Origin of the sequence: Aminivibrio pyruvatiphilus, assembly GCF_004366815.1 — a bacterium.
Classification (GTDB): domain Bacteria; phylum Synergistota; class Synergistia; order Synergistales; family Aminobacteriaceae; genus Aminivibrio; species Aminivibrio pyruvatiphilus.
On record NZ_SORI01000002.1, the window covers coordinates 115,344 to 287,017 of the forward strand.

A 171,674-nucleotide genomic window follows, 5' to 3' on the forward strand; every position below is an offset into this window, starting at 1 on the left:
ACGCGTCGTACCCGTTGAGGACGGGCATGTGAAGGTCCATGAGAACAAGGCGTATCTCCCCGAAGTGTTCCCGGAAGGCCGCCACGCCCTTTTCGCCATCATCCGCGAGGATAATTGAGAACCCTTCCTGTTCAAGCAGGGATTTCGCGATGAGCTGGTTTGTTTTGTTGTCCTCCACCACGAGGATGGTTCCGAGAGATGTTTTCATTTCTTCCTCTGCCACCTGTTCTTTCTTGTCCTGGGATTCGCCTCCGACCGAGGAGACGGCCTTCAGCTTGAATATTTCCTGTATGGCATTGAAGAGGACTGATTGTATGACCGGCTTGCCCACGGCCATTTCAATTCCGTGCTCTTCCGTCCTGTCGAAGAGATCTTCCCGCATCATGGGGAGCAGAAGGATGACCGCCGGCATTTTGACGATCCTCGGATTGTCCCTCATTTTGTCCACGAAGCTGAAGGCCTTTTCCTCCGGCGTTTCGTAGTCGATGATGAGAAGGTCGAAGGGCTTGGAGAACTTGTCGTTCGCCGTTTCGAGCATGCTCCGGGCGCTGGCCTCCGATGTGGTGATCTCGCACTCCATGCCGAAGGAGCTGAGATAGGAATCGATCAGGTTCATGTTGGCTCCGGTCTTCTCCAGGACGAGGGTCTTGATGTTCCTGAAGTAGGAAGAGGATATCCTTTTCCGGTGCTCTTCCTCGTTTGCGGCGTCGACTTCCAGCTCCACCTGGATGATGAAGGTGGTTCCCCTGCCTTCGGAACTGTAGACCTGGATCTCGCCGCCCATCATGTCCAGCAGGTTCTTCACGATGGCCAGCCCGAGGCCGGTGCCGCCGAAACGCCTGTTGATGCTGGCGTCCCCCTGGGAGAAAGGCTCGAAGAGCCTGTTCGCCTGCTCCTCCGTCATGCCGATGCCCGTGTCCTCGATGGTGAAGAGCAGAAGGCAGGTTGAGGCCTTCCGGGCCTTCATCCGGACATCGAAGGAGATGGTTCCCGATTCGGTGAACTTGGCGGCGTTGTTGATGAGGTTAATGAGGATCTGCTCGATGCGCCTTGAGTCACCGAAAAAGAAGTTCGGCAGCCTGGGGTCCTTGGTGAGGCTGAAGCCGATCCTCTGCTCCTCTATCTTGTAGGAGACGATGTCGATGACGTTCTGGAGCACGTTGTCGATGTTGAAGGCAATATGTTCCAGCTCCACCTTCCCGGCCTCGATCTTCGAGAAGTCGAGGATGTCGTTGATGATGCTCAGCATGGTGTTCGACGACTGAATGATCCGGTCCACGTACATCTTCTGGGTCGGCGCCAGTTCGCTCTTTTTCAGGAGATAGGCCATGCCGTTGATGGCGTTCAGCGGTGTCCTCACTTCGTGGGACATGCGGGCCATGAAGCCCGATTTCACGTTGTTCGCCGCTTCGGCCTCCAGCTTGGCCTTCTCCAGGTCTTCCTGGATTTTCACCCTGCGGGCCGCCTCCCGTTTCAATATCCAAACCCAGCAGAGAGACACGAGCAGAATGAGGAAGACAGCAGAGCCTGCAATGAGCAAATTCCTGATGAGAGGGCCGTAGTCCGTTTCAGTCCCCAGGTCGATCCATTTCGCGTTGATGGCCAACCGTTCTTCCTGGGTTATGGAGGCCAGGGTCTTGTCCAGGACGGAGACCAGCTCGGGCCAGTCCTTTCTTACGGCGAAATGGAGGGAGAGCTGCTTTTCCGCCTCGAAGGCCACGAACTTGAGGTTGGTGAGCCCCGTGGATTTAATGAGGAAATGGGTGGTGGCCAGATTTCCTACAAAGGCGGTTTCCGTGCCGTTGGCCACCGAGGTGAGGGCCGTCTCCACCGAATCGTAGAGGCTGAGGTTGATGGCCGGGTGGCCGATGAGGTAGCTGTGGTGGGAACTGTTCCTCTGGACGGCCACGGTCTTCCCGTACAGGTCCTCTATGTCGTTGATGTCCGTCTGGGAGGTTCGCGTGACGATGACTCTCTTGAAGTTGTAGTACGGCCGGGAGAAGAGGAAATAGCGCTCCCGCTCAGGAGTCTGGGATATGGAGGGAAGCACGTCCAGATCCCCTTCCAGGGCCTTCGAGTAGGCCTCCGGCCAGGTGAGTCCTTTCGCCGCCTCGAACCGGACACCGAGCTTCCCTTCCATGATCCTGACATACTCCGCGGCGATTCCCTTGTAGCCGCCGTCTGAATCAATAAACTCGAAAGGGACGAAGGAAGGGTCCACCCCCATACGGATAACTTTGTGCTGCTCCAGGAAAGCTTTTTCTGCTTCCGAAAGAACAAGCTCCTGTGCAAACGCGGCGGACGCAAGAAAGAAACACAGAAGGAAAAGGGCAATCACCGCTGCCCTTGCAGGTCCGGATAGTCTCATGGTCAAACGCCCCTTTCCGGTTGAGGTTCCGCCGGGTTTGTCTCCCCGAGCAGTTCCAGCGCGGCTTCGGGCGAAACGGGCCTGCTGAAGAGATAGCCCTGCATCAGGTCGCACCTGTGCCGCTCCAGGTAGCGCTTCTGTTCTTCCAGCTCCACGCCTTCGGCGACCACGAGGCGGCCGAGCCGGTGTCCCATGGAGATGATGTCGCCGGTTATGGCTGCCTCCGGGGGAAGGTGGACGAGCTTGTCGATGAAGTGCCTGTCGATCTTGAGATAGTTCACATTCAGCTCCCTTGCACGGAACAGGGACGAATAGCCGGTGCCGAAATCGTCCATGGCCACTGAGACGCCCCTTTTCTGCAGCTCGCCCAGCTTGCGGTTGATCAGGTCGAAGTTGTCCGCCAGGAGTGATTCGGTGACTTCCAGACAGATCCGGGAGGGAGCGGTTTCCTTCTCTTCGAGGAGACCGAAGAAGTCGTCGAGAAATGCGTCCCTCACCAGCTCTATGGCGGACACGTTGACCGACACGTAGACATCGTCATGGCCCGCCCTGCGGACTTCTTCGAGAAAATCGCAGGCCAGCCCAGTGATCTTCCGTCCGAGGGGAACGACGAGCTGGAGTTCCTCCGCCAGGGGAATGAATTCCAGGGGAGACACGGGACCGAGCCTGGGACTCCTCATGCGGGCCAGGGCTTCAAATCCCTTGATCCTGCCCGTCCACAGGTCAACGATGGGCTGGAATTCAGCGTAAATGTCCCGGCTCCCCTCGTTTCCAAGGGTTTCGAGCAGCTCTTCCTTGATGTCCTTTTCCCGCTTCGCCCTTTCCTCCAGCTCCTTTTCAAAGGGACAGACCTGGAAGGCTCCCTTCCGGGCGGCATATTCCGCGGCGATGGACGCGTTCCGGAGGATGGCGTCACCATCCCGGCATGTTTCATCCAGCCGGAGGATGCCGATGCCGCAGCCTGCGGCGTGGATGAGCTGGATCCCGGAGAGAGCGGAGATTATGGAGTCGCAGAGGCGGGCCGCTTCGCCGGCATCCGTGGAGTTCTTCAGGTAGAAGGCCATCCGTTCAGGTGAAATCTGGAAGAGCTTCCTTTCATCGGTGGCCAGGGCAAGGAGCCGGGTCGCCGCTTCCCTGACGATCTGTTCGCTGAAGGCGTAGCCGTAGGAGAGGCTCAGGGCGTTGAGGCGGTTCAGGTCCACCAGCACAACGGTCCGGTCCGCCTCCCCCGCGTCCCTGGCCAGGATTTTTTCTAAAAAGGCCCGGTTGTACAGGCCGGTCAGAATATCGTGTTCGCCCATAAACTGCAGCTGCCGTTCATATTCCCTGCGGCTCGAAATGTCGATGATGATCCCTTCAAGAGCCTCCACGTTGCCGTCGTGGTCGTAGACCCCTTGCCCAATCTCCAGCACCCATTTCCGGACCCCCGACGCGGCAGTAATCTCGTATTCTTCGTGGATGGGGCGTTTTTCCGGAAGGAAGCGCTCCCACTTCCGCCAGAGTTCTTCCCTGTATTCGGGGGCGATGAGTTCGTTGAAGGAGAGGTCCCTGTTCCCGACGAGGCTGTCGGGGCCATAGCCCGAAAGTTCGCGGCATCCGTCCGAGACGAACTCCATGGTCCAGTCCCTGTCGTATCTGCACCGGTAGGCCATGCCCGGGAGGTTGGAGAGGAGGACGGACTTGCTCCGCTCGCTTTCCCTCAGGGCTATCTCGGCCGTCTTCCGGGCCGTGATGTCCTGCATCAGGCTGATGTGACCGTTTCCGCCAGCATCGCCGAGCCGCAGCCCGGCCACGGTCATATCCACCCAGACCACGGACCCGTCCGGTCTGATGTACCGCTTTTCCATGGAATAGCTCTTGATCTCCCCGGCTTGAAGGGCGGCGTAATACTCCAGGTTTTTTTCCACATCATCCGGATGGGTTATCCGGGCCCATCCGAGGCCGAGGAGGTCCTCCCTGGTCCTGCCCGTTATTTTTTCAAGCGCGGGGTTGATGATAGGGGGAAGGTCTTCCCCGGGACGGAAGGGATCCTTGCTGAAGGAGAGGGAAATACCGATGGGAGACTGTTCGAGGATGGTCTGAAGCAGGGTGGTGCTTTTCTTCAGTCGTTCCTCGACCAGCCGCTGCATTCTGTTCAGTTCGAGATGGGTTTCCACCCTGACCCTGAGGGATTCAAGGTTGACGGGTTTCCGGATGTAATCCTCCGCACCCAGTTTCAGGCCCCGGATTTCCTTGTCGAGCTCGTCGTAATTGGTCAGGATAAGAAAGGGAGTCTTCACGGGGGGTTTTCCGGCTTTCAGCTTCTCGAGGAGCTGGAAGCCGTCCATGTTGGGCATGTGGAGGTCCAGGATGACGAGATCGAGATCGGGGTGCGTTTCGATCACCTGGAGGGCCTCGATGCCGTCGCAGGCGGTGAGGATTTCAAAATCGGCCAGCATGTTCCCGATAACCATGCGGTCTGTGGATGAGTCGTCGACGATCAGAATCTGTGCGCCCATTGATATCTCCCCTTTGTGCGTCTGCCAGGCATATTCATTCATGGGAAGCGACAGCGAAGCCCGTTGTGCGCTGGGGACACCGGTTCAGAAAAAAGTCACGTCAAGGGAAACGTTTTCCTTCGTCCGGCCGAAAGCCGGACTGCCCCGGAAGGAAAAGTCCCTCAATGTCAGTCTACTGCAAATCAGCCATCCGGTCCACACGGAAAATCAGGCATCCTCATCCTCTCCGTCATCGTCCTGAAAAAGCTCCATTTCCTCCTCCCGGGCCAGGTAGTCAACTCCGGCGAGAGATTCCACGTGGTGCCGTAGTTCGTGGATCACCGTTTCCTCGATCTCTTCCTCCCACTCGTCCGCGGAAGCCCCCTCCAGCGCCTCGGCAAAACTGCCGTAATAGAGCAGGACCAGGCTGCCGAGATCGGGGTCCTCGACATATTCCCCCAGAATGAGGGCATCCCCGTCCTCCTTCGTTTCCGGTCGGACGAGGATCCCCCCGTTGAGCTGCCGGAACAGTTCCGGCGGAAGAGATTCCAGAACGGCGTCGATCGTTTTCCTGAAGCGGCGGATGTTCATGCTTCCACCTTCCTGTCAGATGGCGGCGAATTCTGCCGCGCGGGCCAGGAAGGCGTCCACCACGACGGGGTCGAAATGGCTTCCCTTTCCGTCGATGATGATCCCGACACTCCGTTCATGGGAAAAAGCCTCCTTGTACGGTCGGTTCGAACGGAGGGCATCATAGACATCTGCCAGGGCCATGATCCGCCCCCCCAGGGGAATGTTCTCCCCGGCGAGGCCCTCGGGATAGCCTGTGCCGTCCCATTTTTCGTGGTGGTACCTCGTGAGGGTGATGCCCATCTTCACCAGGGCATTTCCCGGGTATTCTTCCAGAACCCGTTCCAGGGTCCTGGAACCGATGGTGGTGTGGGTCTTCATTATCCGGAATTCCTCAGGGGTAAGCTTACCCGGCTTGAGGAGGATCCTGTCCGGGATGCCCACCTTGCCGATATCATGCAGGGGAGCGGCGTGGTAAATGTTCTCCACGAATTCGTCGGTGACGGTCTCCCGGAACCGGGGATCCTCCCTGAGGCAGAGGGCGAGCACCCTGCAGTATGACCGGCTCCGCTCGATGTGCTTTCCCGTCACGTCGTCCCGGGACTCCGCGAGCCTTGAGAGGGCGAGAATAGTGGCAAGCTGGGATTCGGAAATCTCCCTGACCTTTTCCCGGACCAGGTCCTCGAGATAATGGTTGTGCCGCTCCAGTTCCTTCCGCATGCGGCCGAGGTCGAGGTGGGTCCTGACCCTGGCGGCGAGTTCTTCTTCCTGAAAGGGCTTGGTGACGTAATCCACTCCTCCGGCCGCGAAAGCCCGTACCTTGCCTGCGGGGTCGTCCAGGGCACTGATGAACAGCACGGGAATTTCCCTGAGTTTTTCGTCCTCCTTGAGCCTCATGCAGATTTCGAATCCGTCCATCCCGGGCATCATGATGTCGAGAAGTATCAGGTCAGGCGCCTCGAGGGCCGCCGCTTTCAGGGCCATGCTCCCCCTGGGAAAGGCCGCGACGCGGTAGCCTCTCCGGCCGAGCAGTTCGACAAGGATGGCGAGGTTGGCCGGCGTGTCGTCCACCGCCATGATCGTTTCGTTTCCGGTCCTCTGGGGAGCTGTGTTATCCATGGGACGAGTCCTCCTCCATGCCGAGGATCCGGCTGAGCTGTTCGTAATCGAAGGCCGCCACAAGGGCCTGGATCCTCTTTCCCGCCGCTTGGTCATAACGCGCCGCTTCACCGGCGAGGTCCCTGAGCCTGAGGATGTCTCCCCTTTCCACCGCCCGGGCCATTCCGGAGCGCAGTTCGTCCGGAAGGACAATAGGGAACTCCTCGCCGGGAGCGGGGATAGACAGAGCAGCCCCCTTCAGCCCCGAGATTTCACTCCGGACGGCACGGTTTTGGGGCCCGATGCGGGAATCCCGGCCCGATGCCTCTCCGCGGCCATCATGAACCGTCAGCACCGGAAGGCGGACACAAAAGAGGCTTCCCTGTCCCGGTGTGCTCCGTACGGAAACGTCCCCTCCCAGAAGGGCGGCCAGGCGTCTCGTTATGGCCAGGCCGAGCCCCGTGCCGCCGGTCTCCTTCCCCGCAGAGGACTGGCTGAATTCATCAAAGATGGCTTCAAGGTCTTCCGGCGTTATTCCGGGGCCCGTGTCCTCCACTTCCACCGAGAGAAGAACTCTCCGGTCCCCTTCCTCTCCCCCGTTCCCGCCGGGGGGAACGGGTTCCGCCTGTGCCCGGAAGCCGACCCCTCCGATTTTCGTGAACTTGACGGCGTTCCCGAGGAGATTCAGCAGGATCTGCCGCAGTTTCCTCCTGTCGGAGGAGACGAAGATGGGAACGGTTTCCCTCCGTTCGTAGCCGAAAACCAGCCCCCTGGCTTCCGCCTGGGGCCGGAAGAAATCCGCCACGTCATCGAGAAGGTCATGGAGATTGAAGCCTTCGACGGCGAGTTCCATTTTTCCCGATTCAATTTTCGATAAATCGAGAATGTTGTTGATGAGAGAGAGAAGCTGGGTTCCGCTGTGGATTATGGTTCTGACCTGTTCCGCCTGGGCTGCCGTAAGTGCGGGGTCCCTGTCCAGAACCTGGGCGAACCCGAGGATCGCATTGAGAGGCGTGCGGATTTCGTGGCTCATGTGGGCGACAAAGGCGCTCTTGGCCCTGCTGGCCTGTTCCGCCACCTGGAGCCGTATGCGCTCCTGCTCGCTCCGCTTCCTTTCGGTAATGTCCGTGAGGGCACAGATGATCTCCGCCGGATTGTTCTCCCCGTCTCCCAGCACCAGGAGGTCGTCGTGAACCCAGATCATTTCTCCGTTCTTTCTGAACAGCCGGTATTCACGGACTCCTTTTCCCGCCCTGATCGCGGATACAGACGTGTTCCTGACCGCCTGAACGTCTTCCGGATGGACGAATTCCTCCCAAAAGCCGGGATGCATGACCTCATCGGGCGTGTAGCCGAGGAGAGGCGTCACGTTCTGGCTGATCCAGGTGACGGAATAGTCAGCAGGGTTAAGGGTGTACACGATGGAAGGGCTCACGGAAAAAAGATGGCGCAGCCGCCGCTCGTTCTGCTCCAGCTTCTCCTGGGCCTGGCGGCGGGCGGCATGGGTGAGATCCCTGGCCCTGCTCTCCGCCAGCAGAAGGGAGGTGAGGAGAACCGCCGTCACCGCCACGAAGGCCATGCCCTTGTAGATGGACAGGCGGGTCAGGACTCCGGGGGCAAGGTCCATATACTCCAGAAGCCGGTCGGAGAAGAAAATCCACAGGCCGGCGAAAAGGAGATATGGAAGAACGATTCTCGTGATGGCCCGGACGGCCTGCATCCTCATTGTTTCCCTGCCTTTGCGGCGGGGGCCCGAAGGAGAGCTGTGGCGTCAAAATCCGCCGCAGCAAGGGCACAGAGTTCAGTGACCGGGAAGACGCTCCTCATAACGCTTTACCTCCGCTGCGCCGCCTGAAATCTTTTAACCGGTGGAAGTCCCTGACTCCGGCGGAAAATGTTGAAGACAGGCTATTTGTACATCATCGCCGGGGAGAAAGTCAAACAGGTCCGGAGAACCTATACGGCAGGGGATTGTCCAGTACCGGGAAAAACCGGCAATCCTCCCCTGTTTCCCTCAGGCGGAGTCCTTTATACTACCCTGCGGCAGCTCGAAAGGAGGCTGAAACCGTGATTCGGTCCAAACCCGCGGCATTTACCCTGCTGGCCGTTCTCTGCATTGCAGGATACTGGTTTTTCAGCGGGCCTTCGGTCAATTCGTGGAAGATAGTGAACAATCCGCCCCTTGCGGCGGGGCCGGTGGTGGCCTTCGGGGACAGCCTGACGGCAGGCTTCGGATCGGGAGGTCCGGGCAGGGACTACCCGGCAGTGCTCTCGGGCCTGATAGGCCGCGAGGTGATCAACCTGGGCGTGAACGGCGACACCGTTTCCAGGGCCTACGGACGGATCGAAAAGCTCGAGGCCCTCTCCCCCTCCGTGGTGCTCCTGCTGCTGGGCGGGAACGACCTGCTCCGCAGGGCGAACCTCGACGAGAGTTTCGCCCTCCTCGGGGAGATGATCCGCCGGATCCAGTCCGGCGGTGCACTGGTGGTTCTTCTGGGAATCGACGGGCTGCCCCTGGCGGCTCCTCTGGGGAAGAGGTACCTGGAGACCGCGAGGACGACGGGAGCGCTGCTGGTTCCGGACATCCTGAAGGACATCCTGGGAAAGGGCTCACTCATGGCGGACGGCATCCACCCCAACGGGGAGGGATACCGGATCATGGCGGAGCGGGTGGCGAAGGCGCTGAAACCCTATCTCCGCTGAAGGGGTCAGCGGGGTTCGCCGTCAGGGCGGCCGAAAAAGACCATGCTGCTCTTTTTCAGCTCTTCCCTGCTGAAGAGGATGTCGTACTTCTCCACGGCGTTTTCGGCGGCGAAGGCTGACACGAAGGAGGTTATTTCCTCCTCGGTCCTGCCGTGGATCATGGCGTAGAGAGTATAGATCCACTCCCCGCAGGGGATGCGCTCGTAGCAGTGGCTCACCATGGGACTGGCGGCCAGTTTTTCTCCCAGTTCGTCCGTGGTGCCCGGGGGCGGGAGGAAAACCGCCATGGCGTTGGCGGCAAAACCGGAATTCTGGTGTCTCAAGACGGCGCCGACCCTCTTGAGTTTGCCGGAAGCCCTCAGCCCCCTCAGCCGTGCCACCACCTCGTCCTCGGGAATTCCGAGCCTGCAGGCGAGGGCCTGCCAGGGGTTTTCGCCGGGGGGGAGGTTTTCCTGAAGCTCCCGTACAAGCCGTCCGTCGAGATCGTCCACTGCTGTCACTCCTTCTCCATGTCGAAAAAGACCCTGAGCTTGAAGTGCTTCACCTTCGGGAAGGGATACACGGAGGAAAGGCCGAACCTCTCCCTGAGGGCCGCCAGCAGCCCGTCGATCTCCCCTGGGTCGCCGGAGGCGAAGGTGAACCACATGTTCAGCGGTCCGGAGCGGCGGTAGTTGTGGGTAACACCGGGGAAGGAATTCACGAAGGCCGCCGCGTCGCCGAAGATCTCCCCGGGAACGGCCGCTCCCACGAGAAGGCTCGAATACCCCATGGCGGCGGAATCGAAGACGCCGCCGATGCGCCGGATGACGCCCCCGTCGACGAGGGCGCCGATCCTCTCCGTCACCTCGCTCCGGGAGATGTCGAGATCCCGGGCGATTATCCCGTAGGGATCCTTCTCCAGGGGAAGGCCCTCCTGGAGAAGGTTGACGAGCTTCCGGCCCACGGAGTCCAGGATCATCTCCGGAAGCACCATGGCTCCTCCGCAAGATAGTTTCCGGTGTAATACCAGGCCCTGGCCCTGCACCCGCCGCATATCTCCCAGTGCCCGCACTCCCCGCAGCTTCCCCCGTAGGCCGAGCGATCCCGCAGCTTCAGGAACACGTCGCTGTCCCTCCAGATATCCTCGAAAGGCCTCTCCCTCACGCTGCTGGCCCTGACGGGCAGGTAGGGGCATACGTGGACCTCCCCGTCCGGGAGGACGCAGCAGTATGCCGTTCCTGCCAGGCATCCCCGGGTGAACCTCTGGGGAATGCCCATCTCCTTCGCCATGGGCATGAACTGGGGGGCACAGGTGGGCTTGATTTCCAGCGAGGCGGTGCCCTGTTTTTCCAGGACCGTGCGGATCATGGAAAAGTAGGCTTCCGAGGTGAGTTCCTCTTCTGCCATGGAGAGGGCCCTCCCCGTGGGAACGAGGAAGAAGGGATGGACAGCGTGGACGCCCATCTTCTCATAGTAGTCCACCATGCGGTCGAACTGGTCCAGGTTCCTGTCGGTGAGGGTGAGGTTGATCTGCACCCGGAGGTCCGCCGCGAGGGCGTTCCGGATCCCCTGCTGGGCGCTGTCGAAGGCCCCGGGGGTTCCCCGGAAGGTGTCGTGGTATTCCCGGTCCAGGCTGTCCACGCTCACGGCTACCCCCCGGAGGCCGCTCTCCGCCAGGCGTGCGGCCGTCTCCACGGTGAGGAGGGTGCCGTTGGTCCCCATGGCGGGCAGAAGCCCGGTGTCCCGGGCGGCGGCGACGAGGTCAAAGATGTCCTCCCGGAGAAGGGGCTCCCCGCCGCTGAAGATGAGGAGGCGGAACCCCGCCCTCCGGATGGAGGCGATGAGTTCCCTGCCTTCGGCGGTGGTCAGCTCCCCGGACCGGTCGTTTTCAGGCCCGGACTCCCGGTAGCAGTGCCGGCAGAACAGATTGCAGCGGCTTGTGGTATTCCATGAAATGAGCATTCCGCCCCTCCTACAGTCCGATTTCTCCGTCGGTGAGATAACAGGCCGGATCCGGCCCCCAGAAGTCCCCTGCGGCCAGGGCCCTGGCCCTGAGATTTCCGTTGCACTGCTCCTGCCTCCGGCAGGCGCCGCACCGTCCCCGGAGATAGGGCTTCCTGTCCCGCAGCATGGCGAGGAAGGAGTCCCCCTCCCCCCTCCAGATGTTCTCAAATCCCTTCTCCCGGATGTTTCCGAGAACGATGGACCGGGTGAACTGGTCGATGGTCACGTTGCCCTCCCAGTCCACTGCCCCGATGGCCATGCCTGAACGGTTGCCCCCGCTCCTGCCGAGCAGGCTGAAAATCCGCTCAGCCCGTTCGGGGTCCCTTTCCTTCATCTTCAGGAAGACGTAAAGGCCGTCACAATGGTTGTCCACCGTGAGGATCTCCGTATCCACTCCCCGGCTGCCGAAATCGAGGGTCTTTTCGATGAGGAAGTCCAGGGCGTCCCGGGTTTCTTCCGGGGCGAGATCCTCCCCCTGGAGCTCGCTCCCCCTTCCGGCGGACACCAGGTGGTAGAGGCAGACCCTGGAGATTCCCTCCTCTTCCACGAGACGAAAGATGGCGGAAAGCTCCCGCACAGTGGTCCGGGTGAGGGAAAGCCGGAGCCCCGCCTTCTGCCCGGCGGCCCGGCAGTGGCGGAAGGCCGCAAGGGTTTTTTTGAAGGCGCCCGCCGTTCCCCGAAAGGCATCGTTCACTGTTTCCAGGCCGTCGAGACTGATGCCGGCATAGCTCACGCCTGCGGTACGGAGCCTCCGGGCCGTGTCGCTGCCGATGAGGGTGCCGTTGGTGGAGAGCACCATCCGGAGCCCCAGGGAAGCGCCGTACTCCAGGAGCTGGAAGATGTCCTTCCTCATGAGGGGCTCCCCGCCGGAAAGGAGAACGGCGGGAACCCGGAACTCCGCAAGGGATTCCAGGAATGCCCTTCCTTCTTCGGAGGAAAGCTCGTTTCCCGATCCGGCGGGCGTCGCCGAGGCGTAACAGTGGCGGCATGCCAGATTGCAGGCCCTGGTGCAGTTCCACACCACTACCGGTCCCATGCCGGGTGCAGCCCCCGCAGAAACCGGGGTGCCTCCGTGATACCTGAGCCTGTCTCCGAAATGCTCCCGGTCCAGCAGCAGTTTTGTCAGGCTGATCAAAAAAATACCTCCTCCGGGCAAAGGCAACGGCCGGCGAATATGCGGGGCCGCGCCCGAAGAGCAAGCGCGGCCCCGGAGGAACGGAATGCGGAGAGCTATTTCACTTCGTCGAGGGAAATCCCGAGGGCGTCGGCCACTCCCTTGCCGTAGGCCGGGTCCGCCTTCAGGCAGTTCCCGATGTGACGCACCTCGATCTCCTTCGGGGCGTCGCCTATGCTGCGGGCGGTGTTTTCGAAGAGAACCTTCTGCTGCGCCGGGCTCATGAGCCGGAAGAGAAGCCCGGGCTGGGTATAGTAATCGTCATCGTCCTCCCGGAAATTCCACTGCCATGCCGCCCCGGAAAGGGGGAGGGGAGGATCCTTGTACTCGGGCTGCTCCTGCCACTTGCCGTAGCTGTTGGGCTCGTAGCCGATGGTGCTTCCCGCGTTGGCGTCCACCCGCATCTGCCCGTCCCTGTGGTAGCTGTTCACCGGGCACCGGGGCGCATTCACCGGTATCTGGTGGTGGTTCACCCCGAGGCGGTACCGCTGGGCGTCGCCATAGGAGAAAAGCCTTCCCTGAAGCATCTTGTCGGGGGAGAAGCTGATCCCGGGCACCACGCTGGCGGGGTTGAAGGCGGCCTGCTCCACGTCCCGGAAGTAGTTATCCGGGTTTTTGTTCAGCTCGAAGTGCCCCACCTCGATCAGGGGGTAGTCTTTTTTATACCATACTTTCGTCAGGTCGAAGGGGTTGTAGGGCATGTTGTTTGCCTGCTCCTCCGTCATGACCTGGATGAACATGGTCCACTTCGGGAATTCTCCCCGCTCGATGGCTTCATACAGGTCGCGCTGGTGACTCTCCCTGCACTTGCCGACGATGGCTTCCGCCTCCTGGTCCGTCAGGTTTTTTATTCCCTGCTGCGTATGGAAGTGGAACTTCACCCAGACCCTCTCGTTTGCCCCGTTGATCATGCTGAAGGCGTGGCTTCCGAACCCGTGCATGTGACGGTAAGAAAAGGGGATGCCCCGGTCGCTCATGGTGATGGTCACCTGGTGGAGTGCCTCGGGGAGGGATGACCAGAAATCCCAGTTGTTCTTCGCGCTGCGCAGGTTGGTGCGGGGGTCTCGCTTCACCGCGTGGTTCAGGTCGGGAAACTTCAGGGGGTCCCTCAGGAAGAAGACGGGGGTGTTGTTGCCCACCAGGTCCCAGTTGCCTTCCTCGGTGTAGAACTTCATGGCGAAGCCGCGGATGTCCCGTTCGGCGTCGGCGGCTCCCCGTTCGCCCGCCACCGTGGAGAAGCGGACGAACATCTCGGTCTTCTTTCCGGTCTCTGAAAAAATCTTCGCCTTCGTGTATTTCGTGATGTCGTGGGTCACGGTAAACACGCCGAAGGCTCCCGATCCCTTGGCGTGCATCCTGCGTTCGGGGATCACTTCCCGGTCGAAGTGGGCAAGCTTTTCCAGGAACCACACGTCCTGCATCAGCAGAGGTCCCCTGGGCCCGGCAGTAAGAGAATTCTGGTTATCCGGCACCGGCGCCCCGGTAACGCTGGTAAGTTTTTCCTTCTTCATGTCCTGTTCCCTGTCACTCATTCTGCAACCTCCTCCATTCTTTCCGGCTCATGTCTCTCCCGAAGAACACTCAGCGCATACCCACTTTCCCGGCAAACGGAGGAAAGAAAAAGAGGAAAGAAGGCAATTCCCGCCTGGGAACGGCGGGCTGGAAAATAAAAAACCATTTCAATCCAGAAGTGAATAACAACCATTTCAATTTTTTAAATTCTACACATAAAATTTTTCCCCGTCAACGCCTCCTTGTATTACAATAGAGATCCCAGCGTCATCATTTTCCGGAGAAAAGAGGGACCGGTCCATGAAAGAACTTCTGGAAACCGTGGTGGAAAACTGCAGGGATTCATGGAGGCAGGGGCATGTGGCGACCTACATCCCGGAACTGGCCAAGGCGAGGGCTGACGCGACGGGCATCGCCGTGTGGGATCTTTCATCGGGGCTTTCCGGCGCAGGGGACACGGACTTCACCTTCACCATGCAGTCCGTGTCCAAGGTGGTCTCCCTGGCCCTCGCCCTTTCTGAATGCGGCGAAGAGAAGGTGTTCTCCGCCGTGGGGATGGACCCTCTCGCTGACCCCTTCAACTCCATCATGCGCCTGGAGATGGATGCGCCCCACCGCCCCCACAACCCTCTCATCAACTCCGGGGCCATCGTGGTTCTTTCCCTGCTTCCCTGGAAGGAGAGCCGCGACCGAATGGCTGCCGTGAGCGACATGGCCGCGCGGATGACGGGCAGAAAGGCGGTGGCCGTGAACGAGGCGGTCTACCTGTCGGAGAAGGGAACGAGCGACAGGAACAGGGCACTGGCATGGTTCCTGAAAAGCGTGGGCAACCTGGAGGGCGACATCGAGGACATCCTCGACGCCTACTTCCGGCAGTGCAGCCTGGAGGTCACCTGCGGGGATCTCGCCGTGCTCGGGGCCACCCTTGCGGCGGACGGAACGAACCCCGTGACGGGTGAACGGGTGGTGAGCCCCAGGGTGGCGCGGGTGGTGCGGACCATCATGGCCACCTGCGGAATGTACGACGGATCCGGGGAGTTCGCCGTCACGGTAGGCATCCCGGCCAAGAGCGGCGTGGGCGGGGGCATCGCCGCGGCCGTCCCCGGGAGGATGGGCATCGGCACCTGCGGTCCCGCCCTGGACAGGAAAGGGAACTCCGTGGCGGGGCTGGCCATGCTCAGGAGGCTGAGCGAGGAACTGAAGCTGAGGATTTACTGAGAGGAAAACCTGTCACGGACTCAACTTATTTGAAGGAAAGGCTGATGGATATGACGATAGTAACGAAAATCGAAGGCTTCACCCTACGGCAGGCTGTGAAAGAGGACGTGCCGGCTCTTCTCTCCCTGATACGGGAGCTGGCGGTGTACGAAAAACTCGAGGACCAGGTGACGGCCACGGAGGAGAGCCTGGAAGTGAGCCTCTTCGGCATACGGCCCGGGGCCACGACCCTTCTGGGGGAATGGCAGGGGAAACCGGTGGCCTATGCTGTTTTCTTCCACAACTTCTCTACCTTTGCAGGCAGGCTCGGGCTCTACCTCGAAGACGTGTACGTGAAGCCCGAAATGCGGGGGAGGGGGATGGGCAAGGCCATTCTCTCCTACCTGGCGTGCCTGGCGAAAGAACGGGGATGCGCCCGGTTCGAATGGGCGGTCCTGGACTGGAACGCTCCGTCCATCGAGTTTTACCGTTCTCTCGGCGCCGAACCCCTTGACGGATGGACGGTGTTCCGCCTGACCGGAGAAGCCCTGGACAGGCTCGCGAAGAACTAGCACCCGGCCCGGGACCTCTTGAGGCCCCGGGCACGGCCGGTCTTCAATCGCAGAGGGCCGCCGCAATTTCCTTTACGGGCAGCATCCGTTCGCTCGGGTAGATGCTGTGGCTGATTGAAAGCTGCTCCGCTAAACCCTGTTCCACAAGGGGGGCAAAGAAGTTGGCGCCGCCGTAGACGAGCATATAGCCCCTGTTCCGGTCCTTGTAGGACATCCTGTAGGACTGGGGAATCTGAGCCCTGACCTCCACGAGGCCCGAGAAGAGACTTTCGTCGAGGCTCTCCAGAATCGACTTCACTTCATCGTAAAAAACCGCGGGGAACGTCTTGATGGCGGCTGTGACAAGCCCCGACCCCGCCGCGACGACGCCGGAGACCGACGTGTATTTTCCCCGTATGAGAAGCTCTCCGGGGCTGAGGGTCGTTCCTGAATGGGAGATGATGTCGGCAATGCCCCTGGGACGGCCGTCCTCTACCCTGTAGAGGAACGTGGCGCTCGTCTCGGTGGGAATCCGCGCCTGCTGGAGCATGATGTCGTAATTTCTGCCGGACACCCCGATGAGGGCGTTCTTCCCTTCGGGGACCTCGCAGTTCCACATCCTTTCCCCGGCATGGAGCATACCGAGCCTGGAAGAGAGTATGACCCCGCTGCCTGAAGCCTGTGACAGCATTTCCAAGGCTTCACCGGTCTTTCCCCTGTCCACGAGGAGCGTGTTGACCATAATGCTCCCCTTTCCGGTCCGGGCATCGTAATCGCAGTCAAGGGAAAGGCGCTCCGTCTCCATGGCGAGACCTCCCACCCTGTCGAAAACAAGGAGCATCTTCGCTTCCTCCACACCCTCCGGCGAGAGCATGACTCCCCTGTTTCCATAGCGGCGCACAAAGCCGTTTTTCTCCAGGTTCGTGAGATGGTACCTGATGGTCCTGGTTTCCACATCCACGCCTCTCCTGTTGAGGGCGGTACGAAGATCCGCCGTGGTCTGGAGTTTTCCCGAAAAATAAAGGACCCTGAGTATCTCAATGACAGTCTCGGGGTATTCGTCTGATTCGAACATGGGTCACCCTCCCTCGCCAGAGCTTCAATTCTTTTTTCGGACTTCGGTAATTGAATTCCGGATTTTTTCTTCCTTAAAAACCGCTTTGACCGCGAAACCGCACGCCTTAACGCCAGAAGATACATGCAATTGCCCTGCTTTATTTATACCACCCAAACCACCCATTGACAATGCACTCCCACTATGGGTATCATCCTTCCAAGAGTTACGGAAATAGATTTCCGTTTTGAGTAATTTTCCAGGATGCATACAATAAAAACCACGGAAGGAGACATATCCATGAGGAAAGTTTCTCTGCTGGTTTCGACGGGCAACCTTGGAGACAACATCATCGAGAAGGGAACCTTCTACGAGGGTGTCAAAAGGGATATCGACTGCTTCGGGGCCGACGCGGGAACTGCCGATGCCGGCCCCACGTTTTTGGGGGCGGACATGCCCCACAACCCCATCGAGTGGGAGCGTCACGACCTGGAGATCACCCTCGTGGAGGCCCGGAAGAAGAAGGTGCCCATGATCGTGGGCTCCTGCAGCACCACCGGCACGGACAGGGGGGTCAACCTCTACGCCGACATTATCCGCTCCGTGGCGAAGGAACGGAAGATGGAGCCCTTCACCATGGCCCTCATCTACTCCCAGATACCCATGGAGACTCTCCGGGAGCGGGTGGGGAAAGGGGCAACGGAACCCCTGGGGGCGTCCTTCCCCCTGACGGACGACGTCCTGGACAACACCACCAACGTCACGGCCAGCATGGGGGTGGAGCAGATCATGCACGCCCTGGAAAAGGGAGCGGACGTGATCATCGCCGGGCGGGCCTGCGACGACGCGGTGCTTGCCGCCTATCCCGTCTTCAAAGGTTTCGACAGGGGAGTGAGTCTCCACATGGGGAAGGCCGCCGAATGCGCCTCCCTCGTCTGCTGGCCCCAGAAGGTGAAGGAATCCATCATCGGGACGGTGTACGACGACCACTTCACCATCGAGCCCATCCACCCGGACCAGCAGGCCACCCCCCACAGTGTGGCCGCCCACTCCATGTACGAGCGGACCAACCCCTTCATCCAGGCCCTCCCCGGAGGCATCCTCGACATGCACGCCAGCAAATACGAGGCCCAGACGGACCGGATCTGCAAAGTCACGGGCAGCCTTTTCGTCCCCTCCCCCGACGGCAGCTACAAGGTCAAGCTCGAAGGGGCCGGAGAGGCGGGTCATAGAGTATACCATCTCGTAGGCATCCGGGACACCAGGGCCATCGCCCACCTCGACCAGATCCTCGCCGACACCCGGAAGAAGGTCTCGGACATCATCGGGCCCGCGCGGGACGACCAGTACGAACTCTTCTTCCACCCCTACGGAAAGAACGCCGTCATGAAGGAGAACGAGCCCGTGGAGATCACCCGGTCCCACGAGGTCGCCATCGTCATCGAGGTCATCTCCAGGGACATCGAGCTGGCCACCTCCGTCGCCAAGTGCGCCAAGTTCCGGTTCTTCTACATGAGCTATCCGGGCCAGATGAACTCCTCGGGGGGATCCGTGGCCCTCGTCACCGACGAGCCCCTCTTCCCGAAGAACAAATGCTACCAGTGGACGGTGGACCATCTTCTCACCCTGAAGGATCCCCTGGATCCCGGCATCTTCCGGTACACCTTCGAGACCGTGCCGGGAGCGTAGGCCATGGAAGCACAGGTGACGAAGACGCTGCTCACGGAACTGGCGGACTTCTACGCCTCCCTCGGCCCCGGGGATATCCCCGGGAACGTGCTGGAGAAGGCCCGGAGGGTGCTCATGGACTTCCTCTGCGAGACCGCCGCCGGGTTTCACGAAGGGGAGCTGGCGGCCATCGCCATAGAGTACGCCAGGGAGACCGGCGGCAGGGAGGAAGCCACCATCCTCTGCGACGGAAGCAAAGTTCCCGCGCCCTGGGCGGCCCTTGCCACGGGGATCATGGCCCACTCCATCGAGCTGGACGACGGGCACCGGTGGGGCACGTCCCACCCGGCCGTGGCGGTCATTCCCGCCGTTCTGGCCATGGGGGAAAAAATGCGTTCTTCCTTTCCCGACATCCTGAAGGGGATCGCCGTCGGGTACGACGCCATGCTCAGGGCGGCCCGGTCCATCAACCCTTCCCACCTGAAGCGGGGCTTCCACTCCACCGGGACCTGCGGCTCCATCGGGGCCGCCGCCGGGTGCGCCTCCATCCTGGGCCTGGCGGGCAAACAGTTCGCCTACGCCATGTCCATGGGAGGGCTCCAGAGCGCGGGGCTCCAGGAGATGCTCCACGACCACCCGGGGATCAAGCCCCTGCAGCCCGGAAAATCGGCCATGGCGGGAGTGCTTTCGGCGGAGTTCGCCCTCCGGGGGGCCCGGTCACCCCGCACCCTCTTTGAGGGACAGCACGGTTGGTTCAAGGCCATGTGCGCCGGCGAATATTCCGAAGAAGCCCTCACCGGCGACCTCGGGAAGCGGTGGGAGATCCTGCTGACCTACACCAAGCTCTACCCCACCTGCAGGCACTGCCACGCCGCCATCGACCTGGCGAGGGAAGCCCGGAAGGTTCTGGGGTGCACGGAGCGGGACGTGGAATCCATCCGCGTGAAGACCTACAGGCTCGGCATCGTGGAAGTGGGGCAGATCTTCCTTCCCGCCACCTTCGAGGAGGCCATGTTCAGTCTGCCCTTCTCCCTCGCCGTGGCCCTCAGGAAGGGGAACGTCACCCTCCAGGACTATACGCCCGAACTCCTTGCCGACGAAGAGCTGAGGCGGGTCGCCTCGGCCGTGACGATCGAGGAGGACGAGCACATGAACGCCCTGTACCCCGAGGAGCGGGGGGCGTGGCTGCGCCTCGTCCTGAAGGACGGCAGGAGCTTCGGGAAGGGAATCCCCGTGGCGAAGGGCGAACCGGAGAACCCCGTCACCGACGGGGACCTTCGGGAAAAGCTGACGGCCATGCTGGCCCCCTACTATCCGGAAGAATTCGTATCGGGCCTCTGGGATATCTGCATAGAGTCCGCCCCCGGCGCAGCCGGGTACGGGCAAATACTCGACCATTTCGGGAGGTTTCATACGCCATGAAGACCATGAACATCTGCAGCCTGGCCAGAACGATCAGGAGCAAGAACGCGGGCAGCTTCATGATCACCCTCGAGATCATCTTCGCCGACCGGAGGATCTACGAGAGGGTCAAAGAGTCGGGAGCCGTGACGCAAAAGTCCATAGCCGCCGCCTACGGCCTTCCCGAGGACAATATCCTGGATTTCATGTTCTTCGACCCCGGCATGGGGATCAAGGCGAACATCAAGAGAAAGATCCCCAGCGGCGGCCCCGGGGAGACGGATGTGTACGGATGCCAGCAGTACGCCCCTCTCTTCTCCCTCGAAGTCCCCTGGGAGGACTGAGACAGACCATGGCCGGCCTCACCGGACATCTCGCCGCCTTTTCGGCCTCCCTCGCCTGTGACCGGCTGCCTGAGGCCGTGGTTTCCCAGGCGCGGCGGTGCCTCCTTGACACCGTGGGGGCCCTCCTCGCCGGGAGCCGCCTGTCGCAGAGCGGACAGGCGGGGAGAAGGTTCGCCGGGCGGCTCGGGGAAGAGCCCCGGTCCGTCGTGGCGGGAAGCCCTCTCCGGAAATCCCCCATGACCGCGGCCTTCGTCAACGGAATGGCCGCCCACGCCCTCGAGCTGGACGACGGTTCGAAATACGCCACCTATCACCCCGGCGCTTCCATCATCCCCGCATGCCTCGCACTGGGGGAGGCGGAGGGGATTTCCGGGAAGCAGCTTGTGGAGGCCATCACGGCGGGCTACGAAGTGTCGCTCCGCATAGGGACCGCCATCAACCCGGGCCATTACCTCAGGGGATTCCACCCCACCGGCACCATCGCCTCCTTCGGCACGACGGCGTCCGCGGCGAAAATCCTCGGTCTCTCACCGGAGCTGACGGTCCAGGCCATGGGAATCGCCGGGAGCCTTGCGTCGGGGATCAACCAGTACGAGATCGACGGGTCCATATCAAAGCATGTCCATCCCGGCAACGCCGCCAGAAACGGCATCCTCGCGGCCATGCTCGCCCGGGACGGCATGACGGGTCCCGCGGAGATCCTCGAGGGAAAGCTCGGATTCTTCCACTGCTTCGCCGACAGCGCAGACACGGCCCTCGTGGACAGGGATCTCGGAGAGGACTGGCATTTCCTGCGCATCTACTTCAAGCCCTACTGCTCCTGCAGGTATGTGCACTACGCCATCGAAGCCACCCAGAAGGACCTGGAGCAGCGCCCCTTCCCCCCGGAGGAGATCGCGTCCATCGTGGTGCGCACCCACCGCAACGCGAAACAGGGCTCGGACATTCCGGACTACCGCTCGCCCCTCCACGCCCGTCTCAGCATCCAGTACGGCATCGCGTCCATCCTGGTCAGGGGGAAGGCGGGCATAGGGGAGTACGAGGAGGAGGCCATCGCCGACCCGGAAGTGAGAAGGGTCTCGGACCTCGTGCGGATCGAGGTGGACGAAGAGATCCAGAAGCTCTACCCGAACCCCCGCTCCATGATCGTGGAGATCAGGGACACAAAAGGGAACACGGCGTCCACAAGGATCGACCATGCGAAGGGGGACGCGGAAAACCCCATGTCCGACGGGGAGCTTTTCGAAAAATTCCGGGACGTCACGGGAGAAGTGATCCCTCCCGAAAGGGCGGAAGAGATCATGGCGGCGGCCATGGCAATCCATACCCGTGGGGAGATCGCCTCCTTCACGGAAATGCTCCACATTTGAGAAGGGGGAACGGACCATGATGGACACCATCAACGAAAGGCTTTCCAGGTTTTCCTCGGAGCTCCGGTACGAGGACATTCCTTTCGAGGTGCTCGATCACCTCAAAAGGGTGATGCTCGACTGCTACGGCTGCGGCCTTTTCGGCTCCACCACTCCGTGGATGAAGATCTACCGGGACGTCCTCGAGAACATGAGCGACCGGCAGGAGGCGTCCCTCTGGGGCACGGACAGGAAGACGTCCGTGGTCAACGCCATGATGATCAACGGCTCCGCCATCAATTCCTTCGAACTGGACGACACCCACACGGACGGCATCATCCACGTCTCCACCGGCGTGCTGGGCTGCGTCACCGCCTTCGCCGAGATGCTCGGGACCATGAGCGGCAGGGATTTCCTCACCGCGGCGACGCTGGCCTACGAAGTCTCCTGCCGGGTGGCGGCGCCGGTGGGTATGGAGATCGCCCACCAGGGCTGGAACAATACGGGAACCTGCTGTCCCTTCGGCTCCGCCGCAGGGGTGGGCAACATGCTCGGCCTGACGCCGGAGCAGATGGGGCACGCCATGGGCATCGCCGGGAACTGGGCCGGCGGGCTCCAGGCAGTCCAGTTCGCCTCCATGGCCAAGCGGATCGTGCCGTCCAAGTCCTCCGAAGGGGCCATCATCGGCGCCCTCCTGGCGCAGAAAGGCTTCACCGGCATAGAGGACGTCTTCGAGAACAAGTTCGGCGGCTTCTACAACTGCTTCACCGACGACGTGTACGATACGGAGCGGACCAGCGGCGAACTGGGCACCCGGTGGGAGCTGATGGGCATCGGCCTCAAGTTCTATTCCACCTGCCGCAGCAAGCACACCACCATCGGGGCGCTCCGGAAGTTCCGGGAGGACCACCCGGAGATCAAGCCCGACGACATCGCGAAGGTCGTGGCCCACACCACGTCCATCACCCACAAGTACTCCGTGGACGCCGACGCCATAACCAGCGTGGTGGCGGCCCAGCTCAGCCACCCCTACGTCTGCGCCGTCACCCTTCTCGAGGGGAACGCCTTCATCGACCAGTTCACCGAGGAAAAGATCCGGGACCCGAAGATCCTGGAGTTCGCGAAGAAAGTGGAAGTGGTCCACGACGAGGAGATAGAGAAACTGCCCAGGCACCTGCGCTACACCGTAAAGGTGGACGTTCACCTGAACAACGGGCAGGTCTTCAATCTCCAGGAAACCTTTCCCAAGGGACACCCGAAGAATCCCTTCTCTTCCGACGAACTGCTCTGGAAATTCCGCACCCTCGCAGGAAAGGCCATCGGCGACGGGCAGCAGGTGGAACGGATCATCGAATCGGTGCTCCATCTTGAAGACCTGGGCAACGTAAGGGAACTCACGGAACTCCTTTCCGTGAAGGGCTGAGGTGAAGGGCAATAACCCCTGGTACCCCTTCCGCCCGTGATGCTTGACATCCTGAGGAAAGGCGGGCTGGCGGAGTATCTGGGAAAAAACGGGACATTCATTCTTCCCCGGTGAATCCGGAGGAGCGGAAGGAAGGGGCGTGGTCGCCGATCAGGAAAAAGAGTACCCCTGCGCAGAGTTTTCTCAGGTGTTTTCGAGAAAAAGACAGACAGGAGGGATTCTGCAATGAAATTCCGAAAAGGATTTGTTCCCGGACTGGTCGCAGCCTTCGCGGCGGTACTGCTGTTCGCCGCCGGGGCAGGCGCGGAGATCCATCTGAACATGGGAAGCACTTCGTCCACCTCGGGAGTGTATGCCTGGTGCGTGGCCGCTGCCAACGTGATCAACAAGGCCGACAACGGCATTCAGGTCACGGTGGTGGAGAGCGGGGCCGGCATGGACAACCTGAGGAAGATCAGCGCCGGGGTGTTCGACTTCGCCCTGGCCATCGACCTGCCGGGCTCGCTGCAGCTCTACAAGGGAATCGAGGGCTTCGAGGGCAAGCAGTTCAAGGATGTCCGATGGCTCTTCCTGAGAAACATCTTCGCCGACAGGCTGTACGTCCGCAGGGATTCCGGGGTGACGACCTTCGGCGACCTGAAGGGCAAGAGGTTCTGCCCGGGCATTCCCGGGTCGGCGTCCGCCGCCTACGTGATGCAGTACGACAAGATCCTGGGGACCAACATCCAGCTTGTCCCGTCAGCCCTGGGAGACGCCATAACCGCCCTGAAAGAGAACCGGATCGTGGGGCTTCAGAAATCGAGCGGACTCAACAATATCGACGCATCCCTCATCGAAGTCAACCTCACCACTCCCCTGACGGTAGTCGGGTATTCCGAAGAGGACGTGAAGAAGATCCAGGAGAAGATACCCTACATGACCTTCCTGAAGCGTGAAAAGGGCAGCATCAAGGAATTCCCTGACGTGGGGCCCATCTGGGAGGAATGCCCCATCGCCGGTGCTGTGGCCACCGCCGCCATGCCCGAGGAAGTGGGCTACCAGATCGTAAAGGCTTACGTGGAGGGCTTTGACGAAATTGCCGCCGCCTACGGTCCCGTGAAGGGCTTCGACCCCGTGGGTGACTACTTCAGGAATGCCGGGGAAGACGTGGTGCCGGCCCATGCGGGGCTCATCCGCTACGCGAAGGAAAAGGGACTAGAGGTTCCGGAGCGGTTCATTCCTCCGGAGTACAAAAAATAGCGCCGCCTGCACCTTATCCCGCCGGGCCGCGTGTTCTCCCCGCGGCCCGGCCCCCCGCAGGAGGGATGCACCGTGAGCCTTTTTTCAATCGGTCGGATCAAGACAAAGGTCATCTTCACCCTCGGCTTCTTTCTCGCCGTTTTCCAGCTCCTTGCCCCCATATACCTCACAGGTCTCCTGGACATCCAGTTCAGGGCGATCCACGTCGCTTTCGGCCTGTCCATCGGCTTTCTCTACTTTCCCTTCCGCTCCAGGGGAGAGGATGAACCTCCCGAAGAGGGCATTTCCCTTTTTGACCTCCTCCTGATCACAGTCCTCCTCGCCGCAAACCTCAACGCTTTTCTCAAAGCGCTTGACATCTACATGGGCACCACCGGGGCAACAAACTTCGACCTGGTTCTCGGAGGAGCCCTGGTGCTCCTCGTCCTCGAGGCCGCCCGGAGGTCCGTGGGACCGGCCATCCCCCTCATGGTCGTTCTCCTGCTGGGCTACATCTTTGCCGGCGAGTCCTTCCCCGGTATGTGGAAACTGAAGGGGATCGGCCTCGATTTCGTCCTCGGCTCCCTCTACTACTCCCCCCTCGGAATCTACGGCAGCGTCACGGGCATGTCGGCCACGTTCATCTCCATGTTCATCATCTTCGGCTCCCTTCTCTCCGCCACCGGTGGAGGGAAAACCTTCATCGACATCGCCCTCGCCATAACGGGAAAATATACCGGAGGGCCCGCAAAGGCCGCAGTGGTGTCCAGCGCCCTGTTCGGAAGCATCTCGGGAAGCTCGGTGGCAAACGTCATGGTCACGGGAAGCTACACCATCCCGCTGATGAAGAGGCTCGGCTACCGGCCGGAGTTCGCCGCCGCCGTGGAGGCCATCGCCTCCTCCGGAGGAGGCATCACCCCGCCGATCATGAGCATCAGCGCCTTCATGATGGCCGAGTTTCTCGGCATCTCCTATTTCCGCATCATAGGCTACGCCCTTCTTCCCTGTCTTCTCTACTACACCGGCGTATTCAGCGGGGTCCACTTCAGGACGGTGCGCATGGGCATAGACAAACTGCCGCCCGAGGAGATCCCGAAATGGCGGGACATCCTCACCCTGGAAAGGATCGCCGGACTCATCGTGCCGACGGGGGTGCTGCTCTACCTCATCGCCGTGGGTCAGCCCCTCCAGCTCGCCGGGTTCTACGCCTGCGTCTCCGCCCTGGCCGTCTTTCTGCTTGTGGGGATACTGAAAAGAAAGATCCGGGAGACCATGAAGCTCATTCTCTCCGCCCTCTCGGAGGGAGGGCGGGATGTGGCCCAGATCGTGCCTATCCTCGTGTCGGTGAGCATGCTCGTGAACCTCATCGGCCTGACGGGCATCGCGCCGAAAATCAGCGGCGTCATTCTCCAGCTCGGCGGGACGAACCTCTATTTCTCCCTGCTCATCGCCACGGTGGTTCCCTTCCTGCTGGGCACGTCCCTGCCGGTGGTCCCCACCTACGTGCTCTCCGTATCCATCCTGGTGCCCCCCCTGCTCAAGCTGGGCATCGACCCGGTGGCCGCCCACCTCTTTTTCATCTACTGGGCAATCCTCGGGGGTGTGACGCCCCCCACGTGCACGGCGGCCGTGGCGGCGGCGGGAATCGCAAAGGCAAACTGGGTCAGGACAGGCTTTTTCGCCATGAGGCTCGGAGCGGTGGCCTTCATCCTGCCCTACTTCTTCGCCCTCAACCCGGCACTTGTAGGGAGAGCTTCCTGGATGAGCATCCTGGGCCACGGAACAACCGGGTTTATCGGGGCCATTTCCATAGCCTACGGCATGTTCAGCCACAGGGAGTGCCTGCTGAACCCCCTCCGGTGCGCCGCCTTCATCGTCGGGGGCCTGCTCCTCCTCTTCCCGGGGACGGCGCCTTCGCTCACCGGGCTCGCCGTGGTGGGAACGGCGTTCGTCATCGACAGGAAGATCCTGTCGGGCAGGACAGGAACCAGGCAGGAACACCATCGGAAGCGCTCCGGGGAGGAGGCCCCGAAATGAAGAAATCACCCATGCTCAAAAACATGATTCTCGAACGGAAGGTCCTTGAACGGCCTCGCGGGATTTGAAACGTTCAGGGAGCTGGAGAAGAAGTATCTCCCCCTTTTCCTGGAAGAAACCTGCAGATCCTTCACCCGTCAGGACATCCGCTCCGTCAGAATCCTGCAGGGAAAAGGCAGAACTACTTAACGGGGAGGCTTCCCCTGCGGAAGGGGAAGTCTCCCCCGCAGTCCGTTACTTTACGGTGAAGTCGATAGCGCCCAGGGCGCCGGCATTATAGACGTAGGAGCCCGGCTTTCCGGGGAGCATGTTTCCCAGGGCTCCCGTGAGGAGCACATCTCCCTTCTCCATGGTCCAGCCCTGTTCAATCATTGTGTTCACCAGCCAGAGGGCAGTCTCCCACTGGTCCCCGAGGGCGTCCGATCCCCTGCCCCGGTTCACTTCAGCCCCGTCGAGGGAAAGAACGGGAACGAGCTCGTTGATGTCGGGCGCGGCACCCAGGGGAACCGGCTTTCCGACGATGAACCCCTTGGACGAGATGGCGGATGCGTTGATGTCCGCTGCCTTCAGCTGCTTCATGTCGGTGAAGGCGAGGTCGGGAAGCTCTATGGCGGCTGCGAGGAACGCAACCTTGCCCTTGAGGGCGTCCACGTCCTTCAGGGACTCCTTCACCGGCTCCCCGAGAATGAAGCCGATCTCGCACTCCAGCATGAGATTTCCGAAGTCCGCCCGGTTCACTTCCACGGGGCCCGCCGCCCCGTCCAGCCCGCCTCCGGGGAAAAGCACCGCCGCGAAGGGCGTGTCGGAACCGAAACGCTTCATGGTGGCTTCCGTGGTCAGGCCCGCCTTGAAACCCGCGGGACGGTCCGCTCCGAGGCGTTTTTTCGAATAGGCCGTCTGGACCGCATAGGACTCGTCCACAGTCATGCCGGGATACTCCGCCGTCAGGACGGGAAAAGGCTTCCCCTCCATGGCCGCGGAATATACCTTCTCCGCCAGGGCCTGGATATCCGCCCCCCAGCCCATCGCCGCGAGGAGCAGCACAGCCAGGAATGCCGCACAGGTACGTCTTGCCGCCTTCATTGCCGGATCCACCTCCAGAAGATAAGAAAATTGTCTCTTCAGGGCATTGTACTCCTTTTCCGTGATTTTGTTCAGCTTTCAGCGTTTTTCCCCCGGGCGGAGTACAGGAACTTCCTCTTTTTTCAGAGTGTGCTTTTCGCCTCTCTAGAGTAGAATAGAATTGTCAGGGAGCTTTCGAATGGAGGAGAACATCGTGATTGAAGAAAAAATCATGAAAACCATCCGGAGCGTCATTACGGGACTTCCCGGCGATTTCCAGTCCGATGACGGGCTTCACTCGCTCACGTCCGTCGTTGCGGAACGAAAAGGCTTTTTTTCCCGGAGAAAGCTCACTTTCACCGCACGGTTCAGGGTGAACGAGGAAACGCGGGAAGTGGTTTACAACGAGACTCTCGTGGAACGAAAGAGCGGCCTCGGGGCAGGATCCGGGGAAGGAATATCGGGATTCGGCTTCAGGAAGTGGAAAATCTCTTCGGGACCAAGCGGCCTCGATGGGGCGCTGGAGGAGCAGTCGGAACTGTTCGGCAGAAAGTACGGCTTTACCTTCAGGTTCCAGCAGATCCGGGACGCCGTCCGGAAGCTGGCTGAAGAAGAGGGATACACCTTCAAGCACCAGCTCTGGGGGAAACTGTAGAACGACGGTGAAAATCTGATATAATAAATAGATTGAATTTACTGTTCTTTGTAAGGAGGAACCCATGTCCGGCATAGGCGCGGTCACCCCTGTGAACAGCATACAGATCGCCGCCCCCGTCGCCAGCCAACCGAGACGGGAAGGCCTTCGCCGTGCCGAGCAGGAGGTTCTTCGCCAGGAAATGGCCCTGCGGAACTCCGGCGATGTGACGTCCACGGTCTATCATTTCTCCGTGGGACCGGATGGAAAAACCTACATCACCGGCGCAACGGTGACGGTCCGCACAACCGCGGAGGAAGAGGCGGGCGGCAAAGTTCCGGATGCCGGCAAAGACCGGGGACCGGCCGGGCGGAAGGACCGTGACGAAAACACCCCCCATGAAGAAGGGAAGAAAAGTACAGCAGGAGAAGAGGCGACGGCTGCTTCACAGCTGAAAGCCATCGAACGGGACGTCATAGCCCACGAAGCGGCCCACAAGGCGGTGGGCGGCCAGTTCGCCGGTCCTGTCTCCTACAGCTATGCCACCGGGGCGGACGGCAGGCGGTACATTGTCGGGGGAGAGGTCTCCATTTCCGCACCGGAAGGCAAAACACCCGAGGAGACCATCCGGATCATGGAACAGGTGAAACGGGCGGCCCTTGCCCCGGGTTCACCTTCCCCCCAGGACCTCCGGGTGGCGGCGGCAGCTTCGGCGGCCCAGATGCGGGCCCGGGCGGAGATGGCGAAACAGGACGCGTCCCGCGCCTACTCCGGTACCGGAAACGGCGGTTACGGCCGGGGGGACGGAGAGCTTTCCCTGACGGCGTGACACGCCCCATTTGATGACAGCAAAAGAGGACGCCCCGGAGGACGTCCTCTTTATTTTTTCCTATTCCACGGTGAGGGACTTTTTCAGATTTCCCGCACGGCTGCACACCGCTTCCACCTCGAGCACGGCTCCCTTGGGAAGATCGCCTACATGGAAGCAGGCGGCAGCGGCCTTGCCGTCAACCTGCCAGGCCGGCTCGAGGCGGTACATGAGCTGTCCGTTGAGGGAAAGGGTGAAGAGGTTGATATAATGTCTTTTTCCGTCAGGCACCGAGTGAGGGGCATGAACCTCGAGAACTCCCCCCTCCCTGTTGTAGAGAAGTTCAAGGTCCGAGGGCGGATGGGACCAGGCGGCCCCGGCCGAAAACACCATCACCAGCGCAAAGAGCAGAAGAAATATCTTTTTCACTGTACTCACTCTCCTTCAGTCCTGAAATTTGAAATCTTCCATGGAATAGTGTAGCAGAAAAACCCTGTTTCTATATCCCGTACCCTTCGTCCTTCAGGCGAAAGGGTACCTCCGGAGATGATGGAATGAATCTGCAGCTGCTGAAACAATGGTTCAGGGAACTGGAACCCGTCGGAGCCGATCCGGAAGGAGGCGTCACCAGGCTCGCCTATACAGCCGAGGAGGACGCCATGTTCGAAAAAGTCGCGGGCTTCGCCTCGGCGCTGGGTTTTTCCGTAACTGAGGACTGCATCGGGAATATGTTCATCTCTTTTCCGGACGGAACGGACCGCCCCTGCCACATGGTGGGCTCCCACCTCGACTCGGTTCCCCGGGGCGGACGGTATGACGGGGTCGTCGGGGTCCTCGCCGGACTGCTTGTCATGGAAAAAATTCTGAGGCTCGGCCTCTCCATTCCCGTGAAAACAGCCGCTTTCCGGGCGGAGGAATCGAGCCTGTACGGCCTGGCGACAGCGGGGAGCGGAACAGCCGCCGGGAGCATTGACGCCGTCCGGCTCAGGAACGCGAAATCCCTTTCCGGTGACAGCCTGTACGACACCATGACCCGGAAGGGATATGCACCCGGCAGCTGCAGGCTCGAACCTGTTATCGACTTCACCGAGCTCCACATTGAACAGGGCCGGGTGCTCTGGGAGGCGAAGGAACCTCTAGGCGTCGTAACCGCCATCGCGGCACCGACGAGACTGAAGGTGACGATCCACGGCCGCCAGGACCATTCCGGGGCCACTCCCATGGACCTGAGGAAGGACGGCCTCTGCGCCGCAGCGGAGATCATCCTCGGGACAGAACAGGCGGGAAATGCGGAAGCCGCCCACGCCACGGTGGCCACTGTGGGTGTTGCCCATGTCCGCCCGAACGCCCTGAACGTGGTTCCGGGACTGGTGGAACTGCGGATCGACATCCGGGGAATCCTGAAGGAAAGTATCTCCCGGACTGTCGGTGCCGTCAGGAATACAATCCGGGAAACAGAACTGCAGCGGGGCATCCTGTGCGAGGTGGAAACTCTCTCCTCCATGGACCCCGTCACCCTGGCTCCTTCAGTAATCGATTCCCTCGCCGGGGCTGCGGAAAAGACCGGAGTCCCCTTCCGCAGGATGGCAAGCGGAGCGGGACACGACGCCATGAAGGTTGCCGCCGTCGCGCCCGCAGGCATGCTCTTTATCCCCTGCAGGGAAGGAATAAGCCACAATCCCGGGGAGGAAGCCTCCCTGGAGGATGTGGCCCTTGGAGCGGAGATTCTCCTCGAGGCTCTGAAAATCCGAAGGCACATGGGCGTTTAGAAAGAGAGCCTCTTTTTATTCTACAACGAAATAGGTCTGAATATAGAGAATAGCAAATTGCCGTTTTTTTCGATTTTGGGTTGAATTGAGCCTGCAATTATGGTAGGTTATTTTCAGTTCAATAGTTTCGATCTTCTTTCAATTCGTTCTTCAGTTCACAGATCTTCGTTTTTCTCCTTTTCAGCTTTTGCCGCGCCATGCAGATCGAATCAGCCGTGCTCCAGGACGTAAGGAGGTGAAATGGATGAATACCATCACCATGGTTTGGCTTGGAATTATGGCCGTCATCGGCATCGTCATGATCGTAATGAAAAAGAAAATGAGCGCAAAGGACGAAGGCTGACACCGTTTTTTTCCGCCGCCCCCCGGGGCGGTTTTTTTTATCCCACCAGTTAATGCATTTTTCAAAAAACGCCGATACAGCAACAAAGGAGGGAGCGCCATGGAAAAAATGAAGACCGCGTGGGTGTCTCCCGTGCTTTCCGCAAACCCGGCCCAGGCAGGGCGGGTCGTTGGAAAGCCGGCGAAGGAACAGCCGAAACAGAACAAGAGGCACTTCAGAGAGTTTCTTCACCCTTCCGGGGGCGAAAAGCCGGAAGATGAAAGAGAAGAGCGGCTTGATACCTTCGCCTGAAAAAGACCTGCAGAGCTGAATCGCGGGGCCGCCCCTGAGGGGAGGCCCCGCTGTTCTTTGCCGGCGTCAGACACCTGCCCTGGCGAAAACCCCGTCCACCATTTCCCGGGCCTCTTCCTGGATTCGCCTGAGATGGTCTTCGTCGATGAAGCTCTCGGCATATATCTTGTACACGTCCTCGGTGCCGGAAGGGCGGGCGGCGAACCACCCGTTTTCCGCGGTCACCTTCAGACCGCCGATGGGAGCCCCGTTTCCGGGAGCCGCCGTCAGCTTGGCGAGAATGGGCTCGCCGGCCAGGATATCTCCCTCCACGGCGTCGGGGGTGAGCTTCCTGAGCAGCTTTTTCCTTTCGGGCCCGGCAGCGGCATCGATCCTCGCATAGCAGGGAACGCCGAGCCTCGCTGTGATCCTGTCATACCGTATGCCGGGGTGCTCCCCCATGACCGCCAGGATCTCCGCGGCAAGGAGCGTGAGGATAATGCCGTCCTTGTCTGTGGACCATGCCGTGCCGTCTTTCCTGAGAAAGGACGCACCGGCGCTTTCCTCGCCGCCGAAGCCCATGGAGCCGTCCAGCAGCCCTTCCACGAACCATTTGAATCCCACGGGCACCTCAACGCATTTCCGGCCCACCGACCGGGCGACCCTGTCGATGAGCGAGCTGGATACCAGGGTCTTTCCCACGGCAGCGTCCTGTTTCCACCCGGGCCTGTGGGTGAAGAGATACTCCACCGCCACTGCCAGGTAGCCGTTCGGGGCAAGAAGCCCCCGGTCTGGAACCACGATTCCGTGGCGGTCGAAGTCCGTGTCGTTGCCGAAGGCGATGTCGTACCTGTCCTTCAGTTGTACCAGGCCCGCCATGGCATAGGGGGATGAGCAGTCCATGCGGATTTTGCCGTCCCAGTCCACGGACATGAACGAAAAGGTGGGGTCCACCGCCGGGTTGACCACTTCCAGTTTCAGGCCGTACCTGGAAGCGATCACGTCCCAGTAGGCCACGCCGGAGCCGCCCATGGGATCGGCGCCGATGGAGACGCCCGACCTGGCGATGGCCTGGAGATCGAGGATGGATCCGAGATCATTTACGTAGGGAGCGACAAAATCCATCGTCCTGACTGAGTCCGACTTCAGGGCGGAAGAAAAGGAGAGCCTCCTGATTCCCTTCCCGCCCGATTTCAGGATTTCGTTGGCCCGGGCCTGGACCGCATCGGTTATCTCCGGGTCGGCGGGGCCTCCCGAAGGGGGGTTGTACTTGAAGCCCCCGTCCTCCGGGGGATTGTGGGACGGAGTGATGACCACGCCGTCGCCGAGCCCCGAGGTCCGGCCCCTGTTCCATTCCAGGATGGCGTGGGAAATCACCGGCGTGGGGGTGTATCCGCCCCCCTCCTGGACCACCGTTTCCACGCCGTTGGCGGCAAAAACCTCCACGGCGGTCCGGAAGGCCGGCTCGGAGAGGGCATGGGTGTCCTTACCCACGAAGAGGGGTCCTGTAATGCCCTTCCCTGCCCTGTACTCGGCGATGGCCTGGGAAACGGCAAGAATGTGGGCCTCGTTGAAGGATCCCTTCAGGGAAGAGCCCCTGTGCCCCGACGTGCCGAAGGAAACGAGCTGGAGAGGGTTGTCCGGGTCGGGCTGTTCCGTGTAGTAGGCCGACACCAGGCCGGGGATGGAGGCGAGCATGGTATGGGGCGGCCGATGACCCGCAAGAGGAGAGATCGTCATGACGAACCTCCTATTTCTCGAAAAATCCGTCCGGGCGGAAGGGATACTCGATGTAGCCCGCCGCCTCGGCCGCAAAATCACGGTCGAAGAGCAGGGCGAGGATCCACAGGGAGAGGTCGATCCCCGAACTGACGCCCCCCGCGGTGAGAATCCGCCCGTCCTTGACCACCTTCTTCTCCATGACCTTGACGCCAGGATAGGCGTCGAGCTCCTCGAAATAGCCGTGGTGGGTGGTGGCAGCCCTTCCCTGGAGAAGGCCCGCCTCGGCGGCAAAGAAGGCGCCGGTGCATACTGTGCCCAGGAAGCGCACCTGCTCGTACCGCTCCTTCACGAAATTGATCACCCGCTTGTCCCGAACGGCGATCCTCCGTCCCTGCCCTCCCGGAAGGATGAGCACGTCCAGCTGCGGACAGAGATCAGCTCCTCCGTCGGGCAGAAATCGGAGTCCGTTCGCTGCCTTGATGGGACCGTCCTGGAAGGCGAGAATTTTCACGTCCATGCTGCCCGGCTTCACGGCGTTCGCCGCCGAAAGCGTCTCAAAGGGGCCGACAAAATCCAGTTCCTCCACATCGGGGAAAACAAGTATTCCTGCCTGTATCACGGCATCCACCCTCTCTCTTCTGATTGTGTACTCCCGGTGTCCGTTTCACTTCCGTATAAATGTTCCTTTCTCCAGATCCCGGAAAGCCTGGTCAAGTTCCTCCTTCGTGTTCATCACGATGGGGCCGCCCCAGGCCACGGGCTCGCCCAACGGCATGCCTTCCAGGTAGAGGAACCGGATCCCGCTCCCGGCGGCCTGCACTGAAAACAAATCCCCCCGGGAGAAAAGAACGGCGTTCTTCTCCTTCACCCCTGTTCCGTTTCCGGGACCGAAGGCTCCTTCTCCCTCCACGATATACACGAACACCGTTGCCTCAGGGGGTGTTTCCACCGTCCAGCGCCCGCCTGCCCGGACGGAAACGTCGAGATACCTGGGCTGCACGTAATGGGCCTTCATGGGCCCCTCCACTGACCTGTAGGTCCCCGACAGGACCCGGACCTCCGCTGTCTCCTCCGTTATCCGGGGAATATTCTCGCTGACAAGATCATTGTACTTCGGCGGGCACATTTTATCCTTCGCGGGAAGGTTGAGCCAGAGCTGGGCACCGAGAAGGCGCTCCGACGGCTTCGGCATCTCCTGGTGGATGATCCCCGAGCCGGCGGTCATCCACTGGCAGTCGCCGTCAAGAATGCTTCCCCTGTTGCCGAGGCTGTCCCCGTGTTCTATCTCGCCGCTGATAAGGTAGGTGATCGTCTCGATGCCCCTGTGGGGATGCCAGGGAAAGCCCTTCACGTAGTCGGCGGGGTCTTTCGAGTCGAAGGCGTCCAGCATGAGGAAGGGGTCAAAGTCCTTCACGTCATGGTAGCCGAAGACGCGCACCAGGCTGACCCCTGCTCCGTCAGTCGTCCTGCGGCCGGAAACGATCTTTGCCGGAACCCGCATATTCTCCATTTTTAAAGGACACCTCCTTATCTCTTTATTACGTTATACTATTCAATGAAAGGGGATAGGTCAAGGTCAGGCCTGCCCCTATGAGGGTCCGTAGAAATACTTACTTCGTCGGGAGAAGAACTTCCAATAGTATTCCATTTTCACAGGTGATATTCTTTCTCCACTTTCGAAGAGGAGGAGATTGCCATGTTTACGTGGAAGCGGGTCCGGTATGCGGTCATGTTCGGTTTTCTGGCGTTCATCACCTGGGTGGGGTACAGGCACCAGGTTCTTGGAGGGGGCCCGGCGGGGGTCCCGACGGTGGATGCCCTCTGTCCCCTGGGCGGGCTTGAGAGCATCTACAGCTACCTGAGCTCGGGAACCTGGCTGCGCAGGGTGGCTCCCAGCGCCCTGGTGCTCTTTGCCGCCGTGGTGGGCATAACGCTGCTCTTCGGCCGGGTGTTCTGCGGGTGGATCTGCCCCCTGGGGACCATCGGCGAGATCTCCGCAGGCCTGGCCCGGAAACTGGGAATCAAAAGGAAAGAACTTCCCCCGTCTCTTGACGGCGCCCTGAAGATGCTGAAGTACGTCATTCTTGCCGTTATTCTGTATTATACCTGGAGCCTCGGGACCCTCGCCTGGCGGGACTACGACCCCTGGGCCGCCTGGATGCACCTGGCGGCCGGGTGGGATGAGATCGTCTCCACCCCCTGGGCCTTCGCCGTGCTCTTCGGCCTGGTCATCGGCGCCGGCCTCTTCATCGAGCGGTTCTGGTGCCGCTATCTCTGCCCCCTCGGCGCAGCCCTGGCCATCTTCCAGAAACTGAGCTTCACGAAGGTGGTCCGGAACAGGGAAACCTGCATCACCTGCGGCAAGTGCGACCGATCCTGCCCCATGGGGCTCGCCCCGATGTCGGCCGAAAAGGTCACCGATGCGGACTGCATCGCCTGCGGCCGATGCACCGAGAGCTGCCCCGTGGAGAAAACCCTGGTCTTTTCCTTCGGCGGCCGGAAGGTGCTTTCCGCCCTGGCGGTGGGCCTCATGGGAGTGCTGCTTTTCTTCGGCGCCTACGGCACGGCAAAGCTCACGGGATACTGGCAGACCTACGCCTCCACGTCAGTGGAAGCCCTGAAGGACCCTGTGGACGGAGTCTTCGGCTGGATGAGCATCGACCAGGTGGCACAGCAGGTAAAGCTCTCCCCTGGAAAGGTGCTGGAAATCGCGAAGCTTCCTCCCGACACCCCCCGGGACGTGTCCGTCAAGAAGATTGACGGCGTAAACGACGAAGTGCTGAAGGAGGACCTGAAGGCCTATTTCGCAGCGAACCCGGCGGCGGCTCCCGCACCCATGAAGGAGGTTCCGGCGAACCCCGACGAACTGAAGGGGAGTTTCACCCTCGATGAAGCGGCTGCAGGGTACGGCCTGGACGGCGCCGAGATTCTGAAGGAGGCGGGCTGGCCCGCCGATACCCCCCGGAACATCTCTCTCAAGGAGGCGGGAACGCCCCTTGGCCGGGAACCCTCGGACATCCGGACGGCAGTGAAGGAACTGCTGAAGAGGAAACAGTAGAATGTTGAAGGGGGCTCCGGAAGGAGCCCCCTTTTCGTCCTGTGTCAGTATCCTCTTTTTTCCAGGTGGTCCAGCAGCGCTTCCGCCAGGGCCACCCTTGAAGCGGAGTAGCCGTGGTCGTCCTCCATCATGACGCCGCGGACGGAGGCTCTGCCGTCCTTACGGAGTGCGTCCAGCAGGGACGTGTGGTGTACGTCGGGGGGAGTGATGGCATCCCTCGAGGCGCCGACAAGGAGGAGGTTTCGTCCTGCAAAGGCAGGCACAGAATTGAGAAGATCGAAGTCCTCCCTCCGGTCCATTAACTCCTCCCACAGGGCATCGCCGCTGGTTCCGGCCAGGGGCGGAGCACACTCATCCAGGAGGCCCCGCAGCTTCTGCCCGAGCGACTTGTCGGCGGCGGCCCGTTTTCCGTCAAGCCCCACGTTCCAGCCTGAGAGGAAAAGAATGTCTTTCACGAAGGTGCATTCCTCCGCCGCCTTGACTGCGGCGAAGCCCCCCATGCTGTGTCCTGCCGCGACGATGCGGTCGCCGTCCACGGCATAGGTCTCCCGCGCCTCCGGACTGCGGAGAAAGCGGAGGACGTTCCGGCTGTCCTCGATAACGTGGGAGAAGGAGAAGTCCCCCTGGCTCCCCCACGCTCCCCGGTAGGAGAATACTATCGTGTTGAATCCCGCCCTGCGGAAGATCTGGGCGAGATCACCGTTCTTTTCCGTACCCGGGAAACCGTGGAAAATCACCATGGTGGGATGGGGGCCTTTTCCGGCGGGGTGGTACATGACGCCGTACAGGTCACATCCCTCCGACCGGAGCGTCAGGGCTCTCCCTGAAGGGGGGAAGCAGCGGTCCGCCGCCGGGGGATCCGAAAAAATGCAGTTCCGGAACATGGCGGGCCTACAGGTCGAACACCGCCACAACGGGCGTGTGGTCCGAGGGTTTCTCCCAGCTTCTGGGCTCCCTGTCGATGTAACAGTCCACGGCGAGCTTTTCGAGGGCCGGCGTGACGAGGATGTGGTCGATTCTCCAGCCGATGTTTTTCTCCAGGGAATTCTTCACCCGGTAGTCGAAGAAGGAGAACTCTCCGGGGTCCGGCCTGTACCTGCGGAACAGGTCGGTGAAGCCCCAGGCCTTGACGTCCTCGAAATGCTCCTGGATGTCCGGGGCGAAGCAGGGATGGTCCCGCTTCTTCTCGGGGCTGGTCACGTCGATATCCGTGGGGGCCACGTTCATGTCCCCTACCCAGACGATCTTCTCGGACACGAGGTACTCCCTATCGAAAAGGGCCTTCATGCGGTCGAGGAAACGGTGCTTGTACCGGTAATCCGGGTGGTCGATAGCCTTTCCCTGGGGGATGTAGGTGTTCACCATGCAGAAGTCCCCGATCCGGGCCCGCAGAAGGCGGGTTTCCCCCTCGGGTTCCTCGCCGTCGCCGAAACCGACGACAAAGCCGTCAAGGGGGGCCTTCGTGAGGATAGCCACGCCGTTGTAGGATTTTTCCCCCCTGAACAGGCAGCGGAACCCCATAGCCTTGAAGTCGGCCTCGGGGAAGTCGTCGTTCACCACCTTGGTCTCCTGGAGGCACAGGGCATCCACGGGATGATCCGAAAGCCACTTCTGCAGAATGGGCATCCGGCTGCGGACAGAGTTTACATTGAACGTTGCAATGGTGAAGCGAGCCATGGCAGTCTCCCTCTCATTCCATATAGTCTTCGCGGCGGATCAGTCCGCCGAATTTCTCCCCTTTGAAAAAAGCGGCTGCATTCGCGGCAGCTGCGCGGGCTGCCATTTCCATGTCCCTCTCGCACCGGTTCGAGTTGTGGGGGGAACCGGCCACATTGGGAAGCTCGAGGAACGGGAAGTCAAGGGCAAAATCGCCTCCTCCCCAGGTGGGTTCCTTCCACCATACATCCAGTCCGACCTGGAAATCGGGGTTTTCCTTCAGGTGAAGGTAGAGATCCTCCTCCGCCACCAGGGGAGCCCGGGCCACGTTGAGCAGAATGGCGTTCTTTTTCATGAGAGAGAGCTCCTTCTTCCCGATGACGCCCCGAGTGTGCCTGTTGAGCGGCAGGGAGATAAGAAGCACGTCCGTATCAGGGAGGACCGTTTCAAGGTCCTTCAGGGTTCCCATGAAGTCCACGTCCCCATCGGTCTTTCCGCTGGTGTTCAGTGCCCGGATCTTCATGCCGAATCCCCGGGCAAGGTCGGCGGTCATGCGGCCGATGCCGCCGTAGCCCGCCACGGTGAGTATTTTTCCCCGAAGGCTCATGGGAGAATAGCCGTGACGGTTGAAAACCCCCTTCATGAGGTCGTTATGAAGGGGAATGATCCTTCGCGTCAGCGCAAGCAGAAGGGCCATGGTGTGCTCGGCGATCTGGGGGGCCCATCCCCCGGCGTTGCAGGCGAGAACCGGTTTTTGGGGCATTTTGTCGAAGGGAAGGTAGTCGAGGCCCGTGGAAATGGCCTGGAAGAGTTCCAGGTTTTTCAGAAGAGGGTATTCCTCCTCCCGGACTTCCCTGTTGAAGAAGAAGGACAGAAGCCCGTGTGCGGAGGAAAGCATGTCCGCTCTTTTTTCCGGAACCGCATCGTCCAGGTAGAATATGTCGGCGTACCCGGCAACCCCCTCCTCCACGGCAGTCCGTACGGACGCGGGAGCGGAACAGGTTACCACGAGTGTTTTTTTCATGTCGGCAGTTCTCCTTTCACTGGTATTTCCCTGTATTGTATTGTACCCTATGAAACGTTCCGGACAAACAGGGAATACTTTCCCGGGAAGGAGGAGCATCATGGAATCGACCATCTACCTGGTCCGTCACGGGCGTCCTGCCCTGCCGGACTATGAAATGCGCTTTCTTGGAAGGACGGACCTGCCCCTCTCTCCTGAAGGTAAAGAGCAGGCCCTGGCCCTGAAACGGGTCTTCGAAGAGATCCGTATCGACAGGGTCTTCCACAGCGGTTTGAAGCGGGCCGCTGAGACGGCCTATATTATCGCCGGAAAGAGGGACATTCCCTTCGCCGTCGTACCCGAATTTCAGGAGATCGCCTTCGGCGAGTGGGAAGTCCGGTCCATGAAAGAGATCATGGAGTCCGACCCCGAAGCCTTCGAGGCCCGGGGGCGGGATTTCGCCCGTTTCCGCCCGCCGGGGGGAGAAAATTTCCTTGACGTCCAAAAGCGGGTCTGGCCCGCCTTCACCGGCCTTTTGGACCGGTGGGAGGGCAATCTTCTCGTCACAGCCCATGCCGGCGTCTTCAAGACGGTCATCTTCACCCTGCTGGACATCCCCTGGCAGAAGCTCTTTTCGCTGCGACAGGACTACTGCGGGGTGCACGTCCTCACCCGGTTCGACGGCCACCTGACGGTGAGGCAGCTGAACTGGATGCCCCGAATGGAAGGAACAGCCACATAAGAGCGAAGGATTCACACCAAAAGGATCTCATCCCTCCCAAAAGGCATGAGATCCTGCAAGAACAGGTTCTCAATATCCCCGAACATTGCCGTCGGAGTGGTTCCCGCCAGCGAACCACTCAAGGGCAAAGGGCAGGTACAGCCGGTCCAGTATCACCTCCGGCCAAGGCAGTCCTCCGGTGAAAGCTTCACGCCCATTGAGCAGGAACAGAAGAATCAAAACGATACTTTTTCTCATCTTCTCCCCCCTCCCTGTTTACCTCACCAGTTCATTTCCGAAAAACGGGAGACTGTATGTTTTTCCGTCTCTCTCAAGGACTATCGATCCTTTCACCTGCTCTCCCGAGAGACTGGCGCTCCACCTTCCGGCTGCGCTGCCGCCGCCCGTCCAGAAAACATTTTCCTGTGTTCCCCTGCAGGTTCCCGAGAGACGGGTGCTATCGGATGATCCTTCAAGGAAAAGTTCCATGCCCAAGGGCTTCATTCCTCCGGGCAGTGCAGGAATATACCTGAGGCTTGCGATTCCCCGGACATTTCCGTCAAACGGAGAAATAGAGAGAGACAGCTCATTGATCCTGGTTCCTTCAGGATAATTCGCCATGGAGAAATTCATCCTCCCTGCGAAGGTTCTTTCCTGTTCCCTTTCCTGTGTGACACCTCCGGTCGTGAAGGAAAGGTTCACATAGCCCAAATCGGGAGTCTGCCGGAAGATACCCGCAACCTCAGCAATGCACTGAAGTGAATCCCCTGTACGAAAATCCCAGAAGAATTCCCCTGCTCCCTGGGGCGGTACAGGACGGGGGAGCGTAACCGTCTCTCTCACAAGCCATCGTCCGTCTTTTCTGAACAACAGCCGCGCCTCGGCACCCGCAAATTCTTCCCGGGGATTTGTATTTCGGACCGTGCAGAAAACCCTGTATCCTCCTCCGGCAATCGCTTCCTCCCGCCAGGATGCCCTGAGGGATGTCATGGAAGCCCTGTAAAGGGTATACACGGCCCGGACGGCATTCTGTATCCCCTGGTCAGGATTGGCCAGAATGGCGTGTATATTCTGCCGGGTTTGTCCCGCGCAGGCCGCTGTGTATTCTGCCGCAGCGGCGGCCTGCGCCCTCCAGAAAAGGGTCCCCAATTCGGATTTCCGGTTTTTCCACAAGGGGTCGTACCCCTGGGGAGGCAGGCCTTTTTGCGCTATATGGCGAAACCGAAACCATTCCCATGCCTGGTATTCCCAGAATCCGTGGCTGCCCGTCGCGATGCCGGGAGCGGTCGCCCCGCCCCACCCATTGAAATACCACGGGTCGAACCAGTCCACTCCGTCTTCGTTTTCTGGGGGGTATTCTTTGAAAAGCATCTCCAGGGCTAAAGAAAAGTCCCCTCCTTCTCCCCATCCCGCCGGCGGGGGACTCTTCATCGAATACAGTTCCGCTGGTCCCGCCTCCCGTTCACCGACCGGCGTTCCCCCCATGAAGGACTGCCATGCATCTTCTTCCGGCATCCCTGCCACATGATAGGGGACGAACATATCGGCGAGGAAATGAGCCGCCCAGGCAGCTTCCCTGGCCTGGGGCTCACCCCTCACCCTTTTGTGCATCATCACGTTGAAAAAATCCGCAACTTTCTTGGGGGCAAGCCCTTTGCCCGTCCGCGGGTTGAAATAATGCCACGAATAGGGTGATGCTCCGTCCACGTCAGGCCCGGGACCCGATTTCCCAAGGGCTGTCACGATGACATAATCATGGTTCAGGAGTTCTGCCGCCGAAGGAAACTTCTGCACAAAAGCAGGATCGGAAGCGGCCAGTTTCATCGCTTCACTGAGAATGTACTGGTGCGTTTCAGCCACTCCCTGAATCGCTCCCCATGGTTCTCCTTTTCCCGGGAAAAGAAGAATACCGGCAAAAACCAGAAAAACAGCCTTTCTTCTGAACGGTAATACTCTCACTTCGTTAAAGCGCCTCCTTCCCCGGGGGAGGGGAATTCCCCCCCGGCCTGCAGCTAACAAACCCGCATCCCCAAAATATTCATATTTATCATACATTTCAGTATAAAAAAACGTGTTATGGGAGTCAATCACCCCGGAACCGCCTGGAACCGCCGCACAAAAAGGGAGGGCCCCGAAAGGCCCTCCCCAAGCCGGATTCTCGAGCCGGAGGCTACTTCCTCATGTAGGTGAAGCTCGGGTCGGGCCGCCCCACGAAGCATGACCGGGTGAAACCGTACTTCTTAATGATGGCGAGGGCCTGGCGGGCCTCGTCTTCCTTGTTCCCGAAACTGAACATCCAGTGATTGCCGTCCACGATCTTCCAGTCGTTGTTGATCTTCTTCACCTCGGCGGTATTGGGGTTGAAAGAAACGCAGTCCTCCCCTGCCAGGGCTCCGGCGGGCGCCGTCCCCGACCTGAGGAGATACTGGAAGGACGGACCCGGCCGCCCCACGAAGCACGACTGGTTCATGCCGTAGTGCTTGATCACCCGCAGAGCCTGCTCGGCCTCGGTCTTTTTGGTCCCGAAGCTGAACATCCAGTGGCTGCCATCGACGATCTTCCAGTCGTTGCTCACGAATTTGACCTGGGCGGTGGCGGGATTGAAGGAAATGCAGTCTTCCTTCAGCGGCTGGGCCGTTCCGGGAACGGAAGCGGTTCCGCAGAGGCTCCTGGGGTCGACGTTGATCACACCGGACATGTTGTTGTCCTCCCGAAGCTCGTCCACGAGCTTCAGAGGGTCGGCAATGGCCCGGAAGGGATGGGGCGCGGCACCGGTGATGTGCCCGGGATCATCCCTGAGGTAGTAGACCGGTATCACCACTGTCTGCTGTCCTCCCGGGGGAATGGCGTTCAGGGGCACGCCGTTTCCCCACCCGTTGCCGTGCTGGTCCATGGCCTGCACCAGGGCCTTGCCCGGAATGGCCGGCGACGCAGCGGTGCCGATGTTGGCCACCGTCACCTGGAAGGTGAAAATGACGTGGTTCGGCTCGCATTTTCCCCATTCCTTCAGCCCGAAGGAACGGATGACCAGGTCCGGTTTTTTGGGAGGTTCCGCCTGGCAGGTGACGCTGAAGTTCGCCCTGTTGGACTCCGCCTCCTGGGGATAGAGGACCTTGATGGACTGCCATCCTGAGTAGGTGGGCAGGGACGGTCCCCCCAGGGTCCAGGTGGTGCTCACGTTTTTCGAGCCGTCCCCGTCGAAGACGATGGTGGAAATGGGCGACAGGGCGCCGTCGCTCCGGAGGAACCTGTACTGGACTCTCAGCGGAGGACGGGTGTTGTTCCTCACTATTATCACCCCGTCAAACTGTATCTTTGCGGGGCATTTTCCGGAAAAACTCTCCGGGATCGCCCGGAGCCGTGCCGTGATCACCGGCTGGGCAAACGCTGCCTCCAGGCCGGACAAAAAGATCAGAACTCCCGCAAGAAGCACCGCCGCCGCAAGGGCCGTTCTGTTTCTCCTCATCGATCTCACAGCCTTTCTTCCTCCCGCCGGAGCACCCCTAACCCGCCCCGGCACAATGGGCCCCTCTCCACTCTCCCACTGCCTCCCCGGTTGAAGAAGTTCTCCTGCTCCTCTTCATCACCTTCTTTGCACGTACTTTGGTCCTCAGGGGAACGGTGAACGGCGAAGAAATCGAAAAGAAAGAACTATGATTCTATTATTTTAATATTTTTTGCAGATTTTACAATCCTGAAGACTCCATGTCTTCCGGGCCTATGGGACCATCTTTCCTGTACCAGGACGCTCTTCGGGGTACCACAAGGAAAACCGCAGTGACCGACTTTCCCTGCGGCACTGCCGGGAGGGAAGGGGAAGCTACCGGAGAGCGGCGAAAAGGCAGAGGGAAAGGATCTCCGACAGCTCGCACACCGCCCCGTAGGAATCTCCGGTGAGTCCCCCCAGGAGGGAGGCCAGCCACCAGGAAAAGAGCAGTGCAGAAAGGGGAACGAGAGGAAGGAGGAGGATGCCGGGCACGCCTCCCGCCGCCGCGGCCAGAAGGACTGCGGCGGCAGTGCCGGTGAAAAGGCAGCCGCTCGTGCAGCCTTTCCGGAACAGGTCTCCCATGCCGCCCGGGCGGGCGGAGGGAAAGAAACGCAGAGCGAAGAGGATGGCCCACCTGCCCAGGACTGGAGCGAGGAAGAGAGCCTGCAGGGCCGCCGTCCTTCCCGTCCCGGCGAGAAGGGAAATTTTCAGCACAAGGGCGGAAGCCACGGCGATTCCTCCGAAGGTGCCGAGCCGGCTGTCCTTCATGATGGCCAGCCGTGATTCCCGGCAGTATCCACCCCCGATGCCGTCGAACGTGTCGGCCAGGCCGTCCAGGTGCAGCCCCCGGGTGAGAAACGCCCAGAGGACCGCCGCGAAGGCAGCCGCCGCCGGGGGAGGCAGGAGAACGGCAAGGCCGGCGTGGCCGGCGGCAAGGAGTGCCCCCAGCAGGGCCCCGACGAGGGGGAACCACCCGGAGGACCTTCCGAGATCCTCCGGGGTGCTCTCAAGGCGGGGGCAGGGCAGGATCGTCAGAAAGCCAAGAGCACGGAAAAAATCCACTTTTCTCTACGCTCCCGGGACGCCCGCTCCGGGTTCGACCGGTCCGGAGACTCCGGCGCTCTCGAAGGTGGCCATTTCTCTGAGCACCTTTGACGCTGCCTCGGCCAGGGACATGGCAAGGGCGGCTCCCGTCCCCTCACCGAGCCGCATGCCCAGGTCGAGCAGCGGTTCCGCCTCGAGGAAGCGAAGAAGGTGTTCGTGGCCAATTTCCACCGACTTGTGGGAACAGATCATGTAATCCCTGCAGGCAGGGCATACCAGGACGGCAATCACCGCTGCCGCCGTGGAGATGAAGCCGTCCACCGCCACGGGGATGCCCAGGGACGCCGCACCGATGACAGCGCCGGCGATGCCCCCGATCTCGAACCCGCCCACTTTTGACAGGATGCCGATGCCGTCCCGGGGATCCGGCGAATGGAGGGCCAGGGCTCCCTCGATGACGGCGATCTTTCTTTTGAGCCCCTCGTCGGTGAGACCTGCTCCCCGGCCTGTGGCCAGGGGAACGGGAACGCCGGTGACGGCGCAGGCGATGGCCGTGGACGGTGTGGTGTTTCCGATGCCCATCTCACCGGTGCCGAGGATGTCCATGCCCTTCGCCGCTTCCTCCTCCACTGCGGCGATGCCTTCTTCCAGGGAACGGACTGCCTGCTCCGCGGTCATGGCCGGACCGCGGAAGAGGTTCGCCGTTCCCCTGGCAATCTTCCGAACCTGGAGTCCTTCCCTGGGCTCGAAGTCGTGGGCCACCCCCATGTCCACCAGGACGACCCTGGCACCCACGTGACGGGCCAGGACGTTCACTCCCCCGCCGCCTCCCAGAAAGTTGAGCACCTGCTGGACGGTAACCTCCCGGGGGTAGAGGGCGACTCCCTCGTCCACCACCCCGTGATCCCCCGCCATAGTGAGGATGACCTTGTGCCGTATCACGGGACGGGCTGTGCGCTGTATTCCGGCGAGCTGGACCGAAAGGTCCTCGAGCTTCCCGAGGCTCCCCTTCGGCTTGGTGAGGGAGTCCTGCCGCCGTCTCGCCTCCTCCATGGAAGAGGTGCAGAGCGGGCGAACCCGGGCGATTGCCTGTTCTAGTGTCGTCATGATGCCTCCTGGTTTTCCCGATGTCGGGCTGGATGAACGGTCTCCGCGGACCGTCTATGACTGTGGCGCTATTTCAGTTTCAGGGACAGGCCGGCCACAACGAGCCAGGCTTCCCCGGCGGAGCGGGCCGCCTCCTGGTTGGCCAGCCCCAGGAGATCCCGGTACAGCCGGCCCAGAGGGGTGGGGGGAATCACCCCCAGGCCCGTTTCGCTGGAGACGGCCACCACGTCGGCAGCAGAGGCCGATGCGGCCCGGCAGAACGCCCGCACCCTCCTGAGAATCGCCTCCTCTTGCCCTCCCTGTTGTTCCGGCAGGAAAAAGAGAAGGTTCGAAACCCAGAGGCCGAGGCAGTCCACCAGGGCCACGGAACCGCTTTCCAGATTCAGAAGGGCCTCTTCCAGGGCCAGGGGCTCCTCCACGGTCCTCCACGCGGAAGGGCGCCGCTTTCTGTGCCGGTCGATCCGGTCCGCCATCTCCGGATCTTCGGGCCTGGATTCGCAGGTGGCGATGTAGACCACTTTTTTCCCCGCGCGCTCGGCCTCGCGGACCAGGTTCTCGGCGAATTCGCTCTTGCCGCTCCTGCTTCCGCCGAGGACAAGAGTCAGCCTGCCCATCAGGACGCCTCCTTCCGGTATGCAGCCAGGCATTCCACGAGCCGCCGGTTCTCCTCCCCGCTCTTCACGCCCACCCGGACGTATCCGGAAAGGCCGAAGGAGGAGCAGTCCCTCGCGAGAATGCGCCGTTCCCACAGAAAGTCCCGGAGCCGCCCGGTATTCCCGGCCCGGAAGAGAAGAAAATTGCCCGAGGACGGAAGAGGGGGGAAACCGGCCTCTGCAAGGTCCCGGGCCAGATCTGCGGCAAGCTTCCGGAGACCGGCCCACTGGGCCTCATAGTACCCCCGGGCGCGCAGGGCCGCAAGACCGGCGGCCTGGGCGCATGCGTTCACGCTCCAGGGAGGCTGAATGGATGCGAGATACCCCACAAGCCGGGGATCTCCCAGGATATAGCCCAGGCGAAGCCCCGTCAGGCCGTAGTCCTTGGTCATGGACCGGAGAAGAAGAAGGCCGGGCCCCATAAGCGGCAATGCCGACGATCCCGGGGGGGCGAAGTTCACGTAGGCCTCGTCGAGGACAAGCAGGGTGCCCGTCCCGTTGCAGGCGGAGAGCATGCGGAGAAGCTCCTCTTTCGAGGGGAGGATTCCCGTGGGATTGTTGGGGGAACACACCCAGGCAAGGGAGGGGCGTGCCGTCCTGACATGGTCTTCCAAATCAGCCAGGGGAAAGGCGAACTCTTCCTCCTCCCGCGCCGGAACTTCCAGGATGCCGGCCCCGGCCAGTTCGGAGGCTGAACGGTATTCCCCGAAGGTGGGGGAAGCGATAAGGGCTGTCTTTCCCCTGTCGGCAAAGGCGAAGGCACAGAGGAAGATGGCCTGGGCGAGGCCGTTGGTCACCAGGACGGATTCGGGCGCCACGCCGTGAAGTTCCGCAAGGGCGGCGCGGAGTTCCCCGGAGGCGGAATCGGGGTACCGGGTGAGAGCGGCGCCGGAGACGGCTTCGGCTATTTCCGGGCAGGGAGGGAAGGGATTGGTGGAGACGCTGAAGTCAAGGACCTCCCCAGGGGTAACACCCTCCTTCCGAAGCCGGGCATAGTCGAGGCCTCCGTGCCGGGCGGGCCGCCCGGTGAGAATCTCCGGCCTAACGAAACAGTCCATGAAGGCCACCGAGCACCGCCGCTGCGGCAATCACAAGCCCCGAGGCGATGCGGACCACCCGGAGGGCTCTCCGGAGGACATCCTCGTCCAGCGGTCCGGTTCCGCCGGGAAGGACATAGACGCCCCGCTTCTCCAGGGTCACCCCCAGCAGTCCGGCCATGACGGACATGGTCCACCCGGCGTTGGGGCTGGAGGTGAAGAGACGGTCCCGTTTCAGGGCCTCAATCCCGGAGAGGACATCCTCACCGGCGATGGCCCCTGCCGCCAGCAGGAGGAAGGCGGAGACCCGGGCGGGAATCCAGTTGAGCACGTCGTCGCACCTGGCGGCGAACTTTCCGCCCCATTCCATGTCGCCGCCCCGGTAGCCGATCATGGAGTCGCAGGTGTTGCAGAACCGGTAGAAAAATGCGCCCGGCAGCCCGAAAACGCCGAAGAAGAAGAGGGGGGACGCCAGGCTGTCGGTGAGGTTCTCCGCCAGGGATTCCACTGCCGCCCCCGTCACTTCCTCCCTGGAGAGGTCTTCGGTCTCCCTGCTCACCAGGTCCCGGGAGAGCTTTCTCCGGGCCCCGGGAAGGTCGTTCCGTTCAAGGGAGTCGAGGACCCCTTTCCCCGCCTCGAGAAGGCCCGAAAGGGAAAAGGTGGTCTTGAGCAGCGGCACCGCGAGGATGGCGAAGAGAAAATCGGGGAACATGCCGAGAATTCTGGCCGGCCACGAAAAGAGAAAGCCGCCGGAGAGCACCAGGGCACCGCCGAAATAGAGCAGGGCCCGCTCCCTCCCCGAGGGACGGTACTTCCAGAAGGCGGAGATGTATTTCCCCATGTAGACCACGGGATGGTATTTTGACGGGGGCTCGCCGATGAGGAGATCCCACACCGTCGCCCCCAGGAGGATGAAAACGAGCATCATGGGCTTTTCTTCCTTTCTTCCGTTCTCGGCCCGCCGGGGACGAGGGAGTGCACTTTTCCCTCCCACCCCGGGGAAAGCCGCCGGGCCGCCGTTTCCAGAATGTCACCCTCCCGGCCCGCTGCCCCGGAGGGAAGCAGGATGCCGTAGAGAGTGCCGCTGTGGGCCACGCAGACCCCGTGCCCTTCCAGCAGGGAGCAGAGGGCGAAGCATTCGTCGAGGCGGGGCTTATCCAGAAGCCGGGCTGCCGCCCGGGCACTCATGGACGCTCCCCTTCCCAGGGTCTCCGGGTCGCCCTGCTCCACCCCCCGGAGGACCAGGGAGAAGGCCTCCCGGTGAAGGGCCGCAAGGGACGAAAGGACAGGGCGGCTGTCCCTGCTGTTGAATTCCTCGGTGTCCACGGTTCCCCCCCAGTCGAGCACGAGCACCGTCAGAGGCGGAGGGGGCCCGAGAAATCTCATGATCCTCCCCTCCCGATGGTCGAGGAGAGCCAGCCCCGGCCAGGCGATGCTGTCGGTGGGCTCCACCGAAAGGGCGATGGAGGAAGCCTCTTCCGGCGGCAGGGAAATTCCCGCAAGGGTGGCCGCGCAGGCGAGGGCCGAAAGAATATCGGCGGTGCTGCTGGCGTACCCCTTGCCTTCGGGAAGGGCCTCCAGCCGTTCCACCACGAGGTTCCGTCCTGCAAGGGGCCGTCGCTCAAGGAAGTTTTCCAGGGCTCTCCGGGTCTTGCTCATCTCCCCGGGAAGGGAGAGTCCTTCTCCGGGGCGGGCGGTGACCCGGATCCTGGCGTACCTGTCTATGGGGCAGGACACGAGGCAGGGGACGCCGTCAAGGGTGCCCTGGAAAAGCTCCCCGCAGGTTCCCGGGCAGGCGGCGGCGACGGTGCTCATAGGCCGATGATCCGCTCCAGCGCCTTCATGTCGAGGGCGGCCTCCACCTCGTCGGCGAGGCGGTCGAAGGCCTGCTCCCGGACTTCCCTGAAGGGAAGGGCTTTCCCGGTTCCCTGCCGGCCCAGAGAGCGGAGCCACTCCTCCCGGAACTCCCCGCTGTCGAAGATGCCGTGGAGGTAGGTCCCCCAGATCCGTCCCCCCGCGCTCACGGCTCCGTCGGTCCTTCCGCCCCCAAGGGACAGGAGCGGTCTGGCTCCCCGGGGGAGAACCGTCCTTCCCATGTGGATCTCGTACCCTTCCACGGGAAGAGGCCGGGAACCCGGGAACCCCTCCCCGGGAACGGTGGCGCCCGTTACTCTGGTGGTCTCCTTGGAGGCTTCGAAAAGAGTTTCGCCGGGAAGAAAGCCGAGCCCCTCCTCGCCGCCCCTGGCCCCTTCCACGCCCAGGGGGTCGGAGATCCGGCGGCCCAGCATCTGGTAGCCCCCGCAGATGCCCGCGAGAGATGCCCCCGACAGGGCAAGGGCCGCCAGGAGTCCGTCGAAGCCCGACCGGCGGAGCCATGCGAGGTCCTCCAGGGTGGTCTTGCTTCCGGGGAGGATGACGGCATGGGGCTTTCCCAGGTCTTCGGGCCTGTCCACGAAGCGGAGGGAAACTCCTTCCTCGAGGGCGAGGGGGTCGAAGTCGTCGTAGTTGGAAATGCGGGGAAACTTGACCACGGCGATGTCCACTCCCCCGGGAGCGCCGGAGGAGCGGTTCTCCTCGAGGTAGACCGAATCCTCCTGGGCCACGGCGAGATTTTTCAGCCAGGGAATCACCCCCAGGACGGGCCGTCCGCCCGTCAGGCCGGAGAGCATTTCGAGCCCCGGCTCGAGGAGTTTCACGTCCCCCCGGAACTTGTTGATGAGGAAGCCCTTCACCAGGGCCCTTTCCTCGTCGTCGAGGAGGGCCAGGGTTCCAGTGAGGGAGGCGAAGACGCCGCCCCTGTCGATGTCGCCGGCGAGGAGCACCGGGCAGCCGAAGGTGCGGGCGACCCGCATATTCACGATCTCGCTCTTCTTGAGATTTATCTCCGCCGGACTGCCGGCCCCTTCCACGAGAAGGAGGTCGTTCTCTCCGGCGAGCTTTTCGAAGGAAGCGGCCACCGACGCCCACAGGGTCTCCCTGCAGGCGTAATAATCCCCGGCCGAGAGGGTCTTCCACGGCCGTCCCATCAGGATCACCTGGGAGCGGGAGTGCCCTTCCGGCTTCAGGAGGACGGGGTTCATCTCCACCTCGGGCTCCCGCCCGGCAGCGGAGGCCTGCACAGCCTGGGCACGTCCCATTTCCTCCCCCCCGGGCGTGACGAAGGAATTCAGAGCCATGTTCTGGGCCTTGAAGGGGGCCACCCGAAGACCCCTGCGGGCGAAAATGCGGCACAGGGCCGCCGTGAGGACGCTTTTCCCCACGGATGAGGATGTTCCCTGGATCATCAATGTCCGGGCGCGGATAGGCCATTCCCCCGATCGTGTCTATTCTGGACGGGTTCAATGCTACCCACGGAGCCCCTTTTTTGCAAGCGGAGAAAAGAGCCTGAATATCCCGACAGAAAAAGGACGCCCCGCTCCTCCGTCGGGAAGAGCGGGGCGCCGTTTCGTTTTTTCCCTGAACACTGCAAGCAGGGGGAAGGGCCCCCTCCGGTCGCTGCCCCGTATCAGTGCAGGCCGCTAATGCTCATACTTGAAGGAGACTTTCACCTTCGCCCGGTAGGCCTTGATCATGCCGTTCTCCATGTGCATATCCAGCGCGGTCACCTCTGCCACCCGGAGATCCCTCAGGGACTCGGAAGCCCTCTCCACCGCTGCCGCCGCGGCCTTCTCCCAGGACTCGGTGCTGGTTCCGACGAGCTCGATAATCTTGTAGACGCTTTCCATTCCGTCGCCTCCTTTTTCCGGCTCCCCGGGAAAAATGGTCCTTCCCGGCCTCTCTACCATCCCCGGAGGTTCGGGGATCCGCCTGCCTGCCGGGCGACGGCCCGGCAAATATGACAGAATTATTATACATTATAGCAGAGTGTGAAAACAGGTTTTCCCGAAGCCCCCCGTTGCCCCTATAATGAAGAAAAACCACGGGGGAGTCTGCCATGGAGTATCAGGGATATGTTCACGTGTACACGGGAAACGGGAAGGGGAAGACCACCGCGGCCCTGGGACTGCTCCTCAGGGCTTCCGGGGCGGGCATGACGGTTTTTCTCGGCCAGTTCCTCAAACGGGGAGAATACAGCGAGCACTCCGCCCTTGCCCTTCTTCCCGGAGTGACTGTTGAAGCCTTCGGCGGGGAACGCAGGGTGGGGGCACCGCTGACGGAACAGGATTCCGCCCACGCCCGCGGCGGACTGGAGTGCCTCCGGGACGCGGTCTCGTCCGGAAAATGGGACCTGGTCATTGCCGACGAGATCTTCGTGGCCGTTCATCTGGGCCTCCTCGCCGAAACTGACGTGCTGGAGCTTCTGGAGGTGCGCCGCCCCTCCACGGAACTTGTGCTCACGGGGCGGTACGCCTTTCCGGAGATTCTGCGGAGGGCCGACCTGGTCACCGAAATGAAGGAGATGCGGCACTACTTTTCCCGGGGCGTCCCCGCCCGGAAGGGGATAGAAAAGTGAGCTGCCCGAGGATCATTCTTGCCGGGACAAACAGCGGCTCAGGCAAGACCACCGTCACCATGGGGATCGCAGCCGCCCTCTCCGCACGGGGACTGGCGGTGCAGCCCTTCAAGGCCGGACCTGACTATATCGACCCCGGATTCCATTCAGCCGCGGCGGGGCGCCCCTGCAGGAACCTCGACACCATGCTCCTGCCCAGAGGGAGCATCCTGGAGCTCTTTTCCCGGAGCACCGCCGGGGCCGATATTGCCGTCATCGAGGGCGTGATGGGCCTTTTCGACGGGGCGGGCGCCCTGGACGAACGGGGAAGCACCGCCCACCTGGCGAAGATCCTCGCCGCTCCGGTGGTGCTCGTGGTGAACGGAAAAGCCATGGCGCGAAGCGCCGCCGCCCTGGTGGCGGGATTCGCCCGGTTCGACCGGAGAGTGGCTGTGAAGGCCGTGATCTTCAACAACCTGGGCAGCGAGGGGCATTACCGCATCCTCAGGGAAGCGGTGGAGACGGAAACGGGCATCCCCGTCCTCGGCTACCTTCCCAGGAGCGAATCCATCGCCCTCCCCGAGCGGCACCTCGGGCTCACACCGGCGGCGGAGCACGGCGCCATAGGCGAGCTGACGGAAAGGGTCCGCAGGCTGACCGGGGAGCATATCGACGTTGACCGCCTGGTCTCCCTTGCCGGTGCGGCGCCGGACCTCCCGGCCTTCAGGCCCTCCCTCTTCTCCTCACCCCCGGCGGCTGAGGCGCGGATCGCCGTGGCCCTGGACGAGGCCTTTCACTTTTACTACCATGACAACCTGGACATCCTGGAGCACCTCGGCGCAGAGCTCCTTCCCTTCAGCCCCCTGCGGGACAGGGATCTCCCGGCGGGGACGGAGGGCATCTATATCGGCGGAGGCTTTCCCGAGGAGTTCGCCGGCCCGCTGGCCGGAAACGCCCCCATCCGGGAAGCGATACGATCCGCCGCTGAAGGAGGGCTCCCCGTCCTGGCCGAGTGCGGCGGGCTGATGTACCTTGCGGAGCGGCTCGAGGACCGGCAGGGGGCGGTCCACCCCATGGCAGGGGTGTTCCCCGGCGTCACGAGGATGGGAAAACGGCTCCAGGCCCTGGGCTACTGCACCGGCAGGCTGGAGCGGTCCGTCCTTCCGGGAGCGAAGGGCGCGGCGCTGAAGGGGCATCTCTTCCACTGGTCCCTGTACGACAGCGAGGGCAGCGATCATCTTCTCTCCCTGCGCCTCGAGAAAAACGGGAAGGTCTTCCGGGACGGCCCGGCGGTGAAGAACGCTTTCGCCTCCTACCTCCACCTCCACTTTGGAACGAACCCGGCCCCGGCGAAGCGGTTCCTCAGGACCGCCGCCGGGAGAGCGGGAAGAAAATAACAAAAACCCCCGGATGGAAAAATCCGGGGGCTTCGCTGTCTTCGCTAATCGAGGAAATCCTTGAGCTTCTTGCTCCTGCTGGGGTGGCGGAGTTTCCTGAGGGCCTTGGCCTCGATCTGCCGGATGCGTTCCCTGGTGACGCCGAACCGCTTTCCCACTTCCTCGAGGGTGTAGGACCGGCCGTCCTCGAGGCCGAAGCGGAAGTGGAGCACCTCCCGCTCCCGCTCGGAGAGGGCGTCCAGCATCTCCTCGATCTGCTCGTGGAGCAGGTGCCCGGCGGCGGCCTCCTCGGGGCTGGGAAGATCCCTGTCCTCGATGAAGTCGCCGAGCTGACTGTCCTCCTCCTCGCCTATGGGAGTTTCGAGGGAGACGGGCAGCTGGGCGATGCGGCGGATCTCCTCCACCTTGGACGGCTCGATCTCCATTTCACCGGCAATCTCCTCGTCGGTGGGCTCCCGGCCCAGGCGCTGGACCAGCTGCCGGGAGATGCGGACCATCTTGTTGATGGTCTCCACCATGTGCACCGGAACACGGATCGTCCGGGCCTGGTCGGCGATGGCCCTGGTGATGGCCTGCCGGATCCACCAGGTGGCGTAGGTGCTGAACTTGAACCCCTTCCGGTAGTCGAACTTCTCCACCGCGCGGATGAGGCCCAGGTTTCCTTCCTGGATGAGGTCGAGGAAGAGCATCCCCCGGCCGATGTACTTCTTGGCGATGCTCACCACGAGACGGAGGTTGGCGTCCACGATCTTCTTCTTCGCCGTCTCGTCGCCGGCCTCCACGCGCTTGGCCAGAGCGACCTCCTCCGCCGCGTCGAGAAGGGGAACCTTCCCGATCTCCCGGAGGTACATGCGCACGGGGTCGGTAAGGGGTATGTCGTCGAGCTTCCCTATCTCCATGTCGATGGTCGGCTGGGCGAGCATGTCCTCGTCCACCGCGACGGCAACAGGTACCGCGACGGCCGCGGCCTCCTTCTCCTCGTTCACCATTTCGATTCCCATGTCCTGGAGCTCGGTCACCACGTTGTCGAGAATCTCTTCGCTCCAGTTTTCGACGGGGAGGTGCCGCTCGATATCCTTCTGGGTGAGGAAGCCCTTGCCCTGGCCTTCGGAGATGAGCTCCCGGACCTTGCCCAGGTACTCGGCCATGTCTTCCCGCGACAGCTCTTCCTTCTTGACGACCTTCTCGTCCAGGATATCTTCCTTCTCCGCCAGAATATCCTTCTCGTTCAGAATGTCATTCTCCATCGAGCAACCAATCCCCTTTTCACTACGGCAAGAACGGTCCTGACTTCCCTTCCGGGAATCGGGGCCGTTTCAAAGTTCTCCTCCGCCTATTTTTTGAACGGACAAATATTATACCATACTTCAGTCAGCGGCAAGATCAAGGGTGAGGAACGGCGGAAAGGAGACTTCCGGCGAGGGCCCCACCCATTTCCTGGTTTCCTCGAACTCCATCTCGTAGAGCAGGCGGCTGATCTCAAGGTCCACAGGGTTGTCGGTCTCGTAGGGAATGAAGAACCTCCGGTATCCGAACTTTTCGGCGAAGAAGGGCATGTTCGCCTGGGAGGAGACGCTCTTCTCCAGGACGACGCCGAGCCTGTCCAGGAAGTCGTCCTCGCTGAAGAAGGGGTTGCCGCTGACCAGGATGATGGCCTTGAAGCTCTCGAGGATGATGTCCCTGTCCCAGAGAGTACAGAAGGAGACTCCTCCCTCGATGTCCCCCTGGCTTTCGAGGAGGGATCCCACGGCCTCCTCCATGGGGGCCGAGTAGCCGAAGAGCATGGTGAAGCCGAAATCGATCCGGCGCTGCTTGCCGGGAATGAACATGCTGTCCCGGAGCAGGGTTCCGGCATAGCCGCTCTGAAGGCTCGTGAGGCAGAAGAACTCGCTGCTCAGGCGCATTGACAGTGCGGCGATCCTGGAAAGGCGGCCGCTGTGGTGCGAATTTACGGACACGGGCTCATAGTCCACCCCGAGAGGAAACCACGGGGCAATCTGCATGTCCACATTGGAATCCCAGTAGGGAAGGGATGTCATCCGGCTGAAACCTTCTTCTCCTTTTTCCTGCCGAGAAGTCCGCAGACATGGTCCACCAGCTCGGGAATCTCGGGCTTCGTGATCTGGGACTCGGCGCCGACGCTCGCCGCCTTGACCTTGATATCCTTGGCCATGATGGAGGAAAAGACGATGATGGGGATAGTCCGGAACTCCGCATGCTCCTTCACCCTCCGCGTGAGGGCCAGTCCGTCCAGCCGGGGCATCTCCACGTCGGTGATGAGAAGGTCGTAGGTCTCGCCCGGAGTGGAGAGCCTGTCCCATGCCTCCCTGCCGTCGACGGTGAGGACCACGTTATGGAAGCCTCCCTGGCCGAGCACGTCCGCAATCTGCTTCCGGATGAGGGGCGAGTCCTCGGCTACGAGAATCCTGTAGTCGTCGAGGTTTCCCAGGGGGGCTGTCATGGCCTTCGTCCTGACCGGGTCGATGGTGTACCGCTCCGACAGGGTGGGGTTCACCTTCTGGACGATGGCCTCGTAGTCGAGCAGCAGCACGTTCCGGCTGTCCCTCTTGATGACGTAGAGGACGTACTCGCCGAGGAAGGTGCCCGTGAGGGTGGAGTCCAGCTCCTCGGAGTTGATGCGGTAAATCCGCTCCACAGCGTCCACCACGAAACCGAGCTTGACCTCGTTGAACTCGGCGATGATCACCTTGCTGTGCTCGAGGTCGATTTTTCCGGGAATGCCGAGGTGCACCCTCAGGTCAAGCAGGGGAAGGACCTCTCCCCTCACCGAGGTAATGCCGATCATGGACGGGTGGGACTCGGGGATGGTTCGGCAGCCGGGCCACCGGAGGATTTCACGGGTTTTGTCCACGTTGATGGCGAAGGTCTGGTCCCCCAGGAAAAAGACCACCACCTGCCATTCGTTGGTTCCCACTTCAGTTATAACTTTTTTGACTTCCTGCATTGGATCTCCCTCCTCCGGTCTTCCGTATGGTTCACCTGAAGCTACTATAGCCGAAGGACTGACCTCCCACAAGCCCCGGGCCATCCCTTTCTGATATACTTCTGAAAAGAAAAGGGGAAGGGAGATGCGACATGGCCGACAACACCGAAGCACTGCGCTCCGGCCCCATGGGGGCCCTGCTCTTCCGCCTGTCCCTCCCGGCGGCCCTCGGCATGGCCGTCCAGGCATCCTACAGCCTTGTGGACGCCTTCTTCGTGGGGCAGGGAGTGGGCCCGGCCGGAATCACCGCCGTCTCCATGACCTTCCCCCTCCAGATGATCATCATGGCGGTGGCCCAGGCAGGGGGTGTCGGCGGCGCCTCGGTCATCTCCAGGAGCCTCGGGGCGGGCAGGCGGAAACGGGCGGAAAAGACGGCGGGGACCGTCTTCTTCGCCACCTGGGCCGCGGGCCTGCTTCTCTCCGTTCTGTGGATTCTCCTGGCTCCCTTCCTCCTCAGGCTCATAGGAACCAGCGGGGACATCCTTCCCCTGGCGGAGGAGTACGCCGCTGTGCTCTTCCTCGGAGCCCCCTTCTTCGCTTTTTCCATCACCGCCAACAACTTCGTCCGGGCGGAGGGGAACGCCTCCTTCGCCATGATGACCATGATCATTTCCGCAGGGATCAATACCCTCCTCGACCCCCTGTTCATTCTGGGGTTCGGGTGGGGGGTGCGGGGAGCCGCCTGGGCCACGGTCATCTCCCAGGGAGCGACCGCCCTCTGGCTGGGGTGGTATTACCTGGCAGGACGGAGCCTGGTGGCCTTCCGCTGGAAACACTTCCGTTTCCGGGCCTCCATCCTCGCCGAATGCATTTCCGTGGGAGCGGCCGCCTTCGCACGGCAGGGAGCGGCCAGCCTCTCCCTGCTGGCGGTGAACCTGGCCCTGGTCTCCACGGGGGGCGACGACGCCGTGGCGGCCTACGGCATCGTGAACCGGGTGCTTCTCTTTGCCGTCATGCCCGTCTTCGGCATTGTCCAGGGGCTTCTTCCCGTGGTGGGGTTCAACTACGGGGCAAAACAGCACTGCCGGGTGGTGTCGGCCCTCCGCATTTCCATAGGGGCTTCCACGGTCCTCTGCGCCGCGGGGGCCGTGCTGTTCCTCACCGTTCCGGAAGAGATCACGGGGCTGTTCACATCTTCCCCCGCGGTCACGGCCCTCGGCACCGACGCAGCCCGGATGCTCGCCCTCGGAATGCCCCTCACGGGCTTCCAGATCATGGCGTCGGGTCTTTTCCAGGCCATCGGCAAGGCCCGCCCCTCCTTCGCCCTCTCCCTGCTCCGCCAGGTCATTTTTCTCATCCCCCTGGTGACGGTCCTCGCACCCGTCTTCGGCACGGCGGGGGTGTGGGCTTCCTTTCCCGCGGCGGACCTCTCCGCCGGCCTGGTGACATGGCTTCTGTACCGGAAAGAAATGCGCCGCCTCCGGCAAAGCTGCGGAAGCGGCGCTGAAGATTCCCCTGCGGAGACTGGAGAACGCTAGAACATCAGGACCGCCGTGAGAAGGTGGGCGTGGGAGAGAGGGTATTTTGAAACGTGCCCCGAGAAGGCTCCCCCGATACGCCGGGCATGGTCCGGGAAGTCCTTCCTTCCGGCCGGACCGGCGAGACGGATGAAGTTCGCCATGGCCACGGCGTTTCCGGAGGGTATGGCCCCGTCGTAGGCTTCCTTCCTGCGGAGGAAGAGATTTGCGTCCTGCCCCCCGTGGGGAAAGAATCCTCCCCTCTTCCCGTCGGCAAATTCCTCCAGGAGGATGTCCATGAGTTTCGCCGCGGAAAGGACGTATTCCTTCTTTCCGGTGACAGCGCCGAGCTCCGTCAGGCCCCAGGCGAGAAAGGCGTAATCGTCAAGAAATCCGGGAATGGCGGCGTCCCTGTCCCGGTACCTGTGGAGCAGCCTGCCGGTCTTCTCCCGAAGCTTGAGTTCGATGAACCGGGCCGCCTTTTCCGCCGCCGTCACCCAGTCCTTCCGCCCGAACACGCTCCCCGCCAGGGAGAGTCCGGCGATCATGAGACCGTTCCAGTCGGTGAGGATCTTGTCGTCCAGCAGGGGCGCGGGGCGTTTCCTGCGTTCGGCGAGCAGCTTTTCCCTGCAGGAGGCAAGCAGCCCGCCGAGCTCCTCCGGCTCCAGGGAGAACCGCGCCGCCGCCTCGGCGGGAGGAACGGCCATGTAGAGCACGTTGTCCCCCAGGATGCGTCCCGTAACCTCGTTTTTGAAGTTGCCCCCCCGGAGAACGCCGTAGGAGTGCAGGAAAACTCCTGCCTCCTCCCGGGAGAGAGTGTTCCGGATCTGCTCCTCCGTCCAGAGGTAGTATTTCCCCTCCTCTCCCTCGCTGTCGGCGTCGAAGGCGGAATAGAATCCCCCCTCCGGGGAGGTCATTTCCCGGAGCACAAACCCGGCAAGGTCTTCGGCGAACGCTTCGAAAAGAGGGTCCGGCTTCTCCCTGTGGAATTCCGACACGGTATGGAGAAGCAGCGCCTGGTCGTAGAGCATTTTCTCGAAGTGGGGCAGAACCCACCGGCGGTCCGTGGCGTACCGGGCAATGCCTCCCCCCAGGTGATCGTGTATGCCCCCTGCCCAGATGCGGGACAGGGTATTCTTTGCCATGGAAAAGGCCGACCCTTCTCCGAAGCGCTTCCAGTAGTGAAACAGGAAGAGAAGCCACGACGGCATGGGGAATTTCGGCTCCTTCGAGAAACCGCCCCACTGGGGGTCGTATCCCCGGGACAGCTCGTCGAAGGCGGCCTTCGCCTGGGCCTGTCCCGGGAGGGGGCCCGCCGCGGGAAGGGCCTCTTTCAGCAGGGTCTCCCGGATGCTTCCGGCGGACTGCATCACCTGCTCTCTCCGGGTCTTCCAGAGCCACTTCACCCTGGGGACCATGTCCACCATGCCGGGCCTGCCCGCCGTCCCCCTCTTGGGCAGGTAGGTGGCGGCGAAGAAGGGCAGCCCTTCCGGGGTGAGAAAGACGTTCAGGGGCCATCCCCCGCTGCCGTTCATCATCTGGCAGACCGCCATGAAGTTCCCGTCGATGTCGGGACGCTCTTCCCGGTCCACCTTCACCGGAACGCAGGCGTCGTTCAGGAGGTTCGCCACCTCGCCGTCGCTGAAGGATTCCCGCTCCATCACGTGGCACCAGTGGCAGGTGGCGTAGCCTATGGAGACGAAGAGGGGCTTGTCCTCCTCCCTGGCCTTCCGGAAGGCATCGTCGCCCCAGGGGTGCCAGTTCACCGGATTGTCGGCGTGCTGCAGCAGGTAGGGGGATTTCTCCCCGGCGAGCAGGTTTCTGCGCCCTGTCATGACGCTGCCCCGTTCCACAGGGGGAGCAGTTCCTCGATGGCGTCCATCACTTTCCACGCTCCCGCCCCGACAAGGCCCTCCGGGGGAAAATTCCCGCTTGTGAGCCCAACGGACCGGATCCCTGCCGCAGCCGCAGCCGTCATGTCGTCCGCCGTATCTCCCACGAAGAGGGTGTCATCCTTCCCGAACCCCAGTTCGGCCATACCCTTCAGGATCATGTCCGGGGCAGGCTTGGCGTTCTCCACATCACCCATGCCCACTACGGATCGGAAATATCCGGAGAGCCCGGTGGCCTTCAGCGGATTGACCGGCGACTGCCGGTTGGAGGCTATTCCGAGGGCCACTCCCTTCTCCGTGAGAGCCTCGAGAACCGATACTGTTCCGGGGAAGGGGAAAATACCCGCAAACTCCTGCTCAAGAAAAAGGGCCCTGAACTCGGTGAGCCACTCCTCGTCAAAACGGTTCCATATCTTCATCCAGGATTCACGGATGGGAAGCCCGATAACGGACAGCACCTGCTCCCGGGTCACCGGAGGAAGCCCCTGCCGCTCCGCCACCATGTTCATGGTGTCCCTGATGGCGTAGCTGCTGTCCACGAGGGTCATGTCGAAGTCAAAAATCACGCATCGAAACACTCCATACCACCTCTTTCTCACTTCTCTTTAATGGTACCCTGCGGCCGGAAAAAAGAAAAGGACCGCCCCGGAGGACGGCCCCCTGAAACTTCTGAAATCACTGCCCCTCCAGCACCTTCAGGTTTTCCGCCAGCACCCTCTCCGGGAGAAGGTCCTCCAGGGCCTTCCGGTAGTGCTTCATTTCCACGCCGGGGATGAGCCCCTCCTTTGCCGCCCTCGACAGCAGGGCCACGTTCTGCATCCTCACGTCGGGAAGGTCCCTCTTTTCCGCTAAATGCCGGACGTTCAGCCGGCGGCAGGCCTCCTCCACGTCTCCGACGGTGACGGCGTCGGCCTTCCCGAGACGGACGTCCAGGGGCTGCCAAAGGGTGTCGAAATAGAGCAGAACCCCTCCGGAGGCTGCATAGGCCTCCACTGCACGCAGGGCCTCGGTGCGCTCCAGGGCGAGGACCAGGGACGCGGAGCCCTTTCTCACCAGCGGGGTGGACACCTCCCCGCCGATCCTGATGAAGGATTCCACCATACCGCCCCGCTGGGCAAGGCCGTGGGTGTCCACGCCGCAGACGGAAAGGCCCGCATGATCGGCGGCGCGAATGACCGCCTCGCTCAGGAGCCCGATCCCCTGGCCTCCCACGCCGGACATGTAGATATCGAACCGCTTCATGCCTTCTCCCCTCCCCTGTTCTCCTTCCTGAGACCTATGGCTTTCACCGGACAGGTCTGGATGCAGGATCCGTCGCCGATGCACAGTTCCCGGCTCACGGTCACCGTTCCGTCCTCATCCCGCTGGAACGACGGGCACCCGAAGGACTCCACGCACACGTGGAGCCGGTCGCACGTCTCCTGGTTCACTTCCACCGACTTCCGCACGTAGTCCGGACTCCGCTGCTGCTCCCGGGTGTATTTCAGCATGCAGGGGTGCCGGGCGATCACCACGGAAAACCCTTCCTCGGCCATGGCTTCCTTCACCATCTCGATAAGCTTGCCCTGGCTGTAGGCGTCCACCTCCCGGATGCTCTTCACCCCGAGCCCCTCGAGGACCCCCCGGACGGGAATGGTCTCCGACGGGCCGTTGGCGTTCCGCCCCGCGCCGGGGTGGTCCTGGTGGCCCGTCATTGCGGTGGTGCCGTTTTCCATGACGATGAGGGTCAGGTTGTGGTTGTTGAACACGGCATTCACCACTCCCGGAAGGCCCGCGTGGAAGAAGGTGGAGTCACCGATGAAGCTGACCACCTTCCGCGACCTGTTGAACAGGGAGAGCCCCGCCCCCGTCCCGGTGGAGTGCCCCATGGAGAGGAGCACCTCCCCCATTTCGTAGGGGGGCAGGAAGCCGAGGGTATGGCATCCGATGTCCGCCACGGTGATGTCCTCTTTGGCCAGGGCCTGCCGGATGGCATGGAACGCCGACCGGTGGCCGCACCCCGGGCACATCTGGGGCGGCCTGGGGGCCAGGGACGGCTGCCTCTTGGCCCCCCTGAGGGGAACCATGTCGGGCCATGTCTTGGCCAGCACTTCAGCCACCTTGTCGGGGGTGTACTCCCCGATCCGGTCGTCGTCGTCAGTCTTTCCTGTGATGGAAACCCTTATGCCCCTGTCGAAGGCCAGTGCCTTGATGTCCTTTTCCAGCACGTCGTCCAGTTCCTCGAGGACTTTCACCTGTCCGTGGGTGCGGAGAAACTCTTCCACGGCCTTTTCCGGCAGGGGGTACACGGCTCCCAGCTTCAGGATGTCAGGGGTCCGGTCCGAATCCTCCAGCACATCCAGGAGGGACCGGAACGGCAGCCCCGCGGTGATGACGCCTCTCGAGGAATCCGTCCCCTTCCTGACCTCGCAGAAGGCGGGGGAATCCATCTCGCATCCCGCAAGGGAAAGCCGGGCCAGGGACCTGCGCTTCATCTCCAGCGCAGAGGCCGTCAGGGGCACCATGGGGCCGCCCGAGGTGTCGAAACGGGATTCAGTACTGACGCTACCGCCCTTCCACGCCCCGAAGGCCACCTTTTCTTTTCCGTGGCATACGTGGGTGGTCATCCGGAGGATCACGGGCATCTTCTGCCGCCGGGACAGGGCCATGGCCTCGAGGTAGTACCGGTAGGCCTCCGACGGCGAGGACGGCTCCAGTACCGGGATGTAGGCCATCCGCGCGAAGTGCCGGTTGTCCTGCTCGTTCTGGGACGAGTTTGCCCCGGGGTCGTCGCCCAGGACGGCCACGAGCCCTCCCTCCAGTTCCAGGAGGGATAGCTGGACGAAGGAGTCGGCGGCCACGTTGAGCCCCACGCTCTTGAAGAAGACACAGGAGGGGTGCCCGTTGAGGGAGGCGCCGCAGGCCACCTCCGTAGCGACCTTTTCGTTGGTGGAGAACTGGAAATAGAATGGGCGCTTCTCCCCGGGAACGGAGAGAAGCGCCGATGCGATTTCAGGGGTGGGGGAACCGGGATACGACGTGACAACCTCCGTCCCCGACTCGATCATGGCCCGGGCCAGGGCCGTGTTTCCCAGGACGATCTCGGAAAAGGGATCCTGCCGCAGCAGCATTTCGCCGAGATTTTTCATTTTCCTGCCTCCTTTGTTATGGCTTCAGGGCGGTTCTGGAGATGAAAATGTCCCTACCCCGGAAAGTGAAGTGCTCCACCAGGATGGTGTTGTCCTTGAAGGCAATCCTGCTGTTGACGAGAATGGTCACCCTGCCGCTTTCATCGGTCACCGGCACAAAGTTCTCGGGGTTGAAGAAGGGCTTGCCGCTCTCAACGAGAGCGGAAAGGTCCTCCCCTCAGGTGTTTTTGTAGACGCCCCACTCGAGGTACAGCTCCGGCCCGATGGTCTGCAGTTTTTCAGCCACTCCCGGAGCCAGCTTCAGGACAGGACCTTCGGCGGCCGTTGCGGGCAGCGCCGAAAAAACGAGCAGTACAGCCAGAACAGACAGAAACAGTGCTATTCTCCCTTTTCTCATGGTCATACCTCCTCAAGGTATCATGGTTATGCCTGCATTGTACCATGACGGGAAGAACCCGCATTCAGTCCTTCGGCGGATAGGAAACCAGCCGGCCCTGCCTTCCGACAGGCCCCAAAAAGCCGCATCCCTTGGGATGCGGCTTCTCCGTCATTAATCCCGCTATTCGTAATGACTCCAGGCGCTGACCACCTTGACCGCCCGGTCTTCCTCAAGTATCTGATAGACCACCCGATGCTGCCGGTTAATCCTCTTCGAGTAGGCCCCCTTAAACTCTCCCACCAGTTTCTCCCTGGGAGGCGCGTATGGATTCTCCCGGAGGGCACGCTCGATGGACCGGATCTTTTCGCCCCAGCCCCGTTCGATGACCCTCTCTCTGTCCTTCAGGGCCTCCTTCGTGTAGAACACCCGCCACAGCCCGTCATGCATCTTCGTCTATTTCGACACACTCGGACAGGGGAGCGGCCATGCCTGAGAGAATTTTATCCCGCATTCCGGGTACCGCCGCAAGAGCAAGGGTCTCCTGGATGTCCCGGTAGTCGTCCTCCGACAGGACCACCACGTTGCCCCGCTTTCCGGTGATGTAGACCGGTTCTTCCGTCTCCGTGACGTGGTCTATCAGCCTGTACAGATTTGCCCGCGCCTTGCTCGCCGTGATGATCACGACATCACCTCCCTGACGCATTTATCATAGTACGTCATCTCGTACGAGTCAAGTGCGTACTCTCTCCATTCCTCTCCTTGGGCGCAGGGATAATCCGTTCTCCCGGATTTCTGATGATCCCCCGTTGGTGCGGCTCCGCCGGCGATTGGGCAGTCCCTCCTCCGAAGCCGTACACCGGTCGAAATGTGCTACACTTCTTCCGTATAGTGAGGAGGCGATCGCCCTGCTGATGCACACCTACCGCAATCCTGCGGACATTTCCGGTCTTCTGGCCGACCGGACCGGTGATCCCGGACGGGTGTTCCTGGTACCGTCAAACCGCGACAGACCCCTTCTCCTGGACATGCTTTCCGCCGAAGGGGATTCCGATCCGGAGGGACAATTCGGGAGCAGGGTCCGGGAACGGAACGTCTGGATCTGGGATGACCTCTACCGGGCCCTTCTGGAGGCGGGTGCGGAAGAGAAGCCCCGGGCTCAGATCGACCCGCCGGACCACTGGCTGCTTCTGAGGAGCATCATTAGCTCATTGCGGGAGCGGTTCGCCGAATCTCTGCCGCCGGGAGTCTTTTCGGAAGGGTTCCTCGACCTTGCCGGAGGGGCGGTCCGGGAGCTTCTGCGGGAGGACGTGCCCCCGGAGACCCTGGCCGGTTCGCTGGGGTGCGCGGGGTGTCCTCAGGACGGGGGGTGCATCCGGCTGGACGACGAGTCGGGAATCCTCTGCAGGATCTACCGGGACTACACGGCCCTCCTGGAAGAGCGGAACCTCGCGGACAGCGCCCACATCCCCTCCCTCGGGCGGGACCTTCTTGCGGAGTCCGAAACGGCCCGGGAGCGGGCGAAAGCCTTCCGGATCACCGCCGTGGGGTTCCTGAGCTTCGCCTCGGGACAGCTCCGTTTTCTGCGGCAGCTCCTTGAGGCCGGGGCGGAGATGGAGTTCTTCGTCCCCGGGTGCGGCCCGGGCGATTTTTACACGGCGACGGACCAGTTCCCCGAGGCGTCGGTGACGCCGGTTGAGGGAAGCGGCCCGGCCCTTTCCTTCTCCATGGCGGGAGGAGACCTCCGCCTTGCCTCGGACACCCTCGCCAGGGAGCTTCTTCTCTGGTCCGCGGGCGAGGGGAAGATCGCGGAATCCACGGGACTTCCCTTTCCGGGGTGGTCCGCCATCGGCGTCTGCGGCGACGGGGAGGATACGGCCTCCGCCGCGGAGAGTTTCACCCGGTACGGGCTGCCCTTCTCCCTGAAGGACGGGGTGCTTGTATCGGAGACGATCCTCTGGAAAAGCGCCCTCCGGGCACTGGACCTGGCCTCCGAGGGGTGGCCTGCGGGGGAGACGGCGGATTTCCTTTCCGGCCTTCTCTTCTCGCCCTTCGGCTTTCCCCGGGAGGACTTCGCCGCATCCCTTCCCTGCGGCAGGAAGGGATGGCTGGGCTTCCTCGGGGAAGCGGCGAAAAAAACGCTGTCCCGGAACGCTCCGCTGCACGCCTTCCGGAGGGCTCTGGCCTTCACAGACGCCGTAACCGCAGGAGGCCGTCCCGAGGAGCTGCTTTCGGCCCTGGGAAAACTGGCTCCCGACAGGGAGGAGATGAAGGGGCTCATCGCGGGAGCCCGGGAGTTTCCCTCCCTGGACGGAATGCTTCGGACGGTGAATGTGGCCGTGCTGGAGGCCGGGGAAAAGGAGCGGGCGCTCCGCGACCTGGCCCGGGACCTCGGGGATTCTGGCAGGGCGGTCCTTCGGGGCGGGGAGGCCGCGGCCTTCCTGGCCCGGTGGGCGGAGACCGCCTCCACGAGGACTTCGCCGCCGGTCTCCCCCGCCATGGCGGTTTACCAGGGAACGCCGCCGGTGCTGACTTCGGCGGCGGTGTGGGTCTTCCTCGGCGCCACGGCCTCCCGCTGGCCGGGCCAGGTGCGGGAATCCCCGCTGCTGAACGACGACCGGAAGGGCATCCTCCACGACAGCCTCGGCCTGGGGCGGAGCCATCTCCCCCTGGTGCCGGAGAAGCGGAAGCAGCGGGAAGCCCTCTTCCGGAGACTTGCCGCCTGCGCACGGGAACTGTGTCTTTTCGTCCGCCCCCTGGCCGACGGCGGAGGGCGGCCTCTGCCGCCGTCCCCCTTCGTGACTGAGGCGGAGGCCGGACCGTCCCCCTGGCTTATCCCGGCGGAAACTTCCTATGAACGGTCCCTGGGGGATCTTCTCCCCCCCGCAGCCGGAGAAACGGCGTGTGTCAGAGGCGTGGAGATTCCTGCCGAATGCAGCCCCCGAAAGGGCCTTTCCCGGGGGGATCCCCGTTTCCTATCCCTCCCCCTGCCCGAGAAGGTCTTCCACCTGAGCGGCCTGGACGACTACGCCGCCTGCCCCTTCCTGTACTACTGCCGGAGGATGGGCCTCGAGCCTGCAGGTGAGGAGCTGTTCCGCCGCGACCTGGCGGGGAACGGGTTCCACCGGCTCTGGGAGCTGGCGTGGAAGGAGCGCCTTTCCTCCGGAGGAAGCCTGGAGGAGCTGGCGGACCGCTTCTTCGACGCCGCCTACGGGGAATGTTACCCCGGGCTGCTCTCGGACCAGCGGCTCTTCCGCCACAGGACTGACCAGCGGGAGAAGAACCGACGCCTCGGGGCGCTTCAGGACGCCTTGGAGACGAGCGGCCTCGGGGAGGCCCGGAGAGAACAGCGGCGGGAATTCCCTCTGCCTGAGCTGGAGATCGGGGGGACGGTCTTCCGGGGACGGTGCGACCGGATGGATATCCTCGGCGACGGCTCCGCCCTCCTCTTTGACTACAAGAGCGGCAGGGCAACGAAATACACAAAAAGCCTCCAGCTCGCCGCCTACAGCATCGCCCTCCGGGAGGGCCCGGAACGGCGGAGTGCCTCCGCGGCGGTCTTCCTCGGCCTGAGCGACGGCTCGGCGGCAGGCGCCGGACATGACGGCGCGCCCCTCTGGCTGGACACCGGAAAAACGTCTCTCGCGGACCTGGAGTCCCAGGCAGCGGATGCCATGAACCGGGCGGCTAAGTCACTCGCTTCGGGGGACTTTCCGCCGGAGTACGATTCGGACCGATGCAGATACTGCTCTTTCTCCTCCCTCTGCAGGCGCAGGGATTTCCGGGCGGAGGAAGAGGATAACGGGGAAGGGGAGGAATAGGCCATGGCGGACGGCAACCTGATGACCGGACGGCTCAGGGACAGCATCGGGTTGGAAAGGAGCCTTCTCCCTGCCCAGGAGGAGGCGGTGTTCTCCGATACCCCCCTCACCCTGGTAGGGGCCGGGGCCGGTACGGGAAAGACTCATACCCTCTCGTGGCGCTTTCTCCGTGCCCTTCTCCGGGACGGGATGCGGCCCCGGGACATCCTGACCCTGACCTTCACCGAGAAGGCCGCCCGGGAAATGGCGGACCGCATTGCGGACCGTTTCAAGAGGATGAGGGACACCCTCGATCCTGACGGGAGACTGCTGGCGGGGGCGGCGGAAGAGCTGTCCGAGGCTCCCGTCTCCACAATCCACTCCTTCGCGCTGAATATCCTGAGAGAGGAGGCCCTCTTCCTTCCTTCGGGCCTCTCAGCCCGCCCCATCTCCCCTCCCGAGGAGAGGCAGTTCACCGGCCGGGCTGCGGCTGCCCTGGACGCCCTCGACCTCCAGTGGTTCCGGAATGCCCTCCCAGGGGAACGGTCACCCGAGGAATTCCTCGGAGAAAGCATGGAGGACCTCCCCCATGTGCTGAACACCTATTCCCCGGACACGACGGCGGGGTTCGCCTTCTCCCTGGCGAATATCCTGGAAAGCCGGGGGCTGGACCCCGAGGAGCTGCTCGCGGCGGCGGCTGACCGGGACTACTTCGCCCCCGTCACCGGACGGCTGAAGGCCGTGTGCCTTCCCCAGGCGAGGGAAGCGGCGGAAATCTGGCTGGGCACGGTTCTCCCGGGGCTGCCCGCAGAACTGCCCGGAGGAGGAGCCTACAAAGAGAAGCTCGCCGCGTTCCGGAACCGATGGAGGGGCACGTCTCCCGAAGCCCTTGACGCGGAGGGGGCTCTTTCCTTCGCGGCGGAGCTGTACGGGTGCCTTCTGAAGAGCCTCACAGGGGCGACGGGAAGCGCGGCGAAGGAAGCGGCGGACCTGGCGGGCTGCCGGTCCCTGAAAGAGCACAGGGAGCGTTTCGCCTTCCTGTGGAAGGGGCTGGCTTTCCTCGGCACGGGGGAGGAACGCCTTCATTTCCGCCTCCGGAACATCCTGCTCAGGCTGACGGCCCTGCTGTGGTGCTGCTGCCGGGAGTTCCGCCGCAGGCGGGGACTCCTCTCCTTCGACGACATGATCCGCCTCGCCGCCGAAGCGGCGGCGCCGGGGGAAGAAGGGCGGCAGGTGCGCACCTACCGGGAGATCCTGGTGGACGAATTCCAGGACACCAACCCCCTCCAGGACGCCCTCATCCGGTCCGTGGCGGGCAGGGAAGGCAGGATGTTCCTGGTGGGGGACCTGAAACAGTCCATCTACCGCTTCCGCCACGCCGACCCCACCCTCTTCGGCAGCCTGATTCTGCGCCAGGGGGAAGGAGACAGGTACATCCCCCTCCAGGCGAGCTTCCGCACCCGGTCCTCCCTGCTGGAAAGGATCAACGGGATCTTCGGCCATGTCTGGCGGAACGGCCTTTCCTCCTCCCTGCCCCAGGAATACGAGCCTCTGGTCTTTCCCGGCGGTCCGGATCAGGCAAAGCTGCGGGAGGACACCGCCCTTCCCCCCCTGGACACGGTCATCCGGTACGCCCGGCCCCTGGAGAACGGCGAAGGAAGGAAGAAGACGGAATCCACGGGCGAGGTGCGGGTGAGGGTGGCCCGGGGCCTCGCCGAGAAGCTGGCGGCTTTTCGCGGGATGGACGTGTGGGACAAGAAAGAAGGGCGCATGCGGCCCGCCCGGTGGAAGGACATGGCTGTCCTCGTCCCGGCCCGGACGTCCTTTCCCGCCCTCGAGATGGTGTTCCGGTCCGAGGCGGGCATCCCGGCGGCCTTCGAGAAGGGAAAGGAATACTTCAACCGCGGGGAGATCGAAGACCTTGCCGCCGCCATCCGGACCATCGCCTTTCCGGAGGACCGGGGGGCCCTGCCGGCCTTTCTCTGCACCCCCTTCTCCGGGCTCTCCCTGGAGGAGGCCTACGCCCTCCTCCCCTGCGGGGAAGACTTCCCGGCGCGGCATCCCGGGGCGGCGGCCCGGCTGGATGCTCTCCGGGCGGAGGCGAGATACAGCGGGCTGTTTGCAGCCCTCTGCTCCCTTCTCCGGGACCAGTCGTACCTTCGCACCTATCCGGCGTGGAACCGCCGGAACGTCCTGGCCAACCTCCGGCAGGCCCTGGACATGGTGCGGGAGTACGAGGCCGTCTTCGGACCGGACCCGGCCGGGTGTGCCGGCTATTTCGCCTCCCTCCGGTCCGGGCAGGGGACCGTGACGGAGACGTCCCCCCTGGGGGACGAGGAGGACGTGGTGCGGGTGATGACCGTCCACAGCGCCAAGGGACTGGAGTTTCCCATCGTGGCCGTGGCGGACCTGAACAAGGCTCCCGGGGGAAGGGGGGGAAAGGGTGAATCCCTGGTCGCGTCCCCCCTGCTGGGGGCGGGTGCGTCTTCTTACCCTAGAGAATGGGCGGACGGCGGAGAGGAAATCGAATCCGCCACGGGAAAGCTGGCATCCTTCCTCGAGAAGACGGAAGTGGAGGAAGAATGGCAGCGCCTCTTCTACGTGGCCTGTACCCGGGCCATGGACTGCCTGATCCTCTGCTCGCCCTGCGGGCTGGACAAGGACGGCTCCCCCTCCCCGAAAGAGGGGTCGTGGCTCTCCCTGGCCGGCGAAGAGTTCCTCCCCGTTCCCGCCGCCGCCGAAGACGATCCCCGGAATAGCCGTGGAAAGACGGAGGCCACATCCGGCGAGATTCAGCCCGTTCGGTGGATCCTCTCGCCCCCCCTTGCGGACCTGCGGTACGAACGGCTCAGCGCCACCTCCTACGCCCTGTTCTCGTGGTGCCCCGCGGCATGGCGAATGAAATTCCGCCAGGGCCTCGAACTCGCCTGGGAGCTTCCTTCCTCGGAGGAGTTCGGCGGGGCCGACCTCGGCTCCCTCGCCCACTGGGTCCTCGCCCGGTGGGACTTCACGGCTCCCGGCCTGGAACGGTATCTCGGCAAAGCCCTCCCTCCCCGCCTCCCGCCCCGCCTTCGCGCCGCCTGGAACGACAGCGCCGAACGGGCGGCCCTCCGGGGATGGCTCACCGTCACGGCCGAAGGGGCGGCGGGGAGAAAACTTGCCGCCCTCGCCGCCGACGGCAGCCTGGATCGGGAGATCCCCTTCCGGGTGCCCCTCAGGGACGGGCCGCTGCTCACCGGGGCCATGGACGCCCTCTGGCGGGAAGAGGGCCGAGTGTTCATCCGGGACTACAAGATCACGGCGGGTGACGAAAGCCTCCCTGCCGGGGATGAGCCGTCGTGGAAGTTCCTCTACGATGCGCAGCTTCTCTTCTACGGCTGCGCCGCCCGGTCCGTCTTCGGGGAGGCGGAGACAGACATCCGCCTCATCCGCCTGCGGACGGGGGAAGAAGGCGCGCCCGTGATGCCGGAAGGCTCATGGCAGGCGGTGGAAGAGGATATACGGTCCACGGCCCTCCGGGCCGCCCAGGGCCCCTTCCCTCCCCGGACCGACCGGTGCCGGAGGTGCTTTTACCGCATGGACTGCCCTTTCAGGGGAGCGGCATCCTGAGCGACAGCGATCGCACTCGTGTAGCATCCAGAGCGAAGCGGAGGGAGCATCCCCAGATGAGAAGGATCTTTTTTTAGGGCCTTCAGATTCAAGACCAGATCCTTCGGCGATGAAGCCGCCTCAGGATGACAAACAGGAGCAGTCCGGAAAACAGAAGGGCGGTGCTCCATTGTTTCGGAGCACCGCCCTTCGTTTGGCTGTTCAGCGGGAAGGATCTTCACCCCGCCGTTTTATCTCGTTCGCCCGACCGCAAGAAGCGCCAGCGGCGCAAGAAGCAATAGCACTGAGGGGGAGAAGACCCCTCCGGCGGAGCAGCCTCCGCCCCCGCGATTGTCAGGGGCCGGGTCAGGGCTGGGGTCAGGGCTGGGATCGGGGTCGGGGTTTTGCTGCACATACGTCCCCGTGACCGGCACGGCAGGCCCCTGGGCCACGTCAACCGTCCGGGCCGCTGGCTTCGTCCACCCGGTCACGTCACCGAAGGTTACTGCGTAGCTCCCCGGCAGAAGGTTTTCCGCCGTTTCTCCGGAGTTCTTCCACGTCGTTCCGCCGTCCACGCTCCATTTCCCTCCGGCCGTCCGGGCCGCTTCCGGCTGGATGATCACCTGCAGGCCTCCAAAGGCCATCTCGCAGGCGCCGATGTCCACTCCCGTTCCGCGGGGACGGGAGATGCCGCGCTGGTCGGCGGCGGGCACCGTCACGGCACCGCTCACCACGGTTCCCACGGGCCGGCCGGCATCGAGGGCCGAACTGCCACCGGTGAGCGCATGGGTCTGCGTGGGGCCTCCGTTGTCCGCCAGCGGCCCCAGTTTGGGATCGCCTTCGAGAATGTCCGTTCCTCCCGGGTACCCTCCCTGGACCACGCAGGAGGTGAGCGAGGGAGCCGATGTTCCTGCATTCTCAACTTCTTCGCTGGAAGATGCCCAGAAAATGGAGTTCAGTATAGTTGGACTACTGTTGAAATTGTACATGTTTCCGCCCCAAGAGGCCCTGTTCTCCGTAAAGGTACAATTGGTGACCGTCGGGATGCTGTTACCATTGTACATCCCGCCTCCCCCCCAGTTGTGTGCGGTGTTCCCCGAAAAGGTGCAGTTGGTCACCGCGGGGGCGTTGTTGGTGTTGAACATGCCTCCGCCCTCATCTCCTACACTGTTCGCCGAGAAAGTACTGTTCGTAAACGTCACACTGCCGAACCCGCTGTATATGCCTCCGCCCTTGTTCGCTGTGTTCTCCAGGAAGATGCAGTCCGTCACCGTCGTACTGCCGTACCAGTGGTACATACCGCCGCCGTCGATGGTCGCCGTGTTTCCCGAGAAGGTGCTGTTCGTTACCACTGCGCTGCTATTGGAATTGTTCGCCATCCCGCCGCCCCAGGCAGCAGTGTTTCCGGAAAAGACGCAGTTCGTCACCGTAGGACTGGTGAGGTTCCAGTTGTACATACCGCCGCCCGCGCTGGTGGCGATGTTCTCCGAGAAGGTGGAGTTCGTCACCGTCGGACTGCTGCTGCCAAAGTTGAACATCCCGCCGCCATCGTTCGTCCGATTCCCCGAAAAGACGCAGTTCGTCACCGCCGGACTGCTGTACCAGTTGGACATCCCGCCGCCGTGGTTGGTCGCGATGTTTCCCGAGAAGGTGCAGTTCGTCACCGTCGGACTGCTGCCGGTGTTTAACATCCCGCCGCCGGAGTTGGCCGCGGAATTCCCCGAGAAGGTGCAGTTCGTCACGGTCGGACTGCTGTCGGTGTTGTACATCCCGCCGCCGTCAACGTCCGCGTTTCCGCCGGTGATGAAAAAGCCGTCGAGGACTGCCGTGCTGCCCACGCCGTCCGCAGAGACCACGTGGTAGCTGTTGTCGCTTCCGGTTCCACCCTGGTATCCGCCGTTGGCCGCATCGAAGATATCGTTGCCAAGCAGATCGCCGGTGAGGATGGTGCGATAGAGCTCAGGGTCCCGGTCGGCCATGGCGGGGTTTCCAGTGTCAGGAAACCCTCCGTAGAGCGCCACGCCGTTCTTCAGGACGATGGAGACCCCCCGGTCGTCTGCGTGGGGCTTGTAGCTCCCCGCAGCAACCCGGATCTCGTCGCCGCTGCTTGCTCCAGCCAGCACGGTCCGCAGGTCGCCTGCGGCCGCAGCCCAGGAGGAGCCGTCGCCTGTTCCTCCATTTTTCACGTACAAGACCGCCCCTTCCGACACCATGGGCCGGGCGAAAAGAAACAACAGAAAAAAGAGCAGAGAAAGCAGCTTTTCGGGCAGTTTACGACACAATGACATAGAATGGCACCCCGCTTGAAATAGTTGGAATGGAAGATACGTTCATAAAAAAAGTCAAACGGGGCATATTATACAATAAAGCGCAGCCCCTTGATGCTATCTCCTGAACCTTTTTGGGATATGCAATAAAAACAACTCCGGGCAAAGGCGGGATTCCCCGGCAATAGCCCGCCTCGCGATGACGAACAGAAACCGGCGCAGGAAGCAGAAGGGCGGTTCTCCATTTTTCGGAGCACCGCCCTTCTTTTACCTGTTCAGCGGGAAGGATCTTCACCCCGCCGTTTTCACTTGCTTGCTCATCCGTCCGCACGGCAGACCGGGAACGAATGGAAGCAACGCGGAAACCCATTTCTCTGAGGCACCGCAGGACGGGGAGATTTAAAACTCCGTCTCCATGCGCAGAATCGCCCAGGTGTCCTTTCCTCCGAATGTGTGGGGCTTCGCCAGGGCCGTGAATTTTCCGAGGATGTCGTCCTTGTCCTCCGTATTGTAGATCTCACCCCGCATGACGATACGGCCTTCGGAATCCCGGGACGCCTCGTCCACCCGGGCATAGTACACGGCCTCGCCGTCCGCCCCTTCGAAGTGGTAGTACGTGCCGTCATAGTAAAAGGGCAGGTCGGACTCGGTGACGCTGGCGAGCTTTTTGTAGTCCACGCCGAAATACTTCTTTATGCTTTCCGTGACGTACTTGCCTTCGATGACGAGGGATCCCCACTCGCAGTTCTTTTTCTTGCACCGGGCGATGCGGCTCTTGTAGTTGTTGATATAGTTGTGCCAGATGCCGAAGCGGATCATGTCGGCGGGGTCGTCTTCGTTTGTGAGGACTTCCGCGTCGAAGTCCATGAAACCGAGTTCGGTGAAGTTCGACAGGAAGGTGCTCATCCTTTTCAGCTCGGCGGCGGAGAATCCCTTCTTGGATCCTGATGCGGCAAAAGTTTCGGTGCATGAGAAAACGAACAGCGAGAGAACAAGGCACAGCACGGTCATTTTTTTCATTCCGGTCACCTCTTTCCTGAGAATGTGGTCTTTTTCTTTTTCAGGGCGGAATACCTCCCTTTCTGTGTATCTCCCGGCCGTACACCGTTCAGTCGATGGACGAAAGAAAAAACAGCGCCGCTGCCAGGTACAAAATCACAGCGCCCCCCAGCAAAATGAACAGAATTCCCGCCGGGAAGGCCGCTGTACCCCTCCGCGTAACCCCCCTCCGGAGAAAGAAGGCCGATGCCGTAAGAAACAGCAGGAGCAGCAGGGCTGCGGCCCAAAGGGGCATTCTCACCGCCTCCTTTCAGAAAGGGCGTTTGCCGGCATGTTCATGGGCGCGGACTCCATGGCCTCCTTCGGGAAGCGCTGCATCCGGCTGTTTTCCCGGTCACTGACATTCGCCCGGGAACCGTCCGCCGGGACCCCTTTTCCCGGCGGATTGTGACGGAACGGCAGAAGCATTGCTCTCACTTTCCGCCCTTTGTCTCCCTCACGTACTTCCCTTCAAAGGACGCGCCGTATTCTTCAATGAAGGCGCTTTTCTCCTTTTCCGGGGAGGTAAGAACGGCAGCTTCACCGTCAAAGACAAGTTTCACCGAAACTTCGTCGTTCCGGAGGTCGTCCACGATCATGCTGTTTCCTTCAAGCTTTCCCATGCCGTCGAGTTCCCCCGGAAGGTCCGGGGTCTCCTTCATGGCCACCAGGAAGTAGACGGAATAGACGTCCTTTTCGTCGCTCTCCATGATGGTCATGTACCCTTCGGCTTCGCTGCTCTTCAGCCGATAATACCCCTGGATTCCCTTCGGATTTTTCCGAAGCCAGTCCCACACGAGAACCCCCCTGCTGACGTACTCGCTCCGCATCCAGTATGCAGTGGAGTACGCCTCGGCTTCGGTGGAGCCGCCGGATTCCATGTCTTCCCTGACGCTTTCGGCTATGGCCCTGGCGTTCTCCTGTTCAAGGGCTTTGTATTCTTTGGCGTCAAGCTTCTCTTTCGCTTCGGCCATCACGGCGGCCATCCCTTCGTAAGCCCCGGCGTAGTCTTCATTTTTCATGAGCTTCCTGTGGTTTTTCGGGACTCCCTCGAAAGCAAGGGCCCCCAAAGTGAACGTCAGAACGAAAATCGCGCAGAACACTGCCGCCGCCATTACCTTTTTTTTCATGGCCTTCCCTCCCCTGTGTGTAGTTCCCTTTGTTCCCGGCCGGACTTCCCGCAAACTTTTCCCGGGCTTGTTGTCAGTTCCCGGAATCACCCCCGGCCTGCGTGGCAGTCCTGTCCACGAGGAGAAGGTCGATAAATTCAGGCGCCGATATCTTTACCTTGATCTCGTCGTTTTTTCTGAACAGGATATTGTCACCGTCCGTTGAGGCTGTAGCGAAAACGCCGCTGTCCCGCAGGGTTCCGAACCGGATGGTGTTCAGCCGGGACGTGAAATCAAACTCGATGCGGGAGCAGGTGGCCGTCTCGACCTCCATCCTGTATCCCGGCAGGACTTTCACGCTTCTGAAATACCCGGTGTGTCCTTCCATCCTTCCGTCACTTCCTCGAAAAAGAATAGTCCTTCCGCAAGTCTGTGCACCTATTCTGGGATACAGAGCCATGCCCCGCACCCCCTTTTTCAGGGGGGTCAGGGGTGATTCTCCATCCTAAAAGTCTTTTTTGGCCAGTTCGCTTCTCGAGTGGACATCCAGCTTGCTGTAGATGAGCTTGAGGGCTGACTTGACCGTGTTTTCGGAGATGAAGAGCCGGGAGCCGATCTCGGCGGCGGTGAGCCGCTCCCTGGCAAGAAGGGCAATCTCCCGTTCCCGGGGGGTCAGGAGGGAATATTTCGGTTCAATCCGGGCCAGTACTGAAGAAATTCCCGCGCCTCCCCGCCTGCACAGGGCGATGACGGGTTCGAGCGCGTTCCCGCCGAAGCCGTTCTTCGCTGCCTGAAGCAGGGGCACCATGGAGGTGCCGAATTCGGCAAAGGGAAGATACATCCTGTCCGGCATCGCGGCGCGGAGCGCCTGTCCCAGGTACTCCATGGCGGCGGCATCCCGGCCCTCCTCCTTTTTCGCGGCGGCCAGATGGAGCAGCATCCAGAGCCGGGGCAGTTCGTACTTCATTCCGGCAGCCATCTCCATGGCAGGTTCCGCCATGCCGTAGAGTTCCGGGTACCGCTTTTCAAGGAAGAGAAGCCTCGCGAAGAACATGAGTCCATAGGGATGCCCCTGGACATACAGGACCTTCCGGATGCTTTCCGCCTCCCGGAGCCAGCCCGGAATTTCTTCCGTCTTTCCAAGGGAGAGGTCGAGAACGGCAAGGCAGAGTTCCACCATCCTGGCGATGGCCCTTTCCGGAGACTCTTTCCGATACCTGGCGATGTTCTCCCGGACGGCCCCGAAAGCCGCGCCATCCCCCCGGAGAATCGCAAGGCGGGCCAGGACCAGTTCCGCACAGAGACACAGGCTGATCTGCCCGGCTTCCCGGGCCAGATACAGGGCCTTGTGGCTCAGAGTTTCCGCTTCCGCCTCCTCTCCGCGGCAGAGGTGGGCTTCGGCCCGCATCATGACCTCCGCCCCCGTCCCGTGGCCGGCGGCAAGCTTCACATACCAGGGCATGCATTCGTCCATGAGGTCCAGAGCATGGTCGAGACCGCCGGTCCTGTTCCAGTAAAGGCTCAGCACCGAGGGGATGCCGAAGGTCCAGGGAGTCAGGCCGAAAATAACGGACCGGGGGTAGGCGCCGCCTTCTGCCGATGAAAGGTGGGCAAAGGCTTCCCTGTGAAAGGCACTCATTTTCGCGATATCGTTGAATTCGGTGAAGGAAAGAAGCAGGGCCGTTTCGCCCTTCAGCCTCGACAGGTCTTCCTGCGGAAGGTCCCCCGGACCGGCGATGATGCCCCGCAGCAGGCTCACCATGCGGGAGAACCGGTCCCGCATGCCGCTTTTCAGGAAATGGAAGGCAAAGAGAAGAAGGGCGAAGGGGTATCTCCGGAGGGTGTCTTCGGAACACTTCGAAACGAGCTCTTCAAGGAAGCCGATGATCTCTTTCTCCTTCTGTTCGTTGAGGTATTTGCCCGTGAAGGGCAGGGAGAGGATGGCATCGCAGTCCCGGAGCTTCATGTAGAATTTTGCCGCCTCGAAGTAGTCCGAGGCATCCCTGCAGGCGTCCCCGGCCCTTCGGATCAGGACGTCCGCCAGGGCGGGAGGCTGGTTCTCGAACTGTTTGCGGAGGTATTCCTTCAGGATGCTGTGAATCGAATAGGCGCTCTTGTCGGCGATGTAGGAGATGAAAAAGCTGCTTCTCAGCATCCTGGTCACGTCCCCGGGCAGGACGGGCCAGCCGCCGACGATGGCTCCCTGCCGGGGAGTGAAGGAGTCGAGCAGTGAGGCTCCCATAAGGAAGGTACGGGTCTCTCCGGGCATCCTGTTCCAGACGGCAGTTTCGATAAGGCTTTCCATGTCGGGCACCCGGGCGAAAGATCCCGTCTCCCTGAAATTCGACGCCTGGAGCAGGATGGCGGAGACCCATCCCTCGGAAACGCTCTGGATGTAGTCCAGGTCGCGTTCCGAGACGTCCGCTCCCGACAGGCGGCAGAGACGGGCAGTGGATTCCCGGTCGAAGAAGAAATCCTTCGTGTCCAGCCGGTGGATGTGCCCGCTGTGGCGGATGTCCCCCCCGCAGGAAGGAAGGGGCTGGGTGATGAACACCATGTGGAGGTTTTCGTTGGCATGGGCCGAGAAGGCCCCTATGAGGCCGCAGGGGATATCCGTCTCGAAGAGCTGGTAGTTATCGATGACGAGGAAGGTTTCCCCGTCGCATCGGCATTGGCCCAGAACAGCGGCGATATCCGGCAGGTTTTCCACCGAGGGAGGGAAGAGTCTCTTGAGTTTCTGGGCTGCCTCCATGTCCACGGTCCCCAGGAGCCGGCAGAAGCCTTCCCAGGCCTTCGAGGGCCGTTCGCCGAAACAGGTGTACCAGTTCCCGCTGCTGTTCGTCCGAACCGTTTCCCGAAGGAATTCCCTGACGGCGGTGGTCTTCCCGAAGCCGGAAGGCGCCTCCACCACCGTGAGGGGATAGCCGGACATTCTTTCGAGAAGCGCTCTGAGGTGCCCGGGAAAGACACAGGTTCCGCCCCGGAGCCGGGGGTTCGCCTCTTTCTGCATGGATGGCCCTCCATTCTCTCCTTCTGCAGCCGCTTTTCGCACAGCATCATAATAATGCACAATGGCCGGAGAAATTTCCGGATGTATGACTAAATATTTAGTCTTTATATTCCTTCACGATGATGTCTGCTTCAGAAGAGGGGGGCTTCCCCGAAGTCCCCTCGCCGGACGTCCCGTACAGGATGGCGGCATAGCTCGTTCCCGACTCCACCCTGCGGCCCAGGACGGACGACGTATCGGCGTGCTCGATGACGGTTCCTTTTTCGATCCCGACCTCGCGGAAGAGCATCAGCACCAGGGCTGCGGCACGGCGGGCATCCACGTCGATGGTCTTCGTTCCGGCAGGCCGGATATTGGCCAGGACGTCCAGGGTCCTGCGGTCTTCGGCGGCCATGGCCTCCGGTGTCTTGTAATGGGACAGGTCCATGCTCAGGATGATGACATCCCCGTCACGGAGCAGATCCAGAATAGCGTTTTTCAGGATGATAAGAGCCAGGTCGGGCGTCCGTGCGCCGATCACCATGGGAACCACCGATGCGTTCGGAAAGTGCCGGGCAACGAAGGGGATGTGGACCGTTATGCCGTGCTCCCGCCGGAACAGGGCTCCGTCAGCTCCCGCCACGGACAGGGACGAAAGTATTTCGCAGGCTTCCCGGTCTGCCATGAGAAGCCGTTCCGGGGTCGGCCAGTCGTCGGGGCACAGGGCCGCGAAGGTCCGGGCCCGGCGGAAGTGGTCGGGGGAAAGCAGCCATACCCGCCGGACCTCCGGCGACCCAAGGTGCTCGTAAAACCGCTGTATCATGCCGAGGGCAATATCATGGTGCGGAACGATGCCGCCGGTGATGCGCACCGGCGTCACCCGTTCCCCGCCCCTTGTGCCTGCAGGGAAGGCGGAGCCGGTTTCAGCCCCGCCTTCCGCCCTTTGCAGAATTCCGCTCCCTGCGGCAAGGATGCAGAGAAGCATCACTGCCGTAAAGAGCTTATTTCCGAAGCTCTTCATACCACGCAGGATGGTGCTTTTTCAGCTCTCCTGACCGGGCCTGATCGTAGACCAGGGCTTTCCATTCTTCGTCTGTCATGCGGCCTCCCTCCAGGGAGCGGACGAACTCGTAGTAGGAGAAGATGAACCCCCTGGTGACCCGGGGGCCGCCCGAGGCGTCGTTGACGAAGACATGGATTCTCTGGGGCCTGCCGGAGGCGATGTGGAGCACCCGGCCTTCGAAATAGTCCGTGGCGATATCGGTGACCAGGGCCATCTTGAGCTGCTCCCTGTCATCCACCATTTCTCCGGGCAGCAGGAGCTGGGCGTTGAAAGCCCGGGCCAGATACTTGATATTCCCGTAGTCTTCCGCCGTCAGGGGCTTGCCTCCGGTCTCCTTCGCCGCGATGTCCCGGGCTATGGACAGCAGTTCCGCCAGGGTTTCCAGCCTGGAGGCGTAGGGAATGCCCTCTTTCTCGAATTCCTCGTCATCCGGCTCCATGCCGAAGTCGCCGATGAAGGACCGCAGCCGGGAGACCGCCGACAGGAGGGCGTCAAAGGTACGGGGATCGGGCTCCACGTACCCCTTCGGCTGCGGGGGGGCGAAGGGTCCCGCTTCGGTGTCGCCGCCGTCGCCCATCTCGGCGCCGGACTGCTCGGCGTAGAGCACGGTGTCGTGCTTCAGCTCGGCCCAGGATGCGGAACAGGTGGAGAGCTTCTTCCACTGCCACGCGGGAGATTTGTAAAAGAACTGGTCCGAGCCGGAATCCCGGAATCCCTCCTGGAAGGCCTTTATCCACAGGGAGTAGACCGATTCCTCTCCGGCGAGGTGCCCGTTCATCCATGTTTTAAGCTTCTTCAGCGCCTCGGCGTAGCCCTTTACGCGGCTGTTTTTCGCCGCCAGGCCGTCGGCCGCACGGGACCCCAGGGCGGCCATGACATCCGTTCCCTCCGGGAGATTGCGGGGGTTTGCGTCGGTTCCCACCCGGGGGGAGGTGAGCATGTTCATCACGTAGGCGTCCGGGGTGAAGCGCTTGCCGGACATGCGGAAGACGGGAAGGCGGGATGCGAAGTCCTTCGTGCCGTCGTCTCCGCCCGGGGTGCTCTGGATCAGGGGGCCGGGAACCGTCTTTTTGATCTCGTCGGCCAGGGCAGAGAGAACCCTGCCGTCGGCCAGCCGGACGGGAGCTCCCGCAAGGGCTCCCATGCGCTCTTTGGCCAGCTTCCGGTATATGCGGGTTCCTCCCGTGTTCGACGCGCCCACGAGGAAATCGATGGGAGCCTCGAAGGCGTTCCATTGTTCCTCCTGCTCTCCGAGGACGAGAGACACCAGGGCCGCCGCGGCGACGTTCCCTGGCTTCGGCGTGCCGTCGTCGGCGAAGAGGACAAGCTCGGCGGAGCCGAGCCAGCTCATGGCCCGGAAATACCGTTCCAGCTCCGGCCTCAGAGTGTAATGTCCCCGGGGCCTGAAGGATGTGTAGTCGATTTTCGCCCCCGTGACGGCGGAATCCGTCACATCCGCCGCGGCGAGTATCCGGGCCACTTCTTCGGACGCGTTTTTCGACAGCCTTGTCCGTGTTCCCGGCGTCTCTTCCAGAAGGGCAAGGGGAATGGAGAACATGTCCCGGGCCGTTTCCCAGGTCTCCCCCGCTCCCGCAGAGGAGCAGGCGCCCTCGACGCCTGCCAGGGCGGCCAGGGCCGTCTTCATGCTTTCCCCGAGGGCCGGGGCCAGGAAGGTACGCTCGAATTTCTGCAGCATCCGGCTGAACACCAGGTGGAAGGCGTGGAGGAAAAGGTCGGTGGTGATGAAATCGGCCTGGTAGTCGGTGGTGAAACTGTAGTAATCCGCCAGGTCGTCCACCTGGAGGGCATTTTCGTCCATGGGCCACGGATCGTCGATATAAAAGCCTTTCCTGAGAAGGGAGGCGGCCATGTCCTTCGTTACGGGAAGGAATTCCGTCATTTTTTCCGGGGCGTCCATACCCCGGAAACCGTCCCCGTAGAAGGAGGACATGGCAGAGTACCGCATCTTCGACGGCAGAAGCCCCTTGTCAATCCTGGAATTGTCGGGCGCATAGCCTTCCAGGGAGCCGAAATCGGCCTTTTTCCCCCAGGCGTACCGGGAGCCCACGCCTCCGCTGCCGAACCTCGTGTCGGTGGAAAATTCGAGAAGCAGCCAGCTTTCCTTTCCTTCAGAAAATTCGCCCACCGCCGTCACCGTTTCCCCCCGGGCAAGGGAGAATTCCCCGGCGGAGATGCTGCGGGCCGTTGCGCCTTTCCCGGGCTGAAGCCGCAATTCCGCGCCGTCCTTCTTCACCGTGAAGGAACGGGCTTCGAAGCTTGTGTGCTCCGGAACTTTTTCGATGCCCTTCTTCTGGATATAGCAGAGCACCTCCCCGTCCTCCGGCGAAAGAAGGGCGTACCATCCGCCGGCGAACTGCCTGAGCTTGCTGTCCGTTATGGTACGCACCCTCAGGTGATTGCCGTAGACCACGACCCCGTAGAAATCCGGGAGCTCCCAGAGATCCGTCACCTGGGGAACTTTCGCGGCGGGTTTTCCAAACATGGGCACCACATCCGCGGTGACGACGTACAGGCCGTCACCGCCCGCAGGGCCGGAAGCGCTCTTTGCCTGCGCCGCCGGGGCAAAGACGCCAAGTGCCAGAATAAGGACAGCACAGAGAGGAACAACCTTCAGCAACAATGCTCCCCACCCTGTTCCCATGGTCTTTGTTCCGTTCATCCCCATGACCTCCTCCTTCGTGCCGGCGGTTTATGTCCGGTCTTCCGGGGAAAAACCCCGGCCCATTTCCCCCGCTTCTTCCCTTCCGGCGCTTCCCTGCCCGGGAAAAGCACAGGGGCTTCAGTTTCCCACAAAACAATACCATGAAGAAAGCCTTCATGGTAAAGAATACTCCTGCAATTCCATTTTCTGAGGAGACAGCAGCACTGTCCCCCGGGGAGTCTGGGAAGATCCGGGACCGCTACAGACTCTTCCAGCTTTTGAATCCCTTGCCCAGCACCTCCGATGCTTCGACCACGGACATGAAGGCCGTGGGATCGTGCTCGGCGAGGAATTTCTTCAGCTGCATGGCCTGCCTGGGTTCCAGAAGGGTGAGGAGGACGGGCCGGGGCTGCTTGGAGTATCCTCCCATGCCGTCCAGCCTGGTGACCCCCCTGTGAAGGGTGAGGTTGATATACGCGGACACTTCGTCAGGGATGTGGGTGATGATGAAGGCCTGCTTCCTCCGGTCAAAGGAGCGGGTGGTATTGTCCAGAACGATGCCGAAGACATAGAGCCCCACAGCGCCGTAGATGGCTGATTCCAGCCCCACCACGAAGAAGGAGAGGGCCAGAATCCCCATGTTGATGTAGATGGAAAACTGCCCCATCTCTATGCCGTACCGTTTTCTGAGGGCCATGCCGGGGATGTCGAGGCCCCCGGTGGATCCCCCCACACGGAACACCATGCCGGCACCGAGCCCGCGGATAGCCCCGGACACCATGGCCGCCATGAACTTGTCGCCGATGACGGGCACCGGCACGAACTCGAAGGCCTTCAGCAGGAGGGAGAAAAGCACCACCGCCCAGGCGGTCCACAGGACAAACCTGGGGGACAGCTCCTTCCAGGCCCAGATCATGAGCAGCCCGTTGGCAGCGAGGATCACCCACGCGGGAGAAATGCCGAACACGTAGTTCGACAGCACGGCAATGCCCGACACCCCGAGATCGGGAAAGCGGTTCGGAAGCACGAAAAGCACCACAGCCAGGGCCTGGAGGGAAACTCCGGCGGTCACGGCGAGGAATGCCCTCCACTCGTCCTTAACATCCTGAACAAACCGTCCGGCGGCGGAACGGAGACCGGCCTTCAGCGTCGCAAATTTCATGGTGCTTCTCCTCCTCTGCAATGGGAATCATTGCCCTCTTTGCCCGAAATCCCGCTCCCGGTCTGGTATAATAGATTGGTTGCAGACCTACGGAGCGGAGTGGGGAAACATGTTTATTCCTCTTGAAGGACAGTGCGTGGTCTCCATCCGGCGCGTCATCGCCATGATACGCCACGGCGACGAAACGGCCGTCTATCTCGACGACGGAACAATACTGGCGACGGGCTTCCGCCCGGAAACGCTGGATAAAAGATACAACGCTTTCAGCAAAGAGGCAAGGGAAAACGCCATGCCTCTTCGCAGACGAATGGGAGGAAACAGAACATGACGATGAGTCCGGCGGCCCGCCAGTATACGGCCAGCAGCATTCAGGTCCTGGAGGGGCTCCAGGCGGTCAGGAAACGTCCGGGAATGTACATCGGCGACACGGCGGCCAGAGGGCTTCACCATCTGGTCTACGAAGTGGTGGACAACTCGGTGGACGAAGCCATCGGAGGATACTGTACCGCCATCTACGTGGCCATTCACCCCGATGAAAGCATCTCCGTGGAGGACAACGGGCGGGGCATCCCCACCGACCCCCACCCCTCCAACGGCCGCCCCGCATCGGAAGTGGTGCTCACGACCCTCCATGCGGGAGGCAAGTTCGACAGCGGCGCCTATAAGGTCAGCGGCGGTCTTCACGGCGTGGGCGTCTCTGTGGTCAACGCCCTGTCGGAGTGGCTCGAGATCACCATCTGCCGGAACGGCGAATCCCGCACCCAGCGGTTCGAGCGGGGCATCCCGGTAACGGAGCTTTCCGAAGGGATCCCCACGGAGAAGAACGGGACCATGGTCCACTTCCTCGCGGACGGGGGCATCTTCGAAGAGGTCAAGTTCTCCGCCGAAGTGCTGAGCGCCCGGCTCCGGGAGCTCGCCTTCCTGAACCCGGGACTTTCCATAACCCTCGACGACAAGAGGGAGAACAAGGTCAAGGAATTCCGCTACGACGGCGGAATGAAGTCCTTCATCGAATACCTGAACCGGGGCAAGACGGTGCTCTTCTCCGAGCCGGTGACCATTTCCGGCGAGAAGGACGGCGTCTCGGTGGACATCGGCCTCCAGTACAACGACGGCTACCTGGAGAGGGTCTTCGGCTTCGCTAACCTCATCCACACCGTCGAGGGAGGCACCCATGTCTCCGGCCTTCGGACCGCCCTCACCCGGGGCGTGAACGAGGCTGCCCGCAGGGGCAAGCTCCTGAAGGAGAAGGAAGAGAACCTCTCGGGAGACGACCTGAAGGAAGGGCTCACCTGCGTGGTCTCCGTGAAGCTGTCCAACCCCCAGTTCGAGGGACAGACCAAGACCAAGCTCGGAAACAGCGACGTGAAGGGCATCGTGGATTCCATCGTCTACGAGGGGCTGCTGGCCTGGTTCGAGGACAACCCCCAGGTCGTGAAGTCCGTGGTGGAAAAGGCCATCAAGGCACGGCAGGCGAGGGAGGCGGCCAAGAGGGCGAGGGAACTGGTCCGCAAATCGGTGATGACCGGCCTGAGCCTTCCGGGAAAGCTTGCCGACTGCTCAAGCAGGAACCCCGAAAACACCGAGGTCTACATCGTGGAGGGAGATTCGGCCGGAGGCAGCGCCAAGCAGGGGCGCGACAGAAGCTTCCAGGCCATCCTTCCGCTGAGGGGCAAGATCCTGAACGTGGAAAAGGCCCGTCTTGACAAGGTCCTGGCAAACCAGGAGATCCGGACCATGATCCAGACCCTGGGCGCCGGCGTGGGGGACGACTTCGACCCGGGCAAGCTGCGGTACCACAAAATCATCATCATGACGGACGCCGACGTGGACGGAGCCCATATAAGCACCCTGCTGCTCACGTTCTTTTACCGGTATATGCAGCCCCTCATAGAGAAGGGATACCTTTACCTGGCCCAGCCTCCCCTGTACCGGGTGCAGAAGGGGAAGACGGTCTCCTACTGCTACAACGAGAAAGAGCTCAGAAACATCCTTGACAACGCCGCCGACCCGACGAAGATGAGCGTCCAGCGGTACAAGGGACTCGGCGAAATGAACCCGGAACAGCTCTGGGAGACCACCATGGATCCCCAGAACAGGGTGCTCAAGAGGGTGGAGATCGACGACCTCATGGGGGCCGAGGAGTATTTCAGCATCCTCATGGGGGACAAGGTGGAGCCCCGGCGGGATTTCATCGCCGCCCACGCCCACGAGGTGCGCAACCTGGACATCTAGGGACGGAAAACGAGTCTGAAAGGGGCCTCCGGCATCTGCCGGAGGCCCCTTTTTCTGCTCTCTACCAGGCCGTCTCCAGTATCCGGAGGATGTCCTCCCGTTCGATCTTCCGCACCGCCCCGAGGGGGGCGAGCTTCGCCGCGTTGTCGGCGATCCTGGGCAGATCGGCCTTCGCGACGCCCACTTCACGGAGAGTCACCGGAGAGCCGAGGGAACGGAAGTACTCCCTCAGCGCACGGATGCCTCTCAGAGCCCGGTCTTCACCGTCCCGGATGCCGAAAACGCTGGCGGCGAGCCGCTCGAACACCGGTTCCGCGTCCCTGTACACATATTCCATCCAGGCGGGCATGATGATGGCCAGCCCCGTGCCGTGGGGGACGTCGAAGATGGCGCTGAGGGAGTGCTCGATTCGGTGTGAGGCGAAATCCCCCCGGACGGGACGGCCCACGTTGCTCAGGCCGTTGTGGGCCAGGGAGCAGCACCAGGCGAGTTCCGCCCGGGCCTCGTAGTCTGCGGGATTCTTCACGAGCTGGGGAATCCGGCGCATCATGGCCCGGATGAGGGTTTCACAGTAGTCCTGGACGAAGTCAAGCCCCGGGCAGGAGATCACGTAGGCCTCGAGGACATGAGTGACGGCGTCGATTCCGCCGCTCACCGTCTGGCTCTCCGGAAGAGTCGCCTGCACCGAGGGGTCGATGACGGACACTTTTGGAACAAGGACGGGGGACGCGATCGCCCATTTGCTCTCATCGTCCTCCCTGGTAACCACAGCGGTATTGTTCATCTCCGAGGAGGTGCCCGACGCCGTCAGCACTCCGTAGACGGGCAGGGCTTCCTTCACCGCTGCCTTCCCGCAGAAGAAGTCCCAGACGTCCCCGTCGTAGAGAGCCCCCATGGCGGCCGCCTTCGCAGTGTCGAAGACGCTCCCCCCGCCCACGGCGAGCACGGCTTCAGCCTTTTCCCCCTTCAGCAGGGTGATGACGTCCCGGAGCTTGGACAGCCTGGGGTTCGACCGGACGCCCCCTATTTCGGCGAAGCGGATGCCGTGTTTCTCCAGTGACCCCGTCACCGCCTCGTGGACGCCGTTTTTGTAGATGGAGCCTCCTCCGGCGACAAGGACCACCCGGGATATTCCGTCTGCCGCAAGGGCTTCTCCGATCTGGGGAATGGTATCCCTGCCGAAGATGATTTTTGTCGGAGCATAAAAGGTGAAATTCTGCATGTTTTCCTCCTTTCGCCGGAGAAATCCCGGCATGGACAGTATTGTACCCCCGGAAGCCGGAGGATGTATAATGGCGGCGTAGAACGAAGGAGATGATATCATGGGAACGGAAACGAAAAGGAACCCGCGGAAAGCGCAGCGGCCCTCAGCCCTTGCGGGGCAGATCCGCATCATCTTTTACACGGTTTTCATCTGCATTACCATCGTACTCCTCGCCGTCTCCCTCGATCTCATGCTCAACCCGTCGAAAAACTGGACGGACTCCCTTGCCATCCGCTGGATATCCGAACGGCGGAATCTGCTGCCGTTTTTCAGGTAAATCCCTCTCTCCCCGTTAACCTCCCGGACAGCAGCGCGGCGAAAGAAGTCCGGCCGTGCCGATGTTTTGCTGTTTTTGCCTGCCGCCTCCTCTTCAGCCGGATTTCCCGGATCGGTCTTTTGAAGAAGAAGACAGATTTCGTGCAGCCGCTCCCCGCCGTGACATTGTATGCTATTATTGCATTCAATCCGGAGGCTCCGGAGGAGAATAACGGTCACTGCGACCAGGGAGGCAATACCAGTGTATTTCGCAGGAGTTTTGTACTGTTGTGCCGCGGCCGTCTTCTGGGCTCTCGGCCCCGTGTTCCTGAAAAAAGGGCTCGCCTTCCTGGATCATACCGAAATGTCCGCCTCCCGTACCATCGGGTTTGCGGCGGCTTCGCTGATCTTCTGCATTTTCGACCCGAACGCCTTCATCCTCTGGCGCTTTCCTTCCTGGCTGCTCCTTTTCGTCTTCATCAACATTCTCGTGGGAAACGTCCTCGGCGACCTCTGCTATTTCAAGTCCCTCGAACTCATCGGCGTGAGCAGGGCGGTGGGAACCACATGCTGCTATCCCCTCTTCGTCACCGCCATCTCCTTTTTCTGGCTCGGTGAGTCGCTTACCCTTCCCCTGGTCCTGGGCACGGGTGTCATGATCGCAGGCCTTTTCATGCTGAAATCCGGAGGCCGGAGGGCCGCCGGCGCCGGGAATGAAACTGCCTCCTGGAAAGGCTTTCTTCTCGCCCTGGCGGCCGCTTTCTGCTGGGCCGCCGTCATGGTGCTCCAGAAATGGCTGCTGTCCGTCCACGACCTCCCCGCCGCATCCATCACCCTGTGGCGTGCCCTGTTCCTCTTCGCTGTCTCCTGGGGCATCTGGGCATGGAGAACGAGAAAGGAACCGGAAAAGCGCCTCCACCTGCTGAGGGCGCCCAGGACAATCTGGGCGTACGCCATCGCCGCCGGAACCTTCGGCCTCGCCGCCGGAGGGTATGTTTTCGCCCTGGCCATACAGATCATCCCCGTGTCGGTAGCGACGCCCATTACGGCCACAAGCCCCCTGATCGCGGCAGGCATGGCGGTGGTCATGTTCCACGAATCCATGCGGCCCGTGCAGTGGGCCGGCATCCTCTGCATTCTCGGAGGAGTGCTCACCGTCACCGCGTGACATCATGAAAGGAAGCCCCCGCACCGGAAGGTGCGGGGGCTTTTCTTTTCCTGCCCGTGGTCTAGAACTCCAGGATGACCTTGCACACCTCCGACGGATTATCCTCGATGAACTTCATGGCCTCCCGGACCTGTTCGAAGGGGAACCTGTGGGATACGAGAAGTTCCGGCTTCACCTCACCGCCGGAAAACCACGAGATGACCTCGGGAAACTTGTTCCTGTTCAGGCGGGAGCCGAAGATGGAGAGTTCCTTCTTCACCGCCTCGAGCTGGACGAAGGACGAAGGCTCCTTCGAGAACCCGAGCAGGCCGATGCGGCCCGCAGGGGACGCCATCCGGAGCAGGGAGGGGAACAGGTCGGGACTTCCCACGGCGTCGATGATGAGGGGTACGCCGGCTCCTCCGGTCCATTCCGCCGCTTTCTCCTCCAGGGAGTCCTTCCGGGTGTTGACCGTGAGTTCCGCCCCGAGGGAGCGGGCTTTTTCAAGCCGCACGTCCACGATGTCCGCCACGGCGCAGGCCGTCCCGAGCCTCCGGGCCGCCTGCAGGATCACCTGGCCGATAGGCCCGGCGCCCAGGATGAGCAGCCGGTCGCCCCCGGAGCACTCCGTTCGTGACAGGACGTTCGCCGCGATGGTGAAGGGCTCCACGAGGGCTCCCTTTTCGAAGGACCAGTCGGAGGGAATTCTGTGGAGGTTCTTCACGGGAAGGGCGACGAACTCGGCGAAGCCGCCGTCCCTGTGGACGCCGAAGACCTCCAGCCGCTCGCACACGTTGGGGCGGCCTATGGAACAGGGGTAGCAGGTTCCGCAGCTGGTGACGGGATCCACCGCCACCCGTTCGCCGGGGGCGTACTCCGTCACGCCCTCACCCAGGGCGGCAACTTCTCCCGCAAATTCGTGGCCGATGATCCTCGGGTATTTCGCCAGGGGGTTGGTGCCGTGGTAGATATGCATGTCCGAGCCGCAGATGCCTCCGGCACGGACCCGGACGAGCACTTCTCCCTTTCCCGGCCCGGGAACGGGAACCTCCCGGATTTCCAGACTGTGGGGCTTCTCTACAAAGACAACCTTCATGATCCGTTCTCCTTTTCTTCTCTCCCCGGCCCCCTATGAGGCATGGGCCCGCCGGTAGGATGAATACAGGGACAATGCCGCCAGGACCAGGAACACCACACCGATCGGACGGGTCCAGAGGAAGGAGTAGCTTCCCTCGTACATGAGCACGGCCCTCCTCAGGTTGCTCTCCGCCATGGGCCCGAGGATGACCGCGAGAATGATGGGCGACGAGGGCACGTCCGCTTTCTGCATTATATACCCTATGACGCCGAAGGCGACGCAGACCCACATGTCGAAAATGCTGTTGTTCATGGAGTAGGCCCCCACCATGGAGAGGGTGATGATCACCGGGATGATGATCCTCTTGGGAAGTTCCACCACCCGGCAGAAGAGCCGGACGCCGAGCAGGCCGATGAGCAGCATGAGGATGTTCCCCACGAAGAGGGAGGCGAAGAGACCGTACACCACGTCGGCGTTTTTCGTGAACAGGAGGGGGCCGGGCTGAAGTCCCTGGATGATGAGGGCGCCGAGGAGGATGGCCGTGACGGCGTCTCCGGGAACGCCGAGGGTAAGCAGGGGGACCATGGCCCCGCCGGTGACGCCGTTGTTGCCCGCCTCCGGGGCGGCTATGCCTTCGAGGCATCCCGTCCCGAACTCGCTGCCCTTTTTCGAACTTCTCCGGGCCTCGTTGTAGCTGACAAACGCTGCGATGTCGGCGCCGGCGCCGGGTATGGACCCGATGAAGGTACCGATGAGGGCGGACTTGATCATGGTGGGCATAAGGGTGACGGTCTCCCTGAGAGAGATCATGCCCCTTTTGAAATTGGTCTCGATGGCATGGGAGGGTTCAAAAATCTTCTCCATCTGGACGAAGGCCTCCGCCAGGGCGAAGAGTCCGATGAGCACCGGAATGATGGCAAAACCGTTGAAGAGGTTCATTTCGCCGAAGGTGAACCGGGGGAAACTGGTCACCGGATCAAGACCCACGGTGGAGATGAGCAGGCCGAACATGCCTGCCAGCAGTCCCTTGACGGGGCTCTTGCCGGAGATGCTCGCGATGATGCTGAGACCGAAAATGGCCAGGGCGAAATATTCCGGGGCTCCGAAGCGGAGGGCGAAATTCGCGAGGGCGGGGGAAATGGTAATGAGCATGACGGTGCTCACCATGCCGCCGGTGAAGGAGGCGATGGCGGAGACGGACAGGGCCTTTGCCGCCTCTCCCTTTCTGGCGAGCTCATAGCCGTCGAGAACCGTGGCCGCCGCAGCCGGGGTTCCCGGAGTTTTCAGCAGGATGGCCGCGATGGACCCTCCGTAGATGGCGCCGATGTACACCCCGGCCAGCATGACCAGGGCCCGGGTCGATTCCATGCCGAAGGTCAGGGGCAGGAGCACCGCCACGCCCATGGTGGCCGTGAGGCCCGGCAGGGCGCCTATGACGATCCCTCCCGTCACGCCGAGGAGGAGGAAGGGAAAGATTCCCGGAGAAAAGGTGGTCTGGAGTCCGTCAAGAAGCAGAGAAAACATGGCCGTTCCTCCTAAAAGTAAAAGAGTCCCTCGGGCAGAGGAACCACGAGCAGTTTATAGAATACACCGTACACCGCAATGGAAATAGCGGCGGGAAAGACTGCAAGGGAAAGGGGGCTGCGCACCCCGAAGAGCAGGAGCAGGGCGAAATTGAGGGCCGCGGTGGCCAGGATGAAGCCGAGATAGTCGAGGAACAGCACGTACACGGTGATGACGGCAAGGCCGGCGAGAGCGATGAGGATCTGTCTTGGGAAAAGGTCGGAAAGGGTCCGGCCGTCGTCGTCGAATCTGCCCCGGAAGGTGAGCCAGCCGAGAAAAAGGGCGAGCCCCATGGTCATCCACGCCAGCAGCTCGGGGAAGAAGGCCGCCCCCACGTAGTCGTCCTGGATCAGGGTCTGCTGGAAGTTGGCCGCCGAATACAGGACAAAGGCGCCCAAAAGAAGGAACGCCGCCGCTATGCAGTAATTCGCTTTTTTCACTGGTCATTCTCCTCGTAATTTCTGCGGATGCACGAAAGAGGAGGGGCTGCCCGGAAGGGAGCCCCTCCCTGTTCGGAAAGGATCTGCTACTGCTGCTTTTTCACTTCCTCCACGATTTCCGTGAGGGCTTTCACGTCGTTGTCCACGAAGGTCTTGAACTCGTCTGAATTCATGAGCCGGATGCCCAGCGTCCTGCCATTCATGAAGTCGGTGAATTCCTTTTCCTGGGCGGCTTTCCGGAAAGCGTTTCCGAGAACGGCCTTTACGGCGTCAGGGGTTCCCCTGGGCAGGGCAAGCCCCCTCCAGGTTCCGGTAACGATGGGATATCCCTGCTCGGTCATGGTGGGAACATCGGGAAGCCCGGCCATGCGGACGTCGGAGGCCACGCCGAGGGGCTTCAGCTGGCCGGCGTTGATCTGGGAAATTGCTTCGCCGGGGTTGACCATGGTGAAGTCCACGTGTCCGCCCATAAGGGCGGGGATGGCCTCCGCTGCGCCGTTATAGGGAATCTGGTTGAATCTGACCTTCTGGTTCAGCTCCAGGGCGAGAAGGTAGAAGTTGGGCTTGGCGGTGCTGCCGAACTTCACCGATCCCGGCGCAGCCTTTGCCGCCTCGAGAACGTCCTTCACCGACGTGAATTTCGAGTCGGGACGGACGAGCATGATGGCGGGGTCCTCGTTGATGAGGGCGAGAAGGTCGAAGTTGTCGGGAGTGATCTGGGCGAGCCCCATCTGGGGAAGCCAGGCGATCTCCCTGGTGACCATGGTGACGGTGTATCCGTCGGCCTTGGCCATGGCGCCCTCGGTCATGCCCACGGCACCCGAACCGCCGGCCTTGTTCATGACGACCACGGGCTGGCCAAGGTGCTTTTCGGCCGAAGCCGCAAGGGCCCGTGCCACTGCGTCGGTGCCGCCGCCCGCCGCGAAGGGGACGAGAAGGCGGATGTTCTTCGCCGGGAAATCGGCCGCGAATGCGGCGCTGCCGAAGATCAGTGAAACCAGTGCCAGTACGAGTGCTGCTTTTTTCATGTGGTTCTCCTCTTTGGATGTTGGGAATGATGATGCCGCGATCATTTATTCTACCGCTCTCCTACCTGGAGAGCCAGCCGCCGTCCACGGCGACGATGTAGCCGGTCAGGTAGTCGGAAGCGGCCGACGAAAGGAATACCGCCGCCCCCTTGAGGTCGTCGGGAGTCCCCCACCTGCCTGCGGGGATCCTGGCGAGGATTTCCTTGTTCCTGACGGGATCCTTCTGGAGGGCTTCCGTATTGTCCGTGGCCATGTAGCCGGGGGCAATGGCGTTCACCTGGATCCCGTACTTCGCCAGTTCGTTGGCCAGGAGTTTCGTCAGGCCTCCCACGGCACTCTTGCTCGCCGTGTAGGAAGGAACCCGGATGCCCCCCTGGAAGGAGAGCATGGAAGCAATGTTCACTATCTTGCCGCCCCTGCCCTGCTTTTCCATCTGCCGTGCCGCCTCCTGGGAGAGGAAGAACAGGCTCTTGAGGTTCACGTTCATCACGTCGTCCCAGTCCTTCTCTGAAAACTCCAGGAAGTCCGCCCTGCGGATGATGCCCGCGTTGTTCACGAGGATGTCCAGCGACCCGAGGCCGGCCACGGTCTCCGCCACGATGTCCGGAATCCTCTCCTGGGAGGTCAGATCGGCCTCCACGTAAAGAAATTTCCTGCCGAGGGATGTCACCGCCTTTTCCGTCTCCGGCATGGGAAGAGGCCCCACGCCCACGATGTCGGCCCCCGCTTCGGCGAGACCTTCCGCTATGCCGAACCCCAGGCCTTTGCGGGCTCCCGTTACGACGGCCACCTTGCCGTCAAGCCTGAACGAGTCGAGTATCATTTCTTTTCGCCTTCCTTTCGCGCCTTTTTCGTCAGTAGGTAATGAGCACCTTGAGGTACTTTTCCGGATCTTCCAGGATATCCCTGAATGCGGTGTTGATCTTCTCGAAGGGGTAGACCGCCGAGATCAGGGCTTCCGGGTTCACCTGACCCTTTTCGAACCATTCAATGACCTGGGGGAACCGGCGGCAGTTCATCCGGGAGCCGATAATCTTGAGCTCCTTCTTCACCACGATGACCTCGGGGATTTTGGCGGGTTCCGGATGAAACCCGAGCACCACGATGCGCCCTCCCGGAGCGGCGTATCCCAGGCTCTCCTCCAGCAGGCGGGGCATCCCCACCGCCTCCACGACCACGTCAGCCCCGAACTCGCCGGTAAAATCGGCCAGCGCTCCGGCAAGATCCCCGGTCCTGCCGTTGACCGTCCTGTCGGCCCCGAGGGTTTCGGCCACTTTCAGGCGGCTGTCCGCGAAATCGGTGATGAGCACTTCCGCTCCGGCGATCTTCATGGCCTGCAGTATGCAGAGGCCGATGGTTCCGGCGCCTATGACGAGGACTTTGTCTCCCTTTCCCGCCTCGCTCCTGGCCAGCACTTCCGCACCAATGGAGAAGGGTTCGATAAGGGCCGCCTTTTCCCAGCCCATTCCCCCGGGAAGGGCGTAGACCTTTTCCTCGGGGACGGCGATGTAGTCGCAGTAGCCCCCGTCCACCTGGACTCCGAGGCATTTGACGGTGCTGCAGAGATTGTCGTACCCTCTGCGGCAGGAAACGCACTTTCCGCAGGACACCACCGGATCCACGGTCACCCGGTCTCCCCTGGAAAACCGGCTTACGCCGCTTCCCACGGACTCCACCTCGCCCACAAGCTCATGGCCGAGAATCCTGGGAAGGGCCACGTCCGACCGCTCTCCCTGGTAAATGTGAAGATCGGAGCCGCAGATTCCCGCAGCCCTCACCCGGACGAGAACCTCTCCCTCCGTTGGCAGGGGCATCCTGTCCTCGAATATCTGGATCTGCCTCGGGGCTACAAGTTTGGCACTTCTCACGGAATTCACCTCCGCCCTTGTCGGGCCCGTATTGAAGGACGGCCTTTCAAGACCGTCCCGGAAAAACTATGTATAAACCGCTTTGCATCCGGAGGGACGCCGCAGTATGTTTTCATGGTCGCGCCGCCGTTTTTCCTTTCTTTCCCGCTCTCTCCGGCGGTCAACGAAAAACCGGCAGGGGCCCCGGCACAGCCTGTTTCGCGGAAGGCGGGAGAGCCGGGAGGACCCTCCCGCCCGCTGCATTTTTAGTTGTTCGCCGCTATGATGAGATCAAGCAGTTCCGTTCCGAACTTGGCCCTGTAATCTTCCCACACGGGCTGAACCGCCTTGACGAAGGGCGCCACGTCCACCTCGTTGAACTTCACGTTATGGGCCTTCAGCTCCTCCACGGTCTTGCCGACGAAGGCGTTCCAGTATTCACGCTGCTTGGCCTCTGCCTCGCGGCCCGCTTCGACAATGGCCTTCTGCTGTTCGGGGGTCAGCTTGCCGAAAGCCTGCTTGCTGATGAGCACCAGGTCGGGAACCATGAAATGCTGGGTCCATGAGAAAATATCGGACACTTCATAGAGCTTGAGGGTCAGAAGGGTAACGGGGTTGTTCTCCCATCCGTCGAGCACGCCCTGCTGGAGAGCGCTGTAGACTTCGCCCTGGGCCATGGGGGTGGCGATGGCGCCCATGGCATTGAGAGTGTTTACCATGAGCTTGCTGTCCATGACGCGGATCTTGAGTCCCTTCAGGTCCTCCGGCTTGGTGATGGGGCGCTTGTTGTTGATGAGGTTCCGGGAGCCGCCGTCGCCCCAGTAGAGGAAGACGAACCCTGCCTTCTCGATGTCGGCCTTGATCATCTCCCCGGCCTTGCCGTTGAGGGCCTTGAACATGTGTTCCGTGCTCTGGAAGACATAGGGAAGAGACAGCACGTCCATGGCGGGGACGAACTGGGCCATGGGCCCCGCGTTGGCCATGCACATCTCGAGGGTTCCGGCCTGCATGCTTTCCAGGGCCTCCCGCTGGCCGCCAAGGGCGCTGTTGTTGAACAGGCGGACTTCAACCGATCCGCCGGTCTTCTCCTTCACCTTTTCGGCGAAGAAGACCATGGATTCGGTGGTGGGATTGCCGTCGGGGAGAACGTTGGAGAGCTTCAGCACAACCGGAGCCCCGTAGGCAAAGGACGCCGCGAGAAAAACGAAAAGAAGCGCAAGCGCAAAGGTCTTTTTTCCGAACATGGAATTACCTCCTTCTTTTCTGCTTCCAAATCCTCTTTCCTCCCCTTCGGGGAAGGATTTCCGCTGCCTGGTGCCGCCGCCTCTGCCTCCGTTGCAGCATGAACAGGTTTTCCTCTCATACCTCCCTTCGCCGGAAATGAGCCTTCCCGGCCGAAACTATCTGAGCCCCATCACAAGCTGCGGGAGGAAGGTGATGATCTGGGGGAAGACCGTGATCAGGGCAAGAACCACCACCATGGTAAGGAGATATTTGGAGTAGGCTCCCAGGATCTCCCCGAGTTTCGCCTTCGCTATTCCCGTAGCCACGAAAAGAGATATGCCCACCGGCGGGGTGCACTGACCGATGGCCATGTTGACAATGGTCATGATGCCGAAGTGGATGGGCGTCACGCCGAGCTGCCGGGCGATGGGAAAGAGAATGGGCACGAGAATGATGATGATGGGCGAAATGTCGAGGAAGGTGCCCATGAAGAGCATGAGGGCGTTCATGAGGAAGAGGATGACCAGCCGGTTGTCCGACAGGGCGAAGACCGCCTTCGCAATCTTGTCCGGAATCTGCTCCGCCGCCAGGATCCAGCCGAAGCTGGAAGCCGTGGCGATGCACAGGACCACCACGCCGGTGGTGATGCCCGTCTTGACCATAATTGAAGGTATGTCCTTCCACTTGAGTTCGCCGTAGACGAACCGCCCCACCACGAAGGAATAGAAGGCCGCCACCACCGAGGCCTCCGTGGCCGTGAAGACGCCGGAGAGGATGCCTCCCATGATGATGACCATGGTCATCAGGGCCAGGATGGAGTCGGTGAAGGCATGCCACCGCTCGCCCCAGGTCGCTTTCGGTTCCGCCGGGAGGTTCCGCTTTCGGGCGAAGATGCCGCTGGTGACCATGAGGGCCAGCCCCATGAGGATGCCGGGAAAAACGCCGCCCAGGAAGAGCCCTCCGATGGAAATGCTTCCGGTGATTCCCAGAATGATCATGGGTATGCTCGGGGGAATGATGATCCCGATGGCCCCTGCGGTGCCCACCACGCTGGTGGCCAGGTCCTTCCCGTACCCCTTCTTTTCCATGGCCGGAATGAGGACGCTGCCGATGGCCGCCGTGTCGGCCGCCGTGGAGCCGGAGATGCCGGCGAAGAACATGGCCGCCACGATGCTGATCATGGACAGGCCGCCCCGGATATGGCCCACCAGGCTGGAGGAAAAGGAAATGAGCCGCCTGGAGATGCCGCCGCTCTCCATGAAGCCGCCGGAGAGAATGAAGAAGGGGATGGCGATGAGGGAGAAGGACTCCACGGAGGTATACATGCGCTGGACCACGATCAGGGGATCCATGCTGCCGGCGAAGAGCAGTGCGATTGCCGCAGAAATTGCAAGGGAGAAGGAGACGGGCATCCGGATGACGAGCAGGAGAACGAAGGCCGAGAAAATGGTGACAGTCATGTCAGTCCCTCCACTCCGAATGATGCCGGGAGAACAGGCCGGTGAGATGGTTCAGGGAATGGATCGCCATGAAGGTGCCGCTCAGGGGCAGGATCACGTAGGGGCCGCTCATGGTGAAGGGCATCATGGCCATGAGCTGCCGCTGGTTGAGCTTTACGAGGAAAAGGCCTTTCCAGATCATGAACAGCGCAAAGGCAAAAATCATGGCATAGACCGCCAGGGAAAGGAGTTTCTGGATCTTCTGCGGGAGGCGGACCACGAAGATTTCCACCTCGAAATGGGAAAGTTCCCTCACAGCAAGGCCGGCGCCGAGAAAGCTGAACCAGACGAACATGTACATCAGGAGGGCCTCCGACCACATGATGGGGGCTTTGATGACGAAACGGCTGATGATCTGGAGGAGCCCCAGGACCACCATGACCGTAAGGAGAACGATGAGCATCCACCGTTCCAGCCGCGCCGCGAAGGCATCGAGCCTTTCCATGAACGGTCCGCTCCCCTGCCTTACCTGAGGACGGACATGGGAACGCCGTCCATGTCCGAGAAGGACTGGTTCTCTCCCGCCATGCCCCAGACAAAGCTGTAGCTGGTGCTTCCGACGCCTGAATGGATGGACCAGCTCGGGGAAATAACCGCCTCGCCGCTGCGGACAACGATGTGGCGCAGTTCGGAGGGCCGGCCCATGAAGTGGAAGACCACTCCGTCTTCGGGAAGGTTGAAGTACATGTACACCTCCATCCGCCGTTCGTGGGTGTGGGTGGGCATGGTGTTCCATACGGAGCCCTCGGCCAGTTCCGTCATGCCCATGGAAAGCTGGCAGCTTTTCACCACGTCGGGATGGACGTACTTATTGATCACCCGTTCGTTGCATTCCTTTTTCGTACCCAGGGCCTGCTTCACCGCCATCTCCCTGGTGATGAGGGTGGTGGGCCAGGCGCTGTGGGCCGGGCAGCTGAGGAGGTAGAACTTCGGAGTGCTGCCGGTCTCGGGTTCAAAGGAAACATCTTTCGTCCCCATGCCGATATAGAGGGCCTCGTACCGGTTCAGCCGGCGGGAGGTCCCGTCTGTGACCACCGTACCGGGGTCTCCGATGTTGAGCACCGCCATTTCTCTCCGCTGGAGGAAGAAGTCCACGCCGAGCTCTTTCCCGCCTTTCAGGGAAAGGCTCTTTGACACAGGACAGGCCGAACCGGTGATCATCCTGTCTACGTGGGAATAAACGAGGGGGATTTCATCAGGGGCGAAAAGGCCCCTGATCAGAAACTCGCCGCGGAGGGCTTCGGTGTCGTACCGCTTCACATCTGCCGGGTTGGCTGAATTCCGTACTTCCATCGGTTCTTCCTCCTTGTTGTCCGATTTTCCTGCCTCGCTGCGCCGGTTATCCCCGGTATCCCAGTTCCCTGGAAATGGCCAGGGCCGTCTCCCGGATTTTCGCTCCAAGGGCAAGAGACTGGCTGTCGCTGAAACGATAGGCCGGAGCACTGATGCTCACCGCCCCCACCGGGCAGCCCCTGAGGTCGAGGATGGCGGCCCCCACGCACCGGATGCCCTCCTCGTTCTCCTCCACTTCTTCGCAGAAACCCCTTTCCCTGCCGGCTGCGAGGAGATTTTTCAGCTCTTCCTTGTCAGTGACGGTGTTCTCCGTCCGGGGCAGCAGCTCCGTTCTGTCCAGGTAGGCGTCAAGTTCAGCTTCCGATAGGGCTGCGAGGATCGCCCGCCCTCCGGACGTGCTGTACAGGTCCCGCTTGGCCCCTATGCGGGAACGCATCCCCACGGGATGGGGGCTGTCAAGCTTGTCCAGGTAGTAGGCCTCCCCCCCTTCGAAAATGAAGAGATGGACCGTCTCGTGGCTCTCCTCCCACAGCCGCCGCAGCAAGGGGCGGGAAATCTCCGCGAGACCGGCGCGGTGCCTGTAGGCATCGGCCCAGAACAGGACGGAAGGCCCCATCTGGTACCGTCCGCTGTCGTCCTTCAGGACCACCGAGTAGTCCCGAAGGGTGGAGAGTATGCGGTGGACCGTTGCCTTGGAGAGACCGACGGCATCGGCGATCTCCGTGATACCCACCTGCCTCCGGGACTCGGCCATGAAGCCGAGAACGCTCATCGCCCTGTCGAGAACGCGGATGGAACCGCCGGACTCCTTTCCGCTGCCCTCTTCTTCCTCCTTCAGGCCCTTCACCGTGACGTTCAAAACTTCCGCTGTTGCGGTGCCGTTTCCGACTGCCCTGTTTCTCTTTGTCATAAGAATTCCACCTGCCAAAATGACGATTCTTTGGATGAAACGAATTTCCATTACGTTACGACAGAGGAGGAAGCCTGTCAACTTTATTTTTTTCAATCCATGAAACAAAAAATCAGCCCGTAAAACAGATCCGGCCCGGGAAAGCTTCCGGGCCGGATCTGCAATGGCGCATGTTTCAGGCTTATTTCCTGGGGACACGGGCTTCGAAGAGGGCTCCTGTCTCTGACGGGCGGAAGAAAAGATCCCCTCCTGAGCGGACCAGGATCCGTTTCGCTATGGCAAGGCCGAGACCATACCCTCCCTTGCCCCACTCCCCCCTGGACCGGGAGGCATCTCCCCTCCGGAACCGCTCGAAAAGAACGGGGGCGGTCTCCGGAGAAATGCCGGGACCGTTGTCCGCTACCATGATGCTCCAGAAACTCCCGTCCTCCCGGAGGATCAGGGACACCCTGCCCCCCTCGCTGGCCCCGAACTTCTCCCGGACATATTTCAGGCTGTTTTCCACGAGGTTCGAGAGCGCTCTCGACAGGTCTCCCGTCCTCACCACCGCCGGCGCCCGCGGGGGCACATCCGTTTCGATGGCGATCAGCGACGCGAAGGGATGGCTCCGGCACTGGTCGGCCACAGCCGCGAGGAGGAGGGAAAGATCGGCCTCCTCGGCGTCCCGGAGGGGCGGTTCCGATTCCATCCTCGAGAGCAGAAGCAGATCGTCCACCAGTCTGCTCATCCGTTCCTGCTGGGCGATGATGGAGGAAAGGAACTTTTTCCGCTGCTCCGCCGTCTCCTCCTCCGGTGCCTCTAGAAGGTATTCGGCAGCCGCACGGATGGCGGTCAGGGGAGTCTGGAACTCGTGCCCGGCATCGGCGACAAAATCCCTGCGGGACTGTTCGATCCGCCGCTCCTCGGTAAGGTCGGTGATGACGAAAAGCACCCCCGTCGCCGTCTTCCTGGAGGCTATTCCAAGGCATCGTCCGTCAAGCTCGGGCAGGTCGAACACCCTGCTCTCCTCTCCCCCTTCCAGGGCGGAGAGGATGAGGCCGTACATTTCACCGGAAGGAAGCATCCGCTCCACCGGGGTTCCGGGGGGCACGTCTCCCCTCACGGCAAGCAGCCGGGCGGCGACCCTGTTCATGTACCGGACCCTTCTGCCGTCATCAAGCAGAACGACCCCCACCGGAAGGGCCGTGACGATCCTGGAGAGGTCCTCCCGTTCGGACCGGAGTTCCTCCATGGTGCCCCTGAGCTGGGCGGACATGCCGTCCAGGGCGCTGGAAAGCCGCTGCAGTTCCGGTTCGGCCATGAGGGGGAAGCGGACTTCCTCTCCCTGGGCAATTTTGCCCGCTGACTCGACTACCCGGTCGAGAGGACGGAAAAAGAGGCGGACCAGTCCGGCTCCGAAGGCTATGATCAGCGCCACGGCGACGAGAAGATAGAGAAGAAACCTGTTCCGGGTCTCGGCGAAGGCGGCTGAAAGATGTTCCAGGGGGTAGGCGGACCGGATGACCGCTGTCCGTTCCCCGTCAAGGGAAACCCTCCGGGCGAAATAGAGATAGTGCATGTTCGTGGTGGTGCTGTACCGCAGGGCCGTCCCCTCGCCTCCGGACAGGGCTTCCTTTACCTCGGGCCGTGAAAGGTGGTTGTCCATGGCTGTCGGGTCCCTTTCCGTGTCGGCGAGGACGGCGCCGCGGGCATCCACGAGGGTGACCCTTCCCCTCAGGATCCCCTCCCACCGGGCAAGATCCTTCAGAAAACCGGACACCCCTTCCTTCGACAGCGAGACGGACAGCAGGGCCGTCTGCCGGGAAAGCTCCAGGCCGCTCTGCCTGACGATTCCGTCCCGGACCACTCCGTAGAGCAGGCCCCAGCTGATGCCGAAAGCGCAGAAAACCACTGCGGCCACAAGGAGAATCACCTTTTTTTTCAGGGTCAGCATGGTCGTCATTCCTCCCATACCAGACGGTAGCCCCTTCCCCGGAGGGAATTGACCGCCAGGGCCGGGCGCTTTCCGTCGACGAGCTTCTTCCGGAGGCGAGAAATGTGAACGTCCACCGTCCTTGTGTCGCCGCCGTAGAAGCTCCAGATTTTCGACAGCAGCTCCTCCCTGGGAACGGTACGCCCCATCCTCCTGGCCAGCACTTCGAGGAGGCGGAATTCCGTGGGGCTGAGGTCCAGGGGCGCCCCCCGGAGCAGGGCCGTTTCACCGTCGACTTCTATCCGTAGGCCGCCGTCCTCCACGATTCTGCCGCCTTCTTCCGGGCCGGACCTCCGGAGGAGGGCCTTGACCCGTGCGGCCAGCTCCGCCAGGGAGAAAGGTTTTTTCATGTAGTCGTCGGCGCCGATTTCCAGGCCCTCCACCACGTCCCGCTCTTCTCTCCGGGCGGTGAGCATGAGAACGGGGACGGAAGCGGTCTGGCGGTCCGCCTTGAGTCTGCGGCAGACCTCCCATCCGTCCATCTTCGGCAGCATGAGGTCCAGGATCACCAGGTCGGGCCTCAGGGAGAAGGCCATTTCAAGGGCCCTGTCTCCGTCGGCGGCGGAGGCCGTTTCATAGCCGTGCCGCCGAAGGGTCCGGGACACGACCTCCACGATGGCTTCCTCGTCCTCCACGATAAGTATTCTCTGCCCCGGCACGGCTCACCGCTCCTTCGGACGCCGGAAGGCGGAGGCCTTCACGGTTTTGCCGGTATAGATATAGACCACCCGTTCCGCCACGTTTGTGATGTGGTCCCCCGCCCGCTCCAGGGTTCTGGCCACGTTCAGGAGCTGGGTCGCCTGGCCGATCCTCTGGGGATTCTCCATCATCATGAGCAGCAGTTCCCTCATGATCTGCTTTTCAAGGTCGTCCAGGAAGTCGTCCATGGGAAACACGGCCTTCGCGGCCTCGGCGTCGCCGGTATCGAAGGCGGTGAGCGCTTTTTCCACCATGACGGCGAGGGCGTCCACCATGCGGGGAATGTCGATGAGGGGCTTGATGAGTTCCTTGTCGGCCAGGTCGAGGGCCACCTTGGCGATGTTGCCGCCGTAGTCGCCGATCCGCTCCAGGTCTATGGCCATGTGCATGATGGACGTCACGGCCCGGAGATCCTCACCGAGGGGCTGGTACCGCGCGGTGAAGTGCATGCAGGCGCTGTCCACTCCTTCAGCCAGCTCGTCGAGCTCGTCGTCCTTTTCGATGACGCTGCGGGCGACGGCTGCATCCTGGTTCTTCATCGCCCACACCGCCCTGGAGATGGCTTCCTCCGCCATCCTCCCGAGCCGGAGGATCATCCGCTTCAGCTCTCCGAGGTCCTCCTCAAGCTGTTTTCTCAGGTTGATTTCGTTCATTGCCTCTTCCTCCCCCCTCGGCCCCTAGCCGAACCTTCCGGTGATATAATCTTCCGTCCGCTTGTCCCCGGGCGACGTGAACATTTTCGGCGTGCTGTCATACTCCACCAGGTCGCCCAGGAGGAAAAACGCCGTCCTGTCGGAAATGCGGGCGGCCTGCTGCATGTTGTGGGTCACGATGACCACAGTATAGTTCTTCTTGAGCTCTCTCACCAGCTCTTCGATGCGGGCGGTGGCCAGGGGGTCCAGGGCGCTCGTGGGCTCGTCCATCAGAAGGACGGCCGGTTCCGTGGCTATGGCCCGGGCGATGCAGAGCCGCTGCTGCTGCCCGCCGGAGAGGCCCGTGCCGGGGCTTTTGAGCTTGTCCTTCACCTCGTCCCACAGGGCGGCGCCGGTGAGGCTGCTCCGGACGATTTCGTCGAGCTTTTCCCTGTTCCGGATGCCGTGAAGGCGCGGGCCGTAGGCCACGTTGTCATAGATGGACATGGGGAACGGGTTGGGCTTCTGGAACACCATGCCCACCTTCCGCCTCAGGGCGATCACGTCCGTTCCCCTATCGTAGATGTCGGTGCCGTCGATGCGGATTTCTCCTTCAAACCGGGCGGAGGGGATGAAATCGTTCATCCTGTTGATGCATCTCAGAAACGTGCTCTTGCCGCAGCCGGAAGGCCCGATGAGGGCCGTCACGTTTTTTTCAAGGATGTCCGCGGAGACGTCCTTGAGCACCCGGGCCGCCCCGTAATAGAGATTCACGTTTTTCGCGCTGATCTGTATTTTTTCCATTGTTCTCCCCCTCTTATCGGCGCATTCTCCGGCGAAGCCGGGACCGCATGAATATCCCCACGGAGCAGATTCCCAGGACGAGAAGAAGAAGGACGAGAACCGTTCCGTACTGTATGGGGCGGGTTTCTTCGATGAACGTTCCCGCCGTGGCGAGGACGTAGATGTGGTACGGCAGGGCCATTACCTCGGAAAACAGGCTCTTTGCGATATGGGGGGCGAAAAAGGCCGCGCCTGTGAACATGATGGGCGCCGTCTCCCCCGCCACCCGGCCGATGCTGAGGATGATCCCCGTGATAACCGTGGGGGCCGCCGAAGGAAGCACCACCCGCCGGATGGTCTGCCATTTCGAGGCTCCGAGGGCGTAGGAGCCGTCACGGTAGTCCTGGGGCACGGCGAGAAAGGCCTGTTCCGATGCGGTGACCATGAGGGGCAGAGTCAGGCACGCCAGCGTTAGCGCGGCGGAAAGAAGGCTCGGGCCGAACCGGAAGAGGATCACGAAAAGAGAGAGCCCGAAGAGGCCGAAGACTACCGAGGGCACCCCGGCGAGAGACCGGATGGCGAGCCTGAGGATGCGGGTGAACAGGTCGTCCCGGGCGTATTCGGCGAAGTAGAGCCCCGTGGCCACCCCGACGGGAATGGCGAAGGCCATGGCCACCGTCACGAGCTGCAGGGTCCCCACGAGGGGGGTCATTATGCCTCCCCTGGTCATGCTGTCCCGGGGAGGTTCCAGGAGGAAATCCAGGGAGAGAACGGAATACCCCCGCAGGAAGACAAAGGCCAGGACGGAAAATACAAGTGCGGTCAGTGTTATTCCGGCGGCCCAGCAGAGAAGGGTCATGATTTTGTCCGCTATTCGACGGCGATCCATGCTACCTCACCATCTTTCCCTTTTTCTCGACCCAGGCCGAGAGGAGGTTCACCGTCAGGGTCATGACCAGGAGGATCACGCCTCCGAAAAAAAGAGCGGCGTAGTGGGGAGAACCCACCGGGGTCTCCCCCATTTCGGCGGCGATGGTAGAGGTAAGAGGCCGGACGGGGTCGAAGACGGACAGGGGGATGATGGCCGCTCCGCCCGCGGCCATGAGGACCACCATGGTCTCTCCCATGGCCCGCATGATCCCAAGGAGGGAGGCACTCAGTATTCCCGGAAGGGCCGAGGGGATGACCACTTTCCGGGTGGTTTCCCAGCGGGTGGCTCCCAGGGCGTAGGAAGCGTCCCGGAGATCCTGGGGAACGGCACCGAGGGCTTCCTCGGCAAGGCAACTCACCACGGGAACGGTGAGAATGCCCAGCAGGAGGGACGCGTTGAAGAGGTTCAGCCCCGAAAGCATATCGAAGGTTTCCTGCAGCCACGGGGCGAGGACCACCATGCCGATAAAGCCGAGGACGATGGAAGGGAAGAACCCGAGAAGTTCGAGAATCGGCTTCAGGAGTTCCCGGATCGGCCGGGGTGCCGTCTCCGACACGAAAACGGCGATGAGAAGGCTGAAAGGGACCGCCAGCAGGCAAGACAGCCCCGTCACCGCAAGGGTGGCCGCGATGAGGGGAAACATGCCCAAAACCGGCGGGTTTTCTGCGGGGTACCACAAGTCGCCCCCAAACAGCTCGTTCAGCGTGACGCTCCTGAGCACGGGAAGCCCTTCCCGGAAAAGGAAGTACAGGATGAAGAGCATGACCAGTATTCCCGCGCTTGAAATCCCCTTCACGATGGCTCCCGGCAGCCTGTCTTTCATGACAATCCCTCTTTCATCATTGAATTGGTGCTCCCTCCCCCGGCCGGGGGAGGGAGCACCGGATCCGCTGTCCGATTCCTTCATCCGCTACTTCAGGATCCTGAGGGGCACGAACCCGGTGGAGGCGACCACTTTCTGTCCTTCGTCACCGAGCATGTAGTTCATGAACTTCATGATCTCGCCGGTGGGCCACCCCTTGGTGAACATGTAGAGGAAGCGGGCGATGGGGTAGGAACCGTCAAGGGCCGTCTCGGCGGAACCTTTCTTTCCGTTCACCATGAGGGGCTTCACAGTGTCGTTGATGTAGCCGATGCCGTCGTAGCCGATGGCATACTTGTTCTTTGCCACGGTGGTGAGCATGGCTCCCGAGGAGGCCACGATCAGGGCCCTGGGGGACACTCTTTCCTTCTTGAGAATGATCTCCTGCCAGGTCTCGTAGGTGCCGGAACTCGTGTCCCGTCCGACCACGGCGATGGGCTTGTCCTCTCCGCCCACGTCCTTCCAGCTGGTGATCTTGCCGGAGTAAATCGCCTGGAGCTGATCGATGGAAAGATCCTTGACGGGGTTGTCGGGGTGGACGATGGGGAGCAGGGCATCCATGGCCACTGCGAAGGGAACGGGGTATGTGCCCTTCTCCACCGCTGCCTTGACTTCGTCCTGCTTGATGAACCTGGAGGAATTGGCGATGTGGGTGGTTCCGTCGATGATGGCCTTGATTCCGTTGCCGCTGCCGCCGCCGGAGACGCTGATCTTCACGCCTTCGTTTGCCGCCATGTACTTCTCCGCCGCCGCCTGGGCGATGGGAAGGACCGTGGTGGAGCCGTTCATGACGATTTCAGCCCCGAAGGCCATGCCCGAAAGGGAGAGGATCGCTATTCCCGCGAGAACCGCTGCCGTTTTTCTCATTGCGAAAGAACCTCCTTGATTTTTTTCTGTCTGTTCGCCGGAGACCATCCCCGGCCGATAATGAAAGTATAGGCAGGATAGGTAACGGATGCAGCACGAGAATGTAACGGTTGTGAAACATCTTCGGCATCTCTCCCGTGCATGATATATAATGTAGGGACAAAACTCTCCGGAGGTGTTTTCATGGTGAACAGCAGACAGCCCGATAAAATTCTCGGTGTACTCGGCGGCATGGGGCCGGCGGCGGCGGCGGAGTTTCTCCGTCTCCTGGCGGAGCGGGCGCCCGTCTCCCGGGACCAGGAGCACGCCGTGACCTACCTGCTCTCCGACCCCCAGGTGCCCGACCGGAGCAGCGCCATTCTCGGCACGGGGGAGGACCCCACGGAGCGGCTGAAGAAGAATCTCCTCACCCTTGCGGGGTGGGGAGCCGACGTCCTTGCCGTACCCTGCAACACGGCCCATTTCTTCATCGATCGCTTCCGGGAGGAGCTGCCGGTACCCCTCATCCACATCATCGACGAGACGGTGGGGGCCGCCGGAAGGATGAGTCCTGCGGGTGCGTGGCTCCTGGCCACCCGGGGGACCATGGACAGCGGGCTCTACCAGCGCTACGGAGAGAAGAGAAACTACCCCTTTTTCGTTCCGTCCCTGGAAGTGCAGCAGAAGGTGCAGGAAAGCATCGAGCTGGTGAAGTCGAACAGAAAGGCGGAGGGAGGGGAACTGCTGAAAGGCGTGGTGCTGGAGCTGTGGGAGGAGAGGGATCTCCCCATATGCGCGGCCTGCACGGAGCTTCCCCTGGCCTACGACGCGTCGGGCCTTCCCCAGGAGAAGACCGTGTCCAGCCTGGGAGCCCTCTGCGAGGCCTGTCTCCGGGCTCTCTATCCCTGACGGAGGAAAAAGAAGGGCCTCTCCGGCATTTCCGGGGAGGCCCTTCTTTTGTGGTCTCCTATTCCCTTACGATGTCGATGACCGTCACTTCGGGCGGGGTGAGGAACCGTATGGGAGGCCCCCAGGTTCCCGTGCCGTTGTTCACGTAGATCCGGCTCTGCCTCCCGGGAGAAGCGGCATGAGCCTGCCCGCTCCTCTCCGGGGGGACGATGGCCCGAAGACCGGGGCGGTAATCGTAGACCGCCCTGGTCGCCCAGTAAAAGGGCCAGATCTGGCCGCCGTGGGTATGCCCCGAAAGCTGGAGGTCAAACAGCCCCACAGCGTCGGAATCGACATAGGGCTGGTGCTTGAGGAGCACCACGAAGCGGTTCGGAGGCATCCCCGCCAGGACGGACGCATCCGGCACGCCGGGGTGGCCGTACCGCCTGGCCGCCCTGTCGTCCACCCCGGCAAGGATGACGCCCCCGGCTCGGACAGCCTCGTTCCGCAGAACCCTCAGCCCGGCATGTTCCTTGAAGGCCAGAGCCTGACCGATGCCCGCATGGTATTCGTGGTTTCCCGTCACGGCGTAGATGCCGTGGGGCAGCTTCAGTCCCCGGAAGAGGGCGACCTCGGCCTGTCGCTCCTCCATGTCTCCGTCCACAAGATCCCCGGTGATGACGAGCATGTCGGGTTCCACGGCCTTCACTGCGTCCAGCATGGCGGCCAGCCGCTGCTCCTGGATGATCCACCCGAGGTGCACGTCGGAGAGCTGGGCGATGCGGACACGGTCCACCCCCCGCGGCAGCTTCGCTGTGGGGATGGTGATGGTGACCGTCCTGATGTTCAGCGCCTCGAACCAGCCGTAGACGCAGATGGAAAGAGCCGCTGAGACTGCAATGAACGCCCGGAGCTTCGGAGAACCGAGCAGTTCGCCGAACCGTGAGGAGAGGAGCCCGTCGAGAATATAGAAGAGGAGCCTCACCATGTCGATGAGGACGAACCAGGCGAAGGTCATGAAGATGAAGGCCATCCACACGTATCCCGAGCAGGACAGAACCTTCCGGAGGGTGTGGGCATCCCCGAAATCGAAGAGCCAGAGGGCCCGTGCGCCGACGATCATGGCAAGAGACACCAGGATGAAAAGGGCGGTCCATTTCCAGCCCCGTCCTATGGCGCTTCTCAGCTTGAAGTAGACAAAAACGTGCATGCTTCCGTAAATCAGCATGTAGAGCGAAAAAAACACGGCAAAGCTCCGGCTCATTCTCCATTCCTCCCTGCACTTCCGGCGGAAAATTTAGAGGAATATTATAGCAGTATCCCCCGCCTCCCCGAATCGGCAGGAGAACGGATCATTCCGTTCATCCTCCCGGCAGGCTTGTTTTCCTCCGGGCAAGGACCAGACCGGCCAGGGCGATGGCCCCCGAGAGGGCCAGCCCCGGCAGCAGGGGATCCATGCCCTTGAAGAACGCCGCCCCGATGAAGACCCCCGCAAGACCGCAGGTTCCGGAAAGAAGGCTCCAGACGGCGGGCAGCCTTCCGGGCAGGAACACGGCGGCGATGAGAGGAATGATGATGCCCGCCCCCTTGATGCCCATGCCGAGATAGGCCCACTGGAGGATCATGCTTTTTCCCGCCGCGAGGGCGATCAGGCCTGCGGCGATGACAGTTCCGAGGACCGTGATCCTGCTGGCGAGGAGGATTTTCCCATCGTCATAGGCGGCCGCCCGCTTCGTCTTCAGGTACATGTCCCTTGTGAGGTTCGTGGCCACACCGAAGGTGATTCCCACCGAGGTTCCCAGGACGGTGATCATGATTCCCGACCAGAGGAGCCCGGCGGCGAGGGGGTGAAAATAGGTGCGGATGAAAAAGGGAAGGGCCTGGGATGCTTCCACGGCCACCCCGGAGTTCCGGAGTGCCAGGCCGATCCAGACGCCGAGAAGCCCCAGGGGCGGGGTTATCAGGGAGGTCCAGAGGCACCCCTTCCGGGCGGTGGCGTCGGAGGAGGCGGCGTAGACCGCCTGGATGTAGATCTGGCCGCACAGGACGCCGCAGAGCAGCGATGTGAAGGCGCCGAGGTCCTTTGCCACGCCCCGGGCAAAGATGTTGAAGAAGGGATCGGCGGGAAGGGAGCGCATGAGCACGGAAGGCGTCTGTCCCGAGAGGAACGCTGCCCCGACGCAGAGGATCATGACCCCGTAGAGAAAGATGATCTTCACCTTTCCCAGCCTGCTGAAGCTCTTGATCCCTCCCCCGTAGGCAAAGGCCAGGATGAGCACCGCCATGAAAACGGCGGACACCCAGGCGGGGAAGGGGAAGACCGAGCCCAGCAGGGCCGTCCCGGCGAGGAACTGGGCGATGAGGGCGATGAAGGATCCCAGGGCGGTGGCCACGGCGGAGAGAAACGCCGATCCCTGCCCGAAATGACGGCCGAGGAACTGGGGAAGGGTGATGAGCTCCGTCGCTCTCAGGGGCTTGACGAACCACAGTCCCATGATGAGGCAGCCAATGCCGCCCCCCAGGGTGAACCACCAGGCGGACAGGCCGTAATGGTAGGCCATCTGCACCGTGCCGACGGTGGAAGAGCCCCCCACGAGACTGCCGAGGATAATGCCGGAAACGCCTCCGGCGGTCGCTTTTCTGCTGGCTACCGAATACTCCGAGGAAGAGCTCACCTTTCCGGAGGACAAAATGCCGAAAAAGAAAAAAGCAGCCAGAATGCCGAGAGCTGACGCGATGAACATGAAGACACCTTCTTTACTTATTGTGCACGGCGGTCATTTCCGCCTGCCGTATACTTCTTCCATTTCCTGTATCCTGGCTTCCGTCAGGGGCCGGGGCGATCCCATGGTGTGGGTGATCCAGGTCATTTTTGCCGCCGCCTCGAGGAGCTCCAGTCTGTCGAAGGCCTCGAAGAGGGTCCGCCCCACGGTAAGAACTCCGTGGTTTTCCATTATCACGGCGTTTCCTCTCCTCGCCGCCTCGCCGACGATCCGGGCGAGGTCCTTCGTCCCCATGAGGGCGTAGGATGCCCTGACCGGCTTCCCCAGTACATGCCAGGTTTCGGCGGTGAGCCGGGTATCGATGTCCGTGCCGAGGGCGGCGAAGGCGGAAGCCGTTACGGGGTGGGCATGGACGACGCCGTTCACGTCGGGGCGGTTCCGGTAGACTTCCAGGTGCATCTCCGTCTCGATGCTGAGCTTCAGCCCGGGGAGAAGTTTTTCCCCTTTCAGGGTCACGGCCCCGATTTCTTCGGCGGTGATTTCTCCCTTGTCCGTCCCCGATGGGGTTATGAGAATCACGCCGCCGGCCCGGAGACTCACGTTTCCGCCGGAACAGGTGGTCAGGCCCTGGCGGTACAGCCGTCTCATTATGGAGGCGACCTGTTCCCTTTCCGCTTTCCAGCCGGTTGCCATGAGCAATCATCTCCTTGATCGGTCATCATACTGTATACTACCATAAAGAGGGAGGGGAAAGAACGGATGATGGAAGAAAGAGAAGGAACCGTGTCCATAATCTACCGGGATCCATGGTTCCTGGCGGTGCACAAGCCGGCGGGCATGCTGGTCCACCGGTCTCCCCTGGATACCCGGGAGACCAGGTTCGCCCTCCAGGAAGCACGGAACCTTGCCGGCTGCAGGCTCTACCTCCTTCATCGGCTGGACCGCCCCACCTCGGGTATTCTGCTCTTCGCGGCGGAAAAGGAAGCGGCCCGGAAGGGTGCTGAACTGTTCCGGAACGATGGAGTGGAGAAGGTCTACCTCGCCGTTGCCAGGGGCTGGGTGCCGGAGGAAGGGATCATCGATCATCCCCTGGCCGATGACCTGGGAGGCCTCAGGAACTCCGGCGGACGCACCGGGACGGTCAGGGAAGCCCGGACCGCCTTTCGGTGCCTTGCCTGTGCGGAACTTCCTTTCGCCGTGTCGAACCATCCCACCACACGGTACTCCCTGGCGGAAATCCGGCCTTTCAGCGGGAGGCGGCGGCAGATCCGGAGGCACTTCAAGCATATTTTCCACCCGATCGTGGGTGATACCACCTATGGGGAGGGGCGGCACAACCGGTTCTTCCGGGAGCGGTTCGGCTGCATCCGGCTGATGCTCGCGGCGGTGAAGCTGTCGTTCTGCCATCCCTTCACCGGTGAGAGGGCGGAGATTTTCTGCCCGCCGGAGGAGAGTTTCCTCTCCGTCGCGGGGGCCCTCGGATGGGAAGAGGCCGCTCTCCGGAATCCGGAAAGCGGCCTCCGCTGATTCAGGCCAATCACGAACCGACGAAGGCGGTCTTCCGGGTCGGTTTGGGAGCCTTCACCACCATAAACCGGAGATCGGCGTCGCTGGTGTTGTACCAGCAGTGCATAATGTCCTTCGGACTTTCGATGAGGGTATCCCTGCCCACTTCCTGCTTTTCTTCCCCAACCTCGACGGTTCCCTTCCCCTCGAGGACGTAGAACGCCACGTCCACCGGGGTGACGTGCCGCTTCATGGACTGGCCGGGTTTCAGGGTGATCACCGTGATGACGGCGTCGTCGGTGTCGTAGATGTTTCGGGCGTCCACTCCGTGGGCGTTACCCATGGTACCCAGGTCTGCAAGATTTCTCGCGATCATGCTGTCTCCTCCTCTGGCTGTCTGGTCTGTTTGAACTCCAAAGAACGGCCTTCACCGGCCGTTTCCTCCGTTTTCCCGTCCCGGATATGGTATATCCTCCGAAAAGTTGGGATGATCTTCTCATCATGGGTGACCACGATGATCGCCGTCTCGTACTGCTTCGCCATGTCGTTCAGTATGGAGATCACCGAAAGGGCGCGCTCGCTGTCAAGGGGTGCCGTGGGCTCGTCGGCCAGGATCACCGGCGGCCTGTTCGCCAGGGCCCGGGCTATGGCCACCCGCTGCTGCTCACCCCCCGAAAGCTGGGATGGCATGGCGGAAGCCCTGTGCCCCACGTCCAGCGCTTCCAGGAGTTCCATGGCCCGTTTCCTGGACTCTCCGTCGGAACGGCCCGCCAGCATGGGCAGCAGGGCCACGTTGTCCGTCACGTCGAGGAAGGGAATGAGGTAGGGGGCCTGGAAAATGAACCCGATCCTGTCTCTGCGCAGGGCCCTGAGGTCTTTTATTTTCCACTTCCCGTCATAAATGACGTCGTCTCCGAGGGTCATGCGGCCGGCGGTGGGCTCGATCACGGCGCCGAGACACTTGAGCAGGGTGCTTTTTCCCGACCCGGAGGGACCGATGAGGCCCACCACCTCTCCGGGCGATACCGCCATGTCCACGCCCTTCAGGGCGTCCACCGCCGTCTCCCCCGATCCATACCGCTTGCGCAGTCCTTCTATGGTAATGCCCTGTTTCTGCCGGTCAGCCATGTCAGCCTCCGATGGCCTCTGCCGGGTCCACCTTGAGCGCTGCCCGGATCGCCAGGATGCTGGCGAGGACGCACATGATGATCACCGCCGCGAACCCGGTCACCGCGTCCCGGGCCTGCAGAAGGACGAACTTGGGGAAAAAGGGGGCCCAGAAGGTGGCCGAAATCTTCCCTATCATGAATCCGAGGACGCCGAGGGCCACCGCCTGCTGGAGGATCATGGCCACGATGGTCCGGTTCTTCGTCCCGATGAGCTTCAGCACCGCGATCTCCCGGATTTTCCCCAGGGTGAGGGTGTAGATGATGAAGGCCACGATGGCGGCGCTCACGACGGCAAGAATCACGAGGAACATGCCGATCTGCCTGGACGACGTGGCGATGAGCTTGCCGAGAAGAATGTCCTCCATCTGCTCTCTCGTATATACTTCAAGGCGCAGCCACCGGCGGATATGAGCCGCCGTCTCTTCGGGGCCCGCCCCTGGCAGGAGACGCACAAGGACCGCGTTCACATTGAGATTGGCGCTCTGGGAGGCGATGACGCTCTCCAGGAGCCCCGGCACCCCCGGCCTGTTCAGCGACGGGTTCGATGCCGTACGGCGGCGCTGCTGCAGAATCGAGTCGTTGTCCTTGAGGAACTGGGCCTCCTGGGCATCCTTCAGCGGAATGAAGATCATGGGGTCCCCTCCGGAGGAGACCATCCGGCGGGTAAGGCCCACCACCGTATAGGTGTTCCTCCTGATACGGATTTCGTCACCGGTGCGAAACCCCGTGGCCGCGTCGGCCACGGCTTCGTAATGGCTGCGGGTGATATGCCGTCCGGCCGTCAGGTAGCCCGGCTGTCCCGGAGATCCCGGCATGCCCGGGTCCACCCCAACCACCATGGCCCGCACGTCCTCCGTGCCTCTCCTGACCTGCGTCGTAAGGTAGGTGACGCTCGAAACCGCCTCTACGCCGGGCATTCCAGCCACGCTCCTCCATGCGTCATCGTAAATGCTGGAAGACTCCGCGTACGGGCCGAGAGTCTCCTGCTGCACGACCCAGAGGTCGGCCCCGCTGTTGTCGAGGAGAACCATGGCGTCATCCACCATGCCACGGTAGACGCCGCCCATGGTGAGCGTCACGCCGATAAGGAGCCCCAGCCCCAGGCCGGTGAGAGTAAACTTTCCCCACCCGTGGAGAATATCCCGGCCCGCGAGGCTGATCATGGCTTCATCCCCTCCAGGGTTTCGAGGACCTTCACCCTGCTCTTCGGCGTCAGGGCCCGTGTACTGTACACCACCACACGTTCGCCCTCTTCGAGTCCTTCCAGGATCTGCACTGTTCCGGCCAGGTCGCGCCGTCCCGTCCTTACGGGCCGGAAAACGATGGAGCCGTTTTCGATAACCCACACGCCAAGCCTGCCGCCATATCGCTGCAGCGCTCCATCGGGAACGACCGGCGTTTCGGAAAGGGGAGGGAGATTCACGGTCACCTCCGCAAGCTCCCCGAGAGGAGGAAGAGGGTCGGGGATCGTCCCGAAAACCGCTTTCGCAACCATTTCCTCGGTTACGGGATCCGCTACGGGCTCCACCCGGAGAATGGTTCCCCCGTGCACTCTCCCGTTCCCCGACCGGAGCACGATGTCCGCCGGAAGGCCGGCCCTGAGGCCCGAGGCCGCGGCCTGGTCGAAGCGGACCGAAATCCGGATGCTTGCCGTATCGATTATTTCAACCACGGACTGCCCTGCCACGGCTGTCGTGCCTGGTTCGGCCGCCCTGGCCGACACAAGCCCCGCGGCGGGCGCAAGGAGGTCAAGATTCTCCATCTGGGACGCCAGGGCCGCCAGGTCTGCCTTCGCCCGTTTCAGTTCGGCCCGGGAGGCCTGGAGGTCCGCATTCGCCGACGCCCAGGCAGCCGCCGTCACCAGCCTTTCCTGGCGCTTCGCCTCGGCGGCGTCCACGCTCACCGCCCCCGACTTCAGGAGATTGTCGTACCGTTTCGACTGGGCCTGGGCATACTCTTTCCTCGCGCCGGTCTCCGACGTCCTGGCGGAAGCGGCCCGAACTGAAGCCTCGAGCCTGGCTATTTGGGCCTCCTGGGCTGCCCTCCGCTGGTCGAGATCCACCGGGTCCATGACGGCTACCTTCTGCCCGGCCTCGACCCTGCCGCCCACCTCGACGAAAACTTCCCGGACCCTTCCCGGCGACGTGGGACCCACCCGGAAGACCGCTCCCGATTCCACCACCCCTATGCCATAGAGCGCCGGGGCAACGGACTGCTTTTTCACGGCTGCTGCCGTCACGGGCACCGGCGCCAGGGGCCCCGACCGCATCATCACGTACAGGAAAAGTACCGTCAGGCCGATGACGCCCGCGAGAAGGAGAACCGTCCGCCAGACTCTTTTCATCGCGCATCCCCCGCTTCGATGCCCCGCCGGAAGAGCGAGAAGGCCGCCGGGGCGTTCTTTGAGACCGTCTCCCGGGATCCCGAGAGGAACGACTGGAGCACGAGCCCCTGGATGATACCTACGAAGAGGCTCGCGGCCGTCCCGGCGTCGAAAGCTTGTGAAAGCTGTCCTGTGGCCTGGCCTTCCCTGAGAATGGCCCGGAGGCGTGTTCCGTACCCTTCCATAAGTTCTCTCGCCCGTTCCCGGGCCGGGCTGTCCCCGGGGCGCTGCAGCTCGCCGAAGAAAATTCCCGGCACGCCGGGGTATTCGGCAATAAAACCGATATGGGCAAAGAAAACAGCCTCGAGGGCATCCAGGGGTGTCGGGGAGGCTGCTGCCGCCGCCTCCAGCCTCGACGCCAGGGTCCGGGCCGCCCATGCCATGACGGCTTCCCAGATAGCGTCCTTGCTCGGAAAATGACGGAAGAGGGCGCCCTGGGTCAGCCCCATGCGCTCCGCGATGGCGGCGGTGGTGATCTCCGAGGGGTTTCCCTCCGCGGCGAGGGTGAGGACGGTTTCCACGATCACGGCACGCCGTTCTTCCGCAGGAAGATATTTTCCCTTCATTGCCATTGAGCTGCACCTTCTTCTTTTTTAAAGATAGTAATTAGTCACTATCTTATTCTTCCTTTCCTGTTCTGTCAAGGGAGATCAAAACATCCCGAACCGCAGAAAGAGGGGAATGTCGCCTTTTGCCCTGCAGCACTCCCTGTGCAGGGATACACTGCAGTTATGGAGATCACTGCGTCCGTGCCCGAAAAGTGTTCCCCCCCGCTTCCTCTCTTTGTCCGTCCCAAAAAATGAATTTTATTTTTTCCTATTGACGTTTAAAAAACTAAGGTTTAGAATCTCTCCTGTTTTTATAAATTTTTGTTTGGGAGGAATGTGATATGACAACAAAAGTTCAGTGCATCGTCTGCGAAGGGGACGTCACCCTGCCCGCCGAAGTTATGGAGGGTGAGCTTCTGACGTGCCCGGACTGCGGCACGGAGCTCGAGATCGTTTCCCTGAACCCGGTCACCGTGGCCGAGGCCCCCGAAGTGCAGGAAGACTGGGGAGAATAAATGTCCCGCCTTTTTATCTTCTATACAAGGCTCAGAACTGAAGAGAAACTGCTCTTCCAGGCCGCGGAGAAGAAAGGCATTCCCTTTTCGGCGGTGAACCTCTCCGACGGACTCTGGCCGAACGTCCCCGGAGAAGCAGGCGACTCCGCACTGTGCCGCTGCGTGAGCCAGACCCAGAACTCGGCTCTGGCGGTGCTCCTGGAATCCAGGGGGGTGCTGACGATCAATTCCTCGGAGGTCATGGCCCTCTGCGGCGACAAGATCGCCACCGCAGCGAGGCTCTCGGCAGCCGGAATCCCCCAGCCGGACTACGCCGTGGCCTTTTCGCCGGAAGGAACCCTCGAGGGGGCTGAGCGCCTCGGCTACCCGCTGGTCCTCAAGCCCGCCACGGGCAGCTGGGGCCGGCTTCTGGCGAAGATCAACGACCGGGATGCCCTCGAAGCGGTGGCGGAACACAAGGCCCACATGGGCGCCGCCCATTCGGTGTTCTTTCTCCAGGAGTACGTGGAGAAAAAGGGGTTCGACCTGAGGGCGACCCTTCTCGGCGGAGAGGTGCTCACCGTCATCAAGCGGTGCAGCGATCACTGGATCACGAACACCGCCCGGGGCGCGACTCCCGGCAGATACCCCCTCTCGCCCGAGATCAGGGAACTTCTCGGAAGGGTCCAGAAGGCCATCGGCGGCGAAGTCCTCGCGGTGGACCTCTTCGAGAAACCGGAAGGCGGCTGGATGGTGAACGAAGTGAACGGCCAGCCCGAGTTCCGCAGCTCCGACGGCGAACTCACGGGCGTGGACATCGCCGGCAGCCTTGTGGAACATGCATGGTCCCTTGTGTCCGGGGCCGGCGGGGCCGAAGGATGAGCTCCGTGGTCCGGGCAGTCGTCTGGGGAGCGAACGGCATGGCGGGAGGAGAGGTCCTGAGGATTCTCGCGGGACACCCCTCCATACGAGTGGAAGGGGCGGTTTCCCGGAGCCGTTCCGGCCAGCCGGTCTGGCATACCCACCCCCATCTCCGGGGGAGTTTTCCGGAACTGGCTTTCTGCAGTCCCGAAGAGGGAAAGGCGACGGGCGCGGACATCGCCTTCCTGGCCCTCCCCCACGGGACATCCGCTCCCCTGATCCGGGAATGCCTCGACAGGGGGATGAAAGTGGCCGATCTTTCCGGGGACGTCCGCCTCAGGAATCCGGCTGATTATGAACAATGGTACGGTTCGGCTCCCCTTTTTCCCGAACTGCTGGACAGGGCGGTCTACGGCCTTCCGGAACTGTACCGGGACAAGCTGAAGGGAGCGGACCTGGCCAGCGGTGTGGGATGCAACGCCTCCTGCTCCATCCTCGGCCTGTACCCCCTGGCCCGGGCCGGGCTGATCGGCGACGTGAGGATCGAGGTCCGGGTGGGATCCTCCGAAGCAGGAGCGACGCCCACCACAGGAAGCCACCATCCTTTCCGGAGCCGGGCCCTGAGGGTGTACGAGCCCTTCCGCCACAGGCACCTCGCCGAGATCCTCCAGGAGCTGAATCTCTCCGAGGAAGGAGTGACCCTGACCATGACGGCGGTGGAGATGATCCGTGGGGTCCAGATGATCGCCCACGTGAACCTCTCCCGCAGGGTGAAGGAAGCGGAGCTGTGGAAGGCCTACCGGAGCGCCTATTCGGGAGAGCCCTTCGTCTCCCTCTGCCCCGCCAGGCCGTCCCATCTCCGCCTGCCCGAACCGAAGCTCGTCGCGGGCAGCAACCAGGCCCTCACCGGCTTCACCCTTCACGAGGACGGCACGAGGCTCGTGGTGGTGACCGCCATCGACAACCTTATGAAAGGGGCCGCGGGAAGCGCGGTCCAGTCGGCGAACCTTCTGCTGGGACTGGACGAGACTGCCGGCCTCGGAATGCTGCCGGTCTACCCGGCATAACGACTGCGGGAGGAATGACCATGAATCGCCGGATACAGCGGGGCGTCGTCAAAATAGGAGGGGCCAGGGGAAATGCCTTCGGCTCCCTCCTCGAAGAGATAAAGGAACGGATGGAGCGGGGCGAACAGTGGATCCTCACCCACGGGGCCAGTTCCATGATGGAGGACCTTTCCCGGGCCGCCGGAACGGAACCCGTCTACGTCACAAGCCCCGGAGGCTTCAGAAGCCGTTTCGTGAGCGAGGGGGAGCTGGCCCTCTTTGAGGCCGCCTGCTGCCGGTTTTCCGTCCGGCTCGCGGGAACCCTGGGGAAAATGGGGATTCATGCAGTTCCTCTCTACCCGCCCGCCTCGAAGGGAGCAACGGCAAAACGGAAGGACGCCCTCCGCTCGGTGGAGGACGGAAAGGTCCGCATCCTCCGGGGAAACTACAGCGGCTCCATCGTGTCCTTTGACCCAGTGGACATCCATGCCGTATGGGAAAGGGGCGGCCTGCCCCTTCTCCCGCCCCTCGCGGCGGACGACTCGGAAAGCGGACGGATTCTCAACGTGGACGGCGACCGACTCGCCGCAGCAGCAGCCGCAGCCGTGGGAGCGGATGTCCTGGCCATCCTGAGCAACGTGCCGGGGCTGCTCCGGGATCCGGGAGACCCGGCGTCGAAAATCGACGAGGGGAGCCTGGACGGATGGGACGACCTGGAACACTTCGCCCGGGGCAACATGAAGCGGAAGCTCCTGGCCGCCAGGGAAGCCCTTGAAGGTGGCGCGGGGGCCGTGGTGATAGCCGACAGCCGTGCTCCGTCGCCGGTTGAATCGGGCCTGTCCGGAGGAGGAACCCTGCTGTGTCGGGGATCTATGGCAGCCGCGGGCTGACGGTGGTCTCCGGGGCGGGGGCAGCCGTCCGGGACGACCGGGGCAGGGAATACCTGGACTTCTACTGCGGGAGCGGCGCGGCCCTCTTCGGCCACTGCCACCCGGTGCTCGTGGAGGCCCTGCGGAAAGCGGCGGAGTCCCCCTGGACGGTGGGGCCGGGAATGGGCTCCCCGGCCCGGGATGCCTTCCGGCAGCGCATTTCGGAGGAACTGCCCGGTCATGCCGTCTTCTTCTGCAACAGCGGCACCGAATCGGTGGAGGCGGCCCTCAAGCTGGCCCTTTCCCTCCGTCCGGACAGAAAGAAGGTGCTTGCCCTGCGGCGGGCCTTCCACGGGCGGACCCTGGGGGCCCTTTCCCTCACCTTCAACCCCCAGTACCGGAAGGACTGGACCCGTATTCTCGCCCCGGTGACCCACGTGATGCCCGGGGAGCTCCCCGGCGCGGTGGACGGGGACACAGCGGCCGTCTTCGTGGAGCCCGTCCAGGGAGAGGGCGGTGTCTATCCTCTCGCCCCCGGACTGGGCGCCCGGATAACGGAAGCCTGCCGGGAAACCGGGGCCCTCCTTGTCTGCGACGAAATCCAGAGCGGGTGGGGACGGTGCGGCAATTTCACCGCCTCTCCCGGCGCGGGTCTCGATCCCGACATTCTCTGCTTCGCCAAGGGCGTAGCAGGAGGGCTCCCGGCAGGACTGACCCTGTGGAAACGGGAGCTGGGAGATTTCCCCCCGTCGGGCCACGGCTCCACCTACGGGGGCGGCCCCCTCGCCGCGGCGATGGCGGACGCTTCGCTGAAGCTGCTGAAGGACGAAGGGTACCCTGCGAAGGCGGAAACCCTGGGAGCCTATTTCCGGAACCTCCTTTCGGCAATCGGCTCCCCCCTCGTCGCGGAGGTCCGGGGACGGGGGCTTCTCAACGGCGTGGAGCTCCGGGGAAAGGCTGTTCCGGTGGTGAAGCGCCTGCAGGAAAAAGGGCTCCTGGCCCTTCCCGCGGGACCGTCGGTGGTCCGGTTCCTTGCCCCCTTCACCGCGGAAAGGAACGATTTCGACCGGGCGGCGGCCCTCTTTGCCGAAACCCTGGAGGAGGGAGCGGAATGACCGCCCCGGTGTCCGTTCTTTCCCGGCTGGTGTCCATTCCGAGCACGAGCGGCCGGGAGGAGGCTGCCTGCTCCTACCTCGCCGGAGTTCTGCCCTCCCTCGGGTGGGAGCGGGTCGAGACGGACGGCTCGGGGAGCGTGGTGGCCCGGCGGGGCAGAGGCCCGAAGGAGCTGGTGCTCCTCGGGCACATCGACACCGTGCCCGGAGGTCCGGAACACCGCCTTGAAGGGGACGTTCTCTGGGGGCGGGGAACGGTGGACGCCAAGGGTCCCCTGTGCGCCTTCGCGGCGGCGGGCGGGCGGGTTTTCCTCCCCGGGGACTGGACCGTCACCCTCGTGGCCGCCACCGGGGAGGAGGCCGACTCCCGGGGCGCCCTTCACCGGATTCCCAGGCACCGTCCAGCCGCCTGCATCATCGGGGAACCCTCCGGAACGGACGGGGTGACCATCGGCTACCGGGGCAGCCTCCGGGCGGTGCTCGCCGCCTCCGACGGAGGAGCCCACAGGAGCGGCGACGCGGGGCCCATTACAGGGGTCCTCCGGTGCGCCGCCGACATCCTGGACCTGGTGGACAGCCTGGACGACCCCGCGCTGCCGGTCATCCGCCGCCCCTCAGGCGCCGTGGTCTCCATGGAGGGAAGGGAACAGGGGGAGCGGTCCGGAACGGCGGAGCTCGACATCCGCCTTCCCGAGGGCAGCAGCCCTGAGGAGTGGATGGAGTTGCTCCGGGGGGCCGCCGCACGGCGGGGGGTGTCCATTTCGTTCCGGGGCGTGACGCCGCCCCACGTGGAGGACAAGAACAACCCCGTGGCCCGGGCCCTCCGCCTGGCCATCAGGAAAAACGGGAATGCGCCCCGGGTCCTGGCCAAGGGAGGCACGGCGGACTTCAACCTCGCGGCGGCGTGGAACTGCCCCATAGCAGCCTACGGGCCCGGCGACAGCAAACTGGACCATACGTCCGAAGAACGGATCTCCCTTGCCGATTTCTCTGCCTCCGTGGCGGTCCTCGACGGGGCCCTTCCCCTCATACTGGCAGGATAAAAAAACCGGAGGGGCTTTCGCTCCCTCCGGTTCCGTTGTGCCGGAAATGGGGATCAGAAGACGGCGTAGTCGGCGTCCTTCGGGTCGGCGATGAACATGTGCCCCGGCGCGTGGGTGATGCAGAAGGGGGGCTTCACATCCATGATGGCGGCCTGGGGCGTGCAGCCGCAGGCCCAGAAGACGGGCACCTCTCCCGGGTTGATGTCCACTGGGTCGCCCATGTCGGGCTTGTTCACGTCGGCGATGCCGATGAGAGACGGATCACCGATGTGGACGGGTGACCCGTGGACCGCCGGGAAGCGTCCCGTGCACAGGACCGCCTTGGGAACCTGGGCGGCGGGGATGGGGCGCATGCTCACCACCATGGGGCCCTTCAGGGCTCCGGCGGGGGCGCACTGGATGTTGGTGATGTACATGGGAACGTTCCGGTTCTGCTCGATGTGGCGCACCGGAATGCCCGCCTCGAGCAGGGCCCCCTCGAAGGAGAAGGAGCACCCCAGGAGGAAGCCCACCAGGTCGTCCCTCCAGTATTTCTTCACGTCCGTGGGTTCCTCGACGCACTCGCCGTTCACCCACACCCGGTACCGGGGAAGGTCCGTGGAGAGATCGGCCCCCGGGGCCACAATCTTCGGCTCGGGATTTCCCGGCTCGGTGACGTCCAGGATGGGACAGGGTTTCGGGTTCCTCTGGGCGAAGACGAGGAAATCGTAGGCCAGGTCTTTGGGCAGGATCACCAGGTTCCCCTGGACGTGTCCCTTGCACATGCCCGGTGTGGGGAGAGTCCACTTTCCCTCCCGGATCATCTGCCGGACTTCCCTGGGCGAAACGCCGGCGTAGTCGAAGGCCTTCATCCCTTCAGCACCTCCCGTATTTTTCTCACTTCCACCCCGTTCTCCTCAAGGGCTTTCCGGATATGACGGGCCATCTCCACCGCCGCGGGGTTATCTCCGTGGAGGCAGATGGAATGGGCCGTGAGGTGGATGTCCTTTCCTTCCGCAGAGCGGATGACCCCCTCCTTCACGAGACGCACCATGCGCCCCCCCGCTTCCTTCAGGTCGTGGACGAAGGCACCGGGTTTGCTTCTCGGGACGAGGGAGCCGTCGTCCATGTACCCCCGGTCCGCGAAGGCCTCGGCGGCATACAGGACTCCCTCTTCGGCGGCTGCCTGCTCGAAGAGGGAGTTGGCCAGGCCGAGGAGAATGAGGTCTCCCCCGGCGTCCTTCGTCGCCCGGGCAATGGCCTTCGCCAGGGCAAGGTCCTTGGCCGCCTGGTTGTACAGGGCCCCGTGGGCCTTGACGTGCTCCAGGGGCACTCCCTGGGCCGCGCAGACCGCCTGGAGGGCGCCTATCTGGTAGAGGGTATAGGCATAGGCTTCGTCGGGCGTGACGGCCATGGTGCGCCGCCCGAACCCCTGGAGATCGGGATGCCCGGGGTGGGCTCCCACGGCCACGCCGGCCGCTTTCGCGGCCTTCACCGTTTTGATCATCACTTCCGCGTCCCCCGCGTGGAAACCGCAGGCCACGTTGGCGGAACAGACGCTTTCCATGACCTCGGCGTCCATGCCCATCTTCCACGGGCCGAAGCTCTCGCCGAGGTCGCTGTTCAGGTCAATTCTTGACATCATTCCACCTCCTGGATCTCTTCCCACGAAATTCTGTGCTCCTCGCCGTCCACCCGGATCAGCGCTTCACCCCGGGAAGGAAGGTCCGGCTCCGCCGTCGGCAGCGGGACGGTCTCCCCGGGAGCGGACCGCCACGCGGCCCTCAGGCGGCGCATTTCGTCCCGTTTCCCCGCCTCTTCCCGGGCGAGGGCCAGAGCATCGTCGAGGGATATTTTGTGAAAGCGGACCTTCTGCCCCGGAAGGCGCTGGGACAGGGCGGCGATGTCCACCGAGCAGACCACGCCGATCTTGGTGTACCCTCCCGTGGTCTGCCTGTCCGCCAGCATGACGATGGGCTGCCCGTGGCCCGGCACCTGCACCGCACCGAGAGGAATGGCGTCGGAGATGATGTCCGCCGCCCCCGTGTGCTCGATCTCGGGGCCGTCCATGCGGTATCCCATCCTGTCGGCACTGTTTGAGACTGCGTAATCCGACCCGTAAAAAGTCTCTTTTCCTTTCTCCGTGAAGAGGTCATCCTGGGGGCCGGGAACGACCCGAAGGGGAGCGTCGGGCAAATAGCAGGGCCGCAGCGCCTCCGGGCACACGAGCCCCTCGCACTTTCTCCACAGGGGCAGGGGTTCGCCGCAGCGGACGATATCTCCCTTTTTCAGGGCACGGCCCTGGAAGCCCCCGACCCTGGCCCTGGTATAGGTGGACCTGCTCTCCATGACGGGAGGCACGTCCACTCCTCCTGAAAGACAAAGGTATGCGCGGCACCCGGACCGGGGCCCGGAAAAGGACAGAACGTCCCCCGCGCCCACGGCGACAGCGGTCCACATGGGGGCTGGCCGGCCGTTGACCTGGAAGCCGAGGTCCGCCCCCGTCACGGCAGCCATTCCCTCCCCTTCCGCCACGAAGAGAGTCGGCCCGAGGAGGGTCACCTCGAGGGCCCCCTCGTTCTCTTCATTTCCCGCAAGGATGTTTCCCAACCTGAAGGACGGAAGGTCCATGGCTCCCGCCACGGGCATTCCCTTTCCCTGGTATCCCCACCTGCCGCCGTCCTGTACGGTGGTGAGCATGCCGGGAAGCCTGCATTCCAGTACCAGGGCGCTCATGACGACGCCTCCTCTTCCTCGAGGATGACGGGACGGTAGCTCCCTTTCTCTGACGCCGCCTCGATTTCGTCGAATTCCGGCTTTTCAATGGGGCGGAACCGTATCCACATGCCGGCCTCGAGGAAAATGGGCGGATCCCTGTCGGGGTCGAACAGGCGCATGGGTGTCCTGCCGATGAGCCTCCACCCTCCGGGACTCGCTATGGAATAGATGCCGGTCTGCTTTCCGCCGATGGCCACAGCCCCCGCCGGGATGACCTCCCGGGGGTTCTTCAGCCGGGGCGTTTCCAGAGCCGGATCCATGCCGCCGAGATAGGGAAAACCGGGGGTGAACCCCAGCATGAAGCAGTAGCAGTCCAGCCCCGAATGACGTTTGACGACCTCCTCCGGTGAAAACCCGGTGTGTTTGGCCACGTCGCCGAGGTCGGGCCCCCATTCTTCCCCGTAGAGGGTAGGCACCACGATGGTACGCCGCTTTTCATGGCCTGCGGCCGATTCCTCTTTCCGGCACAGTTCCCCGAGCTTTGAGTACAGCCGCTTCACATCCGTCGTCACCGGGTCGAAGTACACCGCCAGGGAACGGTACGTGGGAACAGCGTCAAGCACTCCGGGAAAACCGAGCCTCATCACGTCGCTCCCGAGAGCGGCGGCCCGGGTGTTGATCTCCATATCGATGGAGTCGCCGAATTCCGCCACGACGCATCCGTCGCCGGCCGTCAGGATTCTCGGATATTTTCTTTCCTCCACTCGAACACCTCCTCCGGCCCCGTATATCATCCGGCCGCTACTGGAACAGCTTCACTATTCCCGCGAAGGAGTTGAAGCCCATCCAGGCGGTGAAGACCACTATGACCCATCCGAGGGCAGTCATCCACATGGGGTGGACGTAGTCCTTCACCACGTCTTTCTTGTAGGCCGCAAGGAGCACGCAGCTCAGGGACAGGGGAAGGATGAGGCCGTTGAGGGATCCGGCCACGATCAGGAGCCGCACCGGACGGCCGACGATGGTCAGGATGGACGTGGAGGCGATGATGAATCCGATGATCCAGAACCGGTAGTACTTGTCGACGAAACCGAACAGCGTACGGAGGAAGGAGACGGAGGTGTAGGAAGCGCCGACCACGGAGGTGATGGCTGCCGCCCAGAGAACCACTCCGGCGATCCTGTACCCGAGAGGCCCGGCGCCGATCTGGAATGCCGACGCCACGGGATTTGTCATGTCGATCTCCGTTCCGAGAAGAACCACGCCGAGGAAGGCGAGGAACAGAAGGTAGCGCATGACGCCGGTGATGACGATGCCGTTGATGGACCCCTTGCTGATCTGCCCGATATGTTCCTTTCCGGTGATCCCGGCGTCAATGATCCTGTGGGCGCCGGAGAAGGAAATGTAGCCGCCCACGGTTCCGCCCACGAGGGTCAGCACCACGAGCCATTTATACTCCTTCAGGAGGCTGAAATTCGTGAAGGGCTTCACCATTTCGTTCACCGTCTCCATGACGGGAGGTTTCGTGACGAACACCACGTAGAACACCAGGGCGAGCATGAGGAATCCGAGGATCTGGGTGAACTTGTCCATGGCCTTGCCGAGGTCCTTCCAGAGGAAGATGGTGATGGCGATGGCAGCGCTGATGACGGCACCCACCATCTGCTCCGTCCCGAAGAGCACCTGGAAGCCGAGAGCCGCGCCGCCCACGTTGCCCACGTTGAACGCCAGTCCGCCGAGGGCCACCGCGAAGGCAAGGAAGTAGCCAAGTCCCGGAAGAACCTTGTTGGCCACGTCCTGGCCCCGCATTCCGGAAACGGCGAGAATACGCCAGATGTTGAGCTGCACCACGATGTCAATGAGGACCGAGAGGAGAATGGCAAAGGCAAAAACCGCTTTCAGTTCATTAGTGAACGAAATCGTCTGGGTGAGGAACCCCGGCCCGATGGCCGAAGTGGCCATGAGGAACGCGGCACCCATAAGCACGCTGAGAGTCTCACTTCTGCTTCTTTCCTGCGTCTTGCCCAAGTCTGTCATACCGACACCTCCATAAGATATGGTAAAAATATGTTTGATGCAGCAGGCTTATTATACGTGATTTTCAAATAAGGGGAAGAAGAGTAATTTTTCACGATTTTTCCTGACCAAAAGATCACTTTTCCGGAAGAAAAGAGGGAGGGAAATGAAACCGTTACGCCGCCGTTGCATTTCTTTGCTACAATAACCCTGGAAACAGGTTCGGGAAGGGAGTCCTGACCATGATGCGCCGCGCCCTGTGGCTTTCGGGAGGCATCTGCTGGTTTGCCTACGTTCTGGCGCCTCTTGCCCTTATTCTTGTCGGATCTTTCGGCGAGAAGTGGTTCGGCACGTTGCTGCCCACCGGCTTCACCCTTAAGTGGTATGCCGATCTGTTCTCCAAAACCATGTACGTCCGGGCCATGGGGATGAGCCTCCTCGTTGCCTGCCTTACCGTTTTCACTAACGCACTCGTGGGTATATGTTCCGTCTACGCTGTGTCCGTCCTCGGTAAAAAATGGCTCCGGCGGGCCTTCGACTTCGTTATCCTGCTCCCCATCGCCATTCCTCCCGTAGTCATGGGACTCGGCCTCGTCCAGGGCTTCAACTGGCCCTCCTTTTCCCTGGTGGGCACATGGCAGCTTCTCCTGGGCGCCCACCTCGTGTACACCCTTCCCTTCATGCTCCGCCCCCTTATGGCCAACATGGACATGCTGAACTGGAACATTCTGGAGGAAGCGGGTACGTCCCTCGGGGCAACGCCTTTCTTCCTCGCGACCCGTATCCTTGTGCCCAACCTCGTCCCCGGGCTTCTCTCGGGGGCCATCATGACCTTTGCCATGTCCCTCGGGGAATTCCAGCTTGCGGTCATGGTCACCGGCTCCGCAAGCCAGACCTACCCGGTGGTTCTCTACCAGGCATTTTACGTGAGCACCGGTTTTGCCTGCGCTGCCACCACCCTGCTGGTCTTCTTCAGCATCCTGAGCCTCGGCGCTGTTATTTTCCTCGGGAGGCTGTTCGGCACCAGGAGCGCGGGGATGGCGGTATAAAATGACAATCACGGAAAGGAGATCATCCGGAATGGATCGAGCCCCCGTTATTTCGGTCATCGGAACATCCACAGCGTCTCCGGAAATTTACGAACTGGCCCGGGAAGTGGGACGGCTCCTTGCCGGGGCAGGATGCACCGTGGTATGCGGCGGAAGGGGCGGCGTCATGGAAGGCGTCTGCCGGGGCGTTTCCGAACGGGGCGGAATATCTGTCGGCCTTCTTCCGGGAGATATCCGGGAGGCGAATCCCTACGTCACAATCCCCCTGTCGACGGGCCTGGGGGAAGTGCGGAATTTTGCCGTGGCCTCCGCCGGAGAAGCTGTCATATCCATCGGAGGCGCTTTCGGCACCCTTTCAGAGATAGGATTCGCCCTGAGATCCGGAAAACCAGTCATCGGCCTGAAAACCTGGCGGATCTCCGAGGACGGAAAGTCTCCGACACCTATGATCGAGGCATCCACCGCATGGGAAGCTGTCCGGCTGGCCCTTGAAAAAACGGGGAGGGATTTCCATGGCCGGGGTTGAACTGAGAGCAGTCAGCAAGCGCTTCGGAAAGACCTACGCCGTCCGGAACGTCTCCCTCTCCGTGGACAAGGGTGAGTTTCTCTCCCTTGTCGGGCCCTCGGGCTGCGGGAAAACAACGACACTCCGCCTGGTGGCAGGCTTTCTCTCCCCGGACGAAGGCGAAGTGCTGCTGGACGGAGAATCCATGGGCGGGGTGGGAGTCCGGCAGCGGCAGGTCGGCATCGTCTTCCAGAACTATGCCCTTTTCCCCAACCTCACCGTGTTCGAAAACGTGGCCTTCGGTCTCCGGACCAGAAAAACGCCGGAGGATGTGCTGCGCCCCAGGGTGGAAGAACTCCTTTCCATGGTAGGACTCGACCGGCGGGCCTCCGCCTGGCCCCGGGAGCTTTCGGGCGGCCAGCAGCAGCGGGTTGCCCTCGCACGGGCCCTGGCCATCACGCCGAAGGTCCTCCTCCTGGACGAGCCTTTGTCGGCCCTGGACGCGAAAGTCCGGAACTCCCTGCGGTTCGAGATAAAAAGGATCCAGAGAGAGAGCGGCATCACCACGATCTACGTGACCCACGACCAGGAAGAGGCCCTCTCAATATCGGACCGGGTGGCCCTGATGAACGACGGCCGGATCGAGCAGACCGGTTCCCCCCGGGACATTTACCTGCGGCCGGCGAACTCCTTCGTCGCCGATTTCGTAGGGGTCAACAACCTTCTGGGGGGAGAATATCTCGGCGGCGGCAGGTTCAGGTGGAGGGAAAGGATCCTGTCGGTGGAGAATGCCCCCCTTCCCCAGGGCCCCTGTTCACTCATGATACGGCCGGAGCGTATTTCCGTCGCCTCCCGTGGTGCCTCCTCAGGGGACGGCAATATCCTTCCGGGGAGAGTGACCGGAAAGGTGTTCCTCGGTCCCCTTCTTCGCCTCGCCGTGGACGTGGAAGGAGAACAGATACTTGTGGACCTCCTCAACACGGAACTGGAACCTCCTGCCCTTGATGATGCCGTAAGACTCCGTTTTTCCCCCGATGACGGACGGCCTGTGGCAGGGCGGTAAAATTCCGGGGCGGCACGGCTGAAAATCCTGGCTGCCCCGATAAAACGGCAGAAAATAAATAATCTCACGTTTCGGGAGGGAAAGGCAATGAGAAAGAATGCGTGGAAAGCGGCATTGGCACTGATTGCGGTCCTCCTTCTCGCGGGGGTCTGCCTCGCGGAAGAGCTCTATCCGGGAGAAAACGCCCTCGCGGAGGCCGCTAAGAAGGAAAAGGGGCTCAACAGCTACGACACCGGCCCCACGTGGGCAAACTGGCAGACCCTCTTCGACGGCTTCGAGAAACGGTACGGCATCCAGATCTCCTGGAACGACCTCGGCAGCGGGGCCACGGTCGTCCGGCTCGACAAGGAGCGGAACAATCCCCAGGGCGACACGGCCTACTACTTCATGCCGTCCGGGGACGCCGCCCGTGAAAAAGGCGTCACCGAACCCTTCAAGCCGGTGAATTTCGACCTCATTCCCGATGAACTGAAGGATCCCGAAGGGAACTGGTTCTGCATCCACAAGGCCACGGTGGTGTTCGTCATCAACAAGAACCTGGTGAAGGAGACTCCGAAGGGGTGGCAGGACCTTCTCGCTCCGAAGTACAGCAAGTCGGTGGTCTACCTCGATCCCCGGACCGCGGGCATCGGATACGCCATCGTCATCGCCACCACCTACGCCCACGGGGGCGACCTCGACCACCTCGACAAGGGCATCGACTACCTGGCCGCCCTGCAGAAATCGGGGAACGTCCGCATGATCGAGAAGACCACCGAGTTCGACAAGTTCGTCAAGGGCGAGATCCCCGTCTGGATCACCTATGACATGAACGCCTACCGGGCCCGGTACATCGCCGGTCTCGGCGACGCCATCGACATCGTCATCCCGGAGGAGGGCACCATTACCGCCCCCTACGCCATCAGCCTCGTCAAGGGCGGCCCCAATCCGAACGCGGGCAAGCTCTGGCTGAACTACATCCTTTCATCCGAAGGGCAGGGGCTCTTTGCCAAGGGGTTCGTCCGGCCCATTCTCCCCGGTTTTGAAATGCCCGCGGACGTGGCGGACAAGTTCCTCCCGGCCTCGGACTACGCCCGGGCGAAGGACGTGGACTGGGTGAAGGCCCAGAAGGTACAGAAAGAAGCTGCCGCACTGTGGGGCAGCAAAGTGCTTGGGGAGAACTAGCAATCATGGAGCGCCGGAGCGGTACATGGCTTTTGCTGCTGCCTCTCGCGGCGGTGCTGGGGCTGTTTCTGCTCTGGCCTCTTGCGCTCGTGCTGTGGGAGAGCCTCTTCATCGAGGGGAGGTTCTCCCTTGACAACTACCTCAGCCTCTTCGTCCGGAAGCTGTACAGGGAATCCCTGACCACGAGCCTCATCCTCTCGGCGAGCACGGCCGTCCTCGGAACTGCCGTCGGTCTGCCCCTGTCCTACTTCGTCCACAAGACCGGAGGACAGGCGAAGAATATTCTCCTTGCCCTCACGGCGGTTCCCCTGACCCTGAGCGGCCTCGTTGTCGGTTTCGCTTTCATAGTGCTCCTTGGGACCAGCGGTTTCATCACCATCATTCTCAGGGAGCTGTTCGGCATCAACCCCCTCGAGTTCTCCGCCTTCCTCTTCACGTGGCGGGGGCTCGTCATAGCCTATCTCTATTTCCTCATCCCCCGGATGATCCTCACCATGACGGCGGCGTGGAGCAACGCAAACTGGAGCCTCGTGGAGGCCGCAGTGTCCCTCGGGGCCGGGCCGGTCACAGTCCTGCGGAAAGTCCTCTTCCCCATGCTTGCCCCGGCCATCCTCGCCGGATCATCCCTGCTCTTCGCCGTGAGCATGGGGGCATTCGGCACGGCCTTCGCCCTCACGGGCACGGCCGTAAAAATACTTCCCCTCGTCATCTATACCCACGTTTCGGAACTGTCGGCAGACATCGCGAAAGCAGACGCCCTGGCCATCGTGCTGACGCTGGTGACCACTTGCGTCATTCTCGCCTACGAAAAATTCTTCACGTCTCCGTCTTCGGCACGGTAAGGGTCAGAACATCAGGCGAACGGCGGCGACAAAAGCCAGGGCGAGGACGATCTGGTTGAACCTCTCCTGGGAGATGCGCCTGACCATCCAGTAGCCAAGAAGGGCTCCGGCGGCAATGGACGGAAGGGCGAGCAGGTTGATCCTGAGGCTCTGGGCGTTGATGAGGCCCAGGCTGATGAAAAGAGGTACCTTCAGAAGGTTCATGGTGAAGAAAAACCATGCCGTGGTGGCGATGAACTGAAGCTTGGGAAGGCCCACGATGAGAAGGTAGAGGCTCATGACGGGGCCGGATGAGTTGGCCATGCCGGTCCCCATGCCGGCGAAGAAGCCGAACAGGGCCGTCAGGAACGGGGATGTCCGGGAAGGAAGGGATTCCCCAGAGGCGATTCTTTTGTTCTTCACGATCCGGGAGACCTGGTGCACCCCCAGCATGAGCAGCACCACTGCGCCGATGATGGGCTTGAGCTGCTCGTTGCTTACATGTCTCAGTATCAGGTATCCCGCTCCCAGCCCAAGGAAGGCGAAGGGCAGCAGGGTGAACAGCTGCCGCCTGTCCGTATGCTTCCAGAACTTCCCCACGGCGAAGATGTCGCCGAAAATCAGCATGGGGAGAAGAACCCCGACGGACATGCGGGCGGGAAGGGCCATGGCCATAAGGACAACAACGAGGATAGCGCTGCCCGGAACGGCCGTTTTGGCTATCCCGATGCCTGCCCCGACGGTGAGCACAATGGTCCAGGCCCATCCGGGGAGATCGAGCCCTGTAAACGAAGCGAGAAAATCCATGATATTCCTCCAAGTGTATGAAAATCAGGCAGCCTGTTGATTATATCCTACTTCGTGCCTCAGGAGGCCGGTCTTTATCCGGAAAGAAGACGTCCGTTCTCCGCGGGGATTTCCGGAGGAGCCCGGGAAACCGGGCCATGAGAAAAATCTGAATCAGCACTCTGAATAAACTCTCCGGACTGTTTGCAGAACAGTGGGGGGTGTGTTCGAGAGCCCTCCCTCACCACAGAGATGCGACCAATACGACGAAAAAGACGAAGAAAATCCACATCGAAATACAGTACGGTGAAAGCGGAATCACATCCTTCGCCGTGCTCCGGGCCAGAGTTGAGATTTTCCGCAAGGCGGGACTTCCTGGAATACTCTACAGCACCATAGGAGACGTATTATTCAAAGATTTTCGCGACTTTGAGCGTGTTCTTTCTCTTGTCCATTTCAATCTCGCCGAAAAAAGTACGACTAATTTGACAATAGCCATTTCTATAGCCTATCATACATATTATTTCTCGATGGACCGCATAAACGGTTTTTCAAACAGTCGCCTGCAAAGAAGATAATACTGTTTTTACGGCTCTATTCTGAACTAAACTTGCAGCTTCCCTGCAAATCCATCAGGCGTATCCGGACTTCGCGCCGGAAAGGAAAACTCATATGGAATACAGGTCTGCTTCATCTCATAAAGGAATTATTCTGTCAGTACGGGGAAGCGTTGTGGACATCCGCTTTGAAGAGGATATTCCCGGCATCTACACCATGCTTCGGACCGGAACTGAGGGAGAGGTCGTCATCGAGGTACTCTCCCAGCGAAGCGAGAAGGTCGTTCGGGGCATTGCCCTGACGCCCACACAGGGCCTCTCCCGGGGAATGCCCGTAGAGGATACGGGCAGGACACTTCAGGCTCCTGTGGGAAAGGGAATCCTTTCCCGGATGTTTGATGTCCTCGGCAACACCATTGATCGGGAAGGGCCACTTCCGGACGTTCAGTGGCGTTCTATTCACAATGATCCCCCTCCCCTGGCCCGCCGTTCGACAAAGTCAGAAATTTTCGAGACTGGGATCAAGGCCATCGACGTTCTCGTTCCCATGGAGCGGGGAGGGAAATCAGGTCTCTTCGGCGGCGCCGGAGTTGGGAAGACGGTTCTCCTCACGGAGCTCATCCACAATATGGTCGGCCGGGAGGAGGGTGTCAGCCTCTTCTGCGGAATCGGCGAACGGAGCCGGGAGGGGGAGGAACTCTACAGGGAGATGAAGGAGGCAGGAGTTCTTCCCAATATGGTGATGGTTTTCGGGCAGATGAACGAGCCCCCCGGGGCCCGGTTCCGGGTGGGTCATACCGCCCTCACCATGGCGGAGTATTTTCGGGACGACGAGCACCGGGACGTGCTGCTCCTCATAGACAACATTTTCCGCTTTATCCAGGCGGGCTCAGAGGTCTCGGGGCTGCTCGGGCAGATGCCCTCCCGCCTGGGCTATCAGCCCACCCTCGGGACGGAGCTTTCCAAGCTCGAGGAACGGATCGCCAACACAGACACGGGAGCCATCACCTCGATCCAGGCAGTCTATGTTCCGGCGGACGACTTCACCGACCCGGCGGCCGTCCACACGTTCTCCCATCTCTCTGCGTCCATTGTTCTCTCCAGGAAGCGGGCGAGCGAGGGGCTGTATCCCGCCATCGACCCCCTCCAGTCAAGTTCGAAGATGACCACTCCCGGAATCGTGGGGGAGCGCCATTATCTTCTTGCCCAGGAGATACGGAAGACCCTGGCCCAGTATGCCCAGCTCAAGGATATCATCGCCATGCTCGGCATCGAACAGCTTTCCGTCGAGGACCGGAATGTTGTGGCCCGGGCCCGTCGGATTGAACGTTTCCTCACCCAGCCTTTCTTCACCACCGAGCAGTTCACCGGTATGAAGGGCCGGCTCGTGAGCCGTGATGATGCGCTGACCGGCTGTGAGCGTATACTGAATGATGAGTTCACAGAATATCCGGAAAATGCCCTCTACATGATCGGATCCGTGGATGAGGCAAATGAAAAGACGAGATCGGTAAAAACTTCCGGGAAGAGTGTTCCTTCTCCTGAATAAAGGAACCTGCCCGGAGATCTTTTCCCCCGGACGGAAAGGAGGAGCCCATGAAGCAGACTGTAATGACCATGAAAATTCTTCTTCCATTCCAGGTTTTCGAAGAAAGAACCGATGTGACGAATATCGTGGCGGAGACAAGCGCGGGTTCCTTCGGTATTCTTCCCCGGCGACTCGACTGTGTCGCCTCTATCGTGCCTGGCATTCTGATCTACGAGACGGCGGGAGGAGAGGAGAAATATGCTGCCCTTGACGAAGGTGTTCTGGTGAAGACCGGGCTTGAGGTTTTTCTCTCAGTCCGGAGGGCTCACGGAGGAGACAATCTCGAAGCCCTTCAGCGTTCTGTAGAGGAGGAGTTTCTCGATATGGATGAAAGTGAGAAGAGCGTGCGGAGGGTCCTTGCCCGACTGGAAACGGGCATCATCCGCAAGTTCGTGACACTGAGCAATGAATGAATCCAAGCCCGGGAAAAAGACCGGAATGGAAGAGGACTTTGCCCGGCAGGTAGGGGAAAAGGCCCGGCGCAAACTCCATGCCCGAAGAAACCCCGCACCCGGGGTGTGGTTCGGCCTGGGGATGATGGGCATTATCGGATGGTCCGTCTCGGTCCCCACTCTTCTTGGCGCTGGCCTCGGAATATGGCTCGACAGCCGCCGCGGGGATGCCCGTTCGTGGACCCTCGCTCTCCTCGTGGCGGGGCTTGGGGTCGGGTGCATGAATGCCTGGTTCTGGGTTTCCCGGGAGCGAAATGCCATGGAGGAGGAAGAGCGAAATGACGGGAACTGACGTGCTGATGCTGATCCTTGTTTTCGCAGCCGGGGTGCTGCTGGGAGTGGTTTTCTTCGGAGGTTTGCGGTGGACTGTCCTGCGGGGGATCGGGTCTCCTCGTCCCGCACTGTGGTTTTTCGGCAGCTTTCTCGTGCGGATGGTCTTTCTTCTTACAGCACTTTTCTGCCTTTCGGGGGGGGCCTGGATTCGGCTGCTCCTTCTCGGTGCGGGAATTCTTCTCGCCCGAAGCCTTGTTCTGCGATGGACACGATCCCCGGGGAAGGAAAGTCTCCCGGAACAGGAGGTACTTCATGCGCCTCAGCCCTGATGCCATCATTTTCTGGCAGTCCGGCTTTTTTAAAATCAACGCCACGCTCGTCTTCACGTGGGTCATCATGGCTGTGCTTACGGCGGGTTCCATGCTGATCACCTCTCGTCTCTCCACCGGCCTGACCCGGTCCCGTTGGCAGAATATCCTCGAGATGATCGTGACGGCCATCAAAGAACAGATCCGTGAGGCAGGTCTTGCCGATCCTGAAATATACCTTCCCTTTCTCGGCACGATTTTTCTTTTCGTTGCCGCGTCCGCCCTCTTCACTATTCTCCCCGGCTTTGAGCCCCCGACGGGATCACTCTCCACCACAGCGGCCCTTGCACTGCTGGTTTTCGCTGCAGTTCCCCTCTTCGGCATAAAGAAACAGGGGATGAGGAGGTATCTGAAAACGTATATGGAACCGACGGCTGTCATGCTGCCCTTCAACATTATCGGTGAGATATCTCGGACACTGGCTCTGGCCGTCCGTCTCTTCGGAAACATGATGAGCGGCGGGATGATCGTGGGAATTCTGCTGACAATAACGCCATTTTTATTTCCAGCGGTCATGACCCTTCTCGGTCTTCTTACAGGGATGGTTCAAGCCTACATTTTCACCATTCTGGCGGCGGTGTATATCGCCGCGGCAACCCAGGCGCAGAAACACTCCCGTCACCGGGAGGAAGAAGCCTCAGCCTGAAAGTTGAAAAAACTTAAAAAAGGAGATGATTCTTTGGACACTCTCACACTTATAGCCGTCGCATCGATCATTACTGCGGGATTCACTATTGCCCTCGGCTCCATCGGCCCTGCCATAGGGGAGGGACGGGCCGTCTCTACCGCGCTGTCGTCCCTCGCCCAGCAGCCTGACGCCTCCGCAACCATTACCCGGACGCTTTTCGTTGGACTGGCAATGATCGAGTCCACGGCCATCTATTGCTTCGTGGTCTCCATGATCCTTATTTTTGCCAACCCTTTCTGGAATCATGTAACGAGCCAGCTGGCGGGAAAGTAAGACCATGCCCATCGACTGGTTTACCGTCGCTGCCCAGGCTATCAATTTTCTTCTTCTGGTCTGGTTAATGAAGCGTTTTCTCTACAAGCCGGTACTGAGAGCAATCGACGCGCGAGAAAAACGGATCGAAGAACAGCTGAACGATGCGAAAGCCCAAAAAATGGAAGCCCGGAAAGAAAAAGAGGAGTTTCAACGGAAGAACGAGATCTTCGACCGGGAGCGTACCGAACTGATGAACGCAGCCGCTGAAAAGGCAAAGGGCGAGACAATCCATCTTCTCGAAGAAGCCCGGTCCTCCGCGGAGACCCTGCGGGCAAAATGGCGGGAGGGTCTGGAAAAGGATGCCTCCCGACTTGAGGAAGACTTTCAGAAGCGGGTGCGGAAAGATGTCTTTTCCATAGTCCGGAAGACTCTGTCCGATCTCGCCGGGGAGGAGCTTGAAAGTAAAATAATAGATCTCTTTCTCCGCAGGCTGGGGAAGATGGACGAGAAAGAACGGAAAAACCTTGTCCCAACAACAAAGGTTCCTGATGCCTCAGTGCTGCTGAGAACGGCTTTCCCTCTGACTGAAGAGCAGAGGAGCACGATCGGGCAGGAAGTGAAAAAACTTTTTTTCCTGAAAGAAGAACCGAAGTTCACAGTGGAAAAGAACCTCGTGGCAGGCATGGAACTCGCGGTGAGCGGGCAGAAAATATCCTGGACCATCGACGATTATTTGCTGTCTTTAAGAGATTCGGTCGAGGATCTGATGAAACCGGGAAAGAAAGCCTCCTCTTCTCCGAATGATGAGGAACAAGAGGATGCTCCATTGGAAGGTCCTTCCCAGTCTGACAGGAATCCTCCGGAGAAGCGGCAGAAATCCGATCCTCCCGGTGAAGAGGAAAAGGAAAAACAATGAGGGCAGGGAAGACGGACAATCTCAAGAGCCTCTATGAAAAAACCTTTGACGCCATCGGGAAGGGAGTTGAAAGTTTCTTCCCCCGTCTGGAAGCACGGGAAGTTGGCACCGTGAAGACAGTGAACACGGGAATTGCCACCGTATCGGGTCTTCCCGGCGCAGGGTACGAGGAACTGCTCGAATTTCCCGGAGGTGTTTTCGGCATAGCCTTCAACGTGGATGAAGACGAAATCGGCGTGGTCCTGCTGGGCGAGTATTCCCACCTTTTTGCCGGAGACGAGGTCCGGCGCACTGGACGGGTCATGGACATCCCGGTGGGACATGAACTGTTCGGCAGGGTCATTGACCCCCTTGGACGACCCCTCGACGATGAAGGCCCGATCCGGTCATCACAGCGTCTGCCCATTGAACGGCCTTCGGTGCCCATCATGGACAGAGCACCTGTAACAGAGCCGCTCCAGACAGGAATCCAGATAATCGACGCCCTCATCCCCATAGGCAGGGGACAGCGGGAACTGATCCTCGGCGACCGTCAGACGGGAAAAACAACCATCGCTCTCGACACTATTTTGAACCAGGGAGGGCAGGATGTGCTGTGCGTCTACTGTGCTATCGGACAGAGAGCCGCCTCCGTGGCCAAGACCGTGGGCATCCTCCGTGACAGGGGAGCTCTCGAATATACGGTGGTGATGGTAACCGAGGGGAACGAGGCCCCGGGACTCACCTATATAGCCCCCTACGCGGCCACAAGCATCGCCGAGTTTTTCATGGAGGAGGGCCGGAACGTCCTCATCGTCTACGACGATCTCACCAATCACGCCCGGTCGTACCGGGAACTCTCCCTTCTTCTTCGCCGGCCGCCCGGCCGTGAGGCCTTTCCCGGTGATATCTTCTACATCCACTCCCGTCTTCTTGAGCGGGCAACTCACCTCCGGAAAGAGCGGGGAGGCGGCTCACTCACCGCCCTTCCCATTATTGCGACGGATGCCCAGAACATATCGGCCTACATCCCCACGAACCTCATCTCCATCACGGACGGACAGATTTATCTCTCCCCGTCCCTTTTCGAACTTGGGGTGCTTCCTGCGGTGGATGTGGGGAAATCCGTCTCCCGGGTCGGAGGAAAGGCCCAGCTTGCGGCCTTCCGTTCCGTTGCGGGCGATCTGAAGCTCGCCTACTCCCAGTTCGAGGAACTCGAGTCCTTCGCCCGTTTTGGAGCCCGGCTCGATGAAGATACCCGAAAAATCATGGCCCACGGACGGAGGATTCGGGGATCTTTAAAACAGCCTGAATTTTCTCCCATATCTGTTCCGGCCCAGATCGCCATCCTGCTCGCCATCAGTGCGGAACTTTTCGACGATATTCCTCTGAACAAAATCGACGAGGCAGAACGGGCCGTGCAGCAGGCCGCCGAGGCCATGCCGGACGACCTGAGAGAGCGCCTTTTCACCGCCGATACTTTGAACGCAGAGGACCGGGAAGCGATCACGGAGATCGCCCGGCAGGCCCTCGTGAAGTCCTTCCCGGACGAAAAGGAAGAAGCCCTTCCCGGCAAAAGCGAAGCCGGTGAGGACCTTATTGAACCGGAGGAACCAGAGAATCTGATGTTCTCTCAAGAGGCTGAGAAGAGTGACGTTTCGGCTGCCGCCGACAGGGTGAAGAAGAAAAGCCGGAGGCCGGGAAAGAAAAAAACATGAGCGAGACGACGGCAAGTCTGCGAAAAAAGATAGACAGCGCGTCGGATCTTCAGTCCGTTGTCAGGACGATGAAATCCCTCGCCGCATCAAGCATCGGCCAATACGAGCGGTCAGTGGCCGCCCTTGCCGAGTATTTCCGTGCCGTGGAAATTGGCCTCGGGGCTGCATTTCGGTGCGCCTCCGGAAGTGAGCTTTTTTCGGCGCCCGAAGGCAGGGGAACAGAAGAAATACGGGCAGTGGTCTTTGGTTCGGATCAGGGGCTTGTGGGAGAGTTCAATGAAACCGTCTCCGAATACGCGATTGAAACTCTGAAAAAGGAGACGAAACGGATCAGGATCTGGTCGGTGGGAGAACGAGTGCATTCACAGCTGAAGGACGCCGGTTTCGAAATGGAGGCTCTTTTCACCGTCCCCGGGTCGGCGAAAGGAATCATCACCCTCGTTGGAGAAATCCTGCTATCAGCCTTGAAGGGCGAGAATCCCGCTGATGGGGCGGAGTTTTATCTTTTCTACAATAGCCCTCTTTCGGGAGCGGGGTATGCGCCCGAAGGAAAACGGATTCTCCCGCTCGATCGGGAATGGATCAGGCGGATAACCGCGATTACCTGGCCGTCGAAATCTCTTCCGCAGATTCTCGACCGGGGGAATACCACCTTCGGCGGTCTTCTCCGGGAATATTTTTTCGTCTCCATTTTCCGTGCCTGTGCGGAATCCCTCGCGAGCGAAAATGCGAGCCGCCTGGCGGCCATGGAGCGGGCTGACCGGAATATCGACGACCTTCTCGAAGCTCTTGGCCGTTCCTATCATCGCCTGAGGCAGAGCGGAATTGATGAGGAGCTTTTCGATGTTCTGGCGGGGTACGAGGTTATGTCAAAATAAACCAACCCCCGGCAATAAGTTGCATGCAGTGTTTTTTCTACTCTGCCATTTCCCAGGCTGAACGGGACGTATGATTCTGCTCTCTGCCTCAAAAATGTCCAAAATGAAGAGAGAGCTTTTCCGGCGTCGCTGCCGAAAGAGCCCTCTCTTCTGTCTGTATCTGAAAAACATCTATTTTCAGGCCTTTACTTCTTCCAGCGGCCTCCCTGACCCTGGGGCTGATTTCGACCGCTTCCGCGCCCCGAGGACGAATTCATTATTGCATCGGCCTCCGACTGGCTGAGATAGCGGGCTTCGTACCGGATACTCTCCCTGGCCAGCTGCTTTCCGAAGGCACTCAGGTGATTTATGGACCCTCTCTCAAGATTCCGGTACACCATCCGAAGATCCTCTTTTTGGGTACTTTCCATCGCTTCCCGAAGATCCCTGATGTCCATCTCTTCCACAAGGGCGCCCACTTTCAGCGCATCCGCCATGGATTGATTCCCCTTTGCCAGCAGTTCATCGTACATCTTCTGCAGGTCGGGGCTCGAAAATTCACCGGCCTTCTTCCCCTCTGCCGGATCCTCAAGACCATATCTGTCCAGGAGCAGCTTCACCGAATTGGTATGCTGCTGCTCACTTTCAGCGATGCTGGAAAAAATCCGGAGTCCCCATTTTTCTCCCAGCGCACGGTAAAGATCCATGGCAAGTTTTTCTTCCTCCCGCATGAGCAGAAGACCCTGGGTTTCAACCTCAGTCAGTTCTCCTGCCGGAATCCCTGAAAGGGCTTCCCCCTGGGGCTTTTTCCCCGGTGCCGCAGAAGCCGAGACGGCCGAAAACGCTCCTCCCGCAAGAAAAACAGCGAGTACCAGCAGTGCAATATATTTTTTCATCTTTTTCTCCTCCTTTGTGTTAAGTACACCGGAAGTATAGATCTGGAAAGGAGAATCCATAATGGAAGGAATTCGAACTCCCGGATAGGCAATACAGCCTATTCTGGAAATGCCGGTTCCTTTCAGAAGAGACAGCGGCCTTTGAACTGTTCCTGCGGATGAAGGGCCCGCAGATTTCAGAAAACGCAACCGTGTTGCATCTCTCCGGCACTCTGGTACAATGAAAGCAACCCGGTTGCAAAAGGAGACGATTTCTGTGAAGGCGGTTCTCAAGCGCCCTGCGGTTTTTCTTGTATTTTCCCTCCTCTTCATGGCCCCGTCCCTGCCGGCCCGGGCCGAGATATTGGCGGCTGCGGCATCCCTCCAGCCTGCACTGGAAAAGGCCCTTCCCCAGTTCAACAGGGAGCACGGGGCGAACCTCCGGGGCGTGTACGGGGCCTCAGGAAACCTGGTGCGTCAGATCGAAAACGGCGCCCCCTTCGGGCTCTTTCTCAGCGCCGATGAAAAATGGGCCCGGTACGCCCGGGAGAAAGGGCTTCTCGACGGCGACCCCCTGCCCTTCGTGAAGATGCCCCTCGTTCTCTGGCGCATGGGGAGCGATGCCCCCTCCCTCGGCCTGCCCGGCTCGGACGGGCTCAGGGTGGCCATCGCAAATCCCGAGACGGCACCCTTCGGCCGGATGGCAAAGGAATATCTTCAGGAGAAAGGATTTTTCGAGAAAATCGAAAAAAGCGGAAGGCTCATTCTCGGAGGAGACGTATTGAAGACGGCCCTCGCAGCCCAAAGCGGAGGGGCTGATATGGCCATACTCCCCCTGAGCGTCGCCCTGCGGCTTGAGGGAGGAAAATGGACTGAACTTGACACGCCCCCACAGGTACTCTTCGGCGGTCTTGTCAAAGGAAAGAAAACGGCGCACCTGGAGGCTTTCTGGGCCTTCCTCCGCTCTCCCGGGGCGGAGCCGGTGATGAAGGAATTCGGTTTTATTCCAGTGGACCGCTGACAGGACAATGCTCCCGCCCCTGCTCCTGAGCCTGAAAGTTCTTTTCTTCACCGTTCCCCTTCTCATCCTCCTGGGAGGGGGGGCGGGGTGGCTTCTCGCACGCAGAGAATTTCCGGGTAAGGAAGCCTGCTCTCTCCTGGCCCAGCTTCCCCTGATTCTTCCGCCGTCGGTGATGGGCTTCTATCTCCTCTTTTTCATCGGAAAAACACCCCTTCTCAGGGAAATGGGCATCCTCTTCTCCTTTCCCGCCCTCGTTCTCGGCGCCGCTGTGTCGGCGTCGCCCATCATGATCCAGGCGTCCCGGGCCGCCTTCGCCTCGGTGGACAGGGAGCTCGAGGACGCCGCCAGGACCCTGGGAAAAAAGGAATCCACGGTTTTTTTCACCGTCACCCTGCCCCTGGCCCGGCGCACGCTCCTCGTCGGCCTTGCCCTGTCCGCGGCAAGAGCCCTGGGAGACTTCGGCGTCTCCCTTATGATCGCCGGCAATATTCCGGGACGGACCCAGACTCTGCCGCTGTATATCTACAACCAGGTGGAAACCCTCAACTTCGCCCGGGCCCACGGAGCGGCCCTGCTCCTGGTCGGAGCCGGTCTTGCCAGCCTCTACGCCGTCCGGATGCTCGAAGAAGGAAGGAACGGAAAACATGCTTCATGCTGACTTCCGGGATGCCGCCGGTTCTTTTTCCCTGAACGTGTCCCTGGACCTCGGAGCGGAGACCGGGGTCCTCTTCGGGCGGAGCGGCTCGGGGAAATCCCTGACGCTCAGGGTGCTGGCAGGCCTGAGGACTCCCGTGGAAGGGAGGATCACTCTCGGGGGAAGAGTTCTCTTTTCTTCTTCGGAAAGAATACACATTCCTCCCCGGGACCGGAAGGTGGGCCTTCTTTTCCAGAACCTGGCCCTCTTTCCTCACATGACCGCCCTTGAAAACGTGGCCTTCGCCCTGCCGCAGGGGAAAAGGGAACGGGCCAAGGCAGTGGAATGGCTCGCCAGGGTGAAAATGGCGGGCTTTGAGGACCGGCTTCCCGAAAAACTGTCCGGAGGACAGCGCCAGAGGATCGCCCTTGCCCGGGCACTTGCCGCCGAGCCGGATCTCCTGCTGCTGGACGAACCCTTCAGCGCCCTGGACGGTCCCCTCCGGAGAAGCCTCCGCAGGGAACTCCGGGATATCCGGCGGGAAGCGGGCATCCCCATGGTATATGTCACCCACCAGATCGAGGACCTCTGCTCCCTGGGCGACCGGGTGACGGTGATGAAGGACGGGGCCACCAGGGAATCTTTTCCCGTGGGGCGCCTGTGGGAGCGGGGAGCCCGGGGAGAGGCCTGGAACGCCCTCGGCTGGGGCAATCTCTTTCGGGGCGGCATCGTCTGCAGAGAAGGCGGCTTCCGTTTCGAGGGAGACACCGTCAGCCTGGACCTTGACGGCGGAGGGTTATTTCCGGGAGAGGGGCTGGTTTTCGTGGCGCCGGACAGGATCCGGATCCTCTACCCGGATCTTCCGGTGGACCCGGACCTGGGAAAGAACATTTTTACAGCGGCTGTGGAGGAAATAGTCCCCTTGGGGAGTTCCGTCAGGCTCTACCTGGCATCCGAAGACGGCACGGTCTGGCAGGCCGAGCATTCTTCAGGATCCTACGAAGCCCTCAGGCTCCATGCCGGTTCACAGGTCCGGTTCGCCGTCCCGCCCGCCGCTGCGGAGGTCTGGATGGGACCGGGAAGCTGCGCCCCGGAATTCATTCAGAATAGAGCAGAAAACCTCCCTCACCGTTCTTGATCCTGTACATGGCTTCGTCGGCGCACCGGAGCAGACTTTCAGCCGTACGTCCATGCCGCGGAGAGAAGGCCACGCCGATGCTCGCCGTAACGACGGTCTCCCGGCCCCTGATTGCCCTGGTCACGCGAACCTCTTCCGAGACCCTGGAGACAAGGGACGCCGCATCGGCCTCATCCCTGACCTTTTCGAACAGGATGACAAATTCGTCCCCGCCCCACCGGGCCACGGTATCGGACGCCCTCACCGACCGGGAAAGGATCATGGCGATTTCTTCCAGGACCTTGTCCCCCTCGGCATGCCCCAGTGCGTCGTTCACGCGCTTGAAGCCGTTGAGGTCGACCATGGCCACCGCCAGTTCGCATCCTGCTTCGCCCGTCTTTGTGAGAGCCGCTTCCAGCCGGTCGAGAAGGCATCGCCGGTTCGGCAGGTTTGTCAGCGGATCGTGGTTCGCCCGAAAATTCATGGCCCGCTCTCTTCTGACCCGTTCGGTTATGTCCCGCACAAAGGCGGCGAAGGTTCCCGTTTCCGGAAGGAATCGGCCGGTCACCGACACGTCCCTCCAGGAACCCTCCTTCCGTATGATCCTGGTTTCAAAGGAGATTCCCGCCGTGCGGCCGCTTCCGGAGCGGTCTTCTTTCAGCCCGTCCGGAAAGGCGCCGCCGAGAAGGTCGAAGATCGACATGGAGAGAAGCTCTTCGGCGGAGTATCCCGCAATTTTGGAAAACCCCTCGTTGACGTTGAGAAAATTGCCCCCGCCGTCGAGGACGAAATATCCCTCGTCCATGGTCCTGAGGATCAGGCCGAGTTCGGCGGTACGGTCGGCGATCCTTCGTTCAAGGGCACTGTTCACGCTTTTCAGGAGCCGCGTACGGTCCCAGAGTTCAAAGGCCCCCGCGAACATTTTTCCGAGAAGCGAAATTATGGCGATCACATCATCCGACCATTCCCGGACTTCGTGCACCGCGTCGAAGCCAAGGAAGCCGGTGAGCTTTCCCGAAACCCTCAGGGGCACCATCAGGGCGGACAGTATTCCCTGGGACTCGAGCAGATCCCTCTCTGTCCTGGATTCCTCGGGAAGGTCGAAAACCCGGGGGATGTTGAGCACTTCCCCCCTTGTGAACAAATCCATGGATCTGGCGATAAGGGAGACGGGAACGCCCTGGAGGCGGTCTTTCTCGGAACTCACTCCTGCAGCGCACCATTCATGGGTATTATCCATGAGCATTTCGCCGTCTTCCCGGCGGAAAAGGAACACGTAACTCCTCTCCACCCGGAGAAATTCGCCGAAAATTTCCAGCCCGTTTTCCACGGCCTGGTTCCTGTCCTCCTCCCCGGTCTCGATAAGAGAGGAAAAAACCCGGGTCAGAAGCTGGGACATCTCGAGCCGGGAAGCGGCCGTTTCCTGCAGGGCGGGCATCTTCCTTTCCATCACGGCGACGGGTTCGGATCCCCTGGAAAAGAAAAAAGTCCGGGGGGCGGCATGGGGAGCGGCGGAGAAACACTTCTTTCGACAGGCATGAAAACCTCCGGAATATGGGAGCTCTTGCAATGTTGTATTATTGCGTATATTTGACCATTTTTTAAACCAAAACACCTTTCACACCGTCAGATTATAGTGTTCAGGTTATTCACCCGCAAGTTTTTCACTTTTCTTTCCCGCTTCATTTCGCCATTCCGCCCCCCGGGAACTCATTTTTGCGAAAAACTGCTATACTCGCACCGGTTCGAATTCTTTTTTCGGAGGTGTACCGCCATGCTTTTCGCACTGCTGCTGTTTTCCGCCCTCGCCTTTCTTCTTCTCGCCCCTTCAGCCGGGCAGGCCCGGACCCGGCCGTTCTTCATCACGAAGGAACAGGCCTACAACGGCATGCTCAGGGCAGACATCCCCCCCGCCCTCGTGATCGACGACGGGGACACCGTGGTTTTCAACACGGTCATGCTCCTGGGCGGGAATCTTTCCCCCGAAATGTCCTTCGACGACATGCTTGCCCTTCGCACGGAAATGAAGGAAAAGGGTATCGGCGTCTACGCCTTTACGGGGCCCTTTCACATCAACGGGGCCGAGCCCGGCGACACTCTCGAGGTAAGGATCAGGCGCATTGTCCCCGGAAAATACGCCGTCACCCACATCTATCCCGACCATATGAACATAGGAGGTCTGCCTGAGGGATTCAGCAAAGGCTTCCTGAAACCCCTCTTCCTGTCGCAGGACAGAAAGACCATCGAATTCGCCCCCGGCGTGACCCTCAAAACCAGGCCGTTCCTGGGCACCATGGCCGTGGCCCCCCGTCCGGGCGAGGAGCTGCCTCCGGCGGTTCCGGGCTATTTTGCCGGCAACATGGACAACAAGGAACTCGTGGAGGGAACAACCCTCTACATTCCAGTGAACGTACGGGGAGCTCTCTTCATGGCCGCGGACGCCCACGCCGTCCAGGGGGACGGAGAGGTGAGCATCGCTGCCGCCGAGACCTATTTCGAGGAAGTGGAGCTTCAGTTCGTTGTCCGGAAGGACCTGAAACTCCACTACCCTCTCGCCGAGTCGCCGACCCACTGGATCGTCATGGGATTCCACCACGATCTGGACGAGGCCATGAAGATGGCTATCCGTGAGGCCATATCCTTTCTCATGAGGGAAAAGGGACTCTCCCGGGAGGAAGCCTTCTCCCTGTGCAGCCTCTCAGTGGATTTCCGCGTCACCCAGGTGGTGGACGGCGACAAGGGCGTCCACGGCATGATCCCGAAGTCGATCTTCAGTTGACCTTCCGTTCCCAGGGGAAAATACCCCTGGGAATCTCGGGCACTTCCTCGAGAAGCATTTCAAAATACGTCCCGTCCACGGGAGGGGCATCCTCCTCCCCGGACGGGACGTGCATCACTTCCCATTTTTCCCCGGTCCGTCTGAGGAGGGCCGTGAGACCTTCGTACTTCTCGGCGCCGTCCGGCGACTGGGGCGCCGTTTCCGCCCAGGCCCACCCTTCGGCCACCTTCAGATAACGGACCACGAAGACGACCCTGAGATCGTGGTTCTCCAGGACCCATTCCCGCAGCCCGTCCAGAACCGCTTTCCTGACAGGGTTTCCCGGCTGGGGCGTATAGGGCTTTTCCGCCGCGGCAGCGGCGCCGCAGAATATGATGAGAGCGGCAAGAAGAGCGGCTCCCCGCAATATTCCGGCGTTCCTCCTGATGGACATCGTTACCGTCTCCTTTCTCCCGCCCATTTCCGCACAGGACAGGGCAGGCTGAGAGAGTCGTCCCTTCATTCTATTATAGAAGAGCTGGTGAAAAAAAAGCCCCTCCGTGGAAGGAGGGGCACGAACCGCCTGCTATTCCGATGCGGCGGCAGCCTGGGCCTTCCTGGCCGCCCTCCGCTCCCGGAACCCCCAGTAGAGCTTGTAGACTGCGGGCACGACAAGCAGGGCGATGATGCCGCCGGCAACAAGTCCGCCGATGGCCACGAAGGCGATGGGCTGCCGCAGGGCGCCGCCCTGTCCGGTTCCCAGGGCCAGGGGAACCATGGAGATGACGGCGGCGGAGATGGCCATGAAGAGCATCCTGAGCCGGATGGCACAGGCTTTCTCAATGGCTGTGGCAGCCGGTTCCCCTTCTTCCTTTCTTCGGGTTTCGGCGTAGTCGATGACCACGATGGCGTTGTTCACCACCAGTCCCACCAGCATGATGAGACCGATGAGGGCGAACATGGAAATGGAGACCCCGGACAGCAGCATGGAGGGAATGACTCCCAGGGCGGCCAGGGGCACCGTGAGAATGATCACGAAGGCGAAGAACCAGGACTCGAGGATGGCCGCTATAATGATGAACGTCAGCCCTATGGCGATGAAGAGCGCCCTGCCCAGTTCTCCGAAGGTCTCCTCCATGAATTCCGCGTCTCCGCCGTAGTCGATGGAGTATCCCTCGGGAAGAGCGAGGTCCGCTATGGCCCTGCGGGCATTGACCGTGGCCTCGCCGACGCTGATATAGCGTGCGTCCGCCTCGACGGTGACCGCCTTCTGCCTGTCTTTCCGGACGACTTCCGTCGGCCCGTCCCTCCACTGCACCTCGGCGAATTCCTTCAGGGGCATGAGACCGTAGGTTGTCATGATCGGCAGGTCCTGGACCTTGAAGATATCCTTCGCCTTGTCCGGGCTGATCCGGGCCTTTATGTCGTACTCAAAGCCTTCCTGGCGGAACTTTCCCGCATCCATGCCGACAAGATAGCCGTAAATTACGTGGGAAAGGGTGGTCATGTCGATGCCGAACTGGGAAAGACGCCATCTCACGGGCAGGATCTGCAGCTCGGGCTTGCCCATTTCCACGTCGATGCCGGCGTCCACGATTCCCGGCACATGACGGATCCGGTCCCGTATGGTCTCCGCGATCCGGTAGAGGGTTTCAAGTTCTTCCCCCCTCACCACGAGCTGGATGGGTTTCCCGCCTCCCATGTTCTGCCGGAACCCGCTGACCGCCCCGTCCACTCCGGGCATGGAGTTCACGAAGGGGCGGATGCGGTCCGCCATTTCCATGGTGGAGGGCCGGTCCGGGTCCTCGGTGAAATAGGCTTCCACGGTCGCCTTGTGGGTTCCCTGGTTTCTTCCCGAGGCGCCTACCGTGGAAACGACGTATTTCAGCGAGGGAAGGGTTTGCCGGATGTGATTCTCGATCTCCTTCACCCGGTCCTGGGTCACGAACACCGGGGTGTTGCTGGGCAGGGTGATGCTGACCGTCATAACCCCGCTGTCGGTTCGGGGCATCATCTCGGAGCCGATAAGTCCTCCCATCCTGAAGGCGCCGTAGGTGAGCCCGAGGAAGATCACGATGGTGATCAGCGGATGGGCCAGGGCCCGCCTGAGAGAAAAGAGAAACAGCTCTTCGAAGCCGGAATAGAACCAGTCCCACCACCCGCAGAGAATGCGCCCCAGCCTGGGGGTGCCCTTGTCGGACTTGATTCTCGCGGCCATGGACGGTGTCAGGGTCAGTGAGACCCACAGGGAGAAGAGGGTGGCGTAGACGATGGTCATGGCATACTGCACCAGGAACTGTCCGGCGATTCCCCTCATGATGGCCACGGGGAGGAACACCCCGAGGTTCGTGGCCGTGCCGGCGATGACCGACAGGGAGATCTCCACCGTTCCCTTTTCCGCCGCCTCCTCGGGGGAATAGCCCATGTCCCGGAAGCGGTAGATGTTCTCGATGATGAGGATGGAATTGTTCACCAGGACGCCCATGGAGATGGCAAGTCCCAGGGAGCTCATGATGTTCAGGGAATAGCCGTGCATGGCCAGGGGCATAAAGGTGGCGAAAAGCGCCACGGGCATGGCCACGGAGACGATGAAGGTGGCCGAGAACCGTTTGAGGAAGAGGTAGAGCACCACCACGGTGAGCAGGATGCCGAATCCCATGTCCCGGAGCACGTTCTTCACCGACGACTCGATAAACTTCGTATCATCGAAAGGGATTTCCGCGGTGAAGTCCGGCATGGTCTTCATGATCGCGCCGAGCTCCTTCTTCACCAGCTCCCCCGCTCTCACCACGTCGGAATTGGGACGGGCGCTGATCCGGAGCTGCACCACCGGGTTCCCGTTCACCCGGGCGATGGACCGCACGTCCTGCTCGCCGTCCACCACCGTTCCCAGATCCCGCACCCGAACGGGGTTTCCCGATGCGGTGGGAATCATGATGTTCTCCAGTTCCTCTACCCTGTTGAATTCACCGATGAGGCGGAGCCACGTCTCGTCTTTCTCCTGGGTGATGTAGCCGGAGGGGTTGGTCACGTTGTTGGCCGCCACCACCGCCGCAAGGGTCTGGATGCTCACCCGGTATTCGCTGAGGGCCACGGGGTCGAGCAGGATCCTGATCTCCCTGTCCCGGCCGCCCGTCACGCTCGTCTGGCCGACGCCGTCCACCCTGGAGAGGCGGGGGACAATGTTGTCCTCGATGATCTTCTTCGCTTCCTTCTCCGGAAGAGAGCTTGTGAAGGCCACGACCATGAAGGCCTGGGCGTTGATGTCCACCTTCCTGAAGATGGGTTCGTCCACACCGTCAGGAAGCTTGTTCCTGGCCGACTTTACCTTGTTGGACACGTCCACGAGGGCCTGGTCCACGTTCACGTCCACTTCCATCTCAAGGACCACGAAGGAGTTGCTCTCCGCCGAATAACTCGTGATCTTGTCAAGACCCTCCAGGTCAGCTATGGCGTCCTCGATGGGCTTCGTCACCAGCTGTTCGATCTCGTTGGGGCTCGCTCCCCGGTAGACGGTCTGGACCACCACCACGGGGATATCCACCTTTGGAAGCAGGGCCACCGCAAGCTGGTTGTAGCTGCTTACCCCGAGGAGGACGAGAACAAGGACCATCGCCCAGGTGAATACCGGGCGCTTTATGCAGAATCGTACGAGACCGCCCATGGTTATTTGCCTGCCGAGCCGGCGGCGTCCTCCCTGGTTATGGTGACGAGGGCGTTCTCAAACAGCAGGTTATGCCCCCTGACCACCACGAGGTCTCCTTCAGAAAGACCGGCATCCACGGAAAGGGTGCCGTTCTGCCCCTCACCCGGAACAATCTCCCGGAGTTTCGCCCGTTCGCCGTCAAGGACATAGACAAAGGCCTTGTCTCCCCTTCTCTGGACGATCTCGGAGGGAATGATGATCAGGTCCTTCTTTTTCTCCACGAGGAAGCGGGCCTCCACGTGGGTGCCGGGAAGCACGTCGAGACCGTTCAGGCAGACCACCACGGGGTACAGTCCCGACCCCTGGGCAGCCTCGGGGCTGATCCTCTTGATGGAACATTTCGTCTTCTGTCCGTCGCTCAGCACTTCCACGGGGGTTTCCCGGTTCAGGCTCAGGATGTCCTTCCGGGAGACCATGATCTCCGCCTCCAGGTCCTTGAGGTCAATGATGGTCAGCAGGGCCTTTCCGTCGGCGGCCACTTCCCCCGGCTCCACGGTCCGGCTGGCCACTATGCCGTCGATGCTGGCCCTGACCTGGGTGCGGGCGAGGGTGGACTGGGAGGACTGAAGCTTCGCCTCCTCGCTCTTCATCCTCGAAAAAGCCTGCTCCACCTGGGCCTTGGAAACACCCCCGGATTTGTGGAGCTCGGAAAGCCGTTTATAGTCCCGCACCGCGTCCTCGTAGCTCGCCCTGTCGGCGGCGGCGGAAGCCCGGTAGTCCTGGGAGGAAAGGGTCAGCAGCACCTGACCCGCCTTCACTTTGTCACCGATCTGGACATGGACCTCCCGGACGATTTCCTTCACGTAGGATGTGACTGTCTGGCTTTTTCCGGCCTTTGCCTGGCCGTAGTAGCTCCTCCAGATTTCCCAGTCCTGCCGGGAAAGCCGCATCACGTCAACCGGAACGGGCACTTCCTCTTTCTGTTCCATGGCAGCCGCGTTGGCGGCAGTCTCCTGGAGCTTCGCCTGCACCCGGACCACCATGAAAACGCCTCCCGCGCAGATCAGGAGGACCCAGAACACTGCACTCAGCCTTGCGAAAATTGATTTTGCCATGTTTCCACTGCCCCTTCCGGTGACAAAATTCTCTTGAACATATCCAGCGCGAAGGCCAGAAATTTTTCAACGCTCACGCTTTCAGGGGCTTTCTCCAGATGTTCGAAAAGCCACGAATCCATGGTATGCCCCATGGCCTGGAGAACGCTCCGCAGGAGATCCGGAGGCACATCCTTTCGAATTGCCCCAAGGTCCTGGCCCCGCTTCAGAAGGTTGGCGGTCCACCGCTCGACTCTCCTGAAGTTTTCCCGCAGTTCGGCGCTTCCCTTCATTCCCGTGCCTGGCTCGATCAGGTTCCGTACCACCTTGACGATCCCCAGATTCCCGGCGCCGTACCGTATGGCCTTCTCGTAATACAGGCGACAGGCGGTCCAGAACTCCTCCCTGGTTTCAGGCAGCTTCAGCTTTCCCACCGAGGAGAGAAACTGCCGCTCCACCTCGTCGAGAACGGTGAGATAGAGGCTCTCCTTGTTCTCGAAATAGTAGTAGACCACACCCTTGCTCAGGCCTGACCGCTCTATGATCCTGTTGTAGGAGGCCCCGTCGATGCCGTTGGCCGCTATCTCCTCCATGGCGGCCTCGATGAGGGCCGCTCTTTTTTCATCATCAATCTTCCTGGAACTGTAACGCACAGCGCACCTCCTCATCTTTCCGGTACAGACCGACAGGTTAGACCATACGGTCTAATTTGTCAACGGGGAAATTCAGGAAGTATAATGCATGGGGCGCCCTTCCCGGCTGACCGCCCGGAGAGAATTCCGGCGCTTCCGGGACATCGGGTTCATGCCCGCCCCGTTCTCCCTTTTCCCTGTGTCCGGGGGAAAGGGGCCGTTTATTTCCTATGAAAAGGAGCGATTTGTATGAAAAACTGCCCAGGATGCGGCGCATCCCTGCAGGAAGGCGCGTCCTTCTGCGAGTACTGCGGCGCCCAGGTGAAGACCGATCCACCCGTTCCATCGTCAAGTCCGAAAAAGAGTCCGAAGGATGAGGAATCCGGAATGCGTCATCTCCGGGAAGGGGCCCCTTCAGGCCCGCGGGTCGCCCTGAGGACGGTCAGCCCGGTCTTCATGCTCCTCCTCTCCTTCCTGACCTTTCTGTTCTACCCTGTCCTCTGGGTTTTTCTCCGGAGAAAGGCCTTCGACTCCATGGTACCTGAAAAGAAGCTCGGCCTGGTCCTTCCCCTTGCCTTTCTGGCCGCTACGGTTCTTTTCGTTGCGGCGGGAAACATCGAAAAGCTTCCCGAGCTTGCCGTCACCCTTACCTTCGAGGAGAAGGAAGCCCTTTCCGGCTGGTCTTTTCTTGCATGGTTCGCCTCCATGACCATGGTCTCCTTCAGAATGCGGACCATCCTCCGAAAATTCGCGTCCCGGACCGACGGCAGCCCCCTGGCGGCGAACCTGGTGGCCAGGTCTTCGGCAATGACCTTCTTCTTTCAGTTTCTCTACATCCAGCAGCACATCAACATGCTCGTGGAGTCCGGTCTGGCGGACAGAGAATGACACAGGGGGGCGGCCTTCCCGGCCGCCCCCTGTTCCGGTTGCCTCATCCGCAGGAGGATATTCAGCCCTTTTCCGCTCCCCCGGTCCGCAGGATCCGAGCCGCGTTCAGCGTGGCGAGGAGTGCCACTCCCACATCGGCGAAGACTGCTTCCCACATGGTGGCGACGCCGAAGGCTCCCATGGCCAGCACAAGTCCCTTCACTCCGAGGGCGAAGGCAATGTTTTGCCAGACGATGGCCCGGGTTCTCCGGGCAATTTCGATGGCCTCCGCCGCCCCGAGGGGGTCGTCCCGGAGAAGCACCCCGTCGGCGGCCTCGATGGCGGCGTCAGCCCCCAGGCCGCCCATGGCGAAGCCGGCGTCGGCCGCGGCAAGAAGAGGAGCGTCGTTCATGCCGTCGCCGACGAAGAGGGTTGTTCCTCCTGCCTCCTCCCTGATCCTCCTGAAGGAATCAAGCTTGCCGGCGGGAAGGAGCCCCCCTTCCCAAATGTCGAGGCCAAGCTGCGAAGCGAGTTTTCCAGCGTTCTCCGGCCGGTCCCCCGACAGCATGCCCACGGTGTTCACCCCAAGCTTCCGCAGGCGGTCCACCGCCTCCCGGGCCTGTTCCCTGGGGGTGTCCTCCACCACGAGAAAGCCTGCGTAGCGCCCTCCCCGGGACACGTGGACCACCGCTCCGGGCTTCCATCCGGGATCTCCGTCGACCGGAACTCCGTGCCGCTCCAGGAGAGCCGCGTTCCCTGCGAGAATCTCTTCACCGTCAAGGACCAGCCGAACACCCAGTCCGGGGTACTCCTCCACCGGCAGGGCCGGGCCCTGCACCCCCCCTGCCGCCGCCACAGCCCGGGCGACGGGATGATTCGATCCCCGTTCGGCCGCCGCCGCCGTTTCTATCAATTCACGGGCTGTCATGAAGGAGGACGGATGGATTTCCGTCACCCGGAATACGCCCATGGTGAGGGTGCCCGTCTTGTCGAAGAGGACGGCCCTGGTTCGGGCCAGGGTCTCCAGCACGTTGCCCCCCTTCAGCAGGATCCCCCGGCGGGATGCGGCGCCCATGCCGCCGAACAGGGCGAGGGGAACGGAGATCACGAGGGCGCATGGGCAGGATACCACCAGGAAGACCAGGGCCCGGTACCCCCAGTCCCGGAATCCCCCCAGGCCTGCGAGGGGGGGCACCAGGGCGAGGAGGGCGGCAAGGACCACCACAGCCGGAGTGTACCACCTGGCAAAGGACGTGATGAACCGCTCGGTGGGGGCCTTTCGCTCCCGGGCCTCCTCGATCAGCCGGAGTCCTTTGGAAAGGGTTGTCTCGCCGAAGGGGCGGAGCACGGTCACCGTGAGGGTGCCGCCGAGGTTGACGCTCCCGGCGAGCACTTCGCTCCCCTCCGACACGTCCCGCGGGACCGATTCTCCCGTCAGGGAGGACGTATCCAGGGAGGACGTCCCATCAAGCACCTTTCCGTCGAGGGGAACCCGTTCCCCCGGCTTCACGAGCAGCGTGCGCCCTGCCGTGACGTCCTCCGCCCGGGCCGTTTTCCATTCCCCGTCTTCGAGCACCGTCGCCCTGTCAGGGCGGATGTCCAGGAGCGACAGGATGGAACGGCGGGACCGCTCCACGGCGAGAGACTGCACCAGTTCCCCCGTTTCGTAAAACAGCATCACCGCCACCGCTTCGGAGAACTCGCCGATGGCGAAAGCGCCGCCGGTGGCGGCCGTCATGAGAAAGAACTCGTCGAAAAGAGCCCCCCGGCGGAGGTTTCCCGCCACGGTACGGAGGACCTTTATTCCCGCCGTCAGGTAGGCGGTTACATACAGAAGAAACCGGGCGATTTCCCCGAGGGGCAGAAAGAGGGCTGCGAGCCAGAGCAGGGCTCCGGCTGAAAGGCGGAGCATATCTCCCTTCGGCAGGGACGACGGTCCTTCCGGGAGACGTTCTTCGGAGACCACCACCCCCGGCTCGATGGACGACACGACGGTCCGGATGCTGGAGAGGAGTTCACCGGCAGGCCGCTGATCCTCGAGAGAAATCCTCATTCTGCCGGCGACGAGGTCGATGGCGGCGGAAGAGACACCTGGCAGCACGGCTACGGCTTTCTCGATCTTCGAGGAACACTGGGCGCAGTTCAGACCTTCTAGGGAGAGGCGGATTTCGCCGGCGCCGTCAGCCATGAGATTCTTCCTCCCCCGGGGCGATGTGGCGGACGTGCCTGAAGCCCTGCTCGAATATGGTCCTCACGTGGTCGTCGTCGAGGCCGTAGATGGAAGACCGCCCCCTCCGGGTGACCCGCACGAGGCGGGCCTGCTTGAGCACCCTGAGCTGATGGGAAATGGCCGACTGGTTCATGGAGAGCAGCGCCGCGATGTCCGCCACGCAGAGATCGGAAACGGAAAGGGCGCAGAGGATCTTGATCCTCGTGGTGTCGCCGAAGACCCGGAACAGGTCGGCGAGCTCGTACAGCATCTCGTCGGCAGGCATCTCCGCCGAGACCCGGGAAAGACCGGACTGGTGCATTTCTTCCTGAGAGATATGATTCATGGCTCTTCTCCTTATATGAATATATGCGCACTTGTTCATTTATTCATATACCACCGAAACCTCCTTTTTTCAACCCCCTGGAGGACGAAACCATCTTCCTCTCCAGCGCAGAGGCGGACGCCCCCTTCCGGGAACGTCCGCCTCTGCCTGAACACCGTTTTTCGGAATGTTTCCGATGCTGATAAGCCCCTATTTTTTCTGCCGGGCGATGAAGGCCTCCAGCTTCCGGACATGCTCCTCCACGACCGTGTTATGGTAAAGGTCAAGCCCTTCCCTGTACTTCTTCAGGGCCTCGCCGTACTTCTTCCCGTTCTGGAGCTGTCCTGCCTGTTTCCAGATTTCCTCGGCCCTGGCCTTAGCCCTGGGCATGAATTCCTCGAGCCTGGCGACATGGGCGCTCACCGTTGTGTCAGGGGACAACCCAAGCCCCTTGCGGTACAGGGCCAGGGCCTCCTCGTACTTTTTCGCCTGCTGCAGGGCACCCGCCTCGTTCCAGAGGGATTCGGCCTTTCGCCGGGCATCCCTGCCCGTCACCGCCTCGAAGGGGGACGCCTCCTTCGGCGGTGTCTCTTTGGGTGTCTCCTTGGGCGTCTCCTTGGGCGTCTCCTTGGGCGTCTCCTTCGGGGCCGCAGGACCTGCGGCAGAGGCAACCATGCGCTCGAGCCCCTCGGCGTAGGCCTTCACATTGGGATCATCGTGGAAGGCGAGGCTCTCCCTGTATTTTGCCGCAGCGCCGGCACGGTTCCCTTCCTTCTCGAGAGCAGCCGCCTCCTCCCGCAGCAGGAGGGCTTCCTTCAGGCGGGCAAGTTCGTTTTCAAGGCCTTTGTCATCCGGACCGGTTTGCGAAACCGCAGGAGGGGTCTCGCCCCCCGGGGGAGGGACATCCGAGGGTGGCTGGGCGGGCGGGGTTTCCGGGACGGGCTGTTCCGGGACTTTCGCCGGCCAGGCATTTTTCATACGGTGCACCGACGGTTCTCCCGGCCCGTACCCGCTGGGACGGTCCTTGACGAGCACGTCTCCGCCGGGCAGAACGGCCATGCCCTCCATGATGCCGAAGGTCCTCCTTGCGGGAAGAACCTGCAGAAACCTGCCGTCAGCCCCGTAGATCCACAGTCCGTCCTCGGAATCATCGTAGGCGTACATCCGTCCTTCCGCGTCGGCCCCCAGGAATTTCACCCGGAAATAGATCCCTTCTTCTCCGGGGAGGGCCGGAAGATCGCTCCCCCACATGGACCATTCCTTCAGGAGGTTTCCTTCCAGGTCATACACCGAGAATACGTCGGCCCGGTCGTTGTCCGGCTCCGGGCTCGCCATGACAAGCTTTTCCCCGGGAAGGAGCGCCATGGGGCCGTCGGCCTTCATATCCCTGGAGAGAAGGAGATCTCCTTCAGGCGAGAAAACAAGGAGCCTCGGCTTTCCGTTCGATATTTCGCTGGTCCCGGCAGTGACAATTTTCCCCGTTTCCGTAACGGCGAGAAAGTTCGGTTTGTACATCCCCTTCTCGCCGAGGGTTTTCGTATCCGCCTTTATCTTTCCAAGGAATTCTCCTTTTCGGGAAAAACGCTGGATGTTCGCATCCACGGAGTAGCCTTCGTCGGCCACGTACAGCGACCCGTCGGGCGCAAAGGCGATGACCGTAGGCCAGGCGAAGGTTCCGTCCTCACCAGTGCCCTTCTGCCCCCATTCATCCACCTGGGTTCCGGAAACATCGAAAAGACGTATCCGTTTGCCGAACCGGTCAAGAACAGCAACGGTGCCATCGGGCGCTACGAACGGTCCCTCGGAGTGACGGAAGGCCTCCTGGGTCGCCCCGAAGGGGAACGAAAGGCTCTTCTCCAGCGGGGGAACACCTTCCCGGGCCGAGGAGAGCATGGTTTTGATCACGTCACGGTACTTCTCAATAGAGGCCGATTTCCCCGCGATCATCACGAGAATGTGATTGCCCTCCGTATCGGGTTCCTTGCCGACCACAAGGTTCATCTCCACTTTCTGGGTCTTTCCCCGTATCTCCACATCGGCGGAAACGGAATAGAATACCGCCGGGCGGGACCCGATGGTGATTTCTTCTTCTTTTGAGGTGAAATTCTGCGCTTTATCCTTCGCCGCACTTCGTTCCATTTCCTCGAAAAAGGCCCGGTGCCCGCCGCCCTTCGGGGCCTTCTGCCGCGTCACGCCGAAGGCCACCAGGGGAAGGTCCGCCAGGGACGGGTCGTCCATGGCCTCGGGATGAGCCCCGGTGTAGAAGCCCAGTCCGTCCCGGTCCAGCATGGGCTTCCAGTCCGAGGGAACGGTCATGTAAAAGGGAGGGACCCACCGGAGGGTCATTCCAGGGGGAACATCGTCCGGGGAAGGGGCCTCTGCTGCCGGGGCGGGAAAGGCCCGGACAAGGAGCAGCGCGAGGACAACGGAGACCGGGAGAATCCGGCAGAGTAAGACCGCCGGGCCACTCTCTCTCCTGAAGAGGCGGTGAAAAACGGCTGAAAGAAAACGGTTCATCGAAAACTTCCTCCTTCTCTGCATGATACGCATTCCCCGGGCGACCGTGTCATTTCACCGGGCAGAAGTACACCCCCACGGGGAACGAGACGGACATATTCTCGTACCTGAGGGGAACACCTTCGCTGCCCCAGGGTTCACCGGTTCTTTTGAAAAACTCCAGGGAGTAGAAAACCACCAGGTCCAGAGCAAATGACTCTGGGGTCTTTCCCTTTTCCGGCGTCCAGGAAACGGAAGCCGATCCGCCGCTTCCCTGAACGGAGGGGCTTGACTGGGTTCCCGTGGTGAAGAACCAGTTCCGTACGGCCATCCGGGCCTCCACGGGTTCGGGCTGATCCTTTTCGCCCCGCATGTACAGCCGGAGCGGGGGAATTGTGCCGATGGAAACTGCGAGCGAAAGGGTTACCGGGCGGCCTTCATGCTGCCAGCCGCTTCCCAGGACGGGGCGCCTCTGGACCGGGCCGTCCTGCCCTCCGAGACCGGCCATGGAAAGGGCCTGTATCAGCGCCTCGGCCATCTGGGCATCGCTCAGACTGATGCCCATTTTCGCCATTTCCTTGGCCATCTGTTCCTTCATGTAGTCACCGGCCTTTGCCACGCCTTCGGTGAGCTGGGCCAGCCGTTTCCCCTCAGGGCTGTCCGGGGTAATTTCGCCGTCAATTCCCGAGATCGAGGGGGAAAGGACGAGAGGAACGGTAGGCAGGTCCGCCGTCGGGTCATTCCCCAGGGGGGAACCGGTCATCCAGAAGGTCCGGTTTTCAAAGAAGTGCCGTTTTTCCCCCTTGAGCACAGTGACGGAGACGGAATCTTCCGCGAGGACCCTGCCTTTTTCGTCAAGCAGCCGGACGGCGGGGGCGAAAGAATCTCCGGGCTTCAGGCCTGTAAAGCGGTGGACCCGCACGGAGTTCTCCCCCGGGCCTTTCCGGTCTTCCACAACAGGACTTCCGTCGCCGAAATCCCACTCGAACAGATGAGGCTTCTTCGGCACGGCCGACGCCTCGAATTCGTGTTCCGCCTCCGAAGCGTCGTCGATCAGCTCCAGCACAAGAACACGGGGAGGAAGGACGGTGACTTCGGTCTTGTCCTCTTCCTTCCATGGTACGCTTTCAAAGACCCGGCTTCCCGCCTCTATTCTCAAAAAAGCCTCCTGGCCGGGTTTTATCTCGTAGAAGAGTTCCTCCTCACTGAGAGGCCCGGCGGTTCCGGCAGCGAAAAGCCTGAGGGGAGCTTCCTCCATTTTTCCGTCCGCTGTCTCGATCTGCTTCGGCTCGCCCTTCACGAACAGAATTTTTCTCTCGTAAACCGTTTTGTCCTTCTCCCGCACCACGAGCAGGGCGGGCCCGGAATAACTGATGGAAAGGCCGTTCGCCTTCCATGCCGGGTCCTTTTCGGAATGATGCTTCATGGAAGCCTTCACTTCTATGATCCGTACCGGCGTGGCCCGGGGATCGACCCCTTCCATCTCCGACTCCATTTCCTCGTACTCCGCCCGGAGCTCCAGGGTGGGATAGAAGAGATCCATCAGGTCGGCGCAGGCGTGGATGGCCACGGGCAGAAGGATCCTCCCCTGCTCGGCGGCGAAGGCGTGGGGAACCTGGAAGGGACCGAGTCTTCTCAATGCGGCTGCCGCGGCTCTTCCCGCCTTTTCCTTGGCCCCCTCGAAATCCGACACGAAGGACTGCTCCGGGTCGAACCAGTGAAAACTGAGGCGGTCCTGGATCATGGCCGCCCGTTCGGTGTCGAAGACGCCGTAGAACCTCCGGACTTCCCTTTCCCCCACGAATCCCGGGATCTTCTTTTTTTCCACCGCCAGGTCCCTCAGCTGGGGGGAAGGGTATCCCTTCTGCCGGTTGTTCGGCAGAACCTTGGATTCTTTGTCGTAAATCGTGTCCAGGGAATAGAAGGTTCCGTTGACGAAGGAGGCCACGCGGTGGAAAAGCTCTGCGGGCTCCTGGAGCTTTCCTCCGGCGCTGGCGAGGAAGGGCCGGATTCTCGAATCGACGAAGGGGGCCGCCGCCGCCCGCCGGACATGGTCGCTGAAAACGGCGGCCTCGATGGGCTCGTCGGCGGGGTGGGAGTCGTTCCGGACATGGGCGGGCTGGGTCATGTCCCCGAGCATGTGCATCGCTTCCCCCAGGGCGCGGTACGCCCTGGCGAGCTGCAGACTTCTGAGGTCTTCATGGTCTTTCGGGGCAAGGCTCAGGGACGTCTTGAAATGGAGGGAACTCAGAGCCGGTGGAAGGGGAAGGTCATCCCTGACCTCGAGGGCCGCCTTGTAGGCCGACAGGGCTACGAAAAAGCTGAAGGGATTGTCGGAATGGCTGAGTCCCCACGTCCTTGCGTCAATGGACGGACTGTCGTAGTGCCCGTGGATCTCGCTCTGGTCGGTCAGCCATGCCGAACCGGACAGGCTGAGCGGGTCGTAGAAATGCCGAACGGAAGAATAGAGATGGGGCTCGTCCGCCCAGTCCCCGCCGTTGATGATCCACGACTGGGCCGAAAGGCCCGCCTCCGCGGAGACAAAACCTGAGGCAAGCAGGGAAGAGCTGGTCACCGCAAGACCCCGCAGGGGTTCCGAGAGCCCTTTCCCCGAGAAGGGGCCCATGGTGAATTTTTCTTTTCCACCGGCCTGGGCGAGGAAGACTTTCACCGCTTCCAGATTGATCTGGCGGTGGGGGGGCTGGCTCCAGGCATCTGCAGGCGCCCGGGAAAAAACAAGGACAGCGGTCAGCGCAAGAATGCTTTTCTTAAAAGATCCTTCGATGGAAATCATCTCTCCGTCCCTCCTTCCGCCGGGTTAAAAGTCGAAGAGGACCCATTGCCCGTCCACCTTGATCCACCGGACATAGAACGTGAAGCCGCCCACATCCACGGCGTACTCCGAGGTCCTCTGCGTGCTCGTTGTTCCGGGATCGGCGTTCTCCGGCGAGCTCAGAAAGCTCATCTCCGCTCCGTCGAGAAGTTCCGCGAAGGAGGGCATGGCTTCCGGCTTCTGCCCGAAAAGGGCGGCGTAGACCTCCCGGCGGCTTTCGTCGACACACCCGGCCGCCCCTTCGGCATTCCCTTCCTTCAGGGCGTTCCGAAACCGGCCGAAGGTCTCCTCGATGGCCTTCTTTTCCGCCGCGAGGTCAGGGTAGGTTCTCCAGTCGGCGTTGTCCCCGCCGGCGGCTTCACCCGGTGCCGGCGCAGAAGCCGCGGTTTCCGCACCGGTCTTTTTCGCCGCGAGAAGGCTTTCGAGATAGGCTATCCGGTCCTTCAGAGGCTGCAGGTCGGGACGGAAGGAGAGAGCCTTTCCCTCCAGCCGGGAGTCAGGGTAGAGGACGAAACTTTTCCAGTAGGCCTCCATGGCCCCCGGGACATTGCCCTCTTCCTCCATGCGCAGCCCCTCGTTCCTGAGGAAAAGAGCCTGCTCCAGCACGGCTATCCGGTTATGAATCCATTCGTTCGAAGGGGGTCCCGAGGGTTCCGCTCCTCCCGGCTTCACGGCCAGAAGGCACACCAGCAGGCCTGCCGGGCCAAGGAAACGGCAGGTCCTGCGGGCAGATGGTCCCTCAAAAATTCGGCGCAGTACAGTTCCCATTTCTTCACCGCCTTTACTGGAATACTCAGCTCTCCTCTTCCGGTCCGGGGACGCCCGTTCCTTCCGCAGCCCGCTGAAGCTCTTCCGACAGGGGCACTTTGTGAAGGCGGAGGGCGTCGAAAAGCCTTCCGGCCCCAGGAATGTTCGAGCACAGGAACCGCTCCGATCCCCCGTCCCTGAAAAAGAATTCGATACCCCAGTCCGTCCGTCCCGACAGCAGGAGCGCCTGTCCCATCATGCGCCAGTTGGCGAGTCCCGCGATGAACATGATGGTCCGCAGCCACTTCGGGGGCCTGTAATCCACGAAACCGGCGGACGCGATGTCGGAGAAGGCGATACGGCGGTCCTTTCCCAGGACGGTCAGGAACAGTGCATCGGGGGAAATCTGCAGGGCGAAGGAAGCATACTTCGCCGTCCAGTACAGGATGGAGGCGAAGATCAGCCCCATGGCCCAGAAGACCAGGGTGAACCAGGCGCTGCCGTTCAGGAAATCAAGGAATGAGGCCTGGTTGAAGATATGAACGCCCAGAACCAGGGGAAGCCCGAAAAAGAACCCCGTCATGGCGAAGGAAAGAACATCGGGAAGGATGACCGCGGACCATCTTGGGTACACGATGGCCCCGGGCGGAAATTTTCTGCGGGGGAGAAACAGGTAGAATACGGCTCCAAGGAGAAGGGGCCACGGGGCGAGGGAGCGGTACGGCCGGACCAGTCCCCGTGGGGCGCCGTTGTCCAGGGCCGTACCAGGTCCCTCCGCGGTCATGGCAAGAAACCTGGGGCCGTCGGGGAAAGAGTGCTTCAGATAGGCAAAGGTCTCTCCCCTTTCGGCCATTCCTGAAAGAAGAGAAGCGAAGGGTTCCTCATCTTCGTGGTAATACAGGCTTTTCCGGTAGGTCTCCCCGGCTTCCCTCCACGCCGTCGGCGGATACCCGGGAGCTGCCGCGGCCCCGGTGAAGATCCCGGGCCAGAGTTCTCCCTCCACGGCCAGGAGGCGTTTGTCCGTTTGTGAATCGATAAATCCGGCGATAGTACGGAAGGGCGTGACCGACCGGATAAACCGGCCTCCCGCCGCCTCGGCGCCGAACAGCCCCTGGGTCGGGCTGTACTGGGAGCGGTACTCCTTCCCCATGTCCACGGAATACAGGCGAACGAAAACGCCGTCCCTCGGGACAAAAAACATCAGGATGGCAAGGAAGAGGAGGCACAGCGTTCCGAGCCTGCGGTACAGCTCTTTCATGCGATCCACCCCGTTTCTTTCCCCGTGCCCTTCACGGCAGCTCCACTTCCGTCCATGCGGACCCTCCGCCCGGACGCCGGAAAAATCCCGCGGGGGTTCCGATCAGCGTTCCGCCGCCGGAAATCCCGATACAGGCCAGGACACGGGCATTGGACATATTTGTCTCCCGAAGGGAAAACCGCCCCGGAGACTCCCCGGGAACAAGCCGCACCACCCTCTCCCGGGCAACGGCGAGAAGGCCGTTCCCTTCGGCCGGGAAGATGTCCGTCAGGTATTCGAAGGGCGACCAGCTGAAACCGTCAATGGTCCCCTCTTCAGTCTCCCCTTCCGGAAGGGAGACATTCCACAGACCGGTCCTTGACACTCCCCAGAGTCTCCCGTCTTCGTCGAAGGCCAGGGAGCTGATCCCGTAGATCACGTAGATGTTCTTCCAGGTCAGCCCTCCGTCAAGGGAAACGGAAAACCCCCTGTCCGTACCGGCAGCCATGACCGTACCGTCGGGTGACTGAAGGGAAAAAACGTACTCTCCGTCCACATCCTCCACCTTCTGCCAGGCATAGCCGTCGGGAGACCGGTACAGCCCCTCTCCCGCAGTTCCCGCGAGAAATCCTCCGGCCGACGTCCATATAAGGGAGGTGAAGGGTTTTTCGGCGGGGAGCGGGATCTCCGTCCAGGAAAAGCCTCCGTCCCGGGAAAGAAGGAGGTTTCTTTCGGTTCCGGCGAACAGTCCGCCTTCGGGAACGGCGGCGAGAAACACCGTCCCGCTGTCTGCGCTTCCCCGGCGGGTCCAGCCCTTTCCGCCGTCAGATGAGGCAAAAAGCCCTCCGGACCGGGTGAGGGCAAGGAGACGGCCGCCTTCGCGGGCCAGTCCCATCACCGGGTCGGAAGGAAGAAGCGCCGTAACCGAAAAGCTCTCCCCGTCGGCCAGGAAGAGGCCGCCTGCGGCCGTTCCCGCCAGGACACCCTTACGGAAGGGAACGAGGACGGTGACGGACATCTCTTTCTCATTCCCGGCGGGAAAGGGGCTCCACGTTCTTCCGTCATCGGAGGAGACGAAGAGGCCCTGCTTGTGGGTTCCGGCCCAGAGCACCCCTTTTTCGTCAGCGGCGAGGGCCTGAACGGTACACAGAGGCGGCAGGCCTTCCGATGCACGGCTCCACTCTCCCCCTTCCTCCTTCCGGAAGACTCCCCCTTCGAGGGTTCCGGCGAACACCGTCCCTGTGGCGGAACTGCGGGCGAGGGCGAGGGGGAAGATGTTTTCGGGGCCCGGCTCTTCGAGGCTCCAGGTTCTTCCGCCGTCGCCCGAGAAAAGGATGCCCTTCCCGAAGACGGCGGCCCGGAGACGGCCCTTTCCTTCGTCCGACAGGTCCGCCACGAGGAAGGAACCGTCCTCACCCTCCGCCTTGGCCATCACGGGGTTGTCCGCGGCCGCCCAGTGGATGCCCGAATCCCAGAGGACTGTCACGTAAGTGCCGCCGGATGCGGGAAGAAAACGCCCGACCCTGCCGCCGCCCTTCATGGACTTCCAGGAAACTCCGCCGTCAGGTGACGTAAGAAGCTCGTCGAAAGCGGCGAGAAAGAGGGTGCCTTCAGGGGATACCGCCAGGGAAAAGAGATGGGAAGAGGGGAGGCTGCCGCCCAGGTTTTTCCAGCGTCTGCCTCCGTTGCCGGAAACAAAGAGACCTCCCTTTTCGGAGGTGAGGACATAGAGTTTTTCTCCGGGGCCCCGGGCTCCGCCGATAAGGGGAGCCCACGACTGTCCGGGGGCGGCCGCAGAGGAAAGGAACAGGCCGGACAGAATCAGGAGGACCGGAAAAAGAATTGCGCTCCGGCATCTCTTCCGGGAGGAACCATGGTCTGGGCCTCCGCTTCGAAAATGCTGTCCGCCTTGAACCATTCTCCCTTCACCTCCTCAGCGGGAAAAACCGGGGATTCCAGGACTGCGGGGACGTCACATGGCAAAATAGGCGAGGGCGACTGCCTGGATCACCGCCATCACAGGGAGCCCTATGGAAAATCTGGGGTGCTGCGTCTTGTGCCGGAACATCTTCATTCCCAGGAACGCTCCCGCTCCTCCGCCCATCAGGGCGACGAGCAGAAGGGTGTTCTCGGGTATCCGCCGGACCGACGCCTTTGCCATCAGCTTGTCCCATCCCATGAGGACAAAGGCGAACACATTCATTCCGAGAAAGGCGGGAAGAAATGCCGCCATTTCAGCGGCACTCCTTCCCGGGGGCTGCGGCCACTGAAGCTACTCCCCTTCCTTCCGGTGATCCGCTATGTACTTTACGATACCGTCTGGATTGGAGAAGCCCTTGATTGTGATTTCGTAGTCGTCCGTACCGGATGTGGCTATTCTTAAGGTTCCGAGATTGAGCATCCGCTCAAGAAGGGTCTTCGTAAGTTCCGTGGTTTTGATGTCCTGGATGAAGACCTTCTCTGAGGAAGTGAATAAAATGCCTTGGCTCTGAACAAGGTAATCAATGTGAAGCTTGAGCTTTATGCTCCTCCTGCGTATTTCCTGGATTCCTATGTTTGCGGCCGTCAGAAGGAGGCCCCACATGAGAAGCGTCCATTTGCCCACGTTCAGTCCGATCCCGGTGAGCATGTTCGGAAAAATGCTCGCCAGGATAAAGGGGGCGAGAAACACCAGGGTCGGAACAGCAAGAGGGTAAATAAAACCCGCTACCGAGGGGGAAAGAATATAATCAAACTCCGCTGCGTCTCCGCCCTCCGTCTTTGTCGCGCTCATGAACGTCTTCGCCATTTTTTGCATCGACTCCTTCCTGAGAGATTGCTCCATTGCCTATGAAGCAAAATGCCCTTCTCCCTTCCGGGAAAGGGAAACTTCAAAGAACGGCGTCCCTGGCGAACATTCTACCATGAGCCGGACTCTTTTTTCGGAAAAAGGCGGGGCATTCCAGAAGGTTTTTTTTCCGGGGCCAACTGGATATGGAACAGCCTGGGGAAAAAGTGTAGCATTTTTGCGCAACCATATGCAGGGAGGCTGAGACAATGATTTCCAAACAGCAGATGCTCCGGGCCCTTGCAGGGCTTCTTGCCGCCGCGGCGTTCATGTTTTTTTCCGGAGAGTCCTTCGCATCAGGGACGCTCAACGTGTACACCATCTGGTCCGAAAGATACGCCACCGCCGTCTTCGACGCGTTCACCCGCGATACGGGAGTGAAGGTGAATTTTCTCCGTTTTCCGTCGGGAGAAGTGCTCGCCCGTCTGGTGGCCGAAAAGAAAAATCCCCAGGTGGACGTCTTCTTCGGCGGTATTGCCGACGCCTTCGAGGCCGGAAAAAAGGAAGGCCTGTTCGAACCCTACGTTCCGAAGGGAGCCGAAGCCATACCTCAGCGATTCCGGGATCCTGACGGCTACTGGACGGGCGTGGCGGTGAACCCCATCTGTTTCATGACCGGCGGGGAGTTTCTCCGGAAACACGGCCTGCCTGCCCCCCGGTCCTGGCAGGATCTCCTCGCCCCGGCCTACCGGGACGGCCTGGTCATGGCGGACGCCAGGACCTCGGGAACCGCCGTCTCCCGTCTTTTCAGCCTCGTGCTGGCCATGGGGGAGGATAAAGCTTTCGCCTACCAGAAAAAGCTCGACGGAAACGTGCAGCAGTACACCAAGAGCGGCGCCGGGGGCGCCCTGCCCATCGCCAGGGGCCAGGCTGCAGGCGGAATCTTCTTCCTCGTGGATGCCCTCGAGATGCAGCAGACGGGCTACGACATCGTCATCAGCTATCCTGCCGAAGGGGTGGCCTACGGAGTGGAAGCCATGGGGCTCGTGCGGAACGGGAAGAATCCCGAGCTGGGCCGCCGCTTCCTCGACTGGGCCGCTACCCCCGCCATGCAGCGCCTGTACGAGGAAAACAGGATCAACCTCATCCCCACACACCCTGACGTTCCTCTCAGGAATCCCGCGCTGGACATGTCGGAGGTCAGGCTTCTCGACCTGGACATTCAATGGTCCGGAGAGAACAGGATGCGCCTCGTGGAACGCTGGGTGAACGAGGTCGTGAAATAAGGGAAAACACGCATGGTGAAAAGCACAGTTTTCCCGGCGGGGGAAGGACGGCTCTGCCATCGGCAGGGTTCCTTTCCTTTGCTGCTGTGCCGGTCCCACTGCCGCGAAAGGGTATAATACGGGAACGGATGCACCGTCCGCTGAAAAACGAATTCGGATTCCCAAAAACGGAGGAATGCCCATGCTGCAGCTCAACAGGAACGGCCTGAAGGACAGGGAAGCCTGGAAGAAAGCCGGTATTGCCCTTCCATCCTTCACCATCGAGGACATGGTCCGGGAAACGGAAACAACACCGGAGTGGGTCCATTTCGGCGCAGGGAACATCTTCCGGGTGTTTCCCGCACTGATGCAGCAGAAACTGCTGGACGCCGGGCACGCGAAAACAGGCATTATAGCCGTAAAAACCTACGACTGGCAGACCATCGGAACCATGTACGCCCCCTTCGACAACCTGACCCTTGCGGTCATCATGGAACCGGACGGAAGGCTGGACATGACGGTGGTGGCCAGCATCTGCACCACCCTTGCGGGAGACCCTGCCTGCGAATGGGACTGGGAACGGCTTCAGGAGATTTTTCGGGAACCCTCCCTGAAGATGGTCAGCTTCACCATCACGGAAAAGGGCTACAGCCTGAGGACCCCTTCGGGAGAACTTTCCCCCGAAATCGCCGAAGATCTGAAAAAGGGGCCTTCGTCACCCGGGCACGCCATGTCGAAGACGGCGGCCCTCGCCTATGCCCGGTTCACGGCGGGAGGATTTCCCCTGGCCTTCGTGAGCATGGACAACTGTGCCCATAACGGAGACCGGCTGAAGGCATCCCTGGCGGAAATTGCCCGGGGATGGGCGGCCGGCGGTCTCGTGGAAGAGGAGTTCGTGCGGTGGCTCACAGAGTCGCCGAAGGTGTCCTTTCCCTGGACCATGATCGACAAGATCACTCCCCGTCCCTCCGAGAGGGTCCGGGACCGGCTCAACGCCCTGGGCCTGGGAACGGGAGACACCCTCCGCACGGAGAAGCACTCCTTCATCGCCCCCTTCGTGAATGCCGAGCGGCCCGAATACCTCGTGATCGAGGACAGCTTCCCCAACGGCCGGCCTCCCCTGGAGCTCGCCGGGGCCTACTTCACCGACCGGGAAACGGTGGACCGGGTGGAACGGATGAAGGTGGGCACGTGCCTGAACCCCCTCCATACCGCCCTGGCGGTCTTCGGCTGCCTGCTGGGGTACACCCTCATCGCCGACGAAATGAAGGACCCCGACCTGAAGCGGCTGGTGGAAAAAATCGGCTACGCCGAGGGAATTCCCGTGGCGGAGGACCCGGGCATCATCCACCCCCTCGACTTCCTGAGGGAGGTCATCGAGGAGCGGCTCCCCAACCCGAACATTCCCGACGCCCCCCAGAGAATCGCCATGGACACGTCCCAGAAAGTGGGCATCCGGTTCGGCGGCACCATCAGGGCCTACAGGGACAGGGAGGGGCTGGATCCGGCGGACCTGACCTTCATTCCTCTGACCCTGGCCGCCTGGTGCCGCTATCTCATGGGACTGAACGACCGGGGCGAGGAGATGGCCCTGAGCCCTGACCCCCTCCTGGAAAGCCTCAGGCCTCATTTTGCTCCGGTCCGCCTCGGAGAGCCGGATAGGGCGAAGGGTGTTCTCCGCCCTATCCTCTCCGACCGGGGAATCTTCTCCGTGGATCTGTATGAGGTGGGGCTCGGCGGGAAGATCGAAGGCTATTTCGCCGAAATGATCGCCGGACCGGGCGCCGTGAGAGCTACCCTCAGGAAACACCTCGGATAATGAACAGGGGGGAACCTGCCGGTTCCCCCCTGTTTTATCCTTTTCCTTTTTCTTCAGCAATGGCCGCCTTTCTCCCTCTCAAGGGCTTCCCAGAGCCCGGAAAGGTACATGGCGCCGAGGGCCCTGTCGTACAGGCCATACCCCGGCTTTCCCGTTTCGCCCCAGATCATCCTGCCGTGGTCCGGGCGCATGGGTCCCGAAAAACCCGTATCGGAATAGGCCTTCATCACGGCATGCATGTCGAGGCTCCCGGACCCCGTGGGGTGGGCTGACTCATGGAAGCTTCCCTTCCCGGTGATTTTGACGTTTCTCACGTGGGCGAAATGGATGCGCCCCATGGAACCGAATTTCCGGATTATCGCAGAAAGATCGTTCCGCGGATGCGCCCCCAGGGATCCCGTGCAGACGCTCAGACCGTTGTTCGGGCTGTCGGCGAGCTTCAGGACCCTGTCGAGGGCCGCTTCGTCCCGGATGATCCGGGGAAGGCCGAAGATGGACCAGGGCGGATCGTCCGGGTGGAGGGCCATTTTTACGCCCGCTTCTTCCGCCGCTGGGATGACCTTTTCAAGAAAATATCCCAGGTTCTCCCAGAGTCCTTCCTCGCTGAGGTCCCTGTAGGCATCGAGCAGGCCTCTCAGTTCTGCGGCGTCATAGGACGTGCTCCAGCCCGGAAGTCCCTCCGTCCCGTTGGAAAGGTCCATCGCCAGAATCTCGGCGTCGTCGTAGGAGAGGGCGTTGGAACCGTCGGCCAGGGGAAAGGCCATGTTGGAGCGGGTCCAGTCGAAGACGGGCATGAAGTTGTAGCACAGCACGGGAATGCCTGCCTCTCCCATATTCCTGATGGAGCGCCGGTACTTGTCGATAAGGGCGTCCCTGTCGGGACGCCCGAGCTTGATGTTCTCGTGAACGGGGATGCTCTCAATGGCGGAGAGGACAAAACCCTTTTTCTCCACCGCCGCCCTGAGGTCCCGCAGTTTCTCCAGGGGCCAGGTCTCGCCTTGGGGAACATCGTACAGTGCGCTGACGATCCCCCGGACAACGGGGATCTGCCTGATTTTGTCAATGGTGACGGGGTCGCTTTCCCCGTACCATCGGAAAGACATTATCATGGTTCTATGACGTTCCTCACTTTACTTTCGATTTTACGCCGGAATCCCCTGATCTTCTATCTGCTGAACAGCAGGTTGGGAAGCCACGTGGACAGGGCGGGAATGTAGGAAACCAGAAAGAGCACGAAAATGCTCACCGCGAGGAAGGGCATGTTCGCCCTCGAAATTCTGCTGATGGAAATCTTGCCGATGCTCGACGCCACGAAGAGGCACACGCCCACGGGAGGCGTGGTGAGTCCGATCATGAGGTTCAGGACGGCGATCATGGAAAAGTGGATCGGGTCGATTCCCACCTGGAGGGCCACCGCCAGCAGCGTCGGGAAGAGGGTGAGCAGCGCAGCGATGGTCTCCATGAAGGTCCCCACGAAGAGGAGCAGAAGATTGATCATCAGGATGATAAGGAACTTGTTTTTCGTTATCCCGAGGAGGAAATCCGCCACCATCTGGGGGATCTGTTCGCTGGTAAGGATCCACGCGAAGAGGTTGGCGAGACCGACAAGGACGATGATGGACGCTGTGGTGATCGAGGCCTCGAGGAGCAGCATGGGAAGATCCCTGAAAGAAAGGCCCTTGTAGACGAAAATCCCCACCACCACCGCGTAAAGACAGGCCACCATGGCTGCCTCGGTGGGGCTGAAAAAGCCGCCGACGATTCCGTAGAGGATGAGAATCGTGAGCATGAGAGCCCAGAAAGCCCCGGAAAACTCCCTGAAAAGCAGTCGGCGGGGCACTTTTTCACCCTTGGGGTAGTTTCTCTTCTTCGCGATGAAATAGGTCACGATCATCATGCCGATGCCGAGGAGCACGCCGGGGATGGCGCCGGCGATGAAGAGCCGTCCCACCGAGAGTCCGGTCAGGGTCCCCGCGATGATCATGGGCATACTCGGGGGGATGATGGGGCCGATGGTGGAGGATGCGGCGGTGACCGCGCAGGAGAAGTCCACGTCGTAGCCCTCTTTCTGCATGGCGGGGATGAGGATGGCGCCGAGGCTCGCCACGTCAGCCACCGCCGTTCCCGAAATGCCGGCGAAGATCATGGAAGCCACGATGTTGGCCTGGGCCAGCCCTCCCTGGATATGCCCCACGAGGGCGTTGCAGAACCGGATGATCCTATCGGAAATGCCGCCCCGGTTCATGAGGTTGCCCGCGAGGATGAAGCCGGGAATGCACAGGAGGACGAATACGTCGATACCGGAGTACATTTTCTGCGGTATCACCATGAGCGGAATGCCCGCCATCCACAGGTAGGCAAGGGAAGAAATCCCCAGGCAGAAGGCTATGGGAAGCCCCAAAAAGAGGAGCACCAGGAATACGATAAAGAGTGCGGCCACCATTTCAGTTTCCTCCCCCCGCTGCAAGGCGCACGTCCCGTACGACCGAGGCCAGCGAAAACAGGACCACCGTTCCCGACAGGACCGACATGGACGCGAAAATGTAGTGCATGGGAACCCTGAGGGACGCCGATGTCTGCATTCTGCCGATACCCAGGTTCTTCAGGGAATAATAGAACACCACGGCCATAAACCCCGCGACAAGAAGGTCGAGCAGGATCTGGAGCCACCTCTGCGCAGGCTTCGGCAGCATGTTCGTGAACACGTCCACGTTGACGAAGGCTTTCTCCCGGATGGCAAGTCCCGAGGCGAAACTCACCGTGTATATGAAAAGAAAGCGGGACGCCTCTTCCGTCCAGTGAGGGGACTTCGGCAGAAAGAGCCGGGCATACACCTGGAGGAGCACCACCCCCACCAGGCCGAGGAATGAAAGGATGGAGCCGAGCTCAAGCACACGGCCGAAAAGTGACCAAAGTTTTCTCATGACTGCCTTTCCTCATCTCTCGCCAGGGATAACGGCCCCGGGGCCCTTCAGAAAGGGGGCCCCGGGGCCGTGCAGAATATTACTGGATGGCAACGATCTTCTTGTACATCTCCTGAAGTTCCGGAGAGAGGAACTTGAGGACCGCGGGCTCGGCGACCTTCATGAAGGCGGCCTTGTCGACCTCGACGAAGGTCATTCCCTTGTCCTTGAGATCCTGGACAAGCTGGTCCTGCTCGGCCCTGAAGAGCTGGCGCTCGTAGGCCTGGGCTTCCTTGCCCGCCTCGAGAACGGCCGCCTGAATGTCCTTGGGCATGCTCTGGAACCTGTCCTCGCCGATGACGAGGTAAATCCAGCCGCGCACGTGCTCGGTCATGTTGACGAACTTCTGGACCTCGAAGAAGCTGGCGCTCTTGATCAGGTCATAGGGGTTCTCCTGGCCGTCGATGATGCCCTGCTGCAGGGAGGTGAACACCTCGGAGAAGGCCATGGGGGTGGGCTTGGCGCCGAGGGCTTCCCAGGTGGCCACGAAGAGGGGCACGTTGGGAACCCTGACCTTCAGGCCGTTCAGGTCCTCCGGCTTCCTGATCTCCCGGTTCGAGGTAAGGTTCCTGGCACCCCGCTCGAACCAGGACACGGGACGAAGGCGGACTTTCTCGATGACTTCCTTCTCGATCGCCTGTCCCACTTCACCCTCGACGATCTTCTCCATGTGGGCCGAGTCCCTGATCATGTAAGGAACGGCGATGAGGCCGCACAGGGGGGCCCAGTTCATCATGGACTCGCCGGTGATGAGCATGTCGACGATCCCGGACTGGATGTTGCCGATGACTTCCATTTCCTTTCCGAGCTGCTCGTTGGGGAAAACCTGGACCTTGACCCTGCCGTCGGTCTTCTGCTCCACAAGCTCGGCGAACTTCAACGATCCCTTGTGCCATGTGTGCTCGGTATTGGCAAGATGGCCGAGCTTGAGAGTGTATTCAGGCTTCTTTTCGGCAAAAGCGCCGGTGGCGAAAACTACAGAAACGAGAAGTGCCGCCGCAACAAGAAGTGCAATCCTTTTCATGGAATCTTTCTCCTTTCAGTAACCGAATCCTGCCTTCCCCCGCAGGCTCTTGGGGGGTACCTCCGACCGCGGATGCAAAAAAGGACATAGAGGGCTTTCGTTCCTCACCTCCCCTGGGTGGTCCTGAAGTAGGAAGGATACTCCCTGCGGAGTTTCCCGAGATCGTAGTTCACCTTGGTCAGATGCTCGTTCACAGCCTCGCGGGCCTTCCAGTGGTTTCTGTTGCCTATCACATCGAGGAGGAATCGGTGCTGGGCAATGATTTTATCCCAGTTGGTGGCGTGAAGACTGAGCATCCGCACCCTGTCGAAATGAGAACTCATTTTCCGGATGGCTTCCCAGATCCTTTCCTTGCCGCAAGTGACGAACACGAGCCTGTGAAAATCCCCGTCCAGGGAAAAGAACCGTGAGGGGTTCCTCTCGTTCACGGCGAGCCGCTGGAGCTGAAGGTTCGCCTCGAGGGCTACCAGGTCTTCGGAAGACCGGACCTCGCAGGCAAGTTCCATGGTATGTGTTTCCAGGCACAACCTCATATATCTCCCTTCCTCCACCCTCTGTTCGTCCACCAGGGAGACGTAGGTCCCCTTCTGGGGGTAGACATCGAGCAGACCGTCCTGGGCAAGGCGGATGAAGGTTTCTCTCACGGGAGTCCGACTGATGCCCAGAGAGGAAGCGACGTCATTCTCCGACACTGCGGAACCCGGAGGAAGCACGAGGTTCACCAGGTTGTGGAGAATGGTGCGGAACGTCCAGTCCCGTACGGTCTCGCCGCATTCCTTTTCCAGAAGTTCAAGAGTGATCATGGGCCCCTCACTTTGAATACTAGGATACAAGCTGTTGCTGCTCAAAAAAACCTTTTTCCGTAAACGGGAAAACTATCTCCTATGAAAAGAGAAAAGTCAACATCAGTCTCATTTTTCAGAAAGGGAGGATGCGGGCAGGAGCCCCTTTTCCCCTGCCCGCTCCCGAACCTCATTTGTTCACGTTCTCTTCGAGCATTTTGTCGGAGAACATCACGTATCCCTTCACGGGCCCCCAGGTCCAGTCAGGGTTTTTCGGGCTGTAGGCTCCCAGGGTGAGCAGGAAGACACCGTCGCTCTTCTTCACCGCAGCCTGCACCGTCACCTGGCGGGTGGCCGTGAGCCGGAGCACCCTGTCCGCTCCCTCCTGGAAACGCCAGTCCTCTTTCCAGGCCGGGGAGACGATGTTCATCCGTAAAACCTCCGCGCCGGGATGCTCGGCCCCGATGGCGGCGGCGACGGCCTCCCGGATTGCCTCTCCCTCGGAGCCGCCGAATTTTTCAGGCAGCAGGCGGATTTTCTCCACCCTCTTCTCCCGGAGAAGGGCGCCTTCCTCCTCCAGCCGGGTATAGTCCGCCCTGGCCCCGGCAAGGTCCGGGTCGTCCTCCGGAAGGAAGACTGCCGCCTGATCGAGGGAATTCTGTATCCTCAGAAGCACGTCCCGGGAAAGGATATTGAACTCCTCGCCCCGCTCGGCCTTCGGGAGGTTTTCGGCAGTGAAGGCCCTGCCCCATTCGAGCTGGGACTTCGACTCGTCCAGGGCAGTTCTTCCCAGGCCTTCCAGGCCGGCTGAAAATTCGCCCAGCCTCCGCTCGATTTCCTTCGCCGTTTCGGCGAGGAGCTCCAGGGGCTCCTTCACTCCCGCACTCCTGTACTCTTCCAGGGCCGCCGCCGCCTCGCCGTGGATCCTGTGCCTCCGGGCCAGCTCCTCGGAGCTTATATCGAAGCCGGCATAGGAAACCATCTCCTTTTCGGGATCGAGATAGGGGGCGTCATCCATCCTTGACTTCGAGGCGACGAACGGCCGGAGCTTTTTCAGCCACTCCCCGCTCTCCTTCTCCCGTTCAGCCCGGGCGGCCTCCTCGGCTCCCTTTGAAGCCGATGCGGTGCCTTCCAGGGCCTCGAGCTCCTTCCGGGCCGCTTCCAGCCGTTCGACCTTCGGGGTCACGTCCGGATGGTCGCTGAAATCCGGGAATTCGGCCAGCAGCTTCCCGAGATTTTCCTCCGCCGGGGCCAGGGCCTCCCGCACTCTTGCGGGCAGCCGTGCAGGGTCCTGCTTGTCCCGGTCCGGTCCAAGTATGGTTTCAGTCCGCTTCAGGGCCCTGTCAGCCTCCATGAGATAGCGTCCCGCCGTGGCCGGAAGCCTCTTCGGCGCCGCTGCGGGTGTCGCGGGCTTTCCTGCCGGCGCTGCCTGGGACGCCCCTCCCCTTCGCTTTTCTATTTTCTCCGCGAGCTGGTCGATCCGTTTCTCCAGGGATGTCACCTGGCTGTTTGAGGGATCGGCCTCCTTCGCCGCCGTTATGGTCTCTTTCGCCCTGGTGACGGTCTCCCAGGCACTGTCCATTTTGCCTGACATGAAGTCCCTGTCGGCGCTCCTGAACAGGGTGTTCGCCTCGGATAGCAGCGCCTTGACGTCGGCCCCGAAGGAAATCCCCGGCAAGGCCGCCAGGCCTGCGATGATGATGCAAAGAGCCGCAAAAAGTCTCATGAATCGTTCCTCCCTTCGCTGTTTCGTGCCTTTGTGATAAGGAAATACCCCGCCGCTCCAAGGAAAAGGG

At 61.5% G+C, this 171,674-nt stretch carries 159 protein-coding genes and 1 pseudogene (1 of these 160 only partly in view); 56 read left to right on the plus strand and 104 right to left on the minus strand.

What is annotated here, in order from left to right:
• The 5 genes from C8D99_RS02365 to C8D99_RS02385 form a co-directional block, all read right to left on the minus strand.
• A protein-coding gene (locus tag C8D99_RS02365; RefSeq protein WP_133956000.1) for an ATP-binding protein crosses the window boundary here: on the minus strand, nt 1-2,368 show its 5' portion. Its footprint begins 524 nt before the window's first position; 2,368 of the gene's 2,892 nt are visible here — the first part of the coding sequence; the start codon lies at nt 2,366-2,368; its stop codon lies beyond the left edge, outside the window.
• Nucleotides 2,369-2,370: 2 nt separating this feature from the next.
• Nucleotides 2,371-4,866: an EAL domain-containing protein gene (locus C8D99_RS02370; protein ID WP_166669962.1), complete on the minus strand. Its 2,496-nt coding sequence runs from the start codon at nt 4,864-4,866 to the stop codon at nt 2,371-2,373.
• A gap of 207 nt (nt 4,867-5,073) precedes the next feature.
• Nucleotides 5,074-5,436, minus strand: coding sequence for a metallopeptidase family protein (locus C8D99_RS02375; RefSeq protein ID WP_133956004.1), 363 nt, complete (start codon nt 5,434-5,436; stop codon nt 5,074-5,076).
• Between the two features lie 15 nt (nt 5,437-5,451).
• On the minus strand, nt 5,452-6,534 hold the full coding sequence (locus tag C8D99_RS02380) for an HD-GYP domain-containing protein (protein ID WP_133956006.1): 1,083 nt from the start codon (nt 6,532-6,534) through the stop codon (nt 5,452-5,454).
• Nucleotides 6,527-8,239 (minus strand): PAS domain-containing sensor histidine kinase, encoded by a 1,713-nt coding sequence (locus C8D99_RS02385; RefSeq protein WP_133956008.1) that lies wholly within the window; start codon nt 8,237-8,239, stop codon nt 6,527-6,529. The genes C8D99_RS02380 and C8D99_RS02385 overlap by 8 nt, the downstream gene beginning before the upstream one ends.
• Nucleotides 8,240-8,580: 341 nt before the next feature.
• Between C8D99_RS02385 and C8D99_RS02390 the strand changes: the two genes are divergently transcribed.
• A complete protein-coding gene (locus C8D99_RS02390) occupies nt 8,581-9,216 on the plus strand; it encodes a GDSL-type esterase/lipase family protein (RefSeq protein ID WP_166669963.1) in 636 nt (211 codons plus the stop codon).
• A gap of 5 nt (nt 9,217-9,221) precedes the next feature.
• On the opposite strand, the gene ahbB is transcribed toward C8D99_RS02390, so the two are convergent.
• The 5 genes from ahbB to C8D99_RS02415 form a co-directional block, all read right to left on the minus strand.
• Nucleotides 9,222-9,707: a siroheme decarboxylase subunit beta gene (gene ahbB, locus C8D99_RS02395; protein ID WP_133956012.1), complete on the minus strand. Its 486-nt coding sequence runs from the start codon at nt 9,705-9,707 to the stop codon at nt 9,222-9,224.
• Between the two features lie 5 nt (nt 9,708-9,712).
• Nucleotides 9,713-10,189, minus strand: coding sequence for an Lrp/AsnC family transcriptional regulator (locus C8D99_RS02400; protein ID WP_133956014.1), 477 nt, complete (start codon nt 10,187-10,189; stop codon nt 9,713-9,715).
• Nucleotides 10,171-11,157: a radical SAM/SPASM domain-containing protein gene (locus C8D99_RS02405; protein WP_133956016.1), complete on the minus strand. Its 987-nt coding sequence runs from the start codon at nt 11,155-11,157 to the stop codon at nt 10,171-10,173. The genes C8D99_RS02400 and C8D99_RS02405 overlap by 19 nt, the downstream gene beginning before the upstream one ends.
• 10 nt (nt 11,158-11,167) lie before the next feature.
• Nucleotides 11,168-12,334 carry a radical SAM protein gene (locus C8D99_RS02410; RefSeq protein WP_133956018.1) on the minus strand — a complete coding sequence of 389 codons (1,167 nt, stop codon included), beginning with the start codon at nt 12,332-12,334 and terminating at the stop codon, nt 11,168-11,170.
• A gap of 95 nt (nt 12,335-12,429) precedes the next feature.
• Nucleotides 12,430-13,884, minus strand: a complete 1,455-nt coding sequence (locus C8D99_RS02415; protein WP_133956305.1) for a catalase — start codon at nt 13,882-13,884, stop codon at nt 12,430-12,432.
• Nucleotides 13,885-14,185: 301 nt separating this feature from the next.
• Between C8D99_RS02415 and glsA the strand changes: the two genes are divergently transcribed.
• The gene (gene glsA, locus C8D99_RS02420; RefSeq protein ID WP_133956020.1) at nt 14,186-15,103 is read left to right on the plus strand and encodes a glutaminase A; all 918 of its coding nucleotides are present in this window, start codon (nt 14,186-14,188) and stop codon (nt 15,101-15,103) included.
• 50 nt (nt 15,104-15,153) lie between these two features.
• Nucleotides 15,154-15,654, plus strand: coding sequence for a GNAT family N-acetyltransferase (locus C8D99_RS02425; RefSeq protein ID WP_208321043.1), 501 nt, complete (start codon nt 15,154-15,156; stop codon nt 15,652-15,654).
• 43 nt (nt 15,655-15,697) lie between these two features.
• On the opposite strand, the gene C8D99_RS02430 is transcribed toward C8D99_RS02425, so the two are convergent.
• Nucleotides 15,698-16,708, minus strand: a complete 1,011-nt coding sequence (locus C8D99_RS02430) for an NrpR regulatory domain-containing protein (protein ID WP_133956024.1) — start codon at nt 16,706-16,708, stop codon at nt 15,698-15,700.
• A 279-nt stretch (nt 16,709-16,987) separates the two neighbouring features.
• Between C8D99_RS02430 and C8D99_RS02435 the strand changes: the two genes are divergently transcribed.
• The 7 genes from C8D99_RS02435 to C8D99_RS02465 all read left to right on the plus strand — a co-directional run bounded on the left by C8D99_RS02435 (nt 16,988) and on the right by C8D99_RS02465 (nt 26,127).
• Nucleotides 16,988-18,376, plus strand: coding sequence for an acyclic terpene utilization AtuA family protein (locus C8D99_RS02435; RefSeq protein ID WP_133956026.1), 1,389 nt, complete (start codon nt 16,988-16,990; stop codon nt 18,374-18,376).
• 3 nt (nt 18,377-18,379) lie between these two features.
• The gene (locus tag C8D99_RS02440; protein WP_133956028.1) at nt 18,380-19,777 is read left to right on the plus strand and encodes an MmgE/PrpD family protein; all 1,398 of its coding nucleotides are present in this window, start codon (nt 18,380-18,382) and stop codon (nt 19,775-19,777) included.
• Nucleotides 19,774-20,100, plus strand: a complete 327-nt coding sequence (locus C8D99_RS02445; RefSeq protein ID WP_133956030.1) for a DUF4387 domain-containing protein — start codon at nt 19,774-19,776, stop codon at nt 20,098-20,100. Before C8D99_RS02440 ends, C8D99_RS02445 begins: the two co-directional genes overlap by 4 nt.
• Nucleotides 20,101-20,108: 8 nt before the next feature.
• A complete protein-coding gene (locus C8D99_RS02450; RefSeq protein ID WP_133956032.1) occupies nt 20,109-21,470 on the plus strand; it encodes an MmgE/PrpD family protein in 1,362 nt (453 codons plus the stop codon).
• Nucleotides 21,471-21,486: 16 nt separating this feature from the next.
• The gene (locus C8D99_RS02455; RefSeq protein WP_133956034.1) at nt 21,487-22,872 is read left to right on the plus strand and encodes an MmgE/PrpD family protein; all 1,386 of its coding nucleotides are present in this window, start codon (nt 21,487-21,489) and stop codon (nt 22,870-22,872) included.
• Between the two features lie 225 nt (nt 22,873-23,097).
• Nucleotides 23,098-24,111, plus strand: a complete 1,014-nt coding sequence (locus C8D99_RS02460; RefSeq protein WP_133956036.1) for a TAXI family TRAP transporter solute-binding subunit — start codon at nt 23,098-23,100, stop codon at nt 24,109-24,111.
• 72 nt (nt 24,112-24,183) lie between these two features.
• Nucleotides 24,184-26,127: a TRAP transporter permease gene (locus C8D99_RS02465; RefSeq protein ID WP_133956038.1), complete on the plus strand. Its 1,944-nt coding sequence runs from the start codon at nt 24,184-24,186 to the stop codon at nt 26,125-26,127.
• Between the two features lie 234 nt (nt 26,128-26,361).
• On the opposite strand, the gene C8D99_RS02470 is transcribed toward C8D99_RS02465, so the two are convergent.
• The gene (locus tag C8D99_RS02470) at nt 26,362-27,210 is read right to left on the minus strand and encodes a 2-keto-4-pentenoate hydratase (protein WP_133956040.1); all 849 of its coding nucleotides are present in this window, start codon (nt 27,208-27,210) and stop codon (nt 26,362-26,364) included.
• Between the two features lie 193 nt (nt 27,211-27,403).
• Between C8D99_RS02470 and C8D99_RS02475 the strand changes: the two genes are divergently transcribed.
• Both C8D99_RS02475 and C8D99_RS02480 read left to right on the plus strand, forming a co-directional pair.
• A complete protein-coding gene (locus C8D99_RS02475) occupies nt 27,404-27,844 on the plus strand; it encodes a ribonucleoside-triphosphate reductase (RefSeq protein ID WP_133956042.1) in 441 nt (146 codons plus the stop codon).
• A 64-nt stretch (nt 27,845-27,908) separates the two neighbouring features.
• Nucleotides 27,909-28,652, plus strand: coding sequence for a putative metalloprotease CJM1_0395 family protein (locus tag C8D99_RS02480; RefSeq protein WP_208321044.1), 744 nt, complete (start codon nt 27,909-27,911; stop codon nt 28,650-28,652).
• Nucleotides 28,653-28,712: 60 nt separating this feature from the next.
• Here C8D99_RS02480 and C8D99_RS02485 read toward each other — a convergent pair whose 3' ends face one another.
• Nucleotides 28,713-29,060: a hypothetical protein gene (locus tag C8D99_RS02485; RefSeq protein ID WP_133956044.1), complete on the minus strand. Its 348-nt coding sequence runs from the start codon at nt 29,058-29,060 to the stop codon at nt 28,713-28,715.
• 125 nt (nt 29,061-29,185) lie between these two features.
• On the opposite strand from C8D99_RS02485, the gene C8D99_RS02490 reads away from it, so the two are divergent.
• The 3 genes from C8D99_RS02490 to C8D99_RS02500 all read left to right on the plus strand — a co-directional run bounded on the left by C8D99_RS02490 (nt 29,186) and on the right by C8D99_RS02500 (nt 31,034).
• The gene (locus tag C8D99_RS02490) at nt 29,186-30,400 is read left to right on the plus strand and encodes a M20 family metallo-hydrolase (RefSeq protein ID WP_133956046.1); all 1,215 of its coding nucleotides are present in this window, start codon (nt 29,186-29,188) and stop codon (nt 30,398-30,400) included.
• 244 nt (nt 30,401-30,644) lie between these two features.
• The gene (locus tag C8D99_RS02495; RefSeq protein WP_133956048.1) at nt 30,645-30,743 is read left to right on the plus strand and encodes an LPXTG cell wall anchor domain-containing protein; all 99 of its coding nucleotides are present in this window, start codon (nt 30,645-30,647) and stop codon (nt 30,741-30,743) included.
• A gap of 99 nt (nt 30,744-30,842) precedes the next feature.
• A complete protein-coding gene (locus C8D99_RS02500; RefSeq protein WP_133956050.1) occupies nt 30,843-31,034 on the plus strand; it encodes a hypothetical protein in 192 nt (63 codons plus the stop codon).
• Nucleotides 31,035-31,100: 66 nt separating this feature from the next.
• On the opposite strand, the gene pgm is transcribed toward C8D99_RS02500, so the two are convergent.
• The 3 genes from pgm to C8D99_RS02515 are packed head-to-tail and all read right to left on the minus strand — an operon-like array spanning nt 31,101 to nt 34,245.
• Nucleotides 31,101-32,753, minus strand: a complete 1,653-nt coding sequence (gene pgm / locus C8D99_RS02505) for a phosphoglucomutase (alpha-D-glucose-1,6-bisphosphate-dependent) (RefSeq protein WP_133956052.1) — start codon at nt 32,751-32,753, stop codon at nt 31,101-31,103.
• Between the two features lie 10 nt (nt 32,754-32,763).
• Nucleotides 32,764-33,354: a DJ-1/PfpI family protein gene (locus C8D99_RS02510; RefSeq protein WP_133956054.1), complete on the minus strand. Its 591-nt coding sequence runs from the start codon at nt 33,352-33,354 to the stop codon at nt 32,764-32,766.
• A 45-nt stretch (nt 33,355-33,399) separates the two neighbouring features.
• Nucleotides 33,400-34,245, minus strand: a complete 846-nt coding sequence (locus C8D99_RS02515) for a pirin family protein (RefSeq protein ID WP_133956056.1) — start codon at nt 34,243-34,245, stop codon at nt 33,400-33,402.
• Between the two features lie 186 nt (nt 34,246-34,431).
• On the opposite strand from C8D99_RS02515, the gene C8D99_RS02520 reads away from it, so the two are divergent.
• Nucleotides 34,432-35,793 (plus strand): 4Fe-4S binding protein, encoded by a 1,362-nt coding sequence (locus tag C8D99_RS02520; RefSeq protein ID WP_133956058.1) that lies wholly within the window; start codon nt 34,432-34,434, stop codon nt 35,791-35,793.
• Between the two features lie 44 nt (nt 35,794-35,837).
• Here the strand turns inward: C8D99_RS02520 and C8D99_RS02525 are convergent, their stop codons facing one another.
• The 3 genes from C8D99_RS02525 to C8D99_RS02535 are packed head-to-tail and all read right to left on the minus strand — an operon-like array spanning nt 35,838 to nt 38,473.
• A complete protein-coding gene (locus C8D99_RS02525; RefSeq protein ID WP_133956060.1) occupies nt 35,838-36,677 on the minus strand; it encodes an alpha/beta hydrolase in 840 nt (279 codons plus the stop codon).
• Between the two features lie 7 nt (nt 36,678-36,684).
• Nucleotides 36,685-37,470 carry an exodeoxyribonuclease III gene (xth, locus tag C8D99_RS02530; protein ID WP_133956062.1) on the minus strand — a complete coding sequence of 262 codons (786 nt, stop codon included), beginning with the start codon at nt 37,468-37,470 and terminating at the stop codon, nt 36,685-36,687.
• A 13-nt stretch (nt 37,471-37,483) separates the two neighbouring features.
• Nucleotides 37,484-38,473: a 2-hydroxyacid dehydrogenase gene (locus C8D99_RS02535; protein ID WP_166669964.1), complete on the minus strand. Its 990-nt coding sequence runs from the start codon at nt 38,471-38,473 to the stop codon at nt 37,484-37,486.
• Between the two features lie 100 nt (nt 38,474-38,573).
• Between C8D99_RS02535 and C8D99_RS02540 the strand changes: the two genes are divergently transcribed.
• Nucleotides 38,574-39,194, plus strand: coding sequence for a histidine phosphatase family protein (locus C8D99_RS02540; RefSeq protein WP_166669965.1), 621 nt, complete (start codon nt 38,574-38,576; stop codon nt 39,192-39,194).
• Nucleotides 39,195-39,263: 69 nt separating this feature from the next.
• Here the strand turns inward: C8D99_RS02540 and C8D99_RS15120 are convergent, their stop codons facing one another.
• The 11 genes from C8D99_RS15120 to C8D99_RS02595 form a co-directional block, all read right to left on the minus strand.
• Nucleotides 39,264-39,431 carry a hypothetical protein gene (locus C8D99_RS15120; RefSeq protein WP_166669966.1) on the minus strand — a complete coding sequence of 56 codons (168 nt, stop codon included), beginning with the start codon at nt 39,429-39,431 and terminating at the stop codon, nt 39,264-39,266.
• Nucleotides 39,432-39,449: 18 nt separating this feature from the next.
• Complete coding sequence (locus C8D99_RS02545; RefSeq protein ID WP_133956069.1) at nt 39,450-41,033, minus strand: phospholipase C/P1 nuclease family protein; 1,584 nt, start codon at nt 41,031-41,033, stop codon at nt 39,450-39,452.
• A gap of 310 nt (nt 41,034-41,343) precedes the next feature.
• Nucleotides 41,344-42,648 carry a CARDB domain-containing protein gene (locus tag C8D99_RS15360; protein ID WP_208321045.1) on the minus strand — a complete coding sequence of 435 codons (1,305 nt, stop codon included), beginning with the start codon at nt 42,646-42,648 and terminating at the stop codon, nt 41,344-41,346.
• A gap of 345 nt (nt 42,649-42,993) precedes the next feature.
• A complete protein-coding gene (cobS, locus tag C8D99_RS02560; protein ID WP_133956071.1) occupies nt 42,994-43,722 on the minus strand; it encodes an adenosylcobinamide-GDP ribazoletransferase in 729 nt (242 codons plus the stop codon).
• A 6-nt stretch (nt 43,723-43,728) separates the two neighbouring features.
• A complete protein-coding gene (cobT, locus tag C8D99_RS02565; protein ID WP_133956073.1) occupies nt 43,729-44,811 on the minus strand; it encodes a nicotinate-nucleotide--dimethylbenzimidazole phosphoribosyltransferase in 1,083 nt (360 codons plus the stop codon).
• A 68-nt stretch (nt 44,812-44,879) separates the two neighbouring features.
• On the minus strand, nt 44,880-45,425 hold the full coding sequence (cobU, locus tag C8D99_RS02570) for a bifunctional adenosylcobinamide kinase/adenosylcobinamide-phosphate guanylyltransferase (RefSeq protein WP_133956075.1): 546 nt from the start codon (nt 45,423-45,425) through the stop codon (nt 44,880-44,882).
• The gene (locus C8D99_RS02575) at nt 45,425-46,522 is read right to left on the minus strand and encodes a pyridoxal phosphate-dependent aminotransferase (RefSeq protein ID WP_133956077.1); all 1,098 of its coding nucleotides are present in this window, start codon (nt 46,520-46,522) and stop codon (nt 45,425-45,427) included. The genes cobU and C8D99_RS02575 overlap by 1 nt, the downstream gene beginning before the upstream one ends.
• Nucleotides 46,506-47,429 carry an adenosylcobinamide-phosphate synthase CbiB gene (gene cbiB / locus C8D99_RS02580; protein ID WP_133956079.1) on the minus strand — a complete coding sequence of 308 codons (924 nt, stop codon included), beginning with the start codon at nt 47,427-47,429 and terminating at the stop codon, nt 46,506-46,508. The genes C8D99_RS02575 and cbiB overlap by 17 nt, the downstream gene beginning before the upstream one ends.
• Nucleotides 47,426-48,316 carry a GHMP family kinase ATP-binding protein gene (locus C8D99_RS02585; protein ID WP_133956081.1) on the minus strand — a complete coding sequence of 297 codons (891 nt, stop codon included), beginning with the start codon at nt 48,314-48,316 and terminating at the stop codon, nt 47,426-47,428. Before C8D99_RS02585 ends, cbiB begins: the two co-directional genes overlap by 4 nt.
• A complete protein-coding gene (locus C8D99_RS02590) occupies nt 48,313-49,785 on the minus strand; it encodes a cobyric acid synthase (RefSeq protein WP_133956083.1) in 1,473 nt (490 codons plus the stop codon). Before C8D99_RS02590 ends, C8D99_RS02585 begins: the two co-directional genes overlap by 4 nt.
• A 234-nt stretch (nt 49,786-50,019) precedes the next feature.
• Nucleotides 50,020-50,226 (minus strand): dodecin family protein, encoded by a 207-nt coding sequence (locus C8D99_RS02595; protein ID WP_133956085.1) that lies wholly within the window; start codon nt 50,224-50,226, stop codon nt 50,020-50,022.
• 209 nt (nt 50,227-50,435) lie between these two features.
• Here C8D99_RS02595 and C8D99_RS02600 point away from each other — a divergent pair, with 209 nt between their 5' ends.
• Nucleotides 50,436-50,954, plus strand: a complete 519-nt coding sequence (locus tag C8D99_RS02600) for a cob(I)yrinic acid a,c-diamide adenosyltransferase (protein WP_133956087.1) — start codon at nt 50,436-50,438, stop codon at nt 50,952-50,954.
• Nucleotides 50,951-52,330, plus strand: a complete 1,380-nt coding sequence (locus C8D99_RS02605; protein ID WP_133956089.1) for a cobyrinic acid a,c-diamide synthase CobB — start codon at nt 50,951-50,953, stop codon at nt 52,328-52,330. The genes C8D99_RS02600 and C8D99_RS02605 overlap by 4 nt, the downstream gene beginning before the upstream one ends.
• Nucleotides 52,331-52,374: 44 nt before the next feature.
• Here the strand turns inward: C8D99_RS02605 and rpoD are convergent, their stop codons facing one another.
• The 3 genes from rpoD to C8D99_RS02620 form a co-directional block, all read right to left on the minus strand.
• Nucleotides 52,375-53,577 carry an RNA polymerase sigma factor RpoD gene (rpoD, locus tag C8D99_RS02610; RefSeq protein WP_133956091.1) on the minus strand — a complete coding sequence of 401 codons (1,203 nt, stop codon included), beginning with the start codon at nt 53,575-53,577 and terminating at the stop codon, nt 52,375-52,377.
• A gap of 120 nt (nt 53,578-53,697) precedes the next feature.
• Entirely contained in the window at nt 53,698-54,369 is a 672-nt protein-coding gene (locus tag C8D99_RS02615; RefSeq protein WP_133956093.1) for a hypothetical protein, read from the minus strand.
• On the minus strand, nt 54,366-55,295 hold the full coding sequence (locus C8D99_RS02620; protein ID WP_133956095.1) for a chemotaxis protein CheV: 930 nt from the start codon (nt 55,293-55,295) through the stop codon (nt 54,366-54,368). The genes C8D99_RS02615 and C8D99_RS02620 overlap by 4 nt, the downstream gene beginning before the upstream one ends.
• A gap of 131 nt (nt 55,296-55,426) precedes the next feature.
• Here C8D99_RS02620 and C8D99_RS02625 point away from each other — a divergent pair, with 131 nt between their 5' ends.
• Nucleotides 55,427-56,812 (plus strand): MATE family efflux transporter, encoded by a 1,386-nt coding sequence (locus C8D99_RS02625; RefSeq protein WP_133956097.1) that lies wholly within the window; start codon nt 55,427-55,429, stop codon nt 56,810-56,812.
• Here the strand turns inward: C8D99_RS02625 and C8D99_RS02630 are convergent.
• The 8 genes from C8D99_RS02630 to C8D99_RS02660 form a co-directional block, all read right to left on the minus strand.
• Nucleotides 56,809-58,626 carry a thioredoxin domain-containing protein gene (locus C8D99_RS02630; protein ID WP_133956099.1) on the minus strand — a complete coding sequence of 606 codons (1,818 nt, stop codon included), beginning with the start codon at nt 58,624-58,626 and terminating at the stop codon, nt 56,809-56,811. The two genes, C8D99_RS02625 and C8D99_RS02630, sit on opposite strands and share 4 nt — an antisense overlap.
• A complete protein-coding gene (locus tag C8D99_RS02635) occupies nt 58,623-59,249 on the minus strand; it encodes an HAD family hydrolase (protein WP_243833814.1) in 627 nt (208 codons plus the stop codon). The genes C8D99_RS02630 and C8D99_RS02635 overlap by 4 nt, the downstream gene beginning before the upstream one ends.
• 109 nt (nt 59,250-59,358) lie before the next feature.
• A complete protein-coding gene (locus C8D99_RS02640; RefSeq protein WP_133956104.1) occupies nt 59,359-59,925 on the minus strand; it encodes a 2-oxoacid:acceptor oxidoreductase family protein in 567 nt (188 codons plus the stop codon).
• Complete coding sequence (locus C8D99_RS02645; protein ID WP_133956106.1) at nt 59,922-61,811, minus strand: thiamine pyrophosphate-dependent enzyme; 1,890 nt, start codon at nt 61,809-61,811, stop codon at nt 59,922-59,924. The genes C8D99_RS02640 and C8D99_RS02645 overlap by 4 nt, the downstream gene beginning before the upstream one ends.
• Nucleotides 61,812-61,827: 16 nt before the next feature.
• Nucleotides 61,828-61,962, minus strand: a complete 135-nt coding sequence (locus C8D99_RS15640) for a hypothetical protein (RefSeq protein WP_274542659.1) — start codon at nt 61,960-61,962, stop codon at nt 61,828-61,830.
• Between the two features lie 66 nt (nt 61,963-62,028).
• Nucleotides 62,029-62,208, minus strand: coding sequence for a hypothetical protein (locus C8D99_RS02650; RefSeq protein ID WP_133956108.1), 180 nt, complete (start codon nt 62,206-62,208; stop codon nt 62,029-62,031).
• Nucleotides 62,209-62,370: 162 nt separating this feature from the next.
• Nucleotides 62,371-62,616: a Txe/YoeB family addiction module toxin gene (locus tag C8D99_RS02655; protein WP_208321046.1), complete on the minus strand. Its 246-nt coding sequence runs from the start codon at nt 62,614-62,616 to the stop codon at nt 62,371-62,373.
• Between the two features lie 13 nt (nt 62,617-62,629).
• Nucleotides 62,630-62,872, minus strand: a complete 243-nt coding sequence (locus tag C8D99_RS02660) for a type II toxin-antitoxin system Phd/YefM family antitoxin (RefSeq protein ID WP_208321047.1) — start codon at nt 62,870-62,872, stop codon at nt 62,630-62,632.
• 229 nt (nt 62,873-63,101) lie between these two features.
• Here C8D99_RS02660 and C8D99_RS02665 point away from each other — a divergent pair, with 229 nt between their 5' ends.
• Both C8D99_RS02665 and C8D99_RS02670 read left to right on the plus strand, forming a co-directional pair.
• Complete coding sequence (locus C8D99_RS02665; protein WP_133956114.1) at nt 63,102-66,008, plus strand: PD-(D/E)XK nuclease family protein; 2,907 nt, start codon at nt 63,102-63,104, stop codon at nt 66,006-66,008.
• Between the two features lie 3 nt (nt 66,009-66,011).
• The gene (locus C8D99_RS02670; protein ID WP_133956116.1) at nt 66,012-69,596 is read left to right on the plus strand and encodes a UvrD-helicase domain-containing protein; all 3,585 of its coding nucleotides are present in this window, start codon (nt 66,012-66,014) and stop codon (nt 69,594-69,596) included.
• Nucleotides 69,597-69,826: 230 nt separating this feature from the next.
• On the opposite strand, the gene C8D99_RS02675 is transcribed toward C8D99_RS02670, so the two are convergent.
• The 9 genes from C8D99_RS02675 to C8D99_RS02715 all read right to left on the minus strand — a co-directional run bounded on the left by C8D99_RS02675 (nt 69,827) and on the right by C8D99_RS02715 (nt 81,865).
• On the minus strand, nt 69,827-71,761 hold the full coding sequence (locus tag C8D99_RS02675) for a right-handed parallel beta-helix repeat-containing protein (protein WP_274542660.1): 1,935 nt from the start codon (nt 71,759-71,761) through the stop codon (nt 69,827-69,829).
• Nucleotides 71,762-72,241: 480 nt separating this feature from the next.
• A complete protein-coding gene (locus C8D99_RS02680) occupies nt 72,242-72,862 on the minus strand; it encodes a hypothetical protein (protein WP_133956120.1) in 621 nt (206 codons plus the stop codon).
• An 88-nt stretch (nt 72,863-72,950) separates the two neighbouring features.
• Nucleotides 72,951-73,136: a hypothetical protein gene (locus tag C8D99_RS02685; RefSeq protein WP_133956122.1), complete on the minus strand. Its 186-nt coding sequence runs from the start codon at nt 73,134-73,136 to the stop codon at nt 72,951-72,953.
• Nucleotides 73,137-73,314: 178 nt separating this feature from the next.
• Nucleotides 73,315-74,010, minus strand: coding sequence for a hypothetical protein (locus tag C8D99_RS02690; RefSeq protein ID WP_133956124.1), 696 nt, complete (start codon nt 74,008-74,010; stop codon nt 73,315-73,317).
• Between the two features lie 73 nt (nt 74,011-74,083).
• Entirely contained in the window at nt 74,084-74,377 is a 294-nt protein-coding gene (locus C8D99_RS02695; protein ID WP_133956125.1) for a hypothetical protein, read from the minus strand.
• 117 nt (nt 74,378-74,494) lie between these two features.
• Entirely contained in the window at nt 74,495-76,999 is a 2,505-nt protein-coding gene (locus C8D99_RS02700; RefSeq protein ID WP_133956127.1) for a helix-turn-helix transcriptional regulator, read from the minus strand.
• A 97-nt stretch (nt 77,000-77,096) separates the two neighbouring features.
• Nucleotides 77,097-77,999 carry an AmmeMemoRadiSam system protein B gene (amrB, locus tag C8D99_RS02705; RefSeq protein ID WP_133956129.1) on the minus strand — a complete coding sequence of 301 codons (903 nt, stop codon included), beginning with the start codon at nt 77,997-77,999 and terminating at the stop codon, nt 77,097-77,099.
• Complete coding sequence (locus tag C8D99_RS02710) at nt 77,980-80,721, minus strand: DUF3160 domain-containing protein (protein WP_166669967.1); 2,742 nt, start codon at nt 80,719-80,721, stop codon at nt 77,980-77,982. Before C8D99_RS02710 ends, amrB begins: the two co-directional genes overlap by 20 nt.
• Nucleotides 80,722-80,962: 241 nt before the next feature.
• Nucleotides 80,963-81,865: a YitT family protein gene (locus tag C8D99_RS02715; RefSeq protein WP_133956133.1), complete on the minus strand. Its 903-nt coding sequence runs from the start codon at nt 81,863-81,865 to the stop codon at nt 80,963-80,965.
• A gap of 109 nt (nt 81,866-81,974) precedes the next feature.
• Here C8D99_RS02715 and C8D99_RS02720 point away from each other — a divergent pair, with 109 nt between their 5' ends.
• Together C8D99_RS02720 and gyrB are read left to right on the plus strand one after the other, a co-directional pair.
• Nucleotides 81,975-82,193, plus strand: coding sequence for a hypothetical protein (locus tag C8D99_RS02720; protein WP_133956135.1), 219 nt, complete (start codon nt 81,975-81,977; stop codon nt 82,191-82,193).
• A gap of 2 nt (nt 82,194-82,195) precedes the next feature.
• The gene (gene gyrB / locus C8D99_RS02725; RefSeq protein ID WP_133956309.1) at nt 82,196-84,100 is read left to right on the plus strand and encodes a DNA topoisomerase (ATP-hydrolyzing) subunit B; all 1,905 of its coding nucleotides are present in this window, start codon (nt 82,196-82,198) and stop codon (nt 84,098-84,100) included.
• Between the two features lie 61 nt (nt 84,101-84,161).
• Here the strand turns inward: gyrB and C8D99_RS02730 are convergent, their stop codons facing one another.
• Nucleotides 84,162-85,322, minus strand: a complete 1,161-nt coding sequence (locus C8D99_RS02730) for an iron-containing alcohol dehydrogenase (RefSeq protein ID WP_133956137.1) — start codon at nt 85,320-85,322, stop codon at nt 84,162-84,164.
• Nucleotides 85,323-85,422: 100 nt separating this feature from the next.
• On the opposite strand from C8D99_RS02730, the gene C8D99_RS02735 reads away from it, so the two are divergent.
• Together C8D99_RS02735 and C8D99_RS02740 are read left to right on the plus strand one after the other, a co-directional pair.
• The gene (locus C8D99_RS02735; protein WP_133956139.1) at nt 85,423-85,641 is read left to right on the plus strand and encodes a hypothetical protein; all 219 of its coding nucleotides are present in this window, start codon (nt 85,423-85,425) and stop codon (nt 85,639-85,641) included.
• Between the two features lie 240 nt (nt 85,642-85,881).
• Nucleotides 85,882-86,787, plus strand: a complete 906-nt coding sequence (locus C8D99_RS02740; RefSeq protein WP_166669968.1) for a DMT family transporter — start codon at nt 85,882-85,884, stop codon at nt 86,785-86,787.
• 61 nt (nt 86,788-86,848) lie between these two features.
• Here the strand turns inward: C8D99_RS02740 and C8D99_RS02745 are convergent, their stop codons facing one another.
• The 18 genes from C8D99_RS02745 to C8D99_RS02830 all read right to left on the minus strand — a co-directional run bounded on the left by C8D99_RS02745 (nt 86,849) and on the right by C8D99_RS02830 (nt 104,394).
• Nucleotides 86,849-87,862, minus strand: a complete 1,014-nt coding sequence (locus C8D99_RS02745; protein ID WP_133956143.1) for a Zn-dependent oxidoreductase — start codon at nt 87,860-87,862, stop codon at nt 86,849-86,851.
• Between the two features lie 33 nt (nt 87,863-87,895).
• Nucleotides 87,896-89,368, minus strand: a complete 1,473-nt coding sequence (locus tag C8D99_RS02750) for a tripartite tricarboxylate transporter permease (RefSeq protein ID WP_133956144.1) — start codon at nt 89,366-89,368, stop codon at nt 87,896-87,898.
• 11 nt (nt 89,369-89,379) lie between these two features.
• Nucleotides 89,380-89,847, minus strand: coding sequence for a tripartite tricarboxylate transporter TctB family protein (locus C8D99_RS02755; protein ID WP_133956146.1), 468 nt, complete (start codon nt 89,845-89,847; stop codon nt 89,380-89,382).
• Between the two features lie 86 nt (nt 89,848-89,933).
• Complete coding sequence (locus C8D99_RS02760) at nt 89,934-90,875, minus strand: tripartite tricarboxylate transporter substrate binding protein (protein WP_133956148.1); 942 nt, start codon at nt 90,873-90,875, stop codon at nt 89,934-89,936.
• A gap of 61 nt (nt 90,876-90,936) precedes the next feature.
• The gene (gene kduD, locus C8D99_RS02765; RefSeq protein WP_133956150.1) at nt 90,937-91,698 is read right to left on the minus strand and encodes a 2-dehydro-3-deoxy-D-gluconate 5-dehydrogenase KduD; all 762 of its coding nucleotides are present in this window, start codon (nt 91,696-91,698) and stop codon (nt 90,937-90,939) included.
• A gap of 31 nt (nt 91,699-91,729) precedes the next feature.
• Nucleotides 91,730-92,743: a zinc-binding alcohol dehydrogenase family protein gene (locus C8D99_RS02770; RefSeq protein ID WP_133956152.1), complete on the minus strand. Its 1,014-nt coding sequence runs from the start codon at nt 92,741-92,743 to the stop codon at nt 91,730-91,732.
• A 245-nt stretch (nt 92,744-92,988) separates the two neighbouring features.
• Entirely contained in the window at nt 92,989-93,966 is a 978-nt protein-coding gene (locus C8D99_RS02775) for a TRAP transporter substrate-binding protein (protein WP_133956154.1), read from the minus strand.
• A gap of 156 nt (nt 93,967-94,122) precedes the next feature.
• Nucleotides 94,123-95,406 carry a TRAP transporter large permease gene (locus tag C8D99_RS02780; RefSeq protein ID WP_133956156.1) on the minus strand — a complete coding sequence of 428 codons (1,284 nt, stop codon included), beginning with the start codon at nt 95,404-95,406 and terminating at the stop codon, nt 94,123-94,125.
• A gap of 1 nt (nt 95,407) precedes the next feature.
• Nucleotides 95,408-95,890, minus strand: coding sequence for a TRAP transporter small permease (locus C8D99_RS02785; protein WP_133956158.1), 483 nt, complete (start codon nt 95,888-95,890; stop codon nt 95,408-95,410).
• 20 nt (nt 95,891-95,910) lie between these two features.
• Entirely contained in the window at nt 95,911-96,738 is an 828-nt protein-coding gene (kduI, locus tag C8D99_RS02790; RefSeq protein ID WP_133956160.1) for a 5-dehydro-4-deoxy-D-glucuronate isomerase, read from the minus strand.
• Between the two features lie 46 nt (nt 96,739-96,784).
• The gene (locus C8D99_RS02795; protein WP_133956162.1) at nt 96,785-97,648 is read right to left on the minus strand and encodes an IclR family transcriptional regulator; all 864 of its coding nucleotides are present in this window, start codon (nt 97,646-97,648) and stop codon (nt 96,785-96,787) included.
• A gap of 181 nt (nt 97,649-97,829) precedes the next feature.
• Nucleotides 97,830-99,599, minus strand: a complete 1,770-nt coding sequence (locus tag C8D99_RS02800; protein ID WP_133956164.1) for a sensor histidine kinase — start codon at nt 99,597-99,599, stop codon at nt 97,830-97,832.
• Nucleotides 99,587-100,279, minus strand: coding sequence for a response regulator transcription factor (locus C8D99_RS02805; protein ID WP_133956166.1), 693 nt, complete (start codon nt 100,277-100,279; stop codon nt 99,587-99,589). The genes C8D99_RS02800 and C8D99_RS02805 overlap by 13 nt, the downstream gene beginning before the upstream one ends.
• A gap of 3 nt (nt 100,280-100,282) precedes the next feature.
• Complete coding sequence (phoU, locus tag C8D99_RS02810) at nt 100,283-100,972, minus strand: phosphate signaling complex protein PhoU (protein WP_133956168.1); 690 nt, start codon at nt 100,970-100,972, stop codon at nt 100,283-100,285.
• Nucleotides 100,973-100,996: 24 nt separating this feature from the next.
• The gene (gene pstB / locus C8D99_RS02815; RefSeq protein WP_133956170.1) at nt 100,997-101,755 is read right to left on the minus strand and encodes a phosphate ABC transporter ATP-binding protein PstB; all 759 of its coding nucleotides are present in this window, start codon (nt 101,753-101,755) and stop codon (nt 100,997-100,999) included.
• Between the two features lie 13 nt (nt 101,756-101,768).
• Complete coding sequence (gene pstA / locus C8D99_RS02820; protein ID WP_133956172.1) at nt 101,769-102,623, minus strand: phosphate ABC transporter permease PstA; 855 nt, start codon at nt 102,621-102,623, stop codon at nt 101,769-101,771.
• 1 nt (nt 102,624) lies between these two features.
• Nucleotides 102,625-103,488, minus strand: a complete 864-nt coding sequence (gene pstC, locus C8D99_RS02825) for a phosphate ABC transporter permease subunit PstC (protein WP_133956174.1) — start codon at nt 103,486-103,488, stop codon at nt 102,625-102,627.
• Between the two features lie 87 nt (nt 103,489-103,575).
• Nucleotides 103,576-104,394 (minus strand): phosphate ABC transporter substrate-binding protein, encoded by an 819-nt coding sequence (locus tag C8D99_RS02830; protein WP_133956176.1) that lies wholly within the window; start codon nt 104,392-104,394, stop codon nt 103,576-103,578.
• A 183-nt stretch (nt 104,395-104,577) separates the two neighbouring features.
• On the opposite strand from C8D99_RS02830, the gene C8D99_RS02835 reads away from it, so the two are divergent.
• Nucleotides 104,578-105,282: an aspartate/glutamate racemase family protein gene (locus C8D99_RS02835; RefSeq protein WP_133956178.1), complete on the plus strand. Its 705-nt coding sequence runs from the start codon at nt 104,578-104,580 to the stop codon at nt 105,280-105,282.
• Nucleotides 105,283-105,340: 58 nt separating this feature from the next.
• Here C8D99_RS02835 and C8D99_RS02840 read toward each other — a convergent pair whose 3' ends face one another.
• From C8D99_RS02840 to C8D99_RS02850, 3 genes are all read right to left on the minus strand, one after another.
• The gene (locus C8D99_RS02840; protein ID WP_133956180.1) at nt 105,341-106,525 is read right to left on the minus strand and encodes a metallophosphoesterase; all 1,185 of its coding nucleotides are present in this window, start codon (nt 106,523-106,525) and stop codon (nt 105,341-105,343) included.
• A 97-nt stretch (nt 106,526-106,622) separates the two neighbouring features.
• Nucleotides 106,623-108,005 carry a sodium:solute symporter family protein gene (locus C8D99_RS02845; protein WP_133956182.1) on the minus strand — a complete coding sequence of 461 codons (1,383 nt, stop codon included), beginning with the start codon at nt 108,003-108,005 and terminating at the stop codon, nt 106,623-106,625.
• A 33-nt stretch (nt 108,006-108,038) separates the two neighbouring features.
• Nucleotides 108,039-108,677 carry a class II aldolase/adducin family protein gene (locus tag C8D99_RS02850; RefSeq protein WP_133956184.1) on the minus strand — a complete coding sequence of 213 codons (639 nt, stop codon included), beginning with the start codon at nt 108,675-108,677 and terminating at the stop codon, nt 108,039-108,041.
• A 66-nt stretch (nt 108,678-108,743) separates the two neighbouring features.
• Between C8D99_RS02850 and C8D99_RS02855 the strand changes: the two genes are divergently transcribed.
• Nucleotides 108,744-109,511, plus strand: a complete 768-nt coding sequence (locus C8D99_RS02855; protein ID WP_208321048.1) for a pseudouridine synthase — start codon at nt 108,744-108,746, stop codon at nt 109,509-109,511.
• Between the two features lie 10 nt (nt 109,512-109,521).
• On the opposite strand, the gene C8D99_RS02860 is transcribed toward C8D99_RS02855, so the two are convergent.
• Genes C8D99_RS02860 through C8D99_RS02880 form a run of 5 tightly spaced genes read right to left on the minus strand, consistent with a single transcriptional unit; the run spans nt 109,522 to nt 113,614 of the window.
• Nucleotides 109,522-109,866 carry a cupin domain-containing protein gene (locus C8D99_RS02860; RefSeq protein WP_133956186.1) on the minus strand — a complete coding sequence of 115 codons (345 nt, stop codon included), beginning with the start codon at nt 109,864-109,866 and terminating at the stop codon, nt 109,522-109,524.
• Nucleotides 109,863-110,618, minus strand: coding sequence for an ABC transporter ATP-binding protein (locus C8D99_RS02865; protein ID WP_133956188.1), 756 nt, complete (start codon nt 110,616-110,618; stop codon nt 109,863-109,865). Before C8D99_RS02865 ends, C8D99_RS02860 begins: the two co-directional genes overlap by 4 nt.
• A 1-nt stretch (nt 110,619) precedes the next feature.
• Nucleotides 110,620-111,822: an ABC transporter permease gene (locus tag C8D99_RS02870; RefSeq protein WP_133956190.1), complete on the minus strand. Its 1,203-nt coding sequence runs from the start codon at nt 111,820-111,822 to the stop codon at nt 110,620-110,622.
• A complete protein-coding gene (locus C8D99_RS02875) occupies nt 111,819-113,003 on the minus strand; it encodes an efflux RND transporter periplasmic adaptor subunit (protein ID WP_133956192.1) in 1,185 nt (394 codons plus the stop codon). The genes C8D99_RS02870 and C8D99_RS02875 overlap by 4 nt, the downstream gene beginning before the upstream one ends.
• Nucleotides 113,000-113,614: a TetR/AcrR family transcriptional regulator gene (locus C8D99_RS02880; RefSeq protein ID WP_133956194.1), complete on the minus strand. Its 615-nt coding sequence runs from the start codon at nt 113,612-113,614 to the stop codon at nt 113,000-113,002. Before C8D99_RS02880 ends, C8D99_RS02875 begins: the two co-directional genes overlap by 4 nt.
• Before the next feature lie 317 nt (nt 113,615-113,931).
• Here C8D99_RS02880 and C8D99_RS02885 point away from each other — a divergent pair, with 317 nt between their 5' ends.
• The 6 genes from C8D99_RS02885 to C8D99_RS02910 are packed head-to-tail and all read left to right on the plus strand — an operon-like array spanning nt 113,932 to nt 119,015.
• A complete protein-coding gene (locus tag C8D99_RS02885) occupies nt 113,932-114,105 on the plus strand; it encodes an alpha-aminoadipate/glutamate carrier protein LysW (protein WP_133956196.1) in 174 nt (57 codons plus the stop codon).
• Nucleotides 114,106-114,966 carry a lysine biosynthesis protein LysX gene (lysX, locus tag C8D99_RS02890; RefSeq protein ID WP_133956198.1) on the plus strand — a complete coding sequence of 287 codons (861 nt, stop codon included), beginning with the start codon at nt 114,106-114,108 and terminating at the stop codon, nt 114,964-114,966. It begins immediately after the preceding gene.
• Complete coding sequence (argC, locus tag C8D99_RS02895) at nt 114,963-116,012, plus strand: N-acetyl-gamma-glutamyl-phosphate reductase (RefSeq protein ID WP_338024398.1); 1,050 nt, start codon at nt 114,963-114,965, stop codon at nt 116,010-116,012. The genes lysX and argC overlap by 4 nt, the downstream gene beginning before the upstream one ends.
• 20 nt (nt 116,013-116,032) lie before the next feature.
• Nucleotides 116,033-116,881, plus strand: a complete 849-nt coding sequence (locus tag C8D99_RS02900; RefSeq protein ID WP_133956200.1) for an amino acid kinase family protein — start codon at nt 116,033-116,035, stop codon at nt 116,879-116,881.
• Complete coding sequence (locus C8D99_RS02905) at nt 116,851-117,975, plus strand: aspartate aminotransferase family protein (protein ID WP_133956202.1); 1,125 nt, start codon at nt 116,851-116,853, stop codon at nt 117,973-117,975. Before C8D99_RS02900 ends, C8D99_RS02905 begins: the two co-directional genes overlap by 31 nt.
• Nucleotides 117,972-119,015 carry a M20/M25/M40 family metallo-hydrolase gene (locus tag C8D99_RS02910; RefSeq protein ID WP_133956204.1) on the plus strand — a complete coding sequence of 348 codons (1,044 nt, stop codon included), beginning with the start codon at nt 117,972-117,974 and terminating at the stop codon, nt 119,013-119,015. Before C8D99_RS02905 ends, C8D99_RS02910 begins: the two co-directional genes overlap by 4 nt.
• A 53-nt stretch (nt 119,016-119,068) precedes the next feature.
• On the opposite strand, the gene C8D99_RS02915 is transcribed toward C8D99_RS02910, so the two are convergent.
• The 5 genes from C8D99_RS02915 to C8D99_RS02935 are packed head-to-tail and all read right to left on the minus strand — an operon-like array spanning nt 119,069 to nt 123,749.
• Nucleotides 119,069-119,866, minus strand: coding sequence for a putative hydro-lyase (locus tag C8D99_RS02915; protein ID WP_133956206.1), 798 nt, complete (start codon nt 119,864-119,866; stop codon nt 119,069-119,071).
• Complete coding sequence (locus tag C8D99_RS02920) at nt 119,863-120,636, minus strand: LamB/YcsF family protein (RefSeq protein ID WP_133956208.1); 774 nt, start codon at nt 120,634-120,636, stop codon at nt 119,863-119,865. The genes C8D99_RS02915 and C8D99_RS02920 overlap by 4 nt, the downstream gene beginning before the upstream one ends.
• Entirely contained in the window at nt 120,636-121,730 is a 1,095-nt protein-coding gene (locus C8D99_RS02925) for a 5-oxoprolinase subunit C family protein (RefSeq protein WP_133956210.1), read from the minus strand. Before C8D99_RS02925 ends, C8D99_RS02920 begins: the two co-directional genes overlap by 1 nt.
• Nucleotides 121,727-122,476 (minus strand): 5-oxoprolinase subunit PxpB, encoded by a 750-nt coding sequence (gene pxpB, locus C8D99_RS02930; protein ID WP_243833815.1) that lies wholly within the window; start codon nt 122,474-122,476, stop codon nt 121,727-121,729. The genes C8D99_RS02925 and pxpB overlap by 4 nt, the downstream gene beginning before the upstream one ends.
• Before the next feature lie 37 nt (nt 122,477-122,513).
• Complete coding sequence (locus C8D99_RS02935; RefSeq protein ID WP_133956214.1) at nt 122,514-123,749, minus strand: NRAMP family divalent metal transporter; 1,236 nt, start codon at nt 123,747-123,749, stop codon at nt 122,514-122,516.
• Between the two features lie 221 nt (nt 123,750-123,970).
• On the opposite strand from C8D99_RS02935, the gene C8D99_RS02940 reads away from it, so the two are divergent.
• The 5 genes from C8D99_RS02940 to C8D99_RS02960 all read left to right on the plus strand — a co-directional run bounded on the left by C8D99_RS02940 (nt 123,971) and on the right by C8D99_RS02960 (nt 128,351).
• Nucleotides 123,971-124,777, plus strand: coding sequence for an ABC transporter permease (locus C8D99_RS02940; protein WP_133956216.1), 807 nt, complete (start codon nt 123,971-123,973; stop codon nt 124,775-124,777).
• Nucleotides 124,778-124,808: 31 nt separating this feature from the next.
• Complete coding sequence (locus tag C8D99_RS02945; protein ID WP_133956218.1) at nt 124,809-125,303, plus strand: TIGR00725 family protein; 495 nt, start codon at nt 124,809-124,811, stop codon at nt 125,301-125,303.
• Complete coding sequence (locus tag C8D99_RS02950) at nt 125,290-126,345, plus strand: ABC transporter ATP-binding protein (RefSeq protein WP_133956220.1); 1,056 nt, start codon at nt 125,290-125,292, stop codon at nt 126,343-126,345. The genes C8D99_RS02945 and C8D99_RS02950 overlap by 14 nt, the downstream gene beginning before the upstream one ends.
• Before the next feature lie 87 nt (nt 126,346-126,432).
• Nucleotides 126,433-127,509, plus strand: coding sequence for an extracellular solute-binding protein (locus tag C8D99_RS02955; protein ID WP_133956222.1), 1,077 nt, complete (start codon nt 126,433-126,435; stop codon nt 127,507-127,509).
• A 5-nt stretch (nt 127,510-127,514) separates the two neighbouring features.
• Nucleotides 127,515-128,351 carry an ABC transporter permease gene (locus C8D99_RS02960; protein WP_133956224.1) on the plus strand — a complete coding sequence of 279 codons (837 nt, stop codon included), beginning with the start codon at nt 127,515-127,517 and terminating at the stop codon, nt 128,349-128,351.
• A 3-nt stretch (nt 128,352-128,354) separates the two neighbouring features.
• Here the strand turns inward: C8D99_RS02960 and C8D99_RS02965 are convergent, their stop codons facing one another.
• On the minus strand, nt 128,355-129,137 hold the full coding sequence (locus tag C8D99_RS02965; RefSeq protein ID WP_133956226.1) for a sulfite exporter TauE/SafE family protein: 783 nt from the start codon (nt 129,135-129,137) through the stop codon (nt 128,355-128,357).
• 651 nt (nt 129,138-129,788) lie between these two features.
• On the opposite strand from C8D99_RS02965, the gene atpD reads away from it, so the two are divergent.
• The 9 genes from atpD to C8D99_RS03010 are packed head-to-tail and all read left to right on the plus strand — an operon-like array spanning nt 129,789 to nt 136,788.
• A complete protein-coding gene (gene atpD, locus C8D99_RS02970; protein ID WP_133956228.1) occupies nt 129,789-131,222 on the plus strand; it encodes a F0F1 ATP synthase subunit beta in 1,434 nt (477 codons plus the stop codon).
• A gap of 47 nt (nt 131,223-131,269) precedes the next feature.
• Nucleotides 131,270-131,674 (plus strand): F0F1 ATP synthase subunit epsilon, encoded by a 405-nt coding sequence (locus C8D99_RS02975; protein ID WP_208321049.1) that lies wholly within the window; start codon nt 131,270-131,272, stop codon nt 131,672-131,674.
• Nucleotides 131,667-132,005 (plus strand): AtpZ/AtpI family protein, encoded by a 339-nt coding sequence (locus C8D99_RS02980; RefSeq protein WP_133956230.1) that lies wholly within the window; start codon nt 131,667-131,669, stop codon nt 132,003-132,005. The genes C8D99_RS02975 and C8D99_RS02980 overlap by 8 nt, the downstream gene beginning before the upstream one ends.
• On the plus strand, nt 131,992-132,315 hold the full coding sequence (locus C8D99_RS02985) for an ATP synthase subunit I (protein ID WP_133956232.1): 324 nt from the start codon (nt 131,992-131,994) through the stop codon (nt 132,313-132,315). Before C8D99_RS02980 ends, C8D99_RS02985 begins: the two co-directional genes overlap by 14 nt.
• The gene (locus C8D99_RS02990; protein ID WP_133956234.1) at nt 132,299-133,000 is read left to right on the plus strand and encodes a F0F1 ATP synthase subunit A; all 702 of its coding nucleotides are present in this window, start codon (nt 132,299-132,301) and stop codon (nt 132,998-133,000) included. Before C8D99_RS02985 ends, C8D99_RS02990 begins: the two co-directional genes overlap by 17 nt.
• Nucleotides 133,001-133,033: 33 nt before the next feature.
• Nucleotides 133,034-133,315 carry a F0F1 ATP synthase subunit C gene (locus C8D99_RS02995; protein WP_133956236.1) on the plus strand — a complete coding sequence of 94 codons (282 nt, stop codon included), beginning with the start codon at nt 133,034-133,036 and terminating at the stop codon, nt 133,313-133,315.
• A gap of 4 nt (nt 133,316-133,319) precedes the next feature.
• Nucleotides 133,320-134,213, plus strand: coding sequence for a F0F1 ATP synthase subunit B family protein (locus tag C8D99_RS03000; RefSeq protein WP_133956238.1), 894 nt, complete (start codon nt 133,320-133,322; stop codon nt 134,211-134,213).
• A complete protein-coding gene (locus C8D99_RS03005) occupies nt 134,210-135,910 on the plus strand; it encodes an alternate F1F0 ATPase, F1 subunit alpha (protein ID WP_133956240.1) in 1,701 nt (566 codons plus the stop codon). The genes C8D99_RS03000 and C8D99_RS03005 overlap by 4 nt, the downstream gene beginning before the upstream one ends.
• On the plus strand, nt 135,907-136,788 hold the full coding sequence (locus C8D99_RS03010; RefSeq protein WP_133956243.1) for a F0F1 ATP synthase subunit gamma: 882 nt from the start codon (nt 135,907-135,909) through the stop codon (nt 136,786-136,788). Before C8D99_RS03005 ends, C8D99_RS03010 begins: the two co-directional genes overlap by 4 nt.
• 185 nt (nt 136,789-136,973) lie before the next feature.
• Here the strand turns inward: C8D99_RS03010 and C8D99_RS03015 are convergent, their stop codons facing one another.
• Nucleotides 136,974-137,663 carry a DUF2202 domain-containing protein gene (locus tag C8D99_RS03015; protein ID WP_166669970.1) on the minus strand — a complete coding sequence of 230 codons (690 nt, stop codon included), beginning with the start codon at nt 137,661-137,663 and terminating at the stop codon, nt 136,974-136,976.
• A gap of 256 nt (nt 137,664-137,919) precedes the next feature.
• Between C8D99_RS03015 and modA the strand changes: the two genes are divergently transcribed.
• From modA to C8D99_RS15725, 4 genes and pseudogenes are all read left to right on the plus strand, one after another.
• A complete protein-coding gene (gene modA / locus C8D99_RS03020; RefSeq protein ID WP_166669971.1) occupies nt 137,920-138,663 on the plus strand; it encodes a molybdate ABC transporter substrate-binding protein in 744 nt (247 codons plus the stop codon).
• Nucleotides 138,664-138,670: 7 nt separating this feature from the next.
• On the plus strand, nt 138,671-139,321 hold the full coding sequence (gene modB, locus C8D99_RS03025) for a molybdate ABC transporter permease subunit (RefSeq protein WP_133956248.1): 651 nt from the start codon (nt 138,671-138,673) through the stop codon (nt 139,319-139,321).
• Nucleotides 139,308-139,790 (plus strand): annotated as a pseudogene (locus C8D99_RS15720) (ATP-binding cassette domain-containing protein); the annotation flags it as partial. The gene modB and the pseudogene C8D99_RS15720, both read left to right, overlap by 14 nt.
• A gap of 123 nt (nt 139,791-139,913) precedes the next feature.
• On the plus strand, nt 139,914-140,435 hold the full coding sequence (locus C8D99_RS15725; RefSeq protein WP_420808812.1) for a TOBE domain-containing protein: 522 nt from the start codon (nt 139,914-139,916) through the stop codon (nt 140,433-140,435).
• Here C8D99_RS15725 and C8D99_RS03035 read toward each other — a convergent pair.
• Nucleotides 140,395-141,864 (minus strand): diguanylate cyclase domain-containing protein, encoded by a 1,470-nt coding sequence (locus tag C8D99_RS03035; RefSeq protein WP_208321050.1) that lies wholly within the window; start codon nt 141,862-141,864, stop codon nt 140,395-140,397. The two genes, C8D99_RS15725 and C8D99_RS03035, sit on opposite strands and share 41 nt — an antisense overlap.
• A 324-nt stretch (nt 141,865-142,188) precedes the next feature.
• Here C8D99_RS03035 and C8D99_RS03040 point away from each other — a divergent pair, with 324 nt between their 5' ends.
• A complete protein-coding gene (locus C8D99_RS03040; RefSeq protein ID WP_133956254.1) occupies nt 142,189-143,193 on the plus strand; it encodes an acetamidase/formamidase family protein in 1,005 nt (334 codons plus the stop codon).
• Here the strand turns inward: C8D99_RS03040 and C8D99_RS03045 are convergent.
• From C8D99_RS03045 to C8D99_RS03060, 4 genes are all read right to left on the minus strand, one after another.
• A complete protein-coding gene (locus C8D99_RS03045; RefSeq protein WP_133956256.1) occupies nt 143,186-143,626 on the minus strand; it encodes a hypothetical protein in 441 nt (146 codons plus the stop codon). The genes C8D99_RS03040 and C8D99_RS03045 overlap by 8 nt on opposite strands.
• Nucleotides 143,627-143,758: 132 nt before the next feature.
• On the minus strand, nt 143,759-146,836 hold the full coding sequence (locus C8D99_RS03050; RefSeq protein WP_133956257.1) for an efflux RND transporter permease subunit: 3,078 nt from the start codon (nt 146,834-146,836) through the stop codon (nt 143,759-143,761).
• Nucleotides 146,837-146,838: 2 nt separating this feature from the next.
• On the minus strand, nt 146,839-147,933 hold the full coding sequence (locus C8D99_RS03055) for an efflux RND transporter periplasmic adaptor subunit (protein ID WP_133956259.1): 1,095 nt from the start codon (nt 147,931-147,933) through the stop codon (nt 146,839-146,841).
• On the minus strand, nt 147,906-148,565 hold the full coding sequence (locus tag C8D99_RS03060; protein WP_166669973.1) for a TetR/AcrR family transcriptional regulator: 660 nt from the start codon (nt 148,563-148,565) through the stop codon (nt 147,906-147,908). Before C8D99_RS03060 ends, C8D99_RS03055 begins: the two co-directional genes overlap by 28 nt.
• Before the next feature lie 228 nt (nt 148,566-148,793).
• Here C8D99_RS03060 and C8D99_RS03065 point away from each other — a divergent pair, with 228 nt between their 5' ends.
• Nucleotides 148,794-149,432: a zinc ribbon domain-containing protein gene (locus tag C8D99_RS03065; RefSeq protein WP_133956264.1), complete on the plus strand. Its 639-nt coding sequence runs from the start codon at nt 148,794-148,796 to the stop codon at nt 149,430-149,432.
• Nucleotides 149,433-149,493: 61 nt separating this feature from the next.
• On the opposite strand, the gene C8D99_RS03070 is transcribed toward C8D99_RS03065, so the two are convergent.
• The 9 genes from C8D99_RS03070 to C8D99_RS03110 all read right to left on the minus strand — a co-directional run bounded on the left by C8D99_RS03070 (nt 149,494) and on the right by C8D99_RS03110 (nt 162,046).
• Entirely contained in the window at nt 149,494-151,599 is a 2,106-nt protein-coding gene (locus C8D99_RS03070; RefSeq protein ID WP_133956266.1) for a heavy metal translocating P-type ATPase, read from the minus strand.
• The gene (locus tag C8D99_RS03075) at nt 151,592-151,966 is read right to left on the minus strand and encodes an ArsR/SmtB family transcription factor (RefSeq protein ID WP_133956268.1); all 375 of its coding nucleotides are present in this window, start codon (nt 151,964-151,966) and stop codon (nt 151,592-151,594) included. The genes C8D99_RS03070 and C8D99_RS03075 overlap by 8 nt, the downstream gene beginning before the upstream one ends.
• A gap of 189 nt (nt 151,967-152,155) precedes the next feature.
• Nucleotides 152,156-154,462, minus strand: a complete 2,307-nt coding sequence (locus C8D99_RS03080; protein ID WP_133956270.1) for an NHL repeat-containing protein — start codon at nt 154,460-154,462, stop codon at nt 152,156-152,158.
• Nucleotides 154,463-154,511: 49 nt separating this feature from the next.
• Entirely contained in the window at nt 154,512-157,235 is a 2,724-nt protein-coding gene (locus tag C8D99_RS03085; protein WP_133956272.1) for a phospholipase C/P1 nuclease family protein, read from the minus strand.
• A gap of 24 nt (nt 157,236-157,259) precedes the next feature.
• The gene (locus C8D99_RS03090; RefSeq protein WP_133956274.1) at nt 157,260-158,042 is read right to left on the minus strand and encodes a hypothetical protein; all 783 of its coding nucleotides are present in this window, start codon (nt 158,040-158,042) and stop codon (nt 157,260-157,262) included.
• A gap of 25 nt (nt 158,043-158,067) precedes the next feature.
• Nucleotides 158,068-159,288, minus strand: a complete 1,221-nt coding sequence (locus tag C8D99_RS03095; protein WP_133956276.1) for a hypothetical protein — start codon at nt 159,286-159,288, stop codon at nt 158,068-158,070.
• A 22-nt stretch (nt 159,289-159,310) separates the two neighbouring features.
• Nucleotides 159,311-161,176 carry a ligand-binding sensor domain-containing protein gene (locus C8D99_RS03100; protein WP_133956278.1) on the minus strand — a complete coding sequence of 622 codons (1,866 nt, stop codon included), beginning with the start codon at nt 161,174-161,176 and terminating at the stop codon, nt 159,311-159,313.
• Between the two features lie 54 nt (nt 161,177-161,230).
• Nucleotides 161,231-161,491 carry a DUF1294 domain-containing protein gene (locus C8D99_RS03105; protein ID WP_133956280.1) on the minus strand — a complete coding sequence of 87 codons (261 nt, stop codon included), beginning with the start codon at nt 161,489-161,491 and terminating at the stop codon, nt 161,231-161,233.
• Between the two features lie 39 nt (nt 161,492-161,530).
• Entirely contained in the window at nt 161,531-162,046 is a 516-nt protein-coding gene (locus C8D99_RS03110; RefSeq protein WP_166669974.1) for a PH domain-containing protein, read from the minus strand.
• A gap of 248 nt (nt 162,047-162,294) precedes the next feature.
• Here C8D99_RS03110 and C8D99_RS03115 point away from each other — a divergent pair, with 248 nt between their 5' ends.
• Together C8D99_RS03115 and C8D99_RS03120 are read left to right on the plus strand one after the other, a co-directional pair.
• A complete protein-coding gene (locus tag C8D99_RS03115; RefSeq protein ID WP_243833817.1) occupies nt 162,295-163,311 on the plus strand; it encodes an ABC transporter substrate-binding protein in 1,017 nt (338 codons plus the stop codon).
• A 181-nt stretch (nt 163,312-163,492) separates the two neighbouring features.
• Nucleotides 163,493-165,109: a mannitol dehydrogenase family protein gene (locus C8D99_RS03120; RefSeq protein ID WP_133956284.1), complete on the plus strand. Its 1,617-nt coding sequence runs from the start codon at nt 163,493-163,495 to the stop codon at nt 165,107-165,109.
• A gap of 53 nt (nt 165,110-165,162) precedes the next feature.
• On the opposite strand, the gene uxuA is transcribed toward C8D99_RS03120, so the two are convergent.
• The 6 genes from uxuA to C8D99_RS03150 form a co-directional block, all read right to left on the minus strand.
• Nucleotides 165,163-166,212 (minus strand): mannonate dehydratase, encoded by a 1,050-nt coding sequence (gene uxuA / locus C8D99_RS03125; protein ID WP_243833818.1) that lies wholly within the window; start codon nt 166,210-166,212, stop codon nt 165,163-165,165.
• A 62-nt stretch (nt 166,213-166,274) separates the two neighbouring features.
• A complete protein-coding gene (locus C8D99_RS03130) occupies nt 166,275-167,552 on the minus strand; it encodes a TRAP transporter large permease (protein ID WP_133956288.1) in 1,278 nt (425 codons plus the stop codon).
• Between the two features lies 1 nt (nt 167,553).
• A complete protein-coding gene (locus tag C8D99_RS03135; protein ID WP_133956290.1) occupies nt 167,554-168,033 on the minus strand; it encodes a TRAP transporter small permease in 480 nt (159 codons plus the stop codon).
• Nucleotides 168,034-168,112: 79 nt separating this feature from the next.
• On the minus strand, nt 168,113-169,096 hold the full coding sequence (locus tag C8D99_RS03140) for a TRAP transporter substrate-binding protein (RefSeq protein WP_133956292.1): 984 nt from the start codon (nt 169,094-169,096) through the stop codon (nt 168,113-168,115).
• A gap of 104 nt (nt 169,097-169,200) precedes the next feature.
• Nucleotides 169,201-169,899, minus strand: a complete 699-nt coding sequence (locus C8D99_RS03145; protein ID WP_133956294.1) for a GntR family transcriptional regulator — start codon at nt 169,897-169,899, stop codon at nt 169,201-169,203.
• A gap of 169 nt (nt 169,900-170,068) precedes the next feature.
• Nucleotides 170,069-171,604: a hypothetical protein gene (locus C8D99_RS03150; protein ID WP_133956296.1), complete on the minus strand. Its 1,536-nt coding sequence runs from the start codon at nt 171,602-171,604 to the stop codon at nt 170,069-170,071.
• Nucleotides 171,605-171,674 lie beyond the last annotated feature (70 nt).

Excerpts from the sequence above, each read along its gene's own strand:
- C8D99_RS02380 (WP_133956006.1), bottom strand. The coding sequence starts at position 6,534 with ATGGATAACACAGCTCCCCAGAGGACCGGAAACGAAACGATCATGGCG.
- C8D99_RS02430 (WP_133956024.1), bottom strand. The coding sequence starts at position 16,708 with ATGTTCGAATCAGACGAATACCCCGAGACTGTCATTGAGATACTCAGG.
- C8D99_RS02990 (WP_133956234.1), top strand. The coding sequence starts at position 132,299 with ATGCGCCTCAGCCCTGATGCCATCATTTTCTGGCAGTCCGGCTTTTTT.
- C8D99_RS02690 (WP_133956124.1), bottom strand. The coding sequence starts at position 74,010 with ATGAAAAAAAAGGTAATGGCGGCGGCAGTGTTCTGCGCGATTTTCGTT.
- C8D99_RS02435 (WP_133956026.1), top strand. The coding sequence starts at position 16,988 with ATGAGGAAAGTTTCTCTGCTGGTTTCGACGGGCAACCTTGGAGACAAC.
- C8D99_RS02480 (WP_208321044.1), top strand. The coding sequence starts at position 27,909 with ATGTCCGGCATAGGCGCGGTCACCCCTGTGAACAGCATACAGATCGCC.
- cbiB (WP_133956079.1), bottom strand. The coding sequence starts at position 47,429 with ATGATGCTCGTTTTCATCCTCCTGGGGGCGACGGTGTGGGATCTCCTC.
- C8D99_RS02855 (WP_208321048.1), top strand. The coding sequence starts at position 108,744 with ATGATGGAAGAAAGAGAAGGAACCGTGTCCATAATCTACCGGGATCCA.
- C8D99_RS03090 (WP_133956274.1), bottom strand. The coding sequence starts at position 158,042 with ATGGGAACTGTACTGCGCCGAATTTTTGAGGGACCATCTGCCCGCAGG.
- rpoD (WP_133956091.1), bottom strand. The coding sequence starts at position 53,577 with ATGGAGAATGACATTCTGAACGAGAAGGATATTCTGGCGGAGAAGGAA.
- C8D99_RS02630 (WP_133956099.1), bottom strand. The coding sequence starts at position 58,626 with ATGACAGGGCGCAGAAACCTGCTCGCCGGGGAGAAATCCCCCTACCTG.
- C8D99_RS03145 (WP_133956294.1), bottom strand. The coding sequence starts at position 169,899 with ATGATCACTCTTGAACTTCTGGAAAAGGAATGCGGCGAGACCGTACGG.
- argC (WP_338024398.1), top strand. The coding sequence starts at position 114,963 with ATGAGCTCCGTGGTCCGGGCAGTCGTCTGGGGAGCGAACGGCATGGCG.
- C8D99_RS02520 (WP_133956058.1), top strand. The coding sequence starts at position 34,432 with ATGTTTACGTGGAAGCGGGTCCGGTATGCGGTCATGTTCGGTTTTCTG.
- C8D99_RS03085 (WP_133956272.1), bottom strand. The coding sequence starts at position 157,235 with ATGATTTCCATCGAAGGATCTTTTAAGAAAAGCATTCTTGCGCTGACC.
- C8D99_RS03115 (WP_243833817.1), top strand. The coding sequence starts at position 162,295 with ATGATTTCCAAACAGCAGATGCTCCGGGCCCTTGCAGGGCTTCTTGCC.
- C8D99_RS02665 (WP_133956114.1), top strand. The coding sequence starts at position 63,102 with ATGCACACCTACCGCAATCCTGCGGACATTTCCGGTCTTCTGGCCGAC.
- modB (WP_133956248.1), top strand. The coding sequence starts at position 138,671 with ATGCTCCCGCCCCTGCTCCTGAGCCTGAAAGTTCTTTTCTTCACCGTT.
- C8D99_RS02585 (WP_133956081.1), bottom strand. The coding sequence starts at position 48,316 with ATGAGCACCGTCGCCGCCGCCTGCCCGGGAACCTGCGGGGAGCTTTTC.
- C8D99_RS02685 (WP_133956122.1), bottom strand. The coding sequence starts at position 73,136 with ATGCCCCTTTGGGCCGCAGCCCTGCTGCTCCTGCTGTTTCTTACGGCA.
- kduD (WP_133956150.1), bottom strand. The coding sequence starts at position 91,698 with ATGATACTCGACTCGTTCAGGCTTGACGGCAAGGTGGCCGTCGTAACG.
- C8D99_RS02650 (WP_133956108.1), bottom strand. The coding sequence starts at position 62,208 with ATGAGAAAAGGGAGAATAGCACTGTTTCTGTCTGTTCTGGCTGTACTG.
- C8D99_RS02920 (WP_133956208.1), bottom strand. The coding sequence starts at position 120,636 with ATGTCAAGAATTGACCTGAACAGCGACCTCGGCGAGAGCTTCGGCCCG.
- C8D99_RS02500 (WP_133956050.1), top strand. The coding sequence starts at position 30,843 with ATGGAAAAAATGAAGACCGCGTGGGTGTCTCCCGTGCTTTCCGCAAAC.
- C8D99_RS02975 (WP_208321049.1), top strand. The coding sequence starts at position 131,270 with ATGAAGCAGACTGTAATGACCATGAAAATTCTTCTTCCATTCCAGGTT.
- C8D99_RS02620 (WP_133956095.1), bottom strand. The coding sequence starts at position 55,295 with ATGCAGGAAGTCAAAAAAGTTATAACTGAAGTGGGAACCAACGAATGG.
- C8D99_RS02985 (WP_133956232.1), top strand. The coding sequence starts at position 131,992 with ATGACGGGAACTGACGTGCTGATGCTGATCCTTGTTTTCGCAGCCGGG.
- lysX (WP_133956198.1), top strand. The coding sequence starts at position 114,106 with ATGTCCCGCCTTTTTATCTTCTATACAAGGCTCAGAACTGAAGAGAAA.
- C8D99_RS02980 (WP_133956230.1), top strand. The coding sequence starts at position 131,667 with ATGAATGAATCCAAGCCCGGGAAAAAGACCGGAATGGAAGAGGACTTT.
- C8D99_RS02935 (WP_133956214.1), bottom strand. The coding sequence starts at position 123,749 with ATGACAGACTTGGGCAAGACGCAGGAAAGAAGCAGAAGTGAGACTCTC.
- C8D99_RS02840 (WP_133956180.1), bottom strand. The coding sequence starts at position 106,525 with ATGAGCCGGAGCTTTGCCGTGTTTTTTTCGCTCTACATGCTGATTTAC.
- C8D99_RS02415 (WP_133956305.1), bottom strand. The coding sequence starts at position 13,884 with ATGAAGAAGGAAAAACTTACCAGCGTTACCGGGGCGCCGGTGCCGGAT.
- C8D99_RS02450 (WP_133956032.1), top strand. The coding sequence starts at position 20,109 with ATGGCCGGCCTCACCGGACATCTCGCCGCCTTTTCGGCCTCCCTCGCC.
- C8D99_RS02950 (WP_133956220.1), top strand. The coding sequence starts at position 125,290 with ATGGCCGGGGTTGAACTGAGAGCAGTCAGCAAGCGCTTCGGAAAGACC.
- C8D99_RS02535 (WP_166669964.1), bottom strand. The coding sequence starts at position 38,473 with ATGAAAAAAACACTCGTGGTAACCTGTTCCGCTCCCGCGTCCGTACGG.
- C8D99_RS02680 (WP_133956120.1), bottom strand. The coding sequence starts at position 72,862 with ATGAAAAAAATGACCGTGCTGTGCCTTGTTCTCTCGCTGTTCGTTTTC.
- C8D99_RS03135 (WP_133956290.1), bottom strand. The coding sequence starts at position 168,033 with ATGAGAAAACTTTGGTCACTTTTCGGCCGTGTGCTTGAGCTCGGCTCC.
- C8D99_RS02965 (WP_133956226.1), bottom strand. The coding sequence starts at position 129,137 with ATGGATTTTCTCGCTTCGTTTACAGGGCTCGATCTCCCCGGATGGGCC.
- C8D99_RS02835 (WP_133956178.1), top strand. The coding sequence starts at position 104,578 with ATGGTGAACAGCAGACAGCCCGATAAAATTCTCGGTGTACTCGGCGGC.
- C8D99_RS02850 (WP_133956184.1), bottom strand. The coding sequence starts at position 108,677 with ATGGCAACCGGCTGGAAAGCGGAAAGGGAACAGGTCGCCTCCATAATG.
- C8D99_RS02460 (WP_133956036.1), top strand. The coding sequence starts at position 23,098 with ATGAAATTCCGAAAAGGATTTGTTCCCGGACTGGTCGCAGCCTTCGCG.
- C8D99_RS02400 (WP_133956014.1), bottom strand. The coding sequence starts at position 10,189 with ATGGTGCTTCCGGAGATGATCCTGGACTCCGTGGGCCGGAAGCTCGTC.
- C8D99_RS02445 (WP_133956030.1), top strand. The coding sequence starts at position 19,774 with ATGAAGACCATGAACATCTGCAGCCTGGCCAGAACGATCAGGAGCAAG.
- C8D99_RS02670 (WP_133956116.1), top strand. The coding sequence starts at position 66,012 with ATGGCGGACGGCAACCTGATGACCGGACGGCTCAGGGACAGCATCGGG.
- glsA (WP_133956020.1), top strand. The coding sequence starts at position 14,186 with ATGAAAGAACTTCTGGAAACCGTGGTGGAAAACTGCAGGGATTCATGG.
- C8D99_RS03075 (WP_133956268.1), bottom strand. The coding sequence starts at position 151,966 with ATGAATCATATCTCTCAGGAAGAAATGCACCAGTCCGGTCTTTCCCGG.
- C8D99_RS02710 (WP_166669967.1), bottom strand. The coding sequence starts at position 80,721 with ATGAACGGAACAAAGACCATGGGAACAGGGTGGGGAGCATTGTTGCTG.
- C8D99_RS02780 (WP_133956156.1), bottom strand. The coding sequence starts at position 95,406 with ATGACTGTCACCATTTTCTCGGCCTTCGTTCTCCTGCTCGTCATCCGG.
- C8D99_RS02750 (WP_133956144.1), bottom strand. The coding sequence starts at position 89,368 with ATGTTTTCTCTGCTTCTTGACGGACTCCAGACCACCTTTTCTCCGGGA.
- pstB (WP_133956170.1), bottom strand. The coding sequence starts at position 101,755 with ATGGAAAAAATACAGATCAGCGCGAAAAACGTGAATCTCTATTACGGG.
- uxuA (WP_243833818.1), bottom strand. The coding sequence starts at position 166,212 with ATGTCTTTCCGATGGTACGGGGAAAGCGACCCCGTCACCATTGACAAA.
- C8D99_RS02470 (WP_133956040.1), bottom strand. The coding sequence starts at position 27,210 with ATGAAGGCGGCAAGACGTACCTGTGCGGCATTCCTGGCTGTGCTGCTC.
- C8D99_RS02515 (WP_133956056.1), bottom strand. The coding sequence starts at position 34,245 with ATGGAGAATATGCGGGTTCCGGCAAAGATCGTTTCCGGCCGCAGGACG.
- C8D99_RS03140 (WP_133956292.1), bottom strand. The coding sequence starts at position 169,096 with ATGAAAAGGATTGCACTTCTTGTTGCGGCGGCACTTCTCGTTTCTGTA.
- C8D99_RS02385 (WP_133956008.1), bottom strand. The coding sequence starts at position 8,239 with ATGAGGATGCAGGCCGTCCGGGCCATCACGAGAATCGTTCTTCCATAT.
- C8D99_RS03055 (WP_133956259.1), bottom strand. The coding sequence starts at position 147,933 with ATGGCAAAATCAATTTTCGCAAGGCTGAGTGCAGTGTTCTGGGTCCTC.
- kduI (WP_133956160.1), bottom strand. The coding sequence starts at position 96,738 with ATGGAAGTACGGAATTCAGCCAACCCGGCAGATGTGAAGCGGTACGAC.
- C8D99_RS02745 (WP_133956143.1), bottom strand. The coding sequence starts at position 87,862 with ATGAAGGTTGTCTTTGTAGAGAAGCCCCACAGTCTGGAAATCCGGGAG.
- C8D99_RS03040 (WP_133956254.1), top strand. The coding sequence starts at position 142,189 with ATGCTTTTCGCACTGCTGCTGTTTTCCGCCCTCGCCTTTCTTCTTCTC.
- C8D99_RS02495 (WP_133956048.1), top strand. The coding sequence starts at position 30,645 with ATGAATACCATCACCATGGTTTGGCTTGGAATTATGGCCGTCATCGGC.
- C8D99_RS02715 (WP_133956133.1), bottom strand. The coding sequence starts at position 81,865 with ATGAAATTTGCGACGCTGAAGGCCGGTCTCCGTTCCGCCGCCGGACGG.
- C8D99_RS02405 (WP_133956016.1), bottom strand. The coding sequence starts at position 11,157 with ATGCTCATTTCATGGAATACCACAAGCCGCTGCAATCTGTTCTGCCGG.
- C8D99_RS02910 (WP_133956204.1), top strand. The coding sequence starts at position 117,972 with ATGACCGCCCCGGTGTCCGTTCTTTCCCGGCTGGTGTCCATTCCGAGC.
- C8D99_RS02720 (WP_133956135.1), top strand. The coding sequence starts at position 81,975 with ATGTTTATTCCTCTTGAAGGACAGTGCGTGGTCTCCATCCGGCGCGTC.
- C8D99_RS03000 (WP_133956238.1), top strand. The coding sequence starts at position 133,320 with ATGCCCATCGACTGGTTTACCGTCGCTGCCCAGGCTATCAATTTTCTT.
- C8D99_RS03110 (WP_166669974.1), bottom strand. The coding sequence starts at position 162,046 with ATGGCGAAGACGTTCATGAGCGCGACAAAGACGGAGGGCGGAGACGCA.
- C8D99_RS03015 (WP_166669970.1), bottom strand. The coding sequence starts at position 137,663 with ATGAAAAAATATATTGCACTGCTGGTACTCGCTGTTTTTCTTGCGGGA.
- C8D99_RS02795 (WP_133956162.1), bottom strand. The coding sequence starts at position 97,648 with ATGACAAAGAGAAACAGGGCAGTCGGAAACGGCACCGCAACAGCGGAA.
- C8D99_RS02525 (WP_133956060.1), bottom strand. The coding sequence starts at position 36,677 with ATGTTCCGGAACTGCATTTTTTCGGATCCCCCGGCGGCGGACCGCTGC.
- C8D99_RS03105 (WP_133956280.1), bottom strand. The coding sequence starts at position 161,491 with ATGGCGGCATTTCTTCCCGCCTTTCTCGGAATGAATGTGTTCGCCTTT.
- C8D99_RS02960 (WP_133956224.1), top strand. The coding sequence starts at position 127,515 with ATGGAGCGCCGGAGCGGTACATGGCTTTTGCTGCTGCCTCTCGCGGCG.
- C8D99_RS02595 (WP_133956085.1), bottom strand. The coding sequence starts at position 50,226 with ATGGAAAGCGTCTACAAGATTATCGAGCTCGTCGGAACCAGCACCGAG.
- pgm (WP_133956052.1), bottom strand. The coding sequence starts at position 32,753 with ATGACGATCTCTCCTCTTGCGGGTCATCGGCCGCCCCATACCATGCTC.
- C8D99_RS02760 (WP_133956148.1), bottom strand. The coding sequence starts at position 90,875 with ATGAAAAAAGCAGCACTCGTACTGGCACTGGTTTCACTGATCTTCGGC.
- C8D99_RS02845 (WP_133956182.1), bottom strand. The coding sequence starts at position 108,005 with ATGTTCATCGCGTCAGCTCTCGGCATTCTGGCTGCTTTTTTCTTTTTC.
- C8D99_RS02955 (WP_133956222.1), top strand. The coding sequence starts at position 126,433 with ATGAGAAAGAATGCGTGGAAAGCGGCATTGGCACTGATTGCGGTCCTC.
- amrB (WP_133956129.1), bottom strand. The coding sequence starts at position 77,999 with ATGAAGAGCTTCGGAAATAAGCTCTTTACGGCAGTGATGCTTCTCTGC.
- C8D99_RS02900 (WP_133956200.1), top strand. The coding sequence starts at position 116,033 with ATGAATCGCCGGATACAGCGGGGCGTCGTCAAAATAGGAGGGGCCAGG.
- C8D99_RS15120 (WP_166669966.1), bottom strand. The coding sequence starts at position 39,431 with ATGAGAAAAAGTATCGTTTTGATTCTTCTGTTCCTGCTCAATGGGCGT.
- C8D99_RS03045 (WP_133956256.1), bottom strand. The coding sequence starts at position 143,626 with ATGTCCATCAGGAGGAACGCCGGAATATTGCGGGGAGCCGCTCTTCTT.
- C8D99_RS02860 (WP_133956186.1), bottom strand. The coding sequence starts at position 109,866 with ATGATCGCGAGAAATCTTGCAGACCTGGGTACCATGGGTAACGCCCAC.
- C8D99_RS03080 (WP_133956270.1), bottom strand. The coding sequence starts at position 154,462 with ATGAACCGTTTTCTTTCAGCCGTTTTTCACCGCCTCTTCAGGAGAGAG.
- C8D99_RS03035 (WP_208321050.1), bottom strand. The coding sequence starts at position 141,864 with ATGGAAAGGAAGATGCCCGCCCTGCAGGAAACGGCCGCTTCCCGGCTC.
- C8D99_RS02425 (WP_208321043.1), top strand. The coding sequence starts at position 15,154 with ATGACGATAGTAACGAAAATCGAAGGCTTCACCCTACGGCAGGCTGTG.
- gyrB (WP_133956309.1), top strand. The coding sequence starts at position 82,196 with ATGAGTCCGGCGGCCCGCCAGTATACGGCCAGCAGCATTCAGGTCCTG.
- pstA (WP_133956172.1), bottom strand. The coding sequence starts at position 102,623 with ATGGATCGCCGTCGAATAGCGGACAAAATCATGACCCTTCTCTGCTGG.
- C8D99_RS02870 (WP_133956190.1), bottom strand. The coding sequence starts at position 111,822 with ATGATCAGCCTCGCGGGCCGGGATATTCTCCACGGGTGGGGAAAGTTT.
- C8D99_RS02885 (WP_133956196.1), top strand. The coding sequence starts at position 113,932 with ATGACAACAAAAGTTCAGTGCATCGTCTGCGAAGGGGACGTCACCCTG.
- C8D99_RS03120 (WP_133956284.1), top strand. The coding sequence starts at position 163,493 with ATGCTGCAGCTCAACAGGAACGGCCTGAAGGACAGGGAAGCCTGGAAG.
- C8D99_RS02880 (WP_133956194.1), bottom strand. The coding sequence starts at position 113,614 with ATGGCAATGAAGGGAAAATATCTTCCTGCGGAAGAACGGCGTGCCGTG.
- C8D99_RS02590 (WP_133956083.1), bottom strand. The coding sequence starts at position 49,785 with ATGATCCAGGGAACATCCTCATCCGTGGGGAAAAGCGTCCTCACGGCG.
- C8D99_RS02875 (WP_133956192.1), bottom strand. The coding sequence starts at position 113,003 with ATGAAAAGAGTCTGGCGGACGGTTCTCCTTCTCGCGGGCGTCATCGGC.
- C8D99_RS03065 (WP_133956264.1), top strand. The coding sequence starts at position 148,794 with ATGAAAAACTGCCCAGGATGCGGCGCATCCCTGCAGGAAGGCGCGTCC.
- C8D99_RS02800 (WP_133956164.1), bottom strand. The coding sequence starts at position 99,599 with ATGGGAGGAATGACGACCATGCTGACCCTGAAAAAAAAGGTGATTCTC.
- C8D99_RS02645 (WP_133956106.1), bottom strand. The coding sequence starts at position 61,811 with ATGAAAAATCTCGGCGAAATGCTGCTGCGGCAGGATCCCTTTTCCGAG.
- xth (WP_133956062.1), bottom strand. The coding sequence starts at position 37,470 with ATGGCTCGCTTCACCATTGCAACGTTCAATGTAAACTCTGTCCGCAGC.
- C8D99_RS02640 (WP_133956104.1), bottom strand. The coding sequence starts at position 59,925 with ATGAAGCGGTTCGATATCTACATGTCCGGCGTGGGAGGCCAGGGGATC.
- C8D99_RS02915 (WP_133956206.1), bottom strand. The coding sequence starts at position 119,866 with ATGAAGGCCTTCGACTACGCCGGCGTTTCGCCCAGGGAAGTCCGGCAG.
- C8D99_RS02540 (WP_166669965.1), top strand. The coding sequence starts at position 38,574 with ATGGAATCGACCATCTACCTGGTCCGTCACGGGCGTCCTGCCCTGCCG.
- C8D99_RS02625 (WP_133956097.1), top strand. The coding sequence starts at position 55,427 with ATGGCCGACAACACCGAAGCACTGCGCTCCGGCCCCATGGGGGCCCTG.
- C8D99_RS02730 (WP_133956137.1), bottom strand. The coding sequence starts at position 85,322 with ATGCAGAATTTCACCTTTTATGCTCCGACAAAAATCATCTTCGGCAGG.
- cobT (WP_133956073.1), bottom strand. The coding sequence starts at position 44,811 with ATGACGACACTAGAACAGGCAATCGCCCGGGTTCGCCCGCTCTGCACC.
- cobU (WP_133956075.1), bottom strand. The coding sequence starts at position 45,425 with ATGGGCAGGCTGACTCTTGTCCTCGGCGGAAGCAGGAGCGGCAAGAGC.
- C8D99_RS02945 (WP_133956218.1), top strand. The coding sequence starts at position 124,809 with ATGGATCGAGCCCCCGTTATTTCGGTCATCGGAACATCCACAGCGTCT.
- C8D99_RS03005 (WP_133956240.1), top strand. The coding sequence starts at position 134,210 with ATGAGGGCAGGGAAGACGGACAATCTCAAGAGCCTCTATGAAAAAACC.
- C8D99_RS03070 (WP_133956266.1), bottom strand. The coding sequence starts at position 151,599 with ATGGCTGACGGCGCCGGCGAAATCCGCCTCTCCCTAGAAGGTCTGAAC.
- C8D99_RS02785 (WP_133956158.1), bottom strand. The coding sequence starts at position 95,890 with ATGGAAAGGCTCGATGCCTTCGCGGCGCGGCTGGAACGGTGGATGCTC.
- C8D99_RS02370 (WP_166669962.1), bottom strand. The coding sequence starts at position 4,866 with ATGGGCGCACAGATTCTGATCGTCGACGACTCATCCACAGACCGCATG.
- C8D99_RS02440 (WP_133956028.1), top strand. The coding sequence starts at position 18,380 with ATGGAAGCACAGGTGACGAAGACGCTGCTCACGGAACTGGCGGACTTC.
- C8D99_RS02575 (WP_133956077.1), bottom strand. The coding sequence starts at position 46,522 with ATGGACTGTTTCGTTAGGCCGGAGATTCTCACCGGGCGGCCCGCCCGG.
- C8D99_RS03010 (WP_133956243.1), top strand. The coding sequence starts at position 135,907 with ATGAGCGAGACGACGGCAAGTCTGCGAAAAAAGATAGACAGCGCGTCG.
- C8D99_RS03050 (WP_133956257.1), bottom strand. The coding sequence starts at position 146,836 with ATGGGCGGTCTCGTACGATTCTGCATAAAGCGCCCGGTATTCACCTGG.
- pstC (WP_133956174.1), bottom strand. The coding sequence starts at position 103,488 with ATGAAAGACAGGCTGCCGGGAGCCATCGTGAAGGGGATTTCAAGCGCG.
- C8D99_RS03130 (WP_133956288.1), bottom strand. The coding sequence starts at position 167,552 with ATGGTGGCCGCACTCTTTATCGTATTCCTGGTGCTCCTCTTTTTGGGG.
- C8D99_RS02865 (WP_133956188.1), bottom strand. The coding sequence starts at position 110,618 with ATGGCTGACCGGCAGAAACAGGGCATTACCATAGAAGGACTGCGCAAG.
- C8D99_RS02830 (WP_133956176.1), bottom strand. The coding sequence starts at position 104,394 with ATGAGAAAAACGGCAGCGGTTCTCGCGGGAATAGCGATCCTCTCCCTT.
- C8D99_RS02700 (WP_133956127.1), bottom strand. The coding sequence starts at position 76,999 with ATGCAGAAAGAGGCGAACCCCCGGCTCCGGGGCGGAACCTGTGTCTTT.
- C8D99_RS02375 (WP_133956004.1), bottom strand. The coding sequence starts at position 5,436 with ATGAACATCCGCCGCTTCAGGAAAACGATCGACGCCGTTCTGGAATCT.
- C8D99_RS03150 (WP_133956296.1), bottom strand. The coding sequence starts at position 171,604 with ATGAGACTTTTTGCGGCTCTTTGCATCATCATCGCAGGCCTGGCGGCC.
- C8D99_RS15725 (WP_420808812.1), top strand. The coding sequence starts at position 139,914 with ATGAAGGACGGGGCCACCAGGGAATCTTTTCCCGTGGGGCGCCTGTGG.
- C8D99_RS02940 (WP_133956216.1), top strand. The coding sequence starts at position 123,971 with ATGATGCGCCGCGCCCTGTGGCTTTCGGGAGGCATCTGCTGGTTTGCC.
- C8D99_RS02735 (WP_133956139.1), top strand. The coding sequence starts at position 85,423 with ATGGGAACGGAAACGAAAAGGAACCCGCGGAAAGCGCAGCGGCCCTCA.
- C8D99_RS02925 (WP_133956210.1), bottom strand. The coding sequence starts at position 121,730 with ATGAGCGCCCTGGTACTGGAATGCAGGCTTCCCGGCATGCTCACCACC.
- C8D99_RS02455 (WP_133956034.1), top strand. The coding sequence starts at position 21,487 with ATGATGGACACCATCAACGAAAGGCTTTCCAGGTTTTCCTCGGAGCTC.
- C8D99_RS02600 (WP_133956087.1), top strand. The coding sequence starts at position 50,436 with ATGGAGTATCAGGGATATGTTCACGTGTACACGGGAAACGGGAAGGGG.
- C8D99_RS02695 (WP_133956125.1), bottom strand. The coding sequence starts at position 74,377 with ATGGAAGGACACACCGGGTATTTCAGAAGCGTGAAAGTCCTGCCGGGA.
- C8D99_RS02775 (WP_133956154.1), bottom strand. The coding sequence starts at position 93,966 with ATGTTCGGAAAAAAGACCTTTGCGCTTGCGCTTCTTTTCGTTTTTCTC.
- C8D99_RS02615 (WP_133956093.1), bottom strand. The coding sequence starts at position 54,369 with ATGACATCCCTTCCCTACTGGGATTCCAATGTGGACATGCAGATTGCC.
- atpD (WP_133956228.1), top strand. The coding sequence starts at position 129,789 with ATGGAATACAGGTCTGCTTCATCTCATAAAGGAATTATTCTGTCAGTA.
- C8D99_RS03100 (WP_133956278.1), bottom strand. The coding sequence starts at position 161,176 with ATGGTTCAAGGCGGACAGCATTTTCGAAGCGGAGGCCCAGACCATGGT.
- phoU (WP_133956168.1), bottom strand. The coding sequence starts at position 100,972 with ATGAACGAAATCAACCTGAGAAAACAGCTTGAGGAGGACCTCGGAGAG.
- C8D99_RS02490 (WP_133956046.1), top strand. The coding sequence starts at position 29,186 with ATGAATCTGCAGCTGCTGAAACAATGGTTCAGGGAACTGGAACCCGTC.